Annotated in this window: 226 protein-coding genes, 1 tRNA gene and 1 other RNA gene (1 of these 228 cut by a window edge); 105 read left to right on the top strand and 123 right to left on the bottom strand. The window is 61.7% G+C overall.

Annotation, left to right across the window (positions count from 1 at the left end):
• Positions 1-353 precede the first annotated feature (353 nt).
• The 5 genes from ACR0MM_RS09675 (at position 354) to ACR0MM_RS09655 (ending at position 5,578) form a co-directional block, all read left to right on the top strand.
• A complete protein-coding gene (locus ACR0MM_RS09675) occupies positions 354-1,700 on the top strand; it encodes a substrate-binding protein (RefSeq protein ID WP_093964815.1) in 1,347 nt (448 codons plus the stop codon).
• Positions 1,701-1,804: 104 nt separating this feature from the next.
• Positions 1,805-2,836, top strand: coding sequence for a branched-chain amino acid ABC transporter permease (locus tag ACR0MM_RS09670; protein ID WP_170340251.1), 1,032 nt, complete (start codon positions 1,805-1,807; stop codon positions 2,834-2,836).
• A 3-nt stretch (positions 2,837-2,839) separates the two neighbouring features.
• Entirely contained in the window at positions 2,840-4,045 is a 1,206-nt protein-coding gene (locus ACR0MM_RS09665; RefSeq protein WP_093964813.1) for a branched-chain amino acid ABC transporter permease, read from the top strand.
• A gap of 12 nt (positions 4,046-4,057) precedes the next feature.
• Positions 4,058-4,813, top strand: a complete 756-nt coding sequence (locus ACR0MM_RS09660; protein ID WP_093964812.1) for an ABC transporter ATP-binding protein — start codon at positions 4,058-4,060, stop codon at positions 4,811-4,813.
• A 9-nt stretch (positions 4,814-4,822) separates the two neighbouring features.
• A complete protein-coding gene (locus ACR0MM_RS09655; protein ID WP_093964811.1) occupies positions 4,823-5,578 on the top strand; it encodes an ABC transporter ATP-binding protein in 756 nt (251 codons plus the stop codon).
• A 6-nt stretch (positions 5,579-5,584) separates the two neighbouring features.
• On the opposite strand, the gene ACR0MM_RS09650 is transcribed toward ACR0MM_RS09655, so the two are convergent.
• The 7 genes from ACR0MM_RS09650 to ACR0MM_RS09620 all read right to left on the bottom strand — a co-directional run bounded on the left by ACR0MM_RS09650 (position 5,585) and on the right by ACR0MM_RS09620 (position 13,480).
• A complete protein-coding gene (locus ACR0MM_RS09650; RefSeq protein ID WP_480695848.1) occupies positions 5,585-6,706 on the bottom strand; it encodes an alanine racemase in 1,122 nt (373 codons plus the stop codon).
• A complete protein-coding gene (locus ACR0MM_RS09645; RefSeq protein ID WP_480695846.1) occupies positions 6,703-7,950 on the bottom strand; it encodes a D-arabinono-1,4-lactone oxidase in 1,248 nt (415 codons plus the stop codon). Before ACR0MM_RS09645 ends, ACR0MM_RS09650 begins: the two co-directional genes overlap by 4 nt.
• 90 nt (positions 7,951-8,040) lie before the next feature.
• Positions 8,041-8,562, bottom strand: a complete 522-nt coding sequence (locus ACR0MM_RS09640; protein WP_480696015.1) for a DUF2478 domain-containing protein — start codon at positions 8,560-8,562, stop codon at positions 8,041-8,043.
• Positions 8,563-8,633: 71 nt separating this feature from the next.
• Positions 8,634-9,299: an NnrU family protein gene (locus ACR0MM_RS09635; protein ID WP_480695844.1), complete on the bottom strand. Its 666-nt coding sequence runs from the start codon at positions 9,297-9,299 to the stop codon at positions 8,634-8,636.
• A 105-nt stretch (positions 9,300-9,404) separates the two neighbouring features.
• Positions 9,405-11,471 carry an ABC transporter permease gene (locus tag ACR0MM_RS09630; RefSeq protein WP_480695842.1) on the bottom strand — a complete coding sequence of 689 codons (2,067 nt, stop codon included), beginning with the start codon at positions 11,469-11,471 and terminating at the stop codon, positions 9,405-9,407.
• Positions 11,468-12,520: a quaternary amine ABC transporter ATP-binding protein gene (locus ACR0MM_RS09625; RefSeq protein WP_093964806.1), complete on the bottom strand. Its 1,053-nt coding sequence runs from the start codon at positions 12,518-12,520 to the stop codon at positions 11,468-11,470. Before ACR0MM_RS09625 ends, ACR0MM_RS09630 begins: the two co-directional genes overlap by 4 nt.
• Positions 12,521-12,529: 9 nt before the next feature.
• The gene (locus ACR0MM_RS09620; protein WP_093964805.1) at positions 12,530-13,480 is read right to left on the bottom strand and encodes an ABC transporter substrate-binding protein; all 951 of its coding nucleotides are present in this window, start codon (positions 13,478-13,480) and stop codon (positions 12,530-12,532) included.
• A gap of 397 nt (positions 13,481-13,877) precedes the next feature.
• On the opposite strand from ACR0MM_RS09620, the gene ACR0MM_RS09615 reads away from it, so the two are divergent.
• Together ACR0MM_RS09615 and ACR0MM_RS09610 are read left to right on the top strand one after the other, a co-directional pair.
• A complete protein-coding gene (locus ACR0MM_RS09615; protein ID WP_480695840.1) occupies positions 13,878-14,540 on the top strand; it encodes a DNA-3-methyladenine glycosylase I in 663 nt (220 codons plus the stop codon).
• Positions 14,541-14,580: 40 nt separating this feature from the next.
• Positions 14,581-15,267 (top strand): hypothetical protein, encoded by a 687-nt coding sequence (locus tag ACR0MM_RS09610; protein WP_480695838.1) that lies wholly within the window; start codon positions 14,581-14,583, stop codon positions 15,265-15,267.
• 3 nt (positions 15,268-15,270) lie between these two features.
• Here the strand turns inward: ACR0MM_RS09610 and ACR0MM_RS09605 are convergent, their stop codons facing one another.
• Positions 15,271-15,675 carry a c-type cytochrome gene (locus tag ACR0MM_RS09605; protein ID WP_170340833.1) on the bottom strand — a complete coding sequence of 135 codons (405 nt, stop codon included), beginning with the start codon at positions 15,673-15,675 and terminating at the stop codon, positions 15,271-15,273.
• 95 nt (positions 15,676-15,770) lie between these two features.
• Between ACR0MM_RS09605 and ACR0MM_RS09600 the strand changes: the two genes are divergently transcribed.
• Positions 15,771-16,208: a DMT family transporter gene (locus tag ACR0MM_RS09600; protein ID WP_170340233.1), complete on the top strand. Its 438-nt coding sequence runs from the start codon at positions 15,771-15,773 to the stop codon at positions 16,206-16,208.
• Here the strand turns inward: ACR0MM_RS09600 and ACR0MM_RS09595 are convergent.
• Together ACR0MM_RS09595 and ACR0MM_RS09590 are read right to left on the bottom strand one after the other, a co-directional pair.
• Positions 16,192-16,878 carry an ABC transporter ATP-binding protein gene (locus tag ACR0MM_RS09595; RefSeq protein ID WP_170538145.1) on the bottom strand — a complete coding sequence of 229 codons (687 nt, stop codon included), beginning with the start codon at positions 16,876-16,878 and terminating at the stop codon, positions 16,192-16,194. The two genes, ACR0MM_RS09600 and ACR0MM_RS09595, sit on opposite strands and share 17 nt — an antisense overlap.
• Positions 16,871-18,157 carry a lipoprotein-releasing ABC transporter permease subunit gene (locus ACR0MM_RS09590; protein WP_480695835.1) on the bottom strand — a complete coding sequence of 429 codons (1,287 nt, stop codon included), beginning with the start codon at positions 18,155-18,157 and terminating at the stop codon, positions 16,871-16,873. The genes ACR0MM_RS09595 and ACR0MM_RS09590 overlap by 8 nt, the downstream gene beginning before the upstream one ends.
• Before the next feature lie 367 nt (positions 18,158-18,524).
• Here ACR0MM_RS09590 and ACR0MM_RS09585 point away from each other — a divergent pair, with 367 nt between their 5' ends.
• Positions 18,525-18,890: a hypothetical protein gene (locus ACR0MM_RS09585; protein ID WP_170364611.1), complete on the top strand. Its 366-nt coding sequence runs from the start codon at positions 18,525-18,527 to the stop codon at positions 18,888-18,890.
• Between the two features lie 50 nt (positions 18,891-18,940).
• On the opposite strand, the gene ACR0MM_RS09580 is transcribed toward ACR0MM_RS09585, so the two are convergent.
• Genes ACR0MM_RS09580 through proS form a run of 3 tightly spaced genes read right to left on the bottom strand, consistent with a single transcriptional unit; the run spans position 18,941 to position 22,112 of the window.
• Positions 18,941-19,855, bottom strand: coding sequence for an O-fucosyltransferase family protein (locus ACR0MM_RS09580; RefSeq protein WP_480695833.1), 915 nt, complete (start codon positions 19,853-19,855; stop codon positions 18,941-18,943).
• 24 nt (positions 19,856-19,879) lie between these two features.
• A complete protein-coding gene (locus ACR0MM_RS09575) occupies positions 19,880-20,788 on the bottom strand; it encodes a glycosyltransferase family 2 protein (protein WP_480695831.1) in 909 nt (302 codons plus the stop codon).
• Positions 20,772-22,112 (bottom strand): proline--tRNA ligase, encoded by a 1,341-nt coding sequence (proS, locus tag ACR0MM_RS09570; protein WP_480695829.1) that lies wholly within the window; start codon positions 22,110-22,112, stop codon positions 20,772-20,774. Before proS ends, ACR0MM_RS09575 begins: the two co-directional genes overlap by 17 nt.
• Positions 22,113-22,277: 165 nt before the next feature.
• Here proS and ACR0MM_RS09565 point away from each other — a divergent pair, with 165 nt between their 5' ends.
• The 5 genes from ACR0MM_RS09565 to ACR0MM_RS09545 all read left to right on the top strand — a co-directional run bounded on the left by ACR0MM_RS09565 (position 22,278) and on the right by ACR0MM_RS09545 (position 28,058).
• A complete protein-coding gene (locus ACR0MM_RS09565; RefSeq protein ID WP_480695827.1) occupies positions 22,278-23,642 on the top strand; it encodes an FAD-dependent oxidoreductase in 1,365 nt (454 codons plus the stop codon).
• Positions 23,642-24,616, top strand: a complete 975-nt coding sequence (locus ACR0MM_RS09560) for an isopenicillin N synthase family dioxygenase (protein ID WP_480695825.1) — start codon at positions 23,642-23,644, stop codon at positions 24,614-24,616. The genes ACR0MM_RS09565 and ACR0MM_RS09560 overlap by 1 nt, the downstream gene beginning before the upstream one ends.
• Before the next feature lie 87 nt (positions 24,617-24,703).
• The gene (locus ACR0MM_RS09555) at positions 24,704-25,777 is read left to right on the top strand and encodes an AI-2E family transporter (protein ID WP_480695823.1); all 1,074 of its coding nucleotides are present in this window, start codon (positions 24,704-24,706) and stop codon (positions 25,775-25,777) included.
• Complete coding sequence (locus ACR0MM_RS09550) at positions 25,778-26,467, top strand: HdaA/DnaA family protein (protein ID WP_170357244.1); 690 nt, start codon at positions 25,778-25,780, stop codon at positions 26,465-26,467. It abuts the gene before it with no gap.
• Between the two features lie 49 nt (positions 26,468-26,516).
• The gene (locus ACR0MM_RS09545; RefSeq protein ID WP_170436674.1) at positions 26,517-28,058 is read left to right on the top strand and encodes a Ppx/GppA family phosphatase; all 1,542 of its coding nucleotides are present in this window, start codon (positions 26,517-26,519) and stop codon (positions 28,056-28,058) included.
• 9 nt (positions 28,059-28,067) lie between these two features.
• Here the strand turns inward: ACR0MM_RS09545 and ACR0MM_RS09540 are convergent, their stop codons facing one another.
• From ACR0MM_RS09540 to scpA, 6 genes are all read right to left on the bottom strand, one after another.
• Positions 28,068-28,427 carry a hypothetical protein gene (locus tag ACR0MM_RS09540; protein WP_480695821.1) on the bottom strand — a complete coding sequence of 120 codons (360 nt, stop codon included), beginning with the start codon at positions 28,425-28,427 and terminating at the stop codon, positions 28,068-28,070.
• Between the two features lie 51 nt (positions 28,428-28,478).
• Complete coding sequence (locus ACR0MM_RS09535) at positions 28,479-29,492, bottom strand: endonuclease/exonuclease/phosphatase family protein (RefSeq protein ID WP_480695819.1); 1,014 nt, start codon at positions 29,490-29,492, stop codon at positions 28,479-28,481.
• A gap of 4 nt (positions 29,493-29,496) precedes the next feature.
• The gene (locus ACR0MM_RS09530) at positions 29,497-30,177 is read right to left on the bottom strand and encodes a molecular chaperone DjiA (protein ID WP_170340209.1); all 681 of its coding nucleotides are present in this window, start codon (positions 30,175-30,177) and stop codon (positions 29,497-29,499) included.
• Between the two features lie 45 nt (positions 30,178-30,222).
• Entirely contained in the window at positions 30,223-30,711 is a 489-nt protein-coding gene (locus ACR0MM_RS09525) for an N-acetyltransferase family protein (protein ID WP_480695817.1), read from the bottom strand.
• Positions 30,708-31,310 (bottom strand): VOC family protein, encoded by a 603-nt coding sequence (locus ACR0MM_RS09520; protein WP_480696013.1) that lies wholly within the window; start codon positions 31,308-31,310, stop codon positions 30,708-30,710. The genes ACR0MM_RS09525 and ACR0MM_RS09520 overlap by 4 nt, the downstream gene beginning before the upstream one ends.
• 155 nt (positions 31,311-31,465) lie before the next feature.
• Positions 31,466-33,631 carry a methylmalonyl-CoA mutase gene (scpA, locus tag ACR0MM_RS09515; RefSeq protein ID WP_367646401.1) on the bottom strand — a complete coding sequence of 722 codons (2,166 nt, stop codon included), beginning with the start codon at positions 33,629-33,631 and terminating at the stop codon, positions 31,466-31,468.
• 144 nt (positions 33,632-33,775) lie between these two features.
• Between scpA and ACR0MM_RS09510 the strand changes: the two genes are divergently transcribed.
• Complete coding sequence (locus tag ACR0MM_RS09510) at positions 33,776-34,222, top strand: DUF4174 domain-containing protein (protein WP_170340796.1); 447 nt, start codon at positions 33,776-33,778, stop codon at positions 34,220-34,222.
• A gap of 115 nt (positions 34,223-34,337) precedes the next feature.
• Here the strand turns inward: ACR0MM_RS09510 and ACR0MM_RS09505 are convergent, their stop codons facing one another.
• The 5 genes from ACR0MM_RS09505 to ACR0MM_RS09485 all read right to left on the bottom strand — a co-directional run bounded on the left by ACR0MM_RS09505 (position 34,338) and on the right by ACR0MM_RS09485 (position 39,759).
• Positions 34,338-36,383: an ATP-binding protein gene (locus tag ACR0MM_RS09505; RefSeq protein WP_480695815.1), complete on the bottom strand. Its 2,046-nt coding sequence runs from the start codon at positions 36,381-36,383 to the stop codon at positions 34,338-34,340.
• A 117-nt stretch (positions 36,384-36,500) separates the two neighbouring features.
• Entirely contained in the window at positions 36,501-36,704 is a 204-nt protein-coding gene (locus ACR0MM_RS09500; RefSeq protein ID WP_093964781.1) for a hypothetical protein, read from the bottom strand.
• A gap of 485 nt (positions 36,705-37,189) precedes the next feature.
• Positions 37,190-37,543: a hypothetical protein gene (locus ACR0MM_RS09495; protein WP_170340793.1), complete on the bottom strand. Its 354-nt coding sequence runs from the start codon at positions 37,541-37,543 to the stop codon at positions 37,190-37,192.
• 127 nt (positions 37,544-37,670) lie between these two features.
• Entirely contained in the window at positions 37,671-38,156 is a 486-nt protein-coding gene (locus ACR0MM_RS09490; RefSeq protein WP_480695813.1) for a DUF6497 family protein, read from the bottom strand.
• Positions 38,157-38,226: 70 nt separating this feature from the next.
• The gene (locus ACR0MM_RS09485) at positions 38,227-39,759 is read right to left on the bottom strand and encodes an acyl-CoA carboxylase subunit beta (protein ID WP_170340194.1); all 1,533 of its coding nucleotides are present in this window, start codon (positions 39,757-39,759) and stop codon (positions 38,227-38,229) included.
• A gap of 172 nt (positions 39,760-39,931) precedes the next feature.
• Here ACR0MM_RS09485 and ACR0MM_RS09480 point away from each other — a divergent pair, with 172 nt between their 5' ends.
• Both ACR0MM_RS09480 and ACR0MM_RS09475 read left to right on the top strand, forming a co-directional pair.
• Positions 39,932-41,137 (top strand): multidrug effflux MFS transporter, encoded by a 1,206-nt coding sequence (locus ACR0MM_RS09480; RefSeq protein ID WP_480695811.1) that lies wholly within the window; start codon positions 39,932-39,934, stop codon positions 41,135-41,137.
• Positions 41,138-41,202: 65 nt separating this feature from the next.
• A complete protein-coding gene (locus ACR0MM_RS09475) occupies positions 41,203-42,603 on the top strand; it encodes a helix-turn-helix domain-containing protein (protein WP_093964777.1) in 1,401 nt (466 codons plus the stop codon).
• A gap of 46 nt (positions 42,604-42,649) precedes the next feature.
• On the opposite strand, the gene ACR0MM_RS09470 is transcribed toward ACR0MM_RS09475, so the two are convergent.
• From ACR0MM_RS09470 to ACR0MM_RS09445, 6 genes are all read right to left on the bottom strand, one after another.
• Complete coding sequence (locus ACR0MM_RS09470) at positions 42,650-42,889, bottom strand: HP1242/YdcH family protein (RefSeq protein WP_480695809.1); 240 nt, start codon at positions 42,887-42,889, stop codon at positions 42,650-42,652.
• Between the two features lie 127 nt (positions 42,890-43,016).
• On the bottom strand, positions 43,017-44,675 hold the full coding sequence (gene betA, locus ACR0MM_RS09465; protein WP_480695807.1) for a choline dehydrogenase: 1,659 nt from the start codon (positions 44,673-44,675) through the stop codon (positions 43,017-43,019).
• An 86-nt stretch (positions 44,676-44,761) separates the two neighbouring features.
• Positions 44,762-46,270 carry a choline-sulfatase gene (betC, locus tag ACR0MM_RS09460; RefSeq protein ID WP_480695805.1) on the bottom strand — a complete coding sequence of 503 codons (1,509 nt, stop codon included), beginning with the start codon at positions 46,268-46,270 and terminating at the stop codon, positions 44,762-44,764.
• Positions 46,267-46,839: a choline-binding transcriptional repressor BetI gene (gene betI / locus ACR0MM_RS09455; protein WP_170420352.1), complete on the bottom strand. Its 573-nt coding sequence runs from the start codon at positions 46,837-46,839 to the stop codon at positions 46,267-46,269. The genes betC and betI overlap by 4 nt, the downstream gene beginning before the upstream one ends.
• 94 nt (positions 46,840-46,933) lie before the next feature.
• Positions 46,934-47,842: a DMT family transporter gene (locus tag ACR0MM_RS09450; protein ID WP_480695803.1), complete on the bottom strand. Its 909-nt coding sequence runs from the start codon at positions 47,840-47,842 to the stop codon at positions 46,934-46,936.
• Between the two features lie 40 nt (positions 47,843-47,882).
• The gene (locus ACR0MM_RS09445; protein WP_480695801.1) at positions 47,883-48,482 is read right to left on the bottom strand and encodes a LysE/ArgO family amino acid transporter; all 600 of its coding nucleotides are present in this window, start codon (positions 48,480-48,482) and stop codon (positions 47,883-47,885) included.
• Positions 48,483-48,566: 84 nt separating this feature from the next.
• Between ACR0MM_RS09445 and ACR0MM_RS09440 the strand changes: the two genes are divergently transcribed.
• Positions 48,567-49,451, top strand: coding sequence for a LysR family transcriptional regulator ArgP (locus ACR0MM_RS09440; RefSeq protein WP_480695799.1), 885 nt, complete (start codon positions 48,567-48,569; stop codon positions 49,449-49,451).
• A gap of 21 nt (positions 49,452-49,472) precedes the next feature.
• On the opposite strand, the gene ACR0MM_RS09435 is transcribed toward ACR0MM_RS09440, so the two are convergent.
• Positions 49,473-50,738 (bottom strand): permease, encoded by a 1,266-nt coding sequence (locus ACR0MM_RS09435; protein ID WP_480695797.1) that lies wholly within the window; start codon positions 50,736-50,738, stop codon positions 49,473-49,475.
• Between the two features lie 177 nt (positions 50,739-50,915).
• Entirely contained in the window at positions 50,916-51,656 is a 741-nt protein-coding gene (locus ACR0MM_RS09430; RefSeq protein WP_170340180.1) for a YebC/PmpR family DNA-binding transcriptional regulator, read from the bottom strand.
• Positions 51,657-51,766: 110 nt separating this feature from the next.
• Here ACR0MM_RS09430 and ACR0MM_RS09425 point away from each other — a divergent pair, with 110 nt between their 5' ends.
• The 4 genes from ACR0MM_RS09425 to ACR0MM_RS09410 all read left to right on the top strand — a co-directional run bounded on the left by ACR0MM_RS09425 (position 51,767) and on the right by ACR0MM_RS09410 (position 56,917).
• Positions 51,767-53,539: an SLC13 family permease gene (locus ACR0MM_RS09425; protein ID WP_170365637.1), complete on the top strand. Its 1,773-nt coding sequence runs from the start codon at positions 51,767-51,769 to the stop codon at positions 53,537-53,539.
• Positions 53,540-53,579: 40 nt separating this feature from the next.
• Positions 53,580-54,314, top strand: a complete 735-nt coding sequence (locus ACR0MM_RS09420; RefSeq protein ID WP_170371600.1) for a glutamine amidotransferase — start codon at positions 53,580-53,582, stop codon at positions 54,312-54,314.
• 72 nt (positions 54,315-54,386) lie between these two features.
• Positions 54,387-55,244, top strand: coding sequence for a bile acid:sodium symporter family protein (locus ACR0MM_RS09415; protein WP_170369497.1), 858 nt, complete (start codon positions 54,387-54,389; stop codon positions 55,242-55,244).
• A gap of 11 nt (positions 55,245-55,255) precedes the next feature.
• Positions 55,256-56,917: an FAD-binding dehydrogenase gene (locus ACR0MM_RS09410; RefSeq protein WP_170371602.1), complete on the top strand. Its 1,662-nt coding sequence runs from the start codon at positions 55,256-55,258 to the stop codon at positions 56,915-56,917.
• 13 nt (positions 56,918-56,930) lie between these two features.
• Here the strand turns inward: ACR0MM_RS09410 and ACR0MM_RS09405 are convergent, their stop codons facing one another.
• The 3 genes from ACR0MM_RS09405 to ACR0MM_RS09395 all read right to left on the bottom strand — a co-directional run bounded on the left by ACR0MM_RS09405 (position 56,931) and on the right by ACR0MM_RS09395 (position 60,449).
• Positions 56,931-57,668 (bottom strand): YbaY family lipoprotein, encoded by a 738-nt coding sequence (locus tag ACR0MM_RS09405; RefSeq protein WP_480695794.1) that lies wholly within the window; start codon positions 57,666-57,668, stop codon positions 56,931-56,933.
• 99 nt (positions 57,669-57,767) lie between these two features.
• Positions 57,768-59,546, bottom strand: coding sequence for an SLC13 family permease (locus ACR0MM_RS09400; RefSeq protein WP_170365626.1), 1,779 nt, complete (start codon positions 59,544-59,546; stop codon positions 57,768-57,770).
• Between the two features lie 90 nt (positions 59,547-59,636).
• Positions 59,637-60,449: a TIGR00282 family metallophosphoesterase gene (locus tag ACR0MM_RS09395; protein WP_170357221.1), complete on the bottom strand. Its 813-nt coding sequence runs from the start codon at positions 60,447-60,449 to the stop codon at positions 59,637-59,639.
• Positions 60,450-60,579: 130 nt separating this feature from the next.
• Here ACR0MM_RS09395 and ACR0MM_RS09390 point away from each other — a divergent pair, with 130 nt between their 5' ends.
• Positions 60,580-60,810 carry a putative hemolysin gene (locus tag ACR0MM_RS09390; RefSeq protein WP_170460460.1) on the top strand — a complete coding sequence of 77 codons (231 nt, stop codon included), beginning with the start codon at positions 60,580-60,582 and terminating at the stop codon, positions 60,808-60,810.
• 3 nt (positions 60,811-60,813) lie between these two features.
• Here the strand turns inward: ACR0MM_RS09390 and ACR0MM_RS09385 are convergent, their stop codons facing one another.
• Both ACR0MM_RS09385 and mgtE read right to left on the bottom strand, forming a co-directional pair.
• Positions 60,814-61,371 carry a 5-formyltetrahydrofolate cyclo-ligase gene (locus ACR0MM_RS09385; protein ID WP_170460458.1) on the bottom strand — a complete coding sequence of 186 codons (558 nt, stop codon included), beginning with the start codon at positions 61,369-61,371 and terminating at the stop codon, positions 60,814-60,816.
• Positions 61,368-62,762, bottom strand: a complete 1,395-nt coding sequence (gene mgtE / locus ACR0MM_RS09380; RefSeq protein ID WP_170357218.1) for a magnesium transporter — start codon at positions 62,760-62,762, stop codon at positions 61,368-61,370. Before mgtE ends, ACR0MM_RS09385 begins: the two co-directional genes overlap by 4 nt.
• 138 nt (positions 62,763-62,900) lie before the next feature.
• On the opposite strand from mgtE, the gene guaD reads away from it, so the two are divergent.
• Complete coding sequence (gene guaD, locus ACR0MM_RS09375; RefSeq protein ID WP_480695792.1) at positions 62,901-64,190, top strand: guanine deaminase; 1,290 nt, start codon at positions 62,901-62,903, stop codon at positions 64,188-64,190.
• Between the two features lie 7 nt (positions 64,191-64,197).
• Here guaD and ACR0MM_RS09370 read toward each other — a convergent pair whose 3' ends face one another.
• The 3 genes from ACR0MM_RS09370 to ACR0MM_RS09360 form a co-directional block, all read right to left on the bottom strand.
• Positions 64,198-65,532, bottom strand: coding sequence for an 8-oxoguanine deaminase (locus ACR0MM_RS09370; protein WP_480695790.1), 1,335 nt, complete (start codon positions 65,530-65,532; stop codon positions 64,198-64,200).
• A gap of 113 nt (positions 65,533-65,645) precedes the next feature.
• Positions 65,646-66,437: a histidinol-phosphatase gene (gene hisN, locus ACR0MM_RS09365; protein ID WP_480695788.1), complete on the bottom strand. Its 792-nt coding sequence runs from the start codon at positions 66,435-66,437 to the stop codon at positions 65,646-65,648.
• Between the two features lie 44 nt (positions 66,438-66,481).
• Positions 66,482-66,853, bottom strand: a complete 372-nt coding sequence (locus ACR0MM_RS09360) for a helix-turn-helix domain-containing protein (protein WP_170404629.1) — start codon at positions 66,851-66,853, stop codon at positions 66,482-66,484.
• Between the two features lie 301 nt (positions 66,854-67,154).
• Here ACR0MM_RS09360 and ACR0MM_RS09355 point away from each other — a divergent pair, with 301 nt between their 5' ends.
• Positions 67,155-68,111, top strand: coding sequence for an NADPH:quinone oxidoreductase family protein (locus ACR0MM_RS09355; protein ID WP_480695785.1), 957 nt, complete (start codon positions 67,155-67,157; stop codon positions 68,109-68,111).
• Between the two features lie 5 nt (positions 68,112-68,116).
• On the opposite strand, the gene ACR0MM_RS09350 is transcribed toward ACR0MM_RS09355, so the two are convergent.
• Positions 68,117-69,001, bottom strand: a complete 885-nt coding sequence (locus tag ACR0MM_RS09350) for a LysR family transcriptional regulator (RefSeq protein ID WP_480695783.1) — start codon at positions 68,999-69,001, stop codon at positions 68,117-68,119.
• A 124-nt stretch (positions 69,002-69,125) separates the two neighbouring features.
• Here ACR0MM_RS09350 and ACR0MM_RS09345 point away from each other — a divergent pair, with 124 nt between their 5' ends.
• Both ACR0MM_RS09345 and ACR0MM_RS09340 read left to right on the top strand, forming a co-directional pair.
• Positions 69,126-69,341: a DUF1127 domain-containing protein gene (locus ACR0MM_RS09345; RefSeq protein ID WP_170340757.1), complete on the top strand. Its 216-nt coding sequence runs from the start codon at positions 69,126-69,128 to the stop codon at positions 69,339-69,341.
• 173 nt (positions 69,342-69,514) lie between these two features.
• The gene (locus ACR0MM_RS09340; RefSeq protein ID WP_170340154.1) at positions 69,515-70,252 is read left to right on the top strand and encodes a Bax inhibitor-1/YccA family protein; all 738 of its coding nucleotides are present in this window, start codon (positions 69,515-69,517) and stop codon (positions 70,250-70,252) included.
• Positions 70,253-70,391: 139 nt separating this feature from the next.
• Here ACR0MM_RS09340 and ACR0MM_RS09335 read toward each other — a convergent pair whose 3' ends face one another.
• Together ACR0MM_RS09335 and rpmG are read right to left on the bottom strand one after the other, a co-directional pair.
• Complete coding sequence (locus ACR0MM_RS09335) at positions 70,392-70,898, bottom strand: lipoprotein (protein WP_170340151.1); 507 nt, start codon at positions 70,896-70,898, stop codon at positions 70,392-70,394.
• A 219-nt stretch (positions 70,899-71,117) separates the two neighbouring features.
• Positions 71,118-71,285 carry a 50S ribosomal protein L33 gene (gene rpmG / locus ACR0MM_RS09330; RefSeq protein ID WP_007799108.1) on the bottom strand — a complete coding sequence of 56 codons (168 nt, stop codon included), beginning with the start codon at positions 71,283-71,285 and terminating at the stop codon, positions 71,118-71,120.
• A gap of 292 nt (positions 71,286-71,577) precedes the next feature.
• On the opposite strand from rpmG, the gene ACR0MM_RS09325 reads away from it, so the two are divergent.
• The 3 genes from ACR0MM_RS09325 (at position 71,578) to ACR0MM_RS09315 (ending at position 73,464) form a co-directional block, all read left to right on the top strand.
• Positions 71,578-72,213 carry a DUF1326 domain-containing protein gene (locus ACR0MM_RS09325; RefSeq protein WP_480695781.1) on the top strand — a complete coding sequence of 212 codons (636 nt, stop codon included), beginning with the start codon at positions 71,578-71,580 and terminating at the stop codon, positions 72,211-72,213.
• Positions 72,161-73,054: a DUF2182 domain-containing protein gene (locus ACR0MM_RS09320; protein ID WP_480695779.1), complete on the top strand. Its 894-nt coding sequence runs from the start codon at positions 72,161-72,163 to the stop codon at positions 73,052-73,054. The genes ACR0MM_RS09325 and ACR0MM_RS09320 overlap by 53 nt, the downstream gene beginning before the upstream one ends.
• Positions 73,055-73,131: 77 nt before the next feature.
• Positions 73,132-73,464, top strand: coding sequence for a GYD domain-containing protein (locus ACR0MM_RS09315; protein ID WP_170340147.1), 333 nt, complete (start codon positions 73,132-73,134; stop codon positions 73,462-73,464).
• A gap of 7 nt (positions 73,465-73,471) precedes the next feature.
• On the opposite strand, the gene rnpB is transcribed toward ACR0MM_RS09315, so the two are convergent.
• The 5 genes from rnpB to gatC form a co-directional block, all read right to left on the bottom strand.
• Positions 73,472-73,887, bottom strand: an RNA gene (gene rnpB, locus ACR0MM_RS09310) — RNase P RNA component class A.
• 12 nt (positions 73,888-73,899) lie between these two features.
• Entirely contained in the window at positions 73,900-74,667 is a 768-nt protein-coding gene (locus tag ACR0MM_RS09305) for an N-acetylmuramoyl-L-alanine amidase (RefSeq protein ID WP_480695777.1), read from the bottom strand.
• Positions 74,606-75,304 carry a hypothetical protein gene (locus tag ACR0MM_RS09300; protein WP_480695775.1) on the bottom strand — a complete coding sequence of 233 codons (699 nt, stop codon included), beginning with the start codon at positions 75,302-75,304 and terminating at the stop codon, positions 74,606-74,608. Before ACR0MM_RS09300 ends, ACR0MM_RS09305 begins: the two co-directional genes overlap by 62 nt.
• A 40-nt stretch (positions 75,305-75,344) precedes the next feature.
• Positions 75,345-76,832 (bottom strand): Asp-tRNA(Asn)/Glu-tRNA(Gln) amidotransferase subunit GatA, encoded by a 1,488-nt coding sequence (gatA, locus tag ACR0MM_RS09295; RefSeq protein WP_480695773.1) that lies wholly within the window; start codon positions 76,830-76,832, stop codon positions 75,345-75,347.
• A gap of 3 nt (positions 76,833-76,835) precedes the next feature.
• Complete coding sequence (gatC, locus tag ACR0MM_RS09290) at positions 76,836-77,123, bottom strand: Asp-tRNA(Asn)/Glu-tRNA(Gln) amidotransferase subunit GatC (RefSeq protein WP_005981734.1); 288 nt, start codon at positions 77,121-77,123, stop codon at positions 76,836-76,838.
• Between the two features lie 227 nt (positions 77,124-77,350).
• Here gatC and ACR0MM_RS09285 point away from each other — a divergent pair, with 227 nt between their 5' ends.
• The 3 genes from ACR0MM_RS09285 to ACR0MM_RS09275 all read left to right on the top strand — a co-directional run bounded on the left by ACR0MM_RS09285 (position 77,351) and on the right by ACR0MM_RS09275 (position 79,042).
• Positions 77,351-77,512: a hypothetical protein gene (locus ACR0MM_RS09285; RefSeq protein WP_170340142.1), complete on the top strand. Its 162-nt coding sequence runs from the start codon at positions 77,351-77,353 to the stop codon at positions 77,510-77,512.
• 201 nt (positions 77,513-77,713) lie between these two features.
• Positions 77,714-78,277, top strand: coding sequence for a DUF4202 domain-containing protein (locus ACR0MM_RS09280; protein ID WP_480695771.1), 564 nt, complete (start codon positions 77,714-77,716; stop codon positions 78,275-78,277).
• A 6-nt stretch (positions 78,278-78,283) separates the two neighbouring features.
• Positions 78,284-79,042: a class I SAM-dependent methyltransferase gene (locus ACR0MM_RS09275; protein ID WP_480695769.1), complete on the top strand. Its 759-nt coding sequence runs from the start codon at positions 78,284-78,286 to the stop codon at positions 79,040-79,042.
• Here ACR0MM_RS09275 and ACR0MM_RS09270 read toward each other — a convergent pair.
• On the bottom strand, positions 79,002-79,688 hold the full coding sequence (locus tag ACR0MM_RS09270; RefSeq protein ID WP_480695767.1) for a ceramidase domain-containing protein: 687 nt from the start codon (positions 79,686-79,688) through the stop codon (positions 79,002-79,004). The genes ACR0MM_RS09275 and ACR0MM_RS09270 overlap by 41 nt on opposite strands.
• 57 nt (positions 79,689-79,745) lie before the next feature.
• Here ACR0MM_RS09270 and ACR0MM_RS09265 point away from each other — a divergent pair, with 57 nt between their 5' ends.
• Both ACR0MM_RS09265 and ACR0MM_RS09260 read left to right on the top strand, forming a co-directional pair.
• The gene (locus ACR0MM_RS09265) at positions 79,746-80,438 is read left to right on the top strand and encodes a metal-dependent hydrolase (protein WP_170440676.1); all 693 of its coding nucleotides are present in this window, start codon (positions 79,746-79,748) and stop codon (positions 80,436-80,438) included.
• Positions 80,435-81,613: a M24 family metallopeptidase gene (locus ACR0MM_RS09260; RefSeq protein ID WP_480695765.1), complete on the top strand. Its 1,179-nt coding sequence runs from the start codon at positions 80,435-80,437 to the stop codon at positions 81,611-81,613. Before ACR0MM_RS09265 ends, ACR0MM_RS09260 begins: the two co-directional genes overlap by 4 nt.
• Before the next feature lie 7 nt (positions 81,614-81,620).
• Here ACR0MM_RS09260 and ACR0MM_RS09255 read toward each other — a convergent pair whose 3' ends face one another.
• On the bottom strand, positions 81,621-82,091 hold the full coding sequence (locus ACR0MM_RS09255; protein WP_480695763.1) for a nucleoside deaminase: 471 nt from the start codon (positions 82,089-82,091) through the stop codon (positions 81,621-81,623).
• Between ACR0MM_RS09255 and ACR0MM_RS09250 the strand changes: the two genes are divergently transcribed.
• The 16 genes from ACR0MM_RS09250 (at position 82,090) to ACR0MM_RS09175 (ending at position 99,384) form a co-directional block, all read left to right on the top strand.
• Positions 82,090-82,965, top strand: coding sequence for a pseudouridine synthase (locus ACR0MM_RS09250; protein ID WP_480695761.1), 876 nt, complete (start codon positions 82,090-82,092; stop codon positions 82,963-82,965). The two genes, ACR0MM_RS09255 and ACR0MM_RS09250, sit on opposite strands and share 2 nt — an antisense overlap.
• 177 nt (positions 82,966-83,142) lie before the next feature.
• Entirely contained in the window at positions 83,143-84,057 is a 915-nt protein-coding gene (locus ACR0MM_RS09245; RefSeq protein WP_480695759.1) for a 5-bromo-4-chloroindolyl phosphate hydrolysis family protein, read from the top strand.
• A gap of 30 nt (positions 84,058-84,087) precedes the next feature.
• Positions 84,088-85,278, top strand: coding sequence for a toxic anion resistance protein (locus tag ACR0MM_RS09240; RefSeq protein WP_170364697.1), 1,191 nt, complete (start codon positions 84,088-84,090; stop codon positions 85,276-85,278).
• A 13-nt stretch (positions 85,279-85,291) separates the two neighbouring features.
• The gene (locus ACR0MM_RS09235; protein ID WP_480695757.1) at positions 85,292-86,245 is read left to right on the top strand and encodes a DUF2927 domain-containing protein; all 954 of its coding nucleotides are present in this window, start codon (positions 85,292-85,294) and stop codon (positions 86,243-86,245) included.
• A gap of 22 nt (positions 86,246-86,267) precedes the next feature.
• Complete coding sequence (locus ACR0MM_RS09230) at positions 86,268-87,416, top strand: SPFH domain-containing protein (protein ID WP_170365574.1); 1,149 nt, start codon at positions 86,268-86,270, stop codon at positions 87,414-87,416.
• A 9-nt stretch (positions 87,417-87,425) separates the two neighbouring features.
• Positions 87,426-87,743 (top strand): CPCC family cysteine-rich protein, encoded by a 318-nt coding sequence (locus ACR0MM_RS09225; RefSeq protein ID WP_170365572.1) that lies wholly within the window; start codon positions 87,426-87,428, stop codon positions 87,741-87,743.
• Positions 87,744-87,749: 6 nt separating this feature from the next.
• Positions 87,750-88,865 (top strand): TFIIB-type zinc ribbon-containing protein, encoded by a 1,116-nt coding sequence (locus tag ACR0MM_RS09220; protein ID WP_480695754.1) that lies wholly within the window; start codon positions 87,750-87,752, stop codon positions 88,863-88,865.
• A gap of 99 nt (positions 88,866-88,964) precedes the next feature.
• On the top strand, positions 88,965-89,645 hold the full coding sequence (locus tag ACR0MM_RS09215; protein ID WP_170369547.1) for a nitroreductase: 681 nt from the start codon (positions 88,965-88,967) through the stop codon (positions 89,643-89,645).
• A 24-nt stretch (positions 89,646-89,669) separates the two neighbouring features.
• Positions 89,670-90,107 (top strand): D-aminoacyl-tRNA deacylase, encoded by a 438-nt coding sequence (gene dtd / locus ACR0MM_RS09210; protein ID WP_170369549.1) that lies wholly within the window; start codon positions 89,670-89,672, stop codon positions 90,105-90,107.
• Entirely contained in the window at positions 90,107-91,210 is a 1,104-nt protein-coding gene (locus tag ACR0MM_RS09205) for a glycerate kinase type-2 family protein (protein WP_480695752.1), read from the top strand. The genes dtd and ACR0MM_RS09205 overlap by 1 nt, the downstream gene beginning before the upstream one ends.
• Positions 91,211-91,261: 51 nt before the next feature.
• A complete protein-coding gene (locus ACR0MM_RS09200; RefSeq protein ID WP_480695750.1) occupies positions 91,262-93,256 on the top strand; it encodes a CocE/NonD family hydrolase in 1,995 nt (664 codons plus the stop codon).
• A 127-nt stretch (positions 93,257-93,383) separates the two neighbouring features.
• The gene (locus ACR0MM_RS09195) at positions 93,384-94,970 is read left to right on the top strand and encodes an ABC transporter substrate-binding protein (RefSeq protein WP_480695748.1); all 1,587 of its coding nucleotides are present in this window, start codon (positions 93,384-93,386) and stop codon (positions 94,968-94,970) included.
• Positions 94,971-94,985: 15 nt separating this feature from the next.
• Entirely contained in the window at positions 94,986-95,942 is a 957-nt protein-coding gene (locus tag ACR0MM_RS09190) for an ABC transporter permease (protein WP_170340107.1), read from the top strand.
• Positions 95,939-96,754 (top strand): ABC transporter permease, encoded by an 816-nt coding sequence (locus tag ACR0MM_RS09185; RefSeq protein ID WP_149774622.1) that lies wholly within the window; start codon positions 95,939-95,941, stop codon positions 96,752-96,754. The genes ACR0MM_RS09190 and ACR0MM_RS09185 overlap by 4 nt, the downstream gene beginning before the upstream one ends.
• On the top strand, positions 96,751-98,388 hold the full coding sequence (locus ACR0MM_RS09180) for an ABC transporter ATP-binding protein (RefSeq protein WP_480695746.1): 1,638 nt from the start codon (positions 96,751-96,753) through the stop codon (positions 98,386-98,388). The genes ACR0MM_RS09185 and ACR0MM_RS09180 overlap by 4 nt, the downstream gene beginning before the upstream one ends.
• Before the next feature lie 159 nt (positions 98,389-98,547).
• Positions 98,548-99,384: an alkaline phosphatase family protein gene (locus ACR0MM_RS09175; protein WP_480695744.1), complete on the top strand. Its 837-nt coding sequence runs from the start codon at positions 98,548-98,550 to the stop codon at positions 99,382-99,384.
• 6 nt (positions 99,385-99,390) lie between these two features.
• Here the strand turns inward: ACR0MM_RS09175 and ACR0MM_RS09170 are convergent, their stop codons facing one another.
• From ACR0MM_RS09170 to ACR0MM_RS09155, 4 genes are all read right to left on the bottom strand, one after another.
• Positions 99,391-100,314 carry an alpha/beta hydrolase gene (locus ACR0MM_RS09170; protein ID WP_480695742.1) on the bottom strand — a complete coding sequence of 308 codons (924 nt, stop codon included), beginning with the start codon at positions 100,312-100,314 and terminating at the stop codon, positions 99,391-99,393.
• Positions 100,315-100,326: 12 nt separating this feature from the next.
• Complete coding sequence (locus ACR0MM_RS09165; protein ID WP_480695740.1) at positions 100,327-102,216, bottom strand: acyl-CoA synthetase; 1,890 nt, start codon at positions 102,214-102,216, stop codon at positions 100,327-100,329.
• A gap of 154 nt (positions 102,217-102,370) precedes the next feature.
• Positions 102,371-104,191, bottom strand: coding sequence for an ABC transporter transmembrane domain-containing protein (locus ACR0MM_RS09160; RefSeq protein ID WP_170340700.1), 1,821 nt, complete (start codon positions 104,189-104,191; stop codon positions 102,371-102,373).
• A 128-nt stretch (positions 104,192-104,319) separates the two neighbouring features.
• Positions 104,320-104,393 (bottom strand) — tRNA-Gly (locus ACR0MM_RS09155).
• Positions 104,394-104,700: 307 nt separating this feature from the next.
• Here ACR0MM_RS09155 and ACR0MM_RS09150 point away from each other — a divergent pair.
• Positions 104,701-106,590, top strand: coding sequence for a PhoX family protein (locus ACR0MM_RS09150; protein ID WP_170450862.1), 1,890 nt, complete (start codon positions 104,701-104,703; stop codon positions 106,588-106,590).
• A gap of 54 nt (positions 106,591-106,644) precedes the next feature.
• On the opposite strand, the gene ACR0MM_RS09145 is transcribed toward ACR0MM_RS09150, so the two are convergent.
• Positions 106,645-107,211, bottom strand: a complete 567-nt coding sequence (locus ACR0MM_RS09145; RefSeq protein ID WP_170440643.1) for a tetratricopeptide repeat protein — start codon at positions 107,209-107,211, stop codon at positions 106,645-106,647.
• A gap of 30 nt (positions 107,212-107,241) precedes the next feature.
• Positions 107,242-107,730, bottom strand: coding sequence for an Lrp/AsnC family transcriptional regulator (locus ACR0MM_RS09140; protein WP_170357186.1), 489 nt, complete (start codon positions 107,728-107,730; stop codon positions 107,242-107,244).
• A gap of 102 nt (positions 107,731-107,832) precedes the next feature.
• Here ACR0MM_RS09140 and putA point away from each other — a divergent pair, with 102 nt between their 5' ends.
• The 3 genes from putA to ACR0MM_RS09125 are packed head-to-tail and all read left to right on the top strand — an operon-like array spanning position 107,833 to position 112,384.
• The gene (gene putA / locus ACR0MM_RS09135) at positions 107,833-111,231 is read left to right on the top strand and encodes a bifunctional proline dehydrogenase/L-glutamate gamma-semialdehyde dehydrogenase PutA (protein WP_480695737.1); all 3,399 of its coding nucleotides are present in this window, start codon (positions 107,833-107,835) and stop codon (positions 111,229-111,231) included.
• Positions 111,232-111,272: 41 nt separating this feature from the next.
• Positions 111,273-112,016: a rhomboid family intramembrane serine protease gene (locus ACR0MM_RS09130; RefSeq protein WP_480695736.1), complete on the top strand. Its 744-nt coding sequence runs from the start codon at positions 111,273-111,275 to the stop codon at positions 112,014-112,016.
• Positions 112,013-112,384: a GFA family protein gene (locus ACR0MM_RS09125; protein WP_480695734.1), complete on the top strand. Its 372-nt coding sequence runs from the start codon at positions 112,013-112,015 to the stop codon at positions 112,382-112,384. Before ACR0MM_RS09130 ends, ACR0MM_RS09125 begins: the two co-directional genes overlap by 4 nt.
• Here ACR0MM_RS09125 and ACR0MM_RS09120 read toward each other — a convergent pair.
• Entirely contained in the window at positions 112,360-113,199 is an 840-nt protein-coding gene (locus tag ACR0MM_RS09120; protein WP_480695732.1) for an IclR family transcriptional regulator, read from the bottom strand. The two genes, ACR0MM_RS09125 and ACR0MM_RS09120, sit on opposite strands and share 25 nt — an antisense overlap.
• Before the next feature lie 196 nt (positions 113,200-113,395).
• Between ACR0MM_RS09120 and bhcA the strand changes: the two genes are divergently transcribed.
• The 4 genes from bhcA to bhcD are packed head-to-tail and all read left to right on the top strand — an operon-like array spanning position 113,396 to position 117,744.
• Positions 113,396-114,586: an L-aspartate--glyoxylate aminotransferase BhcA gene (bhcA, locus tag ACR0MM_RS09115; protein ID WP_480695730.1), complete on the top strand. Its 1,191-nt coding sequence runs from the start codon at positions 113,396-113,398 to the stop codon at positions 114,584-114,586.
• Between the two features lie 10 nt (positions 114,587-114,596).
• Positions 114,597-115,583, top strand: a complete 987-nt coding sequence (bhcB, locus tag ACR0MM_RS09110; RefSeq protein ID WP_480695728.1) for a beta-hydroxyaspartate dehydratase BhcB — start codon at positions 114,597-114,599, stop codon at positions 115,581-115,583.
• Positions 115,580-116,743 (top strand): 3-hydroxy-D-aspartate aldolase BhcC, encoded by a 1,164-nt coding sequence (gene bhcC / locus ACR0MM_RS09105; protein WP_170527781.1) that lies wholly within the window; start codon positions 115,580-115,582, stop codon positions 116,741-116,743. Before bhcB ends, bhcC begins: the two co-directional genes overlap by 4 nt.
• Positions 116,744-116,757: 14 nt before the next feature.
• On the top strand, positions 116,758-117,744 hold the full coding sequence (bhcD, locus tag ACR0MM_RS09100) for an iminosuccinate reductase BhcD (RefSeq protein WP_170454447.1): 987 nt from the start codon (positions 116,758-116,760) through the stop codon (positions 117,742-117,744).
• Between the two features lie 76 nt (positions 117,745-117,820).
• On the opposite strand, the gene ACR0MM_RS09095 is transcribed toward bhcD, so the two are convergent.
• A complete protein-coding gene (locus ACR0MM_RS09095; RefSeq protein ID WP_170340678.1) occupies positions 117,821-118,606 on the bottom strand; it encodes an inositol monophosphatase family protein in 786 nt (261 codons plus the stop codon).
• Between the two features lie 108 nt (positions 118,607-118,714).
• On the bottom strand, positions 118,715-119,620 hold the full coding sequence (locus ACR0MM_RS09090; protein ID WP_170340674.1) for a LysR family transcriptional regulator: 906 nt from the start codon (positions 119,618-119,620) through the stop codon (positions 118,715-118,717).
• Between the two features lie 94 nt (positions 119,621-119,714).
• Between ACR0MM_RS09090 and metF the strand changes: the two genes are divergently transcribed.
• Positions 119,715-120,581: a methylenetetrahydrofolate reductase [NAD(P)H] gene (gene metF / locus ACR0MM_RS09085; RefSeq protein ID WP_480695724.1), complete on the top strand. Its 867-nt coding sequence runs from the start codon at positions 119,715-119,717 to the stop codon at positions 120,579-120,581.
• Positions 120,582-120,762: 181 nt separating this feature from the next.
• The gene (locus ACR0MM_RS09080; RefSeq protein WP_480695722.1) at positions 120,763-121,416 is read left to right on the top strand and encodes a DnaJ domain-containing protein; all 654 of its coding nucleotides are present in this window, start codon (positions 120,763-120,765) and stop codon (positions 121,414-121,416) included.
• A gap of 56 nt (positions 121,417-121,472) precedes the next feature.
• Here the strand turns inward: ACR0MM_RS09080 and ACR0MM_RS09075 are convergent, their stop codons facing one another.
• Positions 121,473-121,991 (bottom strand): YHS domain-containing (seleno)protein, encoded by a 519-nt coding sequence (locus ACR0MM_RS09075; protein ID WP_170340669.1) that lies wholly within the window; start codon positions 121,989-121,991, stop codon positions 121,473-121,475.
• Positions 121,992-122,232: 241 nt separating this feature from the next.
• Here ACR0MM_RS09075 and yghU point away from each other — a divergent pair, with 241 nt between their 5' ends.
• A complete protein-coding gene (yghU, locus tag ACR0MM_RS09070) occupies positions 122,233-123,111 on the top strand; it encodes a glutathione-dependent disulfide-bond oxidoreductase (protein WP_480695720.1) in 879 nt (292 codons plus the stop codon).
• A gap of 52 nt (positions 123,112-123,163) precedes the next feature.
• Here the strand turns inward: yghU and ACR0MM_RS09065 are convergent, their stop codons facing one another.
• Entirely contained in the window at positions 123,164-123,952 is a 789-nt protein-coding gene (locus tag ACR0MM_RS09065) for an SseB family protein (RefSeq protein ID WP_480695718.1), read from the bottom strand.
• Complete coding sequence (locus ACR0MM_RS09060; RefSeq protein WP_480695716.1) at positions 123,945-124,532, bottom strand: uracil-DNA glycosylase family protein; 588 nt, start codon at positions 124,530-124,532, stop codon at positions 123,945-123,947. The genes ACR0MM_RS09065 and ACR0MM_RS09060 overlap by 8 nt, the downstream gene beginning before the upstream one ends.
• Positions 124,533-124,766: 234 nt before the next feature.
• Here ACR0MM_RS09060 and ACR0MM_RS09055 point away from each other — a divergent pair, with 234 nt between their 5' ends.
• Genes ACR0MM_RS09055 through ACR0MM_RS09040 form a run of 4 tightly spaced genes read left to right on the top strand, consistent with a single transcriptional unit; the run spans position 124,767 to position 129,329 of the window.
• Positions 124,767-125,426: an ABC transporter ATP-binding protein gene (locus ACR0MM_RS09055; RefSeq protein WP_093964707.1), complete on the top strand. Its 660-nt coding sequence runs from the start codon at positions 124,767-124,769 to the stop codon at positions 125,424-125,426.
• On the top strand, positions 125,404-126,978 hold the full coding sequence (locus ACR0MM_RS09050) for a KpsE/RkpR family capsule polysaccharide export protein (protein WP_480695714.1): 1,575 nt from the start codon (positions 125,404-125,406) through the stop codon (positions 126,976-126,978). Before ACR0MM_RS09055 ends, ACR0MM_RS09050 begins: the two co-directional genes overlap by 23 nt.
• A 5-nt stretch (positions 126,979-126,983) precedes the next feature.
• The gene (gene kdsA, locus ACR0MM_RS09045) at positions 126,984-127,817 is read left to right on the top strand and encodes a 3-deoxy-8-phosphooctulonate synthase (RefSeq protein WP_480695712.1); all 834 of its coding nucleotides are present in this window, start codon (positions 126,984-126,986) and stop codon (positions 127,815-127,817) included.
• Positions 127,818-127,832: 15 nt separating this feature from the next.
• Positions 127,833-129,329, top strand: coding sequence for a phosphomannomutase/phosphoglucomutase (locus tag ACR0MM_RS09040; protein WP_480695710.1), 1,497 nt, complete (start codon positions 127,833-127,835; stop codon positions 129,327-129,329).
• 30 nt (positions 129,330-129,359) lie between these two features.
• On the opposite strand, the gene ACR0MM_RS09035 is transcribed toward ACR0MM_RS09040, so the two are convergent.
• Entirely contained in the window at positions 129,360-131,339 is a 1,980-nt protein-coding gene (locus tag ACR0MM_RS09035; protein ID WP_480695708.1) for an AsmA family protein, read from the bottom strand.
• A 98-nt stretch (positions 131,340-131,437) separates the two neighbouring features.
• Here ACR0MM_RS09035 and rimO point away from each other — a divergent pair, with 98 nt between their 5' ends.
• Positions 131,438-132,829, top strand: a complete 1,392-nt coding sequence (gene rimO / locus ACR0MM_RS09030) for a 30S ribosomal protein S12 methylthiotransferase RimO (RefSeq protein ID WP_480695706.1) — start codon at positions 131,438-131,440, stop codon at positions 132,827-132,829.
• Between the two features lie 58 nt (positions 132,830-132,887).
• Here the strand turns inward: rimO and ACR0MM_RS09025 are convergent, their stop codons facing one another.
• A complete protein-coding gene (locus ACR0MM_RS09025; RefSeq protein ID WP_480695704.1) occupies positions 132,888-133,076 on the bottom strand; it encodes a hypothetical protein in 189 nt (62 codons plus the stop codon).
• 229 nt (positions 133,077-133,305) lie between these two features.
• On the opposite strand from ACR0MM_RS09025, the gene ACR0MM_RS09020 reads away from it, so the two are divergent.
• Positions 133,306-133,548, top strand: a complete 243-nt coding sequence (locus ACR0MM_RS09020) for a CDGSH iron-sulfur domain-containing protein (RefSeq protein WP_170340652.1) — start codon at positions 133,306-133,308, stop codon at positions 133,546-133,548.
• 5 nt (positions 133,549-133,553) lie between these two features.
• Here ACR0MM_RS09020 and ACR0MM_RS09015 read toward each other — a convergent pair whose 3' ends face one another.
• The 5 genes from ACR0MM_RS09015 to ACR0MM_RS08995 form a co-directional block, all read right to left on the bottom strand.
• Positions 133,554-133,811 carry a DUF6455 family protein gene (locus tag ACR0MM_RS09015; RefSeq protein ID WP_170357169.1) on the bottom strand — a complete coding sequence of 86 codons (258 nt, stop codon included), beginning with the start codon at positions 133,809-133,811 and terminating at the stop codon, positions 133,554-133,556.
• Complete coding sequence (locus tag ACR0MM_RS09010) at positions 133,808-134,080, bottom strand: DUF6455 family protein (RefSeq protein ID WP_280525634.1); 273 nt, start codon at positions 134,078-134,080, stop codon at positions 133,808-133,810. The genes ACR0MM_RS09015 and ACR0MM_RS09010 overlap by 4 nt, the downstream gene beginning before the upstream one ends.
• 17 nt (positions 134,081-134,097) lie before the next feature.
• Entirely contained in the window at positions 134,098-134,349 is a 252-nt protein-coding gene (locus ACR0MM_RS09005; RefSeq protein ID WP_480695702.1) for a DUF6455 family protein, read from the bottom strand.
• Positions 134,350-134,418: 69 nt separating this feature from the next.
• Entirely contained in the window at positions 134,419-134,787 is a 369-nt protein-coding gene (locus ACR0MM_RS09000; RefSeq protein WP_170357167.1) for a YigZ family protein, read from the bottom strand.
• Positions 134,784-135,482 (bottom strand): M48 family metalloprotease, encoded by a 699-nt coding sequence (locus tag ACR0MM_RS08995; protein ID WP_170340641.1) that lies wholly within the window; start codon positions 135,480-135,482, stop codon positions 134,784-134,786. The genes ACR0MM_RS09000 and ACR0MM_RS08995 overlap by 4 nt, the downstream gene beginning before the upstream one ends.
• 118 nt (positions 135,483-135,600) lie before the next feature.
• Here ACR0MM_RS08995 and ACR0MM_RS08990 point away from each other — a divergent pair, with 118 nt between their 5' ends.
• Positions 135,601-135,840, top strand: coding sequence for a hypothetical protein (locus ACR0MM_RS08990; protein WP_093964694.1), 240 nt, complete (start codon positions 135,601-135,603; stop codon positions 135,838-135,840).
• On the opposite strand, the gene ACR0MM_RS08985 is transcribed toward ACR0MM_RS08990, so the two are convergent.
• Positions 135,837-136,112 (bottom strand): DUF167 domain-containing protein, encoded by a 276-nt coding sequence (locus ACR0MM_RS08985; RefSeq protein ID WP_480695700.1) that lies wholly within the window; start codon positions 136,110-136,112, stop codon positions 135,837-135,839. The two genes, ACR0MM_RS08990 and ACR0MM_RS08985, sit on opposite strands and share 4 nt — an antisense overlap.
• Before the next feature lie 123 nt (positions 136,113-136,235).
• On the opposite strand from ACR0MM_RS08985, the gene ACR0MM_RS08980 reads away from it, so the two are divergent.
• A complete protein-coding gene (locus ACR0MM_RS08980) occupies positions 136,236-136,814 on the top strand; it encodes a nitroreductase family protein (protein WP_480695698.1) in 579 nt (192 codons plus the stop codon).
• Positions 136,811-137,512, top strand: coding sequence for an EI24 domain-containing protein (locus tag ACR0MM_RS08975; RefSeq protein ID WP_170364771.1), 702 nt, complete (start codon positions 136,811-136,813; stop codon positions 137,510-137,512). The genes ACR0MM_RS08980 and ACR0MM_RS08975 overlap by 4 nt, the downstream gene beginning before the upstream one ends.
• On the opposite strand, the gene ACR0MM_RS08970 is transcribed toward ACR0MM_RS08975, so the two are convergent.
• Together ACR0MM_RS08970 and mce are read right to left on the bottom strand one after the other, a co-directional pair.
• The gene (locus ACR0MM_RS08970) at positions 137,513-137,788 is read right to left on the bottom strand and encodes a DUF1467 family protein (RefSeq protein ID WP_093964691.1); all 276 of its coding nucleotides are present in this window, start codon (positions 137,786-137,788) and stop codon (positions 137,513-137,515) included.
• Between the two features lie 22 nt (positions 137,789-137,810).
• On the bottom strand, positions 137,811-138,215 hold the full coding sequence (gene mce, locus ACR0MM_RS08965) for a methylmalonyl-CoA epimerase (protein ID WP_093964690.1): 405 nt from the start codon (positions 138,213-138,215) through the stop codon (positions 137,811-137,813).
• Positions 138,216-138,349: 134 nt separating this feature from the next.
• Between mce and ACR0MM_RS08960 the strand changes: the two genes are divergently transcribed.
• On the top strand, positions 138,350-139,069 hold the full coding sequence (locus ACR0MM_RS08960) for a response regulator (RefSeq protein ID WP_480695695.1): 720 nt from the start codon (positions 138,350-138,352) through the stop codon (positions 139,067-139,069).
• A gap of 263 nt (positions 139,070-139,332) precedes the next feature.
• On the opposite strand, the gene aspS is transcribed toward ACR0MM_RS08960, so the two are convergent.
• Positions 139,333-141,108: an aspartate--tRNA ligase gene (gene aspS / locus ACR0MM_RS08955; protein WP_170441700.1), complete on the bottom strand. Its 1,776-nt coding sequence runs from the start codon at positions 141,106-141,108 to the stop codon at positions 139,333-139,335.
• Positions 141,109-141,313: 205 nt separating this feature from the next.
• Here aspS and ACR0MM_RS08950 point away from each other — a divergent pair, with 205 nt between their 5' ends.
• Complete coding sequence (locus tag ACR0MM_RS08950; protein WP_480695693.1) at positions 141,314-142,540, top strand: class I SAM-dependent methyltransferase; 1,227 nt, start codon at positions 141,314-141,316, stop codon at positions 142,538-142,540.
• A 5-nt stretch (positions 142,541-142,545) separates the two neighbouring features.
• Here ACR0MM_RS08950 and ACR0MM_RS08945 read toward each other — a convergent pair whose 3' ends face one another.
• From ACR0MM_RS08945 to ACR0MM_RS08935, 3 genes are read right to left on the bottom strand one after another with little or no spacing between them, the layout of a single operon-like run.
• Positions 142,546-143,217: a CPBP family intramembrane glutamic endopeptidase gene (locus ACR0MM_RS08945; RefSeq protein ID WP_480695691.1), complete on the bottom strand. Its 672-nt coding sequence runs from the start codon at positions 143,215-143,217 to the stop codon at positions 142,546-142,548.
• On the bottom strand, positions 143,214-143,861 hold the full coding sequence (locus ACR0MM_RS08940) for an aminotransferase class IV family protein (protein WP_480695689.1): 648 nt from the start codon (positions 143,859-143,861) through the stop codon (positions 143,214-143,216). Before ACR0MM_RS08940 ends, ACR0MM_RS08945 begins: the two co-directional genes overlap by 4 nt.
• Positions 143,816-144,949 carry an aminodeoxychorismate synthase component I gene (locus ACR0MM_RS08935; protein WP_480695687.1) on the bottom strand — a complete coding sequence of 378 codons (1,134 nt, stop codon included), beginning with the start codon at positions 144,947-144,949 and terminating at the stop codon, positions 143,816-143,818. Before ACR0MM_RS08935 ends, ACR0MM_RS08940 begins: the two co-directional genes overlap by 46 nt.
• Before the next feature lie 172 nt (positions 144,950-145,121).
• Here ACR0MM_RS08935 and carB point away from each other — a divergent pair, with 172 nt between their 5' ends.
• Positions 145,122-148,475 carry a carbamoyl-phosphate synthase large subunit gene (gene carB, locus ACR0MM_RS08930; protein ID WP_480695684.1) on the top strand — a complete coding sequence of 1,118 codons (3,354 nt, stop codon included), beginning with the start codon at positions 145,122-145,124 and terminating at the stop codon, positions 148,473-148,475.
• A gap of 56 nt (positions 148,476-148,531) precedes the next feature.
• Here the strand turns inward: carB and ACR0MM_RS08925 are convergent, their stop codons facing one another.
• Genes ACR0MM_RS08925 through ACR0MM_RS08915 form a run of 3 tightly spaced genes read right to left on the bottom strand, consistent with a single transcriptional unit; the run spans position 148,532 to position 153,092 of the window.
• Positions 148,532-151,579: an efflux RND transporter permease subunit gene (locus tag ACR0MM_RS08925; RefSeq protein WP_480695682.1), complete on the bottom strand. Its 3,048-nt coding sequence runs from the start codon at positions 151,577-151,579 to the stop codon at positions 148,532-148,534.
• An 11-nt stretch (positions 151,580-151,590) separates the two neighbouring features.
• The gene (locus ACR0MM_RS08920) at positions 151,591-152,628 is read right to left on the bottom strand and encodes an efflux RND transporter periplasmic adaptor subunit (protein WP_170340023.1); all 1,038 of its coding nucleotides are present in this window, start codon (positions 152,626-152,628) and stop codon (positions 151,591-151,593) included.
• Entirely contained in the window at positions 152,625-153,092 is a 468-nt protein-coding gene (locus ACR0MM_RS08915) for a MarR family winged helix-turn-helix transcriptional regulator (protein ID WP_093964681.1), read from the bottom strand. Before ACR0MM_RS08915 ends, ACR0MM_RS08920 begins: the two co-directional genes overlap by 4 nt.
• Positions 153,093-153,258: 166 nt before the next feature.
• Between ACR0MM_RS08915 and ACR0MM_RS08910 the strand changes: the two genes are divergently transcribed.
• Positions 153,259-154,383, top strand: coding sequence for a beta-ketoacyl-ACP synthase III (locus ACR0MM_RS08910; RefSeq protein ID WP_480695680.1), 1,125 nt, complete (start codon positions 153,259-153,261; stop codon positions 154,381-154,383).
• A gap of 192 nt (positions 154,384-154,575) precedes the next feature.
• Positions 154,576-155,325 carry a hypothetical protein gene (locus ACR0MM_RS08905; protein ID WP_480695678.1) on the top strand — a complete coding sequence of 250 codons (750 nt, stop codon included), beginning with the start codon at positions 154,576-154,578 and terminating at the stop codon, positions 155,323-155,325.
• Between the two features lie 92 nt (positions 155,326-155,417).
• Here ACR0MM_RS08905 and ACR0MM_RS08900 read toward each other — a convergent pair whose 3' ends face one another.
• The gene (locus ACR0MM_RS08900) at positions 155,418-155,879 is read right to left on the bottom strand and encodes a hypothetical protein (protein WP_093965032.1); all 462 of its coding nucleotides are present in this window, start codon (positions 155,877-155,879) and stop codon (positions 155,418-155,420) included.
• Positions 155,880-156,235: 356 nt separating this feature from the next.
• Between ACR0MM_RS08900 and ACR0MM_RS08895 the strand changes: the two genes are divergently transcribed.
• Positions 156,236-156,814 carry a thymidine kinase gene (locus tag ACR0MM_RS08895; protein WP_480695676.1) on the top strand — a complete coding sequence of 193 codons (579 nt, stop codon included), beginning with the start codon at positions 156,236-156,238 and terminating at the stop codon, positions 156,812-156,814.
• On the opposite strand, the gene ACR0MM_RS08890 is transcribed toward ACR0MM_RS08895, so the two are convergent.
• From ACR0MM_RS08890 to ACR0MM_RS08870, 5 genes are all read right to left on the bottom strand, one after another.
• Positions 156,811-157,761, bottom strand: a complete 951-nt coding sequence (locus ACR0MM_RS08890) for a 2-hydroxyacid dehydrogenase (RefSeq protein WP_480695674.1) — start codon at positions 157,759-157,761, stop codon at positions 156,811-156,813. The two genes, ACR0MM_RS08895 and ACR0MM_RS08890, sit on opposite strands and share 4 nt — an antisense overlap.
• Complete coding sequence (locus ACR0MM_RS08885) at positions 157,761-158,099, bottom strand: tRNA-binding protein (protein ID WP_170340599.1); 339 nt, start codon at positions 158,097-158,099, stop codon at positions 157,761-157,763. The genes ACR0MM_RS08890 and ACR0MM_RS08885 overlap by 1 nt, the downstream gene beginning before the upstream one ends.
• On the bottom strand, positions 158,092-158,907 hold the full coding sequence (gene proC / locus ACR0MM_RS08880; RefSeq protein WP_480695672.1) for a pyrroline-5-carboxylate reductase: 816 nt from the start codon (positions 158,905-158,907) through the stop codon (positions 158,092-158,094). Before proC ends, ACR0MM_RS08885 begins: the two co-directional genes overlap by 8 nt.
• A 39-nt stretch (positions 158,908-158,946) precedes the next feature.
• Positions 158,947-159,447, bottom strand: coding sequence for a type III secretion system chaperone family protein (locus ACR0MM_RS08875; RefSeq protein ID WP_093964674.1), 501 nt, complete (start codon positions 159,445-159,447; stop codon positions 158,947-158,949).
• A gap of 322 nt (positions 159,448-159,769) precedes the next feature.
• Positions 159,770-160,018: an accessory factor UbiK family protein gene (locus ACR0MM_RS08870; protein ID WP_170357147.1), complete on the bottom strand. Its 249-nt coding sequence runs from the start codon at positions 160,016-160,018 to the stop codon at positions 159,770-159,772.
• Positions 160,019-160,115: 97 nt separating this feature from the next.
• On the opposite strand from ACR0MM_RS08870, the gene lgt reads away from it, so the two are divergent.
• From lgt to ACR0MM_RS08850, 4 genes are all read left to right on the top strand, one after another.
• A complete protein-coding gene (lgt, locus tag ACR0MM_RS08865) occupies positions 160,116-161,003 on the top strand; it encodes a prolipoprotein diacylglyceryl transferase (RefSeq protein WP_480695670.1) in 888 nt (295 codons plus the stop codon).
• Positions 161,000-162,067 (top strand): class I SAM-dependent methyltransferase, encoded by a 1,068-nt coding sequence (locus tag ACR0MM_RS08860; protein ID WP_480695668.1) that lies wholly within the window; start codon positions 161,000-161,002, stop codon positions 162,065-162,067. Before lgt ends, ACR0MM_RS08860 begins: the two co-directional genes overlap by 4 nt.
• Positions 162,064-162,822, top strand: coding sequence for a peptidoglycan editing factor PgeF (gene pgeF, locus ACR0MM_RS08855; protein WP_480695666.1), 759 nt, complete (start codon positions 162,064-162,066; stop codon positions 162,820-162,822). The genes ACR0MM_RS08860 and pgeF overlap by 4 nt, the downstream gene beginning before the upstream one ends.
• A 731-nt stretch (positions 162,823-163,553) precedes the next feature.
• On the top strand, positions 163,554-164,336 hold the full coding sequence (locus ACR0MM_RS08850) for a Hint domain-containing protein (RefSeq protein ID WP_480695664.1): 783 nt from the start codon (positions 163,554-163,556) through the stop codon (positions 164,334-164,336).
• Positions 164,337-164,458: 122 nt separating this feature from the next.
• On the opposite strand, the gene ACR0MM_RS08845 is transcribed toward ACR0MM_RS08850, so the two are convergent.
• Positions 164,459-164,959 (bottom strand): Lrp/AsnC family transcriptional regulator, encoded by a 501-nt coding sequence (locus tag ACR0MM_RS08845; RefSeq protein ID WP_093964666.1) that lies wholly within the window; start codon positions 164,957-164,959, stop codon positions 164,459-164,461.
• 222 nt (positions 164,960-165,181) lie between these two features.
• Between ACR0MM_RS08845 and trxB the strand changes: the two genes are divergently transcribed.
• The 4 genes from trxB to ACR0MM_RS08825 all read left to right on the top strand — a co-directional run bounded on the left by trxB (position 165,182) and on the right by ACR0MM_RS08825 (position 170,590).
• Positions 165,182-166,123, top strand: coding sequence for a thioredoxin-disulfide reductase (trxB, locus tag ACR0MM_RS08840; protein WP_170340585.1), 942 nt, complete (start codon positions 165,182-165,184; stop codon positions 166,121-166,123).
• 110 nt (positions 166,124-166,233) lie between these two features.
• Positions 166,234-167,925 carry an adenylate/guanylate cyclase domain-containing protein gene (locus ACR0MM_RS08835; RefSeq protein WP_480695662.1) on the top strand — a complete coding sequence of 564 codons (1,692 nt, stop codon included), beginning with the start codon at positions 166,234-166,236 and terminating at the stop codon, positions 167,923-167,925.
• Positions 167,926-168,120: 195 nt separating this feature from the next.
• Positions 168,121-169,839 (top strand): bifunctional sulfate adenylyltransferase/adenylylsulfate kinase, encoded by a 1,719-nt coding sequence (locus tag ACR0MM_RS08830; RefSeq protein ID WP_170365463.1) that lies wholly within the window; start codon positions 168,121-168,123, stop codon positions 169,837-169,839.
• A 193-nt stretch (positions 169,840-170,032) separates the two neighbouring features.
• Positions 170,033-170,590 (top strand): hypothetical protein, encoded by a 558-nt coding sequence (locus ACR0MM_RS08825; RefSeq protein WP_480695660.1) that lies wholly within the window; start codon positions 170,033-170,035, stop codon positions 170,588-170,590.
• Positions 170,591-170,627: 37 nt separating this feature from the next.
• Here the strand turns inward: ACR0MM_RS08825 and ACR0MM_RS08820 are convergent, their stop codons facing one another.
• From ACR0MM_RS08820 to ACR0MM_RS08805, 4 genes are all read right to left on the bottom strand, one after another.
• Positions 170,628-171,497: a hypothetical protein gene (locus ACR0MM_RS08820; RefSeq protein ID WP_170538059.1), complete on the bottom strand. Its 870-nt coding sequence runs from the start codon at positions 171,495-171,497 to the stop codon at positions 170,628-170,630.
• Positions 171,494-172,381, bottom strand: coding sequence for a PhzF family phenazine biosynthesis protein (locus ACR0MM_RS08815; protein ID WP_170538058.1), 888 nt, complete (start codon positions 172,379-172,381; stop codon positions 171,494-171,496). The genes ACR0MM_RS08820 and ACR0MM_RS08815 overlap by 4 nt, the downstream gene beginning before the upstream one ends.
• A 107-nt stretch (positions 172,382-172,488) precedes the next feature.
• Positions 172,489-172,713 (bottom strand): DUF1150 family protein, encoded by a 225-nt coding sequence (locus ACR0MM_RS08810; protein ID WP_093964659.1) that lies wholly within the window; start codon positions 172,711-172,713, stop codon positions 172,489-172,491.
• A 3-nt stretch (positions 172,714-172,716) separates the two neighbouring features.
• Positions 172,717-173,130: an Hsp20 family protein gene (locus tag ACR0MM_RS08805; protein WP_093964658.1), complete on the bottom strand. Its 414-nt coding sequence runs from the start codon at positions 173,128-173,130 to the stop codon at positions 172,717-172,719.
• A 165-nt stretch (positions 173,131-173,295) separates the two neighbouring features.
• Here ACR0MM_RS08805 and ACR0MM_RS08800 point away from each other — a divergent pair, with 165 nt between their 5' ends.
• The 3 genes from ACR0MM_RS08800 to ACR0MM_RS08790 all read left to right on the top strand — a co-directional run bounded on the left by ACR0MM_RS08800 (position 173,296) and on the right by ACR0MM_RS08790 (position 175,150).
• Positions 173,296-173,520: a YdcH family protein gene (locus ACR0MM_RS08800; RefSeq protein ID WP_005981552.1), complete on the top strand. Its 225-nt coding sequence runs from the start codon at positions 173,296-173,298 to the stop codon at positions 173,518-173,520.
• A gap of 81 nt (positions 173,521-173,601) precedes the next feature.
• On the top strand, positions 173,602-174,090 hold the full coding sequence (gene purE, locus ACR0MM_RS08795) for a 5-(carboxyamino)imidazole ribonucleotide mutase (RefSeq protein ID WP_480695658.1): 489 nt from the start codon (positions 173,602-173,604) through the stop codon (positions 174,088-174,090).
• On the top strand, positions 174,083-175,150 hold the full coding sequence (locus tag ACR0MM_RS08790) for a 5-(carboxyamino)imidazole ribonucleotide synthase (RefSeq protein WP_170357136.1): 1,068 nt from the start codon (positions 174,083-174,085) through the stop codon (positions 175,148-175,150). The genes purE and ACR0MM_RS08790 overlap by 8 nt, the downstream gene beginning before the upstream one ends.
• Here ACR0MM_RS08790 and ACR0MM_RS08785 read toward each other — a convergent pair.
• The 6 genes from ACR0MM_RS08785 to ACR0MM_RS08760 form a co-directional block, all read right to left on the bottom strand.
• Positions 175,147-176,307 carry an alpha-D-ribose 1-methylphosphonate 5-triphosphate diphosphatase gene (locus ACR0MM_RS08785; RefSeq protein ID WP_480695656.1) on the bottom strand — a complete coding sequence of 387 codons (1,161 nt, stop codon included), beginning with the start codon at positions 176,305-176,307 and terminating at the stop codon, positions 175,147-175,149. The two genes, ACR0MM_RS08790 and ACR0MM_RS08785, sit on opposite strands and share 4 nt — an antisense overlap.
• Entirely contained in the window at positions 176,304-177,077 is a 774-nt protein-coding gene (locus ACR0MM_RS08780; RefSeq protein WP_170340560.1) for an alpha/beta fold hydrolase, read from the bottom strand. Before ACR0MM_RS08780 ends, ACR0MM_RS08785 begins: the two co-directional genes overlap by 4 nt.
• A 38-nt stretch (positions 177,078-177,115) precedes the next feature.
• On the bottom strand, positions 177,116-177,958 hold the full coding sequence (locus tag ACR0MM_RS08775; RefSeq protein WP_480695654.1) for a DMT family transporter: 843 nt from the start codon (positions 177,956-177,958) through the stop codon (positions 177,116-177,118).
• 220 nt (positions 177,959-178,178) lie between these two features.
• Positions 178,179-179,822, bottom strand: coding sequence for a chaperonin GroEL (gene groL, locus ACR0MM_RS08770; protein ID WP_170367957.1), 1,644 nt, complete (start codon positions 179,820-179,822; stop codon positions 178,179-178,181).
• 57 nt (positions 179,823-179,879) lie between these two features.
• The gene (groES, locus tag ACR0MM_RS08765; protein ID WP_093964650.1) at positions 179,880-180,167 is read right to left on the bottom strand and encodes a co-chaperone GroES; all 288 of its coding nucleotides are present in this window, start codon (positions 180,165-180,167) and stop codon (positions 179,880-179,882) included.
• A gap of 166 nt (positions 180,168-180,333) precedes the next feature.
• The gene (locus ACR0MM_RS08760; protein ID WP_480695652.1) at positions 180,334-181,008 is read right to left on the bottom strand and encodes a DUF2161 domain-containing phosphodiesterase; all 675 of its coding nucleotides are present in this window, start codon (positions 181,006-181,008) and stop codon (positions 180,334-180,336) included.
• A gap of 115 nt (positions 181,009-181,123) precedes the next feature.
• Here ACR0MM_RS08760 and ACR0MM_RS08755 point away from each other — a divergent pair, with 115 nt between their 5' ends.
• The 8 genes from ACR0MM_RS08755 to ACR0MM_RS08720 all read left to right on the top strand — a co-directional run bounded on the left by ACR0MM_RS08755 (position 181,124) and on the right by ACR0MM_RS08720 (position 188,360).
• Positions 181,124-182,107 (top strand): TraB/GumN family protein, encoded by a 984-nt coding sequence (locus ACR0MM_RS08755; RefSeq protein ID WP_480695650.1) that lies wholly within the window; start codon positions 181,124-181,126, stop codon positions 182,105-182,107.
• Between the two features lie 110 nt (positions 182,108-182,217).
• Entirely contained in the window at positions 182,218-183,138 is a 921-nt protein-coding gene (locus ACR0MM_RS08750) for a manganese-dependent inorganic pyrophosphatase (RefSeq protein WP_480695648.1), read from the top strand.
• Positions 183,139-183,246: 108 nt separating this feature from the next.
• Positions 183,247-184,338 (top strand): DUF389 domain-containing protein, encoded by a 1,092-nt coding sequence (locus tag ACR0MM_RS08745; RefSeq protein WP_170357130.1) that lies wholly within the window; start codon positions 183,247-183,249, stop codon positions 184,336-184,338.
• Positions 184,339-184,422: 84 nt separating this feature from the next.
• A complete protein-coding gene (locus ACR0MM_RS08740; protein ID WP_170595913.1) occupies positions 184,423-185,298 on the top strand; it encodes a TIGR01459 family HAD-type hydrolase in 876 nt (291 codons plus the stop codon).
• A 101-nt stretch (positions 185,299-185,399) separates the two neighbouring features.
• A complete protein-coding gene (locus ACR0MM_RS08735) occupies positions 185,400-185,843 on the top strand; it encodes a MaoC family dehydratase (protein WP_170595911.1) in 444 nt (147 codons plus the stop codon).
• A gap of 80 nt (positions 185,844-185,923) precedes the next feature.
• Positions 185,924-186,856, top strand: coding sequence for a bifunctional riboflavin kinase/FAD synthetase (locus tag ACR0MM_RS08730; RefSeq protein ID WP_170444581.1), 933 nt, complete (start codon positions 185,924-185,926; stop codon positions 186,854-186,856).
• Positions 186,853-187,326, top strand: a complete 474-nt coding sequence (locus ACR0MM_RS08725) for a YcgN family cysteine cluster protein (RefSeq protein WP_170340543.1) — start codon at positions 186,853-186,855, stop codon at positions 187,324-187,326. Before ACR0MM_RS08730 ends, ACR0MM_RS08725 begins: the two co-directional genes overlap by 4 nt.
• The gene (locus tag ACR0MM_RS08720) at positions 187,326-188,360 is read left to right on the top strand and encodes a threonine aldolase family protein (RefSeq protein ID WP_480695646.1); all 1,035 of its coding nucleotides are present in this window, start codon (positions 187,326-187,328) and stop codon (positions 188,358-188,360) included. Before ACR0MM_RS08725 ends, ACR0MM_RS08720 begins: the two co-directional genes overlap by 1 nt.
• On the opposite strand, the gene ACR0MM_RS08715 is transcribed toward ACR0MM_RS08720, so the two are convergent.
• Together ACR0MM_RS08715 and ACR0MM_RS08710 are read right to left on the bottom strand one after the other, a co-directional pair.
• On the bottom strand, positions 188,357-189,169 hold the full coding sequence (locus ACR0MM_RS08715; RefSeq protein WP_170524971.1) for an alpha/beta fold hydrolase: 813 nt from the start codon (positions 189,167-189,169) through the stop codon (positions 188,357-188,359). The genes ACR0MM_RS08720 and ACR0MM_RS08715 overlap by 4 nt on opposite strands.
• Positions 189,166-189,768, bottom strand: coding sequence for a 2-hydroxychromene-2-carboxylate isomerase (locus tag ACR0MM_RS08710; protein WP_170524968.1), 603 nt, complete (start codon positions 189,766-189,768; stop codon positions 189,166-189,168). The genes ACR0MM_RS08715 and ACR0MM_RS08710 overlap by 4 nt, the downstream gene beginning before the upstream one ends.
• A 107-nt stretch (positions 189,769-189,875) precedes the next feature.
• Between ACR0MM_RS08710 and ACR0MM_RS08705 the strand changes: the two genes are divergently transcribed.
• Both ACR0MM_RS08705 and rpiB read left to right on the top strand, forming a co-directional pair.
• Complete coding sequence (locus ACR0MM_RS08705; RefSeq protein WP_093964640.1) at positions 189,876-190,895, top strand: ribose-phosphate pyrophosphokinase; 1,020 nt, start codon at positions 189,876-189,878, stop codon at positions 190,893-190,895.
• 21 nt (positions 190,896-190,916) lie between these two features.
• Positions 190,917-191,357: a ribose 5-phosphate isomerase B gene (gene rpiB, locus ACR0MM_RS08700; protein ID WP_170340531.1), complete on the top strand. Its 441-nt coding sequence runs from the start codon at positions 190,917-190,919 to the stop codon at positions 191,355-191,357.
• A 32-nt stretch (positions 191,358-191,389) separates the two neighbouring features.
• Here rpiB and ACR0MM_RS08695 read toward each other — a convergent pair whose 3' ends face one another.
• From ACR0MM_RS08695 to ACR0MM_RS08665, 7 genes are all read right to left on the bottom strand, one after another.
• Positions 191,390-191,740 (bottom strand): H-type lectin domain-containing protein, encoded by a 351-nt coding sequence (locus tag ACR0MM_RS08695; protein ID WP_093964638.1) that lies wholly within the window; start codon positions 191,738-191,740, stop codon positions 191,390-191,392.
• A gap of 115 nt (positions 191,741-191,855) precedes the next feature.
• Positions 191,856-192,266 carry a F0F1 ATP synthase subunit epsilon gene (locus ACR0MM_RS08690; protein ID WP_170365421.1) on the bottom strand — a complete coding sequence of 137 codons (411 nt, stop codon included), beginning with the start codon at positions 192,264-192,266 and terminating at the stop codon, positions 191,856-191,858.
• Between the two features lie 12 nt (positions 192,267-192,278).
• Complete coding sequence (gene atpD / locus ACR0MM_RS08685; RefSeq protein ID WP_170357123.1) at positions 192,279-193,703, bottom strand: F0F1 ATP synthase subunit beta; 1,425 nt, start codon at positions 193,701-193,703, stop codon at positions 192,279-192,281.
• An 18-nt stretch (positions 193,704-193,721) separates the two neighbouring features.
• A complete protein-coding gene (locus ACR0MM_RS08680; RefSeq protein WP_170357122.1) occupies positions 193,722-194,600 on the bottom strand; it encodes a F0F1 ATP synthase subunit gamma in 879 nt (292 codons plus the stop codon).
• A 12-nt stretch (positions 194,601-194,612) separates the two neighbouring features.
• The gene (gene atpA, locus ACR0MM_RS08675) at positions 194,613-196,151 is read right to left on the bottom strand and encodes a F0F1 ATP synthase subunit alpha (protein ID WP_170339951.1); all 1,539 of its coding nucleotides are present in this window, start codon (positions 196,149-196,151) and stop codon (positions 194,613-194,615) included.
• On the bottom strand, positions 196,152-196,712 hold the full coding sequence (locus ACR0MM_RS08670; protein ID WP_480695643.1) for a F0F1 ATP synthase subunit delta: 561 nt from the start codon (positions 196,710-196,712) through the stop codon (positions 196,152-196,154).
• Between the two features lie 312 nt (positions 196,713-197,024).
• A complete protein-coding gene (locus ACR0MM_RS08665) occupies positions 197,025-197,759 on the bottom strand; it encodes a class I SAM-dependent methyltransferase (protein ID WP_170339950.1) in 735 nt (244 codons plus the stop codon).
• Positions 197,760-197,820: 61 nt separating this feature from the next.
• On the opposite strand from ACR0MM_RS08665, the gene gloB reads away from it, so the two are divergent.
• From gloB to ACR0MM_RS08650, 3 genes are all read left to right on the top strand, one after another.
• Positions 197,821-198,588, top strand: a complete 768-nt coding sequence (gene gloB, locus ACR0MM_RS08660) for a hydroxyacylglutathione hydrolase (protein ID WP_480695641.1) — start codon at positions 197,821-197,823, stop codon at positions 198,586-198,588.
• A 174-nt stretch (positions 198,589-198,762) separates the two neighbouring features.
• Entirely contained in the window at positions 198,763-201,087 is a 2,325-nt protein-coding gene (gene clpA, locus ACR0MM_RS08655; protein WP_170369680.1) for an ATP-dependent Clp protease ATP-binding subunit ClpA, read from the top strand.
• 169 nt (positions 201,088-201,256) lie between these two features.
• Positions 201,257-202,147, top strand: a complete 891-nt coding sequence (locus ACR0MM_RS08650) for a YHYH protein (RefSeq protein WP_480695639.1) — start codon at positions 201,257-201,259, stop codon at positions 202,145-202,147.
• A 7-nt stretch (positions 202,148-202,154) separates the two neighbouring features.
• On the opposite strand, the gene ACR0MM_RS08645 is transcribed toward ACR0MM_RS08650, so the two are convergent.
• The 3 genes from ACR0MM_RS08645 to ACR0MM_RS08635 form a co-directional block, all read right to left on the bottom strand.
• Positions 202,155-203,897, bottom strand: coding sequence for a peptidoglycan -binding protein (locus ACR0MM_RS08645; protein WP_480695637.1), 1,743 nt, complete (start codon positions 203,895-203,897; stop codon positions 202,155-202,157).
• Between the two features lie 3 nt (positions 203,898-203,900).
• The gene (locus ACR0MM_RS08640; protein WP_170364854.1) at positions 203,901-205,079 is read right to left on the bottom strand and encodes a biopolymer transporter ExbB; all 1,179 of its coding nucleotides are present in this window, start codon (positions 205,077-205,079) and stop codon (positions 203,901-203,903) included.
• A gap of 68 nt (positions 205,080-205,147) precedes the next feature.
• Positions 205,148-205,678 (bottom strand): gamma-glutamylcyclotransferase, encoded by a 531-nt coding sequence (locus ACR0MM_RS08635; protein WP_170367940.1) that lies wholly within the window; start codon positions 205,676-205,678, stop codon positions 205,148-205,150.
• Between the two features lie 67 nt (positions 205,679-205,745).
• Here ACR0MM_RS08635 and ACR0MM_RS08630 point away from each other — a divergent pair, with 67 nt between their 5' ends.
• The gene (locus ACR0MM_RS08630) at positions 205,746-206,747 is read left to right on the top strand and encodes a DUF2125 domain-containing protein (protein ID WP_170357114.1); all 1,002 of its coding nucleotides are present in this window, start codon (positions 205,746-205,748) and stop codon (positions 206,745-206,747) included.
• Here ACR0MM_RS08630 and ACR0MM_RS08625 read toward each other — a convergent pair.
• The 4 genes from ACR0MM_RS08625 to ACR0MM_RS08610 form a co-directional block, all read right to left on the bottom strand.
• Positions 206,744-207,601, bottom strand: coding sequence for an extensin-like domain-containing protein (locus ACR0MM_RS08625; RefSeq protein ID WP_480695635.1), 858 nt, complete (start codon positions 207,599-207,601; stop codon positions 206,744-206,746). The two genes, ACR0MM_RS08630 and ACR0MM_RS08625, sit on opposite strands and share 4 nt — an antisense overlap.
• A complete protein-coding gene (locus tag ACR0MM_RS08620; protein ID WP_480695633.1) occupies positions 207,598-208,518 on the bottom strand; it encodes a prephenate/arogenate dehydrogenase family protein in 921 nt (306 codons plus the stop codon). Before ACR0MM_RS08620 ends, ACR0MM_RS08625 begins: the two co-directional genes overlap by 4 nt.
• Entirely contained in the window at positions 208,515-209,600 is a 1,086-nt protein-coding gene (gene hisC / locus ACR0MM_RS08615; protein WP_480695631.1) for a histidinol-phosphate transaminase, read from the bottom strand. The genes ACR0MM_RS08620 and hisC overlap by 4 nt, the downstream gene beginning before the upstream one ends.
• Positions 209,601-209,664: 64 nt before the next feature.
• The gene (locus ACR0MM_RS08610) at positions 209,665-211,080 is read right to left on the bottom strand and encodes an aminotransferase class V-fold PLP-dependent enzyme (RefSeq protein ID WP_480695629.1); all 1,416 of its coding nucleotides are present in this window, start codon (positions 211,078-211,080) and stop codon (positions 209,665-209,667) included.
• Between the two features lie 103 nt (positions 211,081-211,183).
• Here ACR0MM_RS08610 and ACR0MM_RS08605 point away from each other — a divergent pair, with 103 nt between their 5' ends.
• A complete protein-coding gene (locus tag ACR0MM_RS08605) occupies positions 211,184-211,645 on the top strand; it encodes an Lrp/AsnC family transcriptional regulator (protein ID WP_480695627.1) in 462 nt (153 codons plus the stop codon).
• Positions 211,646-211,712: 67 nt separating this feature from the next.
• Here ACR0MM_RS08605 and rpsD read toward each other — a convergent pair whose 3' ends face one another.
• From rpsD to ACR0MM_RS08590, 3 genes are all read right to left on the bottom strand, one after another.
• Positions 211,713-212,333, bottom strand: coding sequence for a 30S ribosomal protein S4 (rpsD, locus tag ACR0MM_RS08600; protein WP_093964621.1), 621 nt, complete (start codon positions 212,331-212,333; stop codon positions 211,713-211,715).
• A gap of 196 nt (positions 212,334-212,529) precedes the next feature.
• Positions 212,530-212,907: a hypothetical protein gene (locus ACR0MM_RS08595; RefSeq protein WP_170538035.1), complete on the bottom strand. Its 378-nt coding sequence runs from the start codon at positions 212,905-212,907 to the stop codon at positions 212,530-212,532.
• A gap of 294 nt (positions 212,908-213,201) precedes the next feature.
• Positions 213,202-215,484 (bottom strand): adenosylcobalamin-dependent ribonucleoside-diphosphate reductase, encoded by a 2,283-nt coding sequence (locus ACR0MM_RS08590; RefSeq protein WP_480695625.1) that lies wholly within the window; start codon positions 215,482-215,484, stop codon positions 213,202-213,204.
• Positions 215,485-215,613: 129 nt separating this feature from the next.
• Here ACR0MM_RS08590 and ACR0MM_RS08585 point away from each other — a divergent pair, with 129 nt between their 5' ends.
• On the top strand, positions 215,614-216,045 hold the full coding sequence (locus tag ACR0MM_RS08585) for a DUF1489 family protein (protein ID WP_170340498.1): 432 nt from the start codon (positions 215,614-215,616) through the stop codon (positions 216,043-216,045).
• A gap of 2 nt (positions 216,046-216,047) precedes the next feature.
• Here ACR0MM_RS08585 and hisG read toward each other — a convergent pair whose 3' ends face one another.
• Genes hisG through hisS form a run of 3 tightly spaced genes read right to left on the bottom strand, consistent with a single transcriptional unit; the run spans position 216,048 to position 219,313 of the window.
• Positions 216,048-216,737 carry an ATP phosphoribosyltransferase gene (gene hisG / locus ACR0MM_RS08580; protein WP_170390874.1) on the bottom strand — a complete coding sequence of 230 codons (690 nt, stop codon included), beginning with the start codon at positions 216,735-216,737 and terminating at the stop codon, positions 216,048-216,050.
• Positions 216,734-217,822 carry an ATP phosphoribosyltransferase regulatory subunit gene (locus tag ACR0MM_RS08575; RefSeq protein WP_170390873.1) on the bottom strand — a complete coding sequence of 363 codons (1,089 nt, stop codon included), beginning with the start codon at positions 217,820-217,822 and terminating at the stop codon, positions 216,734-216,736. The genes hisG and ACR0MM_RS08575 overlap by 4 nt, the downstream gene beginning before the upstream one ends.
• 3 nt (positions 217,823-217,825) lie before the next feature.
• Positions 217,826-219,313: a histidine--tRNA ligase gene (gene hisS, locus ACR0MM_RS08570; protein WP_480695623.1), complete on the bottom strand. Its 1,488-nt coding sequence runs from the start codon at positions 219,311-219,313 to the stop codon at positions 217,826-217,828.
• 128 nt (positions 219,314-219,441) lie between these two features.
• On the opposite strand from hisS, the gene ACR0MM_RS08565 reads away from it, so the two are divergent.
• Complete coding sequence (locus ACR0MM_RS08565) at positions 219,442-219,636, top strand: SlyX family protein (protein WP_480695621.1); 195 nt, start codon at positions 219,442-219,444, stop codon at positions 219,634-219,636.
• Positions 219,637-219,645: 9 nt separating this feature from the next.
• Here the strand turns inward: ACR0MM_RS08565 and ACR0MM_RS08560 are convergent, their stop codons facing one another.
• The 5 genes from ACR0MM_RS08560 to fdhF all read right to left on the bottom strand — a co-directional run.
• Entirely contained in the window at positions 219,646-220,011 is a 366-nt protein-coding gene (locus ACR0MM_RS08560; RefSeq protein ID WP_480695619.1) for a hypothetical protein, read from the bottom strand.
• 41 nt (positions 220,012-220,052) lie between these two features.
• On the bottom strand, positions 220,053-220,271 hold the full coding sequence (locus tag ACR0MM_RS08555; RefSeq protein WP_480695617.1) for a YMGG-like glycine zipper-containing protein: 219 nt from the start codon (positions 220,269-220,271) through the stop codon (positions 220,053-220,055).
• A gap of 85 nt (positions 220,272-220,356) precedes the next feature.
• Entirely contained in the window at positions 220,357-220,878 is a 522-nt protein-coding gene (locus ACR0MM_RS08550; RefSeq protein WP_480695615.1) for a thioesterase family protein, read from the bottom strand.
• Complete coding sequence (locus ACR0MM_RS08545) at positions 220,875-221,663, bottom strand: cyclase family protein (protein WP_480695613.1); 789 nt, start codon at positions 221,661-221,663, stop codon at positions 220,875-220,877. The genes ACR0MM_RS08550 and ACR0MM_RS08545 overlap by 4 nt, the downstream gene beginning before the upstream one ends.
• 115 nt (positions 221,664-221,778) lie before the next feature.
• Positions 221,779-222,958, bottom strand: partial view of a formate dehydrogenase subunit alpha gene (gene fdhF, locus ACR0MM_RS08540; RefSeq protein WP_480695611.1) — the end only. The gene runs 1,604 nt beyond the window's last position; 1,180 of the gene's 2,784 nt are visible here — the last part of the coding sequence; its start codon lies beyond the right edge, outside the window; its stop codon occupies positions 221,779-221,781.

Genomic DNA, 222,958 nt, shown 5'->3' with positions numbered 1-222,958 from the left:
TTCTGCGAGGAAATTCAGGCAAAGGTTGAGTGCCCGGAGATCATGCGATGCCCCGAGCATCAACGGCCGGACATCGGACGGCGTGGGACTGGCGGTTGCGTCGAGACACCCGATGCTTGTATCGAAACGGGATTTTCTGACTCATCCTTTCCAATGAGCAGCTTATCATCTTCCAGTTCCAAAAATTTACAAATTCATAAATCAAAGAGTTCAAGAATTTACAAAATAATATTTCATTTCTAGGGACTTGTTGGGGAATTTTCATTCTGCCCCTCATACTTGCCCTGCGCAGGTTGCGTTTTACCCGACGGAAGAGGAGCCCGAGGGCGTAGCCTGCTAATTGGGAGGAATTTATGTCAAACAAATCTGTCACGCGTCGCGGCGTGCTGAAGTCTGGTGCCGTCACGAGCGCCGGTCTGGCATTGCCGACGATCTTCACGGCCTCGTCGGCCGCGGCTTATACCAACGAACCCACTGGCGGATCAGTCACGCTGGGCTTCAACGTGCCGCAGACCGGCCCCTACGCCGAAGAAGGCAATGACGAACTGCTGGCGCAGCAGCTGGCGGTCGAGCATCTGAATGGTGAAGGCGACGGCGGCTGCCTGAACACCTTCACGTCAAAGGCGCTGAAGGGCAACGGCATCCTTGGCAAGAAGGTCGAGTTCGTCACCGGCGACACGCAGACCAAGTCCGACGCTGCCCGTGCATCGGCCAAGTCGATGATCGAAAAAGACGGCGCGATCATGATCAACGGCGGCTCGTCCTCGGGCGTGGCCGTTGCGGTTCAGGGCCTCTGCCAGGAGGCGGGCGTGATCTTCATGGCCGGCCTGACGCACGCCAACGACACCACCGGCAAGGACAAGAAGGCGAACGGCTTCCGTCACTTCTTCAACGCCTACATGTCGGGTGCCGCTCTGGCGCCGGTGCTGGCCAAGGAGATGGGCACCGAACGCCGCGCCTATCACCTGACCGCCGACTACAACTGGGGCTGGACCCAGGAAGAGTCGATCGTGGCGTCGACCGAGGCGATGGGCTGGGAGACGGTCAACACCGTCAAGACCCCGCTGGCCTCGACCGACTTCTCGTCCTACATCGCGCCGGTTCTGAACTCGGGCGCGGACGTGCTGGTTCTGAACCACTACGGCGGCAACATGGTCAACTCGCTGACAAACGCGATCCAGTTCGGCCTGCTGGACAAGGTCGTAAACGGCAAGGACTTCAAGATCGTCGTTCCGCTGTACTCGGAACTGATGGCAGCCGGTGCCGGCGAGAACATCAAAGGCGTTCTGGGTTCGATGAACTGGAACTGGCAGCTGCAGGATGAGGGCACCAAGGCCTTCGTAAAGTCCTTCGGCGAGAAGTACGGCAAGCCGCCGTCGAACTCGGCTCAGACTTGCTATGCCCAGGTACTGCTGTACGCGGATGCCTGCGAGCGCGCAGGCACCTTCAACCCGTGCGGCGTGGTCGAAGCTCTCGAGGACTTCGAGTTCGACGGTCTGGGCAACGGCCCGACCTGGTATCGCGGTGCCGACCACCAGTGCTTCAAGGATGTGCTGGTCGTGCGCGGCAACGAAAACCCGACCAACGCCTATGACACGCTGGAGATCGTCGAGATCACTCCGCGGGCGCAGGTCGAGTACGATCCGGATCACCCGATGTTCGCCGGCGGCGAACTGGGCAAGTGCAACCCGGGCGCGTAACCCCGACACTCGGTTTTTCGCAAGAAAACCCCTGAGTCCTCAAAACGGCTCTCTCCGGTCAGACGACCGGGGAGAGCTGCCGGGACCAGTCAAAGGTAAGGACAATGGACGCAATCCTACTGCAAATTCTGAACGGGCTGGACAAGGGCTCGGCCTATGCGCTGATCGCGCTGGGGCTGACGCTGATCTTCGGCACGCTCGGCGTGGTGAACTTTGCCCACGGGGCCCTGTTCATGATCGGCGCCTTCTGTGCCGTCACGCTTCAGAAGATCTTCAACCTCAGCTACGAGGTGGTCGACGAGACCCAGACCGACTTTCTGGGCAACCCGCTGAAGGTGAAGACCCCCTATGTCGAAAGCTGGTTCGGCCCCGAACTGGGCGCGACCATCATCGACTGGTCCGTGCCACTGGCCATCCTGTTTGCCATCCCGATCATGTTGATGGTCGGCTACGTGATGGAACGCGGCCTGATCAAGCATTTCTACAAGCGTCCCCATGCAGATCAGATACTTGTGACCTTCGGCCTGGCCATCGTTCTGCAAGAGATCATCAAGTATTTCTTCGGCGCCAACCCGATCCAGACCCCGCCGCCTGCGGCACTGAGCGGGTCCGTCGATCTGGGCGTGGCGCTGGGGTTCGATCCCAACGCGATCATCTATCCGATCTGGCGTCTGGTCTATTTCCTGTTCGCGGTCGTGATCATCGGAGGCGTGTTCTCGTTCCTGCAGTTCACCACCTTCGGCATGGTCGTGCGCGCCGGAATGGCCGACCGGGAGACCGTGGGCCTTCTGGGCATCAACATCGACCGACGGTTCACCATCATGTTCGGCATCGCAGCCGCGGTGGCTGGGCTTGCGGGCGTGATGTACGGGCCGCTGAACCCGCCCAACTATCACATGGGCATGGATTTCCTTGTGCTCAGCTTCGTGGTCGTCGTAGTCGGCGGCATGGGCTCGCTGCCCGGCGCGGTTCTGGCCGGGTTCCTTCTGGGCATCCTTGAAAGCTTTGCCTCGACCACCTGGGCGACCACCACGATCCCGGGCATCAACCAGATCATCATCTACCTTGTCGCCATCATCGTTCTTCTGACCCGTCCGCGGGGTCTGATGGGCCGCAAAGGCGTGATGGAGGAATAACCCATGCTGGGACTGAACAAAAAAGACACAAGCCTGCTGATCGTCGTCGCAATCCTGACGCTGCTGGCCCCCTTCATCCTGAACCCCTTCCCCACTGACAGCGCCATGGCGCAGTTCAACGCGGGCTATCCGGACCTGATGCAGCGGTTCGTGATCTTCGGCATCTTTGCCATCGGGTTCAACATCCTGTTCGGCCTGACCGGATACCTGTCCTTTGGCCACGCGGCCTTTCTGGGGGTGGGGTCCTACTCGGCCGTCTGGATGTTCAAGCTGCTCAGCTACAACGTCATCCCGGCCATCGCGCTGAGCGTCGTGGTCGCCGGGCTGTTCTCGGTGCTGATCGGCTATGTCAGCCTGCGCCGGTCGGGCATCTACTTCTCGATCCTGACGCTGGCCTTCGCGCAGATGAGCTTTGCGCTGGCCTATTCGGTGCTGTCGAACCCCAAGTTCAACCTGACCAACGGGGAAACCGGCCTGCAGGTCTATGCCGACGACCCGCAGATCCTGCAGGGGGCCAATGCGCCCGATCTGCCGCATCTGTTCGGACTGCCGATGCGCGCGACCTACACGATGGATGTGGGCGCGTGGAGCTTTGACTTCAACGCGGGCTACTATCTGTGCGCTGTGATCATGATGGTGGTGTTCTACCTGGCGATCCGCATTTTCCGTTCGCCCTTCGGCATGATGCTGCGGGCGGTGAAGTCGAACCAGCAGCGGATGAACTATACCGGGCTGAACTCCAAGCCCTACACTCTGGCCGCTTTCGTGATCTCGGGCATGTATGCCGGTCTGGCCGGTGGCCTGATGGCCGCAATGGATCCGCTGGCCGGCGCAGAACGGATGCAGTGGACCGCCTCGGGCGAGGTCGTTCTGATGACCATCCTGGGCGGCACCGGCACCCTGATCGGACCGGTTCTGGGCGCGGGCTTCATCAAATATTTCGAGAACATCTTCTCGAAGATCAACGACAACGTGCTGCACAGCTGGTTCGCGTTCCTGCCTGACGGGCTTGAGGACGCGGTGGTGTTCATCATCCACCCGTTCATCGGCAAGGGCTGGCACCTGACCCTGGGCATCCTGTTCATGCTGGTGGTGATCTACCTGCCCGGCGGGCTGGTCGAGGGCGGTCAGCGGTTGCTGAACTGGATCCGCCGCAAAAGCGTTGGCGGGGATGACACCCGCGAAGGCAAAACCGAGCCGGCAGAATAAGGAAACGCGTCAATGGCAATTCTGAAAGTAAAAGATGTCAGCAAGCGCTTCGGCGGCCTCAAGGCCCTGACGGACGTGAACCTGAGCGTCGAGGAAAACTCGGTCCATGCAATCATCGGCCCCAACGGGGCGGGCAAGTCCACACTGCTGAACTGCCTGGTGGGCAAGCTGATCCCGGATACTGGTTCGGTCTTGTTCGACAACCAGTCTGTGCTGGGGCGCGAGCCGTACCAGATCAACCAGATGGGCATCAGCCGGGTGTTCCAGACACCCGAGATCTTTGGCGAGCTGACCGTGATGGAAAACATGCTGATCCCGATCTTCGCGATGCGCGACGGGGCATTCCGCATGCACGCCTACGAGACCATCGCCAACGAAAAAGAGGTGGTCGAACAGGCCGAGGCCATGCTGGAAGAGATGAACATGGCCGACAAGCGGCACATGCATTCAGCCTCGCTGTCGCGCGGCGACAAGCGGCGGCTCGAGATCGGCATGTGCCTCAGCCAGAAGCCGCGCCTGCTGCTGCTGGACGAGCCCACGGCCGGCATGGCACGGGCCGACACAAACAACACTATCGACCTGCTGAAGCAGATCAAGGACGAGCGCGACATCACCATCGCGATCATCGAGCACGACATGCATGTGGTGTTCAGCCTGGCCGAGCGGATCACCGTCCTGGCGCAGGGCACGCCGCTGGTCGAAGACACCCCCGAAAACATCCGCGGTAACCCCAAGGTCCGAGAGGCCTATCTGGGCGAGGCGGCGTGAGGAAAAGCTATGAACGAGAAACCTGACTTTTCGAAAAACGCCAACATGGCCAGCACCGCGCCCGCGTTCCTGTCGGTGTGGGATATGCATTCGTACTATGGCGAGAGCTACATCGTCCAAGGCGTCAGCTTCAACGTCCACGAAGGCGAGATCCTGGCCCTGCTGGGGCGGAACGGGGCCGGGAAGACTTCGACCCTGCGCTCGATCGCGCGGGTGGGCGAACCCGAGGTGCGCCACGGCGAAATCTGGCTGGACCACAAGCCGCTGCACAACATGACCAGCTACGAGGCTGCCGCCGCAGGGCTGGGCCTTGTGCCCGAGGATCGGCGGATCATCCCCGGCCTGACGGTCGAGGAGAACCTGCAGCTGGCCCAGATCGCCCCCCCGATCGGCTGGTCGCTGGAACGGATCTACGAGCTGTTCCCGCGTCTGGGCGAACGACGCAAGCAGGAGGGCGTGACCCTTTCGGGCGGCGAACAGCAGATGCTGTCTATCGCCCGGGCGCTGGCCCGGGACATCAAGGTGCTGCTGTTGGACGAACCCTACGAGGGGCTGGCCCCGGTGATCGTGGACGAGATCGAAAAAACGCTGATCCACATCAAGCAGCAGGGCATGACCACAATCATCGTCGAACAGAACGCGGTGCGCGCGCTGCAACTGGCCGACCGGGCAATCATTCTGGACACGGGTTGCATCGTGTTCGACGGCACTGCGGACGAAGTGCTGGAAAACACCCAGCTGCGCGAGGAATATCTGGCGATCTGACCCGCGTCAGTTGGGCAGGCAGGCCCATTCGGCCACGACCTGCCCCTGTCGCAGGGCCAGAACCGTGCCGAACTGGTTCAGAACCGCTTCACTCTGACTGGGGCGCAGCAAGGCGATATCGCCGGGCTGCGCCCTGGTTGTTTTGGGACCCACCCAGACCTCTTGATTGCTTGAACGCCCGAACACGCCGGAACAGCCGAACCCCTCGGGCCAGACGGGGCTGGCCAGGTAATGCCCACCGGAAATGGCGAGGTTCGTCCGGCGCAGCCCGGGCAGGTCGACCCCCGGCACCGGGTTGCGCGGCATCACTTTGAGGATCGGCGTGGCCAGGAACAGGGCAGGCAGAAACGCCCCGGTCGATGCATGGTCAAAATCCGAAGGTTTCACCAGAACCGACCCAAAGGCGACCTCGGTCGCCAGGCTCCGCGTGGCCGGGTCCTGAAAAGTCAGGCTGCCACCAGTGTTCAGGCACAGCCCCTGCGCCCCCTGCGCTAGTGCAGCGACCGCCCGTTCATATGCTTTCGCACTGGCTCGCCGCGCACGGCGTCGGAGCAGCGCAGGCAGTTTGGCCAGATGCACCTCGTACCCCATCACGCCTGACAGAGCGGCATGGGCATGATCCGCGATCCGTGCCGCGACGCCCGCGACCTGATCGGGGGTCAACCCGCCGCGATGCAGGCCCACGTCGATCTCGAGCGACAGGCGCAGGGTTTGGCCCGTGTCAGCGACAAGCGACAGATACGCGTCCAGCCGCTGTGGCGTGTCGATCAGCCACTGCACCCGCCGGGCAGCGTCAGGATGCGTCTCAAGAATCCGCCGGGCGGCCGTCACCGGCAGCGGTTTGCCCAGCAGGTGATCGGTGTCCGGCTCGGCGGCTAGCAGCGCGGACAGCATGGGTTCGGAAAAGCTCATCAGGCCCGTTGTCGGAATCCGGGCGCGGATATGGTCCAGCAGAGGCAGGCACGGCAGCGATTTGGCCACCAACCGGGCCTGCAGGCCGTGGCCCAACCCCGCGCGGGCAGCGTCGCAATTCGCCTCGACCCGGTCCAGATCGACGGCGGCAACCGGCCGATCGACGCCATGATCGCGCAGCGCCTGGGCGAGATGTTCAAGATACTGTGCGGTCATGGGCGAAACATCCAGGCCAGTGCGGGTGTCAGGAACTTGCCCTTTGGGTCCAGCCGTTCACGCAATGCGCAGAAGGCATCGAAATCGGGATAGAGGCGCGACAGATCGGAATAGGTCAGGCTGTGCAACTTGCCCCAATGGGGCCGGCCGCCGGCCTGCAGGAACAGCGGTTCCATCGCCTCGAAATACCGCAGATGGCCTTCCTTCGCATCGGTGTGGATGGCGACCGATACCCGCGGGCCACCCCGGAACGGTGACAGGCAGCCGTCGTCGCCTGCGGTCTGCCGCACCTCGATCGGGAAATAGATGTCGGCGTGGTCACGCTCCAACCGTCGGATCAGCTCTGACAGCACGTCACGGGCGTTTTCCGGCGGAAGGTGGTATTCCATTTCCTTGAACCGGATATGCCGGTCGCTGCACAACACACGCCAGCTTTCGCCAGTGTAGTCCTCGTCGGATTGGGCCAAGGTCAGCAGACGCAGCAGGGCGCGCCGCAAACCGGGGCTGAGCCCACCCGCGCTGCGCGCCAGCTTCAGAACCTTGACGGCGATCATGTCCAGATCGCGCGGCGCGCGGGTCTCGGGTGCGTCGGTGATTTCGTGCCGGATTTCAACGGTCTTGCCGGTGAAGGGAATGTAGAAGAACTCGAAATTCCGGTTCTCGTCCCAATGCTGATGCATGCGCTCCAGTGTGTCCTGCAGGTCTGACAGACGCACCCGGCGGCGCAGGTTGTATTTCGGCACAACGTTGATCTGCGCCTCGGTCACGATGCCCAGCATCCCCAACGATACCTGCACCATGTTCAGTGGAATGTCGTCGGTGGTCAGGGTCTGTCCGTCAGCGCCGATCAGCCGGGCTGCAGTGATCTCGGCAGACAGGCACGGCAGGGTACGCCCGGTGCCATGGGTCGCCGTGCCCGCCGCGCCGGCCAGAGTCTGCACGTTGATATCACCCAGATTGCGGAAGGCCATGCCATGCTCGGCCAGTGCCGGTGACAGGTCGCGCAACCGGGCATTGGCGTTGACCCAGGCCCGTTCGCCTTCGATCTGCGTCACGGCAGGCAGGTCCAAGGCGGTCAGGTCAATGATGTGTTGCGCCCCCGGAACCAGTGGCGTGAAGGAATGCCCTGCCCCGACCGGACGCAGGGTTTCGGCCGAGGCGATCAGTTGCTGCAACTCTTCGGTCGTGGTCGGCCGCTTGGGCCGTATTTGGCTGGTCTGGTTGCCTGCCCAGTTCTGCCACATGGCTGATCCTCCTCCCGTCCGGGGCAGAGGATTGCAGCCGGGGCGAAACCGAACAAGCCCGGTTTTCAGGACGTTACGTCGGGAAAGCTGTTATTCGGCGGCAGGCCGCAGGTTGGCGGCGCTGTCGAACCAGGCCTCGATGGCGTCTAGATCGGGTTCAAGCGCCTGCGCCGCACCATCGGTGAAACCCACGAACTTGTCACGGTTCAGGCCGTTGACCCCGACCAGCACCGGGATATCCAGCGCCAGCGCCTCGCCGATGACGGGGCGGAACCCGCGGCCATCAGCCTCGTGCTTGCCGAACTTGTTGACGATCAGCAGTTGCGGACGGTCGGCCAAAGACGCCGTCACATATCCCACCGCCTGCTCCAACGCGGCCGGGTCCAACCGGCATCCGCGCGACTGGCTGCCCAGCGATTGCGAGATGCGAATGGTTTCGCCATCCGGCAGCACGCGCAGGTCCATGTCGCATTTGCTGCTGTCGGCGCATTCGGTGTTGGTCTGAACCACACCGGCCAGACGGGCGCCCTTGGCCAGCAGGCGTTCGGCAACCGCGCTCAGCAGGCGGTCGGTCGCGCCGCGATCGGTGGTGGTGACGTAGGCCAGGTGCATCGGCAGACCTTTCTGGGTTTCATCCTGTTGTTTCAATTAGCACGCATGGGGCGCCCCTGCCAGCACCCGCATCAAGGCAGCGGAGACACTCCGATCACCGGCGCGTGCAGGTGCAACAGCGCGGCATAGGCCAGCCCGGCCACCAACCAGACCCAAGGCCTCGGCCATGCGCGCGGCAGCCGCAGCGACAGGCGTGCTGTGTTGCGCGACAGGTGCGGCCAGTCGGCCCCCATCTCGCGCGCCTTGCGCCTGTCGATCAGGGCCATGCCCATCCAGGCGAAACCCGCGAACAGTCCGAACAGAACCACATGCGCCAGGCTGCCATTGGCCAGCAGATGCGCCAGCGCCCACAGCATCATCGCCAGCAGGATCGGGTGGCGGGTGGTGCGCAGGATGCCGGGCTGCTCGGGGTTGAACGGGCGGCGTCCCAGCCCGCCGAAGGAAAACGGGTTGGTCGCCGCAAATCCGGCCACCGCCAGCCAGCAGACGACGGGCATCACCAGCAGCGGTACCCAGCGCAGGATCGCCAGCGGCGGGATGACCTCGACATAGGGCGCGTCGGCCGCGGCCACGATCAGCCAGGCCAGAACCGCCAGCGACAGCGCGGAATAGACTGCGAAATAGGGCCCGCGCCCCATTAACCCGATCAACCGCCCGCGCACGGCCGGACGCGCCGGAATGGCGTGGCTCAGCAGAAAGATCAGAAGTGCAGCAACAAAAGCGCCCCAACCGGCCATGGTCATCTCCGCCTGTTTTGCGCCCGGAATACCGGGGGAAACGGCCCCGGTCCTTGTCCAAAATCAAGTGTGGTCGGGGGCAGCTGCGCCGCCCCCGATCCAACGTTACAGGCCCAGCGCCTTGCGGCGTTCCTCGGCAAAGCCCTGAACCATGCGGTCGGCGATCAGCGCCAGGATGGCCATCGCCGCCCCGGCCGAAATGCCCAGCCCCACATCCGCCTGCCCGAGCGCCAGATAGATCGACTGGCCCAGACCGGTCGTGCCGATCAGCGCCGCGATCACCAGCATCGCAAAGGCATAAAGGATCGTCTGGTTCAGCCCCAGCAGGATCGTGGGTGCAGCATAGGGTGCACGCACGTCGCGCATGATCTGCCACTCGGTCGCGCCGCTCGAGATCGCGGCCTCCATCATCTCGTCCGGGGTGTTGACTAGCCCGTGACGCGTATAACGGATCATCGGCACGATCGCATAGGCGCAGATCGCCAGAAAGGCCGAGAACTCGCCGATCTGGAACACCATCAGCACCGGGATCAGGAACACGAACAGGGGAATCGTCTGCAGCATGTCGCAGATCGGGCGCACGATCTTCCAAACCGGCGACCAGACCGCGCTGGCGAGGCCGATCAACCCGCCGACAACGGCGCAGAAGAACACCGCCGCACCGCTGAGATAGAGCGACAGCAGCGCCCTCTCCCACAGGCCCGAGATCAGGATCGTGCTCAGCAGCGCCACCGACAACGCCGCCAGACGCCAACCGCCCGCCACCCAGCCCAGCGCCGCCGCGCCGGTCAGCACAAAGGGCCATGGCAGGTTCGCGATGCCGGTTTCCAGCATGCCGATCAGGATCAGCGTGACCAGACCACCGGTCAGATGCCCCCGCCATGCCATCAGCAAGGCGATCACCGCACCGGCCGCAAACAGGCCATAGCTCATGGCCGGGGTCCACTGGAACCCCCAGGTAAAGGGCAAAACCGCCTGATCCAGACCGATCCGCAGCGGCAGCAGGACATAGAACATCGAGTTGTTCTTGAGCGCATCCAGCCACGGCCCGTTATTCTGGGTAAAGGCTGTCAGGCCGCTGTCCACCGCCTCCGCGACCGGATCCAGCAGCGTCAGTTCGGACGGGTTGGGCAGCCGCGCCCAGAACAGCAGCGTGAACAGGACCGCAAAGCCGAGAAGCGCCCAGACGACGCGGTTGTCGTGGTGTTTGCGCTCGGTTGCGAGCGTGCCGCTCATACGGTCGATCACCACGGCAAAGACAACGATCACCATGCCGGCCAGCAGAGATTCACCGAACTGCGCCTTGCGCATGGTCAGCAGGACCTCCCAGCCGATATCGTTGAACCCGCCGATGACCGCAGCGATGATCACCATCGACAGGGCCGCCATCAGGCACTGGTTCACACCCACCATGATCTGTGTCGCCGCCGCCGGGATTTCCACCTGGAACAGCTGCTGGAACCGGGTGCCGCCCGACATGATGGCGGCTTCCTTGATCTCGGGCTCTACGCGCTCCAACCCCAGCATCACGTTGCGCGCCATCGGCGGCGCCGCATAGATGGCCGAGGCGATCAGGCCCACCACAGGGCCAAACCCGAACAGCAGGAGCAACGGTGTCAGATAGGCAAAGGTCGGCACCGTCTGCATGATGTCCAATACTGCCTGAACCACCGATTTCACCCGCGGCACTTCGTTGGCCAGAATGCCAATTGCACTGCCGACGATCAGCGCGACCGGGACCGAAACGGCCACCAGCGCCAAGGTGTTCATGCTCTCGGCCCAATAGCCCGAAGCCAGCACGAAGCTGAGGCCTAGAAAGCCCAGCGCCGCCATGGGCAACCCGCCCAGATACCAACCGAGTGCAGTCACCAGCCCGATCAGGATCGGCCAGGGCGTATTTCCCAACACGAAGTTGGCCCAGTTCATCGGATAGGCCATCAAATCGGAAAACAGCCGGGCCGCCGGTTTGATCGCGTTCAGAAACCAGTCGAGGAAGGCGCCAACCCATTGCGTGGCCGGCACCTCCCATGTCGCAGGCCATTTGACGAGCCAGGGCGCGTGCGGCTCAAGCGCCAGACACAGCGCGCCCACGATCAGCGTGATCAGGGCCGCCTGCGCTCCGGCTGTCAGGTGAATCCGAGTGGGTCTTGGAACATCGGCGACGACGGTCATGCGTCATCCACCTGCAGGGCTGCGGCCAGATCCGAGGGGTGCACGGTGCCGACGATCGCGCCGGTTTCGTCATGCACCGGCACGGGCTCGTACAATGCCATACAGCGCGCCAGCGCCGCGTCCAATGTCATCTTTGTTGTCAGGCCAGGGTCATCGGGACCGCGCTCGGCCTCGCCCGCTTGCATGACCGAGGCGACTTTGGCGTGCTGGCCCTTGGCCACGTCCTTTGAGAACTCGCGCACATAGTCGTCAACGGGGCGCAGAACGATATCCGTCGGCGTGCCGATCTGCACAATCTTGCCGTCCCGCATGATTGCGATGCGGTCCGCCAGCTTTAGCGCTTCTTGAATATCATGCGTGATGAAGACGATGGATTTCTTCAGCGTCGCCTGAATGCGCAGGAATTCGTCCTGCAGCTGCCGCCGGATCAACGGGTCCAAGGCCGAAAACGGCTCGTCCAAGAACCAGATGTCGGGGTTCACTGCCAAAGACCGGGCGATGCCCACGCGCTGACGCTGACCGCCCGAAAGTTGCCGGGGAAAGCTGTCCTCGCGGCCCTCAAGCCCTACCAGCGAAATGACTTCCTGCGCGCGGGCCAGACGTTCTTTGCGGCCCACACCCTGCACGCGTAGCGGATAGGCGACGTTCTCGGCCACCGTCATGTGCGGGAACAGTCCGAAATGTTGGAACACCATGCCCAGTTTCTTGCGGCGCAGTTCGGTCAGCTGCTTCTTCGGGGCACCCATCACGTTGTCGCCGTCGATGCGGATCTCGCCACCCGTTCCGGGCAACAGTTGCGAGATGCAACGGATCAGGGTCGACTTGCCGGACCCCGACAGACCCATGATGACGAACAATTCACCATCGCGGACTTCGAAATTTGCATCCTGAACAGCCGGGATGAACCCCTGTTCGCGCAAATCGGCGGCGGCCTTGTCGGCGTCGTTCCCTGACCGAGACAACGCGTCGGTCAGGGCTTTTTCTGCGCCTTGGCCAAAAACCTGCCAGAGAGACTGGCAGGCAATGGCTGGCGTATTCGCGTCAGTCACTTAGGTGGCTCACTTCGTTGCCGCGTCCACGACCGGACGCCACTTGTCTTCGTTGTCCGCCATCCAGGCCGCGACGACCTCTTCGACCTTGCCGCCGTCAACGTCGATTGCACCCATCATCGGCTGCTGGTCTTCGACCGCCAGTTGATAGTTGCTCAGGATTTCATACGCGGCAGGCCACTTGTCCGCCAAACCGCTCCACCCGGCTTTGAAGATGCGCGAGGGCGAGAAATCGCAGTCGTTGACGGCATTGGGGTTCGGCCCCCAGGCCGGATCATTGAAGCAGGCGTCTTCACCCGGCGGCAACTCAACGAATTTCACATCATAGGCCGACATGGCCCAATGCGGCTGCCAGAAGGTGATCAGCAGGGGCGACTTGCGATCGGTCGAAGCGCGGAGTTCGGCGATCAGCGCGCCCTCGGACCCGGCAGGAATAGCCTTGAACGGCAGTTCAAGCCCCACCATGCGGTCTGCCCCGGGCGTACCCCAGTCAGCCGGATAGTCGACCAGACGTCCCATCGGCAGGGTCTCAGCCGTTGCAAAATTCTGCGCGCAGTCCTTCAGCGCTTCCCACGCGGGCAGACCCGGGCACAGGTCGGCAACATGGGCCGGATATGCGATGCCTTCCTTCGCATCGAGGCCAAGGTCGCCGATTTCGACCACGGTGCCCTCTTCGATTTTCTTGGCGTATTCGTCCGACACGTTCGACGACCAGATCTCGAGCGTGGCGTCGATGTCTCCGTCGGCCAGCGCCTGGAACTGGTTCAACATGCCCGCGGTGACGAATTCAACCTGGTAACCGGCGGCCTTGAGCATCTCTGCAGCGACATGCGTGGTGACGTGCTGGCCCGTCCACTCGTTGATCGCCAGTTTGATCGGCTCGTCCACCGCGCCCATGTCAGCCGCGTGCGCGGCGCCAGCGACCATGATCGCCAGAAGGCTTACATTCAGTTTTTTCATGGATTTTCTCCCTGTTTCTTTGTTTTGCCCACCCCGGCGGAAACATGCCCGCCGGCTGACTTGTCTAACGACAATACCATGTCGCAACATGCACAAATTTGGCCGGAAAAGGAAAGCGAACAGTTCGCGTCATTCCCAATAAACGGCCTTGGTACCGCATTTCATTCCCCTTGCGCCCTCGTGTCGTGGGGCGGCTTGCCCGAGGTTTCGCGGACCGGACATTGATTGACGAGTCAATCACAAACCCAATTGGGGTCGTTTGTCGAGTATTTCTTGTGACGATGGGGCAAATTCCTGATTTTCCGACTGTTTTGCCCAAATGGCAGACCATACTCGGCCGCCGCCCTTGCATTGAGTGGAACAAATTGGCAACATTTGGCGCGAAGGGAGCTTTGCTATGCACCATTTCGATGAGATCTATGGACTGGCGGCCGACCGGCACGGCGGGCAGCACGCGCTTGAAGACAAACTGTCCAAGCCCAAATCCGCAGAGGAATTGGCCACCCTGCCAGAGGATCGGTGGCTTTCGACAATCACAAAATGCATCTTTCAGGCTGGCTTCAATTGGAAGGTCATCGAGGCGAAATGGGACGGTTTCGAGGCGGCCTTTGACGGGTTCGACGTCGGGCGCTGCGCCTTCATGGATGATGAGAAATTCGACGCGCTGTTGCAGGACACGCGCATCGTGCGCAACGGCACCAAGATCGCCACCGTGCGCGACAACGCAGCGTTTCTTCTGGAACTCCGCACGGAAGGCAGTGTCGGCAAAGTGTTGGGCGGCTGGCCGTCGACCGACTATGTGGGACTTTTGGACATGCTCGCAAAACGTGGTTCTCGGTTGGGCGGGGCTTCAGCCCAGTATGCTATGCGCTTTGCCGGAAGAGACAGCTTTATCGTGTCACGCGACGTAACCGCCCGTTTGATCGCAGAAGGCGTCATCGACAAGCCAGCCACCTCCAAGAAAGCGATGGCTGCGGTACAGGGAGCCTTCAACACCTGGATGCGTCAATCCGGCAGGTCGTTGACCGAAATCAGCCGGGTGCTTGCGATGAGCCTCTAGAATCGCTTGCGACCGAACGACAGCGGGCTAGGGTTTGGTCATGGTCCGGTTGATTTCGATCCTGCTCTTTCTTGCTCTGTTTTCCTGCGGTCGCCCTCTGACCGAGAACGAGCGCGCCTTTGCAAGCAAGGTTCAAGGTGAAACGCTGGATCTTGACCGGGTTCGGCTGGTCGAGGGCGCGCCGGTCGCCTCCATCACCTACGAACGAAAAGCCAGACCGAGGCTGGCTTGCCGCGAGCGTATCCAGCCGCCGGTCAAGGACGAGATCGTAACCGGAAAACCGGCGGCGATCGCGCTGTTCAACCGGGTATACTTCACCAAGGACTGGTATCTTGACGACTACATGGCGCAGTACCCCGACCAGATGAACCTGGTGGCCGCCATGATCTTTGCCCATGAACTGACCCATGTCTGGCAATGGCAGAACCGGAAAACCACTGGCTATCACCCGTTGCGGGCGGCTGCCGAACACGGTGGCCGCAAGGACCCTTACCTGTTCGATCTGGATAACTCGGCCGATTTTCTGGACTACGGGTTTGAGCAGCAGGGCGCCATCGTCGAGGAATATGTCTGCTGCCGCGCATTGGATCCGGACGCCCCGCGGACCCAGCGTTTGCATGACATGCTGGCCAAGCATTTCGACCCGGAAAAACTGCCGGGTGCCCGGAGAGAAAGCGACGTGATCATCCCTTGGAGCGGCGCCAAGGTGGAAGGCATCTGCCGCTGAGGTTCACATGCCCTGCAAGGTCTTTAGATACGCGACCAGATCGGCAATCGGCTTGCTGGTCAGGATCGGCTGGCCGGCATCTGTCTTGATGGCGGTGTCCTGCCCTTCGAAATACGGCCCGTAGACCGGCATTGGACTGCCATGGCTGACCAGAGGATCACGCCCGTCTATCCGCTGCACCACACGCGCGGTCGGAAATTTTCCGCCCGCGTCACCAAGCGTCTTCAGATTGGTCGGTTGGATCAACAGCACGCCGGCCATTGGCCCATGTCCAGTCGCATCCAGTCCATGACAGGTGGCGCAATGGTGCAGGTAAAGCTGCTCCCCAGCTTCGGCATCCTGGGCTGCAGCACCTGTGGCGGCAATCGCACCCGCCATGGCCAATGCCGTAAACGTCAACAGTTTCATTGCGTTCCTCCGTTCTAACGCCAAAAGCAGGGTTGCCCGAACCGTCACGACCCGCAATGATCCAGATCAACGAAATCGGCTAAGGGGTCCGGGCCATGACACATTATGCAGCCATCATGCTCGCCGCCGGGATCGGAGTTCCGATTCTCGCCGCGCTGAATGCGGCGCTCGGAAAACTGATCGGCTCGCCCACCACCGCTGCGGTCATCCTGTTTGCAGTGGCGTTTGGGTCTTCGGCGCTGGTGATGCTGCTGTTCCCCGGAACACAAGCTTTGGCAAAGGTTGCGCAGACCCCGAAACATCTGCTGTTGGGTGGGGTTCTGATTGCCTTCTACGTGCTATCCATTACCCACGTCGCACCGCATTTCGGCGTCGGCAACGCGGTGTTCTTCGTGCTGTTGGGCCAGTTGATCAGCACCGCGGCCATCGACCATTTCGGCCTTTTCGGCGCGCAGGTCACACCGCTTACCCTGATGCGCGCCGGCGGGATCGCGGTGATGGCCGTAGGCGTCGCGATCACTCAGCTGGCCTGAGCACACCCCCATCCAGCCGCAGCATCCGGTCCATCCGCGCCGCCAGGTCAAGGTTGTGCGTGGCAATCAACGCCGACAGGCCGGACTCGCGCACCAGATCCATCAGCGCGGCAAAGACCTGATCCGAGGTACCCGGGTCCAGATTCCCTGTTGGCTCGTCCGCCAGCAGGACACGCGGTTCATTGGCCAGGGCCCGGCAGAAGGCCACCCGCTGCTGCTCCCCCCCCGACAAAGCTGCCGGGCGGTGGTCGGCACGTTCGGCAACGCCGACACGGCCCAACAGATCCATCGCGCGGGCCTTGGCCGCCCTGTCGGACACTCCGTTGGCCAATTGCGGAAGCACGACATTTTCCAGCGCGGTGAACTCCGGAAGCAGGTGATGGAACTGATAGACAAAACCCACATCCCGCCGACGCATAGCAGTGCGGGTGCGGTCGCCTTTGCCGGTTGCGTCCTGCCCGCCGATTTCGACCGTCCCTGAATCCGGCGCATCCAGAAGACCGGCGATATGCAGAAGGGTCGACTTGCCCGCGCCCGAAGGCGCCACAAGCGCCACCGCCTCGCCCGCGTGCAGCTCCAGATCGGCGCCGCGCAGCACCTGCACCTCGGCGGGCGTGCCTTTCAGATAGGTCTTGGTCAGGCCGGTCAGACGCAAGGTGGCATCATTCATAGCGCAGCGCCTCGACCGGGTTCAGCCGTGCCGCACGGCGGGCCGGGAAATAGGTGACGAAGAAGGACAGACCCAGCGACAGCCCAACCGCCTTGAGCACGTCCGACAGGTGCAGCTCGGCCGGCAAGGCATAAATGCCCCTTATCGCCGGATCCCAGACGCCGCCGCCCATCACGTAGTTCACGAAAGAGAAGATCGGGTCGATATAGAGGGCGAACAGGCAGCCCAGGATGACGCCCATCGCGGTGCCTATGATCCCGGTGAAGGCACCACAGATGAAAAACACCCGCAGCACCGAACCCTCGCTCAGCCCGATAGTACGCAGGATGCCGATGTCGCGCCCCTTGTTCTTGACCAGCATGATCAGGCCCGAGACGATGTTCATCGCGGCGATCAGCACCAGGATTGACAGGATGATGAACATCACGTTGTCCTCGACTTCGAGCGCGCGCAGAAAGCCGCCTGACGCGTCCTGCCATGTCCAGATCTGCGACCGTTCTCCCGCCGCCTCAAGGATAGGGATCAGGATCGGGTTCAGGTCCTCGGGGCGGTCGACCATCACTTCGATCTCGTCGGCGACACCTTCGCGGTTGAAAAAGCTCTGCGCCTCGGAAAACGGCATGTAGACACGGGTTCGGTCGATGTCATAGCGCCCGGCCGAAAACACGTAGACGACTTCATAGGCATTCACGCGGGGCGAGGTGCCGAAGGCGGTCTTGACCCCGTTGGGCGAGGTCAGCTTGACCCGATCCCCCACTGTTGCACCGATGGCGCGGGCCACGCCCGAGCCTATGGCGATCCCCTCCTCGAACCGGGACAGGTCGCCGTAAGCCTGATCGCTTTCGGCAATACCGGGCAGGCTGTAGAGGTCGTCGGGGCGAATACCGAACAACTCGACCCCGCTGCTGCGATCGCGGTTGGTGATCAGGACCTGCCCCTTGACCAGCGGCGCGGCGCGCTGAACGCCCGGCACCTGCGCGATGCGTTCGGCCATGGCGTCGTATTCAACGATGGTGCGATCAACCTGCCCTTGCGCGTCCAGTTCGCCGGCCGAGTAGACTGTTACATGAGCGTTGGCCCCAAGAATGGTGCCCACGAATTCGGACCGGAACCCTGACCGGACCGCCAGCGTGGCGATCAGCGCGAACACGGCCAGCGTGATCCCGATCAACGAGATCCAGGTCATCACGCTTACACCGCCTTCGGCACGCCGGGCGCGCAGATAGCGCCAGGCGATCTTCCATTCGAAGGCGGCAAAGGGAGGGGGTGTTCTGGCCATTCCTGCTCCGGCAAATAAGATCGGGTGACCCTTGTCCCGAACGCATTTTCGGTCAAATCACCTACCCCAATTGATGAAACAGCTTCAAGCCAAAAGCGCCAAAATGGAGTGCGATAAAGCACGCACCCAATCAAAAAAACTCGTCAGGCGTGCAATACACAGGAACAGACGTGAAGACCAAATTCCTCACAATACGCGTGAGTTTGTTTCTAATATATCAACAAATCAAGAATATGAACTCCAACTGAGTTCGTTTTGCAACTAAAGTGGAGAAATATAGTTTCAAGTTTTGCTTATTCCGTGAAACTTTGTCACACTATCGGTTCAGGGGGGGGACACGTTAACCAGTATTAGAGCGGGGTCGCTCATGAGTTTTCAGAAGGAACTATTTAGTCCTGGTAAAGCCGGGATCAAAAACAAATCAACTGAGCTTGATAGCGAAAGCGCAGCGTTGCTACGGGCATCCATCAGACCGCTTTTCACAAACGCCTTAGACTGGGGCGCATTGTCTGGCATCCTTCGGGAAAAGGGATACAGCCTTGCGTTTCGGGATGGACGTCTGTGCCTGATCGATCAGGCGACAGGTGGCCGGGTGTGCGGGCTGAAATTTCTGGGATTTGAACTGCGCGAACTGGTGCGGCGAATGGGTCGCCCGATGGTGATCGCCCGCGGTGATAACGCGGATGGCGACTTGATCATCTCCAGCCCTGATCCCAAGCTGCGGGAAAGCTAGACATACGAGGCCGACAAGTCGAGTAACGCAATCCGACCATTGTCCTGCCCTCAGGTTCGGTTTGTCCTTTGGTGTTGCCACGCATTTCTGCGAAAGAACTTTCTTATCTTGTATTTGCTGCGCGACTTTGCGCGTTCGCTCATGAACTCTTCACCCGCATCTTCGGCTATGACATCAGCCAGTAATACTTCTGCGTTCCAAGGATCATACTCTATCAACCTCCTTTCTTTGAGAGAGGGCCGGTAGAACGATGTTGCGACCGCGTTAAACATGGTCGCGGCGAAGGACATGGACGAGTTGGATATAGCCACATGCGGAGCAACGCACAAAGCCATGAAATCTGTAACAAATTCCGGAGACGGAAGCGGGTGTGGGGCATCTTTTGCAGAAACCGTTCTGAAGGCATCAAAACCTCCCAACACTTCATCTAGTTCGTCACTGGCAACATAAACCGTAAGTTCGCCGACCCTTTTCTGCAGAGTAGCAAGCCAAGCCGTGTACCATTCGGAAGGCGCACGAAAGAAAATTCCAGTCCCGTAATCGCCCCGCCGCATATGTACCGCGACAACGGTTCCTGGCAATTCCGAAAACCAGCCCTGTAGTCGTTTTGCAAAATCTGAATAGGGAGGTTTGAACGAAAACTCTCCACACAATCGATCCCGTTGCGGGGAGTACAAACTCGTTGGATACTGAAAATATCCAGACACATCTACGCCATCCAACGGGCCAGTCGCATTCCGAATGGGGCAATGCTGCGGGTCTTTAATATCCTCAACCAACTTCCGATCCTGTTCAGGCAGACTGTTGCGGCCCGGCTGAATCTTGAAAATGGCGTCTCCGTCCCAAGGCGGATTTGCAAACTCCAGACCATATTTGGCGGCATGGAAAGACAGAAACATGTATTGGAAAATCTGATTCCCAAATCGCCCGTTGCCACCGATTTCCGCGTTAGTGATCAATTTCACACCACCTTACCCAGAGGACTCTCTTTATTTCGACGCCTTGCTTTTTCGCCAGAATTGCCATGCCCGACGGCGCGCCTTCCTAAGGCTTTGTCCAAGAGCCGGCCTGAGGGCTTCGGGGAATTCGTCGATTGCTTGTAATGTCCGGCATAAGCTGAGGGGCATGTTTCCCTGATAGTACCAACTCAGGCAATCCGCGACTGTGTAGTTCCTCGACAGTGTTTCAAAACCATTTATGAAAGTGTACCACGCCATAGCGTAATCTCGCGCAACGCGCGCGTCGTCTGCTGACGCCCCGCGCGATGAATACTCCGAGATCGGCATTTCTAGATCAATCCCCTTAGCGCCGCCGGCAAACATACGAAGCACCAGATCATAATCCGATGCGACCGCGAAACCCAGATCATGCCCGCGGAGCCTATTAAACAAGTCGCTTCGGATGAAGACAGAGTTGTGTGAAAAAGGCATCCGCTGAAGAACTGAATTCGGATCGGGACGGCGGTCTTTTTTGATCTGGCCGTCTGAGCCGCGCTCGACTGTCGAGCCGTAGGCAAAGTCCGGTCCTCTTCTCACCAGAACGTCTGCCGCCCGGTTCAGAACATCATCCGCTGCCAACGAGTCGTCGGAATTGAGGAACAGCACGTATTCGCCGCGTGCGGCTTTGACGCCGCGATTCATCGCGTCGTACAGGCCTTGGTCCGGTTCACTGATCAGCCGCGTGCGCGGCGCGTCGGCGATCAAATCCTGAATGAATTCGACCGTCCCGTCCGTCGAAGCTCCGTCCTGAATGATGTGCTCGGAACGGTCGCAGTTCTGCCGCGCCATGCATTCGATGACGCGGCGAAATGTGTCCTGCCGCCCTTGCGACAACAGGTTCCAAGTCGCCGTGATCACCGAGATCAGCGGCGCGTCACCGGTTTCAGACGGAGCGCTCATAGATCTCGGCAATGCGGGTTACGGCGGCCTCGGGGCTCAGCTCTTCGCTTTCGCCGGTGCGGCGGCTGGTCAGTTCGACCACCCCGTTCTTCAACCCGCGCGGGCCGACGGTGATACGCCAGGGCAGGCCGATCAGGTCCATCGTCGCGAACTTGCCCCCTGCCCGCTCGTTGCGGTCGTCATAGAGCGGCTCGAGCCCCAGCGCGGTCAGCGCCTTGTAGATCTTGTCGCAGGCCGCGTCGGCCTCGTCATCGCCTTGCTTCAGGTTGACGATGCCGCAGTGGAACGGGGTCACACCCTCGGGCCAGATGATGCCCTTGTCGTCGTGGCTGGCCTCGATAATCGCACCGATCAGGCGGCTGACGCCGATGCCGTGGCTGCCCATGTGCACCGGAACCTGCTTGCCGTCGGGGCCTTGCACCGTGGCGCCCATCGGCTCGGAATACTTTGTGCCGAAATAGAATATCTGCCCGACCTCGATGCCGCGCGCGCTGCGGCGGCGTTCTTCGGGCACCTGCTGGAATAGGGCCTCGTCATGGGTTTCGTCCGTGCGGGCGTAGAGCGAGGTGAACTCCTCCATGATCGTCTGGCACTGGGCCTTGTCGTCATAGTCGATGTCGCGCTCGCCCAGACGGATGTCAGTGACCGCGCTGTCATAGAACACCTCGGATTCGCCGGTTTCGGCCAGCACCAGGAATTCATGCGTGTCGTCACCGCCGATCGGGCCGCTGTCGGCGCGCATCGGGATCGCCTGCAGGCCCATACGTTCATAGGTGCGCAGATAGCTGACCAGGTGGCGGTTGTAGGCGTGCAGCGCGTCTTCTTTCGTCAGGTCAAAATTGTAGCCGTCCTTCATGTAGAACTCGCGGCCGCGCATGACGCCGAAACGGGGGCGGATCTCGTCGCGGAACTTCCACTGGATCTGGTACAGGGTCAGCGGCAGGTCTTTGTAGCTGCTGACGTGACCGCGGAAGATGTCGGTGACCAGTTCCTCGGCGGTGGGCGTGTACAGCATGTCGCGACCGTGCCGGTCCTGCATACGCAGCATTTCCTGACCGTAATCATCATATCGCCCGGATTCCCGCCACAGATCGGCCGATTGCAGGATCGGCATCTGGATCGGGATGTGACCGGCGCGGATCTGCTCCTCGTGCACGATGTTTTCCAGCTTGCGCAGCACCTTGAAGCCAAGCGGCAGCCACGAATAGATCCCGGCGGCAGCCTGCTTGATCATCCCAGCGCGCAGCATCAGCCGGTGGCTGACGATCTGGGCCTCGGACGGGTTTTCCTTGAGTACGGGCAGAAAGTAACGGCTGAGGCGCATGTTTTTACCTTGCAGGTGAGAATTCCACGGCCACGTGATTATGCGAAAGCCCCGCCGGGAGCAATCGGGCAATGGCGGATTTGCGACCTCAGGTCAGTCGGAATTTTGATTGACCCGCCAATCAGGCCTCGAAACAGTGGGAAAAGTTCTGAAGACGAGGCCCCAATGCAGACCATCCGCGAACCCGCCCGAGACATCCCCGTGGTGCACAAAACTGACGTACTTGTGGTGGGCTCTGGCCCGGCAGGGCTGGCCGCGGCGCTTGCTGCCGCGCGCGCCGGGGCCGAGGTCGCTCTGCTGGACCGTTTCGGCTGCATGGGCGGCAATATCACCACCGTCGGGGTCGAGGGCTTTGCCTGGTACCGGCACGACAAGACCATCGAGGCCGGCGGCATCGGATGGGAGTTCGAGCAACGCGCCAAGGAGATGGGCGCGGCGGTCCCAGAAAGCCAATCGCTGAGCTACGAGTTGGACAGCGAGGGTTTCAAGCTGGTTGCTGACCGGTTGGTGGAAGAGGCCGGGGTCCGCCCGATGCTGCATCGCCAGTTCGTGGCCCCGATCATGGACGGCGACCGGATCACTGGTGTGATCACCGAGTCGAAGGCAGGGCGCGAGGCAATCCTTGCCCGCATCGTGATCGACGCCACGGGTGATGCCGACGTGGCCCACCGTGCCGGCGCACCGACCCGCAAGACCGAGCCGGAACAGATGATGGCGGCCTCGGTCATGTTCCACCTGGCCGGGGTTGACAAGCGCGCCTTCATGGAGGGCGTTAAGGCCGACCCGCAGACCTACAAGGACTGGGGCGGCGGCGGCGAATGGAACATCGAGACCAGCGGCAAAGAGGACGACATGTTCTCGCCCTTCGTCTACAAGCCGTTCCAGCAGGCCATCGACCAAGGCCTCATTCCGGCGCATCTGAACACCATCGCGGGCACCTGGGGCGCAATGCATGACACGGGCGAACTGACCTACATGAACCTGATCCACCTGGCCGGGATCGACGGGACGGACCCGGACAGCCTGACCAGGGGCGAGATCGAGGGCCGCCGCCAGACCATGCTGGCGATTGACGCTCTGCGTCGGTTCATGCCCGGATGCGAAAATGCACGGCTGCGCAACTTCGGCATGACCATCGGCATCCGTGACACCCGCAAGATCGACGCGGTCTACAACATGACCGAGGACGACGTGCGCCATCAGGGCCGGTTCGACGACACGATCGGCATCTACCCGGAGTTCATCGACGGTTACGGCATCCTGATCCTGCCCACCACCGGGCGCTACATGCAGGTACCCTACCGCTCGATGCTGCCCAAGGGGGTGCGTGGGCTGCTGGTGGCTGGCCGGTCTCACGGGGCCGACCGCATCGCCCACGCGGCGACACGCAACATGGCTTGCTGCGCGGTGATGGGCCAAGGGGCCGGCATCGCGGCCGCCATCGCACTGAAAAGCAATCAGGAGCTGTCCGAATTGAACCTGGCCCCGGTTCATTCCGAATTGGACAGACAAGGCGTGAGGATCCACTGATGGAACACATCCCGACGATCGACATTGCGCCGTTGTTGCAGGAGGCCCACCCTGACCACGGAAAAACCGTTCAGCAGGTTATGGACGCGTGCACCGGGATAGGTTTCCTTTCGATCACCGGCACGGGCATCCCGCCAGAGCTGGTCGAGCGGGTCCGGGCTTGCGTTCGCGCTGTTTTCGACGTGGACGAAGCTAGCAAATGGCAGCAGGCGATCACCCGTGAGAACTATCGCGGATATATCCCGATGGGGTTTTTCACGCCCAATGACGGGTCGGGACATGCGGACAAGTATGAGGGTTACAAGTTGCACCACGAAGTGGCCGAGGATGCGCCCATCCGCCGGGTTTGCGCGCTTTACGGACCCAACCTCTGGCCCGCAGAGGTACCGGATGCGCGGGACATCATCCTTGAATACTGGGCGCGATTGGATCAGGTGGCCGACAGCTTGCTGGGCGCGTTGGAAGCCGGGCTGGAACTGCCTGCGGGCTGCCTGCGGAATGCGTTCCGTGACCCATTGACCAACATGACTTTGCTGCACTACCCGCCGCAGGCCCCGGAAGAGGGCGGCTATGGCATCCACCCCCACAAGGACACTGACGCGTTGACCATCATCGCCCCCGACCCGGTGGGTGGGCTGGAGGTCCAGACGCGGGGCGGCGGCTGGATCACTCCCGACTGCCCAACCGGTGGGTTTGTCGTCAACATCGGGGACATGCTCGAGCTCTGGTCCGGCGGGCGCCTGAAATCGACCCCGCACCGCGTGGTCAACCGATCCGGAAAGGAGCGCTACTCTTTTCCCTATTTCGCGGTACCGCGGCACGAAGTGGTGGTTTCTCCGATGCTGCCGCCCCTGCCGGGATTTGACCGCCCGTCCGTGCATTGCGGTCACTGGTCCGCCGAGATCTGGCGTACCAACTGGTCCGACGAGACCGCCGCCGAAGACACGCCGGAACTGGGCACTCTGCACGACTGAGACACAAAAACACTGATCCATGAACCGCTTGCATCGCGGGCCTTCATCAGCCAAGAACAAGGGCAACGACGCAGTCAGGAGGCCGCGATGGCGTTGCCGGTTCGGGATCAATTCAGATATTGGGGCATCGCCGCTGCAATATTCATATTGCTGTTGTGGCTGCTGGGCGACGTTCTGCTGCCATTCGTGATCGGCGGCGCAGTGGCCTATTTCCTGGATCCCGTAGCCGATCGGCTGGAGAACATGGGGCTTTCGCGCGCGGCTGCGACGGCGATCATTACCGTCTTCAGCATTCTTGCCTTTGCCTTGATGATCCTGATGGTGGTTCCGGCCCTGATCACTCAGCTGATCGATCTGGTGGACGTACTGCCCAGCCTGTTCCAGGAATTGCGAGCCTTCGTCGAGCGGCAATTACCGTCGCTGCTGGACCGGGAATCGAACACCCACCAGTTCCTTCTTTCAATGGGCGACACGCTGAAGGGCAAAACAGGCGACATCCTCGAAACGGTCATGGCTTCGGTCGGGTCAGCGGTGAACATCGTGGTCCTTCTGGTGATTGTGCCCGTCGTGGCCGTCTACCTTTTGCTGGACTGGGACCGGATGATCGCCCGGATCAACGATCTGCTGCCCCGGGACCATGCGCCGACGATCCGCAAGCTGGCCGCCGATATTGACGCTGTGCTTGCCTCGTTCGTGCGCGGCATGGGTACGGTTTGCCTTATCCTGGGCACCTACTACGCCGTTGCCTTGATGATCGTCGGCCTACAATTCGGCCTGGTGGTCGGTTTCATCGCCGGGTTGGTCACCTTCATTCCCTATCTGGGCGCATTGATCGGCGGTACGCTGGCCATTGGCTTGGCGCTATTCCAATTCTGGGGTGACTGGGCCTCGATCGGTCTGGTGGCAGGGATATTCGCCATCGGCCAAGTCGTCGAAGGCAATTTCCTGACGCCCAAACTGGTTGGTGACTCGGTCGGGCTGCACCCGGTCTGGTTGCTTCTGGCCTTGTCCGTTTTTGGCGCGCTATTCGGGTTTGTCGGCATGCTGATCGCCGTTCCAGTCGCTGCGGCCTTGGGCGTGCTTGCACGTTTCGGAACTTCGCAATATCTGACAAGCCGCCTGTACACGGGGCGTGACGAGCTGGATCCGGAAAGCGAGTGAATGGCCAAACAGCTGAGCTTTGATCTTCCGGCGATGACGGCGCTGGGGCGCGAGGATTTTTTCGTATCTCCCGCGAATGCGCTGGCCGTCGCAATGATTTCGGCCAATTCTTGGCCGGGCAACAAGCTGGTCCTGAGCGGCCCGGCCGGATCGGGCAAAACCCATCTTGCGCATGTCTGGGCCGCCGAGACAGGCGGGCGTATCGTGCAGGCCTCTGATCTGAAACACGAAGATGTTCCCGCACTTGCGCAAAGTCCCGTGGCGGTCGAGGACATCCCGATGATCGCCGGGGATATAGACCAGCAGAAAACCCTGTTTCACCTCCACAATCTGGTCCTGGCCGAGGGGCATGCCCTGCTGATGACCGGGCGCCTTGCCCCCAAATACTGGGAACTGCCGCTGGCAGACCTGCAAAGCCGGGTGGAAGGTGCCCATCATGTGGCGCTTGATCCGCCCGATGATGCCTTGCTGTGCGCGGTTCTGGCCAAGCTGTTCGTCGACCGACAGCTGAACCCGGGGCCGGACGTCATCGCCTACCTCGTCAAGCACATGGATCGCCGGTTTGAAACCGCAGCCGAGGTGGTGGCCCAACTTGATCAGGTCGCTTTGGCAGAAAAGCGCGAGATCACACGGACCTTGGCCGTGCGCGTTCTGAACAACGAAATCGACACGGCGGTTTCCGGTGATTGACCCGTGGGGTCCGATTTCGCATCCTGCGCGAGGCAACGTTGGGGAGATCATGGAACAGAGCGCTGCAAGGATCCCGGACTGGGGACCATTCGGAAGACCGCTGTTCGACCATCCGGGAATCCGAGATCTCTCGCGCGTTGGCGTGGTCGATGTCGGATCGAACTCGGTTCGGATGGTTATCTTTGACGGCGCGGCCCGGTCACCCGCTTATTTCTACAACGAAAAAGTCATGTGCGAGCTTGGCGCCGGGCTGTCGGAAACCGGCAGGCTGAACCCGCGCGGTCGCGTACGTGCGCTGGCGGCGCTGCGGCGCTTTGAACACCTGTCCCGCGATCTTGGCCTGCCCGGACTGCACGTTGTAGCCACCGCCGCCGTGCGCGAGGCGGAAGACGGTCCGGAGTTCTGTCAGGAGGTTCTGGCCGAGACAGGGCTGCATATCTCGGTCATCGACGGCGAGGAAGAGGCCCGATTGTCGGCACAGGGCGTCCTACTGGGCTGGCCGGGCGCCTACGGCCTGATCTGCGACATCGGCGGTTCGTCCATGGAGCTGGCAGAGATCGGCGGCGGATCGGTCGGACGGTGCGTGTCCTCGTCTCTGGGGCCGCTCAAACTCCGGGATATCAAGGGCGGACGCCGCGCCCGCAAAGCCCACATCAAGGAAACACTCGAGGCGCTTCGTGACCAGATGGGGCCGCAGCGCGACCGACTGTTCCTGGTCGGCGGAAGCTGGCGAGCCTTTGCAAGGTTGGACATGCTGCGCCGCGGATATCCGCTGAACGTGCTGCACGAATACCGCATGACCACCAAGCAGGTGCGCGAAACGATCAAATACATCGAAAAGGGCGACCACGAACACCTGCGCTCTCAGGCTGGGGTCTCAAGCTCGCGGATGGCCCTGATTCCGTATGCCATGGACGTGCTGTCGCGGCTGATCCGCACCTTCAAACCCAAAGACATCGCAATATCCAGCTATGGTATCCGCGAGGGCCTGCTGTATGAGCAGATGCCGCAGATTCTGCGGGATTGCGACCCTTTGATCGAGGCCTGCCGGTTCTCGGAGCAAAAGGACGCTCGCCTGCCCGGTTTCGGGCCGCATCTTTATGATTTTGTGATGCCGCTGTTCCGGTCCGCCCCTCCGGCCCGAGTTCGGCTGATCAAGGCGGCCTGCCTGCTGCACGATGTGAGCTGGCGCGCCCACCCCGATTATCGGGCCGAGGTCTGTTTCGACAATGTGACTCGCGCCAACCTGGGCGGCCTGAAACACTCGGAACGTGTCTTCATCGGACTTGCCCTGCAGCATCGTTACCGGAACAAGCGAGAGGGCAACCGGTTCGCCCCTCTGTACGAACTGCTGGACGAGCGCGACCAGAAGCAGGCCGAGATTCTGGGAAAGGCCATGCGTTTCGGCGCAATGCTCTGGATGCAAAACGACGCGGCAACTGGCAAGCTGCGGTTCTACCCCAAGAAGCGCGAACTGGAGTTTTATCTGCCCAAGTCGCTCAGCCCCTTGTTCAACGAAGTGGCCGAGGCAAGATTCGAGTCACTGGCAAACGCGCTGAAATCGCGCCCGATCGTCAAAATGCAGGGCTGATCCGGACGATCAGATATCGGTTGCGCCTTCATCGTCCTCTTTGGGAGCAACCTCATCGGGCTGGTCGGGAACGTCCGGTTTCCTGCGGATGATAATGTCGCCATTGGGCAGCATTTCGGGCGCCTCATAGGCGCTCCAATCCTTGACCTTGCCGCCGATCTCGGCAAGGGCCGGGCCCATCTCCTCGATAAAGGACTGCATGGCCGGGCCGAATTGCTCGGCAAGCCCCAGAAGATCCTCAAGCGCGGGCTCCATTTCCTTTCGCAGGCCCTCGAAGAACAGTTCGGCCCCCTGCTCCATCAGGGACTTACCGCCTTCGTCCTGGGCCGCGGCCGGCGCGGCAAAAAGGGCCGCGGCACCTATCAGCATCAATCGTTTCATGACCAGAAATATAAGGGGCGGGATCAGTTGTTGAAAGGGTCAGATGTCGATGTCCAGCGTCACCGGATAATGATCCGAGGCCGTGACCAAGGCATCGCGCAACTCCGGCACCGTCCAGCAGTGCTCGTCCCGGAACGGGTGCCAGATGCGCCAGACCGGACTGCGGACCCTCAGATCCTCGCTGATCATGATGTAGTCCAACAAAGCCTCAAGATATTGGCCTTCCTTCGGACGGGCAAAGCGCGCGGTCGATGGGATCCAGCCCGGCCGAGGTCGAAGTGCCTGTGCGGGATGCGGATCGTACAGGCCGGTTTCCAGAAGGATTTCCACCGATGACCGCCCGAAAAGATGTTCGAATTCATCCAATCCCGGCCCGTCATTCAAGTCGCCCAGCAAGATCACCGGTTCAGCAGCGGCTATGTGCGCGCGCACCCGACGCGACAGCCAGACAGCCTGCGCCAACTGCTTGCGGCGGTTGGCGATCGAGATGCGCAAGGCTTCGTCGCGCGATTGGGCTCCGTGTGGTGCCTTGGACTTCAGATGTGCACCGATCAACCGGAACTCGAACCCGGCCCGAGTTCGGACCGCCAGTTCCATGGGGGGTTTTGAAAACCGCACCAGATCCTCGGTCGCGTCAATGTCCAGATCGATCCGAAACTCGCCGTCAAAGCGGGGGAGATCGTCGGGATCGGGGCTGCCATCTTGCACTCCTTTCGGGTCGTGCCGGGCGGTCAGGGCCTCGGGATCATACAAGAGGGCCAGTTCCTGATGCGTATCGTTGGCGAAACCCATGATCGCATTGGATGTACGCAAATCGAACGTCTCAGCGAAATGCTGCAAGGCACGCACCGTGTTTTGCGATTTGCCCGTATTCGGCGCCTCGACGATCAGCATGGCGTCGGCGTCGACGGCCGTCAGCACCGTCGCAATGGCCTCGATCTGCTGTGCCTTGGTGACATTGTGCCGGCCCGACCAGCTGTCATCGACAACCAGTTCATCATTGCGGTCGAACAAATTGGCGAACCATTCAATGTTGTAGGTCGCCAGACGCATCGTCTCAGACCCGCGCGCCGTTGATTTCATCCCAGGCGCGGTTGATGTCGATCATCTTTTTTTCGGCAAGGCGAATTGCTTCTTCGGGAACACCACGGGCCATCATCGCATCTGGATGTGTGTCACGCACAAGCCTGCGCCAGATTTTTCGGATCTCGGGTAGTGGAGTGTCAGGGGTCACGCCCAGAACGGTGTAGGGATCCTTGGGCGCATCTGGAACGAAGCGCGCACGCAGGGCTTTGAACTGTGCATCGGTCTGGCCAAAAATCCGCGCCACATCCTCCAGAAACTCGTTTTCGTTGGGGTGATAGAACCCGTCCGCCATGGCGATGTGAAACAGCCCCTCCATAAGGTCGCACAGGGTGGTGCTGTCTTCGGCAAACATGCGCGCGATCTTGCGTGCGTATTCCTGATACCCGGCCACATCCGTCCGGGCCATGTTGAACACGCGCGCCGCGCCGGCCTCTTCCTCCGGCGGAATACGAAACACCTCGCGAAACGCGGTCACCTCGTCGCGGGTCACCTGCCCGTCCGCCTTGGCCATCTTTGCGCCCAAAGCGATGACAGCAATCGCGAAGGCCACCGAGCGTTCGGGCGGCGTGCGCAGCTTTTCGAAAACGGCCGTCAGGCTTTCACCTTTGGCAAGCGCGCTCAGCGCCTCGGATATGCGGGACCAGATCGACATGGGCGCACACTAGCGCGCCGAGTACGGACTGTCAGGTGCGACCATTCATTCCGGAGCCAGAATTTTCTGCATCAGCACAAGATCCAGCCAACGCCCCCATTTTTTACCAACTTCCGGCATTCGGCCGACCGTTTCGAAACCGACCGCCGCATGAAAGGAAATCGCGCCCGGGTTCTCGGCCGAGATTCCAGCGACCAGAACATGCACGCCTTGCGATCGCGCCACCTCCTCCAAGGTTCGGATCAGCGCGCGACCCGCGCCGCGCCCCCGGCCTTCAGGAGCCAGCAGGATGGTGTGTTCCCGGCTGTGCGCATATCCGGGACCCGAGCGAAAACCGCCGTAAGTCGCAAATCCCACGACACGGCCGTCAAGTTCGGCAACTTGGAACGCCAGCCCTCGCTCGTCGATATCCCGCGCGATTTCTTCGGGGCTTCGCTCGGTCGTGGTAAACGTGATCAGCGTCTCGCGGATTATCGAATTGGTGATCTCCGCAATTTCAGCCGCATCCCGGGGCAAAGCCGGGCGAATGATCATTCCAGCACCCGCGGTCCGTGCGGCGTTTCAAATTCAGCCCGCAGAGCCGCAGGCCCGGAATCAAAAACTACCCTGTCGAGCGGGCCGAGCAATTGCGCCAAATCCAGCGCGTCCGGGTGAAAGACCACCAGCCGCCGCAGGTGGCAGCCACTTGCCCGCAGCATGCCAGCCGGATGCAAGTCACCTTGCCATTGAATCAAGGCGGGAAACAGGTTGTCGAACGGCAAACGCCCCGATCCCGGCACCGCCATCTTCCACCGCAAGGCACCACGATCAAGGTCATGGATATCGCCTATGTCGATTGAGAATCCATCGACATAGGCCTGCAGATCCGAAACCTGGCAGACCCAGTTGCTGAGCCGCGGCTGCCCCGAGAAACGATCAAGATCAAACCAACGTGGCCGCCCAGGATCGGCAGCTTCCGGGTCAATCGCGATCGCTTCAAGATACAGGCCCTCGTCCAGCCCAAGAAGCTTGTTGTAGGTGCCGAATTTTCCATGTGTGCCACCGGGCACCATCGGAATACCCAAGGCCTGCTCTACATGCGCGACCGCCTCGTCCAAGGTCGACGCGGCCACCGCCAAATGATCAAGCTCCATAATTGCGCCTCCAGCGTCTAAAACCGACCTCATGCCATCGGATACCATGAAAATTCCGATCGGGCACTTCATCTGACACCAAACATCCCCGCGGGCGATGCCCGAGGCCGCAGGCATCGCGCACAAGGGGGCAGAAAGCCCCCCAAAGTCACAGCTCAGGCGCGCGCCTCGCGGATCAGGCGCAGAATGTCCTGCGCCGCCTCGGGAATGTTGGTCCCCGGCCCGAAGATCGCCTTGACCCCGTGATCATACAGGAACTGATAATCCTGCTGGGGGATGACACCACCGCAGATAACGATGATGTCCTCGGCGCCAGCCTTCTTCAGTTCTTCCACCAATTGCGGCGCCAGTGTCTTGTGACCTGCCGCCTGGCTGGAAATGCCAACCACATGCACGTCATTGTCGATCGCGTCCTGCGCGGCCTCGGCCGGGGTCTGGAACAGCGGACCGACGTCCACGTCGAAACCGATATCGGCGAACGCGGTGGCGATCACCTTGGCCCCGCGGTCGTGACCGTCCTGGCCCATCTTGACCACCAGAAGACGCGGGCGGCGGCCCTCTTCCTCGGCAAATTCCTCGATCGATTTCTGGATGGCGGCAAAGCCCTCGTCACCTTCGTAAGCTGCGCCATAGACACCAGCCAGCGTTTTCACTTCGGCCCGATGACGGCCGAATTCCTTTTCCATTGCCATGCTGATCTCTCCTACGGTTGCGCGGGCACGCGCGGCCTCGACGGCGGCTTCCAGCAAGTTGCCCCCCTCTTTCGCGCGCCGGGTCAGTTCGTCCAACGCAGCCTGACAGGCGGCCTCGTCCCGGGTCGCGCGGATGCGTTCCAGCCGGGCGATCTGCGCCTCGCGGACGGCCTGGTTGTCGACCTCGAGGATCTCGATCGGGTCTTCCTTTTCCTTGCGGTACTTGTTGACGCCGACGATTACTTCTTCGCCACGGTCGATCATGGCCTGACGGCGCGCGGCGCTTTCCTCGATCCGCAGCTTGGGCATGCCGCCGGCAACCGCCTTGGTCATGCCGCCCATCTCCTCGACCTCTTCCATCAGGGCCCAGGCTTTTTCGACCAGTTCATTGGTCAGGCTTTCCACATAGTAGGAGCCAGCCAACGGATCGACCACATCGGTAACGCCGGTTTCTTCCTGCAACACCAACTGTGTATTCCGCGCAATTCGGGCCGAGAAATCGGTAGGCAGAGCAATCGCTTCGTCGAGCGCGTTGGTATGCAGCGACTGCGTGCCCCCCAACACCGCGCTCATCGCCTCATATGCGGTGCGGATCACGTTGTTGTACGGGTCCTGCTCCTGCAGCGAAACGCCCGAGGTCTGGCAGTGGGTGCGCAGCATCTTCGAGCGGTCCGACTTGGCCCCGAATTCGGTCATCACCCGGTGCCACAGCGTACGCGCGGCGCGCAATTTGGCGATCTCCATGAAAAAGTTCATGCCGATGGCAAAGAAGAACGACAGACGGCCAGCGAACTTGTCCACGTCCATTCCCGCTTCGATGGCTGCGCGCACATATTCGCGCCCGTCGGCCAGGGTATAGGCCAGTTCCTGCACCAGGTTCGCCCCGGCCTCCTGCATGTGGTAGCCCGAGATCGAGATCGAATTGAACTTGGGCATCTCGTTCGAGGTGTACTCGATGATGTCCGAGATGATCCGCATCGAGGGCTCGGGCGGGTAGATATAGGTGTTGCGGACCATGAACTCTTTCAGAATGTCGTTCTGAATGGTGCCCGCCAGAACCGACTTGTCATGGCCCTGCTCTTCGCCGGTGACGATGAAATTGGCGAGGATCGGAATCACTGCGCCGTTCATCGTCATCGAGACCGAGACCTGATCCAGCGGAATGCCGTCGAACAGGATCTTCATGTCCTCGACACTGTCGATCGCCACCCCGGCCTTGCCCACATCGCCCACCACGCGCGGGTGGTCGCTGTCATAGCCGCGGTGCGTGGCCAGATCGAAGGCGACCGAAACGCCCTGCTGACCGGCCGCGAGGTTGCGGCGGTAGAAGGCATTCGATTCTTCGGCCGTGGAAAAACCTGCATATTGGCGGATGGTCCACGGGCGGCCCGCATACATGGTTGCCTTCACTCCGCGTGTGAACGGCCCGAAGCCGGGCAGCGACCCGATATGCGGCAGGTTCTCGATGTCGTCCTGCGTGTAAAGCGGCTTGACCTCGATCCCCTCCAGCGTCGTCTTGGTGAGGTCTTCGACAGGGCGCCCACGCAACTCTTTTTCGGCCAGGGCGCGCCAATCCTTCGTATCGGTCATAGCGTAATCCTCTTGTCTGTTCCCGTCGCGGGCCCGAATGGCGCGCCGAGGGGCTGGGTATGAATATGGAGGGGCCGACCCGGCGCACGGCAGGTTCGATCATTCAATTTTTTGATCGTCGCACGCATTTCGCCGGTCGCATTCGCGGCAACTGGGTCTATATTCAATGGAACAGGAGACCACATGACCCGCACGCTTGCCCTTGTTTTGTCAGCTTTTTTGCCTGTGGCTGCCGTCGCCGCCGACGGTGCGGCCCCGGATGAAACCGCATATATCCGGCCAGCCGGAGACAGCGATCTGAACGAGTTTCTGTGGACACACCGCCCCATAGTGGTGTTTGCCGATACGCCAGCCGATCCCCGGTTCCAGCAGCAGATCGACATGTTGCTGGAGGGCGAAGACATGATGCGTGACCGGGATGTCATCGTGCTGACCGACACCGACCCTTCGGCGCGATCCCCGATCCGGACGCAACTGCGCCCGCGTGGGTTCGCGATGGTCTTCGTCGACAAGGACGGTGTGGTGAAGCTGCGCAAGCCCACGCCGTGGAGCGTGCGCGAGATCAGCCGGTCCATCGACAAGACCCCCCTGCGCGAACGCGAAGTCCGCGAGCGGCGCGAGGGGCGCTGACGACCCAGACCCGCCCGGCGCAAGGGGTCTGCCACGCCCGCCCCATCCGCGCCGTCGGTGCAGATGGCGGCCGAACGGGCAAAACCCACATTTTCCGGGCAAGCGCACATGGGCGTTATTCGAACTCCATGATCACGTCATCGACGGCGAGGCTGTCGCCCGGACCGGCGTTGATCTTGGCCACCACGCCCCGGCGCTCGGCGCGCAGGATGTTCTCCATCTTCATCGCCTCGACCGTGCACAGCGCCTGACCTTCCTGCACCTCTTGCCCGACCTCGACATCGATCTTCACGATCAGGCCCGGCATCGGGCACAGCAGCATCTTCGAGGTGTCTGGCGGCAGTTTCTCGGGCATCAGCTTGGCCAGTTCGGCAGCGCGCGGCCGGCGCACATGCACCTTCAGGTCCGCCCCTCGGTTGCGGATGCGGAACCCGCCCGAGATCTTGCCCACCTTCAGCACGAGCGGGCTGCCGTCCACGTCCAGAACCGCAAGCTGGTCGCCGGGCGTCCAGTCCGAGCTGACGCGCAGGGCGGCGCCGTCCTCGAACTTGACCGTGGCACCGTCGCGATCTGCATTCACTTGCACTGCGTATTCTTGCCCCTGCAACGTGACCACCCAACGCTTGCCGACCTTGCGTTCGTGGTTGTCCATCCGGCCCGAAACGCGGGTACGGCGGATCTCGGCCACCCGGTGCATCGCCGCGCACGAGGCCGCGATGCGGCGCAGGTCGCCTTCGGGCAGTTCGACACCGTTGAACCCATCGGGGTATTCCTCGGCGATGAAGGCGGTGGTCATGTCACCACTGACGAATTTGGGGTGATCCATCACCGCCGACAGGAACGGCAGGTTGTGGCCGATGCCTTCGACCTCGAAACTGTCCAGCGCCACGCGCATCGCCTCGATCGCCTGCTCGCGGGTCGGCGCCCAGGTGCACAACTTGGCGATCATCGGGTCGTAATACATGCTGATCTCGCCGCCCTCATAGACGCCGGTATCGTTGCGCACGGCTGTCTCGCCACTGGGCGCATCGCCCTGCCATTTGCCGTTTTCCAGCAGTGGCCCCGCGGCCACCTCCTGCGGCGGACGATAGCGGGTCAGCCGCCCGATCGAGGGCAGGAAGTTGCGATAAGGATCCTCGGCATACAGCCGGTTCTCGATCGCCCAGCCGGTCAGCTTGACGTCGTCCTGGGTGATCGACAGCGGCTCGCCTGCGGCGACGCGGATCATCTGTTCGACCAAATCGACACCGGTAATCAGCTCGGTCACCGGGTGCTCGACCTGCAGGCGGGTGTTCATTTCCAGGAAGTAGAAATTCTTGTCGCCATCCACGATGAATTCCACCGTGCCCGCGCTGGCATAGCCCACGGCCTTGGCCAGCGCCACGGCCTGCTCGCCCATCGCGCGGCGGGTCGCCTCGTCGAGGAAGGGCGACGGGGCCTCTTCGACCACTTTCTGGTTGCGGCGCTGGATCGAGCATTCCCGCTCGCCCAGGTAGATGCCGTTGCCATGGGTGTCGCACAGAACCTGAATCTCGATGTGGCGCGGTTGCGTCACGAATTTCTCGATGAAGATCCGGTCATCGCCGAAGGAATTCGCCGCCTCGTTCTTCGAGCTTTGAAAACCCTCGCGTGCCTCCTCGTCGTTCCAGGCGATGCGCATGCCCTTGCCGCCGCCGCCGGCGCTGGCCTTGATCATCACCGGATAGCCGATCTGCTGGCTGATCTTCACCGCCTCGTCCGCATCCTCGATCAGGCCCATGTATCCGGGAACGGTGCTGACATCGGCCTCCTGCGCGATCTTCTTCGAGGTGATCTTGTCACCCATGGCATCGATCGCCCCTTTCGGGGGTCCCACGAACACGACGCCTTCGGCCTCGAGCGCTTCGGCGAATTTCGCGTTTTCGGACAGGAAGCCATAGCCCGGATGCACCGCCTGCGCGCCGGTCTGGCGGATGGCGTCCATCACCTTGTCGATCACGATGTAGGACTGGTTCGCCGGCGGGGGGCCGATGTGAACCGCCTCGTCGGCCATTTCCACATGCAACGCGTGCTTGTCGGCATCCGAGTAGATGGCGACAGTGCCGATTCCCATTTTCCGAGCGGTCTTGATGACCCGGCAGGCAATCTCGCCTCGGTTGGCGATCAGGATCTTGTTGAACATGGAACGTCCTCTGTCTTTGTGTTCTGGACAAACGAAAACGCCGTTGCCGGGCTGATGCCCCGCAACGGCGTTCCGTCAAATGATGACCGGGACGGCGCGCGCCCCGGAAAACCGGTATCAGTTACAGTTGTTTTGCGTCTTGCAATACAGCACGTTGCCGGCTGCACCGACCGCAGCGCCAAGGATCGGATCCGCGCTGAGAACCGCAGCTCCGACAGCCCCGACACCGCCGCCAAGCAGCGCCTGTTCCCCGGTTGAATCACCGCAGGCTGCCAACCCGCCACAGGTTGCGAGCGCAAGGAAAACTCGTGAGATTCGCATGTATACTGCCCCTTTTGGTTTCTTGTCGAATTGAACAGCAAATGCCTGAAACGGGCTTTGTTATTCAATATCAAACGGGGTGAAACAGGGCTTTGCGCAGGTTTTTGCCGCCTTGGCTCCGCAGTTCGGGCAAAGAAAAGCGCGGGCAGGTCTGTGTTGGAAACACGGTCCTGCCCGCGGAAGGAAGGGGTACGGAATAGTAGGTGCATGTGCGGCGCAGGCAAAGTCGAGCCGCACGGCCCGATCACCTTGCACAGCAAAAATGCGGCCGCCAACGGATCAATTGCAACGCCGGAAATTCCGGCTGGAAATTGCCCATTCCCGGAAACGGCGCGCAGGTTCGTGCCGAAAGAGCCCGGTTTGCAACGGGTTCCGGCACAGACTTCAGCCATCACTGGGCGCCGACTGGACCGCATATCCGGTCGCCGCCGGATCGCGCTCCAAGCAGATGAACCCATAATATTTGGCTGAAGGCTCATGCTGAACTACGCCTCCCCACCGAAGATATCGGGGAAGGATTGCCGCGCGGTCTCAAAGTCGATCTTCAGCAACGCATCATAGCTGGCCGGATCGAACGGATCCTCGGCAGGCACGACCTCGCGCCCAAACAGCCAGCTGAGGCGACCAGCGTCCAGATTTCCGCGTTCAAACGGCTGATCCCCGAAATGCTCCCACAAAGCTTCGAGGAATGCTGTATCGGCACGCTTGTCCGCGGCTTTTCGGTCCCGATAGCGTTCACGACGGGTCAATGGCGTCACGCCCTTGGGGTTTGCCCGGCGGATCGTGAACTGGAAATCGGTTCCCGGCAGCCGTCCGGGGAAACCACGGTGCTTCAACATGCCGGCACCTCGTTCAAAAAACCGGTCCGCGACGGGCACCCGCGCAGGGATGAATGTGTCATGCGTATCTCCAAAGCCGCATCAGTTTCTCGGAATGCTCCGACGACATGAGATCGGGAAATCATGTTCAGAGTCCCTCCCAGATACATGCGGATTGCTCCAACCGGTAGGCTTCAAAATACTGCGTCGCATCCGGAGACGAGTTGCCGAATTCCACCGGGCGGTCGGACAGCGAGATCACGACCCGCGCCGGGCTGAGTTGATGGTGCGCGACATAAGGAATGGCCAGTGTCTGACACAGATGCTCCATGTCGGTCGCGGCCACGTCATAGCCGATACCGCCCACCTCATCGCCAATCTTGGGCGCGACAAATCGAAACCGCAGCCAGAGTTCGCCCGGGTTGGTATCGACCAGAACGTCCTCAAGTGTCACCGGCTGGCCGGATGGAACCGGCAACAGGTTCCCGTCCTGCGCGAAACCGGGCGATCCAAAACACATGAATGCCAGAACAAGAGTGCGACCCCGGACCCGCCACAGGCAGGCTCCTCCTTCCGGGGTCGCAGGCGCCAGGATCATCTCCTGCGCTGTTCCGTATCTGGTGGCTGGGATCATGAAACGGTTTTGTGTCAGCGGTCAATCAGGAACATTCGTGGATCGAACCGGGGCAAAGCGCCCCGGCGGATTACAGCGGAATGTTGTCGTGTTTCTTCCAAGGGTTCTTCAGCTGCTTGTTGCGCAGGCTGGCAAAGGCCCGCGACACACGGCGGCGCGTCGAGTGCGGCATGATCACCTCGTCGATGAAGCCGCGTTCGGCCGCGACAAACGGGTTGGCGAACCGATCCTCATAGTCCTGAGTGTGCTTCGCGATCTTATCCGGGTCTCCCAGATCGGCGCGGTGGATGATTTCGGTTGCACCCTTCGCGCCCATCACCGCGATTTCGGCGGTTGGCCAGGCATAGTTGAAATCACCGCGCAGGTGCTTTGACGCCATGACGTCATAGGCGCCGCCGTAAGCCTTGCGAGTGATCACGGTCACCTTGGGCACAGTCGCTTCGCCATAGGCAAACAACAGTTTGGCGCCATGTTTGATGACACCGCCATATTCCTGGCTGGTGCCGGGCAAAAAGCCGGGAACGTCCACCAGGGTCAGGATCGGAATCTCAAAACAGTCGCAGAACCGTACAAACCGTGCGGCCTTGCGGCTGCTGTCAATGTCCAGACACCCCGCCAGAACCATCGGCTGGTTGGCCACCACGCCGACGGTCTGCCCCTCAAGCCGGATGAAGCCGGTGATGATGTTTTTCGCGAAATCCTCCTGGATTTCATAGAAATCACCCTCATCGGCTACCTTGGTGATCAGTTCCTTCATGTCGTAGGGGGTGTTGGGGTTTTCCGGGACCAGCGTGTCCAGAGAAGTCTCGATCCGCCCCGGCTCGTCAAAGAACGGGCGCACGGGCGGCTTTTCCCGGTTGTTGAGCGGCAGGAAGTCGACCAGCCGCCGCACTTCGGCCAGCGCCTCGACATCGTTTTCGAAAGCGCCATCAGCCACACTGGACTTCTTGGTATGGGTCGACGCACCGCCCAGTTCCTCGGCGGTGACGACCTCGTTGGTGACCGTCTTCACCACGTCGGGGCCGGTCACGAACATGTACGACGTGTCCTTGACCATGAAGATGAAGTCGGTCATCGCCGGGCTGTAGACCGCGCCACCGGCACAGGGGCCCATGATCACCGAGATCTGCGGCACCACGCCCGAGGCCATGATGTTGCGCTGGAACACCTCGGCATAGCCCGCCAGCGAGGCAACGCCTTCCTGGATTCGCGCACCACCCGAGTCGTTGATGCCGATTACAGGCGCGCCGTTCTGCATCGCCATATCCATGATCTTGCAGATCTTCTGCGCATGCGTTTCCGACAGAGAACCGCCAAACACGGTAAAGTCCTGGCTGAACACATAGACCATGCGACCGTTGATCGTACCCCAGCCGGTCACAACGCCATCCCCGGCAGGTTTTTGTTTTTCCATGCCGAAATCGGTGCAGCGATGGGTCACGAACATGTCGAACTCTTCAAAGCTGCCCTCATCGACCAGCAGCTCGATCCGCTCGCGCGCCGTCAGCTTGCCCCGCGCATGCTGCGCATCGATCCGTTTTTGCCCGCCACCCAGGCGCGCGTCCTCACGGCGGTTCTCAAGCTCGGCAAGGATGTCCTTCATCACGATTTTCCCCTGTCAAATTTGTGGCGACAATATAGATTGCTCCGCATCACCCAAAGGCCTTTTCGGCAAATTTGCAAATTTTTGGCAATTACATTTCTGGGAATTGCAAATCAGTTAATGTTTGTGCATCGGCATGGCCTTTCCCGAATACCGGAATTATGAGTGAACCATGCAGTTCAGTTCCACGTCTACGCACCGCTCTCCGCCCAAGCTGCTAACGCTTGTCCTGCTGTCGGGATTGTCGGCGCTCAGCATGAACCTGTTCCTTCCCAGCCTGCCTTTCATGGCGGTGTATTTTGAGGCCGACTACAAGGTCATGCAGCTGTCGATTGCGTTGTATCTGCTGATCAACGCCGTTCTGCAGATCCTGATCGGTCCGATCGCCGACAAGGCCGGGCGGCGGCCGGTGCTGCTGTGGGGGCTGGTGCTGTTTCTGCTGGCAACGCTGGGGTGCATCTACGCCCCAAACGTCGAGACATTTCTTGCCTTCCGCATGGGGCAGGCAGTTATCGTCGTGGGGATCGTCCTCAGCCGTGCAGCGGTGCGCGACATGTATGACCAGGATCAGGCCGCATCCATGATCGGTTACGTCACTATGGGCATGGCCGTCGTGCCGATGATCGGACCCGCCATCGGGGGTATTCTGGAGGAAAGTTTTGGCTGGAAGGCCAATTTCTGGCTGCCTTTCGGACTGGCCGCCTTCGCGCTGGCGCTGACCTATCATGACTTCGGAGAAACCTCGGCCAAGAGCGGCAAAACCCTGATCCAACAGTTTCGGGAGTATCCCGAACTGCTGACCTCTCCGCGGTTCTGGGGGTATTCGCTGTCATCCGCGTTGTCGTCTGGCGCGTTCTTCGCCTATCTGGGCGGCGCGCCCTTCATCGGCACCGAGATCTTTGGCCTGACCGCCGCCGAAGTCGGAATCTATTTCGGCGCCCCTGCCGTCGGTTACTTCTTCGGGAACTTCATCAGCGGCCGGTACTCGGTACGCTATGGCGTGAACCGGATGGTGCGCTGGGGCTGCTGGCTGAACGCAATCGGCGTCGCGTTGTCGGCGGTTCTGTTTCTGGCGGGTTGGGGCTCGGCGCTCAGCTTTTTCGGGTTCATGACATTCGTCGGCCTGGGCAACGGCATGTCGATCCCGAATGCAACCGCCGGATCGCTGTCCGTGCGGCCACATCTGGCTGCGACCGCATCCGGGCTAAGCGGCGCGATCATGCTGGGCGGCGGCGCAGCTCTCAGCGCCCTGGCCGGTGCGATGCTGACCAATGAAACCGGCGCCATGCCGCTGTTGTGGTTGATGTTGGCCACATCGGTTCTGGCCATCGTCGCGATCAGCAGCGTGATCTGGCGGGAACGTCAACTCGGCTTCTAGCCATCTTGCACCCGGGACTTTGCAAAGTTAGCCTGCGCAGGCGGAATAGCTGCAAAGAAAACCCGATGGCCACTCAGAAACTCTACGCAGGTGCAAAGCTGCGCGAAATGCGGACGCGTCTGACGCTGACGCAAAAGGAATTCGCCGCCAAGCTGGGCGTGTCCCTGCCCTATCTGAACCAGATGGAGAACAACAACCGGCCGATCTCGACCACAGTTGTTCTGGCGCTGGCTCAGGAATTCGGCATGGATGTAACCGAGCTGAGCACCGGCGATAGCGAGCGTCTGGTCTCGGACATGCGCGAGGCGTTGGCCGATCCTGTATTTGCGGATGCCATCCCCCCTCTGGCGGACCTGCGGCTAACGGCGTCCAATGCCCCCGCATTGGCGCGGTCCTTCATCGAGCTGCACAAAGCCTACCGTCAGACCCACGAGAGGCTCGCCTCGCTGGACGAGGCCCTCGGACGCGAGGACGCGCGCATTCAGGCCAGCCCGTGGGAAGAGGTGCGTGATTTCTTCCACTATTGCGACAACTACATCGACGCGGTCGATCGGGCCGCTGAACGGTTCGCCGCCCGCGCCGAAGGACCGGGAGGCATTCGGCAGGCAGCACTGGACAGCCTGAAGGAACGCGGAGTTCAGGTGATGTTCGAAGACATTCCGGCCCTGCGCAGCTATGACAACGCTACAAAGACTTTGCGCCTGTCCTCGCGCGCTGCGCCGCAGACCCAGGTCTTTCAACTGCTGCTGCAGGTCGCACTGATCAGCCAGGACAAACTGCTCGAGGCCACGCTGGACTTTGCCAAGTTTCAAAGCGACGAAGCCCGCTCGATCGCCAAGATCGGCCTCGCAAACTATTTCGCCGGCGCGTCGCTGATGCCTTACACCGCCTTTCTGTCAGCGGCCCAGGAGGACCGGCATGATCTTGAATTGCTGAGCAACCGGTTCGGCGCGTCGATCGAGCAGGTTGCCCACCGCTTGTCCACGCTGCAGCGACCGGGCGCCAAGGGCATCCCGTTCTTCTTTGTGCGGGTCGATCAGGCGGGCACGATCACCAAACGCCATTCGGCCACGCGGCTGCAATTTGCGCGGTTCGGCGGGGCCTGCCCGCTTTGGAACGTGCACCGGGCCTTTGAAACGCCTGGTCATTTCCTGCTGCAATTGGCGGAAACACCCGACGGGGTTCGGTATATCTCGATCGCGCGCGACGTTTCAAAGTCTGGCGGGTCCTTCGGTGCGCCAGTGCGCCGCTATGCCATCGCCCTCGGGTGCGAGGTCCGGCACGCCGAAGCACTGGTCTATGCCGACAATCTGGACATCAACAACACCAGCGCCTACGAACCGATCGGGATTTCCTGCCGCATCTGCGAACGCCAGACCTGCCACCAACGGTCCGTGCCACCGCTGGAGCGCCGACTGAAGATCGACGCCCATACGCGCGGCACGCTGCCCTACGAAGTCACCTGAGCTGAAAAACGGAAAGGGCAGGATCAGATCCTGCCCCCTTTTTGGTTCACGCTTTGCTCAGGATCGACCAGATCTGATCCTTGAGCGCGGCCCGCTTTTTGCGCAGTTCGCCCTCGGCCAGGTCTTCCATCGGCTCAACATTGGTTTCCGCCCGATGCACCATACGGTTGAGTTCGTGATATTCGTCCGCAAGCCGGGCGAAATGGGCATCGGTCTGCTTGAGCTGGCTCATCTGTTCAACCTTGTCCGGGAATTCCTCGGCCAGTTCATGCGGGGTATGGGACATTCCTGCTCGCTCCTTCAGTTTGGTTTCGCACTACAGCTAGACCCTAATACCAAAGCTGACTTTGACTCGGATCAATTGAAAGGGGAATGTTTTCTTCGCGGTCGCGTTCCCCTCCCCGGCAATGCCTTCAACGCTGTGCCTCAGCCCATTTGGGGTGAATCCATGGCCGGCCATTGGCCCGGGGCAGCGGGTCTTTGCCCAGCAAATGATCCGACATCTTTTCGCCCACCATGATCGACGGCGCGTTCAGGTTGCCGTTGGTGATCTGCGGGAACACCGAGCTGTCCGCCACGCGCAACCCATCCACCCCGATGACTCGGCCCTGCGGGTCGACGACCGCGTTCGGGTCGTCCGCCCGCCCCATCCGGCAGGTGCCGCAGGGATGATAGGCGCTCTCGGCATGTTCGGCGATGAACCCGTTCAGTTCTTCGTCGGTCTGCACGTCAGCGCCGGGCTGGATCTCTTTGCCCGCATAGGGCTTGAACGCGTCCTGGCCGAAAATCTCGCGGGTCAGGCGGATGCAGGTGCGGAAATCCTCCCAGTCTTGCTCGGTGCTCATGTAGTTGAAGCGGATCACCGGCGCGTCCTCGGGCTTGGCAGAGCGCAGCGTCACAGCCCCGCGCGAGGGGGAGCGCATCGGCCCCACATGCGCCTGGAAGCCGTGCCCCTCGGCTGCGGCCTTGCCGTCATAGCGCACAGCGATGGGCAGGAAGTGGTACTGGATATCCGGGTACTCGACCCCCGGCTTCGACCGGATGAACGCCGCGCTTTCAAACTGGTTCGACGCGCCAAGGCCGGTCTTGGTGAACAGCCACTGCGCCCCGATCAGGCCCTTGCCGAACAGGTTCCAGTATTTGTACAGCGTGATCGGCTGCAGCGAGGCCTGCTGGATATACAGTTCCAGGTGATCCTGCAGGTTCGCCCCCACGCCGGGCCGGTCGGCGACCACGTTGATGCCGTGCTCGGCCAGATGCGCGGCGGGTCCGATCCCCGACAACATCAGAAGCTTGGGCGAGTTGATCGACGAGGCCGCCAGCACCACCTCGCGCCGGGCGCGCACGATCTGCGTTCGGCCACCACGGATCAGTTCGACCCCGGTTGCGCGGCCCTCCTCGATCACCACGCGCGTGGCAAGGCCCCGCACGATATCGCAGTTCGGGCGTTTCAGCGCGGGCTTCAGATAGGCATTGGCCGCCGACCAGCGCCGCCCTTTCCAGACGGTCTGCTCCATCGGGCCGAAGCCTTCCTGTTTCTCGCCGTTGTAGTCGTCGGTCAGCTCGTACCCCGCCTGCCGCCCGGCCTCGACGAAGGCCTTGAACAGAGGGTTCTTGCGCGGCCCCCGCGACACATGCAGCGGGCCGTCGGTTCCGCGCCATTTCGGGTCACCGCCATGGCCGCCGTCGTGCCAGCTTTCCATCCGTTTGAAATAGGGCAGAACATCCGCAAAGGACCAGCCATCCGCGCCCATATCGGCCCAGGTGTCAAAGTCGCGCGCATGGCCGCGCACATAGACCATCCCATTGATCGAGGACGACCCCCCGATCACCTTGCCACGCGGGCAGGCCAGCTGCCGGTTGTTCAGGTGGGGTTCGGGCTCGGACTGATAACCCCAGTCATAGATCGGCATGTTCATCGGATAACTCAGCGCCGCCGGCATCTGGATGAACGGCCCGGCATCGGTGCCGCCGTGCTCGATCACCAAAACCGAGGCCCCTGCCTCGCTGAGACGATAGGCCATCGCACATCCGGCGGATCCGGCGCCGACGATGACGAAATCTGCTTCCATGGTCGTGTCTCCATTGGCCCCAACCGGTGGCGCCGGATGTCCCGTGCGTTGCCACCAGTGGGCGTATCTTCAAAATTCGAAAGAGGTCATTCGCCGCGCGGGAAGCGCTGGCTTTCCTCAAGGTTGTCCAGATTCATGTGGTTGCGCATGTAGCGCTCGGACGCTTGCTGCAGCGGCTGATAATCCCACGGGTAATAGCCGCCCTGCCGCAGCGCCTCGTACACGACCCAGCGCCGCGCCTGGCTGGCGCGTACCTCGGCGTCGAACCGGTCAAGATCCCAGCGCGCCTCGGACTTGGCGCGCAGGGTTTGCAGCGTACCGGCGTGTTCGGGCTTGCCGGCCAGGTTCACCAACTCGTGCGGGTCGGCCTCGAGGTCGAACAGCTGATCGGGGTCCAGCGCGCAGCGGTTGTATTTCCACTTGCCATAGCGCATCGACACCAAGGGCGCATAAGACGCCTCGGCCGCGTATTCCATCAGAACCGGCGCGGTGCGCTCGGTGCCGTTGGCCAGCGGCACAAGGTCCTGCCCGTCCGTCCATGGGGCAATCTCCGACATGTCGATACCCGCCAGCGCGCCCAGCGTCGGGGTCACGTCTATGGTCGAAACCGGGGTGTCGATGCGGCCCGTCGGCAGGTCCGGCGCCGAGATCATCAGCGGCACTCGGGCCGAGCCTTCGTAGAAGTTCATCTTGAACCAAAGACCCCGCTCGCCCAGCATGTCGCCGTGGTCCGAGACGAAGAGGATGATCGCCTCCTGCCGGGTGGTTTCCAGCACGTCGAGGATCTCGCCGATCTTGTCGTCCAGGTACGAGATATTGGCGAAATAGGCCCGGCGCGAGCGGCGGATGTCTTCTTCGGTGATGTCGAAACTGCGCCAGTCATTGGCATCGAAGATGCGCTGGGAATGTGGATCTTGGTTTTCATAGCCCAGATCGCCGACCTCGGGCAGTAGGTGCTCGCATTCCTCGTACAGGTCCCAGAATTTGCGCCGCGCAACATACGGGTCATGCGGGTGGGTGAAGCTGACGGTCACGCACCACGGGCGGTCATCCTTGCCACGGGCCAGATCATAGAGCTTGGCCTTTGCGTGATAGGCGACCTCGTCGTCATACTCCATCTGATTGGTGATCTCGGCCATGCCTGCCCCGGTAACCGAGCCCATGTTGTGATACCACCAGTCGATGCGCTCGCCCGGTTTGCGGTAATCCGGGGTCCAGCCGAAATCGGCCGGGTAGATGTCAGTGGTTAGGCGGTCCTCGAACCCGTGCAACTGGTCGGGGCCGACGAAATGCATCTTGCCCGACAGGCAGGTGTAATAACCCGCGCGGCGCAGGTGGTGGGCATAGGTGGGAATGTCGCTGCGGAACTCGGCCGCGTTGTCATAGACCCCCGTGCGCGAAGGCAACTGGCCCGACATAAAGCTGGCCCGTCCTGGCGCGCACAGCGGCGAGGCCGTGTAGGTATTGGCAAACCGCGTTGACCGCGCCGCCAGCTTCTTGAGGTTAGGCGCGTGCAGCCACTCGGCGGGACCGTCGGGAAAGAGGGTACCGTTGAGCTGATCCACCATCAGGATCAGAATGTTGGATCGTGTCATTTTTCGGCCTCGAGCAAGGTCGTCAGGACGCGCATGGCGTGGGTAACCGCCAGTTGCGGTTCCTCGGGCGCGGACAAAGCGGCGCGGATGTACAGACCGTCGATCAGAGCGATCATGTTCTCGGCCGCTTCGACCGGGTCCTTCATCAGCGGGCGCAACGCGTGGATCAGGTTCGACCGGATCCGCGCCTGATAGATCTGCCACAGGCGCAGCGCGTCATCGTTGGTCTGGGCCAGAACGTAAAAGGTCATCCACGCGGCGATCACGTCGGGGGTAAAGCAGGACGGCGCGAAACAGGCGCGGATGATGGCCTGGGCGCGCTGGTCCGGTGCCGCGGCTTTCAACTCAGCCCGGGCCTCGGCGCCAAAATCGCCAAGGATACGCCGCATCGCCGCCAGAAAGATCTGGTCTTTCCCCCCGAAGTAATGGTGCGCGAGGGCGCTGGACATGCCGGCGCGTTTGGCGATCTGACTGACGGTTACATCCAGGGACTTCTTGGACCCCAACTCGGCAATCGTCGCCCTGACGATCGCATCGCGCCGGATCGGCTCCATTCCGAGTTTTGGCATAACCGCCCCCAAACCTAGTCTCAACAGAACAAACGCTAAGGGCTTTTTATTGACTCGTCAATCAATAACGTTGCCCTTGGGGGCTCCGGGGCTTTTACAGCTTGGGGGCAAGGCTTGGAGGGGTCAAGCCACTGCGGTTCAGGACGGCCTCGCGCCAGGTTATGAAACTGACCGCTGCGAGGATCAGCGTCCCCCCGGCGACGACCCAGATATCGATGCCCTCGTGAAACACGAGCGCACCCAGAAGCGTGGCCCAGATCAGCTGCAAGAAGGTGACCGGCTGAGTCACCGCGACAGGTGCAGCCTGCAAAGCCAGGGTCATGAAGTAGTGCCCCGCCGTTGCAAAACTGGCGATCATGAACAGTACGCCGATGTCGCGCAGGCTGGGCGGAGTCCAGACGGCGATCGCAAAAGGGATAAGAAACAACGTCGTCCAAATCGACAGATGCGCCACAACGACCGAAGGCCGCACGTCCTGCACCATCGCTTTGGCCAGCAGGTACGACCCCCCCAACATCAGCGAGGTGCCCAGCATCGCCAGATGCCCGGCGGAAATCTCGCGGAACCCAGGCCGTAGAATGATCACAGCGCCCACGATGGCGACAAGCACGGCCGCGATACGGCGAAAGGCCATCGTCTCGCCCAGAAAAAGCGCGGCGCCCAAGGTCACATAGACTGGCGTCAGGTAGTTCATCGCAGTCACTTCCGCCAGCGGGATACGGGTCATCGCAAAGAACCACAACATGACCCCGACCGCATGTACGGCCCCACGCAATCCGAACAAGGCGATATGCCGGCGGGTCAGATGCGTGGTCAGGATCGCCCGCATGGCTGGCAGCAGAAAGACCAGCCCCAAAGCATACCGCAGGAACGCAGCCTCAATCGGATCCATCGAGGTACCCAGAGATTTGACCAAGGCTGTCATCGCCACAAAGGACAGCCCGGCGCTGAACATCCAGAACATTCCGGCAAGCGGGCGGGATTGGGTGGCGATCGTTGTCATGGGTCCGGTTGAACACGGAAACCCGGCGACGAACAAGCCTCTACATTGCGACCAGCTTCCAGGCGATCGCCAACATGACGATACCGATCAGCACATCCAGCACCTGCCATGCCCTGGGCCGGGCGAAAATGGGAGACAGCACCCTGCACCCATATCCCAGAGAGAAGAAGAAAACGAAACTGGCGGACATGGCACCGATGGCGAAACCCATCCGGTCTTCATACTGCGCCGAAATCGAACCGATCAGCACCACCGTGTCCAGATAGACATGCGGATTGAGCCAGGTGAAAGCCAGAACGGTCAGCAAGGCCGCGCGCAGACTTGTACGCTTCGCCTCTCCGACCTCAAGCGCGGCGCCGCCGCGCCAGGCTGACGCCAGACTGCGCAGTCCGTACCACGTCAGGAACAGCGCGCCGCCGTATCGCATCATCGGCTCGAACCACGGCGCCGCAGTTGCCAGGCTGCCGAAACCCGCGACACCTGCGGCGATCAGAATGGCGTCCGACACGGCGCATGTCAGGCACAACACAAAAACATGCTCGCGTCTGAGCCCTTGCCTGAGGACAAACGCGTTCTGAGCGCCGATTGCCAGGATCAAACTGAAGCCAAGCGCAAAGCCGGCGATGACGGATGTAGACATGGACCCTCCTGTTCAGGTCCGTTGACTACGCGACAGATACGCATGTATCAAATTAAAGATAATGAGCCATAATTAGATCTTCTAATGCACTTGGACCCACATCACCTGGCCGCGTTGGCCGCTATTCTGCGGCATGGCAGCTTTGACGCCGCCGCCGCTGAACTGGCGGTAACGCCATCTGCGATTTCGCAACGGATCAAGGCGCTGGAGGATCGGGTCGGCGTATCGTTGATTCACCGCGGCACACCCTGCACCGGAACCCCGGCTGGCTTGCGGCTTGCCCGCCATGCCGAAGACATCGGCCTGCTTGAAGCGCAACTCAATCGCGAGCTTTCGCTGGAACAGGGCACAGGCCCTACCCGGGTCAGGATCGCGGTTCCGGCGGATGTTCTGTCCACCTGGTTCATAGACGCGATGGCAGCCGTTGATGATATGCTTTTTGACCTTGTGATCGACGATCAAGATCACTCGGCAGAATGGTTGCGGCGTGGAGATGTCAGCGCTGCCATCTCGGTCGGCGGGCAGACCGTCCCGGGATGCGATTCCATTGCCCTCGGCACGCTCAGATACCTGCCGACGGCAAGCCCCGAGTTCATGGCTCGTTGGTTCCCTCACGGAGTGAATGCTCAGAGCCTGTCGCGGGCACCCTGCTTGACCTTCAACAGGAAGGATGCCCTGCAAAAGGCCTGGATCCATGCGCAAACGGGTAGCCGGCTGTCTCCGCCGACCCACTTTCTGCCCTCGTCTCACGGGTTCGTAGCCGCTGCTGCCGCAGGTTTGGGTTGGGGGATGAACCCAGCGCATCTGGTCCAAAGCGCGATCGCGGATGGCCGTCTGCGCGAGCTTGTGCCCGACACCCCGCTGGATGTGCCTCTGACCTGGCAGGTCGGGCGCATCCTTGCACCGGCGCTTTCACCGTTGACGCGAGCGGTCCGGAAAGTTGCGGCGCAAGTGCTGGCAAACCCGTAACACCATGCTGTGATCGATGGCTCAGGTGGCGTGTTCCGCATCCTTCGGCTGCGGCGTGACCAGACGATAGCATGCGATTGCGGACCAAAAACTGCACAAGGTGAGGAAAGCGACGGCCAGTGCGACCTCATTCATATGCGCAACCGCCGCCAACCCGGCCGACCCGACAATCGCCACGAGCCTGCAAATGCTCTTGATCGCGGCCGACGCCTTGACCCGCTGTTCCTTGGGCGCGGTGTCGATGAAGTACAGCTTGCGCGCACTGCCGATGCCGGTTGTCGCGACGGTTGCCACGAACAGTGCTATCGCGTGTAGGTGAACGTCGTGGTCAAGATGCAAATAGTGAACCGCAACCAGAACGACGCCCGTCACCCCCACCATCAACGACCCGGCCACCATGACCGCCCGGTGTGATTTCATGTTCACGAGCTGCCACAGGGGCGCGGCGACCAGATAGCCGGTCGCCGACGAAATGATCAACGCCGTCAGTCCCTTGGCCGATCCATGATGCGCCTCGGCTGCGATCAACGCAAAGAACGGCACCGACAGAGAAACCCCGACCAGCGGCAGCCGCATGGTCAAATACCGTCGGAACCAGGCGAATTCGAACATGGCCCGCGCGTCCGACAGGAACTGCCCCGCCGCTCGGCGACCGGTTTGCGCCTGGGGTTGCGACCGCGACAGTTCCGCAAGGGCAAGAATGGACAATCCGGACAGCACAAAGAACCCGGCAGACACCGCGATCACGGTCGAGTGACGCGAGAATGGCGGGTTGTCCGAAGTCAAATGATGCAGCGTCAGTGTTAGCCCGATGGCCCCAAGCCCCCCTGCCCCCAGCTGAAGATAGCTCATCCAGATCCGGGATTTCGAGCGCAGGTGATCCCCCCAAAGGTCAGTGAACATCAGCGCCTGGACCTCCTCGATCATGCCGATTGCAAAGAAGGCTAGGACGAAAGCCGCAGCCACCATGGGCGAGCCCCCGATCGCCGCAACCACGATGGCTGCCAGCAGGCACGCACCAATCGCGACCTCGGTCATGGCAATGGAACGTTTCTTTTGCTGCTTCGCGGACACAGGGACAGCAAAGAACATGTCCGAAATCATGTTGCCTGCCTGACGCACGGAAACGAGCGCCCCGGCAAGAAACATGGGCATCTCCAGGGAGACCGCCAGAAACGGCAAGACGATCGAAGGGCTGCCCATTGTCCACGCCACCTGGGACAGCACGCTTTGGCTTGCCAGAACCGGCACATTTCGCCGCTCCAATTCCGTGGGTTTGCCTGTCATGTCCTGTCGTGCCGGCCCCGACCCGTCTATCGCAAGGTCTCTGCCAGCTCCTTTTTGCGCGGTTCAACCCTAAGGGTATGCGCAGTACCCACATGCGCCAAGGACCAACTGCGACGCAGGCAAAAAAAGAAACCCGGCCGTGTTCGGCCGGGCTCCAAAAACTACCGAGTGCGACGCTTAGAGTTGCGCCATCACCTCGTCGGTGGCCTCGAAATTGGTGGTCACGCGCTGAACGTCGTCATCGTCCTCAAGCGCCTCGACCAGCTTCATCAGGCGCTGCATGTCCTCAAGGCCCAGTTCGGTGGTGGTCGTGGGTTTCCACACCAGCTTGGTGGATTCAGATTCACCCAGAGCCGCCTCGAGCGCACTGGACACTTCGTTCAGGTCGGTATCCGCGCACCAGATGATATGACCGTCTTCCGAGCTTTCCACATCCTCTGCCCCAGCCTCGATGGCCGCCTCGAAGATCGTGTCGGCATCGCCGGCCGATGCGGGATAAATCACTTCGCCTTTCCGGTCGAACATGAACCCGACCGAGCCGGTCTCGCCCAGATTTCCGCCATTCTTGGAAAAGGTCGAACGCACGTTCGACGCAGTACGGTTGCGGTTGTCGGTCATCGCCTCGACGATCACGGCGACACCGTTGGGACCATAGCCTTCGTACCGGATTTCTTCGTAATCCTCACCGTCGCCCGCCTGGGATTTCTTGATCGCGCGTTCGATCACGTCCTTCGGCACCGAGTTCGACTTGGCCTCTTTGACCGCCAGACGCAAGCGCGGGTTCTTGTCGGGATCGGGGTCGCCCATCTTGGCGGCCACGGTGATCTCTTTCGACAGCTTGGAAAACAGCTTGGACCGCGCGGCGTCCTGGCGCCCCTTGCGGTGCTGGATGTTGGCCCATTTTGAGTGGCCTGCCATGTTGCGTCCTCGTAATCGTGATTGCGTATTCGGCGCACATATAGACGTTTGCGGGGCAAAGGATCAAGACACCCGCTTGCTCGTGCAGTCAGCTCTTTTATGGTGGCCCAATGACGACAGATCAGATCATTCTCTTTGCACTCTTTATCACCGTATTCGGTCTGCTGCTTTGGGGGCGGTTCCGCTACGACCTTGTGGCGTTTGCCGCCTTGATGGTCGGCGTGATCCTGGGTGTTGTTCCGGTTGACAAAGCCTTTGCAGGGTTCGGCCATCCGGCCACGATCATCGTGGCGCTGGTGCTTGTGGTCTCGGCCGGGTTGGTGCGGTCGGGTGCGGTGTTCCTGATCACCCGCACGCTGGTCGATGCCTCGCGGGGCCTCGGCGCGCATATCGCTTTGATGGGCGGGATCGGAGCGGTTCTGTCCGCCTTCATGAACAACGTGGCGGCGCTTGCGCTGCTGATGCCTGTCGACATTCAGACCGCGCGCAAGGCGGGGCGTTCGGTTGGGCTGACGCTGATGCCGCTGAGCTTTGCCACCATTCTGGGCGGCATGGCCACGTTGATCGGCACACCGCCCAACATCATCATCGCGTCGATCCGACAGGAAACCCTGGGCGAGCCGTTCCACATGTTCGATTTCGCCCCGGTTGGCGGGCTGGCGGCCATCGCAGGTCTGGCCTTCGTCGCCCTGATCGGCTGGCGACTGATCCCCAACCGCGGCGAACAGACCGAGAGTTCGGAAACGCTGGCGGAATATATCGCTGAACTGACAATCCCGGCTGAGTCTCCCCATATCGGCAAGCGCGTCGCCGAGCTGGACGAGGTCGCCGAGAAATCCGACGTCGCCATCATCGGCCTGATCCGGGACGGCAAGCGCCGCTATGGCCGCGCAGCAAACGCGATCCTTCAGGAAGGCGACGCGCTGGTGCTGGAAGCCAGCCCCGAGGCGCTGGACGAGTTCCGTGCCGCGCTGAACCTGGATTTCTCGGATGCCCGCCGGCAAGAGCTGCTGACCGCGGCCGGCGACGGGTTGGAGGTGATCGAAGTCGTCGTACCCGAAAGCGCCCGCATCAATGGCCGAACGGCACAGGGGCTGGGGCTGGCCTGGCGGCAGAACACGATCCTGATGGGCATTTCCCGCCAGGGCCGGCGCATCACCCAACAGGTCCGCAAGACCGAGGTACAGCCGGGCGACATCCTGCTGTTGCTGTGCCCGCGCGACCGGGGCGCGGACGTGACCGAGTGGCTCGGCTGCCTGCCTCTGGCCCAACGCGGCCTGAACGTGACCGCGAATGACAAAGCGTGGCTGGCCATCGGCCTGTTCGCCGCTGCCGTTCTGGCCGCCAGCATCGGCCTGATCTACCTGCCCATTGCGCTGGGGCTTGTAGTGATCGCCTATGTCCTGACCAAGATCATCCCGATTACCGAGATCTACAATCAGATCGAATGGCCGGTCGTGGTCCTGCTGGGCTCGATGATCCCGCTGGGCAGCGCGCTGGAAAGCTCGGGTGGGACGGAACTGATCGCGAACGCGCTGGTCCAACTGACCGACGGCCTGCCGGCATGGGCCATCCTGACGGTTCTGATGGTCGTGACCATGACGCTGTCGGACGTGCTGAACAACACAGCAACCGCCATCGTGGCCGCGCCGGTGGGCATCCAGATGGCGCGCACGCTCGAGGTTTCACCCGATCCGTTCCTGATGACGGTGGCGGTGGCCGCCTCGGCGGCGTTCCTCACCCCGATCGGGCACAAAAACAATACGCTGGTGCTGGGGCCCGGCGGCTATCGTTTTGGCGACTATTGGCGTATGGGCCTGCCGCTGGAAATTCTGATCGTGGCGGTTTCGGTCCCGGCGATCCTCGTGTTCTGGCCGCTGTGAGGGCTTGCGTGACTGCCGGACCGCGCGCTAAGGGCAGCGCATGAAACGCTTTCTGATCCTGCAGCTGCGCCCCGAGACCGATGCCTCGGACGCCGAATATGCCTCGATCCTGAACCGGTCCGGGCTGACACCCGAGCGTACCCACCGCATCCGTCTGGATTGCGAGGCCCTGCCCGAAGGTCTTGACGTGACCGACTATGCTGGCGTGATCGTGGGCGGCGGGCCGGGCTGCGTCAGCGACGACCCGGCCAGCAAATCTCAGATGGATGCCCGAATCGAGGGCGCGATCATGGGGCTGATGCCGCAGATCACGGCGCACGATCATCCTTTCATGGGCTGCTGCTATGGCCTGGGCATTCTGGCCGCGCATCTGGGCGCGCCGGTCAGCAAGGACCGCTATGGCGAGCCGGTCGGCCCGTCGCGCTGCCACCTGACCGAGGATGGCGCCCGCGACCCGCTGACCGCCGGGCTCGAGCCCGACTTCGATGCCTTCGTCGGTCACAAAGAGGCAGTGCAGGCCCTGCCCGCGGGCTGCGTGCATCTGGTCGCGTCAGACCCCTGCCCGTTCCAGATGATCCGCTGGGGCCAGAATGTCTATGCCACGCAGTTCCACCCCGAAGCCGACGCCAAGGACTTTGAGCAGCGCATCCACATCTACAAGGACCACGGCTATTTCCGTCCCGAGGACGCCCAGCCGCTGATCGAACGCTGCCACGCGGCCGAGGTCACGCAGCCCGGCGAAATCCTGCGCCGTTTCGCCCAGCGCTACGGGTGACCCAACGGCGCGGTTGCCTGACCGGGGACCGCGCGCTTAGGTTGGACCGAAACGACTTTGGGAGGGGTTGTTTTGGATCTTCTGATAAACGTGGGCCTGCCGGTTTCGCTGGCCATCATCATGCTGTCTTTGGGCATCGGGCTTGAGGCGGCGGATTTCCGGCGCGTGATCAGTCGGCGTTATCCGTTTGCGATCGGCGCGGTCTGCCAGGTCGTTCTGCTGCCGGTCGCGGCCTTTGCCACGGTCAAAATGTTTGCCCTGCCGCCGGCAATTGCGGTCGGGTTCATGCTGCTCAGCTTTTGCCCGGGCGGCGTCACCAGCAACATCCTGTCGAAACTGGCGAAGGCCGATGTGGCGCTGTCGGTCAGCCTGACGGCGGTGATCAGCCTGCTGTCGATCGTCACGGTGCCGGTTCTGGCGGCCTGGTCGATCGACCACTTCATGGGCGAGGACGCACCCGAAGTGTCGATCAGCGGTCTGGCGCTGGCGATGTTCCTGATCACTACACTGCCCGTCGCCATCGGCGTTGGCCTGCGCCATTTTGCAACCGGTTTTGCCGACCGGATCGACGGCCCCCTTTCGAAACTGGCCACCATCCTGTTCGTGTTGATCGTGATCGCCGCGCTGGCTGGAAACTGGCAGCTGTTCGTCGACAATCTGGGCATCATGGGCGCCGGGCTGATCTCGCTGAACCTCGCGCTGCTGCTGATCGGGTTGGGGCTGGCGCGGGCGGCGAAACTGTCGTGGAATGAGGCCAAGACCATCTCGATCGAAACCGGCATCCAGAACTCGACCCTGGGCATCACGCTGGCGGCCCTGATCACCGGAACCGAAAGCGGCTTCAGCCCGCTGGCCCTGCCCTCGGCCGTCTACGGGATCACCATGTACGCCGTCGCGATCCCCTTCATCGCCTGGTACCGCAACCGCTGAAAGGACAGAGCATGACCGAAAACACTGCTGATGCGATCGTCGTGGGCGGCGGGCTGGCCGGGTTGGCCGCGGCAGCCGAACTGGGTGACCGCGGCAAGAAGGTGATCGTGCTGGACCAGGAACCCGAGCATTTCCTGGGCGGTCAGGCATTCTGGAGCCTTGGCGGCCTGTTCATGGTCGACACGCCCGAGCAGCGCCGTATGGGTATCCGCGACAGCCGCGACCTGGCCCTGCGCGACTGGATGGGCAGCGCCCAGTTCGACCGGGACGAGGACGCCTGGCCCCGCAAATGGGCCGAGGCCTATGTCGAATTTGCCGCCGGCGAGATGCGCCCCTGGCTGCACCAGATGGGCCTGCGCTGGTTTCCCGTGGTCGGCTGGGCGGAACGCGGCGGGTCCTATGCCGACGGTCACGGCAACTCGGTCCCGCGGTTCCATATCACCTGGGGCACCGGCCCGGGTGTGCTGGAGCATTTCATCCGCCGGGTCCGCGAGCATGTCAGCGCCGGCCTGATCCAGTTGAAGTTCCGCCATCAGGTCAGCCACATCATCATGCAGAACGGCGAGGCCAAGGGCGTCTCGGGTGAGGTTCTGGCCGATGACGCGGCCCAGCGCGGCGGCAAGACCAACCGCGACGAAGTGGGCGAGTTCGAGGTCTACGCCCCATCGGTCATCGTCACCTCGGGCGGGATCGGCGGCAATTTCGAGATGGTGCGCCAGAGTTGGCCCCGCGACCGCTTGGGCGAACCGCCCAAGGACATGGTGGCGGGTGTGCCCTTCCATGTGGATGGTCGGATGATCGCGATCAGTGAAAAGGCCGGCGGCCACGTGATCAACGGCGACCGAATGTGGCACTACACCGAAGGCGTGCGCAACTGGAACCCGATCTGGCCCGCGCATGGTATCCGCATCCTGCCCGGCCCCAGCTCCATGTGGTTCGATGCGCGCGGCAACCGGCTGCAGCCCCCCTGCCTGCCCGGGTTCGACACGCTGGGCACCCTGCGCGAGATCCTGAAAACCGGCTATGAATACAGCTGGTTCGTTCTGACCCAGAAGGTCATCAAGAAGGAATTCGCGCTGTCCGGGTCGGAACAGAACCCCGATTTCACCTCGGGCAGCTGGAAGGAGGTCATCCGCCAGCGGGTCCTCTCGGGGTCGAAGGCCACCGGGCCGGTCGAAGCGTTCAAGGAAAAGGGCGAGGATTTCGTCGTCGCCAACACGCTGACCGAATTGGTGAACGGGATGAACCATCTGGGCGGCGGCCTGATCGACGAGGCGCATCTGCGCGCCCAGATCGAAGCCCGCGATTCACAGGTGGACAATCCGTTCTCGAAAGATGCTCAGATGATGGCGATCCTGGCGGCGCGGAACTATCGCGGTGACAAGCTGATCCGCACCGCCAAACCGCACAAGTTCCTCGATCCGAAAAACGGCCCGCTGATCGCGGTCAAGCTGCATGTGCTGACCCGCAAGACGCTGGGTGGTTTGCAGACCAATCTGGACAGTCAGATGATCGGGGCGGACGGCCACATGGTGCCCGGCCTGTTCGCGGCCGGCGAAGTCGCGGGTTTCGGCGGCGGGGGCTATCACGGCTACAACGCGCTCGAGGGCACGTTCCTGGGCGGATGCATCTTCTCGGGCCGCAATGCCGGGCGGTCGAGGGCCGTCGCCTGACGGCCCTTGGGCATTATTGGTCGCGGCGGAACTGCAGAACCGGTTCACCTGCCGCATCGAGCAGAACCAGAGTGTCCCCGCGCTGAACAAAGCTTGCGACCTTTGGGAGAGCGGCAAGGAATTCCCGCTCAACCTCGTCCAGCGGCGGCGGGCAGGCCATCAGAGTGGCGGCCATGTTGTCGGGGAAGGACATCGACTTACCCGATATCTCGGCCTGTCCACTGAACCGGTTGCAACCGCCTGTTCCCCCAAAGGCTCCGCCCTCGGCAAAGGTAATCTGCGGACGTTTCTCGGTGTCCAGCGCAACACCGTTCAACTCGGTTGCGGTCCATTGCGTGTTCTCAAGCATCGCCGCGCCCCGTTCCTGAACCTTGACCATGACCAGATCGACCGAGTTTCCGGCGTCGTTGGTCAGAACCGGGTAAGTGGTATCGGTGGTGAACAGCAGCTTACCGTCCTGATGCACCGAGGCTCGCACCACATAGCGGTGCCGATCCTGAATCAACGCGTCGTCATAGGTCAGCGCGAACTGGGCAGGCACGCCCGTCAAAGCATAGCGTTGCGCAGCCAGCGTGACGGCTGGCGCGTCAGCCAGTGAAACGTCCTGCAGTTCGACGAACAGGGTTGCCCCGGGCGGAACCGCGATCCGTTCGCGATATGTGGCTGTGCCTTCAACGGTTCCCGCCTGGGCGGCGCCCCACACGGCTGCCCACAACGCGGTTCCTGCCAGCAGGCTTTTTGCGGTTTGCATTGTCCGATCCCTTTGTCACCAGTTTCCAGCACAAAAGATCGGGACATCAGCGCGTTTTACAAGGTTTTTCAGTTCCAAGCGGCAAATTCGTGCCGGAGATCAAAGCGGCCAGAGGAACGGGATGATCAGCGAAGCCAGCAATCCAACCGTCAGGTTCAGCGGAATCCCGACCTTCATGAAGTCCGTGAACCGGTACCCGCCGGGGCCGTAGACCATCATGTTGGTCTGATATCCGATCGGTGTGGCGAACGAGGCCGAAGCCGCGACCATCACCGCCACCACCAGCGGCCGCGGATCCACCCCCACAGCCTGCGCCAGACCGATGGCGATCGGCGTGACGACAACCGCCACGGCGTTGTTCGAGACCAGTTCGGTCAGCACAGAGGTCAGTAGATAGATGGCCCAAACGATGAGGAACGGCGGCAGGTTGGCAAAGGACGGAGCAATCGCGTTGGCGATCAGGGTGACCGCACCCGAGCTGTCCAGCGCAGCCCCAATAGCCAGCATGGCAAAGATCAGCGCCAGCAGACGGCCTTCGACAAAAGAAAACGCCTCGTCCGCATCGATGCATCGCGTCAGCAGCACAACCGCAACCGCCAGAATCGACAGCAGGAAAATCGGCGCCACGCCAAGCGCCGCCAACACCACGATCCCAATCAGCGCAGCAATCGCGATCGGAGCATGACCGCGCCGGAAGGCGCGGGCCGATGGCTGGGTGACGTCGACCATGTCCATGTCTGCAGCCAGTTTACTGATATCGGCCGGCGAGCCTTCGAGCAGCAGCGTATCACCAACCCGGACGACCAGATCGTCAAGTTGCCCCCCGATATTCTGATTGCGCCGGTGCACGGCCAAGACGTAAACCCCATAACGACGACGCAGTCGCAACGCGCCCAATGTGCGCCCAACCATGCGACAACCGGGGGTAATCAGAACCTCAACCGTACGTGTTTCGACTGCCGAAACCTGATCAACGCGCTTGAGTTCCTTGTTGCTTTGCAGGCTCAGCAGCTCGGTCATTTCCGTGCGCAACACCACGCGGTCACCGACCTTCAGTTCGACCCCTTTCAGGTTCCGCCGCAACGACTCGTCGCCGCGGATCACGTCGATGAGCCGTACACCCGGACGTTTGAACAGCTGCACGCCGGTCACTTCACGGCCGATCAGGTTGCTGTCGGGCGGAATGACCGCCTCGGTGAAGAATTTCATCTTCGACCGATCGCTGAGCATGGTTGCCATGCTGTCACGCTCGGGCAGAAGGCGCGGCGCGATGAAGCGCAGGTAAATCATGCCGTAGATGACAAGAATGATGCCCAACGGAGTGACCTCGAAAATCGTAAAGGCCGGCAAGCCCTGTGCCCGGGCCACACCATCGACCAACAGGTTCGTCGAGGTTCCGATCAGGGTCAGCGTCCCGCCGAGAATCGCAGCGTAGCTGAGCGGGATCAGCAGCTTGGACGCCGAAATATTCAAGGTGCGGGCAATCTGGATGAACACCGGGATCATCACGACGACGACGGGCGTGTTCGAGACGACCGCCGAGGCCAGGACAACAAATGCCATCAGCAGACCGATGGCAATGCGCGGGTTGACCTGCGCCTGTTTCTGCGCCGTCGCTGTAAAGGCGTGCAGGGCACCGGTCCTGACCAGGGCGCCCATGATGATGAACATCGCCGCGATGGTCCAAGGCGCCGGGTTCGACAGAACCGCCAGTGCGCTTTGATAGGGAAGCACGCCGGTGACCAGCATCACCGAAACGCCGCCTATGGCAACGACCTCGGTCGGATAGACCTCGCGCATGAACATGATGAACATGCCCGCAACAACCGCCAGCGCAAGTATCGCGCTGCCCATATCTGACAATTGAAGGAGTTGCATTCGTGGTGTTCTGTCCGAAACCTGTCCCGGCCCAAGCGCCTGAGAGTCAGTTTCACGTATTGCAGGCCGCAGAGCAAGCCTGACGTGCGTTCACGGTGCTGCCTGCTGCAGGCGCCCGCCAACCCGGACCATGCTGATCGTCTTGGCTTGCCCGTCACGGTCATCAGTCTCTACGAAAACGCCGCTTAGCGTCGCTTCGCCATTGGCCGGGGTGAACCGAGCCTTGGGCATCCCCGTGATGAAGCGGCGCATCGGCTCCTGCTTGTCCATACCGATTACCGAGTCATAGTCGCCGCACATGCCCGCATCGGTCAGGTAAGCGGTGCCGCCGGGCAGGATCTGGGCATCGGCGGTCGGAACATGGGTATGGGTTCCCACGACAAGGCTGGCGCGTCCGTCGCAGTAGTGGCCCATGGCCATCTTCTCCGAAGTCGCCTCGCAATGCATGTCCACGATGATGGCCTGCGCCTGACCGCCCCGCGGGTGAGACTTCAGGATCGGTTCCACCGCCGAGAACGGATCGTCGAACGGCCGTTTCATGAACACCTGTCCCAGCACCTGAACCACCAACACCTTGCGTCCGCCCGGCGCGGTGAACAGTCGATGTCCGCGACCGGGAGCACCCTTGGCGAAATTAACAGGGCGCACGATCCGGGGTTCGCGTTCGATGAATTGCAGCATGTCTTTCTGGTCGAAAGCGTGGTCGCCCAACGTCAGACAATCTGCGCCTGACTCCAACAGCAGCTTGGCATGATCGCCGGTCAACCCCATGCCGTTCGAGGCATTCTCGCCGTTGACCACCACGAAATCCAGCCGCCACTCGTCGCGCAGACGGGGCAGATGCTGTTGAACGGCGGCGCGGCCCGCGCGCCCCATCACGTCACCCAGGAACAAGATTCTCATATCGCGGTCCTAGGCCCTGCAAACGGCAATAACAAGGCGGAACGATGCAATTCGCGGGCCGCATGCGGGTTGAATTCCGGTGGAAACCTGCAATTCTGGCGCAATCGGTTTTTTTCACTCGGAGATTTCGATGAAACGCATAGTCCTGACCGCAGCTGTCTCTCTCGCTATCTCGGGCAGCTTTGCTCACGCGACAACCAAGACCACAATGGCAAATCCGGCTGCGACCTTCTGCATCGAAAACGGCGGCGAGTATCAGATCCGCAAGAACTCCGATGGATCGGAATACGGCGTGTGCATCCTTGAGGATGGAACCGAGGTTGATGCCTGGGACTATCTGCGGAGCCACTTTGAGAACTGACGCCTAAAACGTCAGGACCCTGGTCTCGGTAACGATCATGTCCAGCGGCTGGTCCGTCGGTTCCAGCGGCAAGGCTTCGGCCTCTTGCGCGTCGAAGGCGAAACCGATGGCCAATGTCGGGTGTTTGGCGCGTAGCCCTTCTAGCGTGCGGTCATAAAACCCGCCCCCATAGCCCAATCGCCCGCCTTGCGGATCGAATGCCACAAGGGGCACGATCAGGATTTCAGGGTCAAAATAGTCGTCCGTCTCGGGCACCTTGGCGCCAAATGGACCATCTTTCAGCGGCCCTTCGGGTGTCCAGCGCGAAAACCGCAGAGGCCGTCCGGCGCCTTGGATGACCGGAACACCCACGGGACCATAGGCTGCGGCCTCGGCCATCGCGGGGAGAGGGTCGATTTCGGTGCGGATCGGCATGTAGCCAGACAGGGGAACGCCACGAAATCCCGCCAGCACCTCGGACAGGCGGCCCGCGGCGGCCGGCGGCCCCGCGTCGAAAGCCGCTTTGCGTCGGGCAAAGGCAGCCTTGCGCGCTGCGGCCTTGATTTCAGTCAGATCGGTCACAGCAGCACCACGCTTGCAAGCCCTAGAAAGATGAAGAACCCCATCACATCCGTCGTCGTCGTAACGAAGGTTCCCGAGGCCAATGCCGGGTCTACACCCAGGCGATCCAGCACCACCGGTACTACCGTACCCGCGAACCCGGCGATGATCATGTTCACGACCAAGGCGGAACCGATCACGACACCCAGCAGCGGGGATTCGAACCACATCATCCCCACCGTCCCCAGAACGATGGCGAAGCAAAGCCCGTTCAACATGCCCACCAGCAATTCTCGGCGGATGACTCGCGCCACGTTCGAACCCGTCAGGTCGCGGGTCGCCAACGCACGCACGGCAACGGTCAGAGACTGTGTTCCGGCGTTACCACCCATCGAGGCAACGATGGGCATCAGAATTGCCAGCGCCACGATCTGCTCGATTGCCGCCTCGAACTGTGAAATCACCAGCGAGGCACAAATGGCGGTGCACAGGTTGACCGTCAGCCAGGGCAAACGGCGACGACTGGTCGCTGCAACACTGTCTGAAATCGAGCTGTCATCACTGACACCTGCCAGTCGCAGCATGTCTTCCTCGATCTCTTCATCCAGAACGGCCATCGCGTCGTCAATCGTGATGACCCCGACCAGCCGTTTGTCACTGTCCACCACCGGCGCGGAAATCAGGTGGTATTGGTTGAAAGCATAGGCAACGTCTTCTTCATCCTGATCGACCGGGATGATGTGGAACTCGTCCTCGGCGATGTCCTGCAACTTGGTATCGCGCCGCGCGGCCATCAACTTGCCCAACATGACTTGCGCCACCGGCTTCAGCCGCGGATCGACCAGAACAACGTGATAAAACTGCTCGGGCAGATCGTCCTGCGAGCGCATGTAGTCGATTGCCTGCCCCACCGTCCAATGATCGGGAGCCATGACCACTTCGCGCTGCATCAGTCGGCCTGCCGAGTTCTCGGGATAGGCCAGCGCCTGCAGGGCCGCGATCCGTTCCGAGGCCTCAAGGGCCTCCAGCACCGCTTCCTGCTGCGGCTCCTCCAGATCCTCCAGAAGGTCCACGACATCGTCGCTTTCCATCTCTCGTACGGCCTCGGCCAGAACGTCGGGCCGCAGAACTCCAATGACCTCTTCGCGGACGGATTCGTCCAGTTCAGACAGAATGTCCCCGTCGAATTCCCGGTCATACAGGCGGATCAGCCGCGCCCGGTCGTAGGGGTTGATCTGTTCCAGAAGGTCGGCAATATCGGCCGCGTGCAGGGGCTCCATCAGCTCGATCAGCTTCTCGCGATCCTCGACATCCACGGCGTAAAGGATTGCGGCCACCGTTCGCCGGTCCAGCGCATAGACGTCATCATCGCGGGAGGGGTCGGTTCTGTTGTCTTCGGTGCCGGTCGTCATGCGCTGCCCCTTGTTCTGGGAATTGGCCCCTAAATAGAAGAAGCTGCTACCGGAAAACAATGACAATGGTGCGATTTACCCGCATCTTTCACATGCCTATGCTGCAAGCCGGATTCACCAAGGCGGAGATCACGGCGGATGGCGCAAAAGACGCTTCTGACAGGGCGCGTACTGAGTTTCGAACGCTCCCCCTTCGAAACGCAACCGGATCAGGCGGTCCGGCTGCACGAAGCCGTTCTGATCGAGGGCGGGAAAATCCGGGAGTTGGGAAGTACCGCTGACCTGCAAACCGCGCACCCCGAGGCCGCCATTCACCATCATGGCGAAAACCTGATCCTGGCTGGTTTAATCGACCCCCATGTCCACTACCCCCAAACGGCGATGATCGCGAGTTGGGGCAAACGGCTGATTGATTGGCTGAACACCTACACTTTTCCAGAAGAGATGAAGTTCGGTGATGCAGACTACGCAGCCGAGATTTCGAACCGGTATCTTGACCTGACCGCCGCACACGGCACCACGACCATGTGCAGTTTCTGCACCATTCATCCTGAAAGCGTCGATGCCTTTTTCACGGCCGCCCAGCAGCGCGGTCAGCGTGTCGTGGCCGGCAAGACCTGCATGGACCGCAACGCGCCCGAAGGTCTTCGGGACACGGCCCAAACAGCCTATGACCAGTCCAAGGCTCTGATCGAAAAATGGCAAGGTGTCGACCGGATAGCCTATGCGATCACGCCGCGGTTTTCCCCGACCTCGACCCCCGAACAGCTTGAGGCGATGGGCGCGCTGTGGGCAGAACACCCGGACTGTCTCATGCAGACGCATCTCAGCGAGCAGACGGACGAAATCGAATGGGTTCGGTCGCTGTTCCCCGAGGCGCGTGACTACCTGGACACCTATGAAAAGTTCGGACTGCTCGGCGCGAATGGCCTCTATGGCCACGTGATCCATCTGGAACCGCGCGAGCGAGACCGCCTGCGTGAGGTCGATGCGTCGCTCATCCATTGCCCCACCTCGAACACGTTCATCGGTTCGGGTTTGTTTGATATGCACGGGCTGATGCGGGATGGCCATCGTATCGGCCTGGCAACCGACACCGGCGGCGGCTCCAGCTTTTCCATGTTGCGGACCATGGCGGCCGCCTATGAAATCGGCCAATTGCGCGGACATCCGCTGCACCCGGCGCAACTGCTGTGGCTGGGCACCGCAGGCTCGGCCAGGTCGCTGCGGATGGATGACCGCATCGGCAATATCGCCCCCGGAATGGAGGCGGACCTGATCGTGCTCGACCTCGCCTCGACCCCCGCGATTGCCCAGCGAGAGGCCAATGCCGAGTCCCTTTGGGAGGCGGTGTTCCCGACTATCATGATGGGCGATGACCGCGCCATCGCCGATGTGTGGATTGGCGGACGGCGCGTTTCGACCTGAAGGCAGATCAGCCCTGCAATGCGAGGGCCAACCTGTTCTGCCGTTCGATCGCGCGCGGCAGGTCGAATGTGGCAATGTTGCCGTCCCGAACGACCTGTCGACCCTCGACAAACAGGTGTTTGACGTGCACCGGACCTGCCAGCAGCAGGGCGGCCGGGTCCCAACTGCCCGCGCATTCCACACCCCTTGTGTCCCAAACAGCGATATCGGCACGTTTGCCCGGCATCAGGCGGCCGCAGTCCGGCCGGTTCAGCACGTCTGCCCCACCCCGCGTCGCGATTTCCAGAGCTTCGCGCGCCGACATGGCATCGGCACCGTTTGCCACACGTTGCAGAAGCATCGCCTGCCGCGCCTCGGCCATCAGCTTGCCGCTGTCGTTGCTTGCAGAACCGTCAACGCCCAGGCCAACCCTGACCCCGTTGTCACGCATCGCGCGCACCGGCGCGATCCCCGAGCCCAGACGGCAATTCGAGCAGGGACAGTGCGCAACCCCAGTGCGTGACCGCGAGAACAGGTCGATCTCTGCCCCGTCCAGCTTCACGCAATGGGCGTGCCAGACATCGGGGCCGGTCCAGCCAAGTTCCTCGGCATACTGGCCGGGTCGACAGCCGAACTGGGATTCTGAATACAGGATATCCTCGTCGTTTTCCGCCAGATGGGTGTGCAGCATGACCCCCTTGTCCCGCGCCAGCAGTGCGGCGTCGCGCATCAGATCCCGACTGACCGAGAAGGGCGAACAGGGCGCAAGTCCAACCCTGCACATTGAGCCTTCGGACGGGTCATGGAACGCATCGACCACACGGATCATGTCATTTAGGATGTCGGGCTCAGCCTCGACCAACGTATCGGGCGGCAGACCGCCGTCGCTTTCGCCAATGCTCATCGCGCCGCGGGTCGGATGGAACCGCAGCCCCACCTCTGCAGCGGCCGCGATCGTGTCATCCAAGCGTGACCCATTCGGATACAGGTACAGATGGTCGGAACTGAGTGTACAGCCCGACAAGGCCAACTCGGCCAGACCGATCTGAGCCGAAGTGAACATTTCGTCAGGACCGAACCGCGCCCAGATCGGATAGAGCGTCTGCAGCCAGCCAAACAGCAGCGCATCTTGGCCCGCGGGAACAGCTCGGGTCAGCGTCTGGTAGAGATGGTGGTGGGTATTGACCAACCCCGGCGTCACGACACAGCCGCTGAGGTCATGCACATCTCCGGCGGTGGTCAATCCTTGGCCGATGCGGGCAATTTGCCCGTCACAGATCAGCAAATCGGCGCCGGCCAGTTCTTGCCGGTTGTCGTCCATGGTCAGGATCGCATCGGCGTTTCTAAGAAGGATTTCGGGCATCTCGCACTCCTGCATCTGCCCGCCTCATGCCAGAAATGCGTGTGCCGGTGGAAAACGGGCGCAAGAACCGGCGCTCTGACCCTAGTCAATCGCGGCCGCAGCGGCAACCGTCGTCAGAAGTCGCGCAGAATCTCGAGGGCCGCGGCGTGGATCTCAGGGTTCGCAGCCGCCAGTGCCCGCCCCCCCTGATGTGCCGGCCCGCCCTGCCAGTCGGTCACGACGCCGCCAGCCGCCTCGATCACCGCGATCGGGGCCTGAATGTCATACGCGTTCAGTCCAGCCTCGATCACCAGGTCGACCTGCCCGGCCGCCAGCAGCGCGTATGCGTAGCAATCCATGCCGTAGCGCGTCAGTTGCACCTGTCCGGCCACGGCGCGAAAGGCGTCTCCTTCGGCGGTCGTGCCAACTTCGGGGAATGTCGTGAACAGGATTGCGTCCCGCAAGGCGTCCGTCCGGCGGGTCGCCAAGCTGGTTCTGCCCAGAGGACCGGTCATGAACGCACCGTCTGCAAGACCCACAAACCGTTCGCCGATATAGGGTTGGTCAATCACCCCCATGATCGGCCCGCTATCGTCGCCTAGCGCGATCAGAACGCCCCATGTCGGTGTGCCGCTGACGAAACCGCGGGTGCCGTCGATCGGGTCCAACACCCAGGTTCGCCCCGATTTGCCTTCGACCGCACCGTACTCTTCGCCCAAGATGCCGTCGTCGGGGCGCAACTCGGCCAAAACGGATCGCATGGCCTGTTCGGCTGCGCGATCAGCCACGGTCACCGGGTCATACCCGCCTTGCAGCTTGTTTGCGGTTTCAAGATTCGACTGGCGAAAATACGGCAAAATGGCCGCACGCGCCGCGTCGGCCATTTTCTCGGCAACATCAAGGTCACTTGCAGAGGCTTTGGTCATGCGCCACTGGTGCGCTCAGCCCTGTGCGAAGTCAAGTCCCGGTCTCAGGCCACGTCGCTGAGAACGCGCGCAAGCTCAAACAGGCGCCGGCGCTGGTTTTCCGGGATCGCGTAGTAGGACCGAACCAGATCCAACGCTTCCTTGTCGCCCATCAGGTCAGCAGGAACCGATTTTTTGCCCGTGTCTTCCTTCTGGGCGTCCTCCAGACCTTCAAAGAAAAAGCTGACCGGAACGTCCAGAGCTTCGGCAATGTCCCAAAGGCGTGATGCGCTGATGCGGTTGGCCCCGGTTTCGTATTTCTGGATCTGCTGGAACTTGATACCGACCTGCTGTGCCAGCTGCTGCTGCGTCATGCCAATCAACCAGCGGCGATGCCGTACGCGCTTGCCCACATGGACATCGACGTGATGGGTCATTGGTATTCTCCTCTGTTACACACAACCGCCCGGGAAAACGCTAACTGAACCATGACCGCACACTAGCGAGACGCTTTTAAAGAACTCTCTAATACGGAACGTGCCCCCCGAAACAGCACTGACAAGCAATATTGCCGCTTTTTGGAAAATTTTCAAGATGGTTGAATCTGCGCGCCTGAAGGAAGGTTTACGGTTGTGCACGATTTGGCCAGTGCGACAAAGACGACCCGGCCATTCCCTTCCGGAATGATTGACAAGTCAGGGGCGGCCCCGATCAATGGCGCCAACATGGAGATTTGAGATGCTGGCCTACCAGATCCAGTCTGCCGGCGAGCAGGCCAAATTGCACGAGTTACCCGTTCCCGCACCCGCCGAAGGCCAGATCCGCGTGGCAATTCGCGCCTGCGGGCTGAACTTTGCCGATCTTCTGATGCAGAAGGGCACGTACCAGGATACGCCAGCGGCCCCTTTCACACTGGGGCTTGAGGTTGCGGGGGTCGTAGACGCGATCGGCGCAGGGGTCAGCCATCTGAAGCCCGGAGACCGGGTCGCGGTATACTCAGGCCAGGGTGGATTGGCGCAATACGGGGTTTTTGACGCCGACCGAGCCGTACTCATCCCCCAGTCGTGCAGCTTTGAAGACGCGGCAGCCATCCAGATCGCCTACGGAACCAGCCATATGGCGCTGGACCATCGGGCACGACTGCAGCCGGGCGAGACCCTCTTGGTGACCGGTGCCGCCGGCGGGGTCGGGTTGACCGCAGTCGAGATAGGCAAGCTGATGGGCGCGACGGTGATCGCACAGGCCCGGGGCGCCGACAAACTGGCGGTCGCCCGCGCGGCCGGGGCCGATCACCTGATCGACGCGGACGAAGATCTGCGCGAGCGCGTGCTGGCATTGGGCGGCGCAGACGTTGTCTATGACGCCATCGGTGGCGATGTATTCAAGGCTGCCTTCCGGGCGACCAATCCCGAAGGCCGCCTGCTGCCGATAGGTTTTGCCGGCGGCGAAGTCCCGCAGATACCGGCCAATCACTTGCTGGTGAAGAACCTGACCGTGATCGGGTTCTACATCGGTGGCTATCTGAGGTTCCGGCCCGAGGTCGTTCGCACCAGCTTTGAGACCCTCTTCGCCTGGCATTCCGAGGGACGCATCCGGCCCCATATCAGCCATACCCTGCCGTTGTCCGAAGTGGCGCAGGGCATGGCTCTGCTCAAGGAACGAAAGTCGACCGGGAAAGTCGTCATCACGATCTGACCGGATCAGCCCACCACGGCCCGCAGCGGTGTTCCGCCAAGCATGTGGAAGTTCTGCCGCACCAGCGCGGCGAGGGCCTCAACCACTTCGCCGCGCCCCTGATCGCCTCCGTAAAGGTTGATCATATGCGCCGGCAATTCGGGCAGAACCCCACCTGAATCGATCTTCTCCAGATGTGCCGCCTCGGTCCCCTCAAGCATGGCGTGGACGGCGAGGTCCGCGCTGACGGTTGCCTCGATCGTGCGGTCGTTCTCGGTTTCGACCGACAGCTCCCATGGAATGCCTGCCGCATCCAAGGCGGCAATGACCTGAGGCCGGAAGAGGCAGCGCCGACCCAGCGCCAGAGGAAGCGGCCGGCGCCGCCAAGCCGAGCCTCCTGAAGCGCCGATCCAGCGCAGGGGCAGCTCTGCAATGGTTTCCCCGCCATCCGAGTTCGCAGCCTCAGTCGTCAGGATCACGTCGCATTCGCCACGCCGAAACATCTCTTTCAACTGGATTGAATAGGATGAAACCAACTGCACCCGCACGCGCGGGAAGTCGGCATTGAACCGCTGCAGAACCCGTGGAATAGCCGGGTAGACGATATCGTGCGGCACCCCGAGCACCACCTCGCCTTCAAAGGCCTGATCGGTCAGTTTCGAGATGACCTCGTCATTCAACGCCACCATTCGCCGGGCATAAGCCAACAGCTGTTCGCCAGAGGCCGTCAACGCGATGGTCCGCCCAGACCGGTCCAGCAATTCCAGGCCCAACAGCTCTTCCAGACGCTTCAGCTGCATGGACACAGCCGACTGTGTCAGATGCAGGAAACCGGCGGCGCGCGTCACGCCCCCGTGGTCCGCGACCGCCACGAATGAGCGCAGGGTGGTGATGTCCAGGTTCCGCACCATCAACAATCCTTATGGATCAATTCAAAAACATTCATTTTTAAAATATGCCACAACCCGCCATATAGTTCAAGGAAGTTGATGCAAAAACGGCTTTACATCACCGACCGATGAAAGGACATAAGTCATGACCCAAATTGCAGCACACCGACCCTGTGCCTCGGCATCGATCAGAACGGGCAATTGGTTTCAGCGTATGCTTGCGGCCGCTCATCAACGGCGGGAGCTGGCTCGGCTGGATGACCGCGCCCTGCAAGACATCGGGATCACCCGATCAGAGGCCCTGACAGAAGCATCCCGCCCGTTCTGGGACGCGCCCGAAACCTGGCGCAAGCGGCCCTGAATGCGCAACCTGGAACGGATTTCAGCGCCACCTTCCAAAGCGGCGCTGAAATTGTTGACCATATTGCTGAGTTTTGGCCCCAAAACCCTTGAAACATGCGCTACACTCTCCGATATTTGCAGGGAAATCGCCCCGCAACCGGGGGCTGAAAGCTGAATCCAAGGGAGACCTCTATGGCACAATTCGATACGATCCGGACGGCGACTGGCGCGCGCGCTGCCGAGATTGACGAGGGCCTGCGCGCCCACATGAACAAGGTCTACGGCACGATGTCCGTGGGCATGCTGATCACCTTTGCGGTTGCATGGGCCGTCGGCACCAGCCCGCAGCTGTTGTCAGTATTCCGCGATCCGGTGACCCTCAGCCCGAACATTCTGGGCTGGATCGTCATGTTCGCCCCGCTGATCATGGTGTTTGCCTTCGGCGCGGCCATCAACCGCCTCAGCGCAGCTGGCGCCCAACTGTTCTTCTACGCCTTCGCGGCGGTGATGGGCCTGTCGCTCAGCTGGATCTTCGTGGCCTTCACCGGCATTTCGATCGCCCAGGTCTTTCTGGTAACCTCGATCGCCTTCGCCGGTCTGTCGCTGTACGGGTACGTCACCAAGAAGGACCTGTCCGGTATGGGCACCTTCCTGATGATGGGTGTGATCGGTCTGATCGTGGCCATGGTCATCAACCTGTTCCTGCAATCGCCGGCCATCATGTTCGCCGTGTCGATCCTGGGCGTTCTGATCTTTGCGGGCCTCACCGCCTATGACACCCAGAAGATCAAGACCACCTACATCCAGATGGCCCATGCGGGCGATCAGGAGTGGCTGGGCAAAGCCGCCATCATGGGTGCGCTGAACCTGTACCTGGACTTCATCAACATGTTCATGTTCCTGCTGCAGCTGCTCGGCAATCGCGAGTAAGACTGCCGGAACACCAAATCAAAGGGCGGGCCCGAAAGGCCCGCCCTTTTTTGTTCCGGCGTCAGCAAAGCCAGCCCAAAGAATAAGGCCCCAGCCAAATGGCAAGGGCCTTACATCATTGTAATCGCAACGGATCCGATCAGCTGCAGTTCAGCGGAACCGCGAAACCCGAGCTGCGCGACGAGCCGCCTTTGCGGTATACGTCGCCCGCAGGCAGACAGCCGGTAAAGCGCTCGGTCTGGCTGCCGAACGCGGCCCCAACCGAGTTGTCCACCTTGGTGCTGTTGTTTTCGGTGCGCAACACGCCGAACAGGGTTCCGTTCACGCTCACCGTGCTCAGGAACATGGTGCTGCTGCTGCCGGTCAACTGTACGGCCGTGGTGTCGGACCGTCCGCCATTGTCGATGGCAACGCCCGCGACCTTGTCGAATTCTGTCTTGTCAGTGCTGGCCTGAATGGTCGGCAATTCAGCCAACTCAGCCGGGACGTTCGTCGCAGGCGGAACAAAGGCAACGGCGCCTTTGACGTCCGAAACGGTTCTTGGTTCGCCATCAATGCCGGTGAACCCGACGCCTTGGCGGTTGAACGGGTCCTCACAGGCCGAAAGTGTCAGAATGGCGATTGCGGGCAACAAGATTTTTTTCATGGCGCTCAACATTTTGTGGCGGTTTGCTGAACCGTACTGGCAGGCGGGGCAAAAAAGCAAGCCAACACCAATCAGAATACCTGTCGGCCTGATGCGCCTCTGCAACGGCCCGAAACGGCCGGATCGGGCGGCGTCAGGGCTACACGACACGGTCAAAACAACGAAAAAGGGTCCTGCCGAAGCAGAACCCCTTAAGCTTTCGCGTCGAAAAAAGGCAGATTACTTGATCTTGCCTTCTTTGTACTCGACATGCTTCCGAACGACCGGGTCGTATTTACGAACGGTCATTTTCTCGGTCATGGTGCGAGCGTTCTTTTTGGTCACGTAGAAGTGGCCCGTGCCCGCGGTCGAGTTCAGACGGATCTTGATTGTCGTCGGCTTCGCCATGGTTATCTCCTGCGTCCGGAAAGGCAGGGGCCTTTCGGTTGAATTCCTATGAGCGTGCGCTTTTACCCGGTCGCGCGCCCGAGTCAACCGGAATCGGCGGTGTTTCAACACAAATCACAGGATCCAACGCGCTGTGGATCAGGGCGCGATTTGGACAGATCACGGTTTCGTGATATGATCGCGTCACACCATCCCAGAACGCCGCTTTCCAAAGTCGTGCGGCGTGAGGCAGCGAAACCGGGCAAGACCCTCTGTCAGCAGAGTTTTCTTGTATGTCTGCTTGGGGGAAATCATGACAGAATGGAAACTTCAGGGCGAGACGCTGGCCAATTGCAACTGTGATTTCGGTTGCCCCTGCCAGTTCAGCAGCCTGCCCAGTCACGGGAATTGCGAGGCCGTGGTCGTCTTTGACATTGCAAGCGGCCATTACGGTGACACGGATCTTTCCGGCCTGCGCGCCGCGGGTGTCTACCACTGGCCAGGCCCGATTCACGAGGGCAGCGGGCAGATGCAACTGATCATCGACGAACGGGCGGATGCCGATCAGCGGGCCGCCCTGCAGGCCATCATGTCCGGCGAGGACACCGATGAAATGGCCACCATGTGGTATGTCTACAGCGCCATGGCGCCGACCAAGCATGAGACGCTGTTTGCTGGAATCGATGTAAACTGGAGCCGCGAAGACCGGACCGGCTACGCGAAGGTCAAGAACGTGTTCGATGTGGACGTCAAGCCGATCGCACATATCGTCTCGGGCCAACCGCACCGCGCGTCGATCCAGTTGCCGCATGGATTCGAATACCGCCACGCCGAGGTCGCCTCGGGAACGGCCAGGACAAACGGCTCAGCCATAAACCTGACTTTCGAGTCCTCACATGCCCATCTGGCGCATCTCAATATCTCGGGTCATGGCGTTGTCGGGCCATAGTGCAGACGCGTCGCAACAGGCCCGCCCTGCCCGAACGATCAGCCTCGAGCGAGTACTGCGAAAAGAACGTCTGATCGTCGCTGGAAGTGTCCTTCTGATCGTTTCGGGTGCGGTCTGGTACACGGTCGCCGGTGTCGGGATGCAGATGTCGGCCGTCGAGATGACCCGAATGGCTGGACCAATTGGCCAGCCCATGTCGATGGGGGCCGGTGCCGTCTGGACGCTTTGGTACGCCGCATTAGTCTTTGCCATGTGGTGGGTGATGATGGTCGCAATGATGACACCCAGCGCGGCTCCGACAGCCCTTTTGTTTGTGGCGTTGAAACGGGTTGGGCCCGACAGGCAGCGCAGCGCCAGCTTCGGATTGGCCTTTCTGTCGGGGTATCTTTTTGCCTGGGCCGTGTTCAGCCTTGGGGCAACCGGACTGCAATGGGGCCTGCAACAGATCGGAGCGATGGATGGTCCGATGATGACCATCCGGTCCGGAATCCTGGCGGGCATCGTTCTCTGTGCTGCCGGGATTTATCAGTTCAGCGGGTTGAAGTCCGCGTGCCTCCGCCACTGTCAGAGCCCGGCTGCCTTTCTGACCCGCAACAACCGGCCCGGGCGTTGGGGTGCGTTTCGATGCGGCGCCCTGCACGGAGCCTACTGCTTGGGCTGCTGTTGGGCCTTGATGGCATTGCTGTTCGTCGGCGGCATCATGAACCTTTGGTGGATCGTCGCAATCGCCGTCTACGTCGCGCTGGAAAAGCTGTTGCCCCGGGCGGGATGGCTGACGCCGATCGTCGGTGTCGTTTTGATCGGATTGGGAGCCTGGGTGTTGATCACCGCATTGGTTTGATGCGGCAAGCCTGTCTTCCGGGCCAAGGAGCCGGCCAATTGGAGCGCTCTGCACATTTCGTTCACGAGGAGATCGTCATGCCTGTCTTCATCACCTATGCCTCTTATTCCAACGCCGGTGTCAAAGGGATGCTGAAAAAACCGGAAAACCGCACCGGACCGGTGGCGGCGCTGCTGGAGAAGGTTGGCGGCAAACTGCTGGCGTTCTACGTAACAACCGGAAGCAATGACGTGGTGGTCATCAGCGAAGCTCCGGACGGAACGGATGCCGTGGCCGTCGGTATGGCCGTTGCGGCTTCGGGGGCAGTTTCGCGGGTCGAGACAGTTCGGGCCTGGTCGGCCGACGAATTTGTTGCCATCACCGAGAAAGCCGCGAAACTGGTCGCGGCCTACACGCCGCCAGGAGGATGAAGAAAATACGCGCGGAGGGCCTGTAAGCCGGATCCTGTTCCGGGGTTGCCCCCTTCGATGACCATTCCTCTAGGCCGGGCATTGCTGCGCGGCTCGAGCTGCCAACCCGGTCCCTCTCGGCCAAGGCGAGCCTAGCGGCGGTATCGGCTGACGCCGACCGGCCCGCGCGGGGACCCTATTCGGCATTGCTCCCGGTGGGGCTTGCCGTGCCGCCGCTGTTGCCAGTGGCGCGGTGGGCTCTTACTCCACCGTTTCACCCTTGCCACGAGTTGCCAGAGGCGAACCTCCGATCCGTCATGGCGGTCTGTTTTCTGTGGCGCTTTCCGTCGGGTCTCCCCGCCCGGGCGTTACCCGGCACCGTTGCCTTGTGGAGTCCGGACTTTCCTCTCGGGCCTGAGCCCCAGCGGCCATCCGGCCCTCCGCGCGGTTGCCGGGTTAAACGTCCACCCGAATACCGTCAAGGTGTTCCATCAAACCAGCCAGTCGTTCGATGTCGCCCGTGTCCTTCTTGGACAGGGGTCCGCGCCGCCATGGGGCAAACCGGCTTCGGAACGCTTTCAGCAGATCAGCGGTAGGGGCTTTGGGATACCCGGCCCTCATGGCAACCAATGCAAAGTATTCGTCGTCTGGCGGCATTTCATCAAGGCATATACCCTTCAGAACGGATGGCCCGGCCGCCAGTTTTTGTTGCGCGAGGCGATCCCAATCAAACTTGGGACCGGGATCAAACTTTCGCTCGGGGGCCATGTCCGAATGGGCGATAACGTTCCAGGGCTTGATCCCCAACCGTTCTTGCAGATGTGAAAGCAGGTTTTCCAGCACCGCCATCTGCGGTTCGGAGAAAGGATGACCGCCGCGATTGTCGAGTTCGATCCCGATGGAGCGGGAATTGATGTCGCTGAACCCCCGCCATGCACCTGCACCGGCGTGCCAGGCGCGATCTTCCTCACGGACCATCTGCCAGATGGTTCCGTCGCAGCCGATCAGATAGTGGGCCGACACCTCGGAGTCCGGGTCGCACAAACGCTCGAGCGCGGCTTGGGCGCTATTCATCGCGGTGTAGTGAAGCACCACCACAGATGGCTTCAACCCATCTCGGCGGGGGCCGAAATTGGGGGATGGGTGCCAGATCGGCGAGAGTTCAGTTGCCGACAGCACTGCGGAACGGGCTGGGGTCCCAGCCGCAGGCAAATCCGTCGCCATCCGGGTCCAGACCCTTGCGGTCGCGCTGGGGGCCACCATTGGCCAGGAAATCGATCTGGGCCTGGTCGGGCGATGCGTAGCCCGCGCAATTGCGTTGTGCCTTGGCCTGCAAATTGAACCCGGATCGGCTGTAGAGCTGTGTGCCAACTGGGTTGGTCGTGGTCAGAGCATATTGGACGATATTGGGCTGTCCGTCCGAGCCGCGCTGAGGAACTGCTGTCGGCGCGACAACCTCGTATGTCTGACGGTTCTGCTGAATCAGCGCGGCATCATCCTGGATGCTGCGGCTGCTTGAAACCGCTGCGAAATCCTGCTCATTAGAAATGCCGTTTGAGCTTTCAGCCACCGGTGCAGTCGGCTGAGCCGATGTGCTCTCCAAGGCAGCCGCAGTCTGGTTGGCAATGTCCGTGGCGCTGTCGCCCGTCGTGAAGGGGGCGGGACCGGCTTCGGCATTCAACTGCTCCTGCGAAATGGCCGGGGGCGGCAGCAGCGGGTTGCCTGCTGCGCCCTGCCCGGCCAACTGCGCCTCGCGTTCGGCCTGATACTGCGGCGTATTGAAGCCGGAGTCCGTGACTGGTGCCACGGTATCGCAAGCCGCGACAAACCCGAAGGCCGGAATGAGAAGCATTTTGCGCATGGAACCGCTTCGTCCTCGCGTTGTTACCGCTGCCTGAGGGTTACCACCATTTGCCCGGCTTGGCCACAAACCCGGCGGCATTCTCAAGCGCGTAGGCGGTATTCAGAAGGTCACCTTCTTCCCACGGACGACCGATCAACTGCAGCCCCAGCGGCAAGCCCTGCCCGTCAAGACCGGCGGGAACCGAGATGCCCGGAAGACCCGCGAGGTTGACGGTCACGGTGAACACGTCGTTCAGATACATCTGCACCGGGTCGGCCTCGGTCATTTCGCCCAGACCGAACGCCGCCGAAGGTGTCGCCGGTGTCAGGATCGCATCGACACCTGCGGCAAAGACATGCTCGAAGTCTTTCTTGATCAGGGTCCGCACCTTGCGGGCGCGGTTGTAATAGGCGTCATAGAAGCCGGCTGACAGCACGTAAGTGCCGACCATGACACGGCGCTGCACCTCGTGGCCAAAGCCCTCGGCGCGGGTTTTTTCATACATCTCGGTGATGCCGTCGCCCTGCGCCAGCTGCGCACGGCGGCCATAGCGCACGCCGTCATAGCGCGCCAAGTTCGACGACGCCTCGGCCGGCGCGATTACATAGTAGGCCGGAAGCGCGTATTTGGTGTGCGGCAGCGAGATGTCGACGATCTCGGCCCCTGCGTCGCGCAGCATCTCGGCGCCGTCGGCCCAGAGCTTTTCGATCTCGGCGGGCATACCATCCATCCGGTATTCCTTTGGAATGCCGATTTTCTTGCCCTTGATGTCTCCGGTCAGCGTGGCCTCAAAATTCGGAACAGCCAGCTCGGCGCTGGTCGAGTCCTTCGGGTCGTGCCCACACATCGCCTCAAGCATGATGGCCGCGTCGCGCACGTTCTTGGTCATCGGCCCGGCCTGATCCAGCGAGGACGCAAAGGCCACGATGCCCCAGCGCGAGCAACGGCCATAGGTCGGCTTGATGCCGGTGATTCCGGTAAAGGCGGCGGGCTGACGGATCGAGCCACCGGTATCGGTGCCGGTCGCCGCAAGGCACAGATCGGCCGCGACGGCAGACGCCGAACCACCCGAGGAACCGCCCGGGGTCAGCTGCGCGTCATCGTTGCCGCGCCGCCAAGGGTTCACCGCATTGCCATAGACCGAGGTTTCGTTCGACGAACCCATGGCGAACTCGTCCATGTTCAGCTTGCCCAGCATCACCGCGCCCGCATCGGCCAGTTGCTGCGAGACCGTGGATTCGTATTCGGGCTTGAACCCGTCCAGAATTTTGGACGCAGCCTGCGAGGGCACGCCCTTGGTGCAGAAAAGATCCTTGATGCCGATCGGAAGGCCACACATGGCAGGCGCGTCGCCCGCCTTGATCCGCTCGTCTGCGGCCTTCGCACGCTCCAGCGCGATTTCCGGAGTCTTGTGCACGAAAGCGTTCAAGACATCGGCTGCGTCAATCGCCTTCAGGCAGGCCTCGGTCAGCTCGACCGAGGTCACATCTCTGTTGCGCAGGGCGTCGCGGGCCTCGGCAAGGCTCAGTTTGTTCAGATCGGACATGTCTTACTCCACCACCTTGGGAACCGCGAAAAAGCCCTCGCGCGCGTCGGGGGCGTTGGACAGGATCTTGTCCTGCATGTTCCCGTCGGTCACCACGTCCTCGCGCCGCTTCAGCCGCATCGGCGTCACCGAGACCATCGGCTCGACCCCTTCGACGTCAACTTCGTTCAGCTGTTCGATGAACCCCAGGATCGTATTGAATTCCGAGGCCAGCGCGGGCAACGCGTCATCCTCGACCTTGATCCGGGCCAGTTTGGCCACCTTGGCGGCGGTGCTTTGGTCAATCGACATGGGAAACCTCATATGCGTTACAGGGGCATTTACCCGTCTGATGCAGCAGTCGCAAGACCACTGAGCCACAGCGATTTGTCCAAAGCCCACGCGGTTGCCGCCAAGCCAAACAATTTTGAATACCCGCTATGCAAAAAAGTAAACGGATTAGTTCACTTTGACGATTGAAGCCGACGCAAAAAGTTACTTTATGTACTGAACGAAACAGTTCAGTCCGGAGAATAATCATGAAACGCATGTTGATTGCTGTGTCCGTTGTTCTGACAACCGCTGCCGCGCCGGCCCTCGCGCTGGGGGTTCCCATGGGCGACCTGACACCGACGCTGACCTTCCCCGATCAGCACCCCTCGGACCAGGTGAGCCAGGAGAAATCTTCGCTCCGCAACTAACCCTACCGCTTCCCTGTTGGATCGGGCCGGTTCTCCCCCCTTTTTCCGCCCCGATCCTGCACCTGCCCTCGTGGCGCCGCCGGCCCTGAATGGGTCGGCGCTTTTTTGTTGAAGCACGGTGCTCTATCGTTCATTCACTCAAGAGTTTCAGGTCAGCATGACCGAATGTCCCGAGGTGCCGTTGCCAAAGCAGGAGATGCCATGACAGAGCGCAAGCAGAAGGTTCTGGATGCAATTGATACGGCCAATTCGGCCGATCCCACCCAGGAAGACGGTCGCCCCGCCGCGCTGCTTTATGGCGAACGGATGAGCGCCGAGTTGGACCGGCTGTTCCCCGACGCCTCCGAGCCGTTGCAGATCGCCGCCCGCGGCCAGCATGTCGAGCGCTGGAAGCTGGCCCGCTCGGCCTATCCTGAAGGGCGCGCGGGCTATCTGGCCTGGCGCAAAGCCCAGGCCGAGCATCACGCGCAGGTCGTGGCCGAGCTGATGTCCGAGGCCGGGTACGATCAGGCCGAGATCGACGCCGCCCGTCGCATTTTGCGCAAACAGGGCATCAAGCGCGACGACGACGTTCAGGCGCTGGAGGACGTGATCTGCTTTGTCTTTCTGAAATGGTATTTTGCGCCCTTCGCCACGAAACACTCGGACGAAAAGATCCAGCGCATCGTCGAAAAGACCGCCCGCAAGATGTCGGCCGAGGCGCGCCGACGCCTGCTGGACGAGTTCGACCTACCCGAAGACCTGGCCAGCGCCTTCAAGGATTGACGGGTCATGACTGATGACATGCAGCTGTTGATCGACCTGCACCTGCCCAACGACCGGCAAGGCCCCGGCAGCGACGCGGCAACGCAACTGGCGTTGAAGCTTTCGGGCGTGCAAGCCGATCCCGCACTGAAGGTCGCCGACATTGGCTGCGGAACCGGAGCCGCGGCCTTCTGCCTTGCGCGCCATCTCGGCGCATCGGTGACGGCAGTGGATTTCCTGCCGGAGTTTCTGGCCGAGTTAAACAGGCGTGCACAGGACTTGGGTCTGGCGGCCCGGGTTCAGACGCTTGAGGCGTCGATGGAGGACCTGCCCTTCGACGATGCCAGCCTTGACGTGATCTGGTCGGAAGGCGCGATCTACAACATGGGGTTCGAGAACGGTTTGAAAGCCTGGCGTCGGTTCCTGAAACCAGGCGGGGTCCTGGCTGTGTCCGAGCTGACCTGGCTGACCGATCGACGCCCCGAACCGCTGACACGGCACTGGGATGCCGCCTATCCCGAAGTTGCAACCGCCGCACAGAAGATCCGCCAGATCGAGACCGCTGGCTATGAACCAGTCGGCTATTTCCCGCTGGGCACCGACTGCTGGATGGAGAACTACTACCTCCCCCTTCAACGCAGCTTCCCCGCCTTTCTCGACCGGCATGGCCATTCCGAGCAGGCCAAAGCCATTGTCGACGCCGAACAGGCCGAGATCGCATTGTATGAAACCTATTCCGACTTTGTCAGCTATGGGTTTTATCTGGCGCGGCGTCTGCCGGACTGACCGCATCCGTCATGGCCCGGCGATAAACCTCGATCATCCAGCCCAGCATGGTGGCGTTCATGATGTGCCACATGAAATGCGTTCCCATCGGGATGCGGGCGCAAAGCGGGGCATCGAGCGCGCGAAAAGTGATCGACGCAATCAGGATCACAGCCCCGAGCGCCAGACCCCGGGCCACTTGCGGCCTGCACGCGCGCAAAAGATAGGCGTAGATCAGGATCAGCAACGGCACCGGAGCATACGCGGCCGACCCGCCCAGCCCGGGAAGCAGTTGAAACACCGGAATGGTCAGCGCCGCATAGGGGATGAACAAGGCCGTCAGCCCCGCCGCCTTCGGCGTGGATAGCCGCCAGATGTCCCGGTTCACCGCGAAGATATAGACCAGGATGAACAGCAAAATCGGCGTCGTATCCGCCAGCGCGGCCCAGACCTGCGCATGGGTATGAAACAGAAAGCTGCCAATACCGATCACCGCCAGAATGGCGACCAGCAGGTTGGCCAAGGGCAGACCCTGCCCCCGCACCCGCCGCCACATCACCCATGCCGCCAGCAGAAAGGCCGCGTTGGTCACGGCGTTTACGGGTTCGGCCCAATAGGCCGGCGACAGGCGCTCGCAATAGCCGTCGATTTCTCGCATCCAGTCCATGGATTTTTACATAGCCGATGCTAGGCTGACCCTGAACCGGTTTCAGGAGGGTCTTTCATGAAAATCATCTGGTTGGGGCATGGCAGTTTCCGAATTCACGCAGCGGGACAGGTCCTGCTGATCGACCCCTGGCTCAGCGGCAACCCGATGCTGCCTGAGGATCAGCACGAGGCCGCCGTCCAGGGCGCCACGCATATCCTGCTGACTCACGCGCATTTCGACCACGTCGCCGACGTTCTGCCGCTGGCCAAACGCCTGAACATTCCTGTGGTGGGCCAATACGACGTCATGGCCCATTGGGCCGAGGCCGAAGGGATCGAGACCATCGGCTTCAACAAGGGCGGCCGGGTCGATCTGAACGGGGTCAAGGTCGACATGGTGCCGGCCTCGCACAGCTCGACCTTCGCTACACCCGATGGCCCGCGCGCCGGTGGGTCCGAGGTGGGGTTCATCCTGTCGGCCGATGGTCACACGGTCTATGTCTCGGGCGACACCACGATCATGGCCGACATGGAGTGGATCGGCGACTATTACAAACCCGATATCGGCATCCTGTCGGCGGGCGGCTATTTCACGATGGACATGAAAGCCGCCGCCTATGCCTCCCGGCGGTATTTCGACTTCAAGACGGTGATCCCCTGCCACTATCGGACTTTCCCGATCCTGGAACAATCCGCCAAGGACCTGGCGGATGGGCTGCCGGGCGTGACCGTCATCGAGCCCGAGGTCCTGCAGGAGATCGAGCTTTGACACCCGCGCTGGCCTTCTCGGCGGAAGAATACGCGGCGCGGCTGGCCAAGACCCGGTCCGCAATGGCCCAGCGGGGTGTCGAAACCCTGCTGGTTGCGGACCCGTCGAACATGGCCTGGCTGACGGGCTATGACGGCTGGAGCTTCTACGTCCCGCAGATGGTGATCGTCCCGCGCGACGGCACGCCCTTGTGGTGGGGCCGGACGCAGGACAAGCCCGGCGCGGCGCAGACCACCTGGCTGGACCCGGACAACCTGTTCGACTGGCCCGAAGAACATGTGCAGCACCCCGACCATCACCCGGTCGATTCGCTGGCATCGCTGCTGCGCGACCACGGCTGGACGACCCATCTGGGTGTCGAGATGGACAATTATTACTACTCGGCCGCCAGCCACCGGATCCTTGAGACCGCGTTCGGCCGCGATGCGCTGGTCGACGCGACCGGGTTGGTGAACTGGCAGCGTGCGGTCAAAAGCGAGGCCGAGATCGCCTTAATGCGCAAGGCCGGGCAGTTGACTGCGCATATGCACGCGGTGCTGTGCGACGGGTTCCGCGCCGGGGTTCCTAAAAACGTGCTTGTGGCCGAGGTTCAGGCGGCGGGCATCGCCGGGCTTCCGGAGCTTGCGGGCGACTACCCCGCGATCGCGCCCATCGCGCCTTCGGGGGCCGAGGCCTCGGCCTCGCACATCACCTGGAACGACCGTCCGCTGACACCGGGCGAGGCGACCTATTTCGAAATCTCCGGCTGCCACCGCCGCTATCACTGCCCGGCCAGCCGCAGCCTGTTTCTGGGTGACCCGCCTGCCGATATCCGGCGCGCGGAAACCGCGATTCTCACCGCGATCGAGGACACGCTGGCCGCCGCCCGCCCCGGCGCCACCTGCGAAGAGGTCGCCGCCTGCGTCTATGACAGCTTTGCCCGGGCCGGCTATGTCAAAGGCAATCGCACGGGCTATCCGGTGGGCCTGAGCTATCCGCCCGATTGGGGCGAGCGCACCATGAGCCTGCGCCCGGGCGACAGCACCGTTCTGCAGGACAACATGACCTTTCACCTGATGCCGGGTCTGTGGACCCCCGACTGGGGGCTGGCCATCACCGAAACCTTCGTCGTCACGCCGACGGGCGGGCAACCCTTGGCCGACATCCCCCGCGAACTGGTCGTGAAACCGGCCTGAGCGCGCCTCAGCCCTTGGGCCTACCGCCACCGCGCTGCGCGGCAAAGAAATCGCGCAGCAACCGGGCACAGTCCTCGGCCGCGATGCCGTCATAGACCTCCGGCCTGTGATGGGCTTGAGGGTGCGAGAACACCCGCGCCCCATGCGCCACGCCGCCCGATTTCGGATCGGCGGCCCCATAGTAGATCCGCCGGATCCGCGCCGCCGCCAGCGCCGCGGCGCACATGGCGCAAGGCTCCAGCGTGACATACAGATCATGCCCCGTCAGCCGCTCGGACCCGACAGCCCGGCAGGCGGCGCGCAGGGCCAGGATCTCGGCATGTGCGGTCGGGTCATGCAGCTCGCGCGTACGGTTGCCGTCAGCCGCGATGATCCGCCCGTCGGGCGCCACGATCACCGCGCCCACCGGAACCTCGCCCCGATCACCCGCCGCGCGCGCCTGTTCCAGCGCCTTGTCCATATGCGTTCTGAAGACCATGCCCCTGACTGCCCCAGAAACCCACCTTTCGCAAGCCGCGCCGATGCGCTATGCGCAGGGCATGAGCAACACCCCTCCTCCCGGCGACCGGATCGCCAAAGTGCTGGCCCGCGCCGGCATCGCCTCGCGCCGCGAGGCCGAACGCATGATCGAAGCGGGCCGCGTAACCGTGAACGGCAAGACCATCGACAGCCCGGCGCTGAACGTCACGCCCAGCGACAGGATCACCGTCGACGGCAAGCCCGTGGCCGAGCCCGAACCCGCGCGTCTGTGGCTGTACCACAAGCCAACCGGCCTTGTGACCACGAACCGCGACGAAAAGGGCCGCCCCACGATCTTCGACAACCTGCCCGAGGATATGCCCCGCGTCATGAGCGTCGGCCGGCTGGACCTGAATTCCGAGGGCCTGCTGCTGCTGACCAATGACGGGGCCATCAAGCGCAAGCTTGAACTGCCCTCGACCGGCTGGCTGCGCAAGTACCGGGTGCGGATCAACGGCCGCCCCAAGGACGAGGATTTCGCCCCCCTGCGCCAGGGTCTTGTGATCGAGGGCGAAAAGTTCCAGCCAATGACCGTGACGCTGGACCGCCAGCAAGGCGCGAATGCATGGCTGACGATCGGACTGCGCGAGGGCAAGAACCGGGAAATCCGCCGCGCGATCGAAGACATCGGCTTTACCGTGAACCGGCTGTTGCGCGTGTCCTACGGACCGTTCCAGCTGGGCAACCTCAAACCCGGCGAGGTCGAGGAAATCCGCCGCCGCGTTCTACGCGACCAGCTGGGCCTGGAACCTGAAACCCAACCAGCGGCTGCGAAACGCCCAAGCCGCCCTCAAAGATCCCGCCGGCCGGTCGGCAAGAAATCACGCAATTGACGCGGGTTATCGAACCTTCCCCCTAGCGCCAAGCCCCTTGATCCCCTAGGTTTTCAAGGGGACAACCGCAGTTGGAGGACGTCATGTCCGGGACCGGAGTGCAAAAAATGGCCTACGCGGCCCTGCTGGTGCTGTTGTTCGGCGTCTGCACCGGTTGGCTTGGGGGGCTCTGACGCCATGGCCAAGCGATACGGCGGAAAGTTCAGCCCCGACGGCCAATCCGACACCGACGCGCCCGCCCCGCGCGGGCAATACGATGGTGCCCGAGTGAACCCGGTCGGCGCCCGCGCCAATGTGATGTTCGTTCCGGCGATCCCGCTGGTCTTTCTGTCGCTCAACGACGGCGCGATCGGGATGACTCTGGGATTGGTCGCGGCCGGCATTCTGACCGCTGCAGCCTTTCTGCTGCGCGAAGGGCTGAAAGCCGAGGATGCCTACAACGCACGCCGCACCGCGCGCCGCCCAGCCTTTCCCCGCAAGATCTTTTCGTCGGTGCTGACCGGGCTGGGGGTGGGTCTGGCCGCTTATCGCAACGACTATCTGGATGCCGAGGCCGCCAGCCAGGTCAGCCTGCTGGCGCCGGTCTTGTTCGGCGGTGTGGCAACGGCCCTGCATTCCGTCGCCTTCGGGCTCGACCCGATGAAAAACAAGGGCATGGAGGGTGTGGACACCTATCAACAGGACCGGGTCGCCCGCGTGGTCGAAGATGCCGAAGCGCATCTGAACCAGATGACGGATGCCATCAAACGGGCCGGCGACCGCAGGATCGAAGCTCGGGTCGAGCGGTTTCAGACTACCGCTCGCGATCTGTTCCGCACGGTCGAGGAGGACCCGCGCGATCTGGCTGGTGCCCGCAAATACCTGACCGTCTATCTGCAGGGCGCCCGCGATGCGACGATCAAGTTTGCCGATGTCTATGCGCGCACCCGCGACCCGCAGGCTCTGTCCGATTACTCGGCGCTGCTGGACGACCTCGAGCAGAATTTCTCGGCCCGCACCCGAAAGATGCTATTGGATGACCGCAGTGATCTGACGGTCGAAATCGACGTGCTGCGTGAACGACTGCAGCGCGAAGGCGTCCGGCTCGACTGACCGGCCAAACCAAGAACAGGGAAGCTTCTCATGTCTGACGAAATCAAGAAAAAGGCGGCCGAGGCCGAAACGCTGGTTCAGGAAGTTGCAGCCGTTTCATTGCCCGAGCCGAGTTCCGAGATCGTGCCGTTGGAAGAAGCCGACGAACCGGTGGGTGCCGAAATCCGCAAGCGCATGTCTGAAATCGACATGGGCGACACCAACTCGATCGTTGCTTTTGGATCGGCTGCGCAGGCCGAGCTGCAGGAAATCAGCCAGGCCATGCTGGCTGACGTGCGCAATAAGGACGTCGGCCCCGCCGGTGACAGCCTGCGCGACATCGTCACCACGATCCGCGGCTTTTCCGTGTCTGAACTGGACGTGCGCCGCGAGCGCAGCTGGTGGGAGAAACTGCTGGGCCGCGCCGCGCCTTTCGCCAAGTTCACCGCGCGCTACGAAGAGGTGCAGGATCAGATCGACCGGATCACCGACAACCTTCTGTCGCATGAACACACGCTGCTGAAGGACATCAAGTCGCTGGACCTGCTGTATGAAAAGACGCTGGATTTCTACGATGAACTGGCGCTGTATATTGCGGCCGGCGAAGAGAAGCTGACCGAACTGGACAGCCATGACATCCCCGAGAAAGAGGCCGAGGTGCAGGCCGCCCCGGAAGATCAGCAGGTGATGAAGGCGCAGGAACTGCGCGACCTGCGGGCCGCCCGCGACGATCTGGAACGGCGTGTGCATGACCTGAAGCTGACGCGACAGGTGACGATGCAATCGCTGCCCTCGATCCGGCTGGTTCAGGAAAACGACAAGTCGCTGGTGACCAAGATCAACTCGACGCTGGTGAACACCGTGCCGCTGTGGGAAACCCAGCTGGCGCAGGCGGTCACCATCCAGCGCAGCGCCGAGGCCGCCGCCGCCGTGCGCGACGCCAACGATCTGACGAACGAGCTGCTGACCTCGAACGCCGCGAACCTGCGCCAGTCGAACAAGATGATCCGCGAGGAAATGGAGCGTGGCGTGTTCGACATCGAAGCGGTCAAGAAGGCCAACGAGGATCTGATCGGCACGATCAATGAAAGCCTCGCCATCGCCGACGAGGGCAAGGCCCGCCGCGCCGCCGCAGAAGAAGAGCTGAAGAAGATGGAAGCCGAACTGCGGGACACCTTGGCTTCGGCCAAGGCCCGGAAAGACGGGCTGGGCGACACGGCCGGAACCGCCGTTCCGGGCTGAGGAGAGATCGCAGGTGCGGCTTCGGAGATTTCTAGGGCACGGGTTGGGGGCAGCTGCATTGCTGATCTTGGCCAATTGCGATGACGCGCTCGAGTCCTCGATTGCCCCGCAGGCGCGCCCGTCCCAGCCGCAGTTGGCCAATGCTTATGTCGAACCTTCGGCCGCAAGCCGGGATCTGGCGCGATATTATCAGCGCGTCGAGCGCGACCTGTTGACCCGTGGTCTGATGCGTACAGACGGTGGCGGGCCGGACACCCCGTTTGATGCGGATGATTTGGCGCGGAATTTCGAAGCCATCGCGTTCTACAGCGAGTATCCCGGCGCCGCCGTATCCGGCAGCAGCCAACGCACCAGCGGAAGGCTAAGCCGCTGGTCTGGCCCGGTCCGAATACAGGCAGAGTTCGGTCCGTCAGTATCACCAAACCAACGTTCGGCCGACAAGGAACAGATCCGGGCCTATTCCGAACGCATGTCGTCCTTGACTGGCCACCCGATCTCGACCGTAACCAGAAACGCGAACTTCCATGTCTTCGTCGCCGGCGATGACGATACGGAATTCGTGCAAACGCGACTGCGCCAGTTGTTTCCCAATATCGGGCAAGCTCAGTTGAACCTGTTTCAGGATTTACCGCGCTCGTTCTATTGCTTCGTCTTTGCCTCGGCGTCGAACGGGGCACCGAACACCTACACTGGTGCGGTTGCGTTGGTGCGGGCCGAGCACCCCGACTTGATGCGGCTGAGCTGCATCCATGAGGAAATCGCCCAGGGGCTGGGCCTGCCCAATGACAGCCCACGGGCGCGGCCGTCGATCTTCAATGATGACGACGAATTCGCCCTACTGACCAGCCATGACGAAAAGCTGCTGACGATGTTGTATGATCCGCGACTGAAACCCGGCATGACCGCGCAAGAGGCCGAGCCGGTGGTGCGGATCATCGCCCGTGAATTGATGGGGCAGTCGCTCTGACCCCGATGACAGGAGAACCCAGATGGGAATTTTCGATTTTCTGACCGGAGAATTCATTGATGTCATTCATTGGGTGGACGACACCCGCGACACGATGGTCTGGCGGTTCGAGCGCGAAGGCCACGAGATCAAGTATGGCGCCAAGCTGACCGTGCGCGAGGGCCAGGCGGCCGTATTCGTGCACGAAGGCCAGCTGGCCGACGTGTTCACGCCCGGCCTTTATATGCTTGAGACCAACAACATGCCGATCATGACGACGCTGCAGCACTGGGATCACGGGTTCCAGTCGCCGTTCAAGTCCGAGATCTATTTCGTCAACACGACCCGGTTCAACGACCTGAAATGGGGCACCAAGAACCCGATCATGCTGCGCGACCCGGAATTCGGCCCGACCCGGATCCGCGCCTATGGCACCTACACGATTCGTGTCAAGGACCCGGCCCGTTTCCTGGTCGAGATCGTCGGCACCGATGGCGAATTCACCATGGACGAGATCAGCTTTCAGATCCGCAACATCATCGTGCAGGAATTCAGCCGGGTCATCGCAGGCTCGGGCATTCCGGTTCTGGACATGGCCGCCAACACCGCCGATCTGGGCAAGCTGATCGCGGCCGAGGTCTCGCCTGTGCTGGATGGCTACGGGCTGGAAATGCCGGAATTCTACATCGAGAACATTTCGCTGCCACCGGCGGTCGAGGCGGCGCTGGACAAGCGTACTTCGATGGGGCTGGCGGGGGATCTGGGCAAATTCACCCAGTATTCCGCGGCCGAGGCGATGACGGCGGCCGCCAGCAACCCGAACGGAGGCGGTGGCATGGGTGCTGGCCTTGGTATGGGAATGGGCATGGCGATGGCGAACCAGATGTCGAACATGGCAGCGGGTCAGCCGTTTGGCCCGTGGGGCGCGCCCGCGCCCGCTGCCCCGCAACCATCAGCGCATGCGGCCCCGCCGCCCCCGCCGCCAGTCGAGCATGTCTGGCATATCGCGGTGGATGGCCAGACGAGCGGTCCGTTCTCGAAGGCCAAGATGGGCCGCATGGCCAGCGAGGGAGAAATTACGCGGGACACTTTCGTGTGGACGCCCGGTCAGGACGGCTGGAAGAAAGCGGGCGAGGTGCAGGAACTCGCGCAGCTGTTCACGATCCTGCCGCCTCCGCCGCCCGGGGCGTGAGGCATCGGCATGCCCGCATCGCGGAAACACTCGAAGACAGGCGGGCGCAAAGCGCCGCAGCCGCCGCAATTCATCTGCCCGTGCTGCGGTTATGTCACCCTGGCCAAGCGCGGGGCCTACCTGATCTGCGCGATCTGCTTTTGGGAGGACGAGGACATTCTGTACGACAAGAACCCCCGCGAGCCCTCTGCCGCCAATCACGGCCTGACGCTGGCCGAGGCGCGCGAGAATTTCAGGGCGATCGGGGCCTGCGAAGCGGCGATGCTGCCGCATGTCCTGCCTGAGGAGCAGCGCGCAGCCTATCTTCACTTTCCCCTCGACACGTGACCCCCCATGACACAGCCCCCTGCTCCGCCACCCGGTTCTGCGGAACATCGTTTTCCATGTGACAATTGCGGCGCGGACTATCGGTTCGACCCGCAATCCGGCACGCTGACCTGTGACCATTGCGGCCATTCCGAACCGATCGGGGCTGGCCCCTGGGGCGGCGCCAGCCTGCGCGAACTGAACTTCGACGCCGCCATCGCCGACCGCTTGCCCGACAGCGAGATCGAAGAGACGCGGGTTCTGACCTGCCCCAACTGCGCTGCGCAGGTCGAGTTCGACCCCAACACCCACGCCGCGGAATGCCCGTTCTGCGCCACCCCGGTGGTGACCGATACCGGCGTGAACCGGCACATCAAACCGCGCGGCGTTCTGCCCTTTGCGCTGGACGAACGCGCCGCGCACAAGGCCATGAGCGACTGGCTGGGGCGGCTGTGGTTCGCGCCGAACGGGCTCAAGGACTATGCCCGCAAAGGCCGCAGGATGCAGGGCATCTATGTGCCCTACTGGACGTTCGACGCCGATACGAAATCGGCCTATCGCGGCGAACGGGGCGTGGTCTATTACGAAACCCGGACGGTGATGCGTGACGGCAAGCGCGTGCAGCAGCAGGTGCCCAAGGTGCGCTGGACACCGAAATCCGGCCGGGTGGCCCGGTTCTTCGATGACGTTCTGGTGCTGGCCTCGCAATCGCTGCCCAAGTCATACACCGACGCGCTGCAACCGTGGGACCTGCCCGCGCTCGAGCCCTATCAGCCCGAGTACCTGGCCGGGTTCCGGGCCGAGGCCTATACGGTCGATCTGCAGCAAGGCTATCAGGAGGCCCGCGGCCACATGGCCCGCGTGATCGAGCGTGACGTCCGCTTCGACATCGGCGGCGACCGGCAGCGCATCCACGCGATCGAAACCGACATCCGAAACGTGACCTTCAAGCACATCCTGCTGCCGGTATGGATGGCCGCCTACAAGTATCGCGGCCAGACTTATCGCTTTGTCGTCAACGGTCGCACCGGTCAGGTGCAGGGCGAACGGCCCTGGTCGGCGATCAAGATCACGATTGCGGTGGTCCTGGGCCTGCTGGCGGCAGCCGGCATCGGGTATCTGGTGGCGACCGGACAGCAATGACCGCTGGGTTCCGCCGCCGAAAACTCTGCCTCGGAACCCCTTGAACATCCCGGGCTTCTCACCCATCCTGCCGCCGGCTGCCCCGGAGGAGAGGACGACGTGACCCTGGCCGATCTGAACACGCTTCTGACCGCGCGCCAGTCCTGCCGCGCCTTCCGGTCCGATCCGGTGCCGCGGGGTGACATCGAACAGATTCTGACCAGCGCCGCCCAAGTGCCAAGCTGGTGCAACGCGCAGCCCTGGCAGGTGGTCGTGACCAGCGGCGCGGAAACGGATGCGTTCCGCAGCGCCTTGCGGGCCGAAGCCGAGACCGGCCAGGCGCAGCCCGACCTGCCCTTTCCGACCGGCTATTCCGGCGTCTATCAGGACCGGCGCCGCGCCTGCGGATGGGCCCTGTACGAGGCCGTGGGCGTGGAAAAGGGCGACCGCGCTGGATCGGCCCGGCAGATGATGGAAAACTTCAACCTGTTCGGCGCCCCGCATTGCGCCATCCTGTCCAGCCCGGCGGAACTCGGCCCCTATGGCGCGATGGATTGCGGCGGGTTTGTCACGGCCTTCACACTGGCGGCACAGGCCTTGGGCATCGCCACGATCCCACAGGCGGCGGTGGCCGCCTATGGGCCGTTCCTGCACCGCTATTTCAACATCCCCGATGACCGGCTGATCCTGTGCGCGATTTCCTTCGGCTATCCGAATGTCGATCATCCGGCCAACCAATTCCGGACCGAGCGCGCCACGCTGGACGAGTTCGTCACCTGGCGTGGGGCTTGGACCGAGTAAGCGAACTTTGAGAAAAACATCGACATGCGCGCATTGATACAAAGGGTGTCCGAGGCATCGGTCTCGGTCGAGGGGGAAGTCATCGGCCAGTGCGGGCCGGGGCTACTGGTGCTGGTCTGCGCCATGCAGGGCGACGACGACTCGCACGCCGAGCAACTGGCGGCCAAGATTGCCAAGCTGCGGATCTTCAAGGATGACGCGGGCAAGATGAACCGGTCGGTGTTGGATATCGGCGGCTCGGCCCTTGTGGTCAGCCAGTTCACCTTGGCCGCCGACACGTCGCGCGGGAACCGGCCCGGATTTGCGGCGGCGGCCGATCCGGCAACCGGTGAACGCCTGTACGAACACTTTGCCCGCGCGCTGGCCGCGCTTGGGGTTCCGACCGAAACCGGGTCTTTCGGTGCAAATATGGCGGTGTCCCTGGTCAATGACGGCCCGGTCACGATCTGGATGGACATGTGATGACGATGCAGGATCAGGCGATCGCGATCTGGAAGGCGGGCGTTGCCGCCGTTGACGGCTATGGTGCGGTCAAGGCGGCACTGCCCGATGTTCCCCGCCCCGATCAGATTCTGGCGGTGGGCAAGGCCGCGGCGGCGATGATGAACGCGGCGCAGGACCATTTCGGTAAAACACCGGGCCTTGTGGTCACGAAAGACGGCCATGCCGAAGGTCTGCCGTCGCATCTGCAGGTCATCGAAGCCTCTCACCCCGTGCCCGATGCCCGCAGCCTGAAGGGCGGCCAGGCTCTGCGCGCCGCGGTTCAGGCCATGGAGCCCGGCACGCATCTGTTGCTGCTGGTCTCGGGCGGTGCGTCCTCGCTGGCCGAGGATCTTGTGCCGGGGGCCACCCTCGAAGATCTGGCGCGGCTGAACGAGCAGCTGCTGTCCGAGGGGCTGGACATCACCGCCATGAACGCCCGCCGGCGCGAGATGTCGCGGATCAAGGGCGGCGGTCTGCTGGCCGGTTTCGGCGGAGCACGCGCGACGGTCCTGGCCATCTCGGACGTGCCGGGGGACGATATCGGCGTCATCGGATCGGGCATCGGCGCCCTGCCCGAAGCCCCTCAATTCGAATCGAGTGTCGAGATCATTGCCTCGAACGCCCATGCGCGCCGCGCCGCAGCCAACGCAGCACATGCCGCCGGAAAGGAAATTCTGGCTGAGGAAGAGGCCCTGCACGACGACTATCTGTCCGTCGCCGCAGATATCGGGGCGCGGCTGCGTCAGATGCCGCCGGGCGCGATGATCTTTGGCGGAGAGCCGACGGTCGTCCTGCCCGAAAACCCGGGCCGAGGCGGGCGCAACCAGGCGCTGGCACTGGCGTTGGCGCGCGAGATTCAAGGATGCGAGGGGCTGTGTGTCGTGGTCGGTGGAACCGACGGCACCGACGGGCCGACTGATGCGGCCGGCGGTGTCGTGACCGGCGCGACATGGGCCGATGGGGCGGACCAAGCCTTGCGCGAGGCCGATGCGGGGACGTTCCTTGACCGGGTCGGTGCTCTGCTGGTGACCGGCCCCACGGGAACCAATGTCATGGATCTGCTTGTCGCAACGAAGGAATGAATTGACGCTTTTCCTCGCACACCATCCGCCGATGCGCCTGAGACTAGGCACATGACTCAGGCGAAGAACTCACTGGCCGAGATCGAAGACGTTCCGGATCAGGGCATCATTCTGTCGGACGGCTGCCGCCTGTCGGCGCGGATCTGGCGTCCTGTCGATGCGGCGCAGCGCCCGGTGCCCGCCATTTTGGAATACCTGCCTTATCGCAAGCGCGACGGCACGACGGCGCGCGATGCCCTGACCCATCCCTGGTTTGCCAAACGGGGTTACGCCTGCATCCGCGTCGACATGCGCGGCAACGGCGACAGCCAGGGACTGATGGAGGATGAATACACCCAGCAGGAACTGGACGACGCCGTCGAGGTGATCGAGTGGCTAGCCCAACAGCCATGGTGCAGCGGCGCAGTCGGGATGATGGGGATCAGTTGGGGCGGCTTCAACGCGCTGCAGGTGGCGGCGCTGCAGCCCGCACCCTTGAAGGCCATCATCACCTTGTGTTCGACCGCCGACCGTTATGCCGATGACATCCACTACAAGGGCGGCTGCCTGTTGAACGAGAACCTGGGCTGGGGGGCGACCATGTGGTCGTACTCGTCCCGCCCGCCCGACCCCGCGTTGCGTGACGACTGGCGCGAGATGTGGTTGCAGCGGTTGAAGGCAGAACCCTTCCTGCCCTCGGTCTGGCTGCGGCACCAGACCCGCGATGCCTATTGGCGGCATGGGTCTGTCTGCGAAGACCCCGGAGCGATCCGGGCCGCGACACTGGCGGTGGGCGGCTGGGGCGATGCCTACAAGAACACGGTGCCCTGGCTGGTCGAAAACCTGACTGCGCCGGTCAAGGGGATCGTCGGTCCCTGGGTGCACAAATACCCGCATTTTGCCGTCCCCGAACCTCGCATCGGCTTCCTGCAAGAGGCGCTGCGCTGGTGGGACCGATGGCTGAAGGACAAAGAGACCGGAGTTGAACAGGACCCGGCCTATCGCGCCTATCTGATGGATGGCTTGCGCCCGGCGCGCTGGTATGCCGAGCGCCCGGGCCATTGGATCACCGAGGATGCCGGCGCCACGTCCCACCTGCCGACGGTCACCCTTCCGCTTTCCGATGCCGGGCTGGGTAAGGACGGCCCCCTGGATACCAAAATCCGCTCGCCGCATCATTGCGGCATGGATGGCGGCGAGTATTGCGCCATCTGGCTGGGTCCGGACATGCCGGGCGACCAGCGGGCAGATGACGCTCTGTCCTCCTGTTTCGACACGACCCCTCTGACCGCAGATCTGGAAATTGTCGGTGCCCCGCGCCTGCGCTTGAAGCTGAGTGTCGACAAGACACAAGCCCAGATTGCCGTTCGGCTGAACCACATACACCCCGACGGAGCTGCGACTCGGATCACCTATGGTGTATTGAATCTGACCCATACGGAGGGGCATTCCTCCCCCAAAACGTTGATACCCGGACAGGTCTACGACATCGAAGTGGTGCTGGACCACGTCGCCTACCGGGTTCCCAAGGACCACAGCCTGCGCGTTGCCGTCTCAAGCGCCTATTGGCCGCTGATCTGGCCTTCGCCGGAAACAGCGGAGCTCCACCTGACAGGCGGCACGTTCACGATCCCCCAGCGCGACAGGTCGGATCGGGATGAATGGCAATTTGCCCAGCCCGATGCGGACTCTCCGTGGCAAGTGACCCAATTGCGAGAGGCGACCCATGCGCGGCGCGTCGAAACAGACATGACGACCGGCGTCATCGATCTGGTCATCGAAGATGATTTCGGCCTGGTCGAAGACGCGGATCATGGTCTGGTCAGCGGCGGAACCGCTTTTGAACGGTGGTCCATCCATCCGGACGATCCGCTGAGCGCGCGCGGCCGCTGCGAATGGGTACAAGAGACCCGGCGCGACGGCATCCAACTGCGAACCGAGGCCAATTGCGAGATGTGGTCGGACCGATCCAACTTTCATCTGCGCGCGACGCTTGATGCCTTTGAAAACGATGTGAAGATTTTTTCCAAAACCGTGGAGGACACCATACCTCGTGATCAGATGTGATTTTGCTGGTGGCAAGTCCCCGAGATTTGACCTTGCCCGCCGCGACGAAATGCGCCAACGTTGACTCATGCGTCAATAAAAAGCCCGTAAAACGGGCACACAAAACACTCAACTGGGAGATATCCGAATGAACGAACAACTCACTCACATGGCCAGCCAAGTGACCGCCGGGAAACTGACCCGACGTGAATTCATGGGGAAGGCAGCCGCATTGGGTGTATCGGCTGCCATGGCCAGCACCGTCTTCGCCGACGCGGCCCGCGCCGCTGGCGCCAAGAAAGGTGGCGATCTGAAACTGGGCCTGCAGGGCGGTGAATCCACGAACTCGCTGGACCCGGCCACCTATGCCAGCTCGGTTCCGTTCCAGAACGGCAAGCAGTTCGGTGACCAACTGGTCGAAGTCGCCCCCGACGGCACGATCGAGCCGCGCCTTGCCGAAAGCGTTGAAGGCAGCGCCGATGCCAAGGTGTGGACGTTCAAACTGCGTCAGGGGGTCGAGTTCCACAACGGCAAGACCATGACCAGCGAGGACGTGCTGAAAACGATGCAGCGCCACTCGAACGAAGATTCGAAGTCGGGCGCGTTGGGCATCATGAAGGGCATCGAGTCGATGAAGGCCGATGGCGAATATTTTCAGGTCACCCTGAACGAGCCGAACGCCGATCTGCCTTACCTGATGGCCGACTATCACCTGATCATCCAGCCGGACGGCGGAATGGACAACCCGGGCGCCGGTATCGGCACCGGTCCGTACAAGCTCGAAGCGGACGAACCCGGTGTGCGCCACCTGTTCACCAAATTCGAAAACCACTGGAACCCGGATTTCGGCAACTTTGACAGCGTCGAAGTTGTGGTCATCAACGATGCCACGGCCCGGACGGCTGCGCTGCAGTCGGGTCAGGTCCACGCGATCAACCGGGTTGAGCCCAAGGTTGCCGACCTCTTGGGTCGTGCGCCCAACCTGACCGTACATTCCACAGCAGGTCGCGGCCACTACGTGTTCATCATGCATTGTGACACGGCGCCGTTCGACAGCAACGAGCTGCGGACCGCTCTGAAATATGCGATCAACCGCGAAGAGCTGGTCGAGAAGGTACTGCGCGGCTATGGCTCGGTCGGGAATGACATGCCGATCAACGCAGCATACCCGCTGTTCGATGAGACGATCCCGCAGCGTGAGTTCAGCGTCGAAAAAGCCGCGGAACACTACAAGAAGTCCGGTCATGACGGGTCGCCCATCATCCTGCGTGTGGCCGACGGAGCCTTCCCTGGCGCCGTCGATGCCGCAGCCCTGTTCCAGCAGACCGCCCAGCAGGCCGGCATCCCGCTTGAGATCAAGCGCGAGCCGAATGATGGCTACTGGTCCGAAGTCTGGAACGTACAGCCGTTCTGCGCGTCCTACTGGGGCGGCCGTCCGGTGCAGGACCAGATGTACGCAACTGCCTACCTGTCCACCGCCGACTGGAACGACACCCGGTTCAAGGTCAAAGAGTTCGACGACCTGCTGTTTGCCGCGCGTGCCGAGCTGGATCCGGCAAAGCGCAAGGCCATCTACAGCCAGATGGGCATGATGGTCCGTGACCAGGGCGGCCTGATCTGCCCGATGTTCAACGACTTTGTCGAAGGCATCAGCAACCAGCTGGATGGCTGGGAGACTGATCCGACCCAAGAGATGATGAACGGCAACATGTCCCGCAAGATGTGGTTCGTCTAACTCGGATCGACAGGTATGCATCCTATCATCAAACTGGTTTCCCAGCGCCTGGCGCTGGGATTCCTCTTGCTGTTTGGCGCTTCGGCCCTGATTTTCGGGTTGACCGAGGCCCTACCCGGAGACGCCGCGCAAGCCGTCCTGGGGCAGTCCGCCACCCCTGAATCCCTTGCCAACCTCCGTGAGGAGATGGGGCTGAACCGTCCCGCCTTGACCCGGTATTTCGAATGGCTTGGCGGAATTGTCCAAGGTGACATGGGCACGTCCCTGACCAACAAGCTGGACATCGCCGAGTCGGTCAGCAACCGATTGGGCAATACGTTGTTTCTTGCCTTCTGGGCGGCCATCGTCTCGGTGCCCCTTGCAATTTTTCTTGGCCTCGTCGCGGTACGCTACCGCAACCGCTGGCCCGACAAGCTGATCTCAGCCGTTACTCTGACGACAATCTCGATCCCGGAATTCCTGATCGGCTACGTCCTTGTCTATTTCATCGCGGTCAAGCTGGGCATGTTCTCGCCGCTGGCGATGATCAATGACAGCATGTCCTTTTGGCAAAAGCTGAACTCGATCGCGCTGCCCGTCATCGTGCTGACCATGGTGGTTCTGGCGCATATGATGCGCATGACTCGCGCGGCGATCCTGAACGTGATGCAGTCGGCCTATGTCGAAACGGCCGAACTGAAGGGCCTGAGCAACTTCAAGGTCATCTGGCGCCATGCCTTCCCGAACGCCATCGCCCCCATCGTGAACGTGGTGATGCTGAACCTGGCCTATCTGGTCGTGGGTGTCGTCGTGGTCGAGGTGGTGTTCGTCTATCCCGGCATGGGACAGTACCTTGTGGATCACGTGACCAAACGCGACGTGCCGGTGGTTCTGGCCTGCGGGGTCATCTTTGCCGCCATCTATATCGGGCTGAACATGGTTGCCGACATCGTCGCGATCCTGGCCAACCCAAGGCTGAGGCACCCGAAATGAAGAACATCCCAATCTCTGCAATGATCGGGCTGGCCTTCACCGCCCTGTATTTCATCGTCGCCGTCTTTGCGCCCTTCCTGGCGCCCTACGGCATGGCCGAGGTGGTCGGCGACGTGTGGGAGCCCTCGAGTTCGCAATTCTGGCTGGGCACCGACAATATCGGCCGCGATCTTCTCAGCCGAATGATCTATGGCGGGCGCACCACGATCTTCATCGCCACCGCCGCCACCATCCTCAGCTTCGTCACCGGTTCGATCCTGGGCTTTCTGGCGGCCGTGCTGGGAGGCTGGGCCGATCAGGTGATGTCGCGGACCGTGGACCTGATCATGTCGATCCCGTCGCTGATCACGGCGCTGGTGGTTCTGGCGATGGTGCCGGTCACCATCCCGGTTCTGATCGTGGTCATGGGCCTGCTGGACGCCACCCGCGTCTATCGTCTGGCCCGGGCCGTGGCCGTTGACATCGAGGTCATGGACTATGTCGAGGCCGCCAAGCTGCGCGGCGAGGGCCGCGGCTGGATCATCTTCCGCGAGATCCTGCCCAACGCGCTGTCCCCGCTGGTGGCCGAACTGGGCCTGCGCTTCATCTTCATGGTGCTGTTCGTCTCGACCCTGTCGTTCCTGGGCCTGGGCGTTCAACCTCCGCTGGCCGATTGGGGCGGTATCGTGAAAGAAAACAAGGACGGCATCGTCTATGGCATCGGCGCGGCGCTGTACCCGGCGGTGGCCATCGCCACGCTGGCCATCTCGGTCAACCTGGTGGCCGACTGGATCCTGAACCGCACCACATCGCTGAAAGGAGGCCGGGGATGAGCGATACCCTTCTCAAGGTCCGTGACCTCAAGATCGGCGCAACCGTCTACCCGCCGGGCGAAAAGCCCCGCGACATCGAAATCGTGCACGGGGTCAGCTTTGACCTCGAGCGCGGCAAGGTGCTGGGGCTGATCGGGGAATCCGGTGCGGGCAAATCGACCATCGGGCTGGCATCGATGGCTTATGGCCGGGGCGGCGTTAAGATCACCGGCGGTGAGGTCTGGGTGAACGGGCGCGACATCCTCAAGACGTCGCTGTCGGATATCCGCAAACTGCGCGGCGGCGAGGTGACCTATGTGTCGCAATCGGCGGCGGCGTCCTTCAATCCCGCCAAGAAGATCATGGATCAGGTGGTCGAAGCCGCGGTCGAGCAGAAGAAGTTCAGCCGCAAAGAGGCCGAGGCCCGTGCGCGTGAGCTGTTCGCCAAGCTGGGCCTTCCCGACCCGGACAACATCGGCAACCGCTATCCGCATCAGGTCTCGGGCGGGCAGCTGCAGCGTTGCATGACGGCGCTGGCGCTGTGCCCCGAGCCGGATCTGGTGGTGTTCGACGAACCCACGACCGCGCTCGACGTGACCACCCAGATCGACGTCCTGATGGCGATCAAAGAGGCCATCCGCGACACCGGCGTGGCCGCGCTGTACATCACCCACGATCTGGCGGTAGTGGCGCAGGTCAGCGATGACATCATGGTGCTGCGCATGGGCGACACGGTCGAGTACGGCACCACCGACCAGATCATCAACAACCCGCAGGAAGAGTACACGCAGGCGCTGGTCTCGGTCCGTTCGATCGAACACGAGGAAAAACAGCCTACGCCCGAACCCGTGCTGCAGGTCGATGGCATCACGGCCCGCTACAAGGGGCTGAACTTCGACGTGCTGCACAACGTCAATGTCGAGCTTCATCCGGGGCAGACTCTGGCGGTCGTGGGGGAATCGGGGTCGGGCAAGTCCACACTGGCCCGGGTGATCACCGGCCTGCTGCCCCCGCGCGACGGCGAGATCACCTTTGCCGGGCGCAAGCTCAGCCCCGATCTGGCCGGACGCTCGCGCGAGGACCTGCGCGAGTTGCAGATGATCTACCAGATGGCCGATGTTGCGATGAACCCGCGCCAGACGGTGGGTACAATTATCGGCCGGCCGCTCGAGTTCTACTTCAACATGCGCGGCACCGAGAAGCGCAAGCGCATCGTTGAACTGCTGGACGAGATCGAACTGGGCGAAAGTTTCATCGACCGGTACCCGGCCGAGCTGTCCGGCGGTCAGAAACAGCGTGTGTGCATCGCCCGCGCGCTGGCGGCCAAGCCCAGGATGATCATCTGTGACGAGGTCACCTCGGCGCTGGATCCGCTGGTGGCGGACGGCATCCTCAAGCTGTTGCTGGACCTGCAGAAGATCGAGGACGTGGCCTATCTGTTCATCACCCATGACCTAGCGACGGTGCGCGCGATCAGCGACAGCATCGCCGTGATGTATCAGGGACGCGTGGTTCGCTATGGGCCCAAATCGCAGGTGCTGAGCCCACCGTTCGACGACTATACCGACCTGCTGCTCAGTTCGGTGCCGGAAATGCATCTGGGCTGGCTGGAAGAGGTCGTGGCCCACCGCAAGATGGAGAGCGCCGGCAACTGATGCCGCTGGCTGTGCAAGCCGACAAAACACTCTGAAATCCCGACACTTTGTTTCTATCGAAGTGTCGGGATTTTCTCATTCCGGGCGGGAACAGGCAGCCTTGGCTGAGCGAATCTCCTAGGGTGGGCCCAACAAGTGATCCAACACGAGGGCCATGCGATGGACCGCAAGCTTCTGCTCATCATTCTCGACGGGGTTCCCTGGCGCAATTTCCGCCGGCTATTCGGCAACTTCGAGGGCTGGGTCGACAGCGGCGAAGCGCGGGTTTGGAAGCTGCGTTCGGTGCTGCCTTCGATCTCGGCCAGCTGCTATGCCTCGATCCACACGGGCGTGACACCGCAGGAGCATGGCTGCACCGGAAACGGCAACGTGTTCCGTCTGGACCACAAGGACATCTTCAGCCAGGTGCGCGAGGCCGGCGGCGTGACCGGGGCGGTGACCCACAGCTTCTGGTCGCAGTTCTTCAACCGCCACCCTTTCGACTATGTGCGCGACATCGAATACGACGAGCCGGACAGCGCCACCATCAACCACGGCCGCTTCCACTCGATGACGGGCTATGGCAAGGCCAACCAGATGACGCCGTCCGATGTCGACCTGTTCGCGACCCTGACCAACCTGTGCCTGCGGTTCGGGCTGGATTACGGCATTCTCCATACCTGTACGCTCGACAGCATGGGCCACCGCTTCTACCACGAATGTGAAGAGATGGATCACGCCTGCTTCGTCATGGACGAGATGCTGGCCCCTTTCATCCCCCGCTGGCGGCAGTTGGGATACGAGGTGATCGTGACCGCCGATCACGGCCAGGACGAGCGCGGCCACCACGGCGGGCGCAGCGCGCTGCAGCAGGAAACGGCGCTGTACTACTTCGGCGATGCCGAGGGTCCCGATGCGGAAACGGTCATTGACCAATTACAGTTGGCGCCCACGATCCTGACCCGCATGGGCGCACCGGTGGCCGAGACGATGAAGGCCAGGCCGTTCCTGCGCTGAGCGCGGTCAGTCGTAGTTCCACAACCCCTGCCCCAGCGCCTCGACCGCGATCGAGATCCGTTCGAAGCTGTCGGCGGCGCGGGTCACCGAATGGCGGGCGCGCAGGTAGCCATGCACGAGGCCGGCCTCGTTGATCCAATGCGCCTGCCCGCCGGCGGCGGTGATTTTGGCGCAGTACGCGGCTCCGTCATCACGCAGGGGATCGCAGTCGGCGGTCACCACCACCGTCGGCTGCAGCCCGGAAAAGTCTGTATCGTGCAGCGGGGCGAATGTGGGGTCATGTTCCGGGACGGCGCCGCCACACCGGACTTTTTCATAGAACAGGACCTCGTCGCGCGTCAGCATCGGGGCGTGGGCGTGTTCGATATACGATCCCTGGTTCGGGTCGCCACCCAAACCGGGATAGATCAGAACCTGCCCCAGGATGTTCCCGATGCGCCCGCGCGCGTGATGGGCGACGGCTGCGGCCAGGCTTCCGCCCGCGCTGTCCCCGGCCAGAACCAGCGGATCGCCGAATTCGGATTCCACCCAGTTCACCGCGGTCCAGCAATCCTGGAACTGCGCCGGATGAACATGTTCAGGACACAGGCGGTAGTCGGCCGCCACCACCCGATAGCCGGTTTGGGCGCACAGTTCGGCGCAGACGTCATCGTGGCTGTCCAGCCCGCCCACGACGAACCCGCCGCCATGCATGTAGACGACGGTTCGGGTGGGATCTCCGCAGGAATAGATGCGCACCCCGACCCCATCGGCCGAGCTGTCCCGCGTTTCGACGCCCGGTGGACGCGGCTGCCGAAACGCGCGGCACATGTCGTCATAGACGCGGCGCTGGTCCTCGATGGACCGATCCACCGCGTCTTCGGGATAGCTTTCGGCGGTGCGCCGGATGAACGCCCAGGTCTCCTCGTCGATCAGACGTTCATAATCCATTGCCCCTCCGGATCAGTCGGCCCATTCCCACGGCCGGGTGAAGTTGCCCAGCACCTGGTTCACATCGTCCTCGGATGCGCCGTTCGCGTCAAGCTGCGCGACAAGGCCGCGCTTTTTGTCGTCGATGACCGACACGACTCGCGCCGGTACGCCGGCGGTTTCCAACGCCTGGTTGTAGACCCGCGTGATCGCCTGTTTGCGCAGCTCGGGCTTGAAGACCTTGCCCACCGCCGTCTTCGGCAGTTCGGGCAGAATGGTCATGTGCTTGGGATGCGCCGCGCGTTCGTGCACGTGCACCTTGCAGTATTCCAGCAGTTCTTCCTCGGTCACGCTGGCGCCTTCGACCAGTTCGACAAAGGCACAGGGAACCTCGCCCGCATGGGCGTCGGGCTGGCCGATGGCACCGGCAAAGGCCACCGCGTCATGGCCCAGCAAGGCCTCTTCGATCTCGGCCGGGTCGATATTGTGGCCGCCGCGAATGATCAGATCCTTGGCCCGGCCCGTGATCCACAGATACCCGTCCGCATCGAACCGGCCCAGGTCGCCGGTGCGCAGGTACTTGTCGAAATAGTAGAGATCGACGTTTTTGTCCTCCTCGGTATAGGTGTTCCCGGCATAGACACCCGGGTTCGACACGCAGATTTCGCCCACTTCGTCCACCGCGCATTCCTTGGGCCCGTCGGGGCTGTCGCGCAGGATCTTGACGTCGGTGTACGGGAACGGAATCCCGATCGAGCCGATCTTCTTCTCGCCATCCACCGGGTTGCAGGACACCAGGCAGGTGGCCTCGGTCAGGCCATAACCTTCGACGATGGTCACACCGGTCGCTTTCTCGAACCGGCGGAACAGTTCGACCGGCAGCGGAGCCGAACCCGAGAAGGCCGTCTTGACGGTCGAGATGTCGGCATCAACCGGGCGCTGCATCTTGGCCGAGATCGCCGTGGGCACGGTGATGATGAACGAAACCTTCCAGCGCTCGATCAGCTTCCAGAAGTTGTCGAACACGCCGTCGCCGCGATACCCGGCGGGGGTCGGGAACACCACATGGGCGCCCGACGACACCGCCGCCATCACGATCACATGGCAGGCAAAGACGTGGAACATCGGCAGCGGGCACATGATCACGTCCTCTTCCGAGAACAGCAGCGTGTGGCCCAGCCACCCATTGTAGATCATGCCGGAATATTTGTGCTGCGCGACCTTGGGCATACCTGTGGTGCCGCCGGTATGGAAATAGCAGGCAACCCGGTCCTCTTTGCTGTCCTCGAAGGTCAGCGTGGTGGGTTGCTTCGCCAGTTCCTTGTTGAAATCCAGATAATCGGCGTGGGCCAGATGCTCTTTGTCGGCCATCTTGGGCCGGACCAAAGGCACGATCCACGATTTCGGCGGCGTCAGGTACCGGTTCAGGTCAATCTCCAACACGGTGTTGACACCCGGCGCGTGGCGCACGGCCTCGGCGACCTTCTGCGCGACGTCCGTTTTCGGGAATGGCTTCAGCGTGACCACGACCTTGGCCTTGGTCTCACGCAGGATCGACGCGATCTGCTCTGGCTCGAGCAGCGGGTTGATCGGGTTCACGATCCCGGCCACCGCGCCGCCCATCATGGTGACCAGCGTCTCGTTGCAGTTGGGCAGCACATAGGCCACCACGTCGTTTTCCTTGACCCCCAAAGAGCGGAACAGGTTGGCCGCCTGGTTCGTCTTGGTCAGCAGTTGCGACCATGTCAGGGTTTCGGCCTTGTCCTTGGGGCCGGACAGGATCTGGAAACTGATCGCGTTGCGATCCGGGAACTTGGCGGCCGTCCGCGAGAGCAGTTGATGGAACGTGACGGGGACGTCGCGGTCCTCCCACGGCATTTCCTGCTCCATTCTCAGTTTGTCTTCCTTGCCCACAAAGGCCATGTGGTTCCTCCCCTTTTTTACCCTGCATTTTTGCAGGCTGTCTTGCGTCCAAGATGTAAGCAAATGCAGCCCTGCGCAAGCGAGGGCTTACCCTCGGGCAAGGGGAAAAAGTAGAATGACGCTACGGCGGTTCGCGAAATGCCCGCGCGTCACTTCACTCGGCGGCCACACCATCGGTGAACTGGAGACGCGCCAGACGCGCATAAAGCCCATCTTGCGCCACCAGATCGTCATGGGTGCCCTGCGCCACGATCCGGCCGTTCTCCATCACCACGATGCGATCGGCCTTTTTCACGGTGGCCAGACGGTGCGCCACGATCAGGGTGGTGCGCCCGGCGCGCATCTGGTCGACAGCGGCCTGAACGGCGCGCTCGCTCTCGGCGTCCAGCGCCGAGGTCGCCTCGTCCAGCAGCAGAACCGGAGCGTCGCGCAAAATCGCCCGCGCGATGGCGATGCGCTGTTTCTGACCGCCCGACAGCATCACGCCGCGTTCGCCGACGAAACTGTCATAGCCTTCGGGCAGGGCCGAGATGAAGTCATGCGCCGCGGCGGCACGGGCCGCGGCCTCGACCTCGGCATCCGAGGCGTCCAGCCGTCCGAACCGGATGTTTTCGCGCGCCGAGGCCGCAAAGATCACCGGATCCTGCGGAACCAGCGCCATGTGCTGCCGGAAATCCGAGCGGCGCATGTCGCCCAGATCGATCCCGTCCAGGCTGACCTGACCGGCCTCGGGGTCATAGAACCGCTGGATCAACTGGATCACGGTCGTCTTGCCCGCGCCCGAGGGTCCGACGAAGGCCACGGTCTCGCCCGGGTTCACTGTCAGCGACAGGTCGTCCAGTGCCAGAACGTCGGGCCGGGCCGGGTAGCGGAAGGTGACGTTGTCAAAGGTGATCTGTCCCTTGACCGGCTGCGGCAGCGCCTTGGGTTGTGTCGGGTCGTTGACCGTATCTTCGGCGTTCAGCAACTCGACCAGCCGCTCGGTGGCGCCTGCGGCACGCTGCAGCTCGCTCCAGATTTCGGAAAGGGCGGCTACGGACCCGGCCATGATGATCGAATAGATCACGAACTGGATCAGCACGCCTTCGGTCATCACGCCGTTGCGCACATCGTTCGCCCCCATCCACAAAACTCCGACGATCCCCGAGAAAACCAGAAAGATCACGATCACCGTCAGAACCGCCCGCGTCTGGATACGGCGCAGGGACACATGGTACGAGGTCTCGGTCATGTCACCGAACTGGCGGCGGCTGGCGTCCTCATGGGTGAACGCCTGTACGGTCTGAACGGCGCCCAGCGCCTCGCCCGCATTGCCCGACGAGGCGGCGATCCAATCCTGGTTTTCGCGGCTGATGACCCTCAGCCGACGCCCGAGAACCAGGATCGGCACCACCACCACCGGGATCAGCAGCAGAACCAGCCCGGTCAGCTTTGCCGAGGTCAGCAACATCAGCACAAGCCCGCCGATGAACATCAGGAAATTCCGCAATGCGATCGACACCGACGACCCCAGAACGGATTGGATCAGCGTGGTGTCCGTGGTGATACGGCTCAGGACCTCACCGGTCATGATGCGTTCGTAGAACGCAGGGCTCATGCCGATGACGCGGTCAAACACGGCTTTGCGGATGTCAGCCACCACACGTTCACCCAACCGGGTCACCAGCATGTACCGGATACCCGTTCCCACCGCCAGCACCGCCGCGATGCCCAGCGCCGCCAGGAAATACCAATCGAGCAGTTCACCGTCTTCGATGCGGAAGTTGTCGACCACGCGCCGCACCGCCAAAGGCAAGGTCAGGGTCATGCTGGCCGTCAGAACCAGCGCCAGCGTCGCCCCAAGCATCAGCAGCCGATAAGGTTTCATGAACGGCCACAAAGAGGCCAGCACGCCCAGCTTCCGGGATCCGGGTCGATCTTCATGAGCACCGGGCGCCTGCACGTTTGCTTGGTTGGCGGAGCGTGTTCTTGCCATGCCTGACCCTTTTTACCTTCTGGGACTCGCGATACGGCTTCTTGGCGGCGCAGGCGCGCCGGGTCAAGGAGACTGCGCGCAATAGCACCCCGACAAGGGCTTTTTGACGCAACTTATTCCGGAGAGTTTGGAGCGGGTAGACGGAATCGAACCGACATAGCCTGCTTGGAAGGCAGGGGCTTTACCATTAAGCTATACCCGCTTGGTGAAGGGCTGAGTAGTCCATGCCCGGGCCGTCGTCAAGAACCGAAATCCACCTACGCATCGCTTTTGCGACTGCCTGCTTGCGGTCAACCATTGCAGACTGCGCGGCCAACCGCCCATCGCTCTGAATTGCACTTGTTTTGGGGTCGCGCACTGGCGCAGCATACGATTGCAGTGCTTGCCGTTCGCGAAAACCTGCCTAGCGTGTGTACCGCCCCAAACGGTTAATGGGGTTGTTAAGTACCTGTAACAATCAGTTCCTAAATCCGTTTCACAAATTCATTCCGACAGCGAGGAATCATCCAATGAAAGACGTTGATCCAGCCACCCTTTCCGCCGACGATTGGGACGAACTGCATTTTCCCCGCCCCGACGAAAACGACTTTGACCGCGTCGTCGAAAGCGCCCTGTCGCGACGCGGCTTTCTGGGCGGAGTGTTGGCCTTCGGGTCGGGCGCTGCGGCCATGGGCAGCGGTCTGCTGGGGTCGACCTCAGCCTACGCACAGACCGCTTCTCGTTTTGCGTTCACTCCGATCGCGGCCCAGACCGATGGCACCGTGCATGTACCCGAGGGGTATGAATGGAAAGTCCTCATGCGCTGGGGCGATCCGCTGTTCTCCGAGGCTGACGGGTATGACATCACCGATGGTGGACCGGTCGAGAACTCGGACAAGGTATTTGGCGAAAACACTGATGGTATGGAAACCTTCTCGTTCCAAGGGCACCAGTTGATTGCCATCAATCACGAGTATCCCAACCGCAAAATCAACCTGCCCGCAGCGCAGGAAGGTGTACCCGCAAACGCGGATGACGTTCGAAAGTTGCAGAACCTGCAGGGTGTGACGGTGATGGAAATTGCCGAAACCCCGGATGGCTGGACCGTGGTCAAGGACAGCCCTTTCAATCGCCGCATTCACCACAACACCCCCATGAAGATCGTGGGGCCGGCAGCTGGCCACGACCTGCTGAAGACCGAGGCCGATCCGACCGGCACAACGTCGCTGGGCACGATGAACAATTGCGGGTCGGGCAAGACACCTTGGGGCACCTACCTGACCTGCGAAGAGAACTTCAACGGCTACTTCGGCTCCAGCAACGAAAGCGCGACATATACTCCAAAGGTCGCGGATGGCTTCAAGCGATACGGCATCAAGGCCGAAAGCTGGAACGGGTACGAGTTGTTCGATCCGCGGTTTGACACCTCGAAGAACCCCAACGAACCACATCGCGTCGGCTGGGTGGTCGAAATCGACCCGACCGATCCCAACAGCACCCCGGTCAAGCATACCGGACTTGGGCGGTTCAAACATGAAAACGCCGCGGTCGAGTTGGCCAAGGATGGTCGCATTGTCGTCTATATGGGCGATGATGAGCGGGGCGAATACCTGTACAAATTCGTCTCGAACGGCGTCTACACCCCCGGCGGGGATACCGAAGGTCTGCTGGATGACGGCACGCTGTATGTTGCCAGATTCAACGACGACATGTCCGGTGAATGGGTGCCGCTGACACCGGAAACCACCGGCATGGACGAAGCCGAGATTCTGATCTTTGCCCGCATCGCGGCGTCTGAGGCCGGTGGAACCACGATGGACCGACCGGAATGGGTTGCAACCAGCCCGGTTCTTGCCGAGGCCTATTGCTGCCTGACCAACAACAAGAACCGTGGCGTCAAACCCAACGCGGGTGGCGATGATACTTCGGTCAATGGCCCCAACCCTCGGGAAACCAACAAATACGGGCAGATTGTTCGCTGGCGGCCAGCCAACCAGGATCATGCAGAAACGGCGTTTCAGTGGGATCTGTACGTCATGGCCGGCAATCCGACAGTGCATTCCGATGCGTATGCCGGGTCCGAGAACGTAAACGAAGGCAACCTGTTCAACTCGCCCGACGGGATGATGATCGACAGCACCGGTGTGGTCTGGATCCAGACCGACGGGAACGACGACAACGAAGGCGATTTTGCAGGCCATGGCAACAACCAGATGCTGGCCGGCGACCCGATCACGGGTGAAATTGTTCGCTTCATGACCGGCCCGAACGGCTGCGAGGTGACCGGTCTGACATGGTCGGCCGACCGCCGGACCATGTTTGTAGGCATCCAGCACCCCGGTGGATCCTGGCCAGATGGGGGCACGCCGCGTTCCTCGATCATCGCGATCAAACGCAAGGATAACGGACTGGTCGGCTGAACCGTCTTACCTCAGCGATCACCCCCGGCGAAGCGTCGGGGGTGACAGCGCTGTTCAGAGTTCTTGGCCCGGCATCGCCAAAGGCCCACCATCGGCTGCAAGGTGACGCTCGGGCAGCCACGGGTTCAGTTCCAGCGCCTCTGCCAGAGCAACGCGGGCTTCTTCCATTCTCTGCAGACCCATGAGGGTCAGAGCACGACCGCTCATCGCTGCGATATGGTTCGGCGACAGTTCCAGCGCGCGGTCCAGATCGGTCAGGGCCGACTCAAAATCCTGCCGCAGGAAATTCACGAATGCGCGCTGGTTGTAGCCCTCGGCATACTCGGGGCAATACGCAATCAAACGATCGAAATCCTGAAGCGCGCCCAACAGATCCCAGGCATTTCGTCTGGACATGCCCTGATCCAATACGGTCTGCGCGGCCTCGTCAGGTGCGTCGGCCCACAGCTCCCACATCTGGTTCGAGATCTCGCGCGCGGCCATCTCGGTCTCGGCCTGCTGGATCTGACCGATAAGTTCACCCAGCCGGGCGGCGTGATCGGGCGCAGGCGGGCAGGTCTCAGCAATTGCCGGGATCCCAACGCCCGCGCTCAGAACTGCGGAAAGAATAAGGTGTCTCATAGTTCAATGGTGACGCGGATCGCCCTTTCGTCAACCCGCGCCATCGATGGCATCGGCCAGCCCGGTCTCTTTCACCGCCTCCATCGCCACGAAGGTTGAGGTGCTGGCCACATGCGGCAGCGACGAAATCTTTTCGGCCAGAACCGCGCGATATTCCGTCATCGACCCGGTCCGCACCTTCAGCAGATAGTCGAAATTCGACGCGATCATATGCGCTTGTTCGATCTCGGGCACTTTGCGGACAGCCGCGTTGAACTCGGCCAGCGCCTTTTCCCGCGTGTCGGTCAGGCGCACCTCGACAAAGGCCACATGGTCCAGCCCTAGGCGGATCGGATCCAGCATGGCGCGATAGCCGGTGATGACCCCCTCGGACTCGAGCCGTTTCAGCCGCGCCTGTGTCGGCGATTTCGACAGCCCGATCCGCCGAGCCAGATCAGCGACCGAGATCCGCCCGTCCTCAGCCACGATGGACAGAATCGCGCGGTCAAACCGGTCCAAACCCGGAAAGTCGTTTCGCATCGCATTTGATCCAAAATTCAGGACATCGGGTGCCAGATATTTCATTTTCGGTCCGTTGTCCCGCAAAATCGCAAGTATACTGCGTGAAAGACCGGAGGACACATGACCCACAGCCTGCGCCACACCATCGATTCCATGACCTACGCGGACCAGACCGCATTGCTGAACTCCCTGACCGATCAGGCCGCCCTGACCCAAGGGGACCGCACCGCCATCTGCGAGGCGGCCGCGCAACTGGTGCGCGACATCCGGTCCAGCACGTCGCCGGGGCTGATGGAAGTGTTTCTGGCGGAATACGGCCTGTCGACCGATGAAGGCATCGCGCTGATGTGTCTGGCCGAGGCACTGTTGCGGGTGCCCGACGCCGAAACCATCGACGCGCTGATCGAAGACAAGATCGCCCCTTCGGATTGGGGCAAGCATCTGGGCCACTCATCGTCGTCGCTTGTCAATGCCTCGACCTGGGCACTTATGCTGACGGGCAAGGTTCTGGACGAGGGCAAGGCCTCGCCGGTCAGTGCCCTGCGCGGCGCCATCAAGCGGCTGGGCGAGCCGGTGATCCGCACTGCGGTGGGCCGCGCGATGAAGGAAATGGGCCGTCAGTTCGTTCTGGGCGAAACCATCCAGTCCGCCATGAAGCGCGCCGCCGGGATGGAGGCCAAGGGCTATACCTATTCCTACGACATGCTGGGCGAGGCCGCCCGCACCGAGGCGGACGCCGCGCGCTATCACCTTTCCTATTCCCGTGCTATCGCGGCGATTGCCGATGCCTGCACGCAGGACGACATCCGCGCCAACCCCGGCATCTCGGTTAAATTGTCGGCGCTGCATCCGCGCTATGAGGTTGCGCAGGAACAGCGCGTGATGGACGAGCTGGTGCCGCGTCTGCGGGCGCTGGCGCTGTTGGCCAAAGCCGCCGGAATGGGCCTGAACGTCGACGCCGAAGAGGCTGACCGCCTGTCGCTGTCGCTGCAGGTGATCGAGGCGGTTCTGTCCGAGCCAGCGCTGGCCGGATGGGACGGGTTCGGCGTGGTGGTTCAGGCCTATGGCCCGCGTGCCGGGCTGGTGCTGGACACGCTTTATGATATGGCCGAGCGGTATGACCGCAAGCTGATGGTCCGTCTGGTCAAAGGCGCCTACTGGGACACCGAGATCAAGCGCGCGCAGGTCGAGGGCGTCGACGGCTTCCCGGTTTTCACCAACAAGGCGGCAACCGACATCTCTTACATCGCCAATGCTCGCAAGCTCTTGGGCATGACCGACCGGATCTATCCGCAATTCGCGACCCACAACGCCCACACGGTCAGCGCTATCCTGCACATGGCCGAGGGTCAACCCTTCGAGTTTCAGCGTCTGCACGGCATGGGTGAAACCCTGCACCAGATCGCCAAGGACCAACACAATACCCGCTGCCGCATCTATGCCCCGGTAGGTGCGCATCGCGACCTGCTGGCCTATCTGGTGCGGCGGCTGCTGGAAAACGGCGCCAACAGCTCGTTCGTCAACCAGATCGTGGACGAAAACGTGGCCCCCGAAGTGGTAGCCGCCGATCCGTTCGAGGCCGTGCGGAAACCTGCACGCCACATTCCAACCGGCCCCGAACTGTTTCAACCTGAACGACCAAACTCGCTAGGGTTCGACCTGCATCACACGCCGACATTGGACCGGATCGATGCCGCCCGCGACGCCTTGCGCGCGCATCACTGGTTCGCGCAGCCCCTTCTGGCCGGTGACGCAGCGCCCGAGGCCGAGGAACCTGTCATCAACCCCGCACTGCCCGAGGACCGGCCAGGCGCGGTCGCCCCGGCCAGCGCCGCGGATGTGGAGCTGGCGCTGGCCGCAGCTGCTCCGTGGCAGGCCCCAGCGGCCGAGCGCAGCCGCATTCTGAATGCCGCCGCCGACCTCTACGAGGAGCATTATGGCGAGCTTTTCGCCCTGTTGGCGCGCGAAGCCGGCAAGTCGCTGCCCGACGCGCTGGCCGAGCTGCGCGAAGCGGTGGACTTCCTCCGCTACTACGCCGCCAACATCCCCGACGCAGACCCGGCCGGGACCTTCACCTGCATCAGCCCGTGGAACTTCCCTCTGGCGATCTTCACGGGGCAAATCTCGGCTGCGCTTGCCGTGGGCAATGCGGTTCTGGCCAAACCCGCGCCGCAGACGCCGCTGATCGCGCACCGGGCAGTGCAGCTGCTGCACGAAGCCGGCGTGCCGCGCGATGCGCTGCAATTGCTGCCGGGCGGGCCATCGGTCGGGGCCGCGCTGACGTCGGATGCGCGCGTCTCGGGCGTGGCCTTCACCGGCTCGACCGCGACGGCGTTGAAAATCCGCGCTGCAATGGCCGAACACATGCGGCCCGGAACACCGCTGATCGCCGAAACCGGCGGGCTGAACGCGATGATCGTGGACAGCACCGCCCTGCCCGAACAAGCCGTGCAATCGATCATCGAAAGCGCCTTCCAGTCGGCGGGACAGCGGTGCTCGGCCCTGCGTTGTCTGTATCTGCAGGACGACATCGCCGACGACGTGCTGACCATGCTCAAGGGCGCGATGGACGCCCTGTCGGTGGGCGACCCGTGGCTGCTCTCGACCGATTGCGGCCCGGTGATCGACGAACAGGCCCGACAGGGCATCGCCGACCACGTCGCCAAGGCCCGCACCGAGGGTCGTGTGTTGAAGGAACTGGCGCTGCCGCCCCAGGGGATCTTCGTCGCGCCCACGCTGATCGAGGTCCCCGGCATCAATGCACTGGAACGCGAGATCTTCGGCCCGGCCCTGCACGTTGCCTGGTTCAAGTCACACGAGATCGACCAGGTGATTGCCGACATCAACGCCACCGGCTATGGCCTGACCTTCGGCCTGCACACCCGCATCGACGACCGGGTGCAGCACGTGACCGAGGCGATCCACGCCGGTAATATTTACGTGAACCGTAACCAGATCGGCGCGATCGTCGGCTCGCAGCCATTCGGCGGTGAAGGCCTGTCCGGCACCGGCCCCAAGGCGGGTGGCCCGAACTATCTGGCTCGTTTTTGCGCCCCGGACCGACAGGTCGTGGCCGCGGAATGGTCCGCCCCAGCCGACCTGCCGGCGCCGATCGGGCAGCCTGCCGCGCCGACGACCCGTTCGATGCCCGGACCGACCGGCGAATCGAACCGGCTGACCGAGTTTCCCCGCGCGCCGTTCCTGTGCCTGGGCCCCGGCCCCGAGGCGTCCAAGGCACAGGCAGACGCCATTCTCGCGCTTGGCGGCACCGCGATTCAGACCGAGGGCGCGCTTGACCTGCACCGGCTTGAGAACCTGCCGGGAATATCGGGGGTTCTGTGGTGGGGCGATGCGGACACCGCGCGTCAGATCGAGCGTCATCTGGCTCGGCGAGGCGGCCCCATCCTGCCGCTGATCCCCGGCTTGCCCGACCGGTCGCGGGTGATGGCCGAGCGCCATGTCTGCGTCGACACCACGGCCGCCGGAGGGAACGCCGCACTTCTGGGCGGTTCGGCATAAGCTGACTTGACGCTGGGCCGGGAAAAGCCCAGCGTCCCCCCATGTTTCCAATTCGAGACCACAACCCTTCGGGCCGCACACCCTATGTCGTCTATGCGCTGATCGCGGCGAATGTCCTGGTTTTCCTCAGCTATGTCGGAATCATGGACGATGCCCGGCTGATCAACCGGTTCTATTTCGACTATGCGATCATCCCCGCCCGCATCAGCGACGGCGTGGCGCTCGAGACGTTGGTGACGTCGATGTTCCTGCATGGCGGCTGGATGCATCTGATCGGCAACATGCTGTTCCTGTGGATCTTCGGCGACAACATGGAAGACGAGATGGGCCACCTGCCCTTCCTGCTGTTCTACATGGTCGCGGGTATCGGCGCCGGGCTGGTCCATATCGTTACGGCTCCCGGGTCGCTGGTACCCACCATCGGCGCGTCCGGCGCAATTGCCGCAGTGATGGGTGGGTACCTGCTGATGTTCCCAAAGGCGCGCGTCGATATCCTGCTAATTCTGATCATCTACTTCCGGGTCTTCACCATCCCGGCCTTCGTGATGCTGGGTGTCTGGCTGGGCATGCAGTTTCTGGGCAGCGTGTCCAGCAATCCTGACGCTGGCGGTGTGGCCTATTGGGCGCATACGGGCGGTTTCGTGATCGGTTTGGTTCTGTGTATCCCGATGTGGCTGAAACGTGGCGGACCAGCTTATTGGAACCGCACCCATGGTCACCCGCCGCATCCCGAACACCGCTACAAGCTCAGCCAGTCCCGCATACCAAGAGTGCCGCGCCGATGAGCCAAATGACCGCCACCTGCCATTGCGGCGCCGTGAAGATCGAGGCCGAGTTCCCCGGTGGCCTGTCCACGGCTGCCCGATGCGACTGTTCCTTCTGCATCCGCCGCGGGGCCGCCGCCGTGACCGCCATAACCGAGAGCCTGCGCATTCTTGAAGGCGCCGAGAACCTGAGCCTCTACACGTGGGGAAAGCATACGGCGAAACACTATTTCTGCAAGACCTGCGGGATATACGTTTATCACCAAAGACGCTCGGATCCGGCAGAGTGCGGCGTCAACCTTGGCTGCATTGAGGGCGCAAACCCCAGAACCCACGGGCCGATTCCCTGGAATGACGGGGTCAATCACCCCTCTGATCGATCTGACTGATCCGGAGTTTGACCACCGCTCAGCCGCGTGATCTCTTGCGCAGCCTGAACGACATAGGCGGCAAGCTCGGGTGCCCGGTCCGGACTGAATCGCGCGGTCGGCCCCGAGACAGAGATTCCGGCGCAAGGTTCCTGCTTGTCGTTGAAGATCGCGGCTCCGATGCAGGACATGCCCGCGTGACGCTCCTCTCGATCATAAGACCATCCACGCAGCCGCGTTTCGGTCAGATCCTCGCGCAAGGTATCCAACGTGGCGCAGGTGTTGGGCGTAAAAGGCACAAGCTGGGTGTCCGCCAACACCTTGGCCCGGGATGCCTCGGTCATAGCCGCCAGGATCGCTTTTCCCGTTCCCGAGGCATACATCGGCGTACGAGCGCCCGGCGGAAAGAACGCCCGGATCGGGTTCGATGTCTCGACTTGACCGACAAACACCACTTCCGACCCGTCGGGAACTGCCAGGTTCGCAGTCTCTCCGCTGTCCTGCATCAGGCGTCTAAGAACTGACCGGCCGATCTCGACAACGCTGTTGTGCCGCAGAAACGAAGCGCCTGTGCGATAGGCTTCGACTCCGATCATCCATTCCTGACGTTCTTCGCTGAAGCTGACGAACCCATGCTTTTGCAAGGTCGTCAGGATGCGATGCGTGGTTGCAGTAGGCACGTCGATCTCACGCGCGAGGTCGCTGAGCGCGGTGCGTTCAAGCCGTGCGACCGTGGTCAGGACCCCCAGCGCACGGTCCAACGCCTGCATGGTTCCGGCCGAGCTTTCCTTGAACAACGACTTGGGCCGTCCGCGCGGCCGCTTCTGGGCTGACATTGTGATTCTCCCTCATTTTGGCCGAACGGCCGTCTGGCTTTCTCAGCTGATCACAAACACTCAGCGAAATGAGAAAGTGAATATCCTGCATTTATGGCAGGTTACGCATTTTAACAAAATAATGAAAATATTTTTCAAGAAAATTGCATCACCGCCGACGCGGAGACAGACTTGGGGCAAAGCGGAGGACATGATGATGTCAAAACAGAACCCGGTCTTCATTCCCGGCCCGACGAATATCCCGGATCGCCTCCTGCGCGCGATGCAGGTCCAGACCATTGACCACCGCGCGCCGGATTTCGTTCAGGCCTTTGATCCGGTACTCGAGGGCCTCAAGCAGGTCTTCCGGTCGACCACGGGTCAGATTGTGACCTTTCCATCCAGCGGCACGGGTGGGTGGGAAGCTGCGATCAGCAACACACTGAGCCCGGGCGACAAGGTTCTTGTGGCCCGCCATGGCGTATTCAGCCATCGCTGGATCGACCTTTGCCAACGGCATGGGCTGGATGTGCAAGTCATCGATTGCCCTTGGGGCAGCGGAGCACCTGCCGATCGGTTTCAGTCGATCCTCGCCGACGACCGGAACCACGACATCCGGGCGGTTCTGGTGACGCACAATGAAACGGCCACCGGTGTGCGCTCGGATATCCAGTCGGTCCGATCAGCGATGGATGCCTCGGCGCACCCTGCCCTGCTGATGGTCGATTGCGTCAGTTCGCTGGCCTCGATGCCGTTCGAATTCGATGGCTGGGGCGTCGATATTGCGGTTTCGGGGTCGCAAAAGGGGTTCATGCTGGCCGCTGGAATGGCAATCCTGTGCGTCAGCCCCAAGGCGCTGGCGGCGATGGACGGTGCGCGGCTGCCCCGCACCTATTTCGACTTTCGGGACATGTTGAACGCCAATGCCTCGGGCGGGTTTCCATACACGCCGCCGTTGCAGTTGATCTGCGGGCTGCAGGAAAGCCTGTCCATTCTGTTTGACGAAGGCCTGGACAACGTCTACGCCCGTCACTTCCGTCTGGCTGAAGGCGTGCGTCGGGCCGTCGACGCGTGGGGATTGAACCTGGTCGCTCAATCGCCGGACCTCTACTCGGACACTGTCAGCGCAGTCTATGTACCCGATGGGTTCGACAGCAATGTCCTGACTAACCATACCTATGACACCTATGGAGTGTCCTTCGGGATCGGCCTGGGCCAATTGAACGGCAAGGCGTTTCGCATCGGGCACCTTGGCAGCCTGACGGACGTCATGGTTCTGTCCGGCCTCGCCACGATCGAGATGGCGATGGCCGATCTGAACTACCCGATACAACTGGGCAGCGGCGTGGCGGCAGCGCAGGAATACTTCCGTGCAAACGGCACCAACCGCTCGCGCGCTGCGGCTTGAGGAGATCGGTATGTTGGACACTCTTTCGGCTGCAGAGCTGACGATCGACGACATGCGCGCAGCGCATGAACGGATCAAACCACATATCCGGCGTACACCCGTTCAGTCGTCGGAGTATCTGAACGCACAAACCGGCGCACGGCTCTTTTTCAAGTGCGAGAACCTGCAGGAGGCCGGAGCCTTCAAGGTCCGCGGCGCCTGCAATGCGGTATTTGGACTGCCCGACGAGATCGCCGGCAAGGGCGTCTGCACCCACTCCAGCGGGAATCATGCACTGTCCCTGTCATATGCGGCCGGTCGGCGCGGCATTCCCTGCAACGTCGTCATGCCGCGCACCGCACCTCAGGCCAAAAAGGACGCGGTCCGCAGGTTTGGCGGCACGATCACCGAATGTGAGCCATCGACGTCATCGCGCGAAGCGACCTTTGCCCAGGTGCAGGCCAAAACGGGTGGCGAATTCGTGCACCCCTACAACGATACGCGTGTCATAGCAGGACAGGCCACGTGCTCGGCCGAGATGCTGGAACAAACAGGTGGGCTTGATGCCGTTATCGCTCCGATCGGCGGCGGCGGTATGGTGTCCGGCACGTGCCTGACAGTATCAAATCTGGCCCCTGATGTCGCGATCTATGCCGCGGAACCTCAGCAGGCTGATGACGCATACCGATCTTTCAAAGCCGGTCGGATCATCGCCGACGACGCACCCAAGACGGTGGCCGACGGCCTGCTGGTTCCGCTCAAGGAAAACACTTGGCACTTCGTGTCGCGGAACGTTGCCGACATCTTCACGGCCTCCGAAGACGAAATCGTGGCGGCCATGAAACTGGCCTGGAAACACCTGCGACTGGTGATTGAGCCATCTTCGGCCGTTCCGTTGGCAACCATTCTCAACAACCCCGAGGTTTTTCGAGGCAAACGCGTCGGCGTGATCCTGACCGGCGGCAATGTGGATTTGGACAAGCTGCCCTGGCTGGCCGGGCAAGGAGGAGAAGGATGAACAGACCCGTGAACATCGATCAATTGGACGTCGGCTTCGACATCCCCGCAGCAATCGGCATGGATGAGAGCGAAATCCAGACTCCTTGCCTGATACTGGACCTCGACGCGCTGGAGCGGAACATCCGCAAAATGGGCGACTACGCCAAAGCGCACGGCATGCGCCATCGGGTGCATGGCAAGATGCACAAGTCTGTGGACGTCGCGCGCCTGCAGGAAAAACTGGGCGGCGCAGTTGGTGTGTGCTGTCAGAAGGTCTCGGAGGCCGAGGTTTTTGCGCGTGGCGGGATCAAGGATATCCTTGTGTCCAACCAGGTGCGCGATCCGGCCAAAATTGACCGCTTGGCTCGGTTGCCGCAGCTGGGCGCGCGAACACTGGTCTGCGTGGACGACATCGAGAATGTGCCCGAGCTGTCCTCTGCGGCGCAGACCCACGGAACGCAGCTGGAGATCCTGGTCGAGATCGACTGCGGCGCGGGGCGCTGTGGCGTGACCAGTACGGCTGACGTCATTGCCATTGCCCGCGCAGTTGAGGCGGCACCGAACCTGAAGTTCACCGGCCTCCAAGCCTATCAGGGCGCGATGCAACATCTCGACAGCTATGACGCGCGAAAGGAAAAACTGGATGCAGCAATCGCCATGGTGCGGGACGCCGTCGACGGGTTGAAGGCGGACGGGATTGAGTGCGAACTGGTTTCGGGTGGTGGGACGGGATCCTATTACTTCGAAAGCAATTCGGGCGTTTACAACGAATTGCAGTGCGGGTCCTACGCGTTCATGGATGCCGACTATGGGCGGATTCTGGACCGGAATGGCCAAAGGATCGATCGGGGCGAATGGGAAAACGCCTTGTTCATACTCACCAGCGTCATGAGCCACGCCAAACCGGACAAGGCGATCTGTGACGCAGGGCTCAAGGCACAGTCGATCGACAGCGGTTTGCCGGTGATTTTTGGCCGCGATGATGTCGAATACCTGAAATGTTCGGACGAACACGGTGTGATCGGCGACCCCAACGGCGTGTTGCGGGTGAACGACAAGTTGCGTCTGGTCCCCGGGCACTGCGATCCGACCTGCAACGTGCACGACTGGTATGTCGGCGTGCGCAACGGAAGGGTCGAGACCCTGTGGCCGGTCTCTGCTCGCGGCAAGGCGTTTTGATCATGAGGGACGAGATGAACGCTGGAACCAATCTGATACAAATCGTTGGCGAAGACCTCTGCCGGCAATTGGTCAACCGCGGGCTGGCGTTTGACGCAATCCAAGACGTGTTCTCAGCGATGGCACGCGACGGAGCGCGCAACTTCCCCGTCATCCGCGAAGGGCTGGGTCATGCCGGCGCCGTATATGGGTTCAAATCCGGCTTTGACGCCGAAGCGCTGGTTCTGGGCGTCAAATCTGGCGGCTATTGGCCGGGTAACGCCGATCGCGGGCTGACCAACCACCAATCCACCGTCATCCTGTTCGATCCCGATACCGGACAGCCTTCCGCGCTGGTCGGTGGAAACTATCTTACGGCTATCCGCACGGCTGCGTCCTCTGCAGTGTCGATCGCGCACCTGGCCCGTAAGGACGCCAAGGTGCTTGGCATGGTCGGCGCGGGCCATCAATCGGCCTTTCAGTTGCGCGCCGCCGCCGAGCAGCGCGACTTTGAAAAGGTGGTGGCATGGAATCCCCATCCCGAAATGCTTCCGAAACTGGCCGCTGTCGCGCAGGACATCGGGCTGGATTTCGAATCCGTCTCGCAGCGGGAACTGGGGGCACAGGCCGACGTTATCATCACGATCACATCGGCGTTCGAACCGTTGTTGATGCGGGACTGGATCAATCCCGGAACGCATCTGGCCTGCATGGGCACCGACACGAAGGGCAAGATGGAAGTCGACCCCGAACTGGTTGCTTCGGCTCAGGTCTTCACCGACGAGGTTGCCCAGTCCGTCACCATCGGTGAGGCGCAACATGCCGTGGCTTCGGGCGCGCTGGATCCTGACGCCATCACGCCGATTGGAGCGGTGATCAATGGCGATCATCTCGGCCGGACAAAGGTTGATCAGATCACCCTGTTCGATGGGACCGGGGTCGGGTTGCAGGACCTGGCCGTGGCATCCGTGGCCGCGCGGCTGGCTTCCGAGGTCGGTTTGGCGAGTACTGTACGCCTTTGAAACAAAACGCGCGGCCAATTCGGCCGCGCGATCTTAGAAATTGGTTATGGTCGTTTCCGGCCGCCGTATTGACGGATCAGCCGCGGATCACCTTGGCGAACTGGTCGAAAATCGGTTCGTTGGCGCAGATGACTTCCCCGTCGGACAGAATGCTGCCTTCGGGGTTCAACGGTTGAACGAACCCACCCGCCTCTTTCACGATGATGATGCCAGCGGCCAGATCCCAGGCGTTCAGGCGACGCTCCCAGAAGCCTTCGTAGCGGCCAGCGGCAACATAGGCCATATCCAGCGCAGCTGCACCCCAGCGGCGCACACCCGCGCAGGCAGGCATCAGACGGGCCAGGTCCTGCAACGTGGCAGGCAGGTCCGAGCGGCCACCAAACGGCAAACCGGTCGAGAAGATCGATTCGATCATCCGGCTGCGGCTCGACACGCGGATACGCATGTCGTTCATCCAGGCACCCTCGCCCTTTTCGGCAAAGAACATCTCGTCCTTCGCAGGATCGTAGATGACGCCCGCGACGATCTTGCCCTTGTGTTCAAGGGCGATCGAAACCGCCCAGTGCGGCAGCCCGTGCAGGAAATTGGTCGTCCCGTCCAGAGGGTCAACGATCCAACGCCGGGTCGGGTCTTCGCCCTCGATCACACCACCTTCTTCAGCCAGCCAACCGTAGGTGGGACGCGCGCCCAGAAGTTCTTCTTTCAGAATGTTCTCGGCTGCAATGTCGGCCTTCGAGACGAAATCGCCCGCGCCCTTCATCGACACCTGCAGGTTCTCGACTTCGCGAAAGTCTTTTACCAGCGATCGACCCGCTTTGCGCGCGGCCTTGATCATGATGTTGAGATTTGCACTGCCAACCATAGTTCCGAGGCTCCTGTCCGGTCAAACCGCGCGTATACTGGCGCAACGCCCCCTTGCCAAGAGGAATGATGCGCATAGCAGCATGCCGTTTCCCGCGTGGCCAAAACCTTATTGCTGCTGCAGCTTGCGCGCCTCTAGGCTGGCCAGCTTGACCAATTCCTGCACAAAGGGTTTTTCCATGTCCTCGGTGCGCACTGCGGCATACAGCCGACGCGTGATGCCATCCTTGGTCAGCGGGCGGGTCACATAGTCCGAGTTGTACTTGACCTCGCGCACCACCCAGTCGGGCAGAACGGATATTCCACGGTTTGACGCCACAAGCAGCAGGATCACGGCGGTCAACTCGACTTGCCGGATCGCAGCAGGCTCAACGCGGGCCGGGATGAGAAGCTGGCTGAAGATATCAAGCCTCGTGCGTTCGACCGGATAGGTGATCAGCGTTTGACCGCGAAAATCCTCGGCCTCGATATACGCTTTCTCGGCAAGGGGGTGGGTCGAGGCGGCGACAAAGACAGGATTGTAGTCAAACAGCTCGATGAACTCGACGCCCGGCAGGTCTTCGGGGTCCGAGGAGACGACCAGATCAACCTCCTCCTTCTGCAGCGCGGGCAGCGCGTCAAAGGCCAGACCCGGCCGGATATCGACATCGACATCAGGCCACGACTTGCGGAAAGCCTCGAGCACCGGGAACAGCCACTCGAAACAGGCGTGGCACTCGATCGCGATGTGCATCCGTCCCGTGCGCCCATCGCGCAGCGAGGAAAACTCCTCCTGCATCGCTTCGACCTGCGGCAGAATCTGTTCGGCCAGTCGCAACAAGCGCAACCCCGCGGCCGACAACTTCATCGGTTTCGACCGGCGCAGGAACAGCTCGACGCCGGCCTGATCCTCCAGCCCTTTGATCTGATGACTGAGCGCCGACTGCGTGATGTTCAGTTGATCCGCCGCACGGGCCAACCCACCACATTCATGGATGGCTTTGATCGTGCGCAGGTGTCGAAATTCGATATGCATCTTTCGCGTCGTTCATGTTGTTCTTGAATAATATGAGTTTGTCTCACAAAGAACTCCATGGCACAAGAGCCGCAACACAACCTGCGAGACTGCCATGACCCAGCCCGAGATTTCCTTCGAATTCTTTCCGCCTCAGACGCTCGAAGCGTCGTTTCGCCTGTGGGATACGGTCCAGACACTGGCGCCACTGGCACCCCGTTTTGTCTCGGTCACATATGGAGCGGGGGGCACCACCCGTGAATTGACCCGCGATGCGGTGGCGACGTTGCACAAATCCTCGGGATTGAAAGTCGCGGCCCATCTTACATGTGTCGACGCCTCACGCGGCGAGACCTTGGCCATAGCCGACAGCTTTGCCGCGGCCGGCGTCACTGACATCGTTGCGTTGCGCGGCGACCCACCCAAGGGGCAGGAACGGTTCGTCCCGCATCCCGATGGGTTCGCCCACTCGGTCGAATTGATCGCAGCACTGGCGGAAACCGGCAGTTTCACCATCCGCGTCGGTGCCTATCCCGACATTCACCCGGAAGCGCCACACGCACAGGCTGACATCGACTGGTTGAAAGCCAAGTTGGACGCCGGCGCAGACGAGGCTTTGACGCAATTCTTCTTCGAGGCCGAAACCTTTTTGCGCTTTCGCGATGCCTGCGCCAAGGCCGGGATCAACAAGCCGATCGTTCCTGGCATCCTGCCAATCGAGAACTGGGCCGGTGCCAAGAAATTTGCCAAACGCTGTGGCGCGCAGGTGCCGGACTGGGTCGATCAGGCCTTTGACAAAGCAATCCGTGACAACCGGCACGATCTGTTGGCCACCGCGCTGTGCACCGAGCTGTGTTCGGACCTGATCGACGAAGGCGTGGACAAGCTGCATTTTTATACGCTGAACCGCCCCGAACTGACCCGCGATGTATGTTTTGCCCTAGGGATTACGCCCAAAGCCGATCTGCAAAACGTCGCCTGACTGTTCCTTGCATTTGCACAGGCCAAAGGGGGATTGCCCCCTGCGGCCCGCTGCAAGGTGCGAACAATTCCCCCTGCAACGGCGCACTGTCCTCGCCAAGCCCACCAATTCACAGGATAATTTGACAGAAGCTCAAGGCTCCGGACAATAGGAGCCAGTTGTTTTATCGAGTGATTTTGGTATGGAGCCAGTCGAGAAAATTCAGGCTCGCGTAGAAGCACTGCACGTCTTGGGCCTTGATCAGACCGCCACCGCATCGGACATCCGGAATGCGTGGCGTGACATCGCCTTTCATGCACATCCCGACCATACAGGCGGCGACTGCAATCAGTTTGCGCGGGCGAAGTCGGCCTATGACTATCTGCGCAAAAACGGGTTGGCAGGAAAAGGCGCCGGGCCGGCCCAACCGCGACGCCCGAAACTCAGAAAGCGTATCATCGAGCTGGACGAGAAGGATATTTCCGCCTGCCTGAAGCTGCTCGATCCAAGTCGCGCCCTATCCTTTGGCGAGACCAGCGCGGAAGATTGCCCGCTATCGACGCGCAATTCGGACCATGTACCAGAGGCGATCGGATGCTATGGCCGCGACCTGACCTATTTCGTTGCGACGCCGGTTTGCGAAGGTGAAAACCGCGTTGCCCTGCCGACATCCGTTCTGGCCGGCTTTCGGACCGTCGAAACCGAAATACTGTCCTTCCAGGCCAAGAATGGCGGAGCGGGCGAGGTCGTTGTTCCCGACACCATTCGAGAACGCAAGTTTCCCGGGGCGCGCAGCGTCAGGATCCGGTTCGAGGCGGATCAGGCCACTCGGGAACAGTTCTGGCAGGCTTGTTGAAAACCCAGCATTGAAAAAGGCCCGGCGGGTCTGCCGGGCCTGCAACGCGCGTCACGTCAGTTCGCGATCGGGCCTTCGGACGTGAATTTCGGGATCACGTTGGTCGAGGCGTCATTGCCTTCGAGCCCAGGCCAGTTTCCCTCAGCAAGGTTGATGTTGCCCGGGACGTCTTCTTCCCAAAAACCGACCACGACATCGGTGATGTTCAAATACAGCTTGTCGTCAACGATCCGCCACAGGTTGGGGTTGCCGGGAACCTTGCCACCCTTGGACACGCCATAGGCGCAATGGCCATCATATTGCGGCGCATAGAACGCGGGGTTTTCAAGGAACTTCGCGCGGTTTTCTTCGCTCGCGAAAGCCCAGGTCGCCCCGTTGTATTCCGCAGTGATGTCCGACCGTCCGCGCACGCCTTCGGGCTGCGACTGTCCGATCGGTGATTGAGCAAGCCCACGATAGGCCACCACATCATATCCGGACACGGCGAAGCCGGTCCCATCGACATATTGCGGGCCGGCAAAGGCGGGCACGGCCAACGCCATTGCAGCAGCAAAGGTCAGAGCAAATCTGTTCATGTTTCATGTCCTCGTGTCTTGACGGGTTGCAGGGCCAGAGTGGCTGTCTGCTGAGACAATAGGCAATTCCCTCCGTCGGCGAAGACCCGTTAACGCCGCTGTGACCATTGACGAGCAAACGTGAGCAGTCTTGCCGCAATTGTTACAGAACAGCCGCCACGTCGGGGGTTGGCGTTCTTGTTCTGCAACACTAACTCTTGTCGGGCCGGGCGCGGCTCGGCTCTGGGACGAAAGGCAGAAGATGAGCGACACCACCACATACACCCCACCAAAAGTCTGGACATGGGATAGTGAAAGCGGAGGGCGTTTCGCAAATATCAATCGCCCCATCGCAGGGGCGACCCATGACAAGGAATTGCCCGTCGGCAAACATCCTTTGCAGTTGTATTCGCTTGCAACGCCCAACGGGGTGAAAGTGACGGTCATGCTGGAAGAGCTTTTGGCCCTGGGTCACGCGGGCGCGGAATATGATGCATGGCTGATCAATATCGGTGACGGCGATCAGTTCGGCTCGGATTTTGTCGCGATCAACCCGAACTCGAAAATCCCCGCTCTGATGGACCGATCGGGCGAAACGCCGATACGGGTGTTTGAAAGCGGCTCCATCCTTGTCCATCTGGCCGAAAAATTCGGTGCATTCCTGCCCGAAGCCGGTCCCGAGCGCACCGAAGTGATGAACTGGCTTTTCTGGCAGATGGGCAGCGCGCCTTATCTGGGTGGTGGGTTCGGGCATTTCTACGCTTATGCGCCAGAGAAATGGGAATACCCGATCAACCGCTTTGCGATGGAAACCAAACGCCAGCTGGATGTTCTGGACCGCGAACTTGCGGACAAAGCTTTTATCGCTGGCTCGGACTACTCGATCGCCGACATGGCGATCTGGCCGTGGTATGGGCAACTGGTTCTGGGTCGTTTGTACGACGCGGCCGAATTCCTTGATGTCGCGTCCTACAAGAACGTCATGCGATGGGCGCAAGAGATTGACGCGCGGCCGGCCGTGAAGCGAGGCCGCATGGTCAACCGCGCCTTCGGAGAGTTGCACACCCAACTGCGCGAACGGCATGATGCGAGCGACTTCGAAACCCGTACGCAGGACAAGCTGGAAACAGCAGCCGAATAACTTTGTTCATTTGGCGCGGGGAGCAAACCATCCCTGCGCCGAAGCCTCGACTTCACTTCAAGATCGGGGGGCTGTCCGGGTCGCTTCCGGGCGCTGGTCGGGACCCGGAGGCGCGCACTGGCTCGGGGATATCAAATCGCAGGCCCACTTTCGCCAATGCTGCGGCGGCAGGATCGCTGGCCGCGAAAAACCCGACATCCAAGGCACCAGCCTCAATCCCCGAAAATGTCAGAGCTTCGGAGACCGCCTTGGCCAAGGCCGTCTGGGCATCGGGGACCGCGTCAACGAAACCAAGAAGATGACCCTGCCCGCCACCCTCGGCGCGGGTTCCGGCGAGATATGCGGCGGAGGCCAGACCTGAAGCTGTGGCCAGTTTGGTGTCCAGCGCCGTCAGCAGAATGTCTGGCAACCCCGCGGGCGGAAGGAACTCCGTCAGACGGGATTGCACTTCTTGCGGGGCATGGCTGAGGGTTTCCGCAAGCCAGCCCAACGCTTCGGCGGGGATGAGCATCGACGACGGCGCCACCTCAAGGTTCAGCCCCAACCCGATGCCCTGCCCTGCAAGCATCCCCGCCAGAACCCGCCCGGACAGAGCGGCATATGGGGCAGGACGGCCCGCAAACTGCGCCAGTCGGTCTTCGCGGTCAAAGGCCAGCACAAAACGGCCATCAGCAACGTCAAACAGCTCGGGCGAGATGTTTTCGTCTCGCGCCTCTTCGGTCAGCAACAGAAACAGTTCATTGTCCGCGAGCCGTTCGAAGAACCTCAGCCGCGCGGCATCGTTCTGAGGGTCGGTCTCCATCTGGGCATGCGCAATGTCCAGCGCGGTCGTGTCAGTCATCCATCACCTCTTTGACCCGGGCTCGCAGCACCGGCAGCAGGTCCGTTTCGAACCAGAGATTTTTCTTCAGCCATGCCGTATTGCGCCATGACGGATGAGGCAAGGCAAATACCCGCGGCTCATGCTGTAGCCAATCGCGCACCGTATCCGTCACCGAGGTCTGTACGCCCAGATGGAATTTATGCGCGTACCCACCGACAAGGATGGTCAACGGAACATCGCCAAGTTCACTCATCACCCTGTGATGCCAGGTCTTCTTGCAGATCGCCGGCGGCGGCAAGTCCGCCTTTCGCGCATCGTACCCCGGAAAACAGAACGCCATCGGAACGATCGAAACCCGCGCCTGATCGTAGAATTGCTCTTCCTCCAACCCCAGCCAATCCCGCAGCCGGTCGCCTGAGGGGTCGGTGAACGGTCGGCCGCTCTCATGGACCCGTGCCCCGGGAGCTTGCCCTGCAATCAGGATGCGCGCATCGGGGCGGAACCACACCACCGGGCGGGGCTGATGCGCGGTCGCAGTCGAAGCAAAGCGATCGGCGCACAACCGGCACGATCTGATTTCCTCGGCAAGTGGCTTCACCTGATCTCCAGCCCTTTGGCGCTTGTTGCAAACCTAGAGTGGATCATAGCCGCTCCCGCAAACCGATCTAGTTGCAGACTCTGTGCGTCACAATCCTGGCAAGCCGTTTCGAACACACATTGAACATTTGTTTCATATTTCGACATAATGTGGCCAACATGGAGCGGTAGAACACCCGGCCGTCAGCCGGCCACCGGTGGCCGCACCCAAAGCAAAAACATGAGCAGGCCGTGAATGCTTGAGTTCGAGAATGTCAGCAAGTCCTTTTGGACCGGGACTCGCCGCAAGGTGATCCTGGACAGGGTCTCGTTCCGGGTCGAGCTGGGAAAATCACTTGGCGTTCTGGCCCCGAACGGCACCGGAAAAACCACGCTTATCAACATGATGGCCGGCCTCGAAAAGCCCGACGAAGGCGTGATCCGCCGAGAGTGCCGGGTGTCTTTCCCCATGGGCTTTGCCGGCGGCGTTTCCAAGAAGATGTCCGCACTCGAGAATGCCCGTTACATCGCCAAGATTTATGGAATGGACCCCGACTATGTCGAGGCTTACTGCAGCTGGATGTGCGACTTGGGCGAGTATTTCAACCAACCCTTGGCGACATACTCAGCCGGCATGCGCGCCCGTTTCACCTTTTCGTTGATGCTGGCCCTGGATTTCGACATGTACCTGATCGACGAAGGCATGCCTGCCACCACCGATGTCGAATTCAACAAAAAAGCGGGTTCAATCCTGCAGGAACGCTTGCGAACCACGACTTTGGTGATTGTGTCACACAATCCCAAAACCCTCGAAAAATTCGCCCGCCAGGCCGCCGTGCTTGTGGATGGGCAGCTTCATATGTTTGACTCCTTGGAAGAGGCGACGCAGCTATATGACTACCAAACCCAAGGTTAAGAAATACGACCCGAACCATGCCTCGCAGGCCGAAGGCACGGTCGAGGCGCGTGCCGAGGCGATTTCGCGCATCCGAAAAGCAACCCAACCGGCCGAGGAAGCCCCGGCGGGAACCGAGCTGGATGCCATCAAAAAAGAAGGGTTGACCGGTCGTCAGCTGCGCATAGCCCGACGCATGGCGCAGAAACACGGTCTGGCTGCGACGTCGGACTACGATGCCGTGCGCCTGCTACGGAAGAAGGGGATCGATCCGTTTCCGCGCTCCAACCTTCTGGATTTTGCGGCGGGTTCTTCCGATCCCGCGGATGCGGAAGACCAGCCAAAAGACAAGGTCAAGATCCAGCTACCGCAAACGGTGAAAGAAAAGCAACAGACCCTTCCCGGCCCCGAATGGAGTCCGGCACAGCGGCGCGAATTTGAAATCGGCCAGATTCAGAAGGACATCGCCCGTCGGCGCAGACGAAAGTTGTTTGGTCTGTTTGCCCGTCTATTCGCCTTTGTTCTGCTGCCCACGATTATTGTCGGCTATTACTTCTATCGCATAGCCACTCCGATGTACGCCAGCGAGTCCGCGTTTTCCATTCTACAGGCAGATGGTGGAGCTGGTGAGATCGGCGGGCTTTTGGCCGGGACGCAATACGCAACCACGCAGGACTCGGTCGCGACCCAGGAGTTCCTTGAATCCAAGGATGCGCTCAACCGTCTGGAACGGGACACTGGTTTTGCCGAGATTTTCAAGCAGGACTGGATAGATCCGATTCAAAGACTGCCTCAGGACGCCACGCTGGAAGAGGCGTTCAAACTGTACAAGCGCATGGTCACAATCGGCTATGACCCCAGCGACGGTATCATCCGGATGGAGGTTGCAGCACCCGACCCAGACACTGCCGTCGACCTGTCAAATCTGCTGATCTCCTACGCCGAAGAAAAGATCAACGGCCTCACCGAACTGAAGCGCGAAGATCAGATGCGGGACGCTCTGCAGTCCTTCGAGGATGCTCAGGAAGAACGGCGCAAAGCCCAGGAAGCGCTGATCGAACTGCAGTTGCAGGGTGCCGTGCTGGACCCCGAAAACGTGATTGCCGGGCTGCGCGCCCGCATCAACGAGATCGAGATACAGCTTCAAGACAAGGAATTGGAACTGGCGGCGTTGCTGGACAACCTTCGGCCGAACAAAGCCAAGGTCGACGGCGTCCAAGCTGACATCAACCGGCTTGAGGCCGTGCTCGAAGAGCTCAATGCCGAAATGCTGGACGCCTCCGCCGGCGAAAACTCGCTGGCGCGGTTGAGCGTTCGGATCCAGATGGCACAGGCCGATCTGGCCGCACGGGACATGATGCTGCAATCGGCCATGCAGCAAATGGAAACCGCCCGGACCGAGGCCAACCGCAAGGTTCGATACCTCACCGTTTCCGTGAACCCGGTCGCCAGTCAGGAGCCCACCTATCCGCGAAAGTTCGAAAATACGATTTTGGCTTTCCTGTTGTTTGCTGGTATCTACCTGATGATTTCGCTGACTACGTCAGTCCTTCGTGAACAGGTATCCTCGTAGAGCTCATGAAACATGTAAAAATAGCCAACGTCACCGTTGGCAACGACCTTCCGCTGACCATCATCGCGGGCCCTTGCCAGCTTGAAACGGCGGATCACGCACAGATGATCGCGGGAAGGATGAAAAAAGCCTGTGAAGCCGCGGGGGCACAGTATGTGTTCAAGGCCTCATATGACAAAGCCAACCGTACGTCCCTGTCCGGGAAACGTGGCATGGGGATCGAGGCCGGGCTGAAGGTGCTGGATGACATTCGCAAAACGATGGGTATTCCGGTCCTGACGGATGTCCACACCGAAGCGCAATGTGCCATCGCGGCCGAGGCGGTGGATATTCTGCAAATCCCGGCCTTCCTGTGCCGCCAGACGGACATGCTGCTGGCTGCCGGAGAAACAGGCAAGGCCGTCAACGTCAAGAAGGGTCAGTTCCTAGCCCCTTGGGAAATGCCGAACATCGTCGAAAAGATCGAAAGCACGGGCAACCACAACATCCTGCTCACCGAGCGCGGAACCTCGTTTGGCTACAATACGCTGGTCGCCGACATGCGATCGCTGCCGCAAATGGCGCAAACCGGGTATCCGGTTGTTATGGATGCAACCCATTCCGTTCAACAGCCAGGTGGCCGAGGCGGCTCGTCCGGCGGACAGCGGGAATTTGCACCGGTAATGGCCCGCGCGGCCGTGGCCTTGGGCGTTGGTGCCGTGTTCATTGAAACGCATCAGGATCCGGACACGGCGCCGTCTGACGGGCCGAATATGATCCCGTTGGACAAGATGGGCCAACTGATTGACACATTGATGCGTTTCGATGCCCTGGCCAAGGCCAACCCAGTTCAGATTTAACGATCGAGATTTTCCATGACCAAACCAATCCCCGAGGTGACCCCGAACACCTGGAGCTTTCTGCGCGATGCGATGATCAAACCCACCGGGTTTCGTGAATATGATGCCCGCTGGAAATACCCTGACGAGATCAACCTGCCGGGGATGACGGCTCTGGGTCTTGGTTTGGGAACTCAGATGCACAAGCGTGGGATCGAGCCGGTAATCGCGGTCGGCAACGACTACCGCGACTATTCTCTGGCGATCAAGAATGCGTTGATTCTGGGCCTCATGCAGGCCGGCATCCAGGTCAAGGATATTGGCCCTGCGCTGAGCCCGATGGCGTATTTCGCCCAATTCCATCTGGATGTTCCTGCAGTCGCCATGGTGACGGCCAGCCACAACCCAAACGGCTGGACCGGGGTGAAGATGGGCTTTGACCGTCCTCTGACCCACGGCCCTGACGAAATGGCCGAGCTGCGCGACATCGTGCTGAACGGCGAAGGCGTGGTGCGCCCCGGCGGGTCCTATGAATTCGTGGACGGCGTGAAAGAGGCCTATATCGACGATCTGGTCGGTGATTTCAAAATGTCGCGCCCCCTCAAGGTGGTCTGCGCGACGGGGAATGGTACTGCATCTGCCTTTGCCCCCGAGATATTTGAGCGAATCGGCGTCGAGGTCGTACCTAGCCACAACCGGTTGGATTACACCTTCCCCAACTACAACCCGAACCCCGAAGCGATGGAGATGTTGCACGACATGGCAGACGCCGTCAAAGCCAGCGGGGCGGACCTCGCGCTTGGGTTTGACGGAGACGGCGATCGCTGCGGTGTGGTCGATGACGAGGGCGAGGAGATCTTTGCCGACAAGGTCGGTGTCATCATGGCCCGCGATTTGGCCAAGCTGCATCCCGGCGCGACCTTCGTGGCCGACGTTAAATCGACCGGCCTGTTTGCAAGCGATCCCGAACTGCAGGCCCATGGCGTCAAGGCGGATTACTGGAAAACCGGCCACAGCCACATGAAACGGCGCGTGAAGGAAATCGGCGCGTTGGCCGGGTTCGAAAAGTCGGGCCATTACTTTCTGGCCGAGCCAATCGGGCGTGGATACGACTGCGGAATGCGGGTCGCGGTGGAAATTTGCAAACTGATGGACCGCAATCCGGGACAGAGCATGTCCGATCTGCGTCGCGCCCTGCCCAAGACATGGTCGACCCCGACCATGTCGCCCTATGCTGCCGATACCGAAAAATATGACATTCTCGCCCGCTTGGTGGACAAGCTCGTTGCCAAGGCAGAGGCGGGTGAAACATTGGCCGGTCGGCCGATCAAGGAAGTCGTGACCGTCAATGGTGCCCGCGTCATCCTCGACAATGGCAGTTGGGGCCTGGTCCGGGCGTCTTCGAACACGCCCAACCTGGTGGTGGTCTGCGAAAGCAGCGAGAGCGAAGATGAGATGCGGGCAATTTTCGCCGATATCGATGCCGTGATCCGCACCGAGCCGGGTGTGGGCGACTACGACCAGACGATCTGAGCAAATAAGGGGCGCTGCAGCGCCCCTTTCTCAATCCCGTCCGAGCAGTTTCAGCAAGCCCTTTTTGGCCTCGTCCTCAAGCTTTTGCTTCAGCGCGTCTTCGACCTGTTCGCTGTCGGAAATGGTTGTATTCAACTCCTCTCCCACCTTCTTCAGCGCCTTGTCCTTCGCGTCCTGCTCCAGTTCCTTGAGCTTCTCTTCCGTCGCAGCTTCGATCACCTTGCTCAGGTCAGGCTTGATCGACGGATCGCTCCACGGCCCCTTGATCCGCACGGGCACGGCAATGCCATTGCCCCCGTTCGCCCGCAGCGCAACCGGCGTGAACACATAGTCGATATCGCGCGCGCCCAGCCCGACGCGGCCCGCGCCGTCGGCACGGAAATTGTCAAGCTGCATCAGAAGATCGTTGTTCGTCAGGTTGCCGTCCTGAATCGTGTAGGTGGCAGTCAGGCTGTTGAAGACGGTGGTTCCTCCACTGCCTTCGCCGCGCCCCATCAAACGATCCAGATCAAACCCGGAGATCACCCCCTTGCCGACGTCCAGGCTGCCCTTGCCGCTGAGCGAGCGCATGATCTGCGCTTCGGTTTGCCCCACCCCCAGGAATTGCAGTGTTCCGGACGCTGTACCGGACAGACGTTCGACATCGCCCAATGTGGTCAAAGCCTGCTTGAGGTCGATACCGGTGGCGGTCAGGTTGCCCCCGACCGACAGTCCGTTTCTGTTGTTGGCAACGACTTCTCCGGTCAGCTTTCCGGAAAACAGCGTGGCCGGTTCCATTTTCAGAACCGCGCGCGACCGATCCAGGCTGAGGCTTAGATCGCTGGGGCCAAAGGTCATATCCGGAATAGCGATCGAATTGGCTTTCAACCGGATCGTTCCATTTGCCAACGAAAGGGGTGACGCGTCGATCGGCGCCTGGGACCAGCCTTCGGGCGCCTGTTTGCCTCCTCCGCCCGTGCCGCCGCTGTTGGGTGCGCTCCCGGCCGTTGCCTGCGTCAGGTCAAGGTCACCAGTACTCAGCCGCGCAGTAATCTTCGGTGGGCTTGCGATAACGATATCGGCGGCACCATCAAAACTGTTCTGATCCAGAACTGCCCGCATATCCCGCAAGGAAATGCGCCCATCCTTGGTGTAGGTCATCTGGCCAGACACATCCGCGACCCGTCCAAGTCCCATTGGGACTGACACCCCACCCTGACCAAAAGCGGCTAGCATCGCGTCGGTGTTTGTGGTCCGGATATGAGTTTTGCCGTCCATTTCACCGGCCAGGTTGACGCGTCCGTCAAAGCTGATCTCTCCGCCCGGCGCTGTCAGGCCAAGAACCAATGTCGTCACCGCGCCACTGGAGAAGGCAGGTAAATCAGGAATTTCCAGATCAACCTCAACCGCGCCACCGGGCACCGGCATTGATGCACTCATCTTCATCGGCGCAGTGACATCGGGCCAACTGGCCTTCAGATCGACCCCGGAAAAATCCATCTGAGGGACACCGTTTTCCACATAAACCAGACGCGCGTTGCTGAGCTCCAATCGGTCCAGGGTCACGGTTCCTGTCTCGGCCGGTGCCGCAGAGTTGGGTGCGGGTGCATCTGAATTGCCAGAGCCCGTGTTTGACGCCCCGGATTGCGGCGCCGACATTTCCCAATTGCCTCGACCTTGTGACAGTTCCAGCCGCAAGACCGGATCTTCGGCCACGACGCGCCGGATACGCACATCCCCCGCCAGCAGCGCTGAGGCATCCACGCCAACTGCCAGGCTTTGCGCGCTTAGCATCGGTTCAGAGTTGGCCCAGGGCGCGTTCCCAAACGTAACCGGCCCGGTTTCCATTCCCAGAACCGGCCAAAAGGACAGGCGGACATCACCCGACAACGTCAGCTCACGTCCGGTCTGCGCCTTGACCTGTTCGGCGAGGATTTTGCCCAGCTTGTCGCCGGGCATCAAAAGCAACGCCCCGATCACCAGCCCCGCGACCGCAACCAGAATGAATAGAATGCGTATCAGCCACTTCATTTTTTGCTCTCTGCCTTGCCGGCTTTTTGCCTCAGCTTCGATGTTCCTCGCGTCCGAAGGATTTGCAAGGGGAAGATTTCCCCACTATATGCCGCGCAATGAGCACCAACCCGCCAAACCTACGCCCCGATCTGGCACCCGCAGCCCGGATCACCGACGCACCGCGCAGCGGCCAACCCACCATCGGAATGGTGTCCTTGGGGTGTCCCAAGGCACTGGTCGACAGCGAGCGCATCCTGACGCGCCTGCGCGCTGAAGGATACGGGATCTCGCCCGACTATTCAGGTGCGGATGCCGTGATCGTGAACACCTGCGGGTTTCTGGACAGCGCCAAGGCCGAAAGCCTCGAAGCAATCGGCGAGGCTCTGGTGGAAAATGGCAAGGTCATCGTGACCGGGTGCCTGGGTGCCGAGCCGGACTACATCCGCGAACATCACCCCCGTATCCTGGCCGTGACCGGCCCGCACCAGTATGAACAGGTGCTGGATGCCGTTCACGCCGCCGTTCCGCCTGATCCCAATCCGTATGTGGATCTGTTGCCGGCTTCGGGCGTGAAGCTGACCCCGCGCCACTACAGCTATCTCAAGATATCCGAGGGCTGTAATCACAAGTGCAAATTCTGCATCATCCCGGATATGCGCGGAAAACTGGCCAGCCGACCGGCCCACGCCGTTCTGCGCGAGGCTGAAAAACTGGTCGACAGCGGTGTGCGCGAATTGCTGGTGATCAGCCAGGACACCTCGGCCTTTGGTCTGGATCGCAAATACGACGTAAACCTCTGGAAAGACCGGGAGGTGCGTAGCCACATTACCGATCTGGCCCGCGAACTGGGCCAACTGGATGCGTGGATACGACTGCACTACGTCTACCCCTATCCACATGTGCGCGAGTTGATCCCGCTGATGGCGGATGCAGGCAGCAACCTTTTGCCCTACCTGGACATCCCGTTCCAACACGCACATCCGGACGTTCTGAAACGAATGGCGCGCCCCGCTGCCGGCGCCAAGACACTGGACGAGATCGCCGCCTGGCGCGCGATATGCCCCGACATCACGCTGCGATCGACCTTCATTGTCGGCTACCCCGGCGAGACCGAGGCCGAGTTCCAGACCCTGCTGGATTGGATGGACGAGGCGCAGTTGGATCGCGTCGGGTGCTTCCAATACGAAAACGTTGAAGGGGCCCGCTCGAACGACTTGCCGGATCACGTCCCGGATGAGATCAAGCAAGAGCGCTGGGAGCGCTTCATGCAAAAGGCTCAGGCGATTTCCGAAGCGAAACTGGCGTCGAAAGTGGGCCAGAGGATCCAAGTGATCGTGGATGAGGTGGATGCCGAAGCCGCCACCTGCCGCACCAAGTCAGACGCGCCTGAGATCGATGGCAACCTGTTCATCGACGACGGTCATGAAAACCTGAAACCCGGCGACGTCGTCCTTGTTCAGGTCGACGAGGCTGGTGAATACGATCTGTGGGGGAAGCTGGTGCGCTGAACCGCCATCCGGCGGAAGAAGGCAGACGGCCCCCAAATCGGGACCGTCTGCTAAAAGCTTATTGAGTGACCGGGTTACACACGGTCTGGCCGGCCTCGGTGGTGGCCAGTTCATAGCCTGCCGAACAGCTGGGCGAGCCATATTTGTCATAGCTTGGCTGAACGTAAACCGGGGTGGGCTCTTCCTGCTGCGAGCAAGCAGTCAGGAACAAAACAAAGGCGCCGGCGGCAGCGAATTTCAGTTTCATGTCCATCAATCCTTTAATACTTTTCTGATATTGCCCAACTTTTCGGGGCCAGGTTAAGGATACGGGCAGTTCGGCTTTCTGGCAACAGATACGGTCACATCCGTGTGATCAGAGGCGAATCCACGCTTGCACCGCGACGTGCCACCGCCGGACCGGGACGCGCGAACTACACATTTCTCTGCGTTGGGCTAAGCTCTCGGATGTCCCTTTCAACAGCCGGAGCGCCAATATGCCAAAAGGATCTCAAATCGCCCAGAAATCGCCCTACCCCATCGAGGTGACTGAAGGCAAAAGCTACTTTTGGTGCGCTTGCGGACGCTCCAAACGTCAGCCATTCTGCGACGGTTCGCACAAGGAAACCGGGATTGAGCCGGTAAAATATGTAGCAGAATCAAGCAAGAAGGTCTTCTTCTGCGGATGCAAGCAGACCGCTAATCCGCCGCTGTGCGACGGAAGCCATTCCAAGCTTTAGGCCAATCAGGTCAGCGCATTCAAAGCTTTGGCATTGGCGCAAAATTCCGGGGCGGCGGTCGCCCGGCTTTGTTGGCACGCAAGCCAGACGGCACATCTTTCGCTGCAGTCAGCGGCTCGGCATCGGGTCACCATTTCGCTGTATCCCTGCGCGGTCAGCCGCCCTTCGGCGATGGCTTCGGACAGCGAGATTTCCATGCAGCGCGCAACCGACCGCGTCAGCCAGAAGTGTTTTTCTATGTCTCCGAGTCGCACAAGTTTCATTGTTTTTCCTGATTCTGCAGCGTCTTAAGTTTGGCGAATCGGTTCCTGTTCGGACATGTCTCCGGGGCCTCAACCCTGTCACCTCGGTGCGTCTGCCAGTCGCTACAGTCGCAAGCCCACTCGCAGCCCCGGCACCGTCCCACCATGCGCGCCCATTCGTCGGGACTGAGCCGACCCGTGAGATGGGCATCTACAAGGTCAACGCCGGTCGCCTGCCCCATCCGCAGAACAAGGCGTACATGCTTCATGGTCTGGCCAAGGACGTTCATGGTTCTGCCCGTCCGCGCTAGGGTGCAAGCCTGGCCAGCAAATCCTGGTTTCGGCAATACTCCGGTGGCCGTCCGTCGCTGTTTTGAAGCGCCAACGCGCGGTCGCAGTGATCGGGGTTTGTACAGCCTGTACAGCGCAGCACCGCGTCAGTGATTTCGTCGATGGAAACCGAACCGCCGATTGCGGCCTCCTGCAGGTCAACGCCCAGTTTCAGGGCCATTCGATCCACCAAAGCGGCGTGGCGGCGCAATTCTTCGCGTCTGGACATCCGAGTTCCTTTCGCTGTCTCGCTGAAAAGAACCCTAGCGCCATAACCCCACGGCGCCCTTGATTCAGGTCAAGAGACGATCCCCAGGTCGTCCAGGTAGGCCCGTGTGGCGTCCTGGACCCGCCTGAAACGATCTCCGCCCAGCTTTTTGCCGCCATACCATCGGGTCACAATGACCACGTGATCCTGCACACCGGCGCGTTCCAACATGCGCAATATGACCATCCCCGCACCAGTTTCGCCATCATCTGCCTTGAGAGCGCCGGTCGGCAAAATCGCGGCCCACGTGTTATGGGTCGCCTTGGCATATGCCTTGTCCGATTTAAGGTCGCGCAATACCGCATCGACCTCATCCCGCGACCTGACGGGAGCACCGCTCACCGCGTATTTCGAGCCTCGATCCGTCAGAACAACCCCCATCCGCTGGATCTGGGTCATTGGGTCAGGCCGAGCTGGGCGGCTGTTTCCAGAACAACTTCGATGCGCTTGGCATTGGGCGGATGAGACGCCAGAAAGCGGTCACCCGGATCTGGAATCCGGCCGAAATAGGCCATGCCGACCAGCGGATTGTACCCAGCCGAATAGGTGATCAAAGTTCCCATCCGGTCCGCTTCCAGCTCGAATTCTTTCGTGTAGCTCTGAACTCCGACTTCAGCACCCAGCTTCTGAGCACGTTCAATTCCTGCCGCGTCCTCGCCTTGCGCCTCAGCCAGTTCTCCGAAAATGCGGGCCCCTTCCTTGGCGTTTTTTACCTGCCGGGCGATGTGGCCCAGGATGTGATGCGCCGCCTCGTGTCCCATCACGAACGCCATCTCGTCGGCGTTCTGCGTCGACTTGACCATTTCCTGCGTGAAAATGATGAACGGGCGCCCATCCTTGTCCAACGTCTGGAACGCATTTGGCTCGGCAAACGGATCCGTGTCGATCAGAATCCCGAAATCGCAGTTTTGCCCCCGTGTCTCGCGCTGACAGACTTTTTGCGCGGCTGCCCCGACCGACCTGCTGACCTGCTGAAACGTCAGTGCCGAGTCGCGCAGTTCGGGCGAGGATGGTGACCAATCATCAACAGCAATGAACCCGCCCGCAGTGCACGCGGACACAACCAAGACCAGCAAAAACCTGAGGCGGTGCATTCCGGATCCTTTCTGTTCGTGCCGGCAGGAAAGCTTAGCGCGATGTGGCCCCCCTGACCACAGCCCGAAACCCAATCAGCGGGTTGCATTGCGATCGCAGGCTGGGCAGTCTGGGAACATGTTTTCGATTGAGCATGAATTCGACTCGACAGTCATTACCTTGGTGGACGAAGGCCCGGAGCCTTTGCAAGAAGACGTGGTGATCAACAGTTTCGCCGAGTGCGTCACGATCGAGCAGTTGGACCCCCGAACGGACCAGATGCAGAAAATCACCCTTTCGCCCGAACAGGTGCGCGATCTTGCCGCCGCTCTGGATCTGCCCGAAGGGGTGTATCAAATCAGGGAGACACCAGCCTAGGGATCGTAGACAAAGACCTTGTCGCGCCCTGTATGGCCTTTTTTCAGCGTCAAAGCTGACGGTGAAGCACCCATGGCCCGGGCCAACAGCTTGACCACGGCCTGGTTCGCCTTTCCATCCTCGGGCACGGCGGTGACAGCGATGTGCACTGTCGCCCCATCGAAAGAAATCCGGTCCTGCGCAGCTTTGGGAGTCACCCGCACGGGAATCGATTGCCCGGGTCGCGCCAGATGCCCAAGGTCCGGCAGGTTTCGCAGTTTCGGTTTTGCCATCACATTCGCTTCCGCATTTGGACGGTGCCGGGTGGCACAATATCCAACAGTTTTGCATCTTGCCCTTGAAACCGACGCGTGTCTGCCCGAGATACGACAGAACCATGTAAAGGAATTTAACATATGACGCTGAAAAACCCGGCTGCGTTCGAGTTCCTGCAGTCGCGCAGGTCGCGGCCCGCCAAGACGTTGATGGCCCCGGCGCCGACCCGCGACGAATTGATCCCGTTGCTGACCGCAGCCGCTCGCAGCCCCGATCATGGCAAGTTGGAACCTTGGCGGTTCGTCGTCATAGAAAAAGGCGCAATGCCGCGATTGGCCGATCTGACCGAGGAACGAGGCGTTGCGCTGGGGAAAGGCCCCGAAGACATTGCCAAGGCCCGTAGTCAGTTCGATATGGGGCATCTCGCTGTTGCCGTCATCGAAGTGCAAAAACCATCGCCGAAAATCCCGGAAATCGAACAAACCTACTCGGCCGGGGCGGTCTGCCTTGCACTGCTCAACGCAGCCCTTGCTGCGGGTTGGGGTGCCAACTGGCTTTCAGGTTGGCAGTCGCACGACCGCGAATTCTGCGAACGCGGTTTGGGCCTGGCCGACAATGAACGCATTGCCGGACTGATTCACATCGCAACCGAAGGGGCCACGCCGCCCGAAAGGCCCCGCCCGGACGTGGCCGCAGTCACCGAGTGGGTGACGGAATGATTATCCTCAACGCGTTCTTCGCGGCCTTGGGACAGCTCGGCGATGCTCGATTCCGATCGGTGCTACTGCGCGGTGTCGGCCTGACGATCCTGCTGCTTGTTGTTGCCTGTGCGGTTGCGATTTGGGGCATCAACGCCCTTGCTGGTCAGGAGATCTCGCTGCCATTTGTCGGCGACGTCCCGTGGTTGAACGACGTTCTGAACTATTCAGGGATCTTTCTGGTTCTGATCCTGCCGGTCTTTCTGATGGTGCCGGTGGCCTCAGCCATCACATCGATGTTTCTGGATGAGGTCGCACAGGCCGTTGAAGACCGGCATTACCCGAACCTACCCCCCGTCCCGTCCGTCCCGATCTGGGACGCGGTGCTGGACTCGCTGGGATTCTTGGGTGTGTTGATTGTTGCCAACGTATTGGCGTTGGCCCTTTACGCGCTGTTCACACCCCTCGCTCCGTTCATCTTTTGGGGGATGAACGGGTTTTTGCTGGGTCGGGAGTATTTCACGCTGGCGGCCATGCGCCGGATCGGGCGCGACGGTGCGCGGGCGTTGCGGGCACGCCATGCCGGGACGATCTGGGTCGCCGGAACCTTGATGGCCATCCCCCTGTCGGTCCCGCTGGTGAACCTTTTCATTCCGATCATCGGAGCCGCAACGTTCACGCATATCTTTCATGGGCTGTCGCGACAGGCCGAGCGCTGATTACTCGCGCGGTTCCATCTGGTTCAACCAGTCGAAATCACGAACTGAGATTACGCCAGAAACAATGATCCCTGCGATCACCGCCCACAACACGATAGAAATACCGGTGGTGATCCATATCTTTTTTTTCATGTGGTGAACTTCCGGAGCGCCCGCATGGGTCCCCGGCACGATGTCGCCCAGATCGCCTTGCGTCTTGATGCGGACCGGCAGCACGACCAACAAGGTCATGAACCAGATCACGGCGAACAATACCAGCGCAGCAGTGATTGTCATTTCGGCGCCTCCTCAGCCCGGCTCAGACTTGCTCCAGCTCCACAAGGCACCCGTTGAAGTCCTTGGGGTGCAAAAACAGCACGGGCTTGCCGTGCGCGCCGATTTTGGGTTCTCCGGTTCCCAGAACGCGGGCACCGGTCGCCTTCAGGTGATCCCGTGCGGCGATGATGTCCTCGACCTCATAACAGACATGGTGGATGCCACCCGCCGGGTTCTTTTCCAGGAAGCCGTTGATCGGGCTGTCGTCGCCCAGCGGGTACAGCAGCTCGATCTTGGTATTGGGCAGTTCGATGAAGACAACCGTAACGCCATGATCCGGTTCATCCTGAGGTTCACCAACCTTGGCGCCCAGCGCGTTGCGGTATTGGGCGGATGCGGCCTCGAGGTCGGGCACGGCGATGGCGACATGGTTCAGGCGGCCAATCATGGCAGTCTCCTCTGTTCTGCGTTGCAGCGTTTATGGGGGCTGCCCTGTCAAAGGGCAAGTGCGCCAAAACGCGCGTTAACCCTGTGTTAGCCAGGAGTTCCTAGCGTGGGGCATCTGCTGAAAGGAGTTCTGCCATGGACGATTCGGTGCCGTTCGCCCCATCCGCCGTCGCCCCCAGCGCCACCCGGCTTTTGCTGGGTCAAACCATTCTGGTTGTCGAGGACAGTCGCTATGCCTGTGATGCGATGCGACTGATGTGCCTGCACAGTGGCGCCCGCATTCGCAGGGCCGATTGCCTGAGGTCGGCGCGCAGGCACCTTCAGATCTATCGCCCGTCGGTGATCGTGGTTGACATGGGCCTGCCGGACGGCTCTGGCGCAGACCTGATCGCGGAACTGAACGCGGTTTCCCCACGTATCAGCGTCATCCTTGGTATGTCCGGCGACGACTGCGCCGAAACGCTTGCGTTGCAAGCCGGAGCCGATGGCTTTCTGGCGAAACCGTTGAATTCGCTGATCAGCTTCCAAAGGGCTATCCTGGAAAACCTCCCCGAAGACCGCCGCCCGGGTACACTCCAATCCGTCAAAGACGAACAGATCTGCCCCGATCCGCTGGCTTATCAGGATGACATGGCGCATATCGCAGATGTTCTGACCGGGCCGGCGGATTCGCGCACTCTGGACTATGCCGCTCAATTCCTGCGCGGTGTTGCCCGGGATGCCGAGGATACGGTTCTGGAACAAGCAGCCCATGACCTCGCATCCTCGCGCGCCAAGGGCGCTCCGGTAACAGCTTTGGCTGCGCGCGTTGCCGGTCTTGTCCAAAGCCGTCTTGAAAGACGAAAGGCGATCTGAATGACCTTGGCCTACTTCGCGACAACAGCCATGCTCTGCGCTTGGTGGTATTGGCACACCCGCAGATCCGCGCGGACCATTCGCGCCAACCGCGAAAAACAGCCGAACTGGCTGGACTGATTTCAAGTTCAAGGGATTTTAGCCAGTTGGAAAACGCGGGCACCGATACGCACTGAAGTACTTGGCGGAAAGTTCGCTTCGCGCCACCGCAGTAGTTTTGACCGCACCCAAAGGTTTTTCACACTCTGTGTACGGTCCTTGGCTCATTCCTGAGGGATGACCCGCAGACCCAGCTCCATCAGCTGATCCGAGGTCGGGTCCGACGGCGCCTGCATCATCAGATCTTCGGCACGCTGGTTCATCGGGAACATCATGACCTCGCGGATGTTGGCCTCGTCCGCAAGCAGCATGACGATCCGGTCGATGCCGGCGGCGCAGCCCCCGTGCGGCGGAGCGCCATAGTGGAACGCGTTGAACAGCGCTCCAAAGCGGCTTTTGACCTCGTCCTCGCCATAGCCGGCCAGTTCGAAGGCCTTGAGCATGATCTCGGGCTTGTGGTTCCGGATCGCACCCGACACCAGCTCGTAACCGTTGCAGGCCAGGTCGTACTGATAGCCCTTGACCTCAAGCGGGTCGCCCTGCAGCGCCTCCATGCCACCCTGCGGCATCGAGAACGGGTTGTGTTCGAAATCGATCTCGCCGGTTTCCTCGTCCTTCTCGTAGATCGGGAAATCCACGATCCAGGCAAAGGCGAACCGGTCCTTGTCGGTCAGGCCCAGCTCCTCGCCGATAACATCGCGCGCCTTGCCGGCGACTTTTTCAAAGGCTTTGGGCTTACCACCCAGGAAGAACGCCGCGTCACCGACCCCAAGGCCCAGCTGCTGGCGAATTGCCTCGGTGCGTTCGGGGCCGATGTTCTTGGCCAACGGGCCGGCCGCTTCCATCCCCTCACCCTGATCACGCCAGAAGATATAGCCCATGCCGGGCAGACCTTCTTTCTGTGCAAAGGCGTTCATGCGGTCGCAGAACTTGCGGCTGCCGCCACCCGGCGCCGGGATCGCGCGGATCTCGGTGCCTTCCTGTTCCAGCAGCTTGGCGAAAATCGCGAAACCGGACCCGCGGAAGTGTTCCGACACCACCTGCATCTTGATCGGGTTGCGCAGATCGGGCTTGTCGGTGCCATACCACAGCGCCGCGTCTTTGTAGGAAATCTGCGGCCATTCCTGATCAACCTTCCGGCCACCACCAAATTCCTCAAAGATCCCCGTCAGAACTGGCTGGATGGTATCGAACACGTCCTGCTGGGTGACGAAGGACATCTCGAGGTCGAGCTGGTAGAAATCGGTGGGCGAGCGGTCGGCGCGCGGGTCCTCGTCACGGAAGCACGGCGCGATCTGGAAATACTTGTCGAAGCCCGACACCATGATCAGCTGCTTGAACTGCTGCGGCGCCTGCGGCAACGCATAGAACTTGCCCGGATGCAGGCGCGAGGGCACCAGGAAGTCGCGTGCGCCCTCGGGGCTGGACGCGGTGATGATCGGCGTCTGATATTCGCGGAAGCCCTGATCCCACATGCGGCGGCGCATGCTGGCCACCACGTCCGAGCGCAGCGCCATATTGCGCTGCATCGCCTCGCGACGCAGGTCCAGGTAGCGATAGCGCAGGCGGGTTTCCTCGGGGTATTCCTGATCGCCGAACACCATCAGCGGCAGCTCCTCGGCCGCGCCCAGCACTTCCAGTTCGCGGACATAGACCTCGATCTCGCCGGTGGGCAGCTTGGGGTTCACCAACTCGGCATCGCGCGCCTTGACCGTGCCGTCGATGCGGATGCACCATTCCGAGCGCACTTTCTCCAACGCGCTGAACGCAGCACTGTCGCCGTCGCACAGAACCTGGGTCACGCCATAGTGGTCGCGCAGGTCGATGAACAGCACGCCGCCGTGATCTCGCACCCGATGAACCCAACCCGACAGGCGGACGGTTTCACCGACATTGGCGGCGGTCAGATCGGCGCAGGTATGGCTGCGATAGGCGTGCATGGATGGTATCCCTTCGGGCGCTGAATTCGTCGCGCCGATACACCGCGATCACGTCGGGAAGTCAAGGGTTGGAGCACGATGCGCCTCCATCGGAGCCCGGAATGCAGACAAATTCGAAAAAATCGCTATCTTTTGGACATGTGAACTCGAATAGTTTTCCCGGCACGCGGGAGCCAGGCCCCTTGAGCAAGGAGGTGTTCGGCCGATGTGGCAAACTGTTTTGGATCGCGTATTGCGGGGTTTCATCACCCGCGGAACTCTGCGGATCACCTATCCTGACGGGACGGCGCGCACCTATGGCGACGCCACGCAGCCCGAGGCGCATATCACCCTGCATGACCCCGCTTTGATGGCGCGCTTGGTGCGCAATCCCGAGATGGCTTTTGGCGAGGGCTACATGAACGGCACCCTGACCGTCGACGAAGGCGGCCTGGAAAGTGGCATGCGGATCGCGATTCGATGCGCGGCCAGCGGTTCATTGCCCCTGCTGCAGCAGATCCAGGACTGGGCCGGGTATCTTCTGCGGCCGATCCTGCAGCGCAACTCTGTCCGCTCGGCGCGGCGCAATGTTGCGCATCACTATGACCTGTCCGACGACTTCTACCGGCTGATGCTGGACCCTGACATGCAGTACAGCTGCGCCTATTTCCAGCAGCCCTGGATGACTTTGGAACAGGCGCAAACCGCCAAAAAGGCGCATATTGCGCGCAAGCTGTGCCTCGAGCCCGGCATGCGGGTGCTGGACATCGGCTGCGGCTGGGGCGGTCTGGCCCTGACGCTGGCGCGTGACCACGGCGTGCAGGTGACCGGGCTGACCCTGTCGCAGAACCAGCACCGCACCGCGACCGCGCGGGTGCAGCAGGCCGGGCTGGCCGACCTCATCGACATTCGGCTGATGGACTACCGGCAGATGCAGGATCAGTTCGACCGGATCGTCTCGGTCGGGATGCTGGAGCATGTGGGCGCGCCACAGCTGCGCACCTATTTCGACCGGGTCGCAGCCCTGTTGAAGCCCGACGGCGTGGCGTTGATCCATTCCATCGGCCGCAACGGGCCGCCCACCGGCCAGTCGCCCTGGCTGAACAAATACATCTTCCCAGGCGGCTATGTCCCGTCGCTCGAAGAAATCGTCAAGCCCGTGGCGCGCACCGGCTTGTGGTTTCTGGATGTCGAAAGCCTGCGGCTGCATTATGCCCTGACGCTGCGCGCCTGGCGCGACCGGTTCGAGAGCAATCTGGATCAGGTGCGCGCGATGTATGATGACCGGTTCATCCGCATGTGGCGGTTCTATCTGACCGCCTGCATCCTGGTGTTCGAAGAGCGCGACCAGACCGTGTTCCAACTGCAGCTGGGCCATCGCCGCGACGCGGCGCCGTTGACGCGGGACTATCTGTATCAGCCCGATCAGGACATGCGCGATGCCGCGGAGTAAAGCACCTAGAACGGGCGCTGCACGTTTCCGGAATAGAAGAACACGCCCAGCCCGGCGGCAAAGATGATGTTGCCCGCGATCGCGTGCAGCAGCACCGCATAGAAGAACGACCCGCGCTTGCGGTAGGCCCATGAAAACAGCAGCCCGCCCGCGAATGTCATCACGGTGACGATCCAGCTCCAGTACATCAGGTGGGCAAAGGCGAACAGCCCGGAGTTCAGCAACGGCAAGGCCGCGCCGTTAGGCAGGATCGCGTGATAGCGGCGATAGAACAGCGTGCGGAACAGCAGCTCTTGCGGCAGCGCCGACAGCAACGGGTAGCCCAGCCAGATCACGGCCAGAAATTCGGGCCGGTTCAGCAGCAGATAAAAGGCCGCATCGGGGCGCGTGGCCATCACCAGGGCCGAACAGATCGCCGCCATTGCCAATGAAAACCCGATCACCTCGGCCCAGCGCCAGTTGCGCCAGCCATAGCGCAGCTCGGCCCACGAAAAACCTGGGGTGCGGTGCAGCAGGGCGATCCCGACAGCGGTGAAGAAGAACAGAGCCGGAAACATCCAGTCGGGTGGAAACAGAACCGCGATCAGCAAGGGGACCGCGACATAGAACGCCACGAATTCAGCCTTCAGGCGCAGGTTCGATACCTGCAATCCACGCGCAGAGCTGTGGTCGCTCATGGCAGCCTCACCTCGGCCGGGATCAAACCGCGCAAGGAATTGCCCATCCAGACCCGGTGCGCGGCTGCCAGGTCATGCAGGGTCAAGACTGCCTCGGCCGCACGTCCGGTTTCGAGCAACTCCTCACGCAGGATGCCCGGCAGCAGGCCCGCCGTAACCGGCGGTGTCAGCAGGCGCCCGTCTTCATTTTCGACGAACAAGTTAGTGATGGTGCCCTCGCACAGTTCATCCCGTTCGTTCAGGAACAACAGCTCGTCCACGCCGTCGGGTAATTCCGCCCGCGCTTGATCATAGATCGCGCGGCGGGTGGTCTTGTGGCGCAGCCAGGTGTCCGAGGACGTCAGCCTTGTTGTCGCCAGACCCACAGTCCAGCCCGGCGGGTTGTCTGCCAAAGGCCCCGTGGAGAACTTGGGTGCACCGGTCAAGTCCAGCGTTAGCCGACACCGCAGCGGGTCAGCGCCGGACACACCGCCCACCACGTCGCCGACGCGCCGTACGTCGAACCGAACACCCAGCCAGTCCGCAGTCCGCGCCATACGCCGCAGGTGACGGGTCACACGTACAAAGCCCTGCCCAGGCCGAAACGCAAAGGTTTCGATCAGGCGGAAATCAGGCTCAGTTGGCGCGCGAACCGGGCTTTCCATAGCGCTTCCTCGTATTCCGAAGCGGCGGTGCTGTCCCAGACGACGCCTCCGCCGACATTCAAAGTGGCCCGATTGCCCTCGACCATCAAGGTCCGGATCGCGACGTTGAATTCCGACCGCCCGTCCGGGGCGGCCCAGCCGATGGTGCCGCAGTAGATGTCGCGCGGCCAAGGCTCCAGATCCGACAGAATCTCCATCGCACGGATCTTGGGCGCCCCAGTAATCGATCCACAGGGAAACAGCGCCGACAGGATGTCGGACAGCCCGGCCCCCACCTGCAGCCGCGCCTGCACCAGCGACACCATCTGGTGCACGGTGGCGTAGGTCTCGACCTTGAACAGCTCGGGCACCTGAACGGTTCCCGGCAGCGCCACACGGCTGATGTCATTGCGCAGAAGGTCCACGATCATCAGGTTCTCGGCCCGGTTCTTTTCGTCCGAGGACAGGAAATCGCGCCGCCAGGCGTCCTCGGCCAGATCGGCGCTGCGCGGCTGAGTGCCCTTCATCGGCCGGGTCTCGATCATCCCGGCGGCATCGGTGCGGAAGAACAGCTCGGGCGAGCGGCTGAGCAGATCGGGCAGCCCGTCCTGCTGGACCAATGCGCCATGGCCGACCGGCTGTCCGGCGGTCAGCGCGGCATAGAGCGCGGCACTGTCGCCCTCGGTTTCCAGGTCGATGGGAAAGGTCAGGTTGGCCTGATAGATGTCGCCGGCCCCGATCGCATCATGCACGGCGCGGAAGGCTTCGGCATAGCGCGCCTCGCTCCAACGCGGCTGGAACGCAGTCAGCCCGGCCGCACCGAACGGCAGGTCCTGCACGCTCGGGCCGTCGAACACCCCAAAGCACAATAGCGGCAATCGACGGGTCGCGGGCAGCCTTGCGGCCAGCTTGGGCTCAAGCGCATAGCCAAGCTCGTAGCTGGCATATCCGGCCAGCCAGCCGCCCTGCGCGCGCGCGTCATCCAGCGCCGCCAATGCCTGGGGCACCTGCTCCGCCCGGTCGGCGCGGATCACCTGGGCAGGCCGGTCGAAACCGATGCCCGGACCGGCGGGTCCATGATCGAAACGAATGCGCAATTGCTTCCTCATCTGTCGTGCAGCGGCATATAGAGAATACGGTGCCAGGGGAAAGGGGGGAAAGCGGCAATTTCGCTTCCGTTTCCGATCCCCCTTGCACCTTTTGCCCGGGTCCCTATAACGCACGACAATTTGGGCGCATGGGCGGCGCCCGCGACTCGTGCAAAATCGAAGGGGCCAGGCCATGCCGAAGAGAACCGACATCCAGTCGATCATGATCATCGGGGCGGGGCCCATTGTCATTGGGCAAGCTTGCGAATTCGACTATTCCGGCGCCCAGGCCTGCAAGGCCCTGCGCGAGGAAGGGTATCGGGTCATCCTGGTGAACTCGAACCCCGCCACGATCATGACCGACCCCGAACTGGCCGACGCCACCTATATCGAGCCGATCACGCCCGAGGTCGTCGCCAAGATCATCGAAAAGGAACGCCCTGACGCCCTGCTGCCTACGATGGGAGGTCAGACCGGCCTGAACACCTCCTTGGCGCTTGAGGAGATGGGCGTGCTGGAAAAATTCGGCGTCGAGATGATCGGGGCCAAGCGCGAGGCCATCGAGATGGCCGAGGACCGTAAGCTGTTCCGCGAAGCGATGGACCGCCTGGGGCTTGAAAACCCCAAGGCCACCATCGTCACCGCCCCCAAAAAAGCCGACGGTTCTGCCGACCTGGATGCCGGCGTGCAAATGGCCCTGGACGAGCTGGAAAACATCGGCTTGCCCGCGATCATCCGCCCCGCCTTCACCTTGGGCGGCACCGGCGGTGGGGTGGCCTACAACCGTGAGGATTACATCCACTTTTGCCGCTCGGGCATGGATGCCTCGCCGGTGAACCAGATCCTCGTCGACGAAAGCCTTCTGGGCTGGAAAGAATATGAAATGGAGGTGGTGCGCGACACCGCCGACAACGCGATCATCGTCTGCTCGATCGAGAACGTCGATCCGATGGGCGTGCATACCGGTGACTCGATCACCGTGGCCCCGGCGCTGACCCTGACCGACAAGGAATACCAGATCATGCGCAACGGCTCGATCGCCGTTCTGCGTGAGATCGGCGTCGAAACAGGCGGATCGAACGTGCAATGGGCGATCAACCCGGCTGACGGCCGTATGGTCGTGATCGAGATGAACCCGCGCGTGTCGCGCTCGTCGGCGCTGGCGTCCAAGGCGACAGGCTTCCCGATCGCCAAGATCGCCGCCAAGCTGGCGGTGGGCTACACGCTGGACGAGCTGGACAATGACATCACCAAGGTCACGCCTGCCAGCTTCGAGCCGACCATCGACTATGTCGTCACCAAAATCCCGAAATTCGCCTTCGAGAAATTCCCCGGATCCGAGCCCTACCTGACCACTGCGATGAAATCGGTGGGCGAGGCGATGTCGATCGGTCGCACGATCCACGAATCGATGCAAAAGGCGCTGGCTTCGATGGAGTCGGGTCTGACAGGGTTTGACGAAGTTGAAATACCGGGCCTGAGCATCGGCCCATGGGATGCGGTCGAAAGCAGCGACGACAAGGCACATGTCATCAAGGCCATCAGCCAGCAGACACCCGACCGTTTGCGCACCATCGCGCAGGCGATGCGCCACGGTCTGACCGACGACGAAATCTTTGCCGTCACCAAGTTCGACCCGTGGTTCCTAGCCCGTATCCGCGAGATCATCGACGCGGAACGCACCGTTCGCAAGGACGGCCTGCCGATGACCGAGGACGGCCTGCGCCGGCTCAAGATGCTGGGCTTTACCGACGCGCGTCTGGGCAATCTGGCCGGCCGCGACGAGGCCAACGTGCGCCGCGCCCGCCACAATCTGGGCGTCACCGCCGTGTTCAAGCGGATCGACACATGCGCCGCCGAGTTCGAGGCGCAGACGCCCTACATGTATTCGACCTACGAGGCCCCCACGATGGGCGAGGTCGAATGCGAGGCCCGCCCCAGCGACCGCAAGAAGGTGGTCATCCTGGGCGGCGGCCCGAACCGGATCGGCCAGGGGATCGAGTTCGACTATTGCTGCTGTCACGCCTGTTTCGCGCTGACCGACGCGGGCTATGAAACCATCATGATCAACTGCAACCCCGAGACGGTGTCGACCGACTACGACACCTCGGACCGGCTGTATTTCGAGCCGCTGACCTTCGAGCATGTGATGGAGATCCTGCGGACCGAGCAGCAGAACGGCACACTGCACGGCGTGATCGTTCAGTTCGGTGGTCAGACCCCGCTGAAGCTGGCCAATGCGCTCGAGGCCGAAGGTATTCCGATCCTGGGCACCACGCCCGACGCGATCGACCTGGCCGAAGACCGCGAACGGTTCCAGGCACTGGTCAACGATCTGGGCCTGAAACAACCCAAGAACGGCATCGCTTCGACCGACGCGCAAGCGTTGGAAATCGCCGAGGAAATCGGCTTCCCGCTGGTGATCCGCCCGTCCTACGTGCTGGGCGGCCGCGCGATGGAGATCGTGCGCGACATGGATCAGCTGAAACGCTACATCAACGAGGCCGTGGTGGTCTCGGGCGACAGCCCCGTGCTGCTGGACAGCTATCTGGCCGGCGCGGTCGAACTGGACGTGGACGCGCTTTGCGACGGCAAGGATGTCCATGTGGCCGGCATCATGCAGCATATCGAAGAGGCCGGCGTGCACTCGGGCGACTCGGCCTGTTCGCTGCCGCCCTATTCGCTGTCGAAAGAGATCATCGCCGAGATCAAGAACCAGACCTACAAGCTGGCCAAGGCGCTGAACGTCGTGGGCCTGATGAACGTGCAGTTCGCGATCAAGGATGACGAGATCTACCTGATCGAGGTCAACCCGCGCGCCAGCCGCACCGTGCCCTTCGTGGCCAAGGCGACCGACAGCGCCATTGCCTCGATCGCCGCGCGGGTGATGGCGGGCGAGCCGCTGTCGAACTTCCCGCAACGCCCACCCTACAAGGAAGGCCAGGACACCAAGATCGCCGACCAGATGACCCTGGCCGACCCGGACATGCCCTGGTTCTCGGTGAAAGAGGCGGTGCTGCCCTTTGCCCGCTTCCCCGGTGTCGATACCATCTTGGGTCCCGAGATGCGCTCGACCGGTGAGGTCATGGGCTGGGACCGCGATTTCCCGCGGGCCTTCCTCAAGGCGCAGATGGGCGCGGGCATGGTGCTGCCGTCCAAGGGACGGGCTTTCATCTCGATCAAGGATGCCGACAAGGGTCCGGCGATGATCGAGGCTGCGCAGGTTCTGGTCGAGCAGGGATTCTCGCTGGTGGCCACCCGCGGAACACAGACATGGCTGGAGACCAAGGGCGTGCCCTGTGACGTGGTCAACAAGGTGTACGAGGGCCGCCCCGATGTGGTGGACATGCTGAAGGACGGTCAGGTCCAGTTGGTCATGAACACCACCGAAGGCGCGCAGGCAGTTGAGGACAGCAAGGCCATCCGCTCGATCGCGCTCTATGACAAGATCCCCTACTACACCACGGCCGCGGCTAGCCATGCCGCCGCGCTGGCCATCAAGGCGCAGGCTGAAGGGGATGTGGAGGTCAAATCGCTACAGGGTTGACGCCCGCAGCGTACAAGCAAAAAGCCCCGGCCGTTCGCCGGGGCTTTTTTGTGGGATTATGCAGTCTGCGCCGCCAGCCTGCGCTGTTCTTCCCGAGAGAAGAACAGCATGTAGAACACCGGCGCAGCAACCATGGTCAGGATCGTCGCGAAGGCCAGCCCCCCCATGATCGTCACTGCCATCGACACGAAGAACGCGTCGGTCAGCAGCGGCGCCATCCCCAGGATCGTGGTGATCGCTGCCAGCATGACCGGGCGCAGACGCGAGACCGAGGCTTCGATGATCGCTTCGCGCAGAGGCTTGCCCGTGGCGCGGACAAGGTCGATCTCTTCGACCAGAACAATACCGTTCTTGATCAGCATCCCCGACAGGCTGAGAAGCCCGAGAAGCGCGGTGAAGGTAAATGGCAGGCCCGTGCCCAGCAGCCCGATCACCACGCCGTTCACCGACATCGGCACCAGCAGCCAGATGATGACCGGTTGCCGGATCGCGTTGAACAGCAGCACCGAGATCAGAACCATGATCAAAAGGCTCAGCGGCAACTGCTTGCCAAGGCTGGCTTGCGCTTTGCCGGAATCCTCGAACTCGCCGCCCCATTCCAGCTTGTAGCCCAGCGGAAGCTCCATGTCCTCGATCGCATCGCGAACCTCGGAATGAACCTGTGCAGCGGTCAGGCCGGCCGGGATGTCTGCGCCCACCGTGACGGTCAGAACGCGATCGCGCCGATGCACCAGTGTATTGAGCGCTTTGTACTGGAACCCGTCCACCATCTGCTCGATCGGCACGAATTTCTGTGACTGGTCCGAATACACCACTTGATCCACGATCGAGTATTCTCCATCCGCCGGGCGACGCAGGATGATCGGGATCAGGCGGTCCCTCTCGCGGAACACGCCGCCGATGATGCCGTCGGTCGAAAACTGCAGGGTGGCGGCGATGTCTTCGCGGGTGACACCGGCCGTCTGCGCACGCTCGGTGGCATAGATCGGCTGGACCGCCAATTCCATTTCACGCCAGTCGTGATGCACGTCCAGCGCGTTGGGCGAGGCCGCCGACATGCGCCGCACCGCCTCGTCGGCCAGTTGCCGCAGGACGACCGGATCGCTGCCCGAGAACCGCGCCTCGATCGGGGTACCGCCGCCGGGGCCGAAGACCAGACGCTTGGTCCGGAATTCGCCTTCGGGGAATTGGGTTTCACCAAAGGCCTCCAGATCAGCACGCAGGACGGGAATGTCCTCGAGTGTTTCCGTCCGGATGATCATGTGCCCGTAGCTTGGGTTGGGCTTCTCGGCCGAATAGGTCAACATGAACCGCGTCGCGCCCTGCCCCACGAAGGTGGTGACCGAGACGACATCATCCCGCTGGGCCAGCCAGTCTTCAAAGACTTGCATATCGGCACTCGTCCGCGCGATCGGTGTCCCCTGCGGCAGCTTGTAATGGACGAAGAACAGCGGCGTGTTGGAGTCCGGGAAAAACTGCTGTTTCACCATCGCGAAGCCGGCATAGCAGACCACGGTGACCCCGACCAAACCGGCCACCACCAGCCAACGGAACCGCAATGCCCAGCGCAGGATCGCCCCGTAGGTTCGGAACAGGATGCCGCTATAGGCGTCGACATCCGCGTCCTTGCCCTGTTTGAAGAAATAATGCCCCAACAACGGTGTTGCCGTGATGGCCAGCACCCAGCTCAGCAGCAAAGAGATCGCGATCACCGCAAATAACGAGAACAGGAATTCGCCCGTCGCATCCGGGCTGAGCCCAATCCCGGCAAAGGCCATGATCCCGATGACCGTGGCCCCCAGAAGGGGGATCTGGGTCTTGGACGCGGCCTCGTCGGCAGCATCGCGCGAGCTTTTTCCCTTGAGCATGGAGATCTGCATCCCCTCGGCCACCACGATGGCATTATCGACCAGCATCCCCATCGCAATGATCAGAGCGCCCAGCGAAATGCGCTCCATCTCGATGGAAAACAGCGCCATGAACAGCAGGGTCCCGACAACGGTCAACAAAAGGGTCGAGCCCACAACGACTGCCGCGCGCCAACCCATGAATATTCCAAGCACCGCCACCACGATGGCAACTGACATGGCCAGGTTCACAAGAAAATCGTTCGAAGCCTGCTCGACCACAACGTGCTGCTGGTAGATCGGCAATACATCGACGCCTGCGGGAATTTCCACATCCAGCTCGGCCAGCTTGGCGTCGACGCGCTTTCCGACCTCCACGATGTTTTCCGTCCACAGGCCGGCAATACCCAGGGTGAAAGCTTCGACGCCGTTGAACCGGATCATGATGTCAGGATCGGTCTGGCGGGCCCGGTAGACATCGGCCATGTCAAAGAGGTTGATCACTTGCCCCTGAGAGCCAACCGACAGCCCTGCGATCTCGGACACGCTGTCCGATCCGTCCGCCGTCAGGATCGTGGTGCGATCGTCGTCTGACCGAAGCGTCCCTGACGACTGGACCGAATTGGCGTTCGCGATTGCTTCGTTGATCGACTGCAACGGCACATTCTGGTTGACCGAAATGGCCAGGTCCGGCTCGATGAAAATGGCTTCGTCCGGCAAGCCCTGCACTTCAACGTCCGCAACGCCCTCAACGGTCAGCAACTCGCGCCGCAAGAAGGTCGACAATTCGTGATTTTCGGCGTCGCTGAACCCTTCCGCGGTGACCGCATAGAAAAGACCGAACACGTCACCGAACCCGTCATTCACATAGGGCTGGCTGACACCGGACGGCAATCCACGGGCCGCATCCCGGACCTTGGCGCGGAGTCGGGTCCAGATATCCGGCAATTCGCTGCCATCGTAGGTGGACTTGATCTCGACTTCGATCAGCGATTGACCGGGACGGTTTACCGAGGTGATGACATCGACCTCGCCCATCTGCTGGATGGCAGATTCCAAAGGCTCCGAGACCTCCTCGGCCACCTGTTCAGCCGTCGCACCGGGGTACGTGGTCAACACTACGGCATTCTTGATGGTAAAGGCCGGATCTTCGAGCCGCCCGAGCGACGAAAATCCCCAGATCCCACCCAGCAAGGCGATCAGGATCACCAGCCACGTATAGATCGGCCTGTCGATCGAGGCGCGTGCGATATTCATCCTCGCCCCCTTCAGTTCGCAAAGCCGGCAAAGCGGCGCACGGTCTGCCCATCGGTCAGAACGGACCCACCGGCCACCACGATTTCGTCGCCGTCCGACAATCCGGTCAGAACCCGGACGTCACCTGTCTGGGTTGGTTCGATGGTCACGGGAACACGCCGTACGGTGCCGACATCTGCACCGACCGGCGAAAAGACCATAACGCCCAGATTGCCCTCGGCGTCGGCGACAATCGCGGTCGGAGGAACGATGATGCCAGTGCGTTTGTCATCGACCTGGACATTGACGGTTACCGACGATCCGGGCAGCACCCGCAAGTCTTCCGGCGGCGTGAGGCCGAACTGAATCCGGAACGTCTGGCCGACGCTCGAAGTTTCGGCGTCGAATTCGCGGATTTCCAACGGGAAGACTTCGTCACTTGCGGGGAATTTCGCCGTGATGGAAATGCCATCTTCCTGGCTGGTCCTTTGGAACAGGATTTCGGGCACATCGACCTCGATCCTCAATTCGGACAGATCGTGGATCCGGACGATCGGCGTTCCGGCGGCCACGGTGGTGAAGTTCTCGACCTCACGCCGCGATACCAGCGCATCGAACGGCGCGGTCAGAGTCGTGTGCTCGAGGTTGTACTCGGCGTCACGCACCGCGATTGCAGCCAGTTGGGCGGCGGTTTCAGCGTCATCGACAGCGACCTGGCTTGCAGTCGTCCCCCGCAGGCGCGACAGGCGGGCCACGGTGCGGTCAGCCTGATCCTTCTGAAGACGCGCACGTTCCAGTGCCAGTTCGAACGGCTCTTGGTCCAGCTTTGCAATCAGGCTGCCCTTGGGCACCTGGAACCCTTCGTTGACGGGCAGTTCCACGATCTGTCCGGCGACCTGAAACGCCAGATCGACAGTCTGCCGCGCGGCCACGCGCCCGAAGAACTGGCGTGAGAATCCGGGAGCGGTCTCATGCACCACCATAAGTTTCACAGGCTTGGTGTCGTCTTGCGCCGCAAGCGGTGCGGCCAGTACGGCAAGGGCGAGGCCCAGCGAAGTCAGCAGCTTCATTTCGTCAATCCCTCGGGTATTCCCGTTTTCAGAATGTTGTCCCGGATCTTGCGGGCAAGCCGGGCAAATTGAGCAGTTTCCTCGTCATCCAACCCAGAGGCACGGTGAAACAGCTCTCCGGCGGTGGTGACCAGCATGTTGCGGGCTTCGGCACCTTTGTCGGTCAGCACCAGCAACCACGCACGGCGATCATCGGGATCCTGCTGACGGGTCAGATAACCGGCCGCCTCAAGCGCATCGGCGGTGGCCGTAATGGTCGACGGCACGGTCAGCATGTCGGCCGCCAACACTCCCATCCGCTTGGGCTGATCCAACTTGATCAACATATGGCATTCCTGATGGCTGAGATCGGTATCGATGCAGCCGAAACTCTCTTCCAGTTTCCAGTACAGCGCATAGACGCCCATCATCGCCTGGATCTCAGGGGTCAGTCGGGCCAGCCGTTCACTGATGTCTTTGGTCATGGATGCTCTCCGCACGAGTCGAGCGGTGATATACTTCGGATTCCGAACTATTCAAGATGTGAAGTTGAATTTGCGCAAACCTATGCCGTTCCCTTGGGTCAACATCTCTTGATCTGAGGGCGCTGTGACTGCATTTTGGGCGAATCCGAAACATTCAGGACCCGACATGTACACGCCCGCAATCACCGGTACCGGGGTTTTCACGCCCGAAAACGTCATCACCAATGCCGAGCTGGTCAAAGCCTTCAACGCCTATGCCGACAAGATGAATGCTGCCAACGCCGATGCCATCGCCGCGGGCGAGATGGAGCCGATGCAGCACTCCTCGGAAGAGTTCATCGTCAAGGCCTCGGGCATCGAGAACCGCTACGTCATGGACAAGACCGGTGTGCTGGACCCGGACGTGATGCATCCCCTGCTGCACCAGCGCAGCGATGATGAGCCGGGCATTATGACCGAGATGGCGCTGGACGCCTGCAAAAAGGCGCTGGCTCAGGCAGGTCGGACGGCGGCGGATGTCGATCTGGTGATCTGTGCCGCGTCGAACCATGAACGCGCCTATCCCGCCATTGCGGTCGAAATCCAGAACGCGTTGGGCATCGCTGGTTTTGGGTTCGATATGAACGTGGCCTGTTCTTCGGCGACGTTCGGCATTCAGGCCGCGGCCGACATGATCCGGTCGGGGTCCGTACGGGCGGCGCTGGTGGTCAACCCCGAGATCTGCTCGGGACACCTGGAATGGCGCGACCGGGATTGCCACTTTATCTTCGGTGACGTGGCCACCGCCACGCTGATCGAGCGGATCGAGGATGCAAAGGGCCCGCATTTCGAAATCCTGTCGACCCGCTGCGCGACCGAGTTTTCGAACAACATCCGCAACAATAACGGTTTTCTGCGGCGCACGCGCCCAGATGGTTTGACCGACCGCCGCGACATGCAGTTCATGCAGAACGGTCGCAAGGTATTCAAGGAAGTGCTGCCGATGGTCAGCAAACACATCAGCGACCACATGGATTCCGAAGGGATCGAAAGCGGCGATCTCAAGCGGCTGTGGCTGCACCAGGCCAACAAGACGATGAATGATTTCATCGGCAAAAAGGTCTTGGGCCGAGAGCCGGAGCCGGGCGAACAGCCCAACATCCTGCAGGACTATGCCAATACATCGTCCGCCGGGTCGATCATCGCCTTTTCCAAATATTCAGACGATCTTCAGGATGGCGATGTCGGCCTGATCTGCTCGTTCGGTGCAGGATATTCGGTGGGGTCCGTCATCGTCAAACGCCACGCCTGACACGCCGGCGCCGCCGATCCACGTCCGGCGCAACAAGCGATAACCTCGAATATTTCGCCCGCGCAGGCGGACTGGTTTTGTATTCCTGAAAACTTCTTCAGAATTGATACAGCGCAACTTAACCCGCGGCCTCCATCTGGAAGGCCATGCAATTCCGCATGTCAGGTGACGCTAGGTTAAGAAAGGTGCGCCATGTTCAAGAGTTCTAAGTCAGGAATGGCGGCCTGGGTTGTCGCCCCGTTTTTGGGGGTTGCTGCAGCCAGCGCGGCCATGGCCGAGCCCCAGGTCTGCAACGCCAACACAGCACGGATCGCAGCCAACAATGGTGACTATGCGGCCCTTTGCGGCTGTTCGCAGGTTACGCCCAGTTTCCTCTCGCATCTGCAACAACGGGCAGATTTCGGGTCGGTTCTTGCCAATACCTCGCAGCAATGTCCGGGGCTGGCCAATCTGCTGAGCGATTTGCCGACCGGATCGATTTCCAACGCCAACAGCTTTGACGGCCGCGAAAACGACCCCAGCGGGTTTCAACCCGCATCCAGCACCGGCCCATCCGCCGGCGGCGGATCCGGGTCGGGCGGCGGAAACAGCGGCCCCGGCAATGGCGGGGGGAACGATGACCCCGGTGATGGCGGATCCGACGATCCGGGCAACGGCGGCGGGAATGATGATCCCGGCAACGGCGGCGGCAAGCCTGGCGATGGCGGTGGCAAGCCCGGCGATGGCGGTGGCAAACCCGGCAAGGGTGGAGACAAACCCGGCAAGGGCGGCGGCAAGCCCGGCAAGGGTGGCGGTCACGGCGGCGGCAAAGGCAACAACGGTGACGGGAAAGGCGGCGGCAAGGGCAACAATGGCGGCGGCAAAGGCAACAACGGGGGCGGAAATGGGCCCGAAGGCTCAAGCCCCGGACGCGGGAACAATGCCAACAACGACGAAAACTGACAAAGGCTAAGAGCTACTTCAGTTCAGCTTGAAGAAGGCGATGCGCACATCGCCTTTTTCACCGCCCCTTGACGGCTTGCCGGGAAACTAAATCAGCTGACGCTTTCCTCTTCGAGGTGCAATTTCATCTCGATCAGAACCTGTTGCAACAACGAGGTTTCTTTCAGCAGACGCTTGGCTTCGTTGACGGTAATGATGCCATCTTCGATCGCGGCCTGGTATTCGGTCATCAGCATCGCAAACCGCTGGCTCAGTGCGATCACGTCCGAATTGACGCCCCCGGTGCGCGTACCGGTCGAATTGCGCTCATCATAGGACAAGGTGATGTTCTTCAGGTCCGCCAGGGCCGAAGTCACATGCGGGTAGCTGGCCGCGTTTTCCAGACGTGCAACCGCATCCACCGGCATGAACCGGTCACTGTGCTCGGGATTGTCGGAGTAATACCGGCCCAATGTGGCCTTGGATTTCCCTGTGATCTCGCATGCTGCCTCGATCCCCACGTCCTTGACCAAAGCTTCGGTGTGCTTTTTCAGATAGGCCCCGATATCTGCCATTTTTGTACCTTTGTTCGCTGCGCCCTCTTGCCCGGCTGTCCGCACCGGGGAAAGGGAGGGGAAATTTCCCATACTCGAGTCATAATTGAAATGTCATATGTTGGCTATCCCTCAGATATGCGGGGGTTTTGTGAGTGAGTGGCGGCAGTTAATGCCGGTAAAGAGTGTTTGCGGGGCAGTATTTCAGGCCCTGCGCTGTTTCGGCCATTTCGTGGCCGGCGGTGTCGCTGTTGCGGAAGCGGGGTTATCCATCCCCAAGAGCATCTGCTCGGCCTCTGCGACTGCAATGGCGGCGTCGATTTGTTTCAGGACATTGACGACTTGCTCGCGCTGCGTGAGCCGATTAGACCCAGCCCATGGCCAAGCTGTACTTTAACTACTCAACCATGAACGCAGGCAAGTCCACGGTGCTGCTTCAGGCGTCGCACAACTATCGCGAGCGCGGCATGGACACCTATCTGATGACCGCAGCCATTGACGGGCGCGCGGGCCAGGGGCGCATCGCATCGCGGATCGGAATCTCGGAACAGGCCGATACGTTCACTCCCCACGACGATGTGTTCGCGATGATCCAAGATCGTCTTGATCAGGGGAAAGTGGCCTGTGTTTTTGTGGACGAGGCGCAGTTCCTGACCGAAGAACAGGTCTGGCAATTGGCTCGTGCGGTGGATGACCTGAAAGTACCGGTTCTGGCCTACGGGTTGCGGGTGGATTTTCAGGGCAAGCTGTTCCCAGGATCAGCGGCTCTGCTGGCCCTGGCCGATGAAATGCGCGAGGTCCGCACCATCTGCAGATGCGGGCGAAAGGCCACGATGGTGATCCGTCAGGACGAAAACGGAAAAACCATCACCCAAGGCGCGCAGGTGCAGATCGGCGGAAACGAGACCTATGTTTCACTCTGCCGGAAACACTGGCGCGAGGCAGTGGGCAGTTAGACCAGATTTGGCAGCGGTCGCCCGGCGACAAAAGCCGCCACATTGTCCAATGCCATGTGCCCCATATCCGTGCGCACTTGCTCGGTCGCAGTGCCCAGATGCGGCAGCAGGGTGACATTCTCCATCTCGCGCAGCGCCTGCGGCACGGCGGGTTCAAACTCGTAGACATCCAGCCCGGCCCCGGCGATCTGGCCGTTATTCAGCGCATGGATCAGTGCAGCTTCGTCCACGACTTCTCCGCGAGCGATGTTGACCAGAATGGCCGACGGCCGCATAGCTGAAAGAACCGAAGCGTCTATGAGGTGGAAGGTGTCAACACCACCGGGGACGGCGACGACCAGAAAATCGGCCACAGCAGCCAGGGCCGCCAAATCGGGAACGAACTCGGCAGGGAAATCCAGATCCTTGGGCGTGCGGGATTGATAACTGACCTGCATCCCGAATCCGAAATGACAGCGCCGGGCAATGGCTTGCCCGATCCGTCCCATTCCGATGATTCCGACCCATTTTCCGGTGACGTGCTGTCCCAGCATCTGGGTCGGGTGCCAGCCCTGCCAATTGCCGGACCGGACCAGCCGTTCACCCTCGCCCGCGCGGCGGGCCGTTGCCAGCAGCAGAGTCATTGCAATGTCCGCCGTTGCATCCGTGACCGCCCCCGGTGTGTTGGTCACGCGAACACCAGCAGCCTGCGCTGCCGCCACATCAATGTGATTGAAACCCACCCCAAAATTGGCCAGCAGTTTGCACCGCGGAGCCGTGACCATTTCAAAGACATTTGCCGAAAAGACATCACCCAAAGTCGGAACGACCACGTCGTAGTCCCGCAATGCGCGCGCCATCTCATCAATGCTGAGCGGTGCGTTGCTATCTCGGATATCGACGTCGAACTCATCCCGCGCGCGGGCCGTGACCGCGGGGGTCATCGGTCGGGTGATCAACAGCTTCATCAGTGCATCCGCCCGCCCACGGGAACTTTGCCATCAGGACCGATCAAAACAATCTCGCCCGATTCGTCCGGCAGACCCAGAACAAGAACCTCGGACATGAACCGTCCGATCTGACGCGGCGGGAAATTGACCACGGCCAGCACTTGTTTGCCCACAAGGGATTCGGGCGTGTAATGCGCGGTAACCTGCGCCGAGGTCTTGCGCTCGCCGATCTCGTCGCCGAAGTCGATCCACATCTTGATCGCGGGCTTGCGCGCCTCGGGATAGGGTTCGGCCCGGATGACCTCTCCTACGCGGATGTCGACCTTGAGGAAGTCGTCGAAGGAAATTTCACTCACCGGACAGCTCCTTGGATCGATCGGTTGCCGCCTTTACTGCACGGTGCAACAGGTTTGGAAACCCTTCCTGTTCATGCATCAGGACTTCCAGCGCTGCCTGCGTCGTGCCGTTGGGTGACGTGACATTGATGCGCAATTGCGAGGGGTCTTCCTCGGACGCTATTGCCAAAGCCCCTGCCCCGGCGACGGTCGCCTTGGCCAGGCGCATGGCCAGATCATGCGGAAGGCCTTGCGCCTCACCGGCGGCAGCCAGAGTCTCAATCAAATGAAAGACATAGGCCGGGCCAGAGCCGCTGAGACCAGTGACCGCGTCCATCTGCGCCTCATCCTGCAGGCGCACGGTATCACCGATGGCCGAAAGCAGATCTTCGGCCAGGGTCATGTCAGAGCCCGACGTGCTGGCATTTCCAATCAGCGCGGTGATGCCCTGCCGGATCGCCGCAGGCGTGTTCGGCATGGCCCGAATGATCGGAGTACCAGCACCCAGAACACGCTCGAACGTGGCGATGGAAGTTCCGGCGGCGACCGAGATGAACAGGGTGCCGCCGCCCCCCAACGCCTGAATTGCCGGCAATGCCTCACCCATCATCTGAGGTTTGACGGCAACCAACACGACGGCAGGTCTTTCAGGAAGTGGGGTGTTGATATTGACCCCTTGCGCCCTGAGCCATTCGGAAGGGTTAGGGTCGATCACCCATACTGATGCGGCAGGCAGGCCATGTTCCAGCCAGCCGGCCAACATGGCCGACCCCATTTTTCCGCATCCCAGAAGCACCAGCCCCTGATCCGCAACGCGTGACATGTCCATGATTGCCCCTCCCCTGCTTTTGCGGTTTGGGGCAAAGCTTTACGCGCGGCCGTAAGCCTCTGCAATGGCGACTTGCATCGCATCCTCGGGCGTACGGTTGCCCCAGGTTACCAACTGGATCGCAGGATAGTAACGCTCGGCGCTCAGGACCGCGGCGGTGATCATCGTGTCGATCTGTTCGGGGCTGGCCGATTGCCCGCCGCTGAGCACCAGGCCGTAGCGGTAGACCATCAGCTTCTGATTGCCCCAGTAGGTGAAGGCGCCGGCCCAGCATTGGTCGTTCATGCGGTTGAGCAATTCATAGAGATCGGAAACCCGGTCCTCGGGCGGCTCCATCTCGAACGAGCAGACCATCCGCAGAGTCTCGTCATAGTTGGACCAGGCCAGCGTGATCGAGTAGGTGCGCCACTGTCCTTCGACCGCCATGGCGATCTGATCGTCTCCGATCCGGTCGAAATCCCAATCGTGGTGTTCAGCCAGATGTTCGACAATATCAATCGGATGAATGTCTTCTTCGAAATACTGCTCGGAAAGTGCCATGGTGCCACCTCACTTAATACCTAGCATTTCGGGGCTGGCAGCGCCCCAGCGCTAGTTGCCTGCTCTACAAGCCGGGCTTCCCCCATAGGCCTGTACTAAATATGGTGCGCTGTGGCTGGGACTCTGGCAACCCCCATTCTTGGGGATAACAGCAATAAGTTGTGGACAGCTGGCAACGGCCACCAAAATATTGGCGCACCCTGCAGCTTTGCCTTGATTTATTTTTACAATGCGGCGAGACTCCCCACACTGCGAAACCCAGCGCGGGTTGAGCGGTGTAGGGTCTTGCCAAAAATTCTGAAATGCCGATCTACGGCTGGGCTTATTTGTCCAGCTTGGTTTCAAGCGCGGCGATCCGCGCTTCCAGCGCCGCGTTTTCTTCGCGCGCTTTCTGGGCCATCGCGCGGACGGCATCGAACTCTTCTCGCGTTACAAAGTCGCGATCCGCCAGCCAGCGGTCGACCAAGGACTTCATCGCCGTTTCAGCCTCTTCCCGCGCACCCTGCGCCACGCCCATTGCGTTGGTCATCAACTGGGACATATCGTCCAGAAACTTGTTGCGGGTTTGCATGTGTCTACTCCGGAATCGCGAATGCCTTCTATATGGGGGATAGAGAGCCCAGTCTCAAGGTTGACTTGGTCAGCCAACCCCGGGCAATGAGACGCACATGCAAGCTGTTTTGAATTTCCCCGATCTGTCGCCCGAGCTGTTCTCGATTTCCGCCTTCGGGATCGAGTTCGCGCTGCGGTGGTATGCGCTGGCCTATATCGCGGGCATCCTGATCGCGTGGCGCATGGCGGTGATAGCGGTGCGCCGTCCCGCTTTGTGGCCGGATCAATCCCCTCCTCTGAGACCGGACCAGTTGGAGGACCTGATCACCTGGATCATCCTGGGGGTCATCATCGGCGGGCGGTTGGGCTTTGTCCTGTTCTATCAGCCCGAATACTACCTGTCCCACCCGCTTGAGATCCTGAAGGTCTGGCAGGGTGGCATGTCCTTTCACGGCGGCCTTCTGGGTGTGGTGACCGCAGCGCTGGTCTTCGCGCGACGCCATTCGGCCCCCTTGCTTTCACTGGCCGACTTGATCGCCCATACCGTTCCCCCCGGCCTTTTGCTTGGCCGTTTGGCCAATTTCGTCAATGCCGAGCTTTGGGGCCGACCCAGCGAACTGCCCTGGGCGGTGATCTTTCCCGGAGCAGCAGCTCAGGACTGCGGCAATGTCGCTGCTGGGCTTTGCGCCCGCCACCCGTCGCAGTTGTACGAGGCTGCACTGGAAGGCGTGCTGTTGGGCCTGCTTTTGTTGTGGCTGGTCTATCGGCGCGGCGCATTTCATTGGCCCGGCCGCATCATGGGCGTATTTCTGGCGGGCTATGGCGCTTCGCGCTTCATCGTCGAGTTCTTTCGTCAACCCGATGCGCAATTCGTCTCGGCCGGAAACCCGCTTGGACTTGCGTGGCATGTGGGCGGCTACGGCCTGACGATGGGCCAGATTCTATCTCTGCCGATGATCGCAGTCGGCTTGTGGTTCGCCCTACGGGCACGGCGGGCGGCATGAGCCTGCTTGGCCATCTGACCGACCGCATCCGGCAAGACGGGCCGATGAGCGTGGCGGACTATATGGCCGAATGTCTTCTGCATCCAACGCACGGCTACTACACCACCCGCGACCCGTTGGGCACACATGGAGACTTTGTCACCGCTCCGGAAATCAGCCAGATGTTCGGCGAAGTGATTGGTCTTTGCCTTGCGCAGGGCTGGATTGATCAAGGCAGACCCGGCCGATTTGCGCTGGCCGAGCTGGGCCCGGGGCGTGGAACACTCATGGCCGATATTCTGCGGGCCACCCGGGGCGTGCCCGGGTTTCACGACGCCGCGCAGGTGGTATTGCTCGAGGCCTCGCCCGTTCTGCGCGGACTTCAAGCCGAGGCCCTGGATGCGCACGCACCGAACTGGATCGTTTCGGTGGGCGATCTCCCAGAGCTTCCGCTGTTTCTTGTGGCCAACGAATTCTTCGACGCCCTGCCCATCCGCCAGTTTCTGCGCGACGGCGACGGCTGGTGCGAACGTCTTGTGGGCCTGCTGGGCGATCGTCTGGCATTCGGCCTTGGCCCGAGGGCGACACAAGCGGCCTTGGCGACGCGCCTCGAGGACACACGGGACGGTGATCTGGTCGAGCTTTGCGCGGCTGCCGTTCCCATAGTGACCGAAACGGCCCGCATCATCCGCAGCCACGGTGGTATGGCTCTCGTTATCGACTATGGCGACTGGCGTTCGCTGGGCGATACGTTGCAGGCCGTCAAGGGGCACGAATACGTCGATCCGCTCGCCACACCGGGCCAGGCCGACCTGACTGCACATGTGGATTTTGAAACGCTGGCATTGGCGTCGCGCGCGACGGGCTGCGCCCATACGCGGCTAACGCCTCAGGGTGTGTTTCTTGAGCGTCTGGGCATCACACAACGCGCACAATCTCTGGCCAGCGCATTGACCGGATCAAAACTGGAAACACTGGTTCGTGCACATCGGCGGTTGACGCATCCCGAGGAAATGGGAAACCTGTTCAAGGTGCTGGGCCTCTACCCGAAAACTGCGATGCCACCATCGGGACTTGGGACATGACTCTGGAAATTCTGACCTCGGATTTGCTGTCACCGATTCGACACGGGTTCTTCAGTCGCAAGGGCGGCGCCTCTTCCGGTATCTTCAGCGGACTGAATTGCGGCACCGGCTCGTCCGACCTAAGCGAGGCGGTCGCGCTGAACCGGAGCAGAGTGGCCGAGGCCATGGGCGTTGAATTGGATGCATTGGTCGGCGTGCATCAGGTACATTCCCCGCACGTGATCACCGTCGACAAGCCGATTGCAGGCGAGAAGCCAAGGGCCGATGCAATCGTTACCGCAACGCCGGGTCTCGCGCTGACGATCCTGACGGCCGACTGCCAGCCGGTGCTGTTTGCGGATCCTCAAGCGAAAGTGATCGGTGCGGCACATGCGGGATGGCGCGGTGCTCTGGACGGTGTCCTAGAGGCGACGCTGGACGCCATGGAGGCGCTGGGCGCGCACCGCAAAAATATGATCGCCGTCATCGGTCCGACGATCTCGCAGCGCGCCTACGAGGTTGGCCCCGAGTTTCTGGAAGACTTCCTTTTGGACAGCCAAGACAACGCGCGTTTCTTTGCAAATGGGCAAGGCGACCGGATGCATTTCGACCTGCCGGCCTTTGGCCTTCACAAGCTGCGTCAGGCCGGCGTCGGGCAGGCAGAATGGACGCGGCATTGCACCTATTCCGATCCCGACAAGTTCTATTCCTACCGGCGCGCGACCCACGCCGGAGAGGCGGATTACGGCCGCCTGATTTCCGCCATACGATTGTAAAGATCGGCCGAATTAAGGCGAAAGCGCCACTTTTCCGCCACATTTATTGTGTCTATCTGTCATCAGAATCGTTGTTAATTTTTGCCAGTGCTCAGATGGTTATCCGTTCTCCGAACGTCTGATTTCTGGCATCCGAACTCAGGGGGTGCCGCAAGACTTCATCTTTGTCCTCAATTGATCCCGGAACAGCCACATCGCTGCCGCAAAGACGCGTTACATTGGCTTTACAAAGGGAAAAGGGCTTAGCCCCGAACATCGAGCAGGACATGAATATGAAGTTGAAATCTCGCTTTCTTCGCGCCGTTGTCGCGACCGCCCGGGACCAACAACCGGAAATGCCCTGGAAGCGGGTTTCCAGTCACTCTGCAAGGGTCGTGCGCCGGTTGGCCGCGCGACGCTGATACGAACTCCCTCTGGGGCCAGCTGCCGGCCTCAACAGGGCAAGACGCGCACCGGAAGCTGCTCTGGGCCGGTGCGTGAACCGAGGCTGGTATTCGCAGCCGACGTTTTTCAGGGCGTTTGTGTGCGGACAATTACGTTCGCAGTGTACGAGTTTGTCTGGGGGGTCATTGTGTTGACCAAACGAATGCGAAATCCATTCGCCATGCGCGGCCACGTCGGTACCCGCATGGAGGTGGCGCACTTTTTTCAAGACAAAGAATCAAGCTGTCAGGCGGGCCTGCACGGGGATGTTTCCCGCCTGTTCGGCGTATTGGAAGGAACGGAATAATATGACTATTCCAAATTCACTGGCACGTGCCGCGCAGAATGCCGTCGACACTTCGGCACTGCTGCGCGAAGCACCGCGTCCAGGCACCAAGCAGAAGGCGCAACTGCGTCGATACGAGGTGAGTGCACTGCTGAAAAGCGGGGAAGTTTCGCAGACACGCCACATCGCACCGGCGCTGCCCGTTTTCGAAGACGCGTTCTGCGCCTTTACACGTGGGTCTCTGGTCGAGACGGAACACGGCCCGGTCGCCATCGAGGACTTGATGCCGGGCGACACGGTCCTGACCCAGACCGGCGCATCCGAAAAGGTGTTGTGGAAAGGCTCGGTCACTCTGGTACCTGGTCGCGAAGACTCGCGCGGGCGGACACGCCCTTTGACCCGCATTATGGCAGACACGTTCGGCATGCAAAAACCATTGTCCGGCGTCATTGCCGGCCCCGCAGCCCGCTTGCTGGCAACACCGGCGCATCTGAGGCATCTTGGAGGTGGCCAGCCGATGCTGACACCCGTTGCCGAATTTCAGGACGGCATGTCCGTGATTGAAACGCAGCCGCCCACTCCGGTCGAGCTGTTCCACATCTGCCTGGAGCACCACGCGGTCATCAATGTCGATGGGCTGCAGTTCGAAACCTATCATCCCGGCGTGAACGCGGTCCGGATGATGAGCCACTCGCTGCGCTCGATCTACCTGAACCTGTTCGCGCATATCCATTCGTTGCACGATTTCGGTCCGCTGCTCATGGCGCGCGCCGGGGAGGGCGAGATCGACGCCATCACGGCGTGACAGCTTTAACCATCACCACTGCATTTTGGGGGGCAACATGCAGATTTTACTGAGTTGGGCCATTTCTCTGGCCATCGTGGCGGTGCTGCCGCCATGCGCATCGCAAACCAGACGCGCCGGCTTTACGCCGTCCGGTTCATCCGTTCTTCCAATACGTCGAACGGCACGCCGGGTTCGTCTTTTGCACCGCGGATGACAAGCGAAGTCTTGACGCTGGCCACGTTCGGCGTGGTCAGCAACTCACCCGTAAGGAACTGTTGAAAACTGCTGAGGTCGGGGGCGACGCATTTCAGGATGAAGTCGACCTCGCCGTTCAGCATGTGGCATTCTCGGACCAGCGGCCAGTCTCGGCAGCGGTCTTCGAACGCCCGCAATTCCGCCTCGGCCTGGCTTTCAAGGCCAACCATCGCAAAGACCTGAACTTCGAACCCCAGTTCTCGGGCGTTGACCTCGGCGTGGTATCCTCGGATAAAGCCGGCCTCCTCCAGCGTGCGGACGCGCCGCAGGCAGGGTGGGGCCGAGATTCCGACACGTTTTGCGAGCTCGACATTGGTCATTCGTCCGTCTGCCTGCAGTTCTGCAAGGATCTTTCGGTCGATCTCGTCCAGCCGTGTCGTGACCATGCGGTGCTCCTGAAATTTTCGGTTCTTATATCAGCGCAGGTGCCATGCGCAATATTCTTTCGCACCAGCGCAATAATCTTTGTCTGTCGATCAGGCAAGCCGGCACCTTGGAACCACATGACTGACGCGTGAGACGAAGGGGCTTTAAGCCGACCGATGCTGTCGCTATATCGAAGCCCGGCGCCCACGACGGCGCTCAGGCAATAATCGAGTGGGGGTTCCATGGCCGAGACACGACACACCAAGGTTCTGATCATCGGATCGGGACCTGCCGGATACACTGCGGGCGTCTATGCCAGCCGCGCGATGCTGAACCCGATTCTGGTGCAGGGCATCGAACCGGGCGGCCAGCTGACCACCACCACCGAGGTCGAAAACTGGCCAGGCGACACCGAAGTTCAAGGCCCCGACCTGATGGTGCGCATGCAGGATCACGCCAAGGCCATGGGCTGCGAGGTGATCGGCGACATCATCAACGACCTGGACCTGTCCAAGCGTCCTTTCACCGCCAAGGGCGACAGCGGCACCGTCTACACTGCGGACGCCGTCATCCTGGCGACCGGCGCACGCGCCAAATGGCTGGGGCTGCCGTCGGAAGAAAAATTCAAGGGCTTCGGTGTTTCGGCCTGCGCCACCTGTGACGGGTTCTTCTATCGCGGACAGGAGATCGTGGTGATCGGCGGCGGCAACACCGCCGTGGAAGAAGCGCTGTTCCTGACCAATTTCGCCAGCAAGGTCACGCTGATCCACCGCCGGGACGAGCTGCGCGCCGAAAAGATCCTGCAGGAGCGCCTGTTCAAGAACGACAAGATCGAGCCGCTGTGGTTCCACCAGCTGGAGGAAGTGATCGGCACCGACAACCCACTGGGCGTCGAAGGCGTGCGGGTGAAGAACGTCAAGACGGGCGAAATCACCGAGATCCCTTGCAAAGGCGTGTTCGTTGCCATCGGCCACGCCCCGGCCAACGAACTGGTCAAGGACGTGCTGGAAACCCATATGGGCGGCTATGTCAAAACCAAACCCGGCACCACGCAGACCTCGATCCCCGGCGTGTTCGCGGCCGGCGACTTGACCGACCATGTGTACCGGCAGGCCGTGACCTCGGCCGGAATGGGCTGCATGGCTGCACTGGATGCCGAACGGTTCCTTGCCGAACAGGAATGACCGCGACGCGCAGCGTCTTCTGCGCTGCGTACCGCCCTCCTCTGGCACCTTGACCCACACAGCGCGGCAACGCAGACTTGCCCCGAGCGCGGCAGATTTCAGGTGATCTTTTGAACACCCCCCTTTGGCAGGGCAGTTGGGCGACCCGTCTCAGGATCATCAGTGGTCTTGTGCTGTTTGCCTTTGCTTTCTTCCACTTCATCAATATCGGGCTGGGGCTGTTTCACACCGACTACCTGCATGACATGCAGGACTCTCGGAAAACGGTCACGCGCCATTCGATTGGCAGCGCTGTCCTGTATCTTGCCCTGATCGTACATGCAGGTCTGGCATTGGTGTCGATCGCCCAGCGCCGAACTCTGCGAATGCCCTTTCATACGGGCCTGCAAATCATTCTTGGCCTTCTCATTCCGCTGCAACTGATCTCGCACATCGTACAGACACGCTATGCGCATCAGGTTTTCGACGTGAATGACGAGATGGGCTACATCATCATTCTGATGTGGCCAAACTCGGCCATCTGGATGCAAAGCCTGCTGATGCTGATCGTCTGGATACACGGGTGCATCGGACTGCATATCTGGCTGCGACTGACCTCGTGGTGGCGCCAAACCGTACCCTATCTGATCGGAGTTGCCGTCTTCATCCCAAGCTTTGCCCTGGCCGGTTTGCTGACCGAAGGGCGGCGCATCTGGATGGATTTTGCGGATCCGGATCTACGCGAACAGTATATTGAGCATTACAACTGGCCCGGCCCCGAAGAGTTCCAGGTTCTGTTCAGCGTCAAGGACAACGCCTTGATGGCCTTCTGGATCGCGCTTGGTGCAGCTCTTGCGTTCCATTTCGGAGGCAAGCTTTGGCGTAGACGACACTCGGTGCGCGTCAGATATGTCGATGGGCCGGAAGTGACCTCAGAGAAAGGCATGACCCTGCTTGAGATGTCACAAGCCAACGGTATTCCGCATACTGCACTGTGCGGCGGCCGGGGGCGCTGCACCACCTGCCGCGTCATCGTCGAGGATGGCGCCGAGTCACTACCACCGCCCAGCGAGGTCGAAGCTCGCAGCCTGAAGGCCGTGGGGGCCACACAGCGCACGCGCCTGGCCTGCCAGGTCCGCCCCTCCAGCCCCTTGACGGTTTTCCGTGTTTTCCGGCCGGATGGTGGACGCCAGCGGGCGCATGCCAGCCAGGGGCAAGAGCGTAAACTGGCCGTGCTGTTTCTGGACATGCGCGGGTTTACCGCGCGCACAACGGGGCAACTGCCCTATGACATCGTGTTCCTGCTGAACCGGTTCTTTGACGCCATCGTTCCAGCCATTACCGCAGACGGCGGGGTCGTCGATAAATACATGGGCGATGGACTTTTGGCCGTGTTCGAAACACCCGACACGTCCAGCTCGGCCCGTTCTGCCCTGAAAGCTGCAATCGACATCAGTCATGCGCTTGCGCAGTTCAACCAGCAGCTGTCCCAGGAAAACAGCCCCGAGATCCGCATCGGCATGGGCCTGCACCTGGGCGACCTCGTGTTGGGAGAGATCGGCGCTGCCGGCCACGCCGCGCGGACCATCATCGGTGACGCCGTGAACGTCGCCAGTCGGCTGGAAGGAGAAACCAAGGCGCTCGGGGCCGAGCTGTTGGTCTCGGAAGCCGTGCTGTGCGCGGCCGGGTTTGAGACCGATGGCCTTGACCTGCGTCTGTTCCAGCTGCGGGGCGTAACCGAGCCCGTCCCTGCCCTGCCCGTCGAGCGCGCTCTGGATCTGGACCAACTTCTGACCGCACCAGAACAGATCGCCGCCGGTTGACGATATTGTCCCCATCCGGTGGGATTTTCGTCGCTTTTTCGGTTCGGGCCCGGAAAAACCTTCCATTCCGGGGAAAAACCGCGCATATCCTCCTTTGTTTCATGAATGTATATGGACTTCGACTGACGACCGGGGCACATGGCCCGGAAATGCACCTGAATCACTGAATGACCACACTGCCTCAAGAGTATTGCGATGACGATGTTGAGTAACCTGGCTCCGATCCCAGAACTGTATGTTTCCTATGAATCCGCCCAAAAGCTGAAAGTCGAAGCCGCCGACCTGACCAGCTGGGACCTGACCCCGCGCCAGATCTGTGATCTGGAATTGCTGATGAATGGCGGGTTCAACCCGCTCAAGGGCTTTCTAAGTCAGGAAGACTATGACAGCGTCGTCGAAAACATGCGCCTGGCCGACGGAAGCCTGTGGCCGATGCCGATCACACTGGATGTGAACGAAGGTTTCGCCGATCAGATCGAACTGGGTCAGGACATTGCGCTGCGCGACCAGGAAGGTGTGATCCTGGCGACCATGACTGTTACCGATCGCTGGACCCCGGACAAATCGCGTGAGGCCGAGAAGGTGTTCGGTGCCGATGATGATGCGCACCCAGCCGTGAACTACCTGCACAACGTGGCAGGCAAGGTTTATCTGGGCGGCCCCGTGACCGGCATCCAGCCGCCGGTGCACTATGATTTCAAGGCGCGCCGCGACACCCCGAACGAGCTTCGCGCTTATTTCCGCAAGGTGGGTTGGCGCCGCATCGTGGCTTTCCAGACCCGCAACCCGCTGCACCGGGCACACCAGGAACTGACCTTCCGTGCCGCGCGTGAGGCGCAGGCCAACCTGCTGATCCACCCGGTTGTGGGCATGACCAAGCCCGGTGATGTCGATCACTTCACCCGCGTTCGCTGCTATGAGGCGGTGCTGGACAAATACCCGGCCTCGACCACCACCATGAGCCTGCTGAACCTGGCGATGCGCATGGCCGGCCCGCGCGAAGCGGTCTGGCACGGCCTGATCCGCAAAAACCACGGCTGCACCCACTTCATCGTCGGCCGCGACCATGCCGGCCCCGGCAAGAACAGCCAGGGCGAAGATTTCTACGGCCCCTATGACGCCCAGGACCTGTTTCGCAAATTCCAGGACGAGATCGGCATCGAGATGGTCGATTTCAAACACATGGTCTATGTGCAGGAACGCGCCCAGTACGAACCCGCGGACGAGATCGAGGACCGCGACAACGTCACGATCCTGAACATCTCGGGCACCGAACTGCGCCGCCGTCTGCGCGAGGGGCTTGAGATCCCCGAGTGGTTCTCGTTCCCCGAGGTGGTCGAGCAGCTCCGCCGCCGCTATCCGCCGCGCAGCCAGCAGGGCTTTACCGTCTTCTTCACCGGTTTCTCGGGCTCGGGCAAATCGACCATCGCAAACGCTCTGATGGTCAAGCTGATGGAGATGGGCGGCCGTCCCGTCACGTTGCTGGACGGTGACATCGTCCGCAAGAACCTCAGCTCGGAACTGGGCTTCTCGAAGGAACACCGGGACCTGAACATCCGCCGCATCGGCTATGTGGCCTCCGAGATCACCAAGAACGGCGGCATCGCCATCTGTGCCCCGATCGCGCCCTACGCCACCACCCGCCGCGCCGTGCGCGAGGAGATCGAGCAGTTCGGCGCGTTCTGCGAAGTTCACGTTGCCACCAGCATCGAGGAATGCGAGCGCCGCGACCGCAAGGGCCTGTACAAGCTGGCGCGTGAAGGCAAGATCAAAGAGTTCACTGGTATTTCGGACCCTTACGATGTGCCGGAAAACCCGGAACTGCGCGTCGAGACCGAGAATGTGGACGTGGACAACTGCGCCCACCAGGTTCTGCTGAAGCTGGAAAGCATGGGATTGATCGCCGGATCCTGAGCCACAGCCAACTGCTGTCAACACTGACCCCCGGAGACATCTCCGGGGGTCTTTCATTTCCAGAACACTGCTTTGAACACCCCCCTTCCGTCCGCGAGATTGGCGGTCGTTCGACGTTTCATCCAAAAAATGCTACTATTTCGCATATTTTGCGCAGACATAATTTGTCTGCATCCTTTGGGAGGGTGAACATATGGCAACTCAGAAAAATACCGACGATGGCGGAGCCATGTTTGCGGGAGACAACCGCGCAGCGGTAATTGCCGACTACAAGATCGCCCAGTTTTCCCGGTTGCAACTTCCGGCGTTGATGGCTGCACCGGCTATGGCAGGGGGCCTGACACCATTTATCCCCATAGACTGGCTGCTGGACCTTCTGAAATCGATCCGCACCTACGCGGATTGGGTGAAGGAATGCGACAAGATCAAAGCCAAGATTCAAAAGGCGCTGGATACACTGCAGCCGCCGCCCCAGGATCACCCTTTGGGGCTTGTCGTGCCACCGGTTCCGCCGACGCCCGGCACGACCCGTCTTCGTCAGATCCTTGAGGTCATCGATGCGGCCAAGACCGCTGCCGGCAACATGGAGCCAGACTCGGCGCGCGGCAGTCTCAAAGAGGCCAAGGATATGATGCACCACGACTCGGTCAAAGCCGAGTTCCGCCGGCTGAACGACGTGGATGGCTGGTATGACATTCTAGAGGAATTGCAGGACGCGATCGATTACCTGGAACGAGTCTCGCGGCACTGACCCACGCCGGCACAGCCAAAGCGCGCGTGCGGCACAGTCAGCCTGCTGAAAGCTGATCCCGCAGGGCCTCGGCAGCCCTCAGTTCGAACTCTCCATAGATGGCGGCCTGCGGTTGCATCGCCCGCAGATACGGCAGGCGTTTTTCATAGTCTTCCCCCGACAGCATTTGCACGGCCTGCTGGATGTCCGCCTCGCTTTCGCACAGGATCATCCCCTCGGTATCGAGGAAGTCGCCGATATTGGGGCACCCCCAATAGATCGGGACTGTCGAACACAGAACGGAGTCGATCAGCTTCTCCGAGAAGTAGTTCCTCTCGCGCACGTTTTCGATGACGACCGAATAACGATAAGGTGCCAACCCGTCTGACTTGTTCTCGAACGGCTGATAGCCGCGGCCCATGATGTCGATGTCAGCGCCTGTGTCGCGGGCCCAATCGATCAGCCTGTGCCTCAGCTGGTGCCCCTCCAGATCGCGCTTCGCCGACGCGATCAGCGAACATGACCGCGTCTTGACGACGCTCAGATCCTGCCACTCGGGAACTTGGGTCACGCCGTAGGGCAGGAAAACCGCGTTGGGCAGGCTGTTCAGCAATACGTCGTGAAAGGTGAACACCCGGAAAAAACGCCGCCAGGTCCAGCGCAGCATCCGATCGTGCTTGCCATGTATGGCCGATGGCTCGCCCATCATCAGCGATATCCGAGCCCGCGTGCCGCGTCGCAGGCGCAGGTGTACAGTGGAATTGGGATACATAATCAGGTGGTCGGAGGGCGCGAGGTCACCAACGGTCTTTCCTGACAGGCGCTCGGGGCAGCCCAGCGGCCAATTCAGATCTGCCAGCGGAACCGAGGCCAGTTTCGGCCCCAGACGGTGGCCATAGGGCAGAATCGCGATCGCAGGTTCGGTCATTGCAGGCTGTCCGGCAGGTCGGTCTGTCCGCGCATCAGGACGAACCCGCGCCCGGCAACCTTGATGCCCGTCATCGCATCCGTTGGCCCGACCCGCGTTACGGTCGCCTGACCGGGACGGCCCATGTCGTGGCCCTGTTCGGCGATAAAGCTGTCTTTCAGCATCAGCCCGTATTTCCACAGGTAAGCCGCCATTGCGCCGGTGGCGGAGCCGGTGAACGGATCTTCGGGCGGGCTGGGCGGCGCCAGCAACAGACGCGAGAACGTATCCCCTTGAGCCGTGGCCCCCTGCAGGGTCACCAGAAAGGGTTCGGCCATGTCGGACCCGGCATATCCGGCAGTTTCCGCCACCCGTTGCAGCGCATCCACATTCAGTTGTGCCGCGCGCAAGGCTGCGTGATCCCGCAGAACTGTAATGCAGAACGGCAGCCCGGTCGAAACCATCTGCGGCGGCGAAATGATCGCACTTGCAGGTAGGCCGATCGCAGCTGCAACAAGGTCTTCCGGCACCCGCGTGCCGAATTCGGGCGCGATCTGGGTCATCTCGATCTGGTCGCCATGCAGCTCGATCGACAAGATCCCTGCTCCGGTTTCCAGCGTCAGTGCGTCAGCAGATATCATTCCTCGGGAGCGCATGGCAGCCACGGTCGCAATGGTCGGGTGTCCGGCAAAGGGAATTTCACGGCTGGCCAGGAAATACCGCACTCGGATATCCGCCACATCCGATGGGCCGGTAAACGTGCATTCGACCAAAGACGTCTCGCGGACAAACGCCGTGCAGACTGTTTCCGGCAAATGCGCGCCACCATGCACGACTGCACAGCCATTTCCGCCGAATGCCGTGTCGCTGAAAGCATCCACCCAATCGAAATCGAACCAGCTCATGCGCCCTCTCGTGCCTGCGGTCAGAAAGTGCCGGGAATGCAAACCCGCGGGTGGCATGTTTGACGCCTCACGCGCCGCTTGTCACGCTGAATCGGTCTGTGGCCGTGTCAGTGCACGGCCACCGGAGACAGGTCATGCTGCCGCGCCAGAACGAAGGCCAGCTTTCGATCGGCGACAAGCGCCAGTTGCTGCCCATCTGAATCGTGAACGGCATAAAGATGATCCAGATCACCCACCTGCGTGCGCACCTCGTGCGGCAGGTTGGCCACGTTCACGGCCTTCACGTAGACGATCCGATTGCCTTCGGTGTTGATTTCATACGGTGTATTCATGGCTTACCCCTTCCTAATGTTGATCGTCTGCACAACGGTTTCGGGCACGGCGCGGGTCAGGTCGATATGCAGAAGGCCATTTTCCATGATGGCTTCGCCGACCTCGACACCGTCGGCCAGCACGAACATGCGCTGGAACTGACGGGCCGCGATGCCGCGGTGCAGGAACACGCGCCCCTCGCTGTCGTCGCGCTGACGGCCGCGGATCACCAGTTGCCGATCTTCGATGGTGATCGACAGGTCGTCCTCGGCAAACCCGGCTACGGCCAAGGTAATGCGGTAGGAATGATCCGACGTCTGTTCGATGTTGTAGGGCGGATACCCTTCGTTTCCGGCCTTTGCAGACCGTTCCAGAAGGCGTTCCAGCTGCTCGAACCCCAGAAGATGCGGGTATGAGCCAAGAGTAAGTTTTGACACGTTTTCTCGTCCTTCTTTGTCAAAGCGACGTGATGCGCGGCCCCGTAACGGCAGCTGCGCACAAGACAATATGGGATGAAACGTGTGTCTCCACAAGGTCTAGGCGGATTCACTTGAACGCACTATCTTGTGTAACACGCACCACCAGCCACACATGAGTCGCCCATGAACGCGCCCACCGACATTTCGATGAAAACCGACGAGGTTCTGCGCGTCGAACTGGAGGTGTTCCGCCAACAACACCGCGACCTGGACGAGGCGATCAAGGCGCTCGAGGCGACCGGCACTGCCGATCAGCTGACGGTGAAGCGGCTCAAGAAACAGAAGCTGCGCCTGAAGGATATCATCCGGCTGATCGAGGATCGCCTGACCCCTGACATCATCGCCTGATCCGGCGCGGTCAACCGCATTGCCACGCAAGCGGATTTCACTATAGTGCGCGCTTCCTAAAGCAGGCGGGGAACAGGGCGGATGAGCGAGATCAAGGTCGGAATCATCATGGGCAGCCAGTCGGACTGGCCCACCATGAAAGGCGCTGCAGAGATACTGGACGAACTGGGCGTGGCCTACGAGACCAAGATCGTCTCGGCCCACCGCACGCCGGATCGTTTGTGGGAGTACGGCAAGACCGCCGTGCAGCGCGGGCTGCAGGTGATCATCGCCGGCGCTGGCGGTGCCGCACATCTGCCGGGGATGATGGCGTCCAAGACGCGGGTACCGGTGATCGGCGTTCCGGTGCAGACGCGGGCGCTGTCCGGTGTCGACTCGCTCTATTCCATCGTGCAGATGCCCAAGGGTTTCCCGGTTGCGACCATGGCCATCGGTTCGGCCGGCGGCGCCAATGCCGGTCTGATGGCCGCTGGTATTCTGGCCCTGCAAGATGCGGCTCTGGCCGACCGGCTGGACGCCTGGCGCGCGGCGCTGTCGGACTCGATCCCCGAGGAGCCGCGCGATGAATGACCCTTTGCAGCCCGGCGCGGTGATCGGAATTCTGGGTGGCGGCCAGCTGGGGCGGATGCTGTCGATGGCCGCGGCGCGGCTGGGCTTCGTGACCCATATCTTCGAGCCGGGCGCCAACCCGCCGGCGGGCCAGGTGGCGCATCGCGTGACCACCGCACCTTATGAAGATGCCGAGGCGCTTGCCGCGTTTGCGCAATCGGTCGATGTCATCACCTACGAGTTCGAGAACATCCCGACCGAGGCGCTGGACATTCTGGAATCGCACCGTCCCATCCGCCCCGGACGCGAGGCGCTGCGGGTCAGTCAGGACCGGCTGACCGAAAAGACATTCCTGCAAGGCCTGGGCCTGAACACCGCACCCTTTGCCGATGTGACCGACCTCGACAGCCTGCAGGCCGCCATCGAACGGATCGGCACGCCGGCCATCCTCAAGACCCGCCGCTTCGGCTATGACGGCAAGGGGCAGGCGCGGCTGAAGTCGCCCGAGGACGCCAGGTCCGCACTGGCCGACATGCAGGGCGCGCCCGCGATCCTGGAAGGCTTCGTCAATTTCAGCCACGAGGTGTCGATCATTGCCGCCCGCGGGCTGGACGGCCAGGTGGCCTGCTTCGACCCCGGCGAAAACGTGCACCGCGACGGCATCCTGCACACGACCACGGTGCCCGCGCGCCTGTCCCCTGCCCTGCGGACCGACGCGGTGCTGCTGGCCGCGAATATCCTGAACGCGCTGGACTATGTCGGCGTCATGGGGGTCGAACTGTTCGTGACGCCGCAGGGCCTGATCGTGAACGAGATCGCGCCGCGCGTTCACAACTCGGGCCACTGGACGCAAAACGGCTGTGCGGTCGATCAGTTCGAACAGCATATCCGCGCCGTGGCCGGCTGGCCTCTGGGCGACGGGCAGCGTCACGCGGATGTGGTGATGGAGAACCTGATCGGCGACGACATGGACCGCGTGCCCGAGCTTGCGCAACAGCGCGACGTGGCCCTGCACCTGTACGGCAAGGCCGAGGTCAAGCCGGGCCGCAAGATGGGCCATTTCAACCGGATCAAACGCTAGCGCGCCGCGGCAACGAACCGCCCGGCGATATCCCCCGACAGAAAACTGACCCGGCCACCGGCGATGGTGGCCGCTACGCGCTGCGTTTCGGCGTCCAGAATGACCAGATCGGCGCGTTTGCCGGGGTGCAGCGACCCGCGGTCCCCAAGGCCAAGCACCCGCGCGGGACCCGACGACACCAGCGCCCACGCGCCTGCCAGATCCATCAGCCCCGATTTCATCAGCATCAGCGCCGCCCTGCGCGGGCTGGGATAGTGGTAATCCGACGCCAGCGCATCGCACAGCCCCATGGCGATCAGGTCCAGCGCGCTGACGTTGCCCTTGTGCGATCCGCCCCGCACCACGTTGGGCGAGCCCAGAATGACGTGATCGCCCGCGGCCTTGGCCGCCTCGGCCGCTTCGAGCGTTTCAGGAAATTCGGCGATATGCACGCCGCGCGCGCGCCAGTGGGAACGGGCCTCTGCCGTCGCATCATCATGGCTGCCCAGACGCACGCCTTGTTGGGCCAACGCCGCGCACAGCGCATCAAGCGAAGCGGGCACCTCGGAGGTGCGGGCGTGCATGTCCTGCAGCATCTTCAGATGCGCCTCGGGGCTGCGACCAGCCTTGAGCGCCTGCCCGGTCAAACGCGGCGGGGTACGCCCCTGCGCCAGACGGTCATGGGGCAGATGATCGTTGAACACGACATAGGGCACCTGCCAGTCGGCGATGCGCCCCGGCAGGTCGGCATAGTCATCCAGCAGGTGGGTTTCGAACCGCAACTGCGGGATCAGGTCGGTGACCACGCTGCCCTTCACCGCCGCGATCGCGCGGAACACGTCGGCGGCGAACTCTGGGCCGCGTACGCCGCCCTCCCAGCTGTAGAACTGCGCCAGCACGGCGGTGGTGATGCCATTGGCTGCCAGTTCGGCCTCGGCGGCGCGGATGCCCTCGTCCATCTGCTTCATGGCCCCCCGGCGCGGGGCGATGTGACGCTCGAACCCGTCCCCGTGCAGGTCGATGATGCCCGGCAGGATCAGATAGCCGCTCAGATCAACGACCGGCGCACCGCTGCCCTCCTGGATCAAGCCGTCCGCGATTGAGAGATCGTTACCGACAAGTCCGCGATCAGGGTGCAGAACCTGCGCCCCGGAAAAGGTCAGCTCCAATGCGGTCATCGCGTGGGTTCCGAGGCGGGTTCGGCGCAGTCCTCTCCGATGCAGATCTCATCAATGATGTCCATCACACCGTCCAGCCAGGTTATGTTGGGATCGAACTCACCGAACTCGATGAAGTGCAAAGCCTGCGCCATGACCTGCGGGTTGTTCATCATGAACGTATGCGTCACCGGCAGCACGATGTGGTCGGTCATGCCCTGGACTTTGGTTTCTTCGACAGCGACCTTGCCGTCATCCGGTCCATCAACCAGCGACGAAAAGACCGGATTCAAGGAGTTCTCGCCTGCAATCACCCCCAGCTCGAAGTCGACCGGTGGCAGGCGACGCGGAATACCTTCGGGACCCGTACCCAGCTGCAGGCCGGCGGGGCCGTTCAACAGACCGAACACTTCCCAATCGCCCAGTTCATCGACCAATTGGCTGCCTTGGTTGGGCGGGCCAAGCATGACGACGCGGCCCAGATTCTGCGGATGGTGATCCTGCAGCCAGTAGCGCAACAGGATACCCCCCATCGAATGCGCGACAACGTTGACGGTGTCATCTCCGCACGCCGCAAACGCCTCGGGTATGGTCCGGTCGGCCAGTTCCGGAATCGGAAGATCCGTCGAGCGATAACCCGGCCGCACAACGGTGTACCCGTGCACCTTGAACAACTGCTCCATGACCGAAAACGATGCTTCGGTCCGGGCAAGCCCATGCAGCAGGACAACGCATTTTGCCTGCGCGGCGATCGGCATCAGGAAAAGCAATATGAAAAACAGGATCCGCATGGCTGCCAGATAATCGCTATTCTTCAGAGAGGAAAGACCTAGCGCCGCCTCACGCGCATAACTGCCAATGCAATACCGCCCACAACCAACCCTGCCCCTGCCATCAGCCGCAGGCTCAGTTGCTCGCCGAGCAGCGCCACACCTGCAATGATCGCAATCACCGGGACGCTCAGCTGCACTACGGCTGCAACCGCAGGCGCCAACTGGGGCAGCAGGCGATACCACAGGGCGTACCCCAACCCCGAGGTTACGCCGCCAGATACGGCCGCCAGCCCCAAACCCGCCCAGGTCAAGTTCCACGCCGGAGCGCCGGCGATCAAAATGCCAGCGGTCACCGGCAGGGCCACCACAAAGTTCGAGGCCGTTCCCGCCAGCGCATCGGGCTCGGACCGACCAGCAATCGAATACGCAGCCCACCCGACCCCTGCGGCGGCCATCAAGGCTGCCCCTGTCGGGTCAACACGTGCCTCAGTGCCTGGCCACAGAACCCAAGCCAATCCGGCCATTGCAATTGCTGCCCCCGCCACCTGTCGAAAAGTCGGGATCGCCCCCGTCAGGGTGCCGGCCAGAAACATCGAGATCTGGACCACCGCAAACAGGATCAAGGCGCCCAATCCCGCATCAAGTGACAGATAGGCCACCGAGAACCCGACCATGTAAAGCGACAAGGAGCCTGCTCCGATCACTCGGCGCCTGTCGAACACCCGCAGGGTGCCACCCCGCGGCACGACCAATGCACAAAGGACCAGCGCACCACAGAGCACGCGAACAACGGCAAAACTCGCCGGGTCGCTGGCTCCGCTCTCCACGGCCAACCGGTTCAGGATGGAATTCGCCGCAAAGGCACACATGGTCAGGGCGGTCAGAAGAAACAGCTGCATGCCCCACCAATATCGTGTCCGCGTGCAATGGACACCCGGTTTCCTGCACTTCCGCGTGACCGGCTGCGGCGTTCCCCAGCATTGCAAGCAACGCCGGCCGAACCCCTGCGGAACACCAGAATAAACAAAACGGGGCCGCCCGAAGGCGACCCCGTTGAATTTTTTGATATGACTTTCCCTTGCGGGTTGTCTGAATTCGCTGACGCGAACCCGGACAGTCTTACATCATGCCGCCCATGCCGCCCATGTCGGGCATGCCAGCACCGGCGCCTGCACCTTCTTTGGCGGGCTTGTCGGCAACCATGGCTTCGGTGGTGATCAGCAGACCTGCAACCGAGGCAGCGTCTTCCAGAGCGGTACGCACCACTTTGGCCGGGTCGATCACACCGAACTTGAACATGTCGCCATATTCTTCGGTCTGAGCGTTGAAGCCGAAGGCGGTGTCCGAGGACTCGCGCACCTTGCCGGCAACGACGGCACCGTCGACACCTGCGTTTTCAGCAATCTGACGCAGCGGCGCTTCGATGGCCTTGCGAACGATGTTGATACCGGCGTCCTGATCGGCGTTGACACCTTTCAGATCGGCCAGAGCCTTGCCGGCCTGAACCAGGGCAACACCGCCACCCACGACGACACCTTCCTGAACGGCGGCGCGCGTTGCGTTCAGAGCGTCGTCCACACGGTCCTTGCGCTCTTTCACTTCAACTTCGGTCATGCCACCGACGCGGATCACGGCAACACCGCCTGCCAGTTTGGCAACGCGCTCTTGCAGCTTCTCACGGTCGTAGTCGCTGGTGGTTTCTTCGATCTGGGTGCGGATCTGGGCAACGCGTGCTTCGATCTCGGCCTTCTCGCCAGCACCGTCGACGATGGTGGTTTCGTCCTTGGTGATCGACACTTTCTTGGCGGTGCCAAGCATGTCCATGGTGACGTTTTCCAGCTTCATGCCCAGGTCTTCGCTGATGACCTGACCGCCGGTCAGGATTGCGATGTCCTGCAGCATTGCCTTGCGGCGATCGCCGAAGCCCGGAGCTTTGACGGCAGCGATCTTCAGACCACCGCGCAGCTTGTTGACAACCAGAGTTGCCAGCGCTTCGCCTTCCACGTCCTCGGCGATGATCAGCAGCGGCTTCTGCGACTGGATCACCTGCTCGAGCAGCGGAACCATCGGCTGCAGCGAAGAGAGTTTCTTCTCGTGCAGCAGGATCATGCAGTCCTCCAGCTCGGCAACCATCTTGTCAGCGTTGGTGACGAAGTAGGGCGACAGGTAGCCACGGTCGAACTGCATACCTTCGACGACGTCGGTCTCGGTTTCCAGACCTTTGTTCTCTTCGACGGTGATGACGCCTTCGTTGCCGACTTTCTGCATCGCGTCTGCGATCTGGCGGCCGATTTCAGCTTCGCCGTTGGCCGAGATGGTACCAACCTGCGCAACTTCGTCGCTGTCTTTGACTTCGCGGGCAGCGTTCTTGATTTCCTCGACGACTTTGGCAGTTGCCACGTCGATGCCGCGCTTCAGGTCCATCGGGTTCAGGCCGGCTGCGACCTGCTTGAGGCCTTCCTTGACAATGGCCTGGGCCAGAACGGTTGCGGTGGTGGTGCCGTCACCGGCTTCGTCATTGGTGCGGCTGGCGACTTCTTTCACCATCTGCGCGCCCATGTTCTCGAACTTGTCTTCCAGTTCGATTTCCTTGGCGACCGAAACACCGTCTTTGGTGATGCGCGGCGCGCCGAAGGATTTGTCCAGAACCACGTTGCGGCCTTTGGGGCCGAGGGTCACCTTCACAGCATCCGCCAGGATGTTCACACCCTTCAGCATGCGGTTGCGGGCATCGGTGTCGAACTTGACGTCCTTTGCAGACATGTCTTTTTCTCCTCGAGAAATGTGTTTGAAATGAAGATCAGAGCAAGCGCGTGCGCGTTACTCGATGATCCCCATGATGTCGCTTTCTTTCATCATCAGCAGCTCTTCGCCGTCGACGTGGACCTCGGTGCCGGACCATTTGCCGAACAGGATTTTGTCGCCGGGCTTCACAGCCATCGCGATCAGTTCGCCGCTGTCTTTCCGCGCGCCTTCGCCGGTTGCAACAACTTCGCCTTCGCTGGGCTTTTCTTTTGCGCTGTCGGGAATGATCAGGCCGCCTGCGGTTTTCTCTTCGCTTTCGGTACGGCGAACCAGCACGCGGTCATGAAGCGGTTTCAATGCCATCTTTGCAGCTCCTTGGGCTCAAAGGTTGTTTTCCTCCCCCCGCGGTCTTGCGGGGTGTTAGCACTCAACTTGGTCGAGTGCTAACGACGCATAGCTAGGGGGTGATTTCCGGCGAGTCAACAATCGGTGATGAATTTTTTTCGCGCGCAGCCTGAGACCGGCCTAGTCAGGTCGGGTCTTCCCAGCTGTAAGCCCAGTGCTTCAGCCCTTCGGACCCGGAAGGCGACAGTTCATAGACGCCCTTTGCCACCTTTTCGAACCAGCCATAATGGTTTTCGCGCATGAGGCGCGTCGCCGCCGCAACGCCCGTGGCACTGGCGACCTCAGCGCCTTTGGTCGCCCCGTGTTCGGCCAGATGCGCGGCACATTTCAGGGCATCCTGCCGATAGGCAGTGACGATACCGTGCCGAGTTGCCCCACCTGAGTTCGGATCCCCTTCCAGCCGCTCGAACTCGCGCAACAGTCGCGCAGCTTTGGCCTTGTTCTTTCGCGGCGTATAGGGGCCGGGGTCACAATGGACTTCAACCCGTCCATCCGCACGAACGGTGATCAACCCCAGCCCCAACCGACGACACAGGGACAGGTTGTCCCGCAGCGCCCGGCGCGCTGACCGGCCGGTGGGCTTGCCGACGGCCACATAGACCTGATCCGATACCTTCAACCGGGTCACGGCCTGATGGAACAAGGCCAGCGAAAACCTCAGCTTCAATTCAACAATCACTGGATCGCAACCGGGCTTGACGGCCACGATGTCGGCGGCGCCGACCTCTCCTTTCACGGTGTATCCTTGCCGCTGCAACAGCGCCTTGATCGGAGGATAGAGATCCTGTTCGCGGTTCATGACGCCATGCTATGGTTTTTTCAGAGAAACGCCATACGGATACACGGCTTGCGCGCGGTAGGCGGGCGTGGCTATCTGTTCCCAAGTTCTTTCAGCCACAATCGGAATGGTTTCGATGCGCGTGTTTCTTTTTGCCCTGCTTGCTGCTCTGCATCCAATTGTGGCCAATGCCGCCTGTGACGGGCGCGATTTGCGGCAAGACATGACGCCTGAGGCCCGGGCCGAGTTGAACGCGGCCACCAGTCAGATGGCATATCCCGAAGGCAATCACTGGATTGCACAGAAGGACAACACTGTTTTGCATCTGATTGGCACATTGCACGTCAACGATCCGCGAATGGGCCCGGTGGTCGAGCGGTTGGCGCCGATGTTGAGCGAGGCCGACGCGTTCTATTTCGAGATCACCCAATCCGACATGTCCGCTTTCGAACAAGACCTGGCCAAGGATTTCAGCCCGGTCCTGATCAACTCGGGACCAACTCTGATTGATCTGATGAGCGAAGAGGACTGGGCCGTGATTTCCAAGGCGCTTTCGGCACGCGGCATTCCCGGTTGGATGGCCGCGAAACTGCGCCCTTGGTTCCTGTCGATGATGCTGGGTATGCCACCCTGCATGCTCCAGGTGCCAGACGCAGACCGGGGAATGGATGCGCGCCTGACCGAACTGGCCGAAGCTGAAGGCAAACCGCAATACTCTCTGGAACAGATCGACGACCTGATCGCGATCTTCGACAGCCACACGCTTGAAGAGCAGGTGCAGTCTTTGGTGCGCATGGTCGATGCCTTTGACGCCGGCGATGACCACATGGTGACGATGGCCACCGCATATTTCGAGGAGAAGCACGCAGAAATCCTGCAATTCGCAAAGATATATGGGCGCGAGGCTTCGGGCCTGGCGCCTGACGTGTTTGCACAGGAATGGGCCGCATTCGAGGACCAGCTTCTGGTTCAACGCAACGACAACTGGATGGAAACGATCCTGACCATCGAAAACCAGGCGGCGGTGATCGCGGTTGGCGCCGGTCATCTGGGTGGAGACCATGGACTTCTGCAACAGCTGGAACGCGCCGGATATCAACTGAGCCGCGCACAGTTCTGAGCGGTCAGCGCTTCTGTCAGACCAACCGTCGCAGCCTTGTTTCTGCCGGGTGACAACGCCAATGGACCACCCTATAAGGCGCGCAAACTCCTTATGTGCAGGAAACAGACATGACCACCCAAGTATTTGGCCACAAATCTCCCGACACCGACTCGACCGGATCGCCGATCCTGTGGGCCTGGTATCTGAACGAAGTCAAAGGCGAAAAGGCCGAGGCCGTCCTGCTGGGCGAACCCAACACCGAAGCTGCCTTCATGCTGCAGCGCTGGGACCTGCCCAAGCCGCGCATCATCGAGGATGTCGAGACCGATGCGCCCGTCGTCATCGTTGACACAAACAACCCGGCCGAATTGCCGGCCAATATCAACAACGCCGACATCCGCGCCATCATCGACCACCACAAGCTGGTCGGCGGGCTGGAGACCAAAGGCCCGATCGACATCACCGTGCGCCCGCTGGCCTGCACGGCGACCATCATGATCGACCTGATGGGCGACGACGCCGCCAAGATGCCCGAGGCTGTCAAGGGCGCGGCCCTGACCTGCATCCTGTCGGACACGCTGGAGTTCCGCTCGCCCACGACCACCGCGCATGACCGCGAAGTAGCCGAGAAACTGGCCGCCGAGCTGGGGCTGGATGTTTCGGCCTATGCTGCCGACATGTTCGCCGCGAAATCGGACGTATCGTCTTTCTCGGACGCCGAACTGATCCGCATGGACAGCAAGGAATACGAGGTCGACGGTACCAAGTTCCGCGTGTCCGTTCTGGAAACCACCGCGCCGGGCGTGGTGCTTGACCGCAAGGATAGCTTGGCCCAGTCGATGGTCGAGGTGGCCAAGGAAGACAGTGTGGACCAGGTGCTGCTGTTCGTCGTCGACATCCTAAACGAAGAGGCCACCCTGTTGGTGCCGAACGACCTGGTCAAATCGGTTGCCGAGAAAAGCTTTGGCGCTTCGGTGTCCGGCGACACGATTGTTCTGCCGGGCATCATGAGCCGCAAGAAGCAGATCATTCCGAACCTCAAGGTCTGATCCCGCTCACAGTTCAGCGAAAGGCGCCCTCACCGGGCGCCTTTTTTGTTTGCGCATCGAAAGGTTTGCCGGATGGCAAATCGTTGCTAGGCTAGACGCAGGGACAGGGTGGATCAGGACACGGTGGTCACACGGAAATACAGCACGACACGCAGCATTCTGCTGTTCGAAGGCGGCGACAGGCTTGCCTATTGGCGGCGCTTTGCCATGCTGCTGACCCTTTCGGTGATGATCGCAACCATGGGACTGCTGCGCAACTCTGGCGCCGTGGTCATTGCCGCGATGCTGGTCGCGCCGCTGATGACACCAATTCTGGGCATTGCGGCCGCGATGGTCATGGGCTGGCTGAAACGCGCTTTCGTTCTGACCCTGACGGTCTGCATTGCGGCGGTTCTGTGCGTTATGATGGCCTGGATCCTGGTTTATCTTGCCGATGTCCCGCGCGGCATCCTGATCCCCGATCAGGTCTTGGCCCGCACCGACCCGGGCACCGAAGATCTGATCGTGGCGCTCGCGGCCGGCGTGGCCGGCGCATACGTTCAGATCAACAAGGCCGAACTGAGCCTGCTGCCCGGCGCCGCCATCGGCGTGTCTCTGGTTCCGCCATTATCCGCGTCCGGGATCCTGCTGTATTTCGGGGAACCCGCCGACGCCTACGAGGCGGGTCTTTTGTTCGCGACCAACCTTGGCGCGATCGTTCTGTCGGCCTGCGCGGTCTATATCGTCTATGCCGCAAGGTCGGTTGCATTCGGCAAGGGCCGGCGCAAGCTCAACTTTACTGCCGGTGTGGTCATAACCATGGCGTTCCTGGCCCTCGTCGTGGTCCAGTTGGGAAAATCGACCTACAACCGTTACCTGGAAACCCGTACCGAGGCCGAGGTTGCGCAAGCGATCCGCGACTGGGCGGACCCGGTATCGGTCGAGATCATCCGCATCGACGTGAATGCCAAGCGCAAACGGGCCGAGGTCTGGGTGATCGTAGATCTGCCGCCCGAGGCGCAATTCAAGGTCTCGTCCGTTGCCGGGCTGTTGCCCGAGAGCCTACGGGAAACGTCGCTGGTCGACGTCCTGCAGGATGAACTTGGCCCCGGCTATCTCGCCGTGATCCGGTACCAGACCCGGATTGGCGCGCAGGTCATTCTTGGCACCGAAACCGTGCAACAGGCCCCGGATGTCGAAAAGTTGAGCGACGAGGAATGACGGCCAGCACCCGGCTGCCTCTGGTCAAGCGGGGCCAGCTTTGCCATAGGTGGCGCAACGCCGTTTCAACAGCCCGAGGCCCGCATGACCCAGATCATCTCCGCGCTTGACCAGATTTCCGACCGTTACAAGGCGCTGTTCGTGGATCTGTGGGGCTGCGTCCACAACGGCATTACCGCCTACCCCGAGGCTGTTGCCGCGTTGAAGGCCTATCGCGACCGGGGCGGCAAGGTGGTGTTGGTGACCAACTCTCCGAAGCCGCGTGCCGGGGTTGCCGAGCAGTTGAAACAGTTCAACGTCCCCGCAGACTGCTACGACACCATCGCGACCAGTGGTGACTCGGCCCGGTCCGCCATGTTCCGCGGGGCCGTGGGCGAGAAAGTCTATTTCATGGGTGAGTGGGAGCGCGACGCCGGCTTCTTCGAGCCGCTGAAAATCCTGGAACATCCGATCCACATCGAACGCGTGCCGCTGGACCAGGCCGAGGGGATCGTCTGCTGTGGCCCGTTCGACCCGATGGCCGACCCGGCCGTGAACCGCCCGGACTTCCTGTATGCCAAGCAGAAAGGCCTGAAGCTGTTGTGCGCCAATCCCGATATCGTGGTCGATCGGGGCGAAGTTCGGGAATGGTGCGCCGGTGCGCTGGCCAAGCTTTATTCCGAAATGGGCGGCGAGAGCCTGTATTTCGGCAAACCACACCCGCCCATTTATGATCTGGCCCGGCGTCGCCTGCATGCGCTGGGAACGGACGTGCCGGATGACGAGATTCTGGCCATCGGCGACGGTCCGCATACCGACATAGCCGGCGGCATGGGAGAGGGAATTGATTCCCTGTTCATCAGCGGCGGTCTGGCCGCATCGGAAACAAAAACGTCGCACCAGCCGGATCCGAATTCTTTAAGCGATTATATTTCCAAGGAAAATATCAACCCAACCTACACGATCGGTCGTCTGCGCTAGGCAGAAAACGCTTGATTTTCTGCAGTTGCGAAGTAATAAAGTTGCCAATCTTGGGTCTTTGGTGATTTTTTGTTGCCGGGCCGATGCATAGTGAGGGCAACATGTTGGACAATCTTCCACGCGGAACGATCTGTATCGAAGACATCGAAATGGGCATGACCCGCTACCTGCGCAAAGTGGTGACGAACGAAGACATCGAGATGTTCGCCCAGGTCTCGACCGACCGGAACCCGGTGCATCTGGATGACGACTATGCCCGCGATACGATTTTCGAGGGGCGCATCGCCCACGGGATGCTGACAGCTGGTCTGATCTCGGCCGTGATCGGTGAACAGCTTCCGGGCCATGGTACCGTCTACATGGGCCAGTCGCTCAAATTCCTTGCACCGGTCCGCCCCGGCGACATGGTCTATGCCGAAGTCAAGGTGATCGACATCGACTTCGCCAAGCGCCGGGTCAAGCTGGATTGCCATTGCGCAGTAGACGGCAAGAAGGTTCTGGTTGGCGAGGCGATGGTTTTGGCTCCATCACGGAAATTCGACTGACGGCAGGTTTTGACGCCCTGCTGGGCGCTGGTCTGGAACTGCCGCTTGAACCCGGCGGACAGTCCCGCTAGGCAAGCCCCATGCAGATCATCCGGGATTTCCAGTTTGTAGACCCAGAAGACCGCGGCGCCAGCGTTGCGATCGGGAATTTCGACGGCGTTCATATTGGCCACCAGTCGGTGATCGATCTTGCCCGGAAGGCATGCCCGGAAGCACCCTTGGGCGTTCTGTCGTTCGAGCCGCACCCGCGCGAGTATTTTGCCCCGGATGCCCCGCCCTTTCGCCTGATGCGGGGCAATGCGCGCGCGCACCGGCTGGAGAAGTTGGGCGTACAGAAACTCTACGAACTGCCGTTCAACGCCGCGCTCGCCGGGCTGACGCCCGAGGAATTCGCCCGCAACGTGATCTGCCAAGGCTTGGGTCTGGCCCATGTGGTGATCGGGGCCGATTTCTGTTTCGGCAAAGGCCGCAGCGGCACGGCGCAGGACATGGTTCAGTTCGGCCAGCAGATGGGGTTCGGTGTCACCATCGCCCCATTGATGCAGCAGTCCGATCACGTGGTCTCGTCCACCGCGATCCGGCAAGCCCTGAGCGACGGCCGCCCGCGGGACGCGGCGGCCATGCTGGGCCACTGGCACCGGATCGAAGGCGAGGTTATCGGCGGCGAACAGCGCGGCCGCGAATTGGGCTTTCCCACGGCCAATATGTCGATCGAAGGAATCCACCCCCCAAAATTCGGCGTCTACGCGGTTCTGGTCGACGTGCTGGATGGCCCACATGCCGGCAGCTATCACGGTGCGGCCTCGGTCGGGGTGCGGCCGATGTTCCATGGCGAGGTGCCGAATATCGAAACCTTCCTGTTCGACTTCTCCGGCGATCTTTATGGGGCGACCCTCTCGGTGGGTCTGGTCGAATTCCTGCGCCCCGAGATGACCTTTGACGGCCTCGATGCTCTGATCGCCCAGATGACCGAAGACTGCGATCGCGCGCGCAAGATCCTGGCCGCGACATGAGCAAGGATCCGATCGACCGCGCCGGGCTGGCCCCGCGTTTCTGGGAGCGCAAGCCCTTGCAGAAAATGAACCCGCGCGAATGGGAAGCCCTGTGCGACGGCTGCGGCAAATGCTGTCTGAACAAGCTTGAAGACGAGGACAGTGGCGAGGTTGCCCTGACCCGTGTCGCCTGCCGGCTGCTGGATGACGCGACGTGCCGATGCACCCAGTATGACATCCGCCACCAGTTCGTACCGGAATGCATCGTCATGCGCCCGGACAACATTCACGAACACGCCTACTGGTTGCCTCAGACCTGCGCCTACCGCCTGTTGTGGGAGGGCAAGCCCCTTTACGATTGGCACCCGTTGCTGTCAGGGTCGCCCGACAGCGTCCACGCCGCCGGCGTTTCGGTTCAAGGGCTTACCGTGTCCGAATTCGAGACGCCCGAGGAAGAGTGGGAAGACTACATTATCGAGGAGCCAACCTGATGCATTTCGCCTCTGACAATTCCGGGCCCGTCCACCCCGAGGTCCTGACCGCTCTGGCCGAGGCCAATCAGGGCTATCAGATGGCCTATGGCGCCGATGACCTGATGAACGAAGTGCGCGACCGGATCCGGGGCATCTTCGAGGCGCCCGGGGCGGCGGTCTATCTGGTGGCGACCGGAACGGCGGCAAACTCGCTGACTCTGGCGACCCTGTCGCAGCCGTGGGAGACCGTATTCTGCTCGCCCGTCGCGCATATTCATGAGGACGAGTGCAACGCGCCCGAATTCTACACCGGCGCCAAGCTGACGCTGGTTCCGGGCGGCGACAAGATGCAGCCGGATGCACTGCGCCGCACCATCGCCGCCGAAGAGACCCGCGGCGTGCATGGGCCCCAACGCGGTCCGGTGTCGATCACGCAGGTGACCGAGCGGGGCTCGGTCTATTCGCTGACCGAACTGCGGGCCCTGTGCGGGGTCGCCAAGGAGTTCGGCCTGCCCGTCCACATGGATGGCGCGCGGTTCACCAATGCGCTGGTGGCGCTGAATTGTTCCCCGGCCGAGATGACGTGGAAGGCGGGCGTGGATGCGGTCAGTTTCGGCGGCACCAAGAACGGGCTGATGGGGGTCGAAGCGGTGATCTTCTTCGACGAAAGCAAGGCCTGGGAGTTCGAGTTGCGCCGCAAGCGCGGGGCGCATCTGTTTTCCAAGCACCGGTATCTGTCGGCCCAGATGGCGGCCTATCTGCGCGATGATCTGTGGCTGCGCTCGGCCCGTCAGGCCAACGCCAATTGCGCGCGTTTGGCCGATGGGCTGCGGGCTGCGGGTGCGCAGTTCCTGCATGAACCCCAAGCCAACATCATCTTTGCCAGCTTTCCCCGCAGCCTGCACAAGCGGCTGCACGCGGCCGGTGCCGTCTATCACCTGTGGGGCGACCCACTGGACGGCCCGGACGAGGACGAGATGCTGGCATGCCGGTTCGTCTGCGACTGGTCGACACCGACCGAAGAAATCGACCGGTTCCTGGCGCTGCTCTAGGCGCGCCAGAATGCGTCGATCTGCGCGGCCGTCTCATCCGGGTGCGAGATGGGCAGCATGTGCCCTGCCCCCTCGACAAAGCCCTGCCGCGCATTGGGCAAGCGGGCGCGCAGCCCGGCATTTACCGCCGCCATGATCGGGTGCGAGGCCGATCCATGCAGCAGCAGGATCGGCATGTCCGCCCGCGCCATGGCCGTCGGGGCCAGCAGGCCGGTGGTGTCGCGGAACAGCGGCCCCTCGACCGCGCCGACCACTCCGACGCCCCGGATCATCGCATTTCGGGCTCGCTCGGGCAAGTCCGGCCAGCGCGGGCTGCGGTCGGTCGTGCCCCACATGCGGTTAAACAGACGGGCAGCCCGAGGCGCGTCACCTTCGGCTAGGGCAGCCTTGTAGGGCTGGGACTCGGCCGCGTGCTGCGCCGCAAGCGCTGGCGCGTCCTGGTGGGCGACCGCAAAGAACACCGGCTCGATTAGAACGGCGCTGTGCACAAGGTCCGGGTATTCGATGGCCAGCCGCAGGGCGACCATCGCACCGAAACTATGCCCGATCACGTCCATCGGTTCACTCAACTGCGCCCGAGACAGAGCGGTGGTGAGGTCAAAAAAATCTCCCTGCCCGTCCCAATCCGGGCTGCGTCCGTGCGACAGCATGTCGGGTGCAGTCAGTGTCGCCTGGTCGTCCAAAGCGGCCGCCAAACCGGACCACGCACCACAATGCGCAATCGTGCAATGCAGCGCCAGCACCTTGCGGGCACCCGCCCCAAGAATGCGAACGTGTACGGGCGGCAGCACGGCCTTGGCCACGGTCATGCTTTGAGCGTCGCCAGATGCTCGTCCAGATCCACAAGCCGGTCCTGCCCCCAGAACCTTTGGTCGTCTTGCGTGATGTAGAAAGGCGCGCCGAACACGCCGCGGTCCACCGCCTCTTCGAGGTTGGCCGCATAGGTCTCGGCCCCGACCAGCAGTCCGCTGTCGGCCAGCGCCGGATCAAAGCCCGCGCCGGCCAGACAGTCGCGGATCACGTCGTCCTGCGCGATGTCCTTGTCCTCGGCCCAGCAGGCGCGCAGGAAGGAATGGCACAGTTTTCCCACATCACCCGACCCATCCTGAATGGCCGCGACGATGGCGTATGAGGACGGCGCTGCGTTGGTCGGCCAATGTGCAGGTTGCAGGTTGAACGGCAGGCCCGTCTTCTTGGCCTGACGCACCAGTTCCTGCGCCCGGTATTCGATGCGCGACGGGTGGCGGTCTTTGGGGGGCACGCCGCCGGTGCGCCCAAACAGCGCAATGATGTCGACCGGCTTGTAGGCGATGGTGGCGCCGTGCTTGGCCGCGATCTCCTCCAGCCGTAGCCCGGCGAGATAGGAATAGGGCGACAGTGTCGCAAAAAAGTAGTCAATGTCGGCCATGTGCACTTTCTCCACCCAGTTACCTTTGCGGAACCGTAAGGCCATGCTAAGCGGTGTCAACATCACGAATCTGTCACATTGCCACTGCTGCCCGGGGACCTCAGCCGATGCCGACACATCACGAACCCAAGCTTATTGCTGGGAACGCAAACCTTCCGCTTGCCGAAACCATCGCGCGCCGCATGAGCCTGCACCGCGGCGTCAACCAGCGTCTGGTCGATGCGCGTGTCGAACGGTTCAACGATGGCGAGATCTTTGTCGAGGTTTTCGAGAACGTCCGGGGCGAGGACATGTTCATCATCCAGCCGACCTCGAACCCGGCCAATGACAACCTGATGGAGCTACTGATCATCGCCGATGCGCTGCGCCGATCGTCGGCGGCGCGGATCACCGCGGTTATCCCCTATTTCGGATATGCCCGCCAGGATCGCCGCACCAAGGCGCGCACCCCGATCAGCGCCAAGCTGGTGGCCAACATGCTGACCGGTGCCGGGATCGAACGCATCCTGACGATGGACCTGCATGCGGCACAGATCCAAGGGTTTTTCGACATGCCGGTCGACAACCTGTATGCCTCTCCGATCTTTGCGCTGGACGTGAAGGACCAGTTCCGCGACCAGATGGACGACCTGATGGTGGTTTCGCCCGACGTCGGCGGTGTGGCTCGTGCCCGCGAGCTGGCCAAGCGGATCAGCGCTCCTCTGTCGATCGTCGACAAACGGCGTGAAAAAGCCGGGGAAGTGGCCGAGATGACCGTGATCGGCGACGTGAAGGACAAGATCTGCCTGATCGTCGACGACATATGCGACACGGCCGGTACGCTATGCAAGGCGGCGCAGGTGCTGATAGACAACGGCGCACGCGAGGTTCACTCGTACATCACCCATGGCGTCATGAGCGGCCCGGCTGTTGAACGCGTCTCGAACTCGGTGATGAAATCGCTTGTTTTGACCGACACGATCATGCCGACCGAAGACATCAAGAAGGCCAAGAATATCCGCACGGTGCCGACGGCCCCGATCTTCACACAGGCCATTCTGAACATCTGGCAGGGCACATCAGTGTCGTCGCTGTTCGAAGACAAGACCCTGATCCCGATCTACGAATCCCTGTACCACACAGACTGAAGAAACCGGAAAGCCATTCCCATGACCGCCAACAAACGTCTGGTTCTTTCCAGCGATCACGCTGCCATCGACCTGCGCAAGGAAGTTGCCGCTTTTGCAGCGGCACAAGGCTGGGACGTTCTGGATCTCGGCCCTGACAGCCCCGAAAGCACCGATTACCCCAAGCACGGCAAAGCCGCCGCCGAGGCCGTCGTCTCGGGCGAGTGCCAATTGGGCATTGTCCTATGCGGCACGGGGCAAGGTATCATGATGGCTGCAAACAAGGTTCCCGGCATCCGCTGCGGCGTCTGTTCGGATACGTTCTCTGCTCGCATGATCCGCCAGCACAATGACGCCAACATGCTGTCGATCGGCGCGCGTGTTGTTGGCACTGGATTGGCGCTGGATATTGTCGATGCCTTTCTGAGCACCGAATTCGAAGGCGGCCGGCACGCGAAACGCGTGGCAATGATCGAACCCTAAATCATTGCGGATGGCCCGCTGGGAACGGCGGGTCAGGAGATGTCCCAGTCGTCCTCGTGCGCAACTTCCCCGATCGCGGTCCATGCCACGCGGATCCGGGCGATACGGGTGTCCGACCACGTCCGGAACACCGCATCAAAGCCCGTGGTTGTAACATTCTCGGACAGCAGCTCGGCGCGCAAGGCCGATGAGGTATCGACATCCCACAAGGACACTCCAATCTGCACGACGGGCGGGGTGCGGAAGGGTTGGCTGAAGGTGACGGGCCGGCGTCGTTCCCGCGGCCCCTCGCCCGTCCACATGTCTCCGCCATCTGCGAATTCCGAGAACAGAACCTCTTCACCTCGGTCAATTCCGATGGGGTGGGTCAAGAATTTCTTCATTGCGCATCAATTCCTATGAATTTCCGCAACTTATCCTGACCTTTCGGCGAAATCACGACAAAAAAACGGCCCCGCAGCAGCAGGGCCGTTTCCAATTCTGACGGTGCATCAGCCGTTACAGGCTCATATGCGTTCCCAGCGCTTCCATGTCGGCCAGCAGCTTGGCTGCCTCGTCGACAATGGTCTGTTCGCCGTTTTCCTTCGCCGCCTCGTGCGAGGCGCGAGCCTCGGCAATCAGCTCGTCCAGATGCGTGCGGGTCACTTCGTCAACCGGGATGGCCTTTTCGGCCAGCACCGACAGAGCATCGCCGTTGATCTGGGCAAACCCGCCGGTGACCAGGTATTCGCTGGTCCCTTCGGGCGCTTCGACCTTCAGGATGCCCGGACGCAGCGTGGTAATGGTGGGGGCATGATCGGGCATCGCCGTCATGTCCCCGTCCGCACCGGGAATCTGGACCGCGCTGGCCTGAAGCGAAGCAAGGCTCCGCTCCGGGCTGACGAGGTCGAATTGCATCGTGTTTGCCATCGGGGATACTCCTTAGGCAGCAGCTGCGGCCATCTTCTCGGCTTTGGCGATCACTTCGTCGATGCCACCAACCATCAGGAAGGCCGCTTCGGGCAGATGGTCGAATTCGCCGGCCACGACACGCTCGAACGAGTCGATGGTGACTTCCAGCGGAACCTGCACACCCGGCGAACCGGTGAAGACTTCGGCCACGTCGAACGGCTGCGACAGGAAGCGCTCGATCTTGCGGGCGCGGGCCACGGTCAACTTGTCCTCTTCCGACAGTTCGTCCATGCCGAGGATGGCGATGATGTCCTGCAGCGACTTGTAGCGCTGGAGGATCTGCTGAACGTCGGTCGCAACCTTGTAGTGACGCTCGCCGACGATGGCGGGGTCAAGCAGACGCGAGGTCGAGTCGAGCGGGTCCACGGCCGGGTAGATACCCTTTTCCGAAATCGCACGGTTCAGAACGGTGGTTGCGTCCAGGTGGGCGAACGAGGTTGCCGGCGCGGGGTCGGTCAGGTCGTCCGCAGGCACGTAGATCGCCTGCACCGAGGTGATCGAGCCCTTCTTGGTCGAGGTGATGCGTTCCTGCAGGGCGCCCATGTCGGTGGCCAGCGTCGGCTGGTAGCCCACCGCCGAAGGAATACGACCCAGCAGAGCCGACACCTCGGAACCCGCCTGCGTGAAGCGGAAGATGTTGTCGACGAAGAACAGAACGTCGGTACCGGACTGGTCGCGGAACTGCTCGGCCAGGGTCAGGCCGGTCAGAGCAACACGGGCACGCGCCCCCGGAGGTTCGTTCATCTGACCGTAGACCAGGGCCACCTGGCTTTCCGACAGGTTGTCGGGCTTGATGACGTTCGATTCGATCATCTCGTGGTACAGGTCGTTCCCTTCACGGGTCCGTTCACCAACACCCGCGAACACCGAGAAACCCGAGTGCACTTTTGCGATGTTGTTGATCAGTTCCATGATCAGAACGGTTTTACCAACGCCGGCGCCGCCGAACAGGCCGATCTTACCGCCTTTGGCGTAGGGGGCCAGCAGGTCGACAACCTTGATGCCGGTGACCAGAACTTCCGACTCGGTCGATTGTTCGTCGAAGGTCGGCGCGGGCTGGTGGATCGCGCGGGCCTCAGACGCTTCAACCGGACCTTTTTCGTCGATCGGTTCACCGACCACGTTCAGGATGCGGCCCAGGGTGGCGTTGCCAACCGGAACCGAGATCGGTGCGCCGGTGTCAGTCACGGCTTCGCCGCGGACCAGACCTTCGGTCGCGTCCATCGCGATGGTACGGACGGTGTTTTCACCCAGGTGCTGAGCAACTTCCAACACCAGGCGCTTGCCATTGTTGGTAGTTTCCAGCGCGTTCAGAATTTCAGGCAGCTGATCTTCGAAGTGCACGTCGACGACGGCCCCGATGATCTGTGTGACTTTGCCTTTTGCATTCGCCATGTTTCGTCTCCGGTTTTCTTACAGCGCTTCGGCGCCGGAAATAATTTCAATCAGCTCGTTGGTGATCACGGCCTGACGCGAGCGGTTGAACTGGATCGTCAGCTTGTCGATCATCTCGCCCGCATTGCGTGTCGCGTTGTCCATCGCGGACATCCGTGCACCCTGTTCAGACGCACCGTTTTCGAGCAGAGCCGAGAAGATCGCTGTCGCGACCCCCTTGGGCAGCAGGTCGGCCAGGATGGCCTCTTCGCTGGGCTCGTAGTCGAAGATGGCACCGCTGTCGTCACCCGTCGCTTCGTCTTCGAACGAGGCGGGGATTACCTGCTGTGCCGTCGGAATCTGGGTCACAACGTTGACGAACTTCGAGTAGAAGATCGTGGCAACATCGAACTCACCCCCGTCAAAGCGGGACAGGATGTCCTTCGCGATGTCCTGCGCGTTGGTGTAACCAATGCGTTTTACTTCGCTCAGGTCGACATGACCGACGAACAGATCGCCCAGATCACGCTTGAGCGCGTCGCGGCCTTTCTTGCCGACGGTCAGAACCTTGACCGTCTTGCCTTTGAGGCGCAGCTCTTCCGCCTTCTGGCGGGCCAGCTTGGCGATGTTCGAGTTGAAGCCGCCACACAGGCCGCGTTCAGCTGTCATCACGACCAGCAGATGGACATCATCACTGCCCGTACCACGGAGCAGCTTGGGGGCGCTATCGCTGCCCCCGACCGACGCCGCCAGCCCCGCCATCACGGCATTGAACCGCTCGGCATAGGGGCGCGAGGCTTCGGCAGATTCCTGGGCGCGGCGCAGTTTTGCAGCCGCGACCATCTGCATGGCCTTGGTGATCTTGCGGGTCGATTTGACCGACTCGATCCTGTTTTTAAGGTCCTTTAGACTTGGCATCGCCGCGTCTCCTTAAGCGAAGGTTGCGGCGTATTCGTCCAGCGCAGCCTTGATCTTGTCGGCAGCCTCGCCCTTGATCTTGGGATCTTCGTCGGTGATCCACTGCAGCAGATCGGCATGCTTACCGCGCAGATGCGCCAGCAGACCAGCCTCATAGCGGCCAACGTCCGAAACGTCGATCTTGTCGAGATAGCCGTTGGTGCCGGCGAAGATCACGCACACGATTTCCGCGTTGGTCAGCGGCGAGTACTGCGGCTGCTTCATCAGCTCGGTCAGACGCGCACCGCGGTTCAGCAGCTGCTGGGTTGCGGCGTCGAGGTCAGAACCGAACTGCGCAAATGCAGCCATTTCGCGGTACTGGGCCAGTTCCAGTTTCACCGGACCAGCAACCGACTTCATCGCGTTGGTCTGAGCCGACGAACCCACGCGCGAAACCGACAGACCGGTGTTCACGGCGGGGCGGATGCCCTGATAGAACAGCTCGGTTTCCAGGAAGATCTGGCCGTCGGTGATCGAGATCACGTTGGTCGGAATAAAGGCCGACACGTCGCCGCCCTGGGTTTCAATGACCGGCAGAGCGGTCAGCGAACCGGCGCCGAAGTCTTCGTTCAGCTTGGCCGAACGCTCCAGCAGGCGCGAGTGCAGGTAGAAAACGTCACCCGGATAGGCTTCGCGGCCCGGCGGACGGCGCAGCAGCAGCGACATCTGACGATAGGCGACGGCCTGCTTGGAAAGGTCATCATAGATGATCAGAGCGTGGCGGCCGTTGTCACGGAAGTATTCAGCCATCGCGGTTGCGGCATAAGGTGCCAGGAACTGCATCGGCGCCGGGTCGGACGCGGTTGCGGCCACGACGATCGAGTATTCGATGGCGCCGGATTCTTCCAGTTTCTTCACCAGCTGAGCAACGGTCGAACGCTTCTGGCCGATGGCCACGTAGACGCAGTACAGCTTCTTCGATTCATCGTCGCCAGCGGCTTCGTTGTAGACCTTCTGGTTCAGGATGGTGTCCAGAGCCACAGCGGTCTTGCCGGTCTGACGGTCGCCGATGATCAGCTCACGCTGGCCACGGCCGATCGGGATCATCGCGTCAACCGACTTCAGGCCGGTCGCCATCGGCTCATGCACCGACTTACGCGGGATGATGCCCGGCGCCTTGACGTCTGCGACGCCGCGCTGCTTGGCATTGATCGGGCCTTTGCCGTCCAGCGGGTTGCCCAGACCGTCAACAACGCGGCCCAACAGTTCGTCACCAACCGGAACGTCCACGATCGAGTTGGTGCGCTTGACAGTGTCACCTTCCTTGATGTCACGGTCCGAGCCGAAGATCACGACACCGACGTTGTCGGCTTCGAGGTTCAGCGCCATGCCCATGATGCCGCCGGGGAACTCGACCATCTCACCCGCCTGCACATTGTCCAGGCCGTAAACACGGGCAATACCGTCACCGACGCTCAGCACGCGGCCGATTTCGGCCACCTCTGCTTCTTGACCAAAATTCTTGATCTGGTCTTTCAGGATTGCAGAAATCTCTGCGGCTTGGATACCCATTTATCCGACCTCTTTCATTGCATTCTGTAGGGAGTTGAGCTTGGAGCGGATCGAACTGTCGATCATCTGCGAGCCCACTTTGACGACAAGACCACCGATGAGGCTTTCATCGACGGTCGCATTGATGGTCACGTCCTTGCCCACGCGCTCGGACAGTGTCTTGGACAGTTTTTCCAGCTGGGTCTTGGTCAGCGCCTTGGCCGAGGCAACTTCGGCAGTCACTTCGCCGCGCTCGTCGGCCAGCATTTCGCGCAGAACCTTGATCAGCTGTGGCAGCACGAACAGACGGCGCTTCTGCGCCATCAGAGCCAGCGTGTTGCGCATGATCGGGTGCAGGCCCATCTTGTCGGCCACGGCGGTGATGGCCGCCTGCTGGTCGGCCCGAGAGATCAGCGGCGAAGAGATCACCTCGCGCAGGTCCGCGCTTTCACCCAATGCAGCCGAAAGGTCATTGATGCCGGTTTCCAGACCTGCAAGGTCCTTGTTCTCTTTTGCGATCTCGAAGATCGCCGTTGCATAGCGTTTGGCTATGCCCGTCGAAATCGAAGCTGGTTCGGACACGTCCACCCTTCCGATATTTTGGGCCCCGATTTCGCGTGCGGCAGCTGAACCGGGGGCGTGAGGAAACCCCGTCCTGAAAGGGCGGGGATCAAAATCACCGGGGATGTAGCAGAGCCTAAGCCACCTAGCAATATGTTATGCCGGGCTCAGCTTTATCCACAAAATCTTTCTTTTCAATTGGTTACGGAAACTGCGACGGTTTGAACCCATTCGCCGGCGTGAAAAATGTTACCAAGTTGCCTGTTTTTGCGATTCCTGTGGCCTTTTTCCCTCATGTTTCCGGGAATCCCGCGCTTGTGGATGCGCGCCGGTTCACGCCGGCTTCAGCAATCCGTCCAGCGCTTTGATGGGGCGTTTTTCGGCATCCTTGGTCACGCTGCCGCTTGGTGGCCGCACAAGCTTGCTGGCTTCGACCATCAGAACACCACCGGCCATGATGGTCGGGATCCGTTGCCCTGTCTTTTCGATCAGCCCACCCGAGCGCAGCCAGAACCGCCGGAACGAGGGCGGCAGGTAAAGCGCGGAACAGTGCATCTCGGGCACGAAATGATGTGCGCGCAGCTGGTTCTCAAGCTGGGTTGCCGAATACGGATGACCGTAGCCGAAGGGCGTTCGGTCGGTTCGGGACCAAAGCCCGGCCCGATTGGGAACGACAAACACCGCTCGACCACCGGGCCCCAGAACACGCCAGCATTCTTCAAGAAGTTGACTAGGCCTTTCCGAGGTCTCGAGCCCGTGCATGACCACCAGCTTGTCCACATGACCGGTTTCGATCGGCCAGCGAGTTTCCTCGGTCAGCACCGACACGTTCTGCATACCAGCGGGCCAAGGCATCACCCCTTGCGGTCCGGGCATCAGGCCGATGACACGCCGCGCGTCCGCAAGATAAGGGCGTAACAGAGGCACCGCAAATCCGAATCCGGCCACCGTCTGGCCCTTGGCCTCGGGCCAAAGCTCGATCAGCCGGCCACGAATGGCAGCCTGCGCCGCACGCCCCAGCGTGCTGCGGTAGTAGAAGTTCCTAAGATCCTGCACATCAAGATGCATTGCAGATACCCGGTCGATCGGCTTAGCTGAGCGCAGTCTAGCAACGAAAGGGCAAAAGGCCATGCCTCTTGAGATCGTCACCATCCCCTGTCTCAGCGACAACTATGCTTTTCTGGCACATGACCATGCAAGCGGACAGACAGCCCTGGTCGACGCTCCGGAGGCCGGACCCATTCTGGCCGAATTGACCGCACGCGGCTGGCGCCTGAGCCATGTCCTTCTGACCCATCACCACTGGGATCACGTCGACGGCTTGCCGGGCATCCTCGAGCAGCACCCAGCACAGGTGATTGGTGCGGCGGCCGACGCTCACCGGCTTCCTCCCCTCGACAAACAGGTGGCTGACGGAGACCGGTTCGAGATTGGGGGCGAACCCGTCGAGGTTCTGGATGTCTCGGGGCACACGGTGGGACATGTGGCCTATTACATGCCCCAAAGCGCGGTGGTATTCACGGCCGACAGCCTGATGGCGCTGGGATGCGGGCGCTTGTTCGAAGGAGACGCAGCGCAAATGTGGACCTCGCTTTCGAAACTCGCTGCTTTGCCCGACGAGACGTCGGTCTGCTCGGGTCACGAATACACCCAGTCAAACGCACGATTTGCGGTAACCATTGATCCTGACAACACAGCGCTGCAGCAACGGGTGCATGAGATCGATCAGGCACGGGCAAAGGGTCGCGCGACCGTGCCGTCAAGTCTGGGCGTGGAAAAGGCGACCAATCCGTTCCTGCGCGCCACTGATCCCAAGATTCAGGCACAGCTTGGAATGGTGGGTGCGGACCCGGTCGCCGTTTTTGCCGAGATCCGGGGTAGAAAAGACCGCTTCTGATGCCTAATTGGTCTTCTCCACGGCCACGGTCACGTTAAATGTGACTGTCAAGTGAAAGAAAACCCTTGAAGCCGCGCCATGATCAACCAAACTCTAATAGTATGAGGTCATGGTTGGGATGGGGATCCGGCCAATACTCGAACCCCTTCCGGCCCAATACAGAGGAGCACCCGCGTGCCTTCATTCTCGAGCACACTGGAACAAGCCATTCACGCGGCCCTGGCGGCTGCAAACGAACGGCGTCATGAATTCGCAACGCTGGAGCATCTGCTGCTGGCGCTGCTGGAAGAACCCGATGCGGTGCGCGTCATGAAGGCGTGCAGCGTGGATCTGGACGAATTGCGCAGCTCTCTGGTCGAGTTCATCGACGAGGATCTGTCCAATCTGGTAACAGACATCGACGGGTCCGAAGCCGTACCGACAGCTGCGTTCCAGCGTGTTATCCAGCGCGCCGCGATCCATGTGCAAAGCTCGGGCCGGACCGAGGTGACCGGGGCGAATGTTCTGGTGGCCATCTTTGCCGAACGGGAAAGCAACGCGGCATACTTCCTGCAAGAGCAGGACATGACGCGGTATGACGCGGTGAATTTTATCGCCCACGGCGTCGCCAAAGACCCGGCGTTTGGTGAAAATCGTCCGGTGACCGGCGCCGATCAGGGTGAAGAGGAAGCGCAGAACGCCTCCGGTGACGCCGACCAGAAGGAAAGCGCGTTGGGCAAGTATTGCGTGGACCTGAACGCCAAGTCCCGCGCCGGCGACGTCGATCCGTTGATCGGTCGCGCCGACGAGGTCGAGCGGTGCATCCAGGTTCTGTGCCGCCGCCGCAAGAACAACCCGCTGCTGGTGGGTGATCCGGGCGTGGGCAAGACGGCGATTGCCGAAGGCTTGGCCTACAAGATCGTCCAGGGCGACGCGCCCGAGGTTTTGGCCAACACCACCATCTATTCGCTGGACATGGGCGCATTGCTGGCCGGCACGCGCTATCGCGGCGACTTCGAAGAGCGGCTCAAGGCCGTGGTGACCGAGCTTGAGGATCACCCCGACGCCGTGCTGTTCATCGACGAGATTCACACCGTGATCGGTGCCGGCGCTACGTCGGGCGGCGCCATGGATGCCTCGAACCTGCTGAAGCCTGCGTTGCAGGGCGGCAAGCTGCGCACCATGGGATCGACCACCTACAAGGAGTTCCGCCAGCACTTCGAGAAGGACCGCGCGCTGTCGCGCCGGTTCCAGAAGATCGACGTGAACGAGCCTTCGGTCGAGGACAGCGTAAAGATCCTACGTGGTCTCAAGCCCTATTTCGAAGAGCATCACGACATCAAATACACCGCCGACGCGATCAAGACCGCGGTCGAGCTGTCTGCGCGTTACATCAACGACCGCAAACTGCCTGACAAGGCGATCGACGTGATCGACGAGGCCGGTGCGGCCCAGCATCTGGTCGCGGAAAGCAAGCGGCGCAAAACCATCGGCGTCAAGGAGATCGAGGCCGTGGTGGCCAAGATCGCGCGCATTCCGCCGAAGAACGTCACCAAGGACGATGCCGAGGTACTGAAGGACCTTGAGAACTCGTTGAAACGGGTGGTGTTCGGGCAGGACCAGGCAATCGAAGCTCTGTCCAGCGCCATCAAGCTGGCGCGGGCCGGTCTGCGCGAGCCGGAAAAACCGATCGGCAACTACCTGTTCGCCGGCCCGACCGGTGTCGGCAAAACCGAGGTCGCCAAGCAACTGGCCGATACGCTCGGCGTGGAACTGCTGCGCTTCGACATGTCGGAATACATGGAGAAACACGCGGTCAGCCGTCTGATCGGTGCGCCTCCGGGCTATGTCGGGTTTGATCAGGGCGGTTTGCTGACCGATGGCGTCGACCAGCACCCGCATTGCGTGCTGCTGCTGGACGAGATCGAGAAGGCCCACCCGGATGTGTTCAACATCCTGCTGCAGGTGATGGACCACGGCGAGCTGACCGATCACAACGGCCGGACGGTGAACTTCCGCAACGTGGTGTTGATCATGACCTCGAACGCGGGCGCGCAGGAACAGGCCAAGGCCGCTATCGGCTTTGCCCGCGACCGGCGTGAGGGTGAAGATACCGCCGCAATCGAACGGATGTTCACCCCTGAATTCCGCAACCGTCTGGACGCGGTGATCTCGTTCGCCCCGCTGCCGAAAGAGGTCATCCTGCAGGTGGTCGAGAAGTTCGTCCTGCAGCTTGAGGCGCAGTTGCTGGATCGTGGCGTTACCATCGACCTGACCCCGAAAGCTGCCGAGTGGCTGGCCGACAAGGGTTATGACGACAAGATGGGCGCACGGCCTCTGGGCCGGGTCATCCAGGAGCACATCAAGAAACCGTTGGCCGAAGAACTGCTGTTCGGAAAGCTGGCCAAGGGCGGTGTTGTGCGGGTCTCGGTCAAGAAAGGCGATCTGGATCTCGAGATTGTCGGCCCCGACAATCCGCGGATCTCGGGCGACAAGCCGCCGCTGCTGACCGCGGATTAGACCTAGGTCCAATCAAACAAGTCTCGTCGCCCGGCAGCCAGTTCTGCCGGGCGATTTCGTGAGTGGCCGCCCCCCTCTCCTGCCAGTATCCTCCAAAAAGACAGTTCCCAGCGACGGAAACCGCTGCGCGCCACGTTTCAAACCAAAGCCTTTGGAGTGGAGCAGCACAGTGTCCAGAAAAATCGCCGTCATTTGGAGCATCGCCTTCGCGGCCTCGGTCGTCGGCGTAATCGCCTCTGCCCAGCATCGGTTTCGCTTTCATGACGAAACCCGCGCCCAACCGTTGAACCTGGAACCGGCGACCGTCAACCCAGGCGTCAACAGATCAGAGATCACCGAACAAGGCCGCGCCTTGTCGATTACCGGCAATGGCATCCCCAATCATCTGGTCGGTCGCTTTCCGAACAAAGGCAACCCGCATCATATCGCCGAGCAGCCGGTCAAGTTGAGCGTGCCGGCCGTTCCGAGGGCGAGTGCAACCCCGACGCCTCTGCGCATGGGGTGGAACTTTGGTGTAACTCTGACTGGGGTCGTCTTTGACCCACTGGCCGCTGAATTCTGGCACGGCGATCCCCGGTCGGGCTGGTCCTACAATGCCTTGGGCGGTGCGATCGCCCTTGGGCTCGATGCCAATTTCGCACATGTCCAACCAAACGGAAAATACCACTACCACGGGGTTCCGACCGGCCTGATCGAAATGCAGGGCTGGTCACCGAAAGAACACTCTCCGTTGATCGGCTATGCGGCGGACGGGTTTCCGATTTACACCCGAACCGGTGTGGTGGGCGGCAAGGTCACGCAAATGACCTCATCCTACCGGTTGAAGGCCGGCCAGCGCCCGGGCGTCGCCGCCCCTGACGGACGACATGATGGAACGTTCAACGAAGACTACGAGTTCGTGGCGGGGCTTGGAACGCTCGATGAATGCAATGGCGCCATGACCGTCTCGGCCGAGTTTCCTTCGGGCACCTACGCCTATTTCCTGACGGATGACTACCCGGTTGTTCCACGCTGTTTTGCGGGCACACCCGATCCCAGCTTCCGCTTCGGGCCGCGCTGACACTGGCTTAGCGTTCGGTCAGCTTCAATTCGATGCGACGGTTCTTTGCCCGCGCTTCCGGAGTGTCCGCCGTATCGACAGGTTGAAACTCGCCAAATCCGTTTGCTGACAGGCGTTCCGGCGGAATCCCCAACTGTTCGACCATGTAGCGCACGACCGACAGCGCCCGCCCCTGGCTGAGCTCCCAATTGTCGCGATACCGTCCTGTTCCGTTCAGCGGGATATTGTCCGTGTGACCGTCGACCCGGATGACCCAGTTCAATTCGGGCGGAATGTCCGCCGCAATCCCACGCAGAATGCCCGCCACTTTCGCGACCTCGCGCCGGCCATCCTCGGACAGAACCGCCGAACCGGGTGGGAACAGCACCTCGGACGAGAATACGAAGCGGTCGCCCTCGATCCGAACGCCTTCCTGATTGCCAAGTACGTCGCGCAGGCGACCAAAGAACTCGGAGCGGTACCTCTGCAGGTCTTCGGCCTGTGCCGTAAGTTCCTGATTCTGACCGGCCAGTTTCTCGGCCTCGGCCTCCAGACGGACACGTTCGGCCTCTTCCAGCAGGCGGCGGCGCCGTTCTTCGGAAGCGGCCCGTGCAAGGGCCGCGTTCAGGTCCTGCCCAAGGGTCTGAATTTGCACCTCGGCTTCGGCATTCCTGTCTTTGTAGTCATCCAGCAGCGCCTGCAACGACCCCAATTGGCCGCGCAATGCGGCGATCTGCTGGTTCAACAGGGCCGTCTGGCGTTGCGCCTTTGCGGACAGAGCCTTTTCGGTGGCGATCGTTTCCCGGGCAACGGCAAGCAAGGCGTCGCGCTGCTCGGCCAGCGTCCGCTGGCTTTCGGCCTCAGCCTCGGCTTCGGTTCGCGCCGCAAGGGCTGCTTCAAGCTGAGCCTTGAGCTCCTCGTCATTCAACTCACCGAATTGCCGCTCAAGCTCAGCCTTGGCCGACTGAGCGGCGGCCAACAGTGTCAGTGTTTCCTCGGCCTTCTTGCGCTGCTCTTCCAGTGCCAGGGTCATGGCCGTCAATTCGGCATCCGCATTCCGCAATCTGTTGCGCAGTGCCTCAGCGGCAGCAGCTTCGGCGACGCGGGCGGCTTCCTCTTCGGACAATTGGCTTTGCAATTCCGCGATCTGCGCCGCGCGCGCGCTGTCCGCTTGCTCAAGGTCGGCCACCAAGGCCTCCAGCGCTTCGCGGCGTGCAGCCGCCAGCCGTGCTGCTTCGGCCTGGGCATCCACCTCCGCACGGGTTTGGGCCAAGGCTAGGTTCAATGCCTCCTGCTCGGACAGCAGTTGCTCGCGTTGGGATTCCAATTCGGCAATATCGCCCTGCGCACGCGCCTGATCAGCCAAAAGCGCGGCGACTTGCGCTTCGAACCCTGTGATACGAGTCTGCGCCTCTTCCAACTCGGCCGCGCGCTGGTCACGCTCCGAGGTCAGAGAAGAGATCAAGGCCTGCGCCTGGCTCAGATCTTCTTCGGCCTGCGACAGCGTGGTGTTCAGTGCCCCCAACCGGGCCTGCAGGCGGCTGTTCTCGCGCTCTTCCAAGCCCAAAGCATCCGCAAGGGCGGCCACTTCGTCCGACAGGGCCGTCAATTCGTCTTCCTGTCCGGAGATGGTTTCGCGCAGCACGAACTGCACGACCATGAAAATGGTCAGCACAAAGGTCATGACCATAAGCAGCCCCGTGATCGCATCAACGAAGCCGGGCCAGACCGAGCCCTGGAAACGCTGACCGGTTCGACGAGACAGGGCCATGTGTTATTCTCCGCCCGGTGTATGGCGCGCCGCCCCGCGCGGAAGCGTCAGCGCCTTGACCAGCAGCTCGAAATCCTTGCGCAGTTCGTTCATGCTGTCCTGGCGACCGGCCGAGATTTCTTCGAGAATGCGCAGAAGCTGCACGTCCATCGACCGCAGCCGCATCCGGCTTTCGGCGTCGATCCCCTCGCCCGCACCATGTTCACGCATGTGATCCAGCAGCGCGTCCTGCCCCAACGCGATCCGCTCAAGCGCGGCGGTGACCCCTTCGCTTTCCGCCTGTCGCTGGTTCATGTCCGCGATGACATCGACCAATGCACCCAGCTTGGCCGATACCTCGGCGCGATCCGCCTCCTGGGCCGCGAACAGGTCCTGCAGCGCGTCCATCTGCTCGGACATGGAATCAAGGACCGGGGTCAGCACCGCAAGTTCCGCACCGCCTTCATCTCCGGCGGCAAATCCGACGCGCGTGATCGACGACAGCCATTCCTCAAGCTCACGGTAGAACCGGTTCTGCCCGTGGCCGGCGAATAGTTCGAGCAAACCCACGATCAGCGATCCGGCAAGCCCCAACAGGGAGGACCCGAACGCCACGCCCATGCCTTGCAGCTGGGATTCGAGGCCACTCATCAGGCGATTGAATACGGCCAGGCCTTCTTCGCCCTCTTGGGGGTTCAGGCTGCGAATGGTGTCGACAATTGCAGGAACCGTTGTTGCCAAGCCGAAGAATGTGCCCAAAAGACCCAGATAGATCAGTACGTTGGTGATGTAGCGGGTGAATTCCCGCTCTTCCTCGACCCGTTCCGCAACAGAATCCAGGATCGACCGGGTCGATGTCGAGCTGATCTGCGATTTCGCGCCGCGCGCGCGAAGCAGCGACGCCAAAGGGGCCAACAGCTGCGGTGTACGAGCGTCTTCGCGCACGACGCCGCCCACGAACGCTTCGATCCAGCGAACCGAACCGATCAACTGGGTCACCTGATAGAAACAGGCCACCACGCCGATAACGAAGACCAGTAGGATGAATCCGTTCAGGTAGGGGTTGGCATAAAAAACCGGCAGCACGTAGGGCAGAGCCATGAACACGCCCAGACCCGACAGCCCGATGGCGATCAGCATCATCACGATTTGACGGATCGGTTGCGAGAAATGCGGTCTCGCGCCCTGCTGTACATGCGCCATGCGCGTCTTTCCCGGTTTTGCCTGCTCTGTGGCGAATCTATCGAAAATCTGGTGGCAAGGCCAAGGGTTTATGCGGTCAGGCTGCGCACCCGTTGCGCCAACCACTCAAGATCCGGGTCGTGCAACCCGATCTCGGACAGGTGTTCAGCGGTATTGTAAAGATACTCGGGGTTGGGGCCGCGGCCGCCCACGGCCTGCGCGATGATTTGCGCCTGCTCCTCCAGCGGCAGGCCCCCGCAATACTGCACGTGGTCGGGATCGATCACATAAGTCACTGCCGTCACCGTCTGGCCGCTGTCCAGATGCACATCCAGCATCTTCTCCACATAGGCTGACGAGATCAGTTCACGCTCGCGCAATTCCTCGAGGGTGCGGTCCTCATGGCCCGGTTCGACCGCCAGCGCCAAGCCCTTGCAATGGGCATCCGGGTGTTCGTCCAAGGCCAGGACAAGTCCGGGGTTCTCCTCGGTTCCGCGGTGATGGATCGACCGCATGCAGAATGACCGCGCATAGCCGTGAAGTGTAGCCTGCTCGCGCCGGGCCACCGGAAAGCCCGGATTCCACAACAGCGACCCGTATCCGAATACCCACATCGTCATAGTTCTGGTCCTTGCCCGTTTAGGCCTATAAACATCAATTCCAAGGCAGGAAAAAGGGCCATTTGCGATGCGCCGACTGGTACGAGTGTTCATATTTCTGGCCATCCTCTGGGGCGGGTATTGGGCCATAGCCGGGTATGGGCTGCGCAGCGCCATCACCGGTTGGTTCGCGCATCAGCAGGATCTTGGATGGCAGGCCGACTATTCCGACGTGGAAATCGCCGGATTTCCGCTGCACCACGTGACCCGCCTGAACAGTGTAGCGCTGGCCGATCCGGTGAACGGCACAGCCTGGAGCGCGGATTGGATCGAATTCGAAAGCCCCGCCATCTGGCCCGGACGACAGATCTTGCGCTTTGCGGATACGCCGCAGCGGCTGTCCTATTTCGACCAGACCGCAATCATCCTGGCCGACAGCCTTCAGGCAGAACTGAATCTGCGTCCGGGCGTCGCGCTGGAGCTGGAGAAGATGGCCCTGACATCGGGCAACTGGTCGGTGACCCAGGACGGAACCGACATGGCTGCCGGCCAGTCACTTGCCCTGGTCATGGAACAAGGCACCCAGCCCGAGAGCTATGCGATCGGGGTCAGTTCGGATGCCTTCACGCCCGGTGAAGACCTGCGCGCGCTGATGCGAACGGCTGCTTCGCTGCCCCAAGCCTTCGATACACTCGAACTGGATATGAATGTCACCTTCGACAAAACCTGGGACCGTTCCGCGCTGGAAGAACGTCGCCCTCAACCTCGTTTGATCGACCTGCATCTTGCCGAGGTGCAATGGGGCGAATTGCGTCTGTTTGCAACCGGCGAACTGGAGGTCGATGAACAGGGCATTCCGGTCGGAGAGATTGCGGTTAAAGCCGAGAACTGGCGTGACATGATTGCCATGGCCAATGCTGCAGGTGCCCTGCCCGATCAGGCCGTTGATCCGGTCACGCGGGCGTTGAACCTGCTGGCAGGTCTGGGGGGCAACCCCAACGCGCTGGACCTGCAGCTGAATTTCCGCGACGGGTTCGTGGCTTTGGGACCGTTGCCGTTGGGCCCGGCCCCGCGTCTGATCCTGCGTTAGCGGCAGTAGGGTCCGCTGCGGTAACGGGCGGTATCAAGGTGGAAATGGTTCTGGTGATAGCGGTCTGAATTCGGGCCAAGAACCGTGCCGAAGGGCCCGCACGCTCCGCGCCAGATCTTGGTCAGTTGTTTCTTCGAGGGGTTCTTGCGCCAACCGTCCAGAACCGTCACCACCTCGCCATCGGCCATTTTGAACCCCGAGATATCAATGGCCCGACCCTTGCCATGCTCCGAGATCCTGGCACCTTTCCGGTTGTTCCGGGTACGGCAAGCGTAGTGCGCAGCAACCTGCAATTCGACAACTGGACCGCGCCGTTTGAACGTCGGTTTGACGGTCTTGTCGACCCATTTGTTCAATGCGATCGCCGTGCCGCAATCCATCGTCGATGGGCGGCTGAGAACCACGCCTGACACCGATGTGATCTGGACGGCATCCTTGATCCCGCAGGCTTTGATCTTGCCGGGAACCGAGCCCACGGCCTTGCCCTGAATGGCGATGTCACCGCACACCGATCCTTTACGCAGTTTTCGCTTTTTGAACAGGACTTGCTGTTCCAACGCCTCCGGCCGCAGATAGGGCTTGAGCGAGGTATCCGGTCCAAGCAGCGGAAGGTCGGCCGGGCGCGCTGCCACGGCCAGCACCTGAGGGGATACGGGCCGCACAGCGGGTCGCATCTTCGCTGGTACAGCGATCGGCGTCGCCGGACTTGCCGGGACATAAGCGGCCTGCACCAGCTCTGACACCGGGAATGGCCGCGCAACCGGAACCAGTGATGTGTCGGGGGCCGATGCAGTGGCTGCGCCGGCCCATACCATCGCTATAACCGTCAGAGCTTTGCCTTTGATCAGTTTCATGACTTGGCCTTTACGCGCCCGAAATCGGGGGCATCGGTGTCCTGACCCGCGTCGATGATGCCGCGCCGGATTGCGCGTGTGTGGGTAAAGTAGTCGAACAGGTGCTGACCGTCGCCTGTGCGGATCGCGCGCTGCAGGGCAAACAGCTCTTCGGTGAAACGGCCGAGGATTTCCAGCGTCGCATCCTTGTTGGTCAGAAACACGTCGCGCCACATGGTCGGGTCCGAGGCCGCGATCCGGGTGAAATCGCGGAAACCGGCGGCCGAGTACTTGATGACCTCGGAGTCGGTGACGCGCCGCAGGTCGTCGGCGACCCCCACCATCGTGTAGGCGATCAGGTGCGGCGCGTGGCTGGTGACGGCCAGAACCAGATCGTGGTGATCGGCATCCATCTCGTCGACATTCGACCCCATGCCTTCCCACAAGGCGCGCAGGCGGGCGACGGCCTCGGGGTCGGACCCTTCGACCGGAACCAGCAGGCACCAGCGGTTGTCGAACAGCTCGGCAAAGCCGGATTCGGGGCCGGAATGCTCGGTCCCGGCCAGCGGGTGGGCGGGCACGAAATGAACGCCTTCAGGAATATGCGGGCCGACCTCTTCAATGACGTGCCGCTTGACCGAACCGACATCCGACACGGTTGCGCCGGGTTTGAGCACCGGCGCGATGTCCTTGGCGACGGCGCCCATTGCGCCCACCGGCACGCAGAGCACGACCAGATCAGCACCTTCGACCGCCTCTTGCGCGGTGTCGCAGACCCGGTCGCACAGACCGATGCGCCGCGCAGTGTCGCGGGTGGCCTCGGACCGGGCATAGCCGGTCACCTCGCCCGCCAAGCCGGCGCGCTTGATCGCCCAGTACATCGACGAGGCGATCAGACCCAACCCGATCAGCGCCACGCGGTCATAGATCTGGCTCATGCGGCGCCCCCTTTGAACGCGGTGATGGCCGCAACCACGCGGCGACAGGCCTTCTCGTCGCCCACGGTGATCCGCAGCGCGTTGGGCAGCTTGTAGCCCGCAACACGACGCACGATCAAACCTTTCGATTGCAGATAGGCGTCGCAGGCCTCGGCCTCGGCCTGATCCGCAAACCGCGCGAGGTTGAAATTGGTGCAGGACGGATCGGACGGAACGCCGATCTTGGCCAGCTCGGCCGACAGCCATTCACGCAGGCGCGCGTTTTCGGCCCGGCAGAACTCGACATATTCCACATCGGCCACGGCGGCCTCGGCCGCGGCGATGGCCGTCAGCGACAGGTTGAAGGGCTGGCGCACGCGGTTCAGCACGTCGATGATTTCGCGATGCGCATAGCCCCAGCCGACCCGCATCCCGCCCAGCCCGTAAATCTTCGAGAAGGTCCGGGTCATGATCACGTTGTCGAACCGGTCCACCAGACCGGCGCCGCCGTCAAAGCCCGCCACGAATTCCGCATAGGCGCCGTCCAGAACCATCAGGCAGGTCTGCGGAAGGCCCTCGGCCAGGCGCGTCAGTTCGGCGTCCGAGATCATGGTCGAGGTCGGATTGCCCGGGTTCGTCACGAACACGATCCGGGTGCGGTCGGTCACCGCGGCCAGGATCGCATCGACATCGACCTTGCGGTCACGCTCGGGCACCTCGACCGGGGTCGCGCCGGCCATGCGGGCGATGATCGGATACATCGAGAAGCCATGCTCGGTATGGATCACCTCGTCCCCCGGCCCGGCATAGGCCTGGGCCACGAATTGCAGCACTTCGTCACTGCCCACGCCGCAGATGATCCGGTCGGGGTCCAGCCCGTGCCGCTCGCCGATCGCGGCGCGCAGGTTGTAATGATCGGTCACCGGATAGCGATGCAGCAACGTGGCGCTGTCGCGCACGGCTTCGATCGCTTTGGGGCTGGGGCCAAAGGGGTTTTCGTTGGAACTCAGCTTGATGACGTTTTCCACGCCCTCGACATGCGACTGACCGCCCTGATACAGCGCGATATCCATGATGCCGGGTTGCGGGGTGATCTTGTTCATGAGGGGCTCCGTTGGTTGCGCCCCTCATACAGGTCTCAAGGCCTTGGGAAAAGCGGCAATTCCGTCACGCCGCCTTGAAGCGGGCGGTTGCCGGATCGGCGGCGTAGAACGGGGCGTATTCCTGCGTGCGGCGCGACAGGTCATTGACGCTGTCGATGATGAACTGAACCGTGTCCTCGGTCATCATGTACGAGAAATTCAGCCGCACCCAACCCGGTTTTTTCATCTCTTCCCCGGCCGACAGCGCCGCGTGCAGCGCCTCTGAGGCCGCCTTGTCGATACCCAGCAGCCGATGCGCATAGGGGCCCGCGCAGGCACACCCGCCGCGCGCCTGAATGCCGTAGATGTCGCTGAGCATCCGTGTGAACAGCTGTTGGTGTACCGGCTGCCCGGTGTTGTCGCGCACCAGGAAGGAAAAGATCGGCAGGCGGTGAGGATGGTCCACCCCCAGCAGGGTCAGGTTCGGGTTGTCACGCCACCCATCCAGCGCCATGCGGTTGTACAGCGCCTCGCGCCGGGCGATCTCGTCGGTACCCACGGCATCCTTGACGATAAAGGCCAGCGCCGCGCGGATATCTCCGATCACGTTCGGGGTTCCGGCCTCTTCGCGGGTGGCCAGATCGGTGCTGTAGTCGTGGCGCCAGGGCGAAACGAAGCTGACCGTGCCCCCGCCCGGCCAGCTGGGACAGGTGCGGCGCACGGCGCCCTGGTTCACGATCAGAACGCCCGAAGCCCCCGGCCCGCCCGGAAACTTATGCGGAGACACGACGATGGCATCCTTGCGCGCATCGTCCGGCCCCATGTCCATCGGCAGGTAGGGCCCGCCCCCGGCGTAATCCCAGACCGCGCGCGCCCCGTGCCGTTTCAGCAGCCGCGTCACCGGGTCAGGGTCGGTGATGACGCCCGTGACGTTCGACGCCGCCGAGAATGACCCGATCACCAGATCTGAATCCGAATGCTCGATCAGCGTCTGTTGCAGCACCGCCATGTCCGGCCCGCCCTCGGGGCCTTCGGGGATCTCGATGACCTGTGCCTTGCTCTCGCGCCAGGGCAGGATGTTCGAATGGTGCTCGTACGGACCGATCAAGACAACCGGCTGGTCAGCCTCTTGCACTCCCATCAAAGTGACCAGCCGGTTGAGCCCCGCAGTGGCGCCGGACCCGGTGAAGATCACCGCGTCATCTCCCCTCGCGCCAACGATGCGGGCTATTTCCGCGCGCGCCTCGCGGCGCAGTCGCGTCATGTAGGAACCGCAATAGGAGGCCTCGGTGTGGCTGTTCGCATAGAAAGGCAACACATGCTGGGCCACAAAATCCTCGACCTGCCGCAATGCGCGGCCCGAGGCAACGTAGTCCGCGTACACAAGCGGTACGTCCCCATGCAGACCCGGGATCAGAACGTTTTCTCCGATCAGCCCGTCGCGCAGGGTCGAATTGTGAGTGGCGGCTTGGATTTCTGCACGAAAATGGGACAGGGTCATGTCATTGGCTCCATATTGCACTTTCCAATATGATCTACCTGAGCTGAGTAAACTTCACCTATCTTTGCTTGAATTATTAAAATTTTGGGTCATATGATCTGAAATGAACGGAAATATAGATCACATTGACAAGCGTCTCCTGCGCGAACTGCAAAAGGACGCAACCCTTTCCCAGCGCGAACTGGCCGAGCGGGTCGGACTGTCGCAAAACGCCTGCTGGCGGCGGTTGAAGGCGCTGAACGACGCAGGCGTCCTGACAGGGTCGACAGCCCGGATCGCGCGCGAAAAACTGGGGCTGAATCTGGTGGTCTTCGTGATGCTGCGCACGCGTCACCACTCGGCCGAATGGCTGCAGGCCTTTCGGAGCCATGTCCTGACCATTCCGGAAGTCGTGGATTTCCACCGGATCGGCGGCGACTACGACTATCAGCTACGGGTCGTGACGCAGGATATGGCGACCTATGACAAAGTCTATCAGCGCCTGATCGAGAAGGTCGAACTGGACAGCGTGACCTCGTATTTCGCGATGGAGGCGATCGCCGAAGACCGCCCTCTGCCGATCTGAGTGTTTGCCATGAAAAAGGGCCGCACCTTCGCAGGTACGGCCCGTTTTCTGAAACTGCCCGCGAAGATCAGTTCTTCGCGTAGAATTCGACGACCAGGTTCGGTTCCATCATGACCGGGTACGGCACGTCGCCCAGCGACGGGGTGCGCACGAAGGTCGCGGTCATCTTCGAGTGGTCGACTTCCAGGTAATCCGGAACATCACGCTCGGCCAGGCCAACGGCTTCCAGAACGACGGCCAGTTGCTTGGACTTGTCGCGGACCTCGATCACGTCGCCTTCCTTGACGCGGTAGCTGGGGATGTTCACCCGCTTGCCGTTCACCTTGACGTGGCCGTGGTTCACGAACTGACGTGCGGCGAACACGGTCGGCACGAACTTGGCGCGGTAGACGACAGCGTCCAGACGGCGCTCCAGCAGGCCGATCAGATTTTCACCAGTGTCGCCGTTCACACGTACGGCTTCGGCGTAGATGCGGCGGAACTGCTTCTCGGTCAGGTCGCCGTAGTAGCCTTTCAGCTTCTGCTTGGCGCGCAGCTGCAGACCAAAGTCCGACAGCTTGCCTTTGCGGCGCTGACCATGCTGGCCGGGGCCGTATTCACGACGGTTGACCGGGGATTTCGGGCGACCCCAGATGTTTTCGCCCATCCGGCGGTCGATTTTGTGCTTGGCAGACGTGCGTTTGGTCACGGCTGATCTCCTTCTTAAGGTCGAGGCCCTGACAGGCCACTAGGAAGGGCGTTGTCCTCTTGAGGTTTCCCCCATGACAGGCATCCCCTTGCGGGGGCCACCAACACCAATGAAGCCGCGCTTATATCTGCGAACAGACCAGAGTCAACACGCGGCGATGCGTGGACAAAAAAATAGTTCCTAAGGAATGGGCCGTCTATTCAGCGGCGGTCGCAGCCATATGCGGCGCAAGAACCAACGTTTGCTCCGTTGACCTGCGATGCGTGGGGAAGGAAACAACATTGTCTGCATCCGACTGGCTTGCGTCGACATATTCTTCGACGGCGCACACCCAGAAGTCCTGGCCCCGCGCGGGGCAGCCATTTTCGAACAGAAGAACTGCGTCCTTCTGACCCTCGACCAACGTCAACTCGGCCTCGTAGGTCTGCGCCCCATTCGTCAATGAGACAACTGCAAGCGTGGCGACCGGCTTCAGCGTTGCGGCTTCGGGGCCATGCCCGGCCAGCGCCATCAACGCCTGATCATGTCCAGTCTGAACGGAATATTCCGCGTTACAGTCCGGCAAGCGTGTCATGCACCCATGCCACGACCAAGATGCTCCAATGGCCAAATCTGCCACAGGCGCTGCTTCAAGCCCGTCAATTTCCGTCTGGGACCAAAATACTGCTACGCGACCGTTATACCCGGCTGTCATCTGCCCGCCCGACCTTTCAAACTCATCACCCCGTACACTAGCGGTGTATCAACGATGAATCCGGCGGAAAAGAGACGGAATTGCAGCTTTCACGAGAATGTTGCCGGAGAGTCAAATCAAATTGAGACTCCGGCGAAACACAATACAACTTTAACGACAGTTATGTGGCACTCGTCAACCGCATTTCGAATGTCCGCAGCTGCGGCAGGTCATGCAGCCCTCGATCATCACCATGTCATACTGGCCGCAGGACGGGCAGGCCTTGCCGCGTGGGGCATCCATGTTGACCACCTGCGCCTGCGGGTCGGACTTCAGCCCCATCCCTTCCCCCTCAAGGAACCCGATCGCGATCATGTGCTGCTCGATCACGCCGCCGATGGCCGCCAGGATCGAGGGGATGTACTTGCCCTGCACCCAGGCCCCGCCGCGCGGGTCGAACACGGCCTTCAGTTCCTCGACCACGAAAGACACGTCGCCCCCGCGCCGGAACACGGCCGAGATCATCCGCGTCAACGCCAGCGTCCAAGCGTAATGCTCCATGTTCTTCGAGTTGATGAACACCTCGAACGGACGCCGCCGGCCACCGATGACGATGTCGTTGATCGTCAAATAGATCGCGTGCTCGCTATCGGGCCATTTCAACTTGTAGGTCGAACCCTCAAGCGATTGCGGCCGGTCCAGCGGTTCGGACATGTAGATCACGTCACCGCCGTCCACCTCGTGCGGGGCATCAGCGCTCTCGCCCGGCACCTTGTCGTCGCTTTCCGAGACGGTCAGAACCGAGCCCGTCACATCATTCGGGCGATAGGTCGTGCAGCCCTTGCAGCCCTGATCCCAGGCCTGCATGTACACGTCCTTGAAAGCATCGAACGAGATGTCCTCGGGGCAGTTGATCGTCTTCGAGATCGAGCTGTCGATCCATTTCTGGGCCGCTGCCTGCATCTTGACATGCTCGGCCGGGGTCAGGGTCTGGGCGTTCACGAAATAGTCGGGCAGCTCGACATCGCCGAACTTGTCGCGCCACATCTGAACGGCATAGTCCACCACCTCTTCCTCGGTGCGCGACCCGTCTTTCTGCAGCACCTTGCGGGTGTAGGCATAGGCAAAGACCGGCTCGATCCCCGACGACACGTTACCCGCATACAGCGAGATCGTCCCGGTGGGTGCGATCGAGGTCAGCAGAGCATTGCGGATCCCATGCTCGCGGATGGCCTCGCGCACATCGTCATCCATCTGTTGCATGGTGCCGCTGGCCAGGTATTTCTCGGCATCGAACAGGGGAAACACCCCTTTTTCCTTGGCCAAGTCCACCGAAGCCAGATACGCGGCGCGGGCGATCGCGTGCAACCAGCGCTCGGTCTGACGCGCCGCCTCGTCCGAGCCATAGCGCAGGCCCAGCATCAACAGAGCATCCGCCAGTCCGGTCACGCCCAAGCCGATGCGGCGCTTGGCCTGCGCCTCGGCGGCCTGCTGCGGCAGCGGGAATTTCGAGGCATCCACCACGTTGTCCATCATGCGAACGGCCGTGGCGACAAGCTCCTGCAATGCCGCCTCGTCCAGATGGGCCGCGTCTTCGAACGGCGCCGACACCAGCCGCGCCAGGTTGATCGAACCCAAAAGACAAGCGCCATAGGGCGGCAGGGGCTGTTCACCGCAGGGGTTGGTGGCGGCAATGGTCTCGCAATAGCTCAGGTTGTTGGCCTGGTTGATCCGGTCGATGAAGATCACGCCCGGCTCGGCATAGTCATAGGTGGCCTGCATGATCTTGTTCCACAGATCGCGGGCCTGCACCGTGTGATAGACCTTGCCGTCAAAGATCAGATCCCACGAGGAATCGGCCTTGACCGCCTCCATGAAGGCATCGGTCACCAGCACCGACATGTTGAACATGCGCAGCCGGGCCGGGTCGGATTTCGCGGTGATGAACTGTTCGATATCCGGGTGGTCGCAGCGCATGGTCGCCATCATCGCGCCCCGGCGCGAGCCGGCCGACATGATGGTGCGGCACATCGCGTCCCACACATCCATGAACGACAGCGGCCCCGAGGCATCGGCGGCCACCCCATGCACATCCGCGCCGCGCGGCCGGATGGTCGAGAAATCATAGCCGATCCCCCCGCCCTGCTGCATGGTCAGCGCGGCCTCTTTCAGCATGTCGAAGATGCCGCCCATGCTGTCGGGGATCGTGCCCATGACGAAACAGTTGAACAGGGTCACTTGCCGCGCGGTGCCTGCTCCGGCCGTGATCCGCCCGGCGGGCAGGTATTTGAAGTCCTCAAGAGCCTCGTAGAACTTCTGTTCCCAGTGCGCGGGGTCCTTTTCCACCCGTGCCAGATCGCGCGCAATCCGCCGCCACGTATCCTCGACCGACTTGTCGATCGGCGTGCCATCCGCCTTCTTGAAGCGGTATTTCATGTCCCAGATCTGCTCGGCGATGGGGGCGGCAAAGCGGCTCATTGGTGATTCCCTGTCGTGAAAGAGGCATCCAGATTAGACCAAACCAGCGCCGAACCACAACAGCTTGATAGCGCGCAACGGTAAGCTACAATATAAAGATGGTCCGTGGGACGACTCTGTGGGAAAGCTGTGGATAAGTACATCAACCTCGTGAAACTCTCGGTCGGGTCCGAGAGCGTTGACAGCCTGATCGCCTGGCAGGACAGCTATCGCCGGCGGTTCGCGGACGGCCTGCCCCGCCACATCACCCGCATGTGGCCCAAGCGCGAGCCCGAGATTCTGAACGGCGGATCGATCTTTTGGGTCATCAAGGGTGTCATCCAGTGCCGCCAGCGCATTTTGCGGCTGGACGAGGTGACGGGTGAGGATGGCATCCGCCGCTGCGCCATCGTGTTGGACCCGCAGGTCCACCGCACCCAGGGCGCGCAGAAACGGCCGTTTCAGGGCTGGCGCTATCTGAAACCCGAGGACAGCCCCGCAGACCTGCCCGAAAGCCGCGCCCAGGACGACGCCCTGCCCGAGGATCTGAACCGCGCGCTGGCCGAGATCGGCGTGCTCTGACCTCAGCCCAGACGGCGCATCACTTCTGCCAGAGCGGCCTTTTCGGCACCCCCGTAATCCGCAACCCGGCTGCGCCACAAAGTGGCCTGCGATTGCAGGATCAGCCCATCTGACAGGATCTTGAGGTGGTTGGCGCGCAGGGTCTCACCGGTCGAGGTGATGTCGGCGATCGCCTCGGCGGTTTCGTTCATCACCGTGCCCTCGGTCGCCCCCTGGCTGTCGACCAGCGTATAATCGGCAACCCCGGAATCGGTCAGGAACTCGCGCACCAGACGGTGATACTTGGTGGCGATCCGCAGGCGGTGCCCATGCGTTTCCCGAAAGGCGGCGGCGGCGGCGTCCAGGTCATCCAGCGTCTCGACATCGACCCAGCAGGCCGGAACCGCGATCACCAGATCGGCCTGGCCAAAGCCCAGCGGTGCGATTTCTTCGACCTGCTGTTCCCAGCGCGGCAGTTTCTCGTGCACCAGATCGGTGCCGGTCACGCCCAGGTGAATCCGCCCGGCAGCCAGCTCGCGCGGGATCTCTCCGGCCGACAGCAGGATCAGCGAGACATCCTCGATCCCGTCTACCTTGCCTGCGTATTCCCGGTCAGACCCGGCCCGCGACAGCTCGATCCCGTGGCGAGCGAACCAGGCAAAGGTTTTCTCCATCAGCCGCCCCTTGGACGGCACGCCCAGCTTCAGGGTCATTGGCCCGCCTCCTCGATTTCCAGCATCAGGTCGGGGCGCAGCACGCCACCCACCGCCGGGATCTCGGCCCCGTTGCCCAGCCGCCGCGTCAGCGCGTCATAGCGCCCGCCGGTGGCGATGGGCGGCAGGTCGGGGCGGCGCTCGGCGTAGAAGCCGAAGACGAACCCGTCGTAATACTCCATCGAGGTGCGCCCATACGAGGCCTCGAAATCCAGCTTGCTGACATCAACGCCACGCGCCTGCAGGGCGGCAATCCGCGCCTCGAGCCGGTCCAGCGCGGGGGTGATCTGGGGCAGATCGACGGCGATGTCGCGCAGATGCTCCAGCGCATAGGGCATGGTCTCGCGCACACCCAGCAGCGAGTCCAGCCCGGCCATTTCCGTGTCGGAAATCGGCGGTGTGTCGCGGTCGGCGCGCAGGGCGTCGATGCGAGCGACGATCTCGGCCGGTCGGCGCTTGCCGATCATCGGCGCGTCGCAGGCCATCGGGTCTGCCGCCCCGAGCAAAGCGGCGCGGTGGTCCGGCTCGGGCTTGCGGCCCGCGAACCGGTCCAGCAGAGACCGGAACCGGCGCGGACGCCACAGATGGCGCATCAGCGCGGCCTTGCGTTGGTCGGAGGTGCGCAGGCCTTGTACGGCCGCGGTCAGAATGCCGATGTCGCCGGTCGCCGCGCGCAGCGGCAGGCCCCGCAATTGCAGGGCAAACAGCGAGAACACCTCAGCATCGGCCCCTGCCGGGTCGTCGCGGTCAAAGACCTCGTAGCCCACCTGGATGTATTCATTGGCGCGGTCGGGGTCATGTTCCTGACGGCGGAACACCTCGCCCGAATAGGTATAGCGCGCCGGTTCGGCCCCGTCGCGCATGTGCATCTGCACCACCGGCAGGGTGAAATCCGGGCGCAGCATCTGTTCGCCGCGCAGCGCGTCCGAGGTGACATAGGCGCGCGCGCGGATATCCTCGCCGTAAAGGTCCAGCAGCGTCTCGGCCGATTGCAGCAGCGGCGGGTCGACGACTTGCGCCCCGGCGGCTTCGAAGCGCACGCGCATCATCGCGGCCCGGGCCTGGATCTGGGATCGATTGGGCATGGCTCAGTCCTGACTGTCCAGAATCTCGCGCACCTTGGCGACCAGATCACCGCGCGGCACCTCGAACTGGCTGGGGCGTTCCTTCCATTCCTCGAGCGTGGCGCTCTCGGCGATCTTGGCGCCCAAGATCAGGTCCTTGATCTGAACCACGCCACGGTCCTTCTCGTCCCCGCCCTCGATCACCGCGACGGGCGAGTTCCGCTTGTCCGCGTATTTCAACTGATTGCCGAAATTCTTGGGGTTGCCCAAGTAAACCTCGGCGCGGATGCCGGCATTGCGCAGCTCGGCCACCATCGCCTGATAGTCGGCCATGCGGTCCCGGTCCATCACGGTCACGACGACCGGCCCGGTGTCATGCGACTTGATCCGCCCTTTTTCGCGCAGCGCGGCCAACAACCGGTCGACCCCGATCGAGATGCCCGTCGCGGGCACTTCCTGTCCGGTGAAACGCTTCACCAGATCATCATAGCGCCCGCCGCCCGAGACCGAACCGAACTGCCGCTTGCGGCCCTTTTCGTCGAAGATCTCGAAGGTCAGCTCGGCCTCGTAGACCGGACCGGTGTAGTATCCCAGCCCTCGCACGACCGAGGGGTCGATCTGGATGCGATCGGCGCCATAGCCGCCCGCGGCCAGCAGCTCGCCGATCTGTTCCAGCTCGGAGATGCCTTCGGCGCCGATCTTGCTGTCGCCCACGGCCGCGCGCAGGTTAGCCAGCGTTCCGGCGGCGTCATCAGCCTTGGATGTCAGGAAGGCGATCACCGGCTCGGCCTGATCGTCGGACAGGCCCACCCCGTCAATGAACGCGCCCGAGGCGTCCAGCCGGCCCTTGGTCAGCAACTCGCGCACGCCCTGCTCACCCACCTTGTCGAACTTGTCGATGGTACGCAGAACGTCATCGCGCGCCGCCGTGTCCGCGGCCAGGCCCATGGCCTCGAGCACGCCGTTGAGGACCTTGCGGTTGTTGACCCGCACCAGATAGTCGCCGCGCGGGATGCCCACGGTCTCCAGCGTATCCGACAGCATGGCGCAGATTTCGGCATCGGCGGCCATGCTGGCCGTGCCCACCGTATCCGCATCGCACTGATAGAACTGGCGATACCGTCCCGGCCCCGGCTTTTCGTTGCGCCAGACCGGCCCCATCGCATAGCGGCGATAGGGCGTGGGCAGGTCGTTGCGGTGCTGGGCATAGACCCGGGCCAGCGGCGCGGTCAGGTCGTAGCGCAGCGCCATCCAGTCGCCGTTGCCGCCCTCGCCAAACTCCTGCCAGGCGAACACGCCTTCGTTCGGGCGATCGACGTCGGGCAGAAATTTGCCCAGCGCCGCGACCGTTTCCACGGCGCTGCTTTCCAGCGCGTCAAACCCATAGCGATGATAGACGTCCGCAATCGTCCGCAGCATCTCGGTGCGCTGCGTGACTTCCTGGCCGAAATAGTCGCGGAACCCTTTCGGCGTGACGGCCTTGGGGCGGGGCTGTTTCTTGGGCTTGGCCATGTGGGGCGTCCTTGGGATTTCATCACTTGCGCGCGCGGTCTATCCCATGGTCTGGGTCGGGGCAAGCCAGCGCTGGCATTGCGCGCGCCACAGCGGTATGACCGCACCAGATCACAGGAGCCCCAGCGATGCAGCATCTGGAAGAAAAAATTGCCCATCTGACCCGCGCCGTGGATGACCTGAGCATGGTGGTCGCCAAGCAGCAGGACGAAATCGACCGCCTGACCCGCCGCGTGGCGATGTTGATGCAGCGCGAAGCCGAACGTGCGCAGGAAGGATCCGGCGGAGTCATTCTGGGCGACGAGCGCCCACCGCACTATTGAGCCCAGCCCCTACAGCCCAAGCGTTGATCTAACGGCATCGTCGACGACACCACCCAACAGGGCATCCTCATCGCCTGCGCAACCTTCGGTCAGCGCTGAAAGAAAAGCCTCACGCAGCTTGGCCTTTTCTTCGTCCGAGGATGCAAAATCTTCGATATTAACCTGACGGTTGTAGAGTGAAAGAGCGGTCATCTTTCTGACAACGTCGAAAACGTATTCATCATTCCCATCAGCCTCTTCGATGACCGAAGCACAGGTATGGTACATCAGCGGAAGTGCGTCTTGCGCCATCTGGTCTGCGGCCTCGTCCGCAGTGCCGATGGACGGGAGAAGGATAAAGCCGGCCAGAACAGGTTTGAAATCAAGCAGTCGCATCAGAGCTCCTTTCTGAAGGCGGTCAATCATGGACACCCCCGTCACTTGCGGTTTGCCCCAATGATTGCACCGACAACCGCACCTGCGGCCGCGCCTTTGCCATCTCCGATCAACGCTCCGACGCCGGCGCCGATCAGGGCTCCCTTCAGCGCATCTTCTTCCTTCTTCTTGTCCGCCAACGCGGCTGACGCAGACAAGACGATCAGCGATGCCGCCAAAATACAGGCTGGCGCCTGCGCGCATTTCCTCAAGATCCACATTTGGTTGCCCTCCCGTGACCAAGCCCGAACCGGGTGGTCAGCGTAGCCCGCTCCAGGAATTCTGGCAACAAAGGCTATCCCCGGGCTAATTGCGCCGAATGCCGATTGGTCTGCCGATCTGCGGCTCAGGGGGCAATGCGGCATGGTCGGACACCATTCGCGCCAGCCGCACCGCGGCCCAGTCCGGATAGGGTTCCGACCGGCCTGTTGTGTGGCTGACATTCATGACCAGGGCCTCTTGTGTGGCACAGACCACGCCATCCTTGGCCGACACCATCTGCGCAAAATAGTGACCACGCTTGTGATCGGCATCCAGCATCCGAAACCGGAAAACCAGCGCCTCGCCCTCGCGAACCTCGCGCAGGAAATGCAGGTGCGACTGCAGGATGTACGGCCCCTGCTCCAGCGCCGCGACCTGCGGTTCGCCCAAGCCCAGATGATCGACCAGCAGCCGTTCAAAGGCCAGATCGAACACCACGCCATAATACCCCACATTCATATGGCCATTATAGTCAATCCAATCGGGCCGGACCGTGAAACCGGTGATTTCGACCGGTGCGGGGTACGGGCCGTCATGGCCGCCCAAAGGCTCGGTTTCCCGGGTCATTCGTCGTCGTCCTCCTCGAAGATCGCCACTGCGCGGATGAACCCGGCCGAGGCGCCCTTGATCTTGAACGGAAAGCACGAGATCTCGAACCCCGTGGGCGGCAGGCTTTCCAGATTGGTCAGCTTCTCCATGTGGCAATAGCCGATCTCCATCGACGCGCGATGCCCCTCCCAGATGATCGAGGGGTCATGTGTTTCCGCGTATTCCTGCGCGGTCAGCGGAAAGGGCGCGTCCCAACTCCAGGCGTCGGTGCCGGTCACCCGCACGCCGCGCTCGGTCAGGTACAGCGTGACCTCGCGCCCCATTCCGCAGCCTTTCATCAGGTAATCCGGCTGGCCATAACAGGTGCCAGCCGAGGTGTTGACCACGACGATATCCAGCGGTTGCAGGTCATGCCCGATCCGCTTCAGCTCGGCCGCGACATCGGCGGCGGTGACGACGTAGCCATCCTCAAAATGCCGGAAATCCAGCTTCACTCCCGGGTTCATGCACCACTCCAGCGGCACCTCGTCGATGGTGATCGCCCGCTCGCCCCGGTTCATGGTCGAGTGGTGATGGTATGGCGCGTCCAGGTGCGTGCCGTTGTGGGTGGCGATCTGCAGCCGTTCGATGGCCCAGCCCTCGCCGCCGGGCAGGTCCTCTTTCTTCAGACCGGGGAAAAAGGCCATCACCTGCTCGGCCGTCTGGTCGTGGCTCATGTATTCGATCTGCGGCAGCATGATCGGTGGGTCAGACACGATGCCGGTTTCCAGCGGAACGGACAGATCGACGAAACGGCGGGCCATGAACTCCTCCGGGATTGCGCGGCTCAAGGGTTGGCTGGTTGCAAGCATCTGTCAAGCCAAGAAAAAGGCGGGCACGCAGGCCCGCCTTTCCAGGTTTCGTGAGTGGTTGCAGGCCCTACTCGGCCGCGATGGCGTCCTCGATCTTGTCCACGCGGATGGCCGAGAACTTGAACTCGGGGATCTTGCCATAGGGGTCGATGGCCGAGTTGGTCAGGATGTTCGCCGCCGCCTCGACATAGGCGAAGGGGATGAACACCATGTCCTCGGCGATCGCCCGGTCGGCGCGCACCATGATCTCGATCGAGCCGCGCCGGGTGGTCAGACGCACCATCTCGCCCGGCTCGATCCCCATCAGCTTGAGCGTACGCGGGTTCATCGAACAGTTCGCCTCGGGCTCGACCGCGTCCAGAACCTTGGCACGACGGGTCATGGACCCGGTGTGCCAGTGTTCCAGTTGCCGCCCTGTGGTAGCAATCATGGGGAATTCCTCGTCCGGGGCCTCATCCGGGGGGATGATGCTGGCCGGGGTGAATTTCGCACGGCCATCCGGGCGCGGGAAGCCGTCGCCGAACACGATGGACTGGCCCGGATCGGTCTCGAACAGCGACGGATAGGTGATGCTCTCGGTCTCGAGCCGCTCCCAAGTGATGTTGTCCAGCGAAGCCATGGTCAGCTTCATCTCGTTGAACACCTGCGAGACATCCGTGTAATCCCAGTTCAGCCCGATGCGCTTTGCCAGATCGACGGTGATCGCCCAATCCTCGCGCGCTTCGCCCGGCGGCGGCACCGCAGGGCGCACGCGCTGCACCTGACGGTTGGTGTTCGACACCGTGCCGTTCTTTTCATACAGCGCCGAGGCTGGCAGGATGATGTCGGCATAATTCGCCGTTTCGGTCAGGAAGATGTCCTGCACGATCATCAGATCCAGCTTGGCCAGCGCCTCGCGGGCGTGGTTCACGTCGGGGTCGGACATGGCCGGGTTTTCGCCCAGGATGTACATGCCCTTGATCTTGCCGGCATAGGCGTGGTCGATGATCTCGGTCACGGTCAGGCCCTTCTCGTTCGAGAAATCGCCCGAGTTCCAGACCTGGCTGAACTTGGCCCGCACGGCGTCGTCGGTGACCGACTGATAATCGGGCAGGAACATCGGGATCAGGCCGGCATCCGACGCCCCCTGCACGTTGTTCTGCCCCCGCAGGGGGTGCAGACCCGCGCCGGGCTTGCCCACATTGCCCGTCATCAGGGCCAGCGAGATCAGGCAGCGCGAATTGTCGGTGCCGTGGATATGCTGGCTG

The organism is Ruegeria sp. BC6 (assembly GCF_056539185.1).
This window is presented reverse-complemented; position numbering and strand designations above follow the sequence as displayed.

Coding starts and splice junctions, on each gene's coding strand:
- ACR0MM_RS09675 (WP_093964815.1), top strand. CDS start 354: ATGTCAAACAAATCTGTCACGCGTCGCGGCGTGCTGAAGTCTGGTGCC.
- ACR0MM_RS09670 (WP_170340251.1), top strand. CDS start 1,805: ATGGACGCAATCCTACTGCAAATTCTGAACGGGCTGGACAAGGGCTCG.
- ACR0MM_RS09665 (WP_093964813.1), top strand. CDS start 2,840: ATGCTGGGACTGAACAAAAAAGACACAAGCCTGCTGATCGTCGTCGCA.
- ACR0MM_RS09660 (WP_093964812.1), top strand. CDS start 4,058: ATGGCAATTCTGAAAGTAAAAGATGTCAGCAAGCGCTTCGGCGGCCTC.
- ACR0MM_RS09655 (WP_093964811.1), top strand. CDS start 4,823: ATGAACGAGAAACCTGACTTTTCGAAAAACGCCAACATGGCCAGCACC.
- ACR0MM_RS09650 (WP_480695848.1), bottom strand. CDS start 6,706: ATGACCGCACAGTATCTTGAACATCTCGCCCAGGCGCTGCGCGATCAT.
- ACR0MM_RS09645 (WP_480695846.1), bottom strand. CDS start 7,950: ATGTGGCAGAACTGGGCAGGCAACCAGACCAGCCAAATACGGCCCAAG.
- ACR0MM_RS09640 (WP_480696015.1), bottom strand. CDS start 8,562: ATGCACCTGGCCTACGTCACCACCACCGATCGCGGCGCGACCGACCGC.
- ACR0MM_RS09635 (WP_480695844.1), bottom strand. CDS start 9,299: ATGGCCGGTTGGGGCGCTTTTGTTGCTGCACTTCTGATCTTTCTGCTG.
- ACR0MM_RS09630 (WP_480695842.1), bottom strand. CDS start 11,471: ATGACCGTCGTCGCCGATGTTCCAAGACCCACTCGGATTCACCTGACA.
- ACR0MM_RS09620 (WP_093964805.1), bottom strand. CDS start 13,480: ATGAAAAAACTGAATGTAAGCCTTCTGGCGATCATGGTCGCTGGCGCC.
- ACR0MM_RS09615 (WP_480695840.1), top strand. CDS start 13,878: ATGCACCATTTCGATGAGATCTATGGACTGGCGGCCGACCGGCACGGC.
- ACR0MM_RS09610 (WP_480695838.1), top strand. CDS start 14,581: ATGGTCCGGTTGATTTCGATCCTGCTCTTTCTTGCTCTGTTTTCCTGC.
- ACR0MM_RS09605 (WP_170340833.1), bottom strand. CDS start 15,675: ATGAAACTGTTGACGTTTACGGCATTGGCCATGGCGGGTGCGATTGCC.
- ACR0MM_RS09600 (WP_170340233.1), top strand. CDS start 15,771: ATGACACATTATGCAGCCATCATGCTCGCCGCCGGGATCGGAGTTCCG.
- ACR0MM_RS09595 (WP_170538145.1), bottom strand. CDS start 16,878: ATGAATGATGCCACCTTGCGTCTGACCGGCCTGACCAAGACCTATCTG.
- ACR0MM_RS09590 (WP_480695835.1), bottom strand. CDS start 18,157: ATGGCCAGAACACCCCCTCCCTTTGCCGCCTTCGAATGGAAGATCGCC.
- ACR0MM_RS09585 (WP_170364611.1), top strand. CDS start 18,525: ATGAGTTTTCAGAAGGAACTATTTAGTCCTGGTAAAGCCGGGATCAAA.
- ACR0MM_RS09575 (WP_480695831.1), bottom strand. CDS start 20,788: ATGAGCGCTCCGTCTGAAACCGGTGACGCGCCGCTGATCTCGGTGATC.
- proS (WP_480695829.1), bottom strand. CDS start 22,112: ATGCGCCTCAGCCGTTACTTTCTGCCCGTACTCAAGGAAAACCCGTCC.
- ACR0MM_RS09565 (WP_480695827.1), top strand. CDS start 22,278: ATGCAGACCATCCGCGAACCCGCCCGAGACATCCCCGTGGTGCACAAA.
- ACR0MM_RS09560 (WP_480695825.1), top strand. CDS start 23,642: ATGGAACACATCCCGACGATCGACATTGCGCCGTTGTTGCAGGAGGCC.
- ACR0MM_RS09555 (WP_480695823.1), top strand. CDS start 24,704: ATGGCGTTGCCGGTTCGGGATCAATTCAGATATTGGGGCATCGCCGCT.
- ACR0MM_RS09550 (WP_170357244.1), top strand. CDS start 25,778: ATGGCCAAACAGCTGAGCTTTGATCTTCCGGCGATGACGGCGCTGGGG.
- ACR0MM_RS09545 (WP_170436674.1), top strand. CDS start 26,517: ATGGAACAGAGCGCTGCAAGGATCCCGGACTGGGGACCATTCGGAAGA.
- ACR0MM_RS09540 (WP_480695821.1), bottom strand. CDS start 28,427: ATGCTGATAGGTGCCGCGGCCCTTTTTGCCGCGCCGGCCGCGGCCCAG.
- ACR0MM_RS09535 (WP_480695819.1), bottom strand. CDS start 29,492: ATGCGTCTGGCGACCTACAACATTGAATGGTTCGCCAATTTGTTCGAC.
- ACR0MM_RS09530 (WP_170340209.1), bottom strand. CDS start 30,177: ATGTCGATCTGGTCCCGCATATCCGAGGCGCTGAGCGCGCTTGCCAAA.
- ACR0MM_RS09525 (WP_480695817.1), bottom strand. CDS start 30,711: ATGATCATTCGCCCGGCTTTGCCCCGGGATGCGGCTGAAATTGCGGAG.
- ACR0MM_RS09520 (WP_480696013.1), bottom strand. CDS start 31,310: ATGGAGCTTGATCATTTGGCGGTGGCCGCGTCGACCTTGGACGAGGCG.
- ACR0MM_RS09510 (WP_170340796.1), top strand. CDS start 33,776: ATGACCCGCACGCTTGCCCTTGTTTTGTCAGCTTTTTTGCCTGTGGCT.
- ACR0MM_RS09505 (WP_480695815.1), bottom strand. CDS start 36,383: ATGTTCAACAAGATCCTGATCGCCAACCGAGGCGAGATTGCCTGCCGG.
- ACR0MM_RS09500 (WP_093964781.1), bottom strand. CDS start 36,704: ATGCGAATCTCACGAGTTTTCCTTGCGCTCGCAACCTGTGGCGGGTTG.
- ACR0MM_RS09495 (WP_170340793.1), bottom strand. CDS start 37,543: ATGTTGAAGCACCGTGGTTTCCCCGGACGGCTGCCGGGAACCGATTTC.
- ACR0MM_RS09490 (WP_480695813.1), bottom strand. CDS start 38,156: ATGATCCCAGCCACCAGATACGGAACAGCGCAGGAGATGATCCTGGCG.
- ACR0MM_RS09485 (WP_170340194.1), bottom strand. CDS start 39,759: ATGAAGGACATCCTTGCCGAGCTTGAGAACCGCCGTGAGGACGCGCGC.
- ACR0MM_RS09480 (WP_480695811.1), top strand. CDS start 39,932: ATGCAGTTCAGTTCCACGTCTACGCACCGCTCTCCGCCCAAGCTGCTA.
- ACR0MM_RS09475 (WP_093964777.1), top strand. CDS start 41,203: ATGGCCACTCAGAAACTCTACGCAGGTGCAAAGCTGCGCGAAATGCGG.
- ACR0MM_RS09470 (WP_480695809.1), bottom strand. CDS start 42,889: ATGTCCCATACCCCGCATGAACTGGCCGAGGAATTCCCGGACAAGGTT.
- betA (WP_480695807.1), bottom strand. CDS start 44,675: ATGGAAGCAGATTTCGTCATCGTCGGCGCCGGATCCGCCGGATGTGCG.
- betC (WP_480695805.1), bottom strand. CDS start 46,270: ATGACACGATCCAACATTCTGATCCTGATGGTGGATCAGCTCAACGGT.
- betI (WP_170420352.1), bottom strand. CDS start 46,839: ATGCCAAAACTCGGAATGGAGCCGATCCGGCGCGATGCGATCGTCAGG.
- ACR0MM_RS09450 (WP_480695803.1), bottom strand. CDS start 47,842: ATGACAACGATCGCCACCCAATCCCGCCCGCTTGCCGGAATGTTCTGG.
- ACR0MM_RS09445 (WP_480695801.1), bottom strand. CDS start 48,482: ATGTCTACATCCGTCATCGCCGGCTTTGCGCTTGGCTTCAGTTTGATC.
- ACR0MM_RS09440 (WP_480695799.1), top strand. CDS start 48,567: ATGCACTTGGACCCACATCACCTGGCCGCGTTGGCCGCTATTCTGCGG.
- ACR0MM_RS09435 (WP_480695797.1), bottom strand. CDS start 50,738: ATGACAGGCAAACCCACGGAATTGGAGCGGCGAAATGTGCCGGTTCTG.
- ACR0MM_RS09430 (WP_170340180.1), bottom strand. CDS start 51,656: ATGGCAGGCCACTCAAAATGGGCCAACATCCAGCACCGCAAGGGGCGC.
- ACR0MM_RS09425 (WP_170365637.1), top strand. CDS start 51,767: ATGACGACAGATCAGATCATTCTCTTTGCACTCTTTATCACCGTATTC.
- ACR0MM_RS09420 (WP_170371600.1), top strand. CDS start 53,580: ATGAAACGCTTTCTGATCCTGCAGCTGCGCCCCGAGACCGATGCCTCG.
- ACR0MM_RS09410 (WP_170371602.1), top strand. CDS start 55,256: ATGACCGAAAACACTGCTGATGCGATCGTCGTGGGCGGCGGGCTGGCC.
- ACR0MM_RS09405 (WP_480695794.1), bottom strand. CDS start 57,668: ATGCAAACCGCAAAAAGCCTGCTGGCAGGAACCGCGTTGTGGGCAGCC.
- ACR0MM_RS09400 (WP_170365626.1), bottom strand. CDS start 59,546: ATGCAACTCCTTCAATTGTCAGATATGGGCAGCGCGATACTTGCGCTG.
- ACR0MM_RS09395 (WP_170357221.1), bottom strand. CDS start 60,449: ATGAGAATCTTGTTCCTGGGTGACGTGATGGGGCGCGCGGGCCGCGCC.
- ACR0MM_RS09390 (WP_170460460.1), top strand. CDS start 60,580: ATGAAACGCATAGTCCTGACCGCAGCTGTCTCTCTCGCTATCTCGGGC.
- mgtE (WP_170357218.1), bottom strand. CDS start 62,762: ATGACGACCGGCACCGAAGACAACAGAACCGACCCCTCCCGCGATGAT.
- guaD (WP_480695792.1), top strand. CDS start 62,901: ATGGCGCAAAAGACGCTTCTGACAGGGCGCGTACTGAGTTTCGAACGC.
- ACR0MM_RS09370 (WP_480695790.1), bottom strand. CDS start 65,532: ATGCCCGAAATCCTTCTTAGAAACGCCGATGCGATCCTGACCATGGAC.
- hisN (WP_480695788.1), bottom strand. CDS start 66,437: ATGACCAAAGCCTCTGCAAGTGACCTTGATGTTGCCGAGAAAATGGCC.
- ACR0MM_RS09360 (WP_170404629.1), bottom strand. CDS start 66,853: ATGACCCATCACGTCGATGTCCATGTGGGCAAGCGCGTACGGCATCGC.
- ACR0MM_RS09355 (WP_480695785.1), top strand. CDS start 67,155: ATGCTGGCCTACCAGATCCAGTCTGCCGGCGAGCAGGCCAAATTGCAC.
- ACR0MM_RS09350 (WP_480695783.1), bottom strand. CDS start 69,001: ATGGTGCGGAACCTGGACATCACCACCCTGCGCTCATTCGTGGCGGTC.
- ACR0MM_RS09345 (WP_170340757.1), top strand. CDS start 69,126: ATGACCCAAATTGCAGCACACCGACCCTGTGCCTCGGCATCGATCAGA.
- ACR0MM_RS09340 (WP_170340154.1), top strand. CDS start 69,515: ATGGCACAATTCGATACGATCCGGACGGCGACTGGCGCGCGCGCTGCC.
- ACR0MM_RS09335 (WP_170340151.1), bottom strand. CDS start 70,898: ATGAAAAAAATCTTGTTGCCCGCAATCGCCATTCTGACACTTTCGGCC.
- rpmG (WP_007799108.1), bottom strand. CDS start 71,285: ATGGCGAAGCCGACGACAATCAAGATCCGTCTGAACTCGACCGCGGGC.
- ACR0MM_RS09325 (WP_480695781.1), top strand. CDS start 71,578: ATGACAGAATGGAAACTTCAGGGCGAGACGCTGGCCAATTGCAACTGT.
- ACR0MM_RS09320 (WP_480695779.1), top strand. CDS start 72,161: ATGCCCATCTGGCGCATCTCAATATCTCGGGTCATGGCGTTGTCGGGC.
- ACR0MM_RS09315 (WP_170340147.1), top strand. CDS start 73,132: ATGCCTGTCTTCATCACCTATGCCTCTTATTCCAACGCCGGTGTCAAA.
- ACR0MM_RS09305 (WP_480695777.1), bottom strand. CDS start 74,667: ATGGCGACGGATTTGCCTGCGGCTGGGACCCCAGCCCGTTCCGCAGTG.
- ACR0MM_RS09300 (WP_480695775.1), bottom strand. CDS start 75,304: ATGCGCAAAATGCTTCTCATTCCGGCCTTCGGGTTTGTCGCGGCTTGC.
- gatA (WP_480695773.1), bottom strand. CDS start 76,832: ATGTCCGATCTGAACAAACTGAGCCTTGCCGAGGCCCGCGACGCCCTG.
- gatC (WP_005981734.1), bottom strand. CDS start 77,123: ATGTCGATTGACCAAAGCACCGCCGCCAAGGTGGCCAAACTGGCCCGG.
- ACR0MM_RS09285 (WP_170340142.1), top strand. CDS start 77,351: ATGAAACGCATGTTGATTGCTGTGTCCGTTGTTCTGACAACCGCTGCC.
- ACR0MM_RS09280 (WP_480695771.1), top strand. CDS start 77,714: ATGACAGAGCGCAAGCAGAAGGTTCTGGATGCAATTGATACGGCCAAT.
- ACR0MM_RS09275 (WP_480695769.1), top strand. CDS start 78,284: ATGACTGATGACATGCAGCTGTTGATCGACCTGCACCTGCCCAACGAC.
- ACR0MM_RS09270 (WP_480695767.1), bottom strand. CDS start 79,688: ATGGACTGGATGCGAGAAATCGACGGCTATTGCGAGCGCCTGTCGCCG.
- ACR0MM_RS09265 (WP_170440676.1), top strand. CDS start 79,746: ATGAAAATCATCTGGTTGGGGCATGGCAGTTTCCGAATTCACGCAGCG.
- ACR0MM_RS09250 (WP_480695761.1), top strand. CDS start 82,090: ATGCCCCTGACTGCCCCAGAAACCCACCTTTCGCAAGCCGCGCCGATG.
- ACR0MM_RS09255 (WP_480695763.1), bottom strand. CDS start 82,091: ATGGTCTTCAGAACGCATATGGACAAGGCGCTGGAACAGGCGCGCGCG.
- ACR0MM_RS09245 (WP_480695759.1), top strand. CDS start 83,143: ATGGCCAAGCGATACGGCGGAAAGTTCAGCCCCGACGGCCAATCCGAC.
- ACR0MM_RS09240 (WP_170364697.1), top strand. CDS start 84,088: ATGTCTGACGAAATCAAGAAAAAGGCGGCCGAGGCCGAAACGCTGGTT.
- ACR0MM_RS09230 (WP_170365574.1), top strand. CDS start 86,268: ATGGGAATTTTCGATTTTCTGACCGGAGAATTCATTGATGTCATTCAT.
- ACR0MM_RS09225 (WP_170365572.1), top strand. CDS start 87,426: ATGCCCGCATCGCGGAAACACTCGAAGACAGGCGGGCGCAAAGCGCCG.
- ACR0MM_RS09220 (WP_480695754.1), top strand. CDS start 87,750: ATGACACAGCCCCCTGCTCCGCCACCCGGTTCTGCGGAACATCGTTTT.
- dtd (WP_170369549.1), top strand. CDS start 89,670: ATGCGCGCATTGATACAAAGGGTGTCCGAGGCATCGGTCTCGGTCGAG.
- ACR0MM_RS09205 (WP_480695752.1), top strand. CDS start 90,107: ATGACGATGCAGGATCAGGCGATCGCGATCTGGAAGGCGGGCGTTGCC.
- ACR0MM_RS09200 (WP_480695750.1), top strand. CDS start 91,262: ATGACTCAGGCGAAGAACTCACTGGCCGAGATCGAAGACGTTCCGGAT.
- ACR0MM_RS09195 (WP_480695748.1), top strand. CDS start 93,384: ATGAACGAACAACTCACTCACATGGCCAGCCAAGTGACCGCCGGGAAA.
- ACR0MM_RS09190 (WP_170340107.1), top strand. CDS start 94,986: ATGCATCCTATCATCAAACTGGTTTCCCAGCGCCTGGCGCTGGGATTC.
- ACR0MM_RS09185 (WP_149774622.1), top strand. CDS start 95,939: ATGAAGAACATCCCAATCTCTGCAATGATCGGGCTGGCCTTCACCGCC.
- ACR0MM_RS09180 (WP_480695746.1), top strand. CDS start 96,751: ATGAGCGATACCCTTCTCAAGGTCCGTGACCTCAAGATCGGCGCAACC.
- ACR0MM_RS09175 (WP_480695744.1), top strand. CDS start 98,548: ATGGACCGCAAGCTTCTGCTCATCATTCTCGACGGGGTTCCCTGGCGC.
- ACR0MM_RS09170 (WP_480695742.1), bottom strand. CDS start 100,314: ATGGATTATGAACGTCTGATCGACGAGGAGACCTGGGCGTTCATCCGG.
- ACR0MM_RS09165 (WP_480695740.1), bottom strand. CDS start 102,216: ATGGCCTTTGTGGGCAAGGAAGACAAACTGAGAATGGAGCAGGAAATG.
- ACR0MM_RS09160 (WP_170340700.1), bottom strand. CDS start 104,191: ATGGCAAGAACACGCTCCGCCAACCAAGCAAACGTGCAGGCGCCCGGT.
- ACR0MM_RS09150 (WP_170450862.1), top strand. CDS start 104,701: ATGAAAGACGTTGATCCAGCCACCCTTTCCGCCGACGATTGGGACGAA.
- ACR0MM_RS09145 (WP_170440643.1), bottom strand. CDS start 107,211: ATGAGACACCTTATTCTTTCCGCAGTTCTGAGCGCGGGCGTTGGGATC.
- ACR0MM_RS09140 (WP_170357186.1), bottom strand. CDS start 107,730: ATGCGAAACGACTTTCCGGGTTTGGACCGGTTTGACCGCGCGATTCTG.
- putA (WP_480695737.1), top strand. CDS start 107,833: ATGACCCACAGCCTGCGCCACACCATCGATTCCATGACCTACGCGGAC.
- ACR0MM_RS09130 (WP_480695736.1), top strand. CDS start 111,273: ATGTTTCCAATTCGAGACCACAACCCTTCGGGCCGCACACCCTATGTC.
- ACR0MM_RS09125 (WP_480695734.1), top strand. CDS start 112,013: ATGAGCCAAATGACCGCCACCTGCCATTGCGGCGCCGTGAAGATCGAG.
- ACR0MM_RS09120 (WP_480695732.1), bottom strand. CDS start 113,199: ATGTCAGCCCAGAAGCGGCCGCGCGGACGGCCCAAGTCGTTGTTCAAG.
- bhcA (WP_480695730.1), top strand. CDS start 113,396: ATGTCAAAACAGAACCCGGTCTTCATTCCCGGCCCGACGAATATCCCG.
- bhcB (WP_480695728.1), top strand. CDS start 114,597: ATGTTGGACACTCTTTCGGCTGCAGAGCTGACGATCGACGACATGCGC.
- bhcC (WP_170527781.1), top strand. CDS start 115,580: ATGAACAGACCCGTGAACATCGATCAATTGGACGTCGGCTTCGACATC.
- bhcD (WP_170454447.1), top strand. CDS start 116,758: ATGAACGCTGGAACCAATCTGATACAAATCGTTGGCGAAGACCTCTGC.
- ACR0MM_RS09095 (WP_170340678.1), bottom strand. CDS start 118,606: ATGGTTGGCAGTGCAAATCTCAACATCATGATCAAGGCCGCGCGCAAA.
- ACR0MM_RS09090 (WP_170340674.1), bottom strand. CDS start 119,620: ATGCATATCGAATTTCGACACCTGCGCACGATCAAAGCCATCCATGAA.
- metF (WP_480695724.1), top strand. CDS start 119,715: ATGACCCAGCCCGAGATTTCCTTCGAATTCTTTCCGCCTCAGACGCTC.
- ACR0MM_RS09080 (WP_480695722.1), top strand. CDS start 120,763: ATGGAGCCAGTCGAGAAAATTCAGGCTCGCGTAGAAGCACTGCACGTC.
- ACR0MM_RS09075 (WP_170340669.1), bottom strand. CDS start 121,991: ATGAACAGATTTGCTCTGACCTTTGCTGCTGCAATGGCGTTGGCCGTG.
- yghU (WP_480695720.1), top strand. CDS start 122,233: ATGAGCGACACCACCACATACACCCCACCAAAAGTCTGGACATGGGAT.
- ACR0MM_RS09065 (WP_480695718.1), bottom strand. CDS start 123,952: ATGACTGACACGACCGCGCTGGACATTGCGCATGCCCAGATGGAGACC.
- ACR0MM_RS09055 (WP_093964707.1), top strand. CDS start 124,767: ATGCTTGAGTTCGAGAATGTCAGCAAGTCCTTTTGGACCGGGACTCGC.
- ACR0MM_RS09050 (WP_480695714.1), top strand. CDS start 125,404: ATGACTACCAAACCCAAGGTTAAGAAATACGACCCGAACCATGCCTCG.
- kdsA (WP_480695712.1), top strand. CDS start 126,984: ATGAAACATGTAAAAATAGCCAACGTCACCGTTGGCAACGACCTTCCG.
- ACR0MM_RS09040 (WP_480695710.1), top strand. CDS start 127,833: ATGACCAAACCAATCCCCGAGGTGACCCCGAACACCTGGAGCTTTCTG.
- ACR0MM_RS09035 (WP_480695708.1), bottom strand. CDS start 131,339: ATGAAGTGGCTGATACGCATTCTATTCATTCTGGTTGCGGTCGCGGGG.
- rimO (WP_480695706.1), top strand. CDS start 131,438: ATGAGCACCAACCCGCCAAACCTACGCCCCGATCTGGCACCCGCAGCC.
- ACR0MM_RS09025 (WP_480695704.1), bottom strand. CDS start 133,076: ATGAAACTGAAATTCGCTGCCGCCGGCGCCTTTGTTTTGTTCCTGACT.
- ACR0MM_RS09020 (WP_170340652.1), top strand. CDS start 133,306: ATGCCAAAAGGATCTCAAATCGCCCAGAAATCGCCCTACCCCATCGAG.
- ACR0MM_RS09015 (WP_170357169.1), bottom strand. CDS start 133,811: ATGAAACTTGTGCGACTCGGAGACATAGAAAAACACTTCTGGCTGACG.
- ACR0MM_RS09010 (WP_280525634.1), bottom strand. CDS start 134,080: ATGAACGTCCTTGGCCAGACCATGAAGCATGTACGCCTTGTTCTGCGG.
- ACR0MM_RS09005 (WP_480695702.1), bottom strand. CDS start 134,349: ATGTCCAGACGCGAAGAATTGCGCCGCCACGCCGCTTTGGTGGATCGA.
- ACR0MM_RS09000 (WP_170357167.1), bottom strand. CDS start 134,787: ATGACCCAGATCCAGCGGATGGGGGTTGTTCTGACGGATCGAGGCTCG.
- ACR0MM_RS08995 (WP_170340641.1), bottom strand. CDS start 135,482: ATGCACCGCCTCAGGTTTTTGCTGGTCTTGGTTGTGTCCGCGTGCACT.
- ACR0MM_RS08990 (WP_093964694.1), top strand. CDS start 135,601: ATGTTTTCGATTGAGCATGAATTCGACTCGACAGTCATTACCTTGGTG.
- ACR0MM_RS08985 (WP_480695700.1), bottom strand. CDS start 136,112: ATGGCAAAACCGAAACTGCGAAACCTGCCGGACCTTGGGCATCTGGCG.
- ACR0MM_RS08980 (WP_480695698.1), top strand. CDS start 136,236: ATGACGCTGAAAAACCCGGCTGCGTTCGAGTTCCTGCAGTCGCGCAGG.
- ACR0MM_RS08975 (WP_170364771.1), top strand. CDS start 136,811: ATGATTATCCTCAACGCGTTCTTCGCGGCCTTGGGACAGCTCGGCGAT.
- ACR0MM_RS08970 (WP_093964691.1), bottom strand. CDS start 137,788: ATGACAATCACTGCTGCGCTGGTATTGTTCGCCGTGATCTGGTTCATG.
- mce (WP_093964690.1), bottom strand. CDS start 138,215: ATGATTGGCCGCCTGAACCATGTCGCCATCGCCGTGCCCGACCTCGAG.
- ACR0MM_RS08960 (WP_480695695.1), top strand. CDS start 138,350: ATGGACGATTCGGTGCCGTTCGCCCCATCCGCCGTCGCCCCCAGCGCC.
- aspS (WP_170441700.1), bottom strand. CDS start 141,108: ATGCACGCCTATCGCAGCCATACCTGCGCCGATCTGACCGCCGCCAAT.
- ACR0MM_RS08950 (WP_480695693.1), top strand. CDS start 141,314: ATGTGGCAAACTGTTTTGGATCGCGTATTGCGGGGTTTCATCACCCGC.
- ACR0MM_RS08945 (WP_480695691.1), bottom strand. CDS start 143,217: ATGAGCGACCACAGCTCTGCGCGTGGATTGCAGGTATCGAACCTGCGC.
- ACR0MM_RS08940 (WP_480695689.1), bottom strand. CDS start 143,861: ATGGAAAGCCCGGTTCGCGCGCCAACTGAGCCTGATTTCCGCCTGATC.
- ACR0MM_RS08935 (WP_480695687.1), bottom strand. CDS start 144,949: ATGAGGAAGCAATTGCGCATTCGTTTCGATCATGGACCCGCCGGTCCG.
- carB (WP_480695684.1), top strand. CDS start 145,122: ATGCCGAAGAGAACCGACATCCAGTCGATCATGATCATCGGGGCGGGG.
- ACR0MM_RS08925 (WP_480695682.1), bottom strand. CDS start 151,579: ATGAATATCGCACGCGCCTCGATCGACAGGCCGATCTATACGTGGCTG.
- ACR0MM_RS08920 (WP_170340023.1), bottom strand. CDS start 152,628: ATGAAGCTGCTGACTTCGCTGGGCCTCGCCCTTGCCGTACTGGCCGCA.
- ACR0MM_RS08915 (WP_093964681.1), bottom strand. CDS start 153,092: ATGACCAAAGACATCAGTGAACGGCTGGCCCGACTGACCCCTGAGATC.
- ACR0MM_RS08910 (WP_480695680.1), top strand. CDS start 153,259: ATGTACACGCCCGCAATCACCGGTACCGGGGTTTTCACGCCCGAAAAC.
- ACR0MM_RS08905 (WP_480695678.1), top strand. CDS start 154,576: ATGTTCAAGAGTTCTAAGTCAGGAATGGCGGCCTGGGTTGTCGCCCCG.
- ACR0MM_RS08900 (WP_093965032.1), bottom strand. CDS start 155,879: ATGGCAGATATCGGGGCCTATCTGAAAAAGCACACCGAAGCTTTGGTC.
- ACR0MM_RS08895 (WP_480695676.1), top strand. CDS start 156,236: ATGGCCAAGCTGTACTTTAACTACTCAACCATGAACGCAGGCAAGTCC.
- ACR0MM_RS08890 (WP_480695674.1), bottom strand. CDS start 157,761: ATGAAGCTGTTGATCACCCGACCGATGACCCCCGCGGTCACGGCCCGC.
- proC (WP_480695672.1), bottom strand. CDS start 158,907: ATGGACATGTCACGCGTTGCGGATCAGGGGCTGGTGCTTCTGGGATGC.
- ACR0MM_RS08875 (WP_093964674.1), bottom strand. CDS start 159,447: ATGGCACTTTCCGAGCAGTATTTCGAAGAAGACATTCATCCGATTGAT.
- ACR0MM_RS08870 (WP_170357147.1), bottom strand. CDS start 160,018: ATGCAAACCCGCAACAAGTTTCTGGACGATATGTCCCAGTTGATGACC.
- lgt (WP_480695670.1), top strand. CDS start 160,116: ATGCAAGCTGTTTTGAATTTCCCCGATCTGTCGCCCGAGCTGTTCTCG.
- ACR0MM_RS08860 (WP_480695668.1), top strand. CDS start 161,000: ATGAGCCTGCTTGGCCATCTGACCGACCGCATCCGGCAAGACGGGCCG.
- pgeF (WP_480695666.1), top strand. CDS start 162,064: ATGACTCTGGAAATTCTGACCTCGGATTTGCTGTCACCGATTCGACAC.
- ACR0MM_RS08850 (WP_480695664.1), top strand. CDS start 163,554: ATGACTATTCCAAATTCACTGGCACGTGCCGCGCAGAATGCCGTCGAC.
- ACR0MM_RS08845 (WP_093964666.1), bottom strand. CDS start 164,959: ATGGTCACGACACGGCTGGACGAGATCGACCGAAAGATCCTTGCAGAA.
- trxB (WP_170340585.1), top strand. CDS start 165,182: ATGGCCGAGACACGACACACCAAGGTTCTGATCATCGGATCGGGACCT.
- ACR0MM_RS08830 (WP_170365463.1), top strand. CDS start 168,121: ATGACGATGTTGAGTAACCTGGCTCCGATCCCAGAACTGTATGTTTCC.
- ACR0MM_RS08825 (WP_480695660.1), top strand. CDS start 170,033: ATGGCAACTCAGAAAAATACCGACGATGGCGGAGCCATGTTTGCGGGA.
- ACR0MM_RS08820 (WP_170538059.1), bottom strand. CDS start 171,497: ATGACCGAACCTGCGATCGCGATTCTGCCCTATGGCCACCGTCTGGGG.
- ACR0MM_RS08815 (WP_170538058.1), bottom strand. CDS start 172,381: ATGAGCTGGTTCGATTTCGATTGGGTGGATGCTTTCAGCGACACGGCA.
- ACR0MM_RS08810 (WP_093964659.1), bottom strand. CDS start 172,713: ATGAATACACCGTATGAAATCAACACCGAAGGCAATCGGATCGTCTAC.
- ACR0MM_RS08800 (WP_005981552.1), top strand. CDS start 173,296: ATGAACGCGCCCACCGACATTTCGATGAAAACCGACGAGGTTCTGCGC.
- purE (WP_480695658.1), top strand. CDS start 173,602: ATGAGCGAGATCAAGGTCGGAATCATCATGGGCAGCCAGTCGGACTGG.
- ACR0MM_RS08790 (WP_170357136.1), top strand. CDS start 174,083: ATGAATGACCCTTTGCAGCCCGGCGCGGTGATCGGAATTCTGGGTGGC.
- ACR0MM_RS08785 (WP_480695656.1), bottom strand. CDS start 176,307: ATGACCGCATTGGAGCTGACCTTTTCCGGGGCGCAGGTTCTGCACCCT.
- ACR0MM_RS08780 (WP_170340560.1), bottom strand. CDS start 177,077: ATGCGGATCCTGTTTTTCATATTGCTTTTCCTGATGCCGATCGCCGCG.
- ACR0MM_RS08775 (WP_480695654.1), bottom strand. CDS start 177,958: ATGCAGCTGTTTCTTCTGACCGCCCTGACCATGTGTGCCTTTGCGGCG.
- groL (WP_170367957.1), bottom strand. CDS start 179,822: ATGTCTGCAAAGGACGTCAAGTTCGACACCGATGCCCGCAACCGCATG.
- groES (WP_093964650.1), bottom strand. CDS start 180,167: ATGGCATTGAAACCGCTTCATGACCGCGTGCTGGTTCGCCGTACCGAA.
- ACR0MM_RS08760 (WP_480695652.1), bottom strand. CDS start 181,008: ATGAACCGCGAACAGGATCTCTATCCTCCGATCAAGGCGCTGTTGCAG.
- ACR0MM_RS08755 (WP_480695650.1), top strand. CDS start 181,124: ATGCGCGTGTTTCTTTTTGCCCTGCTTGCTGCTCTGCATCCAATTGTG.
- ACR0MM_RS08750 (WP_480695648.1), top strand. CDS start 182,218: ATGACCACCCAAGTATTTGGCCACAAATCTCCCGACACCGACTCGACC.
- ACR0MM_RS08740 (WP_170595913.1), top strand. CDS start 184,423: ATGACCCAGATCATCTCCGCGCTTGACCAGATTTCCGACCGTTACAAG.
- ACR0MM_RS08735 (WP_170595911.1), top strand. CDS start 185,400: ATGTTGGACAATCTTCCACGCGGAACGATCTGTATCGAAGACATCGAA.
- ACR0MM_RS08730 (WP_170444581.1), top strand. CDS start 185,924: ATGCAGATCATCCGGGATTTCCAGTTTGTAGACCCAGAAGACCGCGGC.
- ACR0MM_RS08725 (WP_170340543.1), top strand. CDS start 186,853: ATGAGCAAGGATCCGATCGACCGCGCCGGGCTGGCCCCGCGTTTCTGG.
- ACR0MM_RS08720 (WP_480695646.1), top strand. CDS start 187,326: ATGCATTTCGCCTCTGACAATTCCGGGCCCGTCCACCCCGAGGTCCTG.
- ACR0MM_RS08715 (WP_170524971.1), bottom strand. CDS start 189,169: ATGACCGTGGCCAAGGCCGTGCTGCCGCCCGTACACGTTCGCATTCTT.
- ACR0MM_RS08710 (WP_170524968.1), bottom strand. CDS start 189,768: ATGGCCGACATTGACTACTTTTTTGCGACACTGTCGCCCTATTCCTAT.
- ACR0MM_RS08705 (WP_093964640.1), top strand. CDS start 189,876: ATGCCGACACATCACGAACCCAAGCTTATTGCTGGGAACGCAAACCTT.
- rpiB (WP_170340531.1), top strand. CDS start 190,917: ATGACCGCCAACAAACGTCTGGTTCTTTCCAGCGATCACGCTGCCATC.
- ACR0MM_RS08695 (WP_093964638.1), bottom strand. CDS start 191,740: ATGAAGAAATTCTTGACCCACCCCATCGGAATTGACCGAGGTGAAGAG.
- ACR0MM_RS08690 (WP_170365421.1), bottom strand. CDS start 192,266: ATGGCAAACACGATGCAATTCGACCTCGTCAGCCCGGAGCGGAGCCTT.
- atpD (WP_170357123.1), bottom strand. CDS start 193,703: ATGGCGAATGCAAAAGGCAAAGTCACACAGATCATCGGGGCCGTCGTC.
- ACR0MM_RS08680 (WP_170357122.1), bottom strand. CDS start 194,600: ATGCCAAGTCTAAAGGACCTTAAAAACAGGATCGAGTCGGTCAAATCG.
- atpA (WP_170339951.1), bottom strand. CDS start 196,151: ATGGGTATCCAAGCCGCAGAGATTTCTGCAATCCTGAAAGACCAGATC.
- ACR0MM_RS08665 (WP_170339950.1), bottom strand. CDS start 197,759: ATGCATCTTGATGTGCAGGATCTTAGGAACTTCTACTACCGCAGCACG.
- gloB (WP_480695641.1), top strand. CDS start 197,821: ATGCCTCTTGAGATCGTCACCATCCCCTGTCTCAGCGACAACTATGCT.
- ACR0MM_RS08645 (WP_480695637.1), bottom strand. CDS start 203,897: ATGGCCCTGTCTCGTCGAACCGGTCAGCGTTTCCAGGGCTCGGTCTGG.
- ACR0MM_RS08640 (WP_170364854.1), bottom strand. CDS start 205,079: ATGGCGCATGTACAGCAGGGCGCGAGACCGCATTTCTCGCAACCGATC.
- ACR0MM_RS08635 (WP_170367940.1), bottom strand. CDS start 205,678: ATGACGATGTGGGTATTCGGATACGGGTCGCTGTTGTGGAATCCGGGC.
- ACR0MM_RS08630 (WP_170357114.1), top strand. CDS start 205,746: ATGCGCCGACTGGTACGAGTGTTCATATTTCTGGCCATCCTCTGGGGC.
- ACR0MM_RS08625 (WP_480695635.1), bottom strand. CDS start 207,601: ATGAAACTGATCAAAGGCAAAGCTCTGACGGTTATAGCGATGGTATGG.
- ACR0MM_RS08620 (WP_480695633.1), bottom strand. CDS start 208,518: ATGAGCCAGATCTATGACCGCGTGGCGCTGATCGGGTTGGGTCTGATC.
- hisC (WP_480695631.1), bottom strand. CDS start 209,600: ATGAACAAGATCACCCCGCAACCCGGCATCATGGATATCGCGCTGTAT.
- ACR0MM_RS08610 (WP_480695629.1), bottom strand. CDS start 211,080: ATGACCCTGTCCCATTTTCGTGCAGAAATCCAAGCCGCCACTCACAAT.
- ACR0MM_RS08605 (WP_480695627.1), top strand. CDS start 211,184: ATGAACGGAAATATAGATCACATTGACAAGCGTCTCCTGCGCGAACTG.
- ACR0MM_RS08595 (WP_170538035.1), bottom strand. CDS start 212,907: ATGACACGCTTGCCGGACTGTAACGCGGAATATTCCGTTCAGACTGGA.
- ACR0MM_RS08590 (WP_480695625.1), bottom strand. CDS start 215,484: ATGAGCCGCTTTGCCGCCCCCATCGCCGAGCAGATCTGGGACATGAAA.
- hisG (WP_170390874.1), bottom strand. CDS start 216,737: ATGACCCTGAAGCTGGGCGTGCCGTCCAAGGGGCGGCTGATGGAGAAA.
- ACR0MM_RS08575 (WP_170390873.1), bottom strand. CDS start 217,822: ATGCCCAATCGATCCCAGATCCAGGCCCGGGCCGCGATGATGCGCGTG.
- hisS (WP_480695623.1), bottom strand. CDS start 219,313: ATGGCCAAGCCCAAGAAACAGCCCCGCCCCAAGGCCGTCACGCCGAAA.
- ACR0MM_RS08565 (WP_480695621.1), top strand. CDS start 219,442: ATGCAGCATCTGGAAGAAAAAATTGCCCATCTGACCCGCGCCGTGGAT.
- ACR0MM_RS08560 (WP_480695619.1), bottom strand. CDS start 220,011: ATGCGACTGCTTGATTTCAAACCTGTTCTGGCCGGCTTTATCCTTCTC.
- ACR0MM_RS08555 (WP_480695617.1), bottom strand. CDS start 220,271: ATGTGGATCTTGAGGAAATGCGCGCAGGCGCCAGCCTGTATTTTGGCG.
- ACR0MM_RS08550 (WP_480695615.1), bottom strand. CDS start 220,878: ATGACCCGGGAAACCGAGCCTTTGGGCGGCCATGACGGCCCGTACCCC.
- ACR0MM_RS08545 (WP_480695613.1), bottom strand. CDS start 221,663: ATGGCCCGCCGTTTCGTCGATCTGTCCGTTCCGCTGGAAACCGGCATC.